Source organism: Paracoccus spongiarum (genome assembly GCF_030732095.1).
In the GTDB taxonomy this organism is placed as follows: Bacteria; Pseudomonadota; Alphaproteobacteria; order Rhodobacterales; family Rhodobacteraceae; genus Paracoccus; species Paracoccus spongiarum.
Genome location: NZ_JAVAMQ010000001.1, coordinates 1 through 222,478 on the forward strand (window position 1 = coordinate 1; position 222,478 = coordinate 222,478).

The 222,478-nt window shown below is 67.5% G+C and carries 220 protein-coding genes, 1 tRNA gene and 1 other annotated feature (1 of these 222 cut by a window edge); of the genes, 103 read left to right on the forward strand and 118 right to left on the reverse strand.

Annotated features, from left to right (window positions below; translation table 11 throughout):
• The first annotated feature begins 354 nt into the window (after nt 1–354).
• Both Q5Y72_RS00005 and Q5Y72_RS00010 read left to right on the forward strand, forming a co-directional pair.
• Nucleotides 355–912, forward strand: coding sequence for a hypothetical protein (locus Q5Y72_RS00005; protein WP_305961413.1), 558 nt, complete (start codon nt 355–357; stop codon nt 910–912).
• 516 nt (nt 913–1,428) lie between these two features.
• On the forward strand, nt 1,429–1,710 hold the full coding sequence (locus Q5Y72_RS00010) for a hypothetical protein (protein ID WP_305961414.1): 282 nt from the start codon (nt 1,429–1,431) through the stop codon (nt 1,708–1,710).
• Between the two features lie 296 nt (nt 1,711–2,006).
• On the opposite strand, the gene guaB is transcribed toward Q5Y72_RS00010, so the two are convergent.
• On the reverse strand, nt 2,007–3,455 hold the full coding sequence (gene guaB, locus Q5Y72_RS00015) for an IMP dehydrogenase (RefSeq protein ID WP_305961415.1): 1,449 nt from the start codon (nt 3,453–3,455) through the stop codon (nt 2,007–2,009).
• Nucleotides 3,456–3,742: 287 nt separating this feature from the next.
• On the opposite strand from guaB, the gene Q5Y72_RS00020 reads away from it, so the two are divergent.
• The 7 genes from Q5Y72_RS00020 (at nt 3,743) to Q5Y72_RS00050 (ending at nt 10,536) form a co-directional block, all read left to right on the forward strand.
• Nucleotides 3,743–4,933, forward strand: a complete 1,191-nt coding sequence (locus tag Q5Y72_RS00020) for an OmpP1/FadL family transporter (protein WP_305961416.1) — start codon at nt 3,743–3,745, stop codon at nt 4,931–4,933.
• Nucleotides 4,934–5,070: 137 nt separating this feature from the next.
• The gene (locus tag Q5Y72_RS00025; protein ID WP_305961417.1) at nt 5,071–5,952 is read left to right on the forward strand and encodes an ATPase; all 882 of its coding nucleotides are present in this window, start codon (nt 5,071–5,073) and stop codon (nt 5,950–5,952) included.
• A complete protein-coding gene (locus Q5Y72_RS00030; protein ID WP_305961418.1) occupies nt 5,937–6,863 on the forward strand; it encodes a homoserine O-succinyltransferase in 927 nt (308 codons plus the stop codon). The genes Q5Y72_RS00025 and Q5Y72_RS00030 overlap by 16 nt, the downstream gene beginning before the upstream one ends.
• Nucleotides 6,863–7,756 (forward strand): polyphosphate kinase 2, encoded by an 894-nt coding sequence (gene ppk2 / locus Q5Y72_RS00035; RefSeq protein ID WP_305961419.1) that lies wholly within the window; start codon nt 6,863–6,865, stop codon nt 7,754–7,756. The genes Q5Y72_RS00030 and ppk2 overlap by 1 nt, the downstream gene beginning before the upstream one ends.
• A complete protein-coding gene (locus tag Q5Y72_RS00040; RefSeq protein ID WP_305961420.1) occupies nt 7,753–8,598 on the forward strand; it encodes a TPM domain-containing protein in 846 nt (281 codons plus the stop codon). The genes ppk2 and Q5Y72_RS00040 overlap by 4 nt, the downstream gene beginning before the upstream one ends.
• A gap of 50 nt (nt 8,599–8,648) precedes the next feature.
• Entirely contained in the window at nt 8,649–9,392 is a 744-nt protein-coding gene (locus Q5Y72_RS00045; RefSeq protein ID WP_305961421.1) for an SDR family NAD(P)-dependent oxidoreductase, read from the forward strand.
• Between the two features lie 103 nt (nt 9,393–9,495).
• Nucleotides 9,496–10,536 (forward strand): ABC transporter substrate-binding protein, encoded by a 1,041-nt coding sequence (locus Q5Y72_RS00050; RefSeq protein ID WP_305961422.1) that lies wholly within the window; start codon nt 9,496–9,498, stop codon nt 10,534–10,536.
• Between the two features lie 90 nt (nt 10,537–10,626).
• Here the strand turns inward: Q5Y72_RS00050 and Q5Y72_RS00055 are convergent, their stop codons facing one another.
• Together Q5Y72_RS00055 and hppD are read right to left on the reverse strand one after the other, a co-directional pair.
• A complete protein-coding gene (locus Q5Y72_RS00055) occupies nt 10,627–10,986 on the reverse strand; it encodes a Rieske (2Fe-2S) protein (RefSeq protein ID WP_305961423.1) in 360 nt (119 codons plus the stop codon).
• A 42-nt stretch (nt 10,987–11,028) separates the two neighbouring features.
• The gene (gene hppD / locus Q5Y72_RS00060; RefSeq protein ID WP_305961424.1) at nt 11,029–12,141 is read right to left on the reverse strand and encodes a 4-hydroxyphenylpyruvate dioxygenase; all 1,113 of its coding nucleotides are present in this window, start codon (nt 12,139–12,141) and stop codon (nt 11,029–11,031) included.
• A gap of 126 nt (nt 12,142–12,267) precedes the next feature.
• Here hppD and Q5Y72_RS00065 point away from each other — a divergent pair, with 126 nt between their 5' ends.
• The 4 genes from Q5Y72_RS00065 (at nt 12,268) to Q5Y72_RS00080 (ending at nt 17,178) form a co-directional block, all read left to right on the forward strand.
• Nucleotides 12,268–12,741, forward strand: coding sequence for an Lrp/AsnC family transcriptional regulator (locus tag Q5Y72_RS00065; protein ID WP_305961425.1), 474 nt, complete (start codon nt 12,268–12,270; stop codon nt 12,739–12,741).
• 117 nt (nt 12,742–12,858) lie between these two features.
• Nucleotides 12,859–13,902 (forward strand): homocysteine S-methyltransferase family protein, encoded by a 1,044-nt coding sequence (locus Q5Y72_RS00070; protein WP_305961426.1) that lies wholly within the window; start codon nt 12,859–12,861, stop codon nt 13,900–13,902.
• Entirely contained in the window at nt 13,895–16,633 is a 2,739-nt protein-coding gene (gene metH / locus Q5Y72_RS00075) for a methionine synthase (RefSeq protein ID WP_305961427.1), read from the forward strand. Before Q5Y72_RS00070 ends, metH begins: the two co-directional genes overlap by 8 nt.
• Nucleotides 16,630–17,178: an SH3 domain-containing protein gene (locus Q5Y72_RS00080; RefSeq protein WP_305961428.1), complete on the forward strand. Its 549-nt coding sequence runs from the start codon at nt 16,630–16,632 to the stop codon at nt 17,176–17,178. Before metH ends, Q5Y72_RS00080 begins: the two co-directional genes overlap by 4 nt.
• A 23-nt stretch (nt 17,179–17,201) precedes the next feature.
• Here Q5Y72_RS00080 and Q5Y72_RS00085 read toward each other — a convergent pair whose 3' ends face one another.
• The 5 genes from Q5Y72_RS00085 to xdhA form a co-directional block, all read right to left on the reverse strand.
• Nucleotides 17,202–18,635 carry a mannose-1-phosphate guanylyltransferase/mannose-6-phosphate isomerase gene (locus Q5Y72_RS00085; protein ID WP_305961429.1) on the reverse strand — a complete coding sequence of 478 codons (1,434 nt, stop codon included), beginning with the start codon at nt 18,633–18,635 and terminating at the stop codon, nt 17,202–17,204.
• Between the two features lie 185 nt (nt 18,636–18,820).
• Nucleotides 18,821–20,104: a guanine deaminase gene (gene guaD / locus Q5Y72_RS00090; protein WP_305961430.1), complete on the reverse strand. Its 1,284-nt coding sequence runs from the start codon at nt 20,102–20,104 to the stop codon at nt 18,821–18,823.
• Nucleotides 20,092–20,832, reverse strand: a complete 741-nt coding sequence (gene xdhC / locus Q5Y72_RS00095; RefSeq protein WP_305961432.1) for a xanthine dehydrogenase accessory protein XdhC — start codon at nt 20,830–20,832, stop codon at nt 20,092–20,094. Before xdhC ends, guaD begins: the two co-directional genes overlap by 13 nt.
• Nucleotides 20,829–23,135: a xanthine dehydrogenase molybdopterin binding subunit gene (gene xdhB, locus Q5Y72_RS00100; protein WP_305961433.1), complete on the reverse strand. Its 2,307-nt coding sequence runs from the start codon at nt 23,133–23,135 to the stop codon at nt 20,829–20,831. Before xdhB ends, xdhC begins: the two co-directional genes overlap by 4 nt.
• Before the next feature lie 2 nt (nt 23,136–23,137).
• Entirely contained in the window at nt 23,138–24,589 is a 1,452-nt protein-coding gene (xdhA, locus tag Q5Y72_RS00105; protein WP_305961434.1) for a xanthine dehydrogenase small subunit, read from the reverse strand.
• 112 nt (nt 24,590–24,701) lie between these two features.
• Between xdhA and Q5Y72_RS00110 the strand changes: the two genes are divergently transcribed.
• Nucleotides 24,702–25,595, forward strand: a complete 894-nt coding sequence (locus Q5Y72_RS00110; protein WP_305961435.1) for a LysR family transcriptional regulator — start codon at nt 24,702–24,704, stop codon at nt 25,593–25,595.
• Nucleotides 25,596–25,632: 37 nt separating this feature from the next.
• Here the strand turns inward: Q5Y72_RS00110 and Q5Y72_RS00115 are convergent, their stop codons facing one another.
• From Q5Y72_RS00115 to bhcA, 10 genes are all read right to left on the reverse strand, one after another.
• Nucleotides 25,633–27,039, reverse strand: coding sequence for a PepSY-associated TM helix domain-containing protein (locus Q5Y72_RS00115; RefSeq protein WP_305961437.1), 1,407 nt, complete (start codon nt 27,037–27,039; stop codon nt 25,633–25,635).
• A 129-nt stretch (nt 27,040–27,168) separates the two neighbouring features.
• The gene (locus Q5Y72_RS00120; protein ID WP_305961438.1) at nt 27,169–27,531 is read right to left on the reverse strand and encodes a hypothetical protein; all 363 of its coding nucleotides are present in this window, start codon (nt 27,529–27,531) and stop codon (nt 27,169–27,171) included.
• Between the two features lie 58 nt (nt 27,532–27,589).
• Nucleotides 27,590–28,843 carry a urate hydroxylase PuuD gene (locus Q5Y72_RS00125; protein WP_371930722.1) on the reverse strand — a complete coding sequence of 418 codons (1,254 nt, stop codon included), beginning with the start codon at nt 28,841–28,843 and terminating at the stop codon, nt 27,590–27,592.
• Between the two features lie 3 nt (nt 28,844–28,846).
• The gene (gene uraH, locus Q5Y72_RS00130) at nt 28,847–29,200 is read right to left on the reverse strand and encodes a hydroxyisourate hydrolase (protein ID WP_305961439.1); all 354 of its coding nucleotides are present in this window, start codon (nt 29,198–29,200) and stop codon (nt 28,847–28,849) included.
• Between the two features lie 123 nt (nt 29,201–29,323).
• Nucleotides 29,324–30,673, reverse strand: a complete 1,350-nt coding sequence (locus tag Q5Y72_RS00135) for an 8-oxoguanine deaminase (protein WP_305961440.1) — start codon at nt 30,671–30,673, stop codon at nt 29,324–29,326.
• Nucleotides 30,657–32,135, reverse strand: coding sequence for a nucleobase:cation symporter-2 family protein (locus tag Q5Y72_RS00140; protein WP_305961441.1), 1,479 nt, complete (start codon nt 32,133–32,135; stop codon nt 30,657–30,659). Before Q5Y72_RS00140 ends, Q5Y72_RS00135 begins: the two co-directional genes overlap by 17 nt.
• A 35-nt stretch (nt 32,136–32,170) precedes the next feature.
• The gene (gene bhcD / locus Q5Y72_RS00145) at nt 32,171–33,133 is read right to left on the reverse strand and encodes an iminosuccinate reductase BhcD (protein WP_305961442.1); all 963 of its coding nucleotides are present in this window, start codon (nt 33,131–33,133) and stop codon (nt 32,171–32,173) included.
• Nucleotides 33,133–34,296 carry a 3-hydroxy-D-aspartate aldolase BhcC gene (gene bhcC, locus Q5Y72_RS00150; protein ID WP_305961443.1) on the reverse strand — a complete coding sequence of 388 codons (1,164 nt, stop codon included), beginning with the start codon at nt 34,294–34,296 and terminating at the stop codon, nt 33,133–33,135. Before bhcC ends, bhcD begins: the two co-directional genes overlap by 1 nt.
• Before the next feature lie 12 nt (nt 34,297–34,308).
• On the reverse strand, nt 34,309–35,271 hold the full coding sequence (bhcB, locus tag Q5Y72_RS00155; protein ID WP_305961444.1) for a beta-hydroxyaspartate dehydratase BhcB: 963 nt from the start codon (nt 35,269–35,271) through the stop codon (nt 34,309–34,311).
• Nucleotides 35,271–36,461 (reverse strand): L-aspartate--glyoxylate aminotransferase BhcA, encoded by a 1,191-nt coding sequence (gene bhcA, locus Q5Y72_RS00160; RefSeq protein WP_305961445.1) that lies wholly within the window; start codon nt 36,459–36,461, stop codon nt 35,271–35,273. Before bhcA ends, bhcB begins: the two co-directional genes overlap by 1 nt.
• A gap of 189 nt (nt 36,462–36,650) precedes the next feature.
• Between bhcA and bhcR the strand changes: the two genes are divergently transcribed.
• Nucleotides 36,651–37,451: an HTH-type transcriptional regulator BhcR gene (gene bhcR / locus Q5Y72_RS00165; RefSeq protein WP_305961446.1), complete on the forward strand. Its 801-nt coding sequence runs from the start codon at nt 36,651–36,653 to the stop codon at nt 37,449–37,451.
• Between the two features lie 15 nt (nt 37,452–37,466).
• On the opposite strand, the gene Q5Y72_RS00170 is transcribed toward bhcR, so the two are convergent.
• Both Q5Y72_RS00170 and Q5Y72_RS00175 read right to left on the reverse strand, forming a co-directional pair.
• On the reverse strand, nt 37,467–38,624 hold the full coding sequence (locus Q5Y72_RS00170) for an HPP family protein (RefSeq protein ID WP_305961447.1): 1,158 nt from the start codon (nt 38,622–38,624) through the stop codon (nt 37,467–37,469).
• A 153-nt stretch (nt 38,625–38,777) separates the two neighbouring features.
• The gene (locus Q5Y72_RS00175; protein ID WP_305961448.1) at nt 38,778–40,079 is read right to left on the reverse strand and encodes an NCS2 family permease; all 1,302 of its coding nucleotides are present in this window, start codon (nt 40,077–40,079) and stop codon (nt 38,778–38,780) included.
• Nucleotides 40,080–40,300: 221 nt separating this feature from the next.
• Between Q5Y72_RS00175 and puuE the strand changes: the two genes are divergently transcribed.
• The 4 genes from puuE (at nt 40,301) to Q5Y72_RS00195 (ending at nt 45,263) form a co-directional block, all read left to right on the forward strand.
• A complete protein-coding gene (gene puuE, locus Q5Y72_RS00180) occupies nt 40,301–41,707 on the forward strand; it encodes an allantoinase PuuE (RefSeq protein WP_305961449.1) in 1,407 nt (468 codons plus the stop codon).
• Entirely contained in the window at nt 41,704–42,597 is an 894-nt protein-coding gene (locus Q5Y72_RS00185; RefSeq protein ID WP_305961450.1) for a bifunctional allantoicase/(S)-ureidoglycine aminohydrolase, read from the forward strand. Before puuE ends, Q5Y72_RS00185 begins: the two co-directional genes overlap by 4 nt.
• 185 nt (nt 42,598–42,782) lie before the next feature.
• Nucleotides 42,783–42,838 (forward strand) — a sequence feature (sul1 is cis-regulatory element that is thought to sense ions involved in sulfur or methionine metabolism; They are found in Alphaproteobacteria).
• A 66-nt stretch (nt 42,839–42,904) separates the two neighbouring features.
• Nucleotides 42,905–44,395, forward strand: coding sequence for a SulP family inorganic anion transporter (locus tag Q5Y72_RS00190; protein ID WP_305961451.1), 1,491 nt, complete (start codon nt 42,905–42,907; stop codon nt 44,393–44,395).
• A gap of 16 nt (nt 44,396–44,411) precedes the next feature.
• Nucleotides 44,412–45,263: a universal stress protein gene (locus tag Q5Y72_RS00195; protein ID WP_305961452.1), complete on the forward strand. Its 852-nt coding sequence runs from the start codon at nt 44,412–44,414 to the stop codon at nt 45,261–45,263.
• A gap of 37 nt (nt 45,264–45,300) precedes the next feature.
• On the opposite strand, the gene Q5Y72_RS00200 is transcribed toward Q5Y72_RS00195, so the two are convergent.
• Nucleotides 45,301–45,612: an antibiotic ABC transporter gene (locus tag Q5Y72_RS00200; RefSeq protein ID WP_305961453.1), complete on the reverse strand. Its 312-nt coding sequence runs from the start codon at nt 45,610–45,612 to the stop codon at nt 45,301–45,303.
• Nucleotides 45,613–45,757: 145 nt separating this feature from the next.
• On the opposite strand from Q5Y72_RS00200, the gene pyrC reads away from it, so the two are divergent.
• The 10 genes from pyrC to Q5Y72_RS00250 all read left to right on the forward strand — a co-directional run bounded on the left by pyrC (nt 45,758) and on the right by Q5Y72_RS00250 (nt 56,035).
• Nucleotides 45,758–46,801 (forward strand): dihydroorotase, encoded by a 1,044-nt coding sequence (gene pyrC, locus Q5Y72_RS00205; protein ID WP_305961454.1) that lies wholly within the window; start codon nt 45,758–45,760, stop codon nt 46,799–46,801.
• The gene (locus tag Q5Y72_RS00210; RefSeq protein WP_305961455.1) at nt 46,798–47,469 is read left to right on the forward strand and encodes an orotate phosphoribosyltransferase; all 672 of its coding nucleotides are present in this window, start codon (nt 46,798–46,800) and stop codon (nt 47,467–47,469) included. The genes pyrC and Q5Y72_RS00210 overlap by 4 nt, the downstream gene beginning before the upstream one ends.
• A 120-nt stretch (nt 47,470–47,589) precedes the next feature.
• The gene (locus Q5Y72_RS00215) at nt 47,590–49,077 is read left to right on the forward strand and encodes a replicative DNA helicase (protein ID WP_305961456.1); all 1,488 of its coding nucleotides are present in this window, start codon (nt 47,590–47,592) and stop codon (nt 49,075–49,077) included.
• Nucleotides 49,068–49,424: a DMT family protein gene (locus Q5Y72_RS00220; RefSeq protein ID WP_305961457.1), complete on the forward strand. Its 357-nt coding sequence runs from the start codon at nt 49,068–49,070 to the stop codon at nt 49,422–49,424. Before Q5Y72_RS00215 ends, Q5Y72_RS00220 begins: the two co-directional genes overlap by 10 nt.
• The gene (locus Q5Y72_RS00225; RefSeq protein WP_305961459.1) at nt 49,411–50,610 is read left to right on the forward strand and encodes a multidrug effflux MFS transporter; all 1,200 of its coding nucleotides are present in this window, start codon (nt 49,411–49,413) and stop codon (nt 50,608–50,610) included. Before Q5Y72_RS00220 ends, Q5Y72_RS00225 begins: the two co-directional genes overlap by 14 nt.
• Nucleotides 50,611–50,804: 194 nt before the next feature.
• Nucleotides 50,805–52,202, forward strand: coding sequence for a helix-turn-helix domain-containing protein (locus tag Q5Y72_RS00230; protein WP_305961460.1), 1,398 nt, complete (start codon nt 50,805–50,807; stop codon nt 52,200–52,202).
• A 220-nt stretch (nt 52,203–52,422) separates the two neighbouring features.
• A complete protein-coding gene (locus Q5Y72_RS00235; RefSeq protein ID WP_371930723.1) occupies nt 52,423–53,709 on the forward strand; it encodes a DUF5930 domain-containing protein in 1,287 nt (428 codons plus the stop codon).
• Nucleotides 53,699–54,217 carry a bactofilin family protein gene (locus Q5Y72_RS00240; protein ID WP_305961461.1) on the forward strand — a complete coding sequence of 173 codons (519 nt, stop codon included), beginning with the start codon at nt 53,699–53,701 and terminating at the stop codon, nt 54,215–54,217. Before Q5Y72_RS00235 ends, Q5Y72_RS00240 begins: the two co-directional genes overlap by 11 nt.
• A 213-nt stretch (nt 54,218–54,430) precedes the next feature.
• Nucleotides 54,431–55,285, forward strand: coding sequence for a fumarylacetoacetate hydrolase family protein (locus Q5Y72_RS00245; protein ID WP_305961462.1), 855 nt, complete (start codon nt 54,431–54,433; stop codon nt 55,283–55,285).
• Nucleotides 55,286–55,297: 12 nt separating this feature from the next.
• A complete protein-coding gene (locus Q5Y72_RS00250; protein ID WP_305961463.1) occupies nt 55,298–56,035 on the forward strand; it encodes an SDR family oxidoreductase in 738 nt (245 codons plus the stop codon).
• A gap of 8 nt (nt 56,036–56,043) precedes the next feature.
• On the opposite strand, the gene Q5Y72_RS00255 is transcribed toward Q5Y72_RS00250, so the two are convergent.
• From Q5Y72_RS00255 to Q5Y72_RS00270, 4 genes are all read right to left on the reverse strand, one after another.
• A complete protein-coding gene (locus Q5Y72_RS00255) occupies nt 56,044–56,883 on the reverse strand; it encodes a DUF2189 domain-containing protein (RefSeq protein ID WP_305961464.1) in 840 nt (279 codons plus the stop codon).
• Between the two features lie 75 nt (nt 56,884–56,958).
• Nucleotides 56,959–57,450 (reverse strand): pantetheine-phosphate adenylyltransferase, encoded by a 492-nt coding sequence (gene coaD, locus Q5Y72_RS00260; RefSeq protein ID WP_305961465.1) that lies wholly within the window; start codon nt 57,448–57,450, stop codon nt 56,959–56,961.
• A gap of 88 nt (nt 57,451–57,538) precedes the next feature.
• Nucleotides 57,539–58,000 carry a CBS domain-containing protein gene (locus Q5Y72_RS00265; protein WP_305961466.1) on the reverse strand — a complete coding sequence of 154 codons (462 nt, stop codon included), beginning with the start codon at nt 57,998–58,000 and terminating at the stop codon, nt 57,539–57,541.
• Between the two features lie 58 nt (nt 58,001–58,058).
• Nucleotides 58,059–58,970 (reverse strand): LysR family transcriptional regulator, encoded by a 912-nt coding sequence (locus Q5Y72_RS00270; protein WP_305961467.1) that lies wholly within the window; start codon nt 58,968–58,970, stop codon nt 58,059–58,061.
• A gap of 102 nt (nt 58,971–59,072) precedes the next feature.
• On the opposite strand from Q5Y72_RS00270, the gene Q5Y72_RS00275 reads away from it, so the two are divergent.
• The 6 genes from Q5Y72_RS00275 to Q5Y72_RS00300 all read left to right on the forward strand — a co-directional run bounded on the left by Q5Y72_RS00275 (nt 59,073) and on the right by Q5Y72_RS00300 (nt 65,332).
• Nucleotides 59,073–60,575, forward strand: coding sequence for a CoA-acylating methylmalonate-semialdehyde dehydrogenase (locus Q5Y72_RS00275; protein WP_305961468.1), 1,503 nt, complete (start codon nt 59,073–59,075; stop codon nt 60,573–60,575).
• 121 nt (nt 60,576–60,696) lie between these two features.
• A complete protein-coding gene (locus tag Q5Y72_RS00280; RefSeq protein ID WP_305961470.1) occupies nt 60,697–61,827 on the forward strand; it encodes a carboxylate-amine ligase in 1,131 nt (376 codons plus the stop codon).
• 89 nt (nt 61,828–61,916) lie between these two features.
• Entirely contained in the window at nt 61,917–63,062 is a 1,146-nt protein-coding gene (locus Q5Y72_RS00285; protein ID WP_305961471.1) for an acyl-CoA dehydrogenase family protein, read from the forward strand.
• 3 nt (nt 63,063–63,065) lie between these two features.
• Entirely contained in the window at nt 63,066–64,073 is a 1,008-nt protein-coding gene (locus tag Q5Y72_RS00290) for an enoyl-CoA hydratase/isomerase family protein (RefSeq protein WP_305961472.1), read from the forward strand.
• Nucleotides 64,070–64,948: a 3-hydroxyisobutyrate dehydrogenase gene (mmsB, locus tag Q5Y72_RS00295; RefSeq protein ID WP_305961473.1), complete on the forward strand. Its 879-nt coding sequence runs from the start codon at nt 64,070–64,072 to the stop codon at nt 64,946–64,948. Before Q5Y72_RS00290 ends, mmsB begins: the two co-directional genes overlap by 4 nt.
• 42 nt (nt 64,949–64,990) lie before the next feature.
• Nucleotides 64,991–65,332, forward strand: coding sequence for a hypothetical protein (locus Q5Y72_RS00300; protein WP_305961474.1), 342 nt, complete (start codon nt 64,991–64,993; stop codon nt 65,330–65,332).
• Nucleotides 65,333–65,342: 10 nt separating this feature from the next.
• Here Q5Y72_RS00300 and recN read toward each other — a convergent pair whose 3' ends face one another.
• From recN to Q5Y72_RS00380, 16 genes are all read right to left on the reverse strand, one after another.
• Nucleotides 65,343–66,989 carry a DNA repair protein RecN gene (gene recN, locus Q5Y72_RS00305; RefSeq protein ID WP_305961475.1) on the reverse strand — a complete coding sequence of 549 codons (1,647 nt, stop codon included), beginning with the start codon at nt 66,987–66,989 and terminating at the stop codon, nt 65,343–65,345.
• Nucleotides 66,990–67,028: 39 nt separating this feature from the next.
• Entirely contained in the window at nt 67,029–67,880 is an 852-nt protein-coding gene (locus tag Q5Y72_RS00310; RefSeq protein WP_305961476.1) for an outer membrane protein assembly factor BamD, read from the reverse strand.
• 155 nt (nt 67,881–68,035) lie between these two features.
• Nucleotides 68,036–68,968, reverse strand: coding sequence for a UDP-3-O-acyl-N-acetylglucosamine deacetylase (gene lpxC, locus Q5Y72_RS00315; protein WP_305961477.1), 933 nt, complete (start codon nt 68,966–68,968; stop codon nt 68,036–68,038).
• 228 nt (nt 68,969–69,196) lie between these two features.
• Nucleotides 69,197–70,831, reverse strand: a complete 1,635-nt coding sequence (ftsZ, locus tag Q5Y72_RS00320; RefSeq protein WP_305961478.1) for a cell division protein FtsZ — start codon at nt 70,829–70,831, stop codon at nt 69,197–69,199.
• 220 nt (nt 70,832–71,051) lie between these two features.
• Nucleotides 71,052–72,386, reverse strand: a complete 1,335-nt coding sequence (gene ftsA, locus Q5Y72_RS00325; protein WP_305961479.1) for a cell division protein FtsA — start codon at nt 72,384–72,386, stop codon at nt 71,052–71,054.
• 4 nt (nt 72,387–72,390) lie between these two features.
• Nucleotides 72,391–73,335 (reverse strand): cell division protein FtsQ/DivIB, encoded by a 945-nt coding sequence (locus Q5Y72_RS00330; protein ID WP_305961480.1) that lies wholly within the window; start codon nt 73,333–73,335, stop codon nt 72,391–72,393.
• A complete protein-coding gene (locus tag Q5Y72_RS00335) occupies nt 73,323–74,213 on the reverse strand; it encodes a D-alanine--D-alanine ligase (protein WP_305961737.1) in 891 nt (296 codons plus the stop codon). Before Q5Y72_RS00335 ends, Q5Y72_RS00330 begins: the two co-directional genes overlap by 13 nt.
• A 191-nt stretch (nt 74,214–74,404) precedes the next feature.
• Nucleotides 74,405–75,349: a UDP-N-acetylmuramate dehydrogenase gene (murB, locus tag Q5Y72_RS00340; protein WP_305961481.1), complete on the reverse strand. Its 945-nt coding sequence runs from the start codon at nt 75,347–75,349 to the stop codon at nt 74,405–74,407.
• 316 nt (nt 75,350–75,665) lie between these two features.
• A complete protein-coding gene (locus tag Q5Y72_RS00345) occupies nt 75,666–77,000 on the reverse strand; it encodes an MFS transporter (protein WP_305961482.1) in 1,335 nt (444 codons plus the stop codon).
• 124 nt (nt 77,001–77,124) lie between these two features.
• Complete coding sequence (locus Q5Y72_RS00350) at nt 77,125–77,472, reverse strand: hypothetical protein (protein WP_305961483.1); 348 nt, start codon at nt 77,470–77,472, stop codon at nt 77,125–77,127.
• A gap of 10 nt (nt 77,473–77,482) precedes the next feature.
• Nucleotides 77,483–77,740 (reverse strand): DUF2484 family protein, encoded by a 258-nt coding sequence (locus Q5Y72_RS00355; RefSeq protein ID WP_305961484.1) that lies wholly within the window; start codon nt 77,738–77,740, stop codon nt 77,483–77,485.
• Nucleotides 77,737–79,164, reverse strand: a complete 1,428-nt coding sequence (gene murC / locus Q5Y72_RS00360; RefSeq protein WP_305961485.1) for a UDP-N-acetylmuramate--L-alanine ligase — start codon at nt 79,162–79,164, stop codon at nt 77,737–77,739. Before murC ends, Q5Y72_RS00355 begins: the two co-directional genes overlap by 4 nt.
• Nucleotides 79,161–80,246: a UDP-N-acetylglucosamine--N-acetylmuramyl-(pentapeptide) pyrophosphoryl-undecaprenol N-acetylglucosamine transferase gene (locus Q5Y72_RS00365; protein WP_305961486.1), complete on the reverse strand. Its 1,086-nt coding sequence runs from the start codon at nt 80,244–80,246 to the stop codon at nt 79,161–79,163. The genes murC and Q5Y72_RS00365 overlap by 4 nt, the downstream gene beginning before the upstream one ends.
• A 3-nt stretch (nt 80,247–80,249) precedes the next feature.
• Nucleotides 80,250–81,413 carry a putative lipid II flippase FtsW gene (gene ftsW / locus Q5Y72_RS00370; protein ID WP_305961487.1) on the reverse strand — a complete coding sequence of 388 codons (1,164 nt, stop codon included), beginning with the start codon at nt 81,411–81,413 and terminating at the stop codon, nt 80,250–80,252.
• Between the two features lie 158 nt (nt 81,414–81,571).
• Nucleotides 81,572–82,315 carry a cytochrome c biogenesis CcdA family protein gene (locus Q5Y72_RS00375; RefSeq protein ID WP_305961488.1) on the reverse strand — a complete coding sequence of 248 codons (744 nt, stop codon included), beginning with the start codon at nt 82,313–82,315 and terminating at the stop codon, nt 81,572–81,574.
• Nucleotides 82,316–82,430: 115 nt separating this feature from the next.
• Nucleotides 82,431–85,184: an Rne/Rng family ribonuclease gene (locus tag Q5Y72_RS00380; RefSeq protein ID WP_305961489.1), complete on the reverse strand. Its 2,754-nt coding sequence runs from the start codon at nt 85,182–85,184 to the stop codon at nt 82,431–82,433.
• Nucleotides 85,185–85,916: 732 nt separating this feature from the next.
• Between Q5Y72_RS00380 and Q5Y72_RS00385 the strand changes: the two genes are divergently transcribed.
• Nucleotides 85,917–86,813, forward strand: coding sequence for a DUF726 domain-containing protein (locus tag Q5Y72_RS00385; protein WP_305961490.1), 897 nt, complete (start codon nt 85,917–85,919; stop codon nt 86,811–86,813).
• Here Q5Y72_RS00385 and Q5Y72_RS00390 read toward each other — a convergent pair.
• The 4 genes from Q5Y72_RS00390 to Q5Y72_RS00405 form a co-directional block, all read right to left on the reverse strand.
• Nucleotides 86,766–87,608 carry a glycosyltransferase family 25 protein gene (locus Q5Y72_RS00390; RefSeq protein WP_305961491.1) on the reverse strand — a complete coding sequence of 281 codons (843 nt, stop codon included), beginning with the start codon at nt 87,606–87,608 and terminating at the stop codon, nt 86,766–86,768. The two genes, Q5Y72_RS00385 and Q5Y72_RS00390, sit on opposite strands and share 48 nt — an antisense overlap.
• Nucleotides 87,592–88,200: an inner membrane-spanning protein YciB gene (locus Q5Y72_RS00395; protein ID WP_305961492.1), complete on the reverse strand. Its 609-nt coding sequence runs from the start codon at nt 88,198–88,200 to the stop codon at nt 87,592–87,594. Before Q5Y72_RS00395 ends, Q5Y72_RS00390 begins: the two co-directional genes overlap by 17 nt.
• 24 nt (nt 88,201–88,224) lie before the next feature.
• The gene (locus Q5Y72_RS00400) at nt 88,225–89,124 is read right to left on the reverse strand and encodes an EamA family transporter (protein WP_305961493.1); all 900 of its coding nucleotides are present in this window, start codon (nt 89,122–89,124) and stop codon (nt 88,225–88,227) included.
• Nucleotides 89,125–89,189: 65 nt separating this feature from the next.
• Entirely contained in the window at nt 89,190–90,173 is a 984-nt protein-coding gene (locus tag Q5Y72_RS00405) for a DUF1223 domain-containing protein (RefSeq protein WP_305961494.1), read from the reverse strand.
• A 238-nt stretch (nt 90,174–90,411) separates the two neighbouring features.
• On the opposite strand from Q5Y72_RS00405, the gene acnA reads away from it, so the two are divergent.
• Complete coding sequence (acnA, locus tag Q5Y72_RS00410; protein ID WP_305961495.1) at nt 90,412–93,192, forward strand: aconitate hydratase AcnA; 2,781 nt, start codon at nt 90,412–90,414, stop codon at nt 93,190–93,192.
• Nucleotides 93,193–93,275: 83 nt separating this feature from the next.
• Here the strand turns inward: acnA and ggt are convergent, their stop codons facing one another.
• From ggt to Q5Y72_RS00465, 11 genes are all read right to left on the reverse strand, one after another.
• Nucleotides 93,276–95,087, reverse strand: a complete 1,812-nt coding sequence (gene ggt / locus Q5Y72_RS00415) for a gamma-glutamyltransferase (RefSeq protein WP_305961496.1) — start codon at nt 95,085–95,087, stop codon at nt 93,276–93,278.
• Nucleotides 95,088–95,160: 73 nt separating this feature from the next.
• The gene (locus Q5Y72_RS00420; protein WP_305961497.1) at nt 95,161–95,703 is read right to left on the reverse strand and encodes a DsbE family thiol:disulfide interchange protein; all 543 of its coding nucleotides are present in this window, start codon (nt 95,701–95,703) and stop codon (nt 95,161–95,163) included.
• Complete coding sequence (gene ccmD / locus Q5Y72_RS00425; RefSeq protein WP_305961498.1) at nt 95,696–95,839, reverse strand: heme exporter protein CcmD; 144 nt, start codon at nt 95,837–95,839, stop codon at nt 95,696–95,698. The genes Q5Y72_RS00420 and ccmD overlap by 8 nt, the downstream gene beginning before the upstream one ends.
• On the reverse strand, nt 95,836–96,561 hold the full coding sequence (gene ccmC / locus Q5Y72_RS00430) for a heme ABC transporter permease CcmC (protein WP_305961499.1): 726 nt from the start codon (nt 96,559–96,561) through the stop codon (nt 95,836–95,838). Before ccmC ends, ccmD begins: the two co-directional genes overlap by 4 nt.
• A gap of 41 nt (nt 96,562–96,602) precedes the next feature.
• Nucleotides 96,603–97,259 carry a heme exporter protein CcmB gene (ccmB, locus tag Q5Y72_RS00435; RefSeq protein WP_305961500.1) on the reverse strand — a complete coding sequence of 219 codons (657 nt, stop codon included), beginning with the start codon at nt 97,257–97,259 and terminating at the stop codon, nt 96,603–96,605.
• A 163-nt stretch (nt 97,260–97,422) separates the two neighbouring features.
• Nucleotides 97,423–98,079, reverse strand: a complete 657-nt coding sequence (gene ccmA / locus Q5Y72_RS00440; protein ID WP_305961501.1) for a heme ABC exporter ATP-binding protein CcmA — start codon at nt 98,077–98,079, stop codon at nt 97,423–97,425.
• A complete protein-coding gene (locus Q5Y72_RS00445) occupies nt 98,076–98,429 on the reverse strand; it encodes an Mth938-like domain-containing protein (RefSeq protein WP_305961502.1) in 354 nt (117 codons plus the stop codon). The genes ccmA and Q5Y72_RS00445 overlap by 4 nt, the downstream gene beginning before the upstream one ends.
• The gene (secF, locus tag Q5Y72_RS00450) at nt 98,429–99,409 is read right to left on the reverse strand and encodes a protein translocase subunit SecF (protein WP_305961503.1); all 981 of its coding nucleotides are present in this window, start codon (nt 99,407–99,409) and stop codon (nt 98,429–98,431) included. The genes Q5Y72_RS00445 and secF overlap by 1 nt, the downstream gene beginning before the upstream one ends.
• Before the next feature lies 1 nt (nt 99,410).
• Complete coding sequence (secD, locus tag Q5Y72_RS00455; RefSeq protein ID WP_305961504.1) at nt 99,411–101,075, reverse strand: protein translocase subunit SecD; 1,665 nt, start codon at nt 101,073–101,075, stop codon at nt 99,411–99,413.
• Between the two features lie 35 nt (nt 101,076–101,110).
• The gene (yajC, locus tag Q5Y72_RS00460; RefSeq protein WP_305961505.1) at nt 101,111–101,440 is read right to left on the reverse strand and encodes a preprotein translocase subunit YajC; all 330 of its coding nucleotides are present in this window, start codon (nt 101,438–101,440) and stop codon (nt 101,111–101,113) included.
• A gap of 142 nt (nt 101,441–101,582) precedes the next feature.
• On the reverse strand, nt 101,583–102,749 hold the full coding sequence (locus Q5Y72_RS00465; RefSeq protein WP_305961506.1) for a M20 aminoacylase family protein: 1,167 nt from the start codon (nt 102,747–102,749) through the stop codon (nt 101,583–101,585).
• A 64-nt stretch (nt 102,750–102,813) separates the two neighbouring features.
• Here Q5Y72_RS00465 and mazG point away from each other — a divergent pair, with 64 nt between their 5' ends.
• Nucleotides 102,814–103,686: a nucleoside triphosphate pyrophosphohydrolase gene (gene mazG, locus Q5Y72_RS00470; RefSeq protein ID WP_305961507.1), complete on the forward strand. Its 873-nt coding sequence runs from the start codon at nt 102,814–102,816 to the stop codon at nt 103,684–103,686.
• A gap of 133 nt (nt 103,687–103,819) precedes the next feature.
• Here mazG and Q5Y72_RS00475 read toward each other — a convergent pair whose 3' ends face one another.
• The 4 genes from Q5Y72_RS00475 to Q5Y72_RS00490 all read right to left on the reverse strand — a co-directional run bounded on the left by Q5Y72_RS00475 (nt 103,820) and on the right by Q5Y72_RS00490 (nt 106,923).
• Nucleotides 103,820–104,629 (reverse strand): sulfite exporter TauE/SafE family protein, encoded by an 810-nt coding sequence (locus Q5Y72_RS00475; protein ID WP_305961508.1) that lies wholly within the window; start codon nt 104,627–104,629, stop codon nt 103,820–103,822.
• 54 nt (nt 104,630–104,683) lie between these two features.
• A complete protein-coding gene (dusA, locus tag Q5Y72_RS00480; protein WP_305961509.1) occupies nt 104,684–105,661 on the reverse strand; it encodes a tRNA dihydrouridine(20/20a) synthase DusA in 978 nt (325 codons plus the stop codon).
• A 478-nt stretch (nt 105,662–106,139) separates the two neighbouring features.
• Nucleotides 106,140–106,640, reverse strand: a complete 501-nt coding sequence (locus Q5Y72_RS00485) for a type II toxin-antitoxin system VapC family toxin (protein WP_305961510.1) — start codon at nt 106,638–106,640, stop codon at nt 106,140–106,142.
• Entirely contained in the window at nt 106,627–106,923 is a 297-nt protein-coding gene (locus Q5Y72_RS00490) for an AbrB/MazE/SpoVT family DNA-binding domain-containing protein (protein ID WP_305961511.1), read from the reverse strand. Before Q5Y72_RS00490 ends, Q5Y72_RS00485 begins: the two co-directional genes overlap by 14 nt.
• A gap of 17 nt (nt 106,924–106,940) precedes the next feature.
• On the opposite strand from Q5Y72_RS00490, the gene Q5Y72_RS00495 reads away from it, so the two are divergent.
• From Q5Y72_RS00495 to Q5Y72_RS00515, 5 genes are all read left to right on the forward strand, one after another.
• A protein-coding gene (locus Q5Y72_RS00495) for an IS3 family transposase (protein WP_371930725.1) occupies nt 106,941–108,130 on the forward strand; the annotation gives its coding sequence in 2 pieces (ribosomal slippage) (nt 106,941–107,211 and nt 107,211–108,130; 1,191 coding nt in all).
• Nucleotides 108,131–108,558: 428 nt separating this feature from the next.
• On the forward strand, nt 108,559–108,951 hold the full coding sequence (locus Q5Y72_RS00500; RefSeq protein WP_305961512.1) for a hypothetical protein: 393 nt from the start codon (nt 108,559–108,561) through the stop codon (nt 108,949–108,951).
• Nucleotides 108,944–110,302 (forward strand): tyrosine-type recombinase/integrase, encoded by a 1,359-nt coding sequence (locus tag Q5Y72_RS00505; RefSeq protein ID WP_080620466.1) that lies wholly within the window; start codon nt 108,944–108,946, stop codon nt 110,300–110,302. The genes Q5Y72_RS00500 and Q5Y72_RS00505 overlap by 8 nt, the downstream gene beginning before the upstream one ends.
• Before the next feature lie 116 nt (nt 110,303–110,418).
• Nucleotides 110,419–111,054 (forward strand): DUF433 domain-containing protein, encoded by a 636-nt coding sequence (locus Q5Y72_RS00510; RefSeq protein ID WP_305961513.1) that lies wholly within the window; start codon nt 110,419–110,421, stop codon nt 111,052–111,054.
• A complete protein-coding gene (locus Q5Y72_RS00515) occupies nt 111,051–111,482 on the forward strand; it encodes a DUF5615 family PIN-like protein (RefSeq protein ID WP_147097739.1) in 432 nt (143 codons plus the stop codon). Before Q5Y72_RS00510 ends, Q5Y72_RS00515 begins: the two co-directional genes overlap by 4 nt.
• An 11-nt stretch (nt 111,483–111,493) precedes the next feature.
• Here the strand turns inward: Q5Y72_RS00515 and Q5Y72_RS00520 are convergent, their stop codons facing one another.
• A complete protein-coding gene (locus Q5Y72_RS00520) occupies nt 111,494–112,807 on the reverse strand; it encodes an MFS transporter (RefSeq protein ID WP_080620471.1) in 1,314 nt (437 codons plus the stop codon).
• Nucleotides 112,807–113,088, reverse strand: a complete 282-nt coding sequence (locus Q5Y72_RS00525; protein ID WP_080622743.1) for a metal-sensing transcriptional repressor — start codon at nt 113,086–113,088, stop codon at nt 112,807–112,809. Before Q5Y72_RS00525 ends, Q5Y72_RS00520 begins: the two co-directional genes overlap by 1 nt.
• Before the next feature lie 279 nt (nt 113,089–113,367).
• On the opposite strand from Q5Y72_RS00525, the gene Q5Y72_RS00530 reads away from it, so the two are divergent.
• From Q5Y72_RS00530 to Q5Y72_RS00625, 20 genes are all read left to right on the forward strand, one after another.
• Complete coding sequence (locus Q5Y72_RS00530) at nt 113,368–113,835, forward strand: P-loop nucleotide/nucleoside kinase family protein (protein ID WP_080622744.1); 468 nt, start codon at nt 113,368–113,370, stop codon at nt 113,833–113,835.
• 101 nt (nt 113,836–113,936) lie between these two features.
• The gene (locus Q5Y72_RS00535; protein ID WP_080620472.1) at nt 113,937–114,890 is read left to right on the forward strand and encodes an ArdC family protein; all 954 of its coding nucleotides are present in this window, start codon (nt 113,937–113,939) and stop codon (nt 114,888–114,890) included.
• Nucleotides 114,890–115,837, forward strand: coding sequence for a hypothetical protein (locus Q5Y72_RS00540; RefSeq protein ID WP_080622745.1), 948 nt, complete (start codon nt 114,890–114,892; stop codon nt 115,835–115,837). The genes Q5Y72_RS00535 and Q5Y72_RS00540 overlap by 1 nt, the downstream gene beginning before the upstream one ends.
• Nucleotides 115,838–115,992: 155 nt before the next feature.
• Nucleotides 115,993–116,379 (forward strand): hypothetical protein, encoded by a 387-nt coding sequence (locus tag Q5Y72_RS00545; RefSeq protein ID WP_080620473.1) that lies wholly within the window; start codon nt 115,993–115,995, stop codon nt 116,377–116,379.
• A gap of 137 nt (nt 116,380–116,516) precedes the next feature.
• Nucleotides 116,517–118,670: a ParB/RepB/Spo0J family partition protein gene (locus Q5Y72_RS00550; RefSeq protein ID WP_305961738.1), complete on the forward strand. Its 2,154-nt coding sequence runs from the start codon at nt 116,517–116,519 to the stop codon at nt 118,668–118,670.
• A gap of 94 nt (nt 118,671–118,764) precedes the next feature.
• Complete coding sequence (locus tag Q5Y72_RS00555; protein ID WP_080620474.1) at nt 118,765–119,094, forward strand: hypothetical protein; 330 nt, start codon at nt 118,765–118,767, stop codon at nt 119,092–119,094.
• On the forward strand, nt 119,091–119,390 hold the full coding sequence (locus Q5Y72_RS00560; RefSeq protein WP_080620475.1) for a hypothetical protein: 300 nt from the start codon (nt 119,091–119,093) through the stop codon (nt 119,388–119,390). Before Q5Y72_RS00555 ends, Q5Y72_RS00560 begins: the two co-directional genes overlap by 4 nt.
• Nucleotides 119,391–119,817: 427 nt before the next feature.
• A complete protein-coding gene (locus Q5Y72_RS00565; protein WP_164871400.1) occupies nt 119,818–119,982 on the forward strand; it encodes a hypothetical protein in 165 nt (54 codons plus the stop codon).
• 175 nt (nt 119,983–120,157) lie between these two features.
• The gene (locus Q5Y72_RS00570; RefSeq protein ID WP_080620477.1) at nt 120,158–120,526 is read left to right on the forward strand and encodes a thermonuclease family protein; all 369 of its coding nucleotides are present in this window, start codon (nt 120,158–120,160) and stop codon (nt 120,524–120,526) included.
• 98 nt (nt 120,527–120,624) lie between these two features.
• Nucleotides 120,625–121,182: a hypothetical protein gene (locus Q5Y72_RS00575; protein WP_080620478.1), complete on the forward strand. Its 558-nt coding sequence runs from the start codon at nt 120,625–120,627 to the stop codon at nt 121,180–121,182.
• A gap of 60 nt (nt 121,183–121,242) precedes the next feature.
• Nucleotides 121,243–121,659 (forward strand): hypothetical protein, encoded by a 417-nt coding sequence (locus Q5Y72_RS00580; protein WP_080620479.1) that lies wholly within the window; start codon nt 121,243–121,245, stop codon nt 121,657–121,659.
• Nucleotides 121,652–122,296: a DUF8835 domain-containing pootine gene (locus Q5Y72_RS00585; RefSeq protein ID WP_080620480.1), complete on the forward strand. Its 645-nt coding sequence runs from the start codon at nt 121,652–121,654 to the stop codon at nt 122,294–122,296. Before Q5Y72_RS00580 ends, Q5Y72_RS00585 begins: the two co-directional genes overlap by 8 nt.
• 158 nt (nt 122,297–122,454) lie before the next feature.
• Complete coding sequence (locus Q5Y72_RS00590) at nt 122,455–123,552, forward strand: hypothetical protein (protein WP_443147226.1); 1,098 nt, start codon at nt 122,455–122,457, stop codon at nt 123,550–123,552.
• Nucleotides 123,553–123,568: 16 nt separating this feature from the next.
• Complete coding sequence (locus Q5Y72_RS00595; RefSeq protein WP_425320185.1) at nt 123,569–124,015, forward strand: DUF2840 domain-containing protein; 447 nt, start codon at nt 123,569–123,571, stop codon at nt 124,013–124,015.
• Nucleotides 124,012–124,557, forward strand: coding sequence for a S26 family signal peptidase (locus tag Q5Y72_RS00600; RefSeq protein ID WP_080620497.1), 546 nt, complete (start codon nt 124,012–124,014; stop codon nt 124,555–124,557). The genes Q5Y72_RS00595 and Q5Y72_RS00600 overlap by 4 nt, the downstream gene beginning before the upstream one ends.
• Nucleotides 124,558–124,625: 68 nt before the next feature.
• Nucleotides 124,626–124,961, forward strand: coding sequence for a DUF736 domain-containing protein (locus tag Q5Y72_RS00605; protein ID WP_080620498.1), 336 nt, complete (start codon nt 124,626–124,628; stop codon nt 124,959–124,961).
• Nucleotides 124,962–124,963: 2 nt separating this feature from the next.
• A complete protein-coding gene (locus Q5Y72_RS00610) occupies nt 124,964–125,728 on the forward strand; it encodes a lytic transglycosylase domain-containing protein (protein ID WP_080622748.1) in 765 nt (254 codons plus the stop codon).
• Between the two features lie 243 nt (nt 125,729–125,971).
• Nucleotides 125,972–127,711, forward strand: a complete 1,740-nt coding sequence (locus Q5Y72_RS00615; protein ID WP_080620499.1) for a relaxase/mobilization nuclease domain-containing protein — start codon at nt 125,972–125,974, stop codon at nt 127,709–127,711.
• 25 nt (nt 127,712–127,736) lie between these two features.
• Nucleotides 127,737–129,722: a conjugal transfer protein TraG gene (locus tag Q5Y72_RS00620; RefSeq protein WP_089389005.1), complete on the forward strand. Its 1,986-nt coding sequence runs from the start codon at nt 127,737–127,739 to the stop codon at nt 129,720–129,722.
• A 7-nt stretch (nt 129,723–129,729) separates the two neighbouring features.
• Complete coding sequence (locus Q5Y72_RS00625) at nt 129,730–130,155, forward strand: CopG family transcriptional regulator (protein WP_425274172.1); 426 nt, start codon at nt 129,730–129,732, stop codon at nt 130,153–130,155.
• Between the two features lie 101 nt (nt 130,156–130,256).
• Here Q5Y72_RS00625 and Q5Y72_RS00630 read toward each other — a convergent pair whose 3' ends face one another.
• From Q5Y72_RS00630 to Q5Y72_RS00640, 3 genes are read right to left on the reverse strand one after another with little or no spacing between them, the layout of a single operon-like run.
• Complete coding sequence (locus Q5Y72_RS00630) at nt 130,257–130,817, reverse strand: pyridoxamine 5'-phosphate oxidase family protein (protein WP_080620501.1); 561 nt, start codon at nt 130,815–130,817, stop codon at nt 130,257–130,259.
• Nucleotides 130,814–131,821, reverse strand: a complete 1,008-nt coding sequence (locus Q5Y72_RS00635; RefSeq protein WP_305961514.1) for a DMT family transporter — start codon at nt 131,819–131,821, stop codon at nt 130,814–130,816. Before Q5Y72_RS00635 ends, Q5Y72_RS00630 begins: the two co-directional genes overlap by 4 nt.
• Nucleotides 131,757–132,461: an SDR family oxidoreductase gene (locus Q5Y72_RS00640; protein WP_080620503.1), complete on the reverse strand. Its 705-nt coding sequence runs from the start codon at nt 132,459–132,461 to the stop codon at nt 131,757–131,759. Before Q5Y72_RS00640 ends, Q5Y72_RS00635 begins: the two co-directional genes overlap by 65 nt.
• Nucleotides 132,462–132,588: 127 nt before the next feature.
• On the opposite strand from Q5Y72_RS00640, the gene gcvA reads away from it, so the two are divergent.
• From gcvA to Q5Y72_RS00700, 12 genes are all read left to right on the forward strand, one after another.
• Nucleotides 132,589–133,476, forward strand: a complete 888-nt coding sequence (gene gcvA, locus Q5Y72_RS00645) for a transcriptional regulator GcvA (protein ID WP_080620504.1) — start codon at nt 132,589–132,591, stop codon at nt 133,474–133,476.
• 239 nt (nt 133,477–133,715) lie between these two features.
• Nucleotides 133,716–134,666: a P-type conjugative transfer ATPase TrbB gene (trbB, locus tag Q5Y72_RS00650; protein ID WP_425274181.1), complete on the forward strand. Its 951-nt coding sequence runs from the start codon at nt 133,716–133,718 to the stop codon at nt 134,664–134,666.
• Nucleotides 134,663–134,992: a TrbC/VirB2 family type IV secretion system protein gene (locus tag Q5Y72_RS00655; RefSeq protein ID WP_028710779.1), complete on the forward strand. Its 330-nt coding sequence runs from the start codon at nt 134,663–134,665 to the stop codon at nt 134,990–134,992. The genes trbB and Q5Y72_RS00655 overlap by 4 nt, the downstream gene beginning before the upstream one ends.
• The gene (locus tag Q5Y72_RS00660; RefSeq protein WP_080620506.1) at nt 134,992–135,273 is read left to right on the forward strand and encodes a VirB3 family type IV secretion system protein; all 282 of its coding nucleotides are present in this window, start codon (nt 134,992–134,994) and stop codon (nt 135,271–135,273) included. Before Q5Y72_RS00655 ends, Q5Y72_RS00660 begins: the two co-directional genes overlap by 1 nt.
• A 10-nt stretch (nt 135,274–135,283) precedes the next feature.
• Nucleotides 135,284–137,794 carry a conjugal transfer protein TrbE gene (gene trbE, locus Q5Y72_RS00665; protein WP_080620507.1) on the forward strand — a complete coding sequence of 837 codons (2,511 nt, stop codon included), beginning with the start codon at nt 135,284–135,286 and terminating at the stop codon, nt 137,792–137,794.
• The gene (gene trbJ, locus Q5Y72_RS00670; RefSeq protein ID WP_080620508.1) at nt 137,791–138,570 is read left to right on the forward strand and encodes a P-type conjugative transfer protein TrbJ; all 780 of its coding nucleotides are present in this window, start codon (nt 137,791–137,793) and stop codon (nt 138,568–138,570) included. Before trbE ends, trbJ begins: the two co-directional genes overlap by 4 nt.
• 17 nt (nt 138,571–138,587) lie before the next feature.
• Nucleotides 138,588–138,875: a putative entry exclusion protein TrbK-alt gene (trbK-alt, locus tag Q5Y72_RS00675; RefSeq protein ID WP_080620509.1), complete on the forward strand. Its 288-nt coding sequence runs from the start codon at nt 138,588–138,590 to the stop codon at nt 138,873–138,875.
• Nucleotides 138,876–138,877: 2 nt separating this feature from the next.
• The gene (gene trbL, locus Q5Y72_RS00680; RefSeq protein ID WP_080620510.1) at nt 138,878–140,236 is read left to right on the forward strand and encodes a P-type conjugative transfer protein TrbL; all 1,359 of its coding nucleotides are present in this window, start codon (nt 138,878–138,880) and stop codon (nt 140,234–140,236) included.
• A complete protein-coding gene (gene trbF, locus Q5Y72_RS00685) occupies nt 140,233–140,922 on the forward strand; it encodes a conjugal transfer protein TrbF (protein WP_080620511.1) in 690 nt (229 codons plus the stop codon). Before trbL ends, trbF begins: the two co-directional genes overlap by 4 nt.
• Entirely contained in the window at nt 140,919–141,947 is a 1,029-nt protein-coding gene (trbG, locus tag Q5Y72_RS00690; RefSeq protein WP_080620512.1) for a P-type conjugative transfer protein TrbG, read from the forward strand. Before trbF ends, trbG begins: the two co-directional genes overlap by 4 nt.
• The gene (locus Q5Y72_RS00695) at nt 141,944–143,074 is read left to right on the forward strand and encodes a TraB/TrbI/VirB10 family type IV secretion system protein (protein ID WP_080620513.1); all 1,131 of its coding nucleotides are present in this window, start codon (nt 141,944–141,946) and stop codon (nt 143,072–143,074) included. Before trbG ends, Q5Y72_RS00695 begins: the two co-directional genes overlap by 4 nt.
• A gap of 2 nt (nt 143,075–143,076) precedes the next feature.
• A complete protein-coding gene (locus Q5Y72_RS00700) occupies nt 143,077–143,316 on the forward strand; it encodes a DUF2274 domain-containing protein (RefSeq protein ID WP_080620514.1) in 240 nt (79 codons plus the stop codon).
• On the opposite strand, the gene Q5Y72_RS00705 is transcribed toward Q5Y72_RS00700, so the two are convergent.
• Nucleotides 143,249–144,232 (reverse strand): LysR family transcriptional regulator, encoded by a 984-nt coding sequence (locus Q5Y72_RS00705; RefSeq protein WP_080620515.1) that lies wholly within the window; start codon nt 144,230–144,232, stop codon nt 143,249–143,251. The genes Q5Y72_RS00700 and Q5Y72_RS00705 overlap by 68 nt on opposite strands.
• Before the next feature lie 384 nt (nt 144,233–144,616).
• Between Q5Y72_RS00705 and Q5Y72_RS00710 the strand changes: the two genes are divergently transcribed.
• From Q5Y72_RS00710 to Q5Y72_RS00720, 3 genes are all read left to right on the forward strand, one after another.
• Nucleotides 144,617–144,826 (forward strand): heavy-metal-associated domain-containing protein, encoded by a 210-nt coding sequence (locus Q5Y72_RS00710; protein ID WP_080620516.1) that lies wholly within the window; start codon nt 144,617–144,619, stop codon nt 144,824–144,826.
• Between the two features lie 279 nt (nt 144,827–145,105).
• A complete protein-coding gene (locus Q5Y72_RS00715; protein WP_080620517.1) occupies nt 145,106–146,140 on the forward strand; it encodes a cation diffusion facilitator family transporter in 1,035 nt (344 codons plus the stop codon).
• 45 nt (nt 146,141–146,185) lie between these two features.
• Nucleotides 146,186–146,530, forward strand: a complete 345-nt coding sequence (locus tag Q5Y72_RS00720) for an ArsR/SmtB family transcription factor (RefSeq protein ID WP_080620518.1) — start codon at nt 146,186–146,188, stop codon at nt 146,528–146,530.
• A gap of 24 nt (nt 146,531–146,554) precedes the next feature.
• Here Q5Y72_RS00720 and Q5Y72_RS00725 read toward each other — a convergent pair whose 3' ends face one another.
• The 4 genes from Q5Y72_RS00725 to Q5Y72_RS00740 form a co-directional block, all read right to left on the reverse strand.
• The gene (locus tag Q5Y72_RS00725) at nt 146,555–148,951 is read right to left on the reverse strand and encodes a heavy metal translocating P-type ATPase (protein ID WP_089389385.1); all 2,397 of its coding nucleotides are present in this window, start codon (nt 148,949–148,951) and stop codon (nt 146,555–146,557) included.
• A 65-nt stretch (nt 148,952–149,016) separates the two neighbouring features.
• Entirely contained in the window at nt 149,017–149,520 is a 504-nt protein-coding gene (locus tag Q5Y72_RS00730) for a DUF305 domain-containing protein (RefSeq protein ID WP_080620520.1), read from the reverse strand.
• Between the two features lie 21 nt (nt 149,521–149,541).
• On the reverse strand, nt 149,542–150,258 hold the full coding sequence (locus tag Q5Y72_RS00735) for a MauE/DoxX family redox-associated membrane protein (RefSeq protein ID WP_425274171.1): 717 nt from the start codon (nt 150,256–150,258) through the stop codon (nt 149,542–149,544).
• Between the two features lie 62 nt (nt 150,259–150,320).
• Nucleotides 150,321–150,596: a metal-sensitive transcriptional regulator gene (locus Q5Y72_RS00740; protein ID WP_064790834.1), complete on the reverse strand. Its 276-nt coding sequence runs from the start codon at nt 150,594–150,596 to the stop codon at nt 150,321–150,323.
• A gap of 116 nt (nt 150,597–150,712) precedes the next feature.
• On the opposite strand from Q5Y72_RS00740, the gene Q5Y72_RS00745 reads away from it, so the two are divergent.
• Entirely contained in the window at nt 150,713–151,897 is a 1,185-nt protein-coding gene (locus Q5Y72_RS00745; RefSeq protein WP_080622749.1) for an MFS transporter, read from the forward strand.
• Nucleotides 151,898–151,987: 90 nt separating this feature from the next.
• Here the strand turns inward: Q5Y72_RS00745 and cueR are convergent, their stop codons facing one another.
• A complete protein-coding gene (cueR, locus tag Q5Y72_RS00750) occupies nt 151,988–152,437 on the reverse strand; it encodes a Cu(I)-responsive transcriptional regulator (protein ID WP_080620522.1) in 450 nt (149 codons plus the stop codon).
• Nucleotides 152,438–152,498: 61 nt separating this feature from the next.
• The gene (locus Q5Y72_RS00755) at nt 152,499–155,198 is read right to left on the reverse strand and encodes a heavy metal translocating P-type ATPase (RefSeq protein ID WP_080622750.1); all 2,700 of its coding nucleotides are present in this window, start codon (nt 155,196–155,198) and stop codon (nt 152,499–152,501) included.
• Nucleotides 155,199–155,392: 194 nt separating this feature from the next.
• Here Q5Y72_RS00755 and Q5Y72_RS00760 point away from each other — a divergent pair, with 194 nt between their 5' ends.
• From Q5Y72_RS00760 to Q5Y72_RS00775, 4 genes are all read left to right on the forward strand, one after another.
• The gene (locus Q5Y72_RS00760; protein ID WP_080620523.1) at nt 155,393–155,587 is read left to right on the forward strand and encodes a heavy-metal-associated domain-containing protein; all 195 of its coding nucleotides are present in this window, start codon (nt 155,393–155,395) and stop codon (nt 155,585–155,587) included.
• A gap of 14 nt (nt 155,588–155,601) precedes the next feature.
• Nucleotides 155,602–155,994, forward strand: a complete 393-nt coding sequence (copM, locus tag Q5Y72_RS00765; protein WP_080620524.1) for a CopM family metallochaperone — start codon at nt 155,602–155,604, stop codon at nt 155,992–155,994.
• A 120-nt stretch (nt 155,995–156,114) separates the two neighbouring features.
• On the forward strand, nt 156,115–156,504 hold the full coding sequence (locus Q5Y72_RS00770) for a hypothetical protein (RefSeq protein ID WP_127898013.1): 390 nt from the start codon (nt 156,115–156,117) through the stop codon (nt 156,502–156,504).
• A gap of 36 nt (nt 156,505–156,540) precedes the next feature.
• Entirely contained in the window at nt 156,541–157,992 is a 1,452-nt protein-coding gene (locus tag Q5Y72_RS00775) for a multicopper oxidase family protein (RefSeq protein WP_080620525.1), read from the forward strand.
• A 72-nt stretch (nt 157,993–158,064) separates the two neighbouring features.
• Here the strand turns inward: Q5Y72_RS00775 and Q5Y72_RS00780 are convergent, their stop codons facing one another.
• A complete protein-coding gene (locus tag Q5Y72_RS00780) occupies nt 158,065–159,081 on the reverse strand; it encodes a 2Fe-2S iron-sulfur cluster-binding protein (protein ID WP_080622751.1) in 1,017 nt (338 codons plus the stop codon).
• Nucleotides 159,081–159,347 (reverse strand): glutaredoxin family protein, encoded by a 267-nt coding sequence (locus Q5Y72_RS00785; RefSeq protein ID WP_080620526.1) that lies wholly within the window; start codon nt 159,345–159,347, stop codon nt 159,081–159,083. Before Q5Y72_RS00785 ends, Q5Y72_RS00780 begins: the two co-directional genes overlap by 1 nt.
• Before the next feature lie 342 nt (nt 159,348–159,689).
• On the opposite strand from Q5Y72_RS00785, the gene Q5Y72_RS00790 reads away from it, so the two are divergent.
• The 4 genes from Q5Y72_RS00790 to Q5Y72_RS00805 all read left to right on the forward strand — a co-directional run bounded on the left by Q5Y72_RS00790 (nt 159,690) and on the right by Q5Y72_RS00805 (nt 164,709).
• Entirely contained in the window at nt 159,690–160,082 is a 393-nt protein-coding gene (locus tag Q5Y72_RS00790; RefSeq protein ID WP_080620527.1) for an ArsR/SmtB family transcription factor, read from the forward strand.
• A 127-nt stretch (nt 160,083–160,209) separates the two neighbouring features.
• A complete protein-coding gene (locus Q5Y72_RS00795; protein ID WP_080620528.1) occupies nt 160,210–162,861 on the forward strand; it encodes a heavy metal translocating P-type ATPase in 2,652 nt (883 codons plus the stop codon).
• Nucleotides 162,862–162,998: 137 nt separating this feature from the next.
• Complete coding sequence (locus tag Q5Y72_RS00800) at nt 162,999–163,409, forward strand: MerR family transcriptional regulator (protein ID WP_080620529.1); 411 nt, start codon at nt 162,999–163,001, stop codon at nt 163,407–163,409.
• Nucleotides 163,410–163,434: 25 nt separating this feature from the next.
• Entirely contained in the window at nt 163,435–164,709 is a 1,275-nt protein-coding gene (locus Q5Y72_RS00805) for an FAD-dependent oxidoreductase (protein WP_240542510.1), read from the forward strand.
• A gap of 183 nt (nt 164,710–164,892) precedes the next feature.
• Here the strand turns inward: Q5Y72_RS00805 and Q5Y72_RS00810 are convergent.
• From Q5Y72_RS00810 to Q5Y72_RS00825, 4 genes are all read right to left on the reverse strand, one after another.
• Nucleotides 164,893–164,969 (reverse strand) — tRNA-Arg (locus Q5Y72_RS00810).
• A gap of 371 nt (nt 164,970–165,340) precedes the next feature.
• Nucleotides 165,341–166,084 carry a MipA/OmpV family protein gene (locus tag Q5Y72_RS00815; RefSeq protein WP_305961515.1) on the reverse strand — a complete coding sequence of 248 codons (744 nt, stop codon included), beginning with the start codon at nt 166,082–166,084 and terminating at the stop codon, nt 165,341–165,343.
• 122 nt (nt 166,085–166,206) lie between these two features.
• The gene (locus Q5Y72_RS00820) at nt 166,207–168,084 is read right to left on the reverse strand and encodes an ABC-F family ATP-binding cassette domain-containing protein (protein ID WP_305961516.1); all 1,878 of its coding nucleotides are present in this window, start codon (nt 168,082–168,084) and stop codon (nt 166,207–166,209) included.
• A 138-nt stretch (nt 168,085–168,222) separates the two neighbouring features.
• Nucleotides 168,223–169,824 (reverse strand): bifunctional metallophosphatase/5'-nucleotidase, encoded by a 1,602-nt coding sequence (locus Q5Y72_RS00825; RefSeq protein ID WP_305961517.1) that lies wholly within the window; start codon nt 169,822–169,824, stop codon nt 168,223–168,225.
• A gap of 153 nt (nt 169,825–169,977) precedes the next feature.
• Between Q5Y72_RS00825 and Q5Y72_RS00830 the strand changes: the two genes are divergently transcribed.
• From Q5Y72_RS00830 to Q5Y72_RS00840, 3 genes are all read left to right on the forward strand, one after another.
• Entirely contained in the window at nt 169,978–170,298 is a 321-nt protein-coding gene (locus tag Q5Y72_RS00830; protein WP_305961518.1) for a DUF952 domain-containing protein, read from the forward strand.
• Nucleotides 170,295–171,353, forward strand: coding sequence for a quinone-dependent dihydroorotate dehydrogenase (locus Q5Y72_RS00835; protein ID WP_305961519.1), 1,059 nt, complete (start codon nt 170,295–170,297; stop codon nt 171,351–171,353). The genes Q5Y72_RS00830 and Q5Y72_RS00835 overlap by 4 nt, the downstream gene beginning before the upstream one ends.
• A gap of 79 nt (nt 171,354–171,432) precedes the next feature.
• Nucleotides 171,433–172,602 carry an IS5 family transposase gene (locus Q5Y72_RS00840; protein ID WP_305961520.1) on the forward strand — a complete coding sequence of 390 codons (1,170 nt, stop codon included), beginning with the start codon at nt 171,433–171,435 and terminating at the stop codon, nt 172,600–172,602.
• A gap of 115 nt (nt 172,603–172,717) precedes the next feature.
• Here the strand turns inward: Q5Y72_RS00840 and cysE are convergent, their stop codons facing one another.
• From cysE to nth, 25 genes are all read right to left on the reverse strand, one after another.
• Nucleotides 172,718–173,545 (reverse strand): serine O-acetyltransferase, encoded by an 828-nt coding sequence (gene cysE / locus Q5Y72_RS00845; RefSeq protein WP_305961521.1) that lies wholly within the window; start codon nt 173,543–173,545, stop codon nt 172,718–172,720.
• Nucleotides 173,546–173,619: 74 nt separating this feature from the next.
• Entirely contained in the window at nt 173,620–174,333 is a 714-nt protein-coding gene (locus tag Q5Y72_RS00850) for a DUF2793 domain-containing protein (RefSeq protein ID WP_305961522.1), read from the reverse strand.
• On the reverse strand, nt 174,326–178,213 hold the full coding sequence (locus Q5Y72_RS00855) for a baseplate multidomain protein megatron (protein WP_305961523.1): 3,888 nt from the start codon (nt 178,211–178,213) through the stop codon (nt 174,326–174,328). The genes Q5Y72_RS00850 and Q5Y72_RS00855 overlap by 8 nt, the downstream gene beginning before the upstream one ends.
• 23 nt (nt 178,214–178,236) lie before the next feature.
• The gene (locus Q5Y72_RS00860; RefSeq protein ID WP_371930734.1) at nt 178,237–178,674 is read right to left on the reverse strand and encodes a C40 family peptidase; all 438 of its coding nucleotides are present in this window, start codon (nt 178,672–178,674) and stop codon (nt 178,237–178,239) included.
• A complete protein-coding gene (locus Q5Y72_RS00865; protein WP_305961525.1) occupies nt 178,664–179,497 on the reverse strand; it encodes a phage/gene transfer agent baseplate hub protein in 834 nt (277 codons plus the stop codon). The genes Q5Y72_RS00860 and Q5Y72_RS00865 overlap by 11 nt, the downstream gene beginning before the upstream one ends.
• Nucleotides 179,494–180,126 (reverse strand): DUF2460 domain-containing protein, encoded by a 633-nt coding sequence (locus tag Q5Y72_RS00870; RefSeq protein ID WP_305961526.1) that lies wholly within the window; start codon nt 180,124–180,126, stop codon nt 179,494–179,496. The genes Q5Y72_RS00865 and Q5Y72_RS00870 overlap by 4 nt, the downstream gene beginning before the upstream one ends.
• 14 nt (nt 180,127–180,140) lie before the next feature.
• Nucleotides 180,141–180,794, reverse strand: coding sequence for an RcGTA-type gene transfer agent tail tape measure protein (locus Q5Y72_RS00875; protein ID WP_371930726.1), 654 nt, complete (start codon nt 180,792–180,794; stop codon nt 180,141–180,143).
• A gap of 17 nt (nt 180,795–180,811) precedes the next feature.
• Complete coding sequence (locus Q5Y72_RS00880; protein ID WP_305961527.1) at nt 180,812–181,042, reverse strand: rcc01693 family protein; 231 nt, start codon at nt 181,040–181,042, stop codon at nt 180,812–180,814.
• Nucleotides 181,039–181,353, reverse strand: a complete 315-nt coding sequence (locus Q5Y72_RS00885) for a gene transfer agent family protein (RefSeq protein ID WP_305961528.1) — start codon at nt 181,351–181,353, stop codon at nt 181,039–181,041. The genes Q5Y72_RS00880 and Q5Y72_RS00885 overlap by 4 nt, the downstream gene beginning before the upstream one ends.
• Nucleotides 181,353–181,766 (reverse strand): phage major tail protein, TP901-1 family, encoded by a 414-nt coding sequence (locus Q5Y72_RS00890; protein ID WP_305961529.1) that lies wholly within the window; start codon nt 181,764–181,766, stop codon nt 181,353–181,355. Before Q5Y72_RS00890 ends, Q5Y72_RS00885 begins: the two co-directional genes overlap by 1 nt.
• An 11-nt stretch (nt 181,767–181,777) precedes the next feature.
• Nucleotides 181,778–182,197 carry a DUF3168 domain-containing protein gene (locus Q5Y72_RS00895; protein ID WP_305961530.1) on the reverse strand — a complete coding sequence of 140 codons (420 nt, stop codon included), beginning with the start codon at nt 182,195–182,197 and terminating at the stop codon, nt 181,778–181,780.
• Nucleotides 182,194–182,532: a head-tail adaptor protein gene (locus Q5Y72_RS00900; RefSeq protein WP_305961531.1), complete on the reverse strand. Its 339-nt coding sequence runs from the start codon at nt 182,530–182,532 to the stop codon at nt 182,194–182,196. Before Q5Y72_RS00900 ends, Q5Y72_RS00895 begins: the two co-directional genes overlap by 4 nt.
• Nucleotides 182,529–183,146, reverse strand: coding sequence for a head-tail connector protein (locus tag Q5Y72_RS00905; RefSeq protein ID WP_305961532.1), 618 nt, complete (start codon nt 183,144–183,146; stop codon nt 182,529–182,531). The genes Q5Y72_RS00900 and Q5Y72_RS00905 overlap by 4 nt, the downstream gene beginning before the upstream one ends.
• Before the next feature lie 191 nt (nt 183,147–183,337).
• Entirely contained in the window at nt 183,338–184,516 is a 1,179-nt protein-coding gene (locus Q5Y72_RS00910; RefSeq protein WP_305961533.1) for a phage major capsid protein, read from the reverse strand.
• A 138-nt stretch (nt 184,517–184,654) separates the two neighbouring features.
• A complete protein-coding gene (locus Q5Y72_RS00915; protein ID WP_305961534.1) occupies nt 184,655–185,185 on the reverse strand; it encodes an HK97 family phage prohead protease in 531 nt (176 codons plus the stop codon).
• 3 nt (nt 185,186–185,188) lie between these two features.
• Nucleotides 185,189–185,422, reverse strand: a complete 234-nt coding sequence (locus Q5Y72_RS00920) for a GTA head formation protein, RCAP_rcc01685 family (protein ID WP_305961535.1) — start codon at nt 185,420–185,422, stop codon at nt 185,189–185,191.
• A 4-nt stretch (nt 185,423–185,426) separates the two neighbouring features.
• A complete protein-coding gene (locus tag Q5Y72_RS00925) occupies nt 185,427–186,611 on the reverse strand; it encodes a phage portal protein (protein WP_305961536.1) in 1,185 nt (394 codons plus the stop codon).
• 110 nt (nt 186,612–186,721) lie between these two features.
• Nucleotides 186,722–188,068 (reverse strand): DNA-packaging protein, encoded by a 1,347-nt coding sequence (locus Q5Y72_RS00930; protein ID WP_305961537.1) that lies wholly within the window; start codon nt 188,066–188,068, stop codon nt 186,722–186,724.
• Nucleotides 188,028–188,438 (reverse strand): permease, encoded by a 411-nt coding sequence (locus Q5Y72_RS00935; RefSeq protein WP_305961538.1) that lies wholly within the window; start codon nt 188,436–188,438, stop codon nt 188,028–188,030. The genes Q5Y72_RS00930 and Q5Y72_RS00935 overlap by 41 nt, the downstream gene beginning before the upstream one ends.
• A 317-nt stretch (nt 188,439–188,755) precedes the next feature.
• Nucleotides 188,756–189,196: a hypothetical protein gene (locus Q5Y72_RS00940; protein WP_305961539.1), complete on the reverse strand. Its 441-nt coding sequence runs from the start codon at nt 189,194–189,196 to the stop codon at nt 188,756–188,758.
• Between the two features lie 146 nt (nt 189,197–189,342).
• The gene (mltG, locus tag Q5Y72_RS00945; protein ID WP_305961540.1) at nt 189,343–190,527 is read right to left on the reverse strand and encodes an endolytic transglycosylase MltG; all 1,185 of its coding nucleotides are present in this window, start codon (nt 190,525–190,527) and stop codon (nt 189,343–189,345) included.
• Entirely contained in the window at nt 190,524–191,786 is a 1,263-nt protein-coding gene (gene fabF / locus Q5Y72_RS00950; protein WP_305961541.1) for a beta-ketoacyl-ACP synthase II, read from the reverse strand. The genes mltG and fabF overlap by 4 nt, the downstream gene beginning before the upstream one ends.
• A gap of 116 nt (nt 191,787–191,902) precedes the next feature.
• Nucleotides 191,903–193,027, reverse strand: coding sequence for a Hint domain-containing protein (locus tag Q5Y72_RS00955; RefSeq protein WP_305961542.1), 1,125 nt, complete (start codon nt 193,025–193,027; stop codon nt 191,903–191,905).
• Between the two features lie 153 nt (nt 193,028–193,180).
• On the reverse strand, nt 193,181–194,194 hold the full coding sequence (locus Q5Y72_RS00960; protein WP_305961543.1) for an adenosine kinase: 1,014 nt from the start codon (nt 194,192–194,194) through the stop codon (nt 193,181–193,183).
• Nucleotides 194,191–194,853, reverse strand: a complete 663-nt coding sequence (gene nth / locus Q5Y72_RS00965; RefSeq protein ID WP_305961544.1) for an endonuclease III — start codon at nt 194,851–194,853, stop codon at nt 194,191–194,193. The genes Q5Y72_RS00960 and nth overlap by 4 nt, the downstream gene beginning before the upstream one ends.
• A gap of 201 nt (nt 194,854–195,054) precedes the next feature.
• Between nth and Q5Y72_RS00970 the strand changes: the two genes are divergently transcribed.
• Nucleotides 195,055–195,720: a YiaD family glycine zipper/OmpA-like lipoprotein gene (locus Q5Y72_RS00970; RefSeq protein WP_305961545.1), complete on the forward strand. Its 666-nt coding sequence runs from the start codon at nt 195,055–195,057 to the stop codon at nt 195,718–195,720.
• A 454-nt stretch (nt 195,721–196,174) separates the two neighbouring features.
• On the opposite strand, the gene Q5Y72_RS00975 is transcribed toward Q5Y72_RS00970, so the two are convergent.
• The 5 genes from Q5Y72_RS00975 to Q5Y72_RS00995 form a co-directional block, all read right to left on the reverse strand.
• Nucleotides 196,175–196,735, reverse strand: a complete 561-nt coding sequence (locus Q5Y72_RS00975) for a F0F1 ATP synthase subunit B (protein WP_305961546.1) — start codon at nt 196,733–196,735, stop codon at nt 196,175–196,177.
• Nucleotides 196,732–197,358 carry a F0F1 ATP synthase subunit B' gene (locus Q5Y72_RS00980; RefSeq protein WP_305961547.1) on the reverse strand — a complete coding sequence of 209 codons (627 nt, stop codon included), beginning with the start codon at nt 197,356–197,358 and terminating at the stop codon, nt 196,732–196,734. The genes Q5Y72_RS00975 and Q5Y72_RS00980 overlap by 4 nt, the downstream gene beginning before the upstream one ends.
• Nucleotides 197,359–197,432: 74 nt before the next feature.
• Nucleotides 197,433–197,669: a F0F1 ATP synthase subunit C gene (locus Q5Y72_RS00985; RefSeq protein ID WP_089343169.1), complete on the reverse strand. Its 237-nt coding sequence runs from the start codon at nt 197,667–197,669 to the stop codon at nt 197,433–197,435.
• Between the two features lie 61 nt (nt 197,670–197,730).
• Nucleotides 197,731–198,477 (reverse strand): F0F1 ATP synthase subunit A, encoded by a 747-nt coding sequence (locus Q5Y72_RS00990; RefSeq protein WP_305961548.1) that lies wholly within the window; start codon nt 198,475–198,477, stop codon nt 197,731–197,733.
• Between the two features lie 2 nt (nt 198,478–198,479).
• Nucleotides 198,480–198,827 carry an AtpZ/AtpI family protein gene (locus tag Q5Y72_RS00995; RefSeq protein WP_305961549.1) on the reverse strand — a complete coding sequence of 116 codons (348 nt, stop codon included), beginning with the start codon at nt 198,825–198,827 and terminating at the stop codon, nt 198,480–198,482.
• Between the two features lie 204 nt (nt 198,828–199,031).
• On the opposite strand from Q5Y72_RS00995, the gene Q5Y72_RS01000 reads away from it, so the two are divergent.
• Genes Q5Y72_RS01000 through Q5Y72_RS01015 form a run of 4 tightly spaced genes read left to right on the forward strand, consistent with a single transcriptional unit; the run spans nt 199,032 to nt 201,963 of the window.
• Nucleotides 199,032–199,379, forward strand: a complete 348-nt coding sequence (locus tag Q5Y72_RS01000) for an ArsR/SmtB family transcription factor (RefSeq protein WP_305961550.1) — start codon at nt 199,032–199,034, stop codon at nt 199,377–199,379.
• Entirely contained in the window at nt 199,376–200,251 is an 876-nt protein-coding gene (locus Q5Y72_RS01005) for a PfkB family carbohydrate kinase (RefSeq protein ID WP_305961551.1), read from the forward strand. Before Q5Y72_RS01000 ends, Q5Y72_RS01005 begins: the two co-directional genes overlap by 4 nt.
• Before the next feature lie 60 nt (nt 200,252–200,311).
• The gene (locus tag Q5Y72_RS01010; RefSeq protein ID WP_305961552.1) at nt 200,312–201,235 is read left to right on the forward strand and encodes a pseudouridine-5'-phosphate glycosidase; all 924 of its coding nucleotides are present in this window, start codon (nt 200,312–200,314) and stop codon (nt 201,233–201,235) included.
• Nucleotides 201,236–201,267: 32 nt separating this feature from the next.
• Entirely contained in the window at nt 201,268–201,963 is a 696-nt protein-coding gene (locus Q5Y72_RS01015) for a DUF502 domain-containing protein (protein WP_305961553.1), read from the forward strand.
• Here the strand turns inward: Q5Y72_RS01015 and Q5Y72_RS01020 are convergent.
• The 3 genes from Q5Y72_RS01020 to prfB form a co-directional block, all read right to left on the reverse strand.
• Nucleotides 201,909–202,976, reverse strand: coding sequence for a patatin-like phospholipase family protein (locus tag Q5Y72_RS01020; protein WP_305961554.1), 1,068 nt, complete (start codon nt 202,974–202,976; stop codon nt 201,909–201,911). The genes Q5Y72_RS01015 and Q5Y72_RS01020 overlap by 55 nt on opposite strands.
• Nucleotides 202,977–203,100: 124 nt before the next feature.
• The gene (locus Q5Y72_RS01025; protein ID WP_305961555.1) at nt 203,101–203,772 is read right to left on the reverse strand and encodes a hypothetical protein; all 672 of its coding nucleotides are present in this window, start codon (nt 203,770–203,772) and stop codon (nt 203,101–203,103) included.
• A gap of 97 nt (nt 203,773–203,869) precedes the next feature.
• Nucleotides 203,870–204,997, reverse strand: a complete 1,128-nt coding sequence (gene prfB / locus Q5Y72_RS01030; protein WP_305961556.1) for a peptide chain release factor 2 — start codon at nt 204,995–204,997, stop codon at nt 203,870–203,872.
• A gap of 193 nt (nt 204,998–205,190) precedes the next feature.
• On the opposite strand from prfB, the gene Q5Y72_RS01035 reads away from it, so the two are divergent.
• From Q5Y72_RS01035 to Q5Y72_RS01045, 3 genes are read left to right on the forward strand one after another with little or no spacing between them, the layout of a single operon-like run.
• The gene (locus tag Q5Y72_RS01035) at nt 205,191–207,353 is read left to right on the forward strand and encodes a hypothetical protein (protein WP_305961557.1); all 2,163 of its coding nucleotides are present in this window, start codon (nt 205,191–205,193) and stop codon (nt 207,351–207,353) included.
• Nucleotides 207,354–207,401: 48 nt separating this feature from the next.
• Complete coding sequence (locus Q5Y72_RS01040) at nt 207,402–207,932, forward strand: MgtC/SapB family protein (protein WP_305961558.1); 531 nt, start codon at nt 207,402–207,404, stop codon at nt 207,930–207,932.
• Between the two features lie 31 nt (nt 207,933–207,963).
• Nucleotides 207,964–208,425, forward strand: coding sequence for a hypothetical protein (locus Q5Y72_RS01045; protein WP_305961559.1), 462 nt, complete (start codon nt 207,964–207,966; stop codon nt 208,423–208,425).
• A 73-nt stretch (nt 208,426–208,498) separates the two neighbouring features.
• Here Q5Y72_RS01045 and Q5Y72_RS01050 read toward each other — a convergent pair whose 3' ends face one another.
• The 3 genes from Q5Y72_RS01050 to Q5Y72_RS01060 all read right to left on the reverse strand — a co-directional run bounded on the left by Q5Y72_RS01050 (nt 208,499) and on the right by Q5Y72_RS01060 (nt 213,581).
• The gene (locus Q5Y72_RS01050; RefSeq protein ID WP_305961560.1) at nt 208,499–211,048 is read right to left on the reverse strand and encodes a penicillin-binding protein 1A; all 2,550 of its coding nucleotides are present in this window, start codon (nt 211,046–211,048) and stop codon (nt 208,499–208,501) included.
• A 182-nt stretch (nt 211,049–211,230) separates the two neighbouring features.
• Nucleotides 211,231–212,448: an N-acetylmuramoyl-L-alanine amidase gene (locus tag Q5Y72_RS01055; RefSeq protein ID WP_305961561.1), complete on the reverse strand. Its 1,218-nt coding sequence runs from the start codon at nt 212,446–212,448 to the stop codon at nt 211,231–211,233.
• Nucleotides 212,445–213,581: a pyridoxal phosphate-dependent aminotransferase gene (locus Q5Y72_RS01060; RefSeq protein WP_305961562.1), complete on the reverse strand. Its 1,137-nt coding sequence runs from the start codon at nt 213,579–213,581 to the stop codon at nt 212,445–212,447. The genes Q5Y72_RS01055 and Q5Y72_RS01060 overlap by 4 nt, the downstream gene beginning before the upstream one ends.
• A gap of 164 nt (nt 213,582–213,745) precedes the next feature.
• Between Q5Y72_RS01060 and Q5Y72_RS01065 the strand changes: the two genes are divergently transcribed.
• Entirely contained in the window at nt 213,746–214,519 is a 774-nt protein-coding gene (locus Q5Y72_RS01065; RefSeq protein ID WP_305961563.1) for a DsbA family protein, read from the forward strand.
• Between the two features lie 86 nt (nt 214,520–214,605).
• Here the strand turns inward: Q5Y72_RS01065 and betA are convergent, their stop codons facing one another.
• From betA to betI, 3 genes are read right to left on the reverse strand one after another with little or no spacing between them, the layout of a single operon-like run.
• Nucleotides 214,606–216,261, reverse strand: coding sequence for a choline dehydrogenase (betA, locus tag Q5Y72_RS01070; protein ID WP_305961564.1), 1,656 nt, complete (start codon nt 216,259–216,261; stop codon nt 214,606–214,608).
• Nucleotides 216,248–217,687: a betaine-aldehyde dehydrogenase gene (betB, locus tag Q5Y72_RS01075; RefSeq protein WP_305961741.1), complete on the reverse strand. Its 1,440-nt coding sequence runs from the start codon at nt 217,685–217,687 to the stop codon at nt 216,248–216,250. Before betB ends, betA begins: the two co-directional genes overlap by 14 nt.
• A 2-nt stretch (nt 217,688–217,689) precedes the next feature.
• On the reverse strand, nt 217,690–218,256 hold the full coding sequence (gene betI, locus Q5Y72_RS01080) for a transcriptional regulator BetI (protein ID WP_305961565.1): 567 nt from the start codon (nt 218,254–218,256) through the stop codon (nt 217,690–217,692).
• Between the two features lie 88 nt (nt 218,257–218,344).
• Between betI and choX the strand changes: the two genes are divergently transcribed.
• From choX to choV, 3 genes are all read left to right on the forward strand, one after another.
• The gene (gene choX / locus Q5Y72_RS01085) at nt 218,345–219,286 is read left to right on the forward strand and encodes a choline ABC transporter substrate-binding protein (protein ID WP_305961566.1); all 942 of its coding nucleotides are present in this window, start codon (nt 218,345–218,347) and stop codon (nt 219,284–219,286) included.
• Nucleotides 219,287–219,425: 139 nt separating this feature from the next.
• On the forward strand, nt 219,426–220,274 hold the full coding sequence (choW, locus tag Q5Y72_RS01090) for a choline ABC transporter permease subunit (RefSeq protein WP_305961567.1): 849 nt from the start codon (nt 219,426–219,428) through the stop codon (nt 220,272–220,274).
• Nucleotides 220,271–221,290: a choline ABC transporter ATP-binding protein gene (gene choV / locus Q5Y72_RS01095; RefSeq protein ID WP_305961568.1), complete on the forward strand. Its 1,020-nt coding sequence runs from the start codon at nt 220,271–220,273 to the stop codon at nt 221,288–221,290. The genes choW and choV overlap by 4 nt, the downstream gene beginning before the upstream one ends.
• Nucleotides 221,291–221,385: 95 nt before the next feature.
• Here choV and Q5Y72_RS01100 read toward each other — a convergent pair whose 3' ends face one another.
• Nucleotides 221,386–222,249 carry an ABC transporter permease gene (locus tag Q5Y72_RS01100; RefSeq protein WP_305961569.1) on the reverse strand — a complete coding sequence of 288 codons (864 nt, stop codon included), beginning with the start codon at nt 222,247–222,249 and terminating at the stop codon, nt 221,386–221,388.
• A 120-nt stretch (nt 222,250–222,369) separates the two neighbouring features.
• Between Q5Y72_RS01100 and Q5Y72_RS01105 the strand changes: the two genes are divergently transcribed.
• Nucleotides 222,370–222,478, forward strand: partial view of a KpsE/RkpR family capsule polysaccharide export protein gene (locus Q5Y72_RS01105; RefSeq protein WP_305961570.1) — the start only. It continues 1,553 nt past the right edge of the window; 109 of the gene's 1,662 nt are visible here — the first part of the coding sequence; it begins with the start codon at nt 222,370–222,372; the stop codon falls past the right edge of the window.

The following is a 222,478-nucleotide window of genomic DNA, read 5'->3' on the forward strand; positions in this document are numbered from 1 at the left end:
GTAGTTCCACCTGCCCCGTTGCATGCTTTCAGTGTCGTCCATGATCCATCTGGAACGCGGAAGCGGTGATGGTGCGGGGTCGGCAGCTTCGCCCGGAGACCGGGCTCACCTGTCACGACCGGCGCGCCGACGCCCAGACCGCCAAACCTCTGATCCACCTCGGCGGCTTGGGACCGCAGGCGATCGCCGCGAATGACGCCGTCCGTTTCGGTGTGTCTCTCCAGAGCCGAGCGAGCGTTTGCACGCCGGCGTTACCGAACTCTAAACCTGAGCGGTTGGCCGGCGGTTGCAGATCGTCGCGGGCGGGCAATTCGTGTCTGGTGGCACCTGAACACGATGGTCACGGCATACTCCTTGGGCGCGATCCTGCATTGCGGTCCCGCGATGCCGGACCGGCAGCGCAAGGCCGAGGAAGCAGAAGCGACGGTGTCCGCCGAGCGCGAAGCCGTGGCCGGGGCGCGCGCCCGCCAGCAGCGTTCGGCGGCGCAGGCCGAGGCCGCGATGGCGGCCGAGCGGGCGCTACTGGCCCGGCAGGCCGCCGAACAGGACGCAGTTCTGGCGGCGGCCGAGGCGCTTGGCGCCGGGCTGATCGACCCGGCGCAGGACACCATGACGCTGGCGTCCGCCCCGGAAGATCCGGCCGCCGCGCCGATCCTCGCGCGCCTCCACCGCGCGCCCGCCGGCTGGCAGCGGTTCAAGGCCGCCCTGACCCCCGGCTGGCAGCGGATGCGCCAGGCCGCGCGGCACGAGGCAGAGGCCTCGCTCGCTGCCGAAAAGGCGCAGGTAGCCCGCGACCGGGCCGAGATCGACACTGTCCGGACGATGCTCTCGGCGGTGGCGCGACACCTGACGCCTAACGCCGCGCCGCTGCAAACGGCGCGCGAGCAGGTGGAGCGGGTCTTAGCCCGCTGACGGGTGATCCAGAACCGCGACGCCCGCCGCGAGCGTCCAGGCCAGACGCGCGACTGATCGCGGCGGGCGGGGCCGCGACGGGGGCGCGAAGGGGCGGTTTCCCTTTCCGGCAGGCTGACCGACGGGCGGTTGCTTGTGGTCGAATACCAGGGCGCCGAACGCGCCACCAACGAGGACACCCGCAACAAGACCCAGATCTGCGATCTGTTGGGCCAGGACCTCGGGCCAGTTCCATGCAACGGTCGAGCAGCCGAAGCACGGCATGGGCATGGCCGAGCAGATGCGGGCGACCCTCGCGAGGGCAGCACAGACCGCCTAGCAGGGGGTCCAACCCAAATTTCTTTCGTTCAATATCAATGATATGGAAGAAATATTCCGGATCCGCTGCCGTTTCGTTATCGGGCGGAAAGCAACGTTACAACCTCTTGTCCGGGCGCCAGATGGTCCGGCGCCAGCAAGGAGGTCCTCTCGCGCCAGCAGATCGAGCAGGCCGTCGCCCAGGCGGTCCTGACTTGGTTGCCGACGCTGGACGATGCGGCGCTGACCGACTTCATCGCCGGCATCGAGGCTGCGGCCCCCGCCGCCGTCGCCCGCAAGATCGAGCGCCATCCCCTCCGCCCCGCCGCAGTCGCGCCAATCATCGCGAACCAGCGCGCCGATTCCGAAGCCCGGAAAGAGGCCGAACGCGCCGACGCCGCCCGCGCGAAGGAAGCGCGCGAACGCGAGCTGCTGGCCAAGCTGATCGCCAAGCATGGTGCCGCAGCCACCGAGAAGGCGCCCAAGGCCACCGCCGCCTGACGCGCGGGGCTGCCAGGCCCGCTCCCTCTGTCCGTGTCCGAACAAGCGCCCTGCCTCCTGGCAGGGCATTTTACTTTTCGCGATCACTCTGCCATACGACGATGGTCAAAAGCCCGCCGGCTGAATCGTCCTGATGCCGACCGACCGCAGCGCATCGCTGCATCACTAATTCGGCTACCCTATCGTTTCAGCATCAGTGTGCATCAGCTCAGGACGCTGATACTGACGCAACCCGTTGAAAAATCGTGCCCGATCCTGCCTCTGACAGGCAGCCCGGAAATCGCGCAACCCCTTGATTATCCAAGCCGATAATTCGGCGACTCGCGCGTGATCTGGACGTCGTGCACATGGCTTTCCTTCAGCCCGGCACCGGTGATGCGGACGAACTGGCAGTCGCGGCGCATCTCGGCCACGGTGGCGCAGCCGGTGTAGCCCATCGCGGCGCGCAGCCCGCCGACCAGCTGATGGATGACGGTGCCGGCCGGTCCCTTGTAGGGAACCTGCCCCTCGATCCCCTCGGGCACCAGCTTGTCGGTCGCGGCGTCCTTCTGGAAATAGCGGTCGGCGCTGCCGCGGGCCATCGCGCCAAGGCTGCCCATGCCGCGATAGGACTTGAACGACCGTCCCTGATACAGGATCACCTCGCCGGGGCTTTCATCGGTGCCGGCGATGGCGCTGCCGACCATGGCGCAGCTGGCGCCCGCCGCGATCGCCTTGGCGAAATCGCCCGAGAACTTGATCCCGCCATCGGCGATCACCGGGATGTCGCCCGCCGCCCCCGCCGCGTCCATGATCGCGGTCAGCTGCGGCACGCCGACACCGGCCACGATCCGGGTGGTGCAGATGCTGCCCGGCCCGATGCCGACCTTGACCGCGTCGGCCCCGGCCTCGATCAGGGCTCGCGTCGCCTCGGCGGTGGCGACGTTGCCGGCGACCACCTGCACCTCGTTCGAGAACTGCTTGACCCGCTCGACCGCGCGGGCGACGCCGGCGGAATGGCCATGCGCGGTGTCGATCACCACCATGTCCACCCCCGCCTCGATCAGCGCCCGGCTGCGCTCGAACCCCTCGTCGCCGACGGTCGAGGCGGCCGCGACGCGCAGCCGGCCCAGATCGTCCTTGCAGGCCAGCGGGTTCAGCACCGCCTTCTCGGTATCCTTCAGCGTCAGCAGCCCGGTCAGGTGGCCCTGCCCGTCGGTCACCAGCAGCTTCTCGATCCGGCGTTCCTTCATCAGGTCGATGGCCTGCTGGCGGTCCGCCGGCTCGTTCAGCATGGCCAGCCGGTCCGAGGTCATCATCACGCTGACCGGGGTGCGGTCGTCGCTGGCAAAGCGCATGTCGCGATTGGTCACGATGCCCACCACCCGGCCGTGATCGTCCACGACCGGGAAGCCGGTGACGTTGTAGCGGTCCTGAAGCGCCTTCGCGTCGGCCAGCGTCTGGTCGGGCCGCAGGGTGATCGGCTTGTAGACGATGCCGCTTTCGAACCGCTTGACCCTGCGGACCTCGTCGGCCTGCTGTTCGGTCGTCAGGTTGCGGTGGATCACCCCCATGCCACCCGCCTGCGCCAGCGCGATGGCCATGCGGCTTTCGGTGACGGTGTCCATTGCCGAGGACAGCAACGGGATGTTCATGCGGATCGCGCGGGTGACATGGGTGGTCACGTCGGCGGTCGAGGGCATCACCGTCGAGGCGGCGGGAACCAGAAGCACATCGTCGAAGGTCAGGGCCTCACGAATCTGCATGGGGGGCGTCCTTGCGGCAAGATCGTTTGGCAGTTTCCCCTTTCATGGCGAGGCGGATTTGTCCAGCCCGGTGACCGCATTTCCGGTCCCCGGACGATGCCGCCCCGCCCGGCCGATCCGCACCCCCGGGGCCGTGCGACCGACCGGGCCGTTGCGGCAATGTCACGATACCGCAAGGTCAGGATAACCTTATTAAGCATAACGCTGCGTAGCAGATTGATTCACATCGGGCGGGGGCTAATCTGCCCGCATGGGGAGCGCTGTCCCCGACTGGGAGGTTGAAACACATGAAATTCACGATGACCGGCGCCGCGATGCTGCTGATCAGCACCGCCCCGGTGCTGGCAGGCGGGATCGAGCGCGGCAACCAGATGCTGGGCGTCCTGTTCGAGCAGGGCAATTACGCCGAACTCAGCTTTGGCCATGTCAAGCCGACGGTCGAGGGGACAGAGCTTGACCTGCTGACCCCGATCGGGGTGCTGCCGGGCGGCACGCCGATCGGCAACGTGGCCTCCAGCTACAACCAGATCGGCCTGGCCTACAAGCATCAGTTCAACGAGAACTGGTCGGCGGCGGTCATCCTGGACCAACCCTTCGGCGCCGATCTGCTGTATCCGACGCCCGAAGGCGCGGCCGGCGCCACCTCGCGCCTGGGCGGCACCCTGGTCGATGTCGAATCGACGCATCTGACCGGCCTCGTGCGCTATGCCATGCCGCAGAACGGCTTTGGCGTGCATGGCGGCATCCGGGTCGCCCGCGCCAAGGGCGAGGTCGGGTTGTCGGGCCTCGCCTATGGCGCGGTCAGCGGATACAACGTGCAGCTTGATACCAACACCGCTGCAGGCTGGGTCGCCGGCGCCTCGTGGGAACGCCCCGAGATCGCCGCGCGGGTCGCGCTGACCTTCAATTCGGAAATCGAGCATGATTTCGACACCGTCGAAACCGGCCCGCTGATCGATCCAGACGGCGCAGGCCCGCTGCCGGCGCTGCCGCTGCTGGCGGGCACCTCGACCACCACGGTCAACACGCCGAAATCGGTCAACCTGGAATTCCAGACCGGGGTCGCCCCCGACACGCTGGTCTTCGGCTCGATCCGCTGGGTGGACTGGAGTTCCTTCGAGGTGAACCCCGAACGCTTCGTCGCGGTCACCGGCGGCGGCCTGGTCGAGCTTGAGGACACGACGACCTACATGATCGGCGTCGGGCGCAAGTTTACCGACAACTGGTCGGGCGCGGCCTCGTTCACCTTCGAGAAGGCGGGCGACGACCTGGTGTCGCCGCTGGCGCCGACCAATGGCCGCAAGGGCATCACGCTGGCCGCGATCTACACGACCGGCAACATGAAGATCACCACCGGCATCAACTATTCGAAGCTGGGCGATGCGACGCCCGAGACCGGCACCCCCGATGTCGCCCGCGCCAGCATGCGCGACAACAGCCTGTGGGGCATCGGCGTGAAGGTCGGCTACAGCTTCTGAGACGCGCCTTGCCGCACGCCTTCGGGCCCCGCCTTGCCGGGCGGGGCCCTTTGCCGTTCGCATCCCCGCCGCCCGCGCCGGGGCTTCCCTCTGCCTCGCGGGCGCATTAGCTATGCGGGCAGCAAGATGAGGCCCCGATGATCTATTCCAGCGGCAGCGATTGGCGGCAGGCCCCGAACCGGCGGGTGGTGCTGTTCGGCATGTCGGGGCTGGGCAAGACGCATCTGTCCAACCTGCTGCGCGGCACCGGGGCGTGGTTCCACTATTCGGTCGATTACCGCATCGGCACCCGCTACATGGGCGAGTTCATCGCCGACAACTTCAAGCGCGAGGCGATGAAGGTGCCATTCCTGCGCGATCTTCTGCTGTCGGACAGCGTCTATATCGGCAGCAACATCACCTTCGACAATCTCGCGCCCCTGTCGACCTATCTGGGCAAGCCCGGCAGCCCCAGCCGGGGCGGACTGCCCTTCGACGATTACTGCCTGCGCCAGAACCAGCACCGCCGGGCCGAGATCGCCTCGCTGCTGGACACGCGGCATTTCATGGATCGGGCGGTGGATATCTATGGCATCCCGCATTTCGTCTGCGACAGCGGCGGCTCGATCTGCGAGGTGGTCGATCCCGAGGACCCGGACGATCCGGTTCTGGCGGCGCTGTCGCGCGACCTGCTGATGGTCTGGATCAAGGGCTCGGACGCCCATACCGCCGAACTGGTGCGCCGTTTCGACCGGGCGCCGAAGCCGATGTATTACCAGCCGCAATTCCTGGAACGCGCCTGGATCGCCTATCGGGTCGAGAACGGCTTGCAGGGCGACGAGGTCAATCCCGACGACTTCATCCGCTGGACCTATGCCCGCGCGCTGGCGCATCGCCAGCCGCGCTATGCGGCGATGGCGCGGCGCGGCGTGACCGTCACCGCCGAAGAGGTCGCCGCCATCCGCGCCCCCGAGGATTTCACCGACCTGATCGCCCGTGCCATCGACCGCAAGGACCTGTCCGAATGCCCATCACCCTGAACGAGAACCTGCCCGCCTACCGCATCCTGTCGGATGAGGGCGTGATGGTGATGTCGCCGGGGCGCGCGGCGATGCAGGACATCCGGCCGCTGCGGATCGGGCTGCTGAACCTGATGCCCAAGAAGATCCAGACCGAGAACCAGTTCGCCCGGCTGATCGGCGCGACACCGCTGCAGATCGACTTCCAGCTGATCCGCATGTCGGACCACGAAAGCCGCAACACCGCCGCCGACCACATGGAAAGCTTCTACCGCCCCTTCCGCGAGGTCGAGGCCAGCGGCGAGAAGTTCGACGGGCTGGTAATCACTGGCGCGCCCATCGAGCACCTGCCCTTCGAGGCGGTCACCTACTGGGACGAATTGACCCGGGTCTTCGACTGGACGCAAAGCCATGTCCATTCGACCTTCGGCGTCTGCTGGGGCGGCATGGCGATGGCGTGGTATTTCCACGGCCTGGAAAAGCATTTGCTGGACCACAAGGCTTTCGGCTGTTTCCGGCACCGCAACCTGGCCCCGGCCTCGCCCTATCTGCGCGGCTTTTCCGATGACGTGCTGGTGCCGGTCAGCCGCTGGACCGAGGTGCGCCAGCCCGATCTGGATGCCCGCCCGGACCTGACCACGCTGCTGGCCAGCGACGAGGTGGGCCCCTGCCTCGTCGAGGATCAGGGCCACAGGGCCTTGTATATCTTCAATCATCTGGAATACGACCGCGACACGCTGAAGGATGAATACGACCGTGACGTGGCGGCCGGCAAGCCGATCAACGTGCCCCGCAACTACTATCCCGGCGACGATCCGGCCCAGCCCCCCGCGAACCGCTGGCGCAGCCATGCCCATCTGCTTTACGGTAACTGGATCAACGAGATCTACCAGACAACCTGGTATGACATGGCCAAGATAGGAACGGCGTGATGGCGAAGGACAAGCCTGTGGTGCCCGAACTGCCGCTGGTCGGGCGGATCACGGACTATCTGGAAGGCGACGCCCCGAAAGAGGTCCGCAAGGCGATCGCGGGGGCCGGCAAGAAGGACGTGCTGGACCCCGCCTATCCCTACCGCACCGAGATGAGCAGCAGCGATTACGACGCGCATCACGCGCGGCTGCAATTGCAGCTGGTGCGGATGATGCATGACGTGGTCGCCACCGGCAAGCGCGTGGTGGTGCTGTTCGAGGGCCGCGACGCCGCCGGCAAGGGCGGCACCATCGAACGGATGCGCGAGAACCTGAACCCGCGCAACTGCTATATCGTGGCGCTGCCCAAGCCCACCGAACGCGAGGCCGGGCAATGGTATTTCCAGCGCTATGTCGACTGGCTGCCTGCCGCCGGAGAGATCGCGCTGTTCGACCGCAGCTGGTACAACCGCGGCGTGGTCGAACGGGTGTTCGGCTTTTCCTCGGACCAGCAGCGCCATGCCTTCTTCCGCCAGCTGCCGGGGTTCGAACAGACACTGGTCGATGACGGGATCGTGCTGGTCAAGCTGTGGCTGAATGTCGGTCGCGCCGAACAGCTGAAACGGTTCATCGACCGCGAACAGGACCCGCTGAAGCAGTGGAAGCTGTCCTCGATCGACGTGGACGGGCTGGCCAGGTGGGACGACTACACCGACGCCATCCGCGACACGTTGAACCTGTCGCATTCGCCCATCGCGCCCTGGACGGTGATCCGCTCTGACGACAAGCGCCGGGCGCGGATCGCGGCGATGCAGACGGTGCTGAACGCCATCGACTATGCGGGCCGCGACGCCGATGCCATCGGCGCCGTCGATCCGCTGATCGCCGGCGGCCCTGCGATGCTGGATCGGTGATCCGGGCGGCGCTGATCTGGCTGGCGCTGGCGCTGCCGCTGGCGGCGCAGGACCTGCCGGACTGGCAGCATACCAGCATCAACGACATGGCGGGCCTGCTGGCGCCCGAGGATGTGCAGCGGCTGGACAGTGCGCTGATCGCGCTGTTCGAGGCCACCGATATCGAGGGCACGGTGGTCACCCTGCCCGACCGCGCCCGCTTTGGCGGCAACGACGGGCTGGAGCCTTTCGCCACCCGGCTGTTCAACCGCTGGGGCGTCGGCGACCGGCGCCGCAATGACGGCTTCATGGTTCTGGTGCTGGCGGCCGATCGCGAGGTCCGGATCGAACTGGGCGCAGGCTATCCGGCGGCGGCCGATGCGGTCGCGCGCGACATCATCGACCGCGACATGCTGCCCGACTTCCGCGCCGGGCGCCTGTCGCAGGGCATCCGCAAGGGCACCGAGGCGGTGATCGCCCGCATCGCCCGGCCGGCCGCCGAGGGACGCGGCCCTGACGCCCCCCGCGGCAATCTGGTCGGCCGCATCCTGCCCTATCTGGTCTTCGGCTTCTTCGGCTTCGTCGCCGCGAAGATCGGCGCCGGCATCGTCGGCCGCATCCGGCACGGCCGCCGCCCCTGCCCCAATTGCGGCGGCCGCGGGCTGGTCGAGGAGATCGCGCCCCTCGACGCCACCGACGCCGAGGGCCGGCCCCTGGCGCGCCAGTCGGTCTGGACCCGCTGTCCGGCCTGCGGCTGGAGCCGGCACGAGACCCGCGACGCGCCGCAGCGCAGCCGGCGCACGCGCGGGGGCGGCTTCGGCGGCGGACGATCCTCGGGCGGCGGCGCCTCGGGGCGCTGGTAGGTGGGGCCACGGGGTGGCACAAGGACAACGAACGGAGTGAGGAGACACCGATGGATCTGTCACATGCACGCGCCATCGTCACCGGCGGCGCCTCGGGGCTGGGCGCTGCCACGGCACGGCATTTCCGCGACCGCGGCGCCGAGGTCGTCGTGCTGGATCGCGACGCCGCCGGCGAGGATGCCGTCGCGGCTTTCGGCGCGGCCTTCGCGCAGGCCGATGTCACCGACGAGGACAGCGTGGCCGCGGCCATCGCCCGCGCGGTCGACCTGATGGGCGGCATCGATGTCTGCGTGAACTGCGCCGGCATCGCGACCGGCGAAAAGACCGTCGGCCGCGACGGGCCGCACAGCCTGTCGGGCTTTCGCCGGACCGTCGAGATCAACCTGATCGGCAGCTTCAACGTGCTGCGGCTGGCGGCGGCCGAGATGGCGCGCAACCAGCGCGAGGACAACGGGGTGATCGTCAACACCGCCTCGATCGCGGCCTATGACGGGCAGAAGGGCCAGGCGGCCTATGCCGCGTCGAAGGCCGGCATCGCCGGAATGACGCTGCCCGTCGCGCGTGACCTGGCAAGCCTCGGCGTGCGGGTCTGCGCCATCGCGCCGGGCATCTTTGCCACGCCGATGCTGCGCGGCCTGCCGCAGGAGGTGCAGGACGGGCTGGCCGCCGAGGTCACCTTTCCCAGGCGGCTCGGCGATCCGGCCGAATTCGCGCGGATGGCCGCGACCATCGTCGAGAACGGCTATCTGAACGGCGAGGTGATCCGGCTGGACGGCGCGCTGCGGATGCGCTGAGCGCCGCCTCACGGGGGCTGTCACGGCGCCGCGATCCCCTTGCGCGGCCCCGGGCGGGCGGCTAGCCTTTGCAAAAAGAACGTCAACAGGAAGGCCGGATTCCATGCGCTTACTGACCACCACCATCCTTGCCACGGCGCTGGCGGCGCCGGTGTTTGCTGCCGATCCCGAACTGACCGTCTTCGACTGGGCGGGCTTCGAGGAGCCCTCGATCTTCCAGGGTTATATCGACAAGCATGGCGACAGCCCGACCTATGCATTCTATGGCGATGACGACGAGGCGTTCCAGAAGGTCGCCTCGGGCTTCAAGGCCGATGTCGTCCATCCCTGCAGCCAGATGGTCAGCAAGTACCGCGACGCCGGCCTGATCGAGCCGTGGGATACCTCGAAGATCCCCAATTTCGACAAGATCGACCCGAAATTCCTGGAATCCGAGGTGTTCAGCGATGACGAGGGCGTCTGGTACATCCCCACCGACTGGGGCGCGACGGCCATCGCCTACAACCCCGAGACGGTGACGGAAGAGGATGTGTCGACGCTGCAGGTCTTTGTCGATCCGAAATTCCAGGGCCGCATTTCGCTGCCCGACAGTTCCGACGATGTCTGGGCGCTGGCCTATCTGGCCACCGGCGTCACCGACTGGACCGAGATCACCGACGAGCAGTTCGCCGCCGCCGCCGACTGGCTGCGGCAGGCGCATCAGAACGTCGCGGCCTATTGGGCCGACCCGTCCGAGCAGGCGCAGCTGATGGCATCTGGCGCGGTCGACATCGCATGGTCGTGGAATGACGGGGTGACCTATCTGCGCGCCGACAACTATCCGGTGGCGTTCCAGCGGGCGCCGAAGGAAGGATCATCGACGTTCTTCTGCGGCTATGTCAACCTGAAGGACGGGCCGGGCAGCGAGGAGAAGGCCTATGATTTCATCAATGCCTGGCTGGAACCTTCGGCCGGCAAGGCGCTGCTGGACGCGATCGGCTACGGCCACAGCTCGACCGAGGCGATGGCGACCATCAAGGACGAGCCGGCGGTCGCCGAGGGGCTGAGCGAGACCGGCGCCCCGATCCTGGCGCAGACGCCCAACTCGCCCGAGCAGCGCGAGCGCCAGCTGGCCGAGTTCGAGAAGATCAAGGCCGGGTTCTGACGAACCCGGCGGTGGCCGGGGGGCTGTCTGCCCCCCGGACCCCCCGAGGATATTTCGACCAAGGCAAACTTCCGGGACGAGCAGGCCGCGTCAGGGGATCGGCGCGATCAGGATCAGGCCGTCACGGCAGATGACGGGGACGGCATCGAGGCCGCAATCGGCGCCGTCGATGGCGGCGCCGCTGTGGATGTCGAACCGCGCGCCATGCCCGGTGCAGAGCAGCATCGTGCCATCGGCCGACAGCAGCCGGTCGCTGCGATAGTCGAGCGGCAGGAAGTGGTGCGGGCAGGCGTTCACATAGGCGCGCCAGTCCGTCCCGGCCCTCAGCAGGAGCAACGGGAAGTCGCCCCGTTCGGTGCTGACGGTCATCGCGCGCACGCCCGTCACCTCATCGGTGCGGCAGAGAACCGTACCGGGGGCTGGCGCGCTGGAATAGTCGGTCCAGGCCATCGGGTGGGCGGCGCGGCGCCTGCGGGTGCCGCGCCGGCTGTCCTAGTCGGTGGACTCGGCCGCAAGGACGCCGCGGCGGATCTGGTCTTCCTCGATCGATTCGAAGAGGGCGCGGAAATTGCCCTCGCCGAAGCCGTCATCGCCCTTGCGCTGGATGAACTCGAAGAAGATCGGGCCAATCACCGTCTTCGAGAAGATCTGCAGCAGGATGCGGGTTTCGCCGCCGCCGACCACGCCTTCGCCATCGATCAGGATCCCGTGCTTTTTCATCTGGTCCAGCGGTTCCTCGTGCCCGCTGACGCGGCGGTGCGACATCTCGTAATAGGTCGCGGGCGGTCCCGGCATGAATTCCATCCCGGCCTCGGCGATCTTGTCGGTGCCGGCATAGATGTCGTTGCTGGCGATGGCGATGTGCTGGATGCCCTCGCCCTTGTATTCGCGCAGATATTCCTCGATCTGGCTGTGATCGTCGGTGGATTCGTTGATCGGGATCCGGATCTTGCCGTCGGGCGAGGTCAGGGCGCGGCTGACCAGGCCGGTCTGCTTGCCCTTGATGTCAAAGAACTTGATCTCGCGGAAATTGAAGGTGTCGTGGTAGAACTTGTACCACGTGTCCATGTTGCCGCGGATGACGTTGTGGGTCAGGTGGTCGAGATAGTAGAAGCCGAAGCCCTCGGGCCGCGGATCCGCCTCGCCCAGCCAGTCGTAATCGGCCTCGTAGGCGCTGCCCGCATCGCCATAGCGGTCGACGAAATAGAGCAGCGAGCCGCCGATGCCAAGGACGGCCGGGGCCTCGATGGACTTGCCCGGCCCGGTGTATTCGGTGGCACCCAGATCGAGCGCGCGTTTCAGCGCCGCCTGCGCATCGACCACGCGCCAGGCCATCGCCGGGGCGCAGGGGCCGTGTTCGGCCACGAAGCCGGCGGCATGGCTGTCGGGATCGGCGTTCAGCAGGTAGTTGATGTCGCCCTGACGATACAGGGTGATGTCCTTGTCGCGGTGCCGGGCGACCGGCGTGAAGCCCATCTGCCGAAAGATCCGGTCGAGGACCGTCGGGTCGGGATGGGCGAATTCGACGAATTCGAAGCCGTCCGTGCCGGCCGGGTTGGCGGCGCTGATCGTGGCTTTCGGGGCGTTGTGCGGAAAGGGGCCCATGCGCTCCTCCTGAATTGGCTGGTTCCTGTCGAGATGTGTCCATCATGCCCCAAAAACGCTGCACATTCCGTGCGAAAGACGTGGCAGGCGGACCGGAAATGCACGATACTTGCGCCAAAGGACGGAGTGACGCGCGAAATGACGCTGGACAGCTTTGACATCGCGATCCTGACCGCCCTGCAGCGCGACGGGGCGATGACAAACGCCGCGCTGGCCGAACAGGTGAACCTGTCGGCCTCGCAATGTTCGCGCAGGCGGGCGGCGCTGGAACAGGCCGGCGTGATCGAGGGCTATGCCGCACGGCTCAGCGCGGCCCGTCTGGGCTATGGGCTGCGCGCGGTGATCCGGGTCAACCTCTCGGGGCATGGCCAGGGCCGCGAGGAGGATTTCGCCCGCTTCGTGGCCGGTCATCCGCAGATCCGGTCGGCCTTTTCGGTGTCGGGCGATGCGGATTACATCCTCGACATCCGCGCCCGCGACCTGGACGCATTCGCCGATTTCATCCATCGCCATCTGTTGCCGCATCCGCAGGTCGCGCAGGTCCGGTCCGAGATCGTGCTGAAGACCCTGAAGGACGAGGGCGGGATCGCCCTGCGCTGAGCGGGCCGGGGACGCCCGCCGATTATCGATCCGGCTCATGATCTTCTGGAGAATTATGAATTTGCGGACCGGGTGCCGTCTGAATATGGTGCGGGCCTCGCGACGAAGGATGACCCGATGCCCGCCAGACTGCCCCCGTCCCCCGCATTCGCGGCGCTGAACCGCCTTGCGGCGCAGCGCATCCTGATCCTCGACGGCGCGATGGGAACGCAGATCCAGCAACTTGCGCTGGACGAGGACGGCTATCGCGGCCACGGCGGGGGCCATGCCTGCCGCCATCACAGCGATCATCCGCAAAAGGGCAACAACGACCTTCTGATCCTGACCCAGCCCGAGGCGGTCGAGGAGATCCATTACCGCTATGCCCGGGCCGGGGCCGACATCGTCGAGACGAACACCTTCTCGGCGACGACCATCGCGCAGGCCGATTACGGGCTTGAGGCGGCGGTCCACGACCTGAACCTGGAGGGTGCGCGCATCGTGCGCCGGGCGCTGGACCGCGCGGCGGCCGAGGACGGGCGGCCGCGCTTTGTCGCCGGTGCCCTGGGGCCGACCAACCGCACCGCCTCGATCAGCCCGGACGTGAACAATCCGGGCTACCGGGCCGTCAGCTTCGAGGATCTGCGCCGCGCCTATCTTCAGCAGGCGCAGGGGCTGATCGCGGGCGGCGCCGACATCCTGCTGATCGAGACCATCTTCGACACGCTGAACGCCAAGGCCGCGATCTTCGCCTGCCTGCAGGCGATGGAGGCGCATGGCATGGCGCTGCCGCTGATGATTTCGGGGACGATCACCGATGCCTCGGGTCGCACCCTGTCGGGGCAGACGCCGACGGCCTTCTGGCATTCGGTGCGCCATGCCCGTCCCTGGAGCGTGGGGCTGAACTGTGCGCTGGGCGCCGCCGCCATGCGGCCGCATCTGGCGGAACTCTCGGGCGTGGCCGACACGTTGATCTGCGCCTATCCCAATGCCGGGCTGCCGAACGCCTTCGGCCAGTATGACGAAGGACCGCTGGATACCGCGGCGCAGATCGCCGACTTCGCCCGCGAGGGCCTTGTCAATGTCGTCGGCGGCTGCTGCGGCACCACGCCCGACCATGTCCGCGCCATCGCCGAGGCCGTGGCGCCCTTCAGCCCGCGAAAGGTGCCCGAATATGCCTGACCGCCTGTTGCGCCTCTCGGGCCTCGAACCCTTCGTTCTGACCCCGGACATCCCCTTCGTGAATGTGGGCGAGCGGACCAATGTCACCGGCAGCGCGCGGTTCCGCAAGCTGATCACCACCCGCGACTATGCCGCCGCGCTGGAGGTTGCCCGCGACCAGGTCGAGAACGGCGCCCAGATCATCGACATCAACATGGATGAGGGGCTGATCGACTCGAAGGCCGCGATGGTCGAGTTCCTCAACCTGCTGGCGGCCGAGCCCGACATCGCCCGCGTGCCGGTGATGATCGACAGCAGCAAGTGGGAGGTGATCGAGGCCGGGCTGCAATGCGTGCAGGGCAAGCCGGTCGTGAATTCGATCAGCATGAAGGAGGGCGAGGACCAGTTCCGCCAGCAGGCCGGCCTGTGCCTCGCCTATGGCGCGGCCGTGGTGGTCATGGCCTTCGACGAACAGGGCCAGGCCGACACCGCCGCCCGCAAGATCCAGATCTGCCAGCGCGCCTATCGCATCCTCGTCGACGAGGTGGGCTTCCCGCCCGAGGACATCATTTTCGACCCCAACATCTTCGCCGTGGCGACCGGGATCGAGGAACACGACAATTACGGCGTCGATTTCATCGAGGCCGCGCGCTGGATCCGCACGAACCTGCCCCATGCCCATGTCTCGGGCGGCGTGTCGAACCTGTCCTTCAGCTTTCGCGGCAACGAACCGGTCCGCGAGGCCATGCATGCGGTGTTCCTCTATCACGCCATCCAGGCGGGGATGGACATGGGCATCGTCAATGCCGGGCAACTGGCTGTCTATGACCAGATCGACCCCGACCTGCGCGAGGCCTGCGAGGACGTCGTCCTCAATCGTCGGGCCGATGCCACCGAACGCCTGCTGGAGGTGGCCGAACGCTATCGCGGCGAAGGCGGCGCCAGAGCGCGCGAGAAGGACCTTGGCTGGCGCGACTGGCCGATCGGCAAGCGGCTGGAGCATGCGCTGGTGAACGGCATCACAGAATATATCGAGGCCGACACCGAAGAGGCGCGCGGCCAGGCCGAACGCCCGCTGCATGTGATCGAAGGCCCGCTGATGGCGGGAATGAACGTGGTGGGCGACCTGTTCGGGGCGGGCAAGATGTTCCTGCCGCAGGTGGTGAAATCGGCCCGCGTGATGAAGCAGGCGGTGGCCGTCCTGCTGCCCTACATGGAAGAGGAAAAGCGGCTGACCGGCGCGACCGACCGCGAAAGCGCCGGCCGCATCCTGATGGCGACGGTCAAGGGCGATGTCCACGACATCGGCAAGAACATCGTCGGCGTCGTGCTGGCCTGCAACAATTACGAGGTGATCGACCTGGGCGTGATGGTGCCGCCGCAGAAGATCCTGGAAGTCGCGCGGGCCGAGAAGGTCGATGTCATCGGCCTGTCCGGGCTGATCACCCCCTCGCTGGACGAGATGGTCCACATGGCCGCCGAGATGGAGCGCGAGGGCTTCACCATCCCGCTGCTGATCGGCGGGGCGACGACTTCGAAGATCCACACGGCGGTGAAGATCGCGCCGCGCTATGCCGGCGGGCCGGCCGTCTATGTCACCGATGCCAGCCGCGCGGTCGGCGTGGTGTCCGCGCTGCTGAGCCCCGCCCAGCGCGATGCCTATGTCGAGGGCATCCGGACGGAATACCAGGATGTCGCGGCGCGGCACGAACGGGCCGAGGCCGCCAAGACCCGGCTGCCGCTGGCTGCGGCGCGGGCCAACAGGCTGGCGATGGACTGGTCGGCCCATCGCCCGGTCGCGCCGGCCTTCACCGGAACGCGCATCGTCGACGACTGGGATCTGGCGCAGATCGCGCGCTATATCGACTGGACCCCGTTCTTCCAGACATGGGAGTTGAAGGGCGTCTTTCCGCGCATCCTCGAGGACGAGGCGCAGGGCGAGGCGGCGCGCAACCTGTATCGGGACGCGCAGGAGATGCTGGGCCGGATCATCGAGGGCAGGTGGTTCCGCCCGCGGGCGGTGGTGGGCTTCTGGCCCGCCAATGCCGTGGGCGACGACATCCGCCTGTTCACCGGCGAGGATCGCGGCACCGCGCTTGCGACGCTGCACACGCTGCGCCAGCAGGTCACCAAGCGCAACGGCCGCCCGAATGTCGCGCTGGCCGATTTCGTGGCGCCCGAGGGCATCGCCGATCATGTCGGCGGCTTTGTGGTGACCGCCGGCCCCGAAGAGGCCGAGATCGCCGCGCGCTATGAACGCGCCAACGATGATTACGGCGCGATCATGGTCAAGGCGCTGGCCGACCGCATCGCCGAGGCCATGGCCGAGATGCTGCACGAGCGGGTCCGCAAGGAATTCTGGGGCTATGCGCCACAGGAGGATCTCGGCCCCGAGGATCTGATTGCCGAACGCTATGCGGGCATCCGGCCGGCCCCCGGCTATCCCGCCCAGCCGGACCACACCGAAAAGCTGACCCTGTTCCGGCTTCTGGATGCCGAGGCGGCGACCGGCGTGACGCTGACCGAAAGCATGGCGATGTGGCCGGGAAGCTCGGTCTCGGGGCTCTATCTGGCCCATCCTGACGCCTATTACTTCGGCGTCGCCCGGATCGAGGAGGATCAGGCCCGCGACTATGCCGACCGCAAGGGCAGGCCGCTGGCCGAGATCGAGCGTTGGCTTGCGCCGATTCTCAATTACAATCGCACCGGCACCGCCCCCGAGGCGGCCGATCGCATCGGAGAACGCGCATGAGACCCACACGGATCGCGGCGGCCGGCCTCGTGGCCATTGCGGCGCTGGCCGCCCCCGCCCTGGCCGAGCCCGACTTCTGGCAGGTTGCCGGTGTTCCCGCCAATGACGTGCTGAACATCCGGGCCGAGCCCTCGGCCCGGGCCCGGCAGACCGGCGCCCTCGCCAATGGCGATCTGGTCCGCAATGCGGGCTGCCGCGACACCGCGGCCGGACGCTGGTGCCGGATCGAGTTGCTGGACGAGATGGGCGGCAGCGGCTGGGTGAATGCCGGCTTCCTGCGCGAGGGCCGTGCCCCCGGCCAGAGCGCGCATCACAGCCGGGCCCGGATGTGGCGCGTGGTCAATGTGGGCCCGAACGACGTGCTGAACCTGCGCGACGGTCCCTCGCCCCGCAACCGGATCATCGGCGCGCTGGCCGAGGGCGACATGGTGCGCAACCTCGGCTGCAGCCAGACCGGCGACGGCCACTGGTGTCAGGTCCAGTTGACCGACGAGATGGGCGGCACGGGCTATGTCAACGCGGCCTTCCTGCGCCGCAGCCGCTAGGCTCTGGCGCCGGTGCCTGCGTCTCAGTCCTTGCTGTCGCGGGCATAGGCATCCTCGTATCGGATGATGTCGTCCTCGCCCAGATAACTGCCGGTCTGCACCTCGATCAGCACCATCGGCACCTTGCCGGGATTCTCCATCCGGTGAACCGCGCCAAGCGGCACATAGATCGACTGGTTCTCGGTCACCAGCGTCACCGTGTCGTCGACCGTCACCCGCGCGGTGCCGCTGACCACGATCCAGTGCTCGGACCGGTGGACATGGCTTTGCAGCGACAGCGCGGCGCCCGGCTTGACCACGATCCGCTTGACCTGGAAGCGGTCGGCCAGCGCCAGCGTCTCGAACCAGCCCCAGGGCCGGTGGTCGCGGGGAAAGGCCATCGCCTGCTTGCGGTTCTTCTTCTTCAGCGCGGTGACGGCCAGGCGCACATCCTGCGCGCGACTCTTGTCGGCCACCAGCACCGCATCGCTGGTGGCGACGACCATCACATCCTGAAGCCCGATCCCCACCACCTGCAGGTCCTCGCTGTCGGACCGCAGCAGCACGTCATGGCAGTCGATCGCTGTCGAGTTCGCATCCGCGACCACGCCATCGCCCTGCGCGCCGTCGCCCAGCATCTCGCGCCAGACTGCATCCCAGCCGCCCAGATCCGACCACCGGTCCGAAAAGCGCACCACGGTCAGGTTGTCGGCCTTCTCCATCACCGCGTAGTCGATGGAATTGTCGGGCAGGCCGTCCCAGGGTGCGCGGGCCAGGCGCAGGAAGCCGATATCGGTCCGTGCGCCGTCCAGCGCGGCCTGCACCGGGTCGATGTAGTGCGGGGCATGGGCGCGGAACCCGTCGATCATCGCCTGCGCGCTGAAGAGGAAGATGCCGGCATTCCACAGGAAATTGCCCTGCGCCAGCATCTCGGCCGCGCGGGCCGCATCGGGCTTTTCCACAAAGCGGGCCAGAGGCTGCGGCCCCTCGCCCTGCCCGGCCAGTTCCAGATATCCGTACCCGGTCTCGGGGCGGTCGGGGGTGATGCCGAAGGTCACGATCCGCCCCTCGCGGGCGGGGCCTGTGCCCGCCTCGACCGCGCGGACAAAGGCAGCCGTGTCCGGGATGACATGATCCGAGGGCGCGACCAGCAACAGCCGCTGCGGGTCCTCGGCGGCGACCATCAGCGCGGCGGCAAGGATGGCGGGCGCGGTGTTGCGGCCCGACGGCTCGATCACGATGGCGCCCGGTTCAAGCCCGATCTGGTCAAGCTGTTCGGCAACGATGAAGCGGAAATCGGCATTGGTCATCACCACCGGCGCGGTGAAGGCCGCGCCCGACAGCCGCCGCGCCGAGGCCTGGAACAGCGTCTCGTCACCGATCAGCGCGGCGAACTGCTTGGGGAACGCCTTGCGCGACACCGGCCACAGCCGCGTGCCCGACCCGCCCGCCATCAGAACCGGTGTAATCATGCTCATCCCAAGCCCCCCAGACGCGCCGCGCCGCCAGATGCCGCCCAAGGCCGGGCGGTCTTACCATGAAACCGTCACGCAGGGCATGCGCCGGGGTTCCGCGCCGGGCGGCCCGCAGCACCCGCAGCGTCACGCCGCAGGAATAACCCATGCCGCGGGACGCGCCAAGCGTCAGGCGCGGCGGATTTGAGCTAATGAGCCGGTTTCATCGGCTTTCCCGCAACATAGGTCTGCGCGACGGCGCGATCGTCGCCCATGATCTGCAGGATGAACAGTTCCTCGGCCAGCGTCGCGGCGCGCTCGGCCCGCAGCGCCATGGCGGGCGTCGCGCGGGCATCCAGCACCACCAGATCGGCATCGCTGCCCGGCGCCAGCGTGCCGATGCGGTCCTCCATGCCAAGCGCCCGGGCATTGCCCCGCGTGGCCCAGTGGAACGCCGTCAGCGGATGCAGCTTCTGGCCGCGCAGCTGCAGGATCTTGTAGCCCTCGTTCAGCGTCTGCAGCATCGAATAGCTGGTGCCGCCGCCGACATCGGTCGCGATGCCGCTGACCACGCCCGCGGCGCGCAGCCCGGCCTCGTCGAACAGTCCCGATCCCAGGAACAGGTTCGAGGTCGGGCAGAACACCGCACGGCTGCCGGTCTCGGCCATGCGGGCGATCTCTCGGTCGCGCAGATGGATGCAATGACCCAGCAACAGCCGGTCGGAGAGAAGCCCGTAGGATTCATATATATCAAGATAATCCCGTGCCTTGGGATAAAGACTTAAGGTATAGTCGATCTCGGCGAGGTTCTCGCTCAGATGAGTCTGGACGTGGCAATCGGGATGTTCGCGGACCAGCGCACCCGTCGCCTCCATCTGTTCGGGCGTCGAGGTGATGGCAAAGCGCGGGGTGATCGCATAGCGTTGCCGGCCGCGGCCATGCCACGTCTCGATCAGCCGCTTGCTGTCGTCATAGCCCTGCTGCGGCGTGTCCTGCACCGCCGGCAGGGCGTTGCGATCCATCAGCACCTTGCCCGCGACCATCGCCATGTCGCGCGCCTCGGCAGCCGCGAACAGCGCCTCGGCCGAGGTGGCGTGGACCGAACAGAAGGCGACGGCGGTGGTCGTGCCATGCGCGGTCAGCTGGTCGAGGAACAGCCCGGCCATGCGGGTGGCGTGGTCGGGATCGGCGAACCGTGCCTCTTCCGGGAAGGTGTATGTGTTCAGCCAGTCCAGCAGCTGCGCGCCCCAGCTGGCGATCACCTGAACCTGCGGGAAATGGATATGGGGGTCGATGAAGCCCGGCAGGATCAGGTTCGGCCGGTGGTCGGTCTCGGCCAGGCCGGGCCGGGCCAGCGCGGCGTAGTCGTCCACCGCGACGATCCTGCCATCCTCGATCAGGATCGCGCCGTCTTCCAGATAGCGGTGGTTGTCCTCGGTCTCGGCCGGGTCGGCGTGGAAGTCGAGGACGCGGCCCCGGATCAACTGTTGCATGTCTGCTTCTTCGACGAAATCGTTGCGGTCAACCGGGCGATCAGCTCGGCGGCGGTATAGGCGGCAATGACCTCGGGGCGCTTGTCGGGCGAAAATCCCGCGCCGATCGGGGAGGTCAATGGCGCGGGATCAAGGCCACGGTCGCGCGCGAAACGGGCGAATTGCGCGCGCTTGGTGGCACTGCCGATCATGCCGACATAGGCCAGATCGGTGCGGGCAAGGGCTTCGGCGGCCAGCAGGAAATCGAGGGCGTGATCATGGGTCAGGATCACCACCGCACTGCCGGGCGCGGCGTCGCGCACCAGCGCCTCGGGCAGCGGCGTCAGAACGGTGGCCACGCCGGGCGCGGCGAGGTCCAGTTCCTCGGGCCTCGCGTCGATCAGCCGGACCCGGACCGGCAGCGGCTGCAGGGCCAGGGCCAGCGCGCGGCCGACATGCCCCGCGCCGAAGATCAGCACCTCGGGCTGTTCCTCGGGCGTCGGCCCGGACCGGTCCAGCTGCAGCACAACCCGCCCGCCGCAGCACTGGCCGATCTCGGGGCCAAGCGGCACGTCCATCCGGGCCTCGGTCTCGCCCTTGGCCAGCATCTGCCGGGCACGGTCGATGGCCATGTATTCCAGCTGGCCCCCGCCGATCGTGCCTTCGGGGCGGCCGACGCCCACGAACATCTCGGCCCCGACCTCGCGCGGCGCCGAGCCCTTGACCGAGACCACCCGCACCCGGATCATGGCCTGAGCCGGTTCACGGCCATCAGCACACGTTCGGGGGTGGCCGGCGCGTCCAGCCGGGCCGGTTCGCGGTAATCGGCGACCGAGGCCACCGCCATGTTGATCGCCTCGAAGACCGAGATGCCCAGCATGAAGGGCGGCTCGCCCACGGCCTTCGACCGCTTGATCGTGCGCTCGGCATTCTCGGACCAGTCGGCCAGTTTCACGTTGAAGATGCGCGGCTTGTCCGAGGCCAGCGGGATCTTGTAGGTCGAGGGGGCGTGCGTGCGCAGTCGGCCCTTGTCGTCCCACCACAGTTCCTCGCAGGTCAGCCAGCCGGTGCCCTGCACGAACGCGCCCTCGACCTGCCCGCGGTCCAGCGCGGGGTTCAGGCTGCGGCCCACGTCATGCAGCACATCGGCGCGGTCGATGACATATTCGCCGGTCAGCGTATCGACCGACACCTCGGCCGCTGCCGCGCCATAGGCGTAGTAATAGAAGGGCCGCCCACGCCCCGTCGCGCGGTCCCAGTGGATCTTGGGCGTCTTGTAGAAGCCCGCAGCCGAAAGGTGGATGCGCGCCATGTAGGCCGCCTGGATCACCTCGTCGAAGGGAATGTCGCGGTCGCCGGCGCGGATGTGGCCGGGCACGAAGCGCACCTGGTCGCGCGGCGCCTGCCAGCGTTCGGCGACGAATTCGACCAGCCGCGCCTTGATCTGCTCGGCCGCGTCCAGCGCCGCCATGCCGTTCAGGTCGGTGCCCGAGGATGCCGCCGTGGCCGATGTGTTGGGCACCTTCTCGGTCGTGGTGCGGGTGATCTTGATGCGGCCGATGTCGCACTGGAACGCCTCGGCCACGACCTGCGCAACCTTGGTGTTCAGCCCCTGCCCCATCTCGGTGCCGCCATGGTTCAGCGCGATCGAGCCGTCAGAATAGATGTGGATCAGCGATCCGGCCTGGTTGTACCAGGTGGCGGTGAAACTGATGCCGAACTTGACCGGGGTCAGCGCGATGCCCTTGCGGATCGTGCCGCCCTTCGCGTTCCAGTCCAGCACCGCCTGGCGGCGCGCCTGATAGTCGCTGCTGGCTTCCAGATCCTCGAAGATGCGCGGCAGGATCTGGTCCTCGACCTCCTGGTGATAGGGGGTCAGCTGGCCGTTGCGGTAAAGGTTCAGCTTGCGGATCTCCAGCGGGTCGCGGCCCAGCGCATAGCCGATTTCCTCGACCATGCGTTCGGCCACGATCACGCCCTGCGGGCCGCCGAAGCCGCGGAAGGCGGTGTTGCTGACGGTGTTGGTGCGCATCGGATGGCTGCGCAGTTCGACATCGGGATAGAAATAGGCGTTGTCGGCGTGGAACAGGGCGCGGTCGGTGACCGGCCCGCTGAGGTCCGAGGAAAAGCCGCAGCGCGCATACCAGTCGCCCGAGACGGCGAGGATGCGGCCGTCATCGTCGAAGCCCACCTCGTAATCGACCACGAAATCATGCCGCTTGCCGGTCGCGGTCATGTCGTCGTCGCGGTCCGGGCGGATCTTGACGGCGCGGTTCCACCGTTTCGCGGCGACCGCGGCCACGCAGGCGAACAGGTTCATCTGCGTTTCCTTGCCGCCGAAGCCGCCGCCCATGCGCCGGACATTGACCACGACCGAATGGCTGGGCACGCCCAGGACATGGGCGACCATGTGCTGCACCTCGGTCGGGTGCTGGGTCGAGACGTTGATCAGCACGTCCTCGTCCTCGCCGGGCACCGCCATGGCGATCTGGCCTTCCAGGTAGAAATGGTCCTGCCCGCCGATCTCGAAGCGCCCCTTGATCCGGTGCGGGGCCTTTTCCATCGCCTGCGCCGCATCGCCGCGCCGCAGGGTCAGCGGCTCGGTCACGTAGCCCATGTCGGCATCGCGCGCGGCGATCGGGTCCAGCACATGGGGCAGCGCGTCATAGCTGATCCTGGCCTTGTGCGCGCCCCGGCGGGCCTGGTCGCGGGTCTCGGCGATCACCGCAAAGACCGGCTGGCCCCAGAACAGCACCTCGCCCTCCGCAAAGACCGGCTCGTCATGCTTGCCGGTGGGTGAGACATCGTTGACGCCGGGCAGGTCCGCGGCCGTCAGCACGCCCAGAACGCCGGGCTGGGCCAGCGTGTCGGTGAAATCCATGCCGGTGATGCGGCCATGCGCGCAGGTCGACAGGCCCAGATAGGCGTGGATCAGCCCCGCCGGTTCGGCCAGGTCGTCGGTGTATTCCGCCCGCCCGGTGACGTGCTTGATGGCGCTGTCATGGATGGTGTCGCTGTGCGCGAGGCCGCGGATGATGGTGTCGTCCTTCATGGTCATTCTCCCACCGCGTATTTCAGACGGACCGGCAGGCCCGGTTCGGATTGTTCCAGCCAGAAGCGGCGGAACAGGTTGGCCGCGACGGCGCTGCGGTAGTCGGCGCTGGCACGCCAGTCGCTGAGCGGGGTGAAATCATCGGCCACCGCGCGGGCCGCCGCCTCGAAGGTTTCGGCGGCGAAGGGCTGGCCGGTCAGCGCGGCCTCGGCCCCGGCCGCGCGCTTGGGCGTCGCGGCCATGCCGCCGAAGGCCACCCGGGCGGCGGTGATGGTGCCGTCCTCGACCGTCAGGCAGATGCCCGCGGCGACGGCGGTGATGTCGCTGTCACGCCGCTTGCTGATCTTGTAGGCCGCGATCCGCGCGTGCTGCGGGATCGGGATGATCACCCGTTCGACGAATTCGCCGGGCGCGCGGTCCTGCTTGCCATAGTCGATGAAGAAGTCCTGCAGCGCCACCTCGCGCCGCGTGCCGCCCTTGCGCAGCACGATCCGTGCGCCCAGCGCGATCAGCAGCGGCGGCGTGTCCCCGATGGGCGAGCCGTTGGCGATGTTGGCGCCGACCGTGCCCATGTTGCGCACCTGCCAGCCGCCGATTCGCAGCCAGTAGTCCAGCGCGGCGGGGATGTGTTCGGCGATCAGCGGCGCGGCCTCGCTGTAGGTGACGCCGGCGCCCAGGCGGATCTCGCCCTCGGCCACCTCGATGTCCTTCATCAGATGGCCGATGAATACCGCGGGCGAGATGTCGCGCATGAATTTCGTCACCCACAGGCCGACATCGGTCGCACCGGCAACGATGGTGGCCTTGGGATTGGCGTCCAGCACCGCAGCCAGATCGTCGGTGTCGGCGGGAATGATGGCGCGTTCGCCGCCCTTCGACAACTCGATGCGTTCGCCCTGCATGGCGCGCAGCCGGGCGGCCACGGCGTCGCGCTCGGCGGCCAGCGCGTCCTGCGCCTGGCCACCCGCGCGGCCCGCCGCCAGCGCCGCCTTGATGATCGGCTCGTAGCCCGTGCAGCGGCAGAGATTGCCCTGCAGCGCCTCCTCGATCTGGGTCACGCCGGCGTCGGGATTGGTCATCCACAGCCCGTAAAGCGACATCACGATACCCGGCGTGCAGAAGCCGCACTGGCTGCCGTGATGGTCCACCATCGCCGCCTGGATCGGGTGCAGCCCGCCATCGGGACCGCGCAGATGCTCGACCGTGACGACATGGCAGCCGTGACAGGACGCCAGGAAGCGGATGCAGGCATTGATCGGCTCGTAGACCAGCCCGGTGTCGGTCAGCCGGCCCAGCAGGACCGTGCAGGCCCCGCAATCGCCCTCGGCGCAGCCTTCCTTGGTGCCGGTCAGGCGCCGCGCGATTCGCAGGTGATCCAGCAAGGTGTCGGACGGCCCGACCTCGCTGAGAGATAGTTCCTGATCGTTCAGCAGAAACCGCAGCTCGGGCGTCATGGCATTCCTCCTGGCTGTGAACCCGTTGAACAGAGTAGGCCGGAAAAAGAGATTGCGAAATCGGCCCCGACACGGAAGACTTTACACGAAGCATTGAAAGCGGTCCTGCATCATGTCGTATCTCGAAAGCCTGCGCGTCTTCGTGCGCGTCGTCGAACTGGGCTCGATCACCGCGGGCGGCAGGGATCTGCGGCTGTCGCCCGCGGTGGCGTCGAACCGCATCAAGGATCTTGAAAATCGCTTTGGCGTGCGGCTGCTGAACCGCACCACCCGCAAGCTGACCGCGACCGAGATCGGGCGCGCCTTCTATGACCATGCCCGCCGTGTCATCGACACGCTGGACGAGGCCGAGGCACTGGTCAGCAGCTTTTCGGGCAAGCCGCAGGGGGTGATCCGGCTGACCGCGCCGCTGGGGCTGGGCCGGCGGCTGATCGCGCCGCTGATCCCGCCCTTCTGCGCCGACAATCCGGGCGTCGATATCCGCCTGCGCCTGTCCGATCGCAACGTGAACATCGTCGAGGATGCCATTGATCTGGCATTTTTTCTGGGAGAGCCAGCGGATTCCGCCCTGAAGTGGCGCAAGATCGCGGACGCGCCGCGGGTGCTGGTCGCCTCGCCCGACTATCTGGGCGCGCACGGAACGCCGAAGAAGCCCGAGGATCTGGCCGCACACAACTGCCTGCTGCTGCGCTATCCGCGCAGCCCGGAATATTTCTGGATCCTGCAGGCGCCCGAGGGGCAGGAGAAGATGATGGTCAATGGCCGCTATGACACCGATGACGGCGACGTGCTGACATCCTGGGCGCTTGGCGGACATGGCATCGCGAATCGCCCGCTTTACGAGGTGTCCGAAGATCTGCGCGCCGGCAGGCTGGTGCAGGTGCTGCCCGACGCGCCGCCCCTGCCCTCGCAATTCGGCTGCCTGACCCCGCATCGCCGGTTGCAGGATCCCAAGGTGCGGATGTTCGCTGATTTCGCGGTGCGCGAGCTGAAGAAGGTGTTCTAGGCGTGGCCGGGGCACGCGGCCCCGGCCACGGCCGTTGTCAGCCGAAGGCGCGCCTGATACCCGGCAGCCGCGACAGCACCAGAAGATCGGCCAGAAGGACTGCGGCCAGCGTCAGCCCCGCCATCGGAAAGGCCAGCGAGACCGCCAGCCCGACCGCCACGGCGCCCTTCCAGAACGGCATGTTCTCGGGCAGCGGCGGCGCGACAAGACGGGCCTGCCCTGCGGGACGGCGCTTCCACCACATCACCAGCCCCGACAGGCAGAGGAAGATCACCGACAGGCAGAACAGCGTGTTGGCCAGCACGCTCCACAGCCCCAGCGTGCCCATGTGCAGCGCCACGCCCACCGCCATCGCCTTGCCCATCAGCGAATAGTCCTGATAGCGGATGTCGGCCAGGATCCTGCCACTGAAGCGGTCCACATGCACCACCCGGTCACTGGTCGGGTCGGTGCTGTCGGTGCTCATCGAATCGCGGCTGAGGGTCCAGACGCCATTGTCGCTCTGCGGCAGGTTCAGCTGGTAGCGCGCGTCATAGCCGATCTGACGGGCCAGCGCGTCCACGCTGTCCAGATCGACGGCGCCGGCGATGCCGTCATGTCCGGCCTGCGAGCCCGAGGCGGGCATCGGCGTCTGTTCCAGCGCCCAGGGCACCTCCTTGGCGCCGTGGTTCATGGTCGCATGCACGTCGTCGGACAGCGGGATGTTGTCGTATTTCCCGGCCGGAAAGCTGGACCAGGCCTGCACCAGCTTTTCGCCCCAGACGCCCGACCAGGACAGGCCCGAGACGAGGAAGAAGAACAGGAAGACCGAGATCCAGACCCCGATCGTGGCGTGCAGCGACTTCCACAGCCCGCGCCCGCGCGCCGACAGCCGCGGCACGAAGGCGCGCAGGACGCCACCCTCGCGCGGCCACCACAGGTAAAGCCCCGTGGCCAGCAGCACGACGCCAAGCGAAGCCGCGATCTCGATCATCCGGTCGCCGGTGACGCCCAGCATCAGGGTGCCGTGGAAATTGTCCGCCCAGTCATCCCAGCCGCTGCGGCGCGGGAACTGGTCCAGGACGGTGGCGCGATAGGGATCGACGACCACCATCTGGGCCGCGCCCTCGGCATCATCTACGCGAAAGATCGCCGCCAGGTCGGGGGTGCGCGGCGCGACATACTGGACCAGCTTTCCGCCCGGCACCGCAGCCAGCGCGGCGTCTGCCTGGGCCGAGACGGCCAGCGCTGCTCCGGTCGGAATGACGGCGGTGCGTTCGCCGTCGCGGCCGTCTATCCAGGCGATCCACAGCATCATCATGCCGGTGACGGCCAGCATCAGGAAGAACGGCACCACGACGATGCCGGCATAGAAATGCCAGCGCCAGGCGGCGCGATACAGCTTGGCCGCGCGGCCCGGATCGACCGGGTGGGCGGCGTCGAAATTGCCGTCAGTGATCGCCATCGGGACCTCCTGCGGCAGGCGAAATTGCGGGTGGGTTCATCGGAAGGCTCCGTTTGCACCATCGGCCGCGGCCTGCGGCGGGTGCGGGTTTCGCGTGTCGGTGACGAGACGCGGCAGGTGGCCGCGCGGTCAGGCGCGCGGCGGCGCGCGGGCGAAACGGGTGCGGGCCAGCCTCCGGACATCGTCGGTGGCGCTGTCGCGCGTCAGGAAGGCGGCATGGGCCAGCGCCAGCCAGCCCGGATGCCACACGGGCGGCACGCCATCAAGCGCCGCGACCAGCAGGCACAGCGGACCGTCATGCGCCTGCTCGGGGGCGGGCTGCGGGTGATGGCCGGGACCCAGATCCAGTCGTTCAAGCCCGTCCCCGGTGCAGATCAGGACGCTGCGCGAATCCGTCAGGCCCAGAACGGCAAGCGCCGCCGAGGTTTTCGGCAGCACAACCCCGAGGACGACCCCAAGGACGATCAGCAATCTTAAGGCGTAAAGGCGCATCGCGAAACCGTTACCGCGATCCGCCCCATCCGTTAAGCGAAAATAATCGGGCCGGCGATTACATGCCGGCCAGGTCGGCCCCGCCCGCCTGCCGGAACCAGCGGATCACGCGGGCGCGTTCGGCGTCCTCCATGTAGCTGACATTGGCGGGCGGCATCGCATCGGTCAGGCCGGCCTGCACATAGATGTCGCGGGCGGCGCGGGCGATGTCGGCGGGGGTCTCGAGAAAGACCCCCTTCGGCGCGTGGGTGATGCCCTCGTAGCCGGGTTCGCGGGCGTGGCACATCGCACAGCGGCCCATCACGATGTCGCTGACCTCCTGGAAGCCCTCGGCATCGGCGTAACGCTGTTCCACGGGCGACAGCGTGCGGGCCTCGGCCTCTTCATAGCTGTCCTGGTTGAGGCCCATGGAACTCAGCCACATGATCATGATGAACAGCGCCGCCGTCACCGCCCATGTCCACCACAGATCGCCCTTGCGAGCGTGCATGGTGTTGAAATAGTGCCGGATCGTCACCCCCATCAGGAAGATCAGCGCCGCGATCAGCCAGTTGTATTCGCTGGCGAAGGCAAGCGGATAGTGGTTCGACAGCATCAGGAACACGACCGGCAGGGTCAGGTAGTTGTTGTGCGTCGAACGCAGCTTGGCGATCCGGCCGTATTTCGGATCGGGCGAGCGCCCGGCCTTCAGGTCGGCCACCACGATGCGCTGGTTCGGCATGATGACCAGAAAGACGTTGGCGGTCATGATCGTCGCGGTGAAGGCACCCAGATGCAGCAGCGCGGCGCGGCCGGTGAAGACCTGGTTGTAGCCCCAGCCCATGATCACCAGCGCCACGAACAGCAGCAGCATCAGCACCGTCGGCGTCTCGCCCAGCTTCGACTTGCACAGCGTGTCATAGATCAGCCAGCCGATCGCCAGCGAGCCGCCGGAAATCGCGATCGCCTGCCAGGTCGCCAGCTCGAGCTTGGCCGGATCGATCAGATACAGGTTCGCGCTGGCCCAGTAGGTGACCATCAGCAGCGCCGCGCCGGACAGCCAGGTGGCATAGCTTTCCCATTTGAACCAGGTCAGATGCTCGGGCATCTTCTCGGGCGCGACCAGGTATTTCTGGATGTGGTAGAAGCCGCCGCCGTGAACCTGCCACTCTTCGCCATAGGCGCCCTTGGGCATGTTCGGCGCCTTGGTCAGGCCAAGGTCCAGCGCCACGAAATAGAACGAACTGCCGATCCAGGCGACGGCGGTGATGACGTGCAGCCAGCGCGTCGCGAAGGCCAGCCATTCCCAGATGATGACATAATCGGGAATCATCGCTCAGCTCCCACGATAGGTTGAAAATCCGAAGGGCGAGACCAGCAGCGGGACGTGGTAATGGTCCTGCTGCGACATGCCGAAGCGGATCGGGATGATGTCGAGAAAGCGCGGGCTTTCGGGCGGCACGCCGGTTGCGTCCATCCAGTCGCCGGCATGGAATTCCAGCTCGTAGCTGCCGGTCTCGAACTCGGCCGCGGGCAGGATCTGCCGGTCGGTGCGACCATCGGCATTGGTGCGCAGCCGCGCGATTTCAGTCCTCTGGCCGCCGTCGAGGCGGAACAGCACCACCTCCATGCCCTCGGCGGGCGTGCCGCGGGCAGTGTCCAGAACATGGGTCGTCAGGTAACCGGGCATCTGCGCCTCCCCTCCACTTTCGTTGATGCGTCGATAACCGATGCGCCATGGTCCGCGCGAGAGGGGCATGACGCAAGGTAGTCTCAAGTTTCCATAGAAAATCGCGCGGGGTTCCCCCGGGGATCACCCGGCCAGCCGCGCGACGGCGTTCTGCGCCCGCGCCCGAAGATCGCGCGGGTCGGCGGTCAGCAGGCGGTGGTCGCCGACGACGGCACGGCCCTGCACATAGACGGCGCGCGGGCGGACCGGCGCGCAGAAGATCAGCGCCGCGACCGGGTCCCACTGGCCCGCCAGCGGCAGGTCGGACACATCCCACAGCACCAGGTCGGCCTGCATCCCCGGCGCCAACGCGCCGATGTCGTGCCGGCCCAGCACCCGTGCCCCGCCGCGCGTCGCGATCTCCAGCGCCTCGCGCGCACCAAGCGCGGCAGGGCCGTCGCGCAGCCGGGCGACCAGCATCGCCTGCCGTGCCTCCAGCCCCAGATGGCTGCAATCATTGCTGGCCGAGCCGTCCACGCCCAGCCCGACAGGCACGCCGGCGTCGCGCAGCGCGCGCACCGGGGCGATGCCGCTGGCCAGCCTGGCGTTGGAACAGGGGCAATGCGCGATCCCGGTGCCGGTGCGCGCGAACAGGTCGATCTCGGGCGGCGACAGCTTGACGCAATGGGCGTGCCACACGTCGTCGCCGGTCCAGCCCAGGCTTTCCGCGTAATCGCCCGGCAGCATCCCGAAATTGTCCAGCGAGTAGCGGATGTCCTCGTCGTTCTCGGCCAGGTGGGTGTGCAGCCTGACGCCCTTTTCGCGGGCCAGGATCGCCGCGTCGCGCATCAGCTCGCGGCTGACGGAGAAGGGAGAACAGGGGGCAAGCCCGACCTGCACCATCGCCCCCTCGGATGCATCGTGGAAGGCATCCACGACCCGTTCGCTGTCACGCAGGATCGCGGCCTCGTCCTCGACCAGCGCGTCGGGCGGCAGGCCCCCCCGGCTTTCGCCGATCGACATGGCCCCGCGCGTGGCCGTGAACCGGATGCCGATCCTGCGCGCCGCCTCGATGCTGTCGTCCAGCCGCGCACCGTTCGGGAACATGTAGAGATGGTCCGACGAACAGGTGCAGCCCGACAGCGCCAGTTCGGCCAGGCCGATCTCGGCCGACAGGCGGATATCGTCGGGCCCCATGCGCGCCCAGATCGGGTAAAGCGTCTTGAGCCAGCCGAACAGCGCGGCGTCCTGCGCGGCAGGCACGGCGCGGGTCAGCGTCTGGAACAGGTGGTGGTGGGTGTTGACGAGGCCCGGGGTGATCACGCAGCCCGCCGCCTCGACCACCTCGGCGCCGTCGCGCGGCAGGTTTTCACCCGCCGCCACGACCTTTCCGTTTTCGACCAGGACATCCCCGCCCCGGATCTCGCGCCGGTCGTCGTCCATCGTGACGACGACCTCTGCGCCCCGAAACAGCGTCCTAGTGGTCGGCGACATGGCCCGCCGCCCGCAGCTCTTCCTCGTCCACATGGGCCGCGCCGTTGTAGAACCAGTTCAGCAGGACCGCCGTGATCGCCGCCAGCAGGATGCCGGAGTGGATCAGCGGGTGGATCGCATGGGGCATCCACTGGTTGAAGTTCGGCGCCACCAGCGGGATCATCCCCATCCCGACCGAGATCGCGACGATGAACAGGTTGTGGCGGTTGTTGGCGAAATCGACCCGCGCCAGGATGCGCACCCCGGTCGCCGCGACCATGCCGAACATCACCAGGCCGGCGCCCCCCAGAACCGTGGTCGGCAGGCTTTCGACCAGCGCGCCCATCTTCGGGATCAGTCCCAGCACGATCATGATCGCCCCGCCCGCCACGCAGACAAAGCGCGAGCGGATGCCGGTGACCCCCACCAGACCGACGTTCTGGCTGAACGAGGTATAGGGGAAGGTGTTGAACACGCCGCCGATCACCGTGCCCAGACCATCGGCGCGCAGCCCGGCGGCCAGGCTCTTCTGCTCCAGCGGCTTCTTGCAGATATCCGACAGCGCCAGGAACATGCCGGTGCTCTCGATCAGCGTGACCAGCATGACCAGCACCATCGTCGCGATCATGATCGGGTCAAAGGTGGGCATGCCGAAATGGAACGGTTTGATGACCGCGAACCATTCCGCCGCGCCGACCTTGTCGAAGTTCATCATGCCCAGCATCGCGGCGACGACGCCGCCGACGACGATGCCGACCAGCACCGCGATGTTCGACAGGAAGCCGCGGGCATATTTCGACACCACAAGGATCGTGCCCAGCACCAGGACCGCGATCAGGATGTTGCGTCCCGCCGCATAAAGCGGGTTCTGCAGCGTCGGGGCCAGGGTCACGCTGGCCGGAACCTCGCCTGCCGCGCGGGCGGCCTCCAGCCAGGCAGCGGCGGCGGGATCGACGACCTTCGGCGCGGTCGGGCCGACCTGAAGGCCGAAGATCCAGTTGATGCCGATGGGCATCAGGCTGATGCCGATGGTCAGGATCAGCGTGCCGGTCACGACCGGCGGAAAGAACCGCAGCATCTTCGAGATGAAGGGCGCGATGATGATGCCGATGATCCCCGCCGCGATGATCGCGCCGAACAGCGCGCGTGCGCCGTCATGGCCGGGCAGCGAGGTGGCCACCGCCACCATCGGGCCGACCGAGGCGAAGGTCACGCCCATCATCACCGGCAGCTTGATGCCGAAATACTGGGTCGCGCCAAAGCTCTGGATGATCGAGACGATACCGCAGACGAACAGGTCGGCCGAGATCAGGAATGCCACCTCCTCGGGCGGCAGGTTCAGCGCCCGGCCCACGATCAGCGGAACCGCGATGGCCCCCGCATACATGACCAGGACGTGCTGGAAGCCAAGCGTCAGCAGCTTGGGGGCGGGCAGGATCTCATCAACCGGATGGATGCTGCCCTGATAGGTGGTGTCAGACATGGTGGACCTCCCGTTCCACTGAAATCAACGTGCCGTCAGATCTCGACCTCGATGGCCTTTCCCTGTTGCCGTGCCAGTTCCACGACGGCACCCGCCACGGCGAGGTCCTGCAGACCCACGCCGGTGCCGTCGAAAATGGTGACCTCCGCATTGCCACGCCCCTCGTGATTGCCGGTGATGACCCGGCCTATCGCGATGACATCGCTGTCGGAAATCGTTTTCTGCGCCGCGGCATGCTGGAATTCACCGATGCTGAGCGATTGCGCAACCTCGTCGGTGAAAAGCCGGGCACGGGCGATCAGCGCCGGGTCAAGCTCCTGCTTGCCCTTGGTGTCGGTGCCCATCGCGGCGATATGCGTGGGCCCCGTCACATGGCCGTCCATCAGCAGCGGGTCGAAGGCCGAGGTGATCGAGATGATGACATCGGCCTCGGCGCCCAGGCGATCCAGATCCACCGCCTCGAAGGGCAGGCCCAGATCCGCCGCGGTGTCGGCCAGCCGGCCCAGCATCTCGGGATGCGGGTTCCAGCCGATCACCTTCTCGAAGCCGTGAACGCCCGCCGCCGCGCGCATCTGGAAGGCCGACTGGTGGCCAGCGCCGATCATGCCCAGCACCTTCGCGCCCGCAGGCGCAAGATGCTTGATCGACACGGCGCTGGCCGCCGCCGTGCGCAATGCGGTCAGCAGGTTCCCTCCAACCGCCGCCGCCACGCGCCCGGTGTCCGGGTCGAACAGGAACACCGTGGACTGATGGTTGATCAGCCCGTGCTTCTGGTTGTTCGGCCAGTAGCCGCCCGCCTTCAGCCCCAGATTGGCGCCCTTGCGGTCGAACCCGCCCTTGAAGCCGTACAGCGCATCCTCGTGCCCGATCGCCTCGCGGACCACCGGGAAGTTGTAGGCGTCGCCCGAGGCCATCGAGGCGAACACCGCCTCGACCGCGTCGAATGCCGCCTCGGGGGTCATCAGCCCGGCGATCTCCTTCTCAGGGACGACCCACATCAGTAGGCCTTCCCGCGGGCGCTGACCGGCCACAGGGTCTCGACCTTGCCGTTGCGGACGCCCACATACCAGTCATGGACGTTGCAGGTCGGGTCGCAATGGCCCGGCACCAGGCGCAGCTTGTCATTGACCTTCAGCACGCCCTGCGGGTCGTCGATCACGCCGTGCTCGTCGCTGCACTTGACGTATTTCACGTCGTCGCGGCCATAGATGAAGGGCAGGCCGCTATCGACCGACTGGGCCTTCAGGCCGGCGTCGCAGATCGCCTTGTCGGCCTTGGCATGGCTCATCACCGAGGTCAGGATGAACAGCGCGTTTTCCCATTCGCCCTGGTCGATGCGGTTGCCGTCCTTGTCGAGGATGCGGCCGTAATCGGCGTCCATGAAGGCATAGCTGCCGCACTGCAACTCGTTGTAGACGCCCGAATTGCTTTCGAAGTAATAGCTGCCGGTGCCGCCGCCGGAGACCAGCTCGGGCTCAAGCCCGGCGTCCTTCAGCGCGTCCACGGCTTCCTTGACCTGGGCGATGGCTGCGTCGAGTTTCGCCTTGCGATCCTCATAGCTGTCCATGTGCTGCATGGCGCCCTGATAGGCCTGGATGCCGGTGAACTTCAGCCCCGGCGCCGCATCGACAGCCTTCGCGATCTCGACCACCGCATCGGCGGTCTTGACGCCGCAGCGGCCGGCACCGCAGTCGATTTCCACGAACACCTCAAGCTGGGTGCCGTGCTTCTCGGCCGCAGCCGACAGGTCGGCCACGTTCGCCACGTCATCCACGCAGACGATGATGCGCGAGCCGTGCTTGGGCAGCTGCGCCAGCCGGTCGATCTTGCCGGGGTCGCGGACCTGGTTGCTGACCAGCACATCCTTGATGCCGCCGCGCACGAAGACCTCGGCCTCGCTGACCTTCTGGCAGCAGACGCCGACGGCGCCGCCGAGGGATTCCTGCAGCTTCTGGACATCGACCGACTTGTGCATCTTGCCGTGGCTGCGATGGCGCATGCCATGCGCCTTGGCATAGTCGCCCATCTTGCGGATGTTGCGCTCAAGCGCGTCCAGATCGAGGATCAGGCAGGGCGTCTGGATGTCCTTCTCGTCCATCCCCGGCAGGGCGGGCACATCGTAGCCGACTTCAAGGCCGTCGAAAGTGGTGGGTGCGTTCATGGATAGCCCTCCTCAGATCCAGGGCAGCTTGTCGAGATCGACATTGCCGCCGGTGATGATGATGCCGACACGCTTGCCGGCGAATGCGTCGCGGTTCTTCAGGATGGTGGCCAGCGGCACGGCGCTGCTGGGCTCCATCACCACGCGCAGGTGTTTCCAGGTGAGTTTCATTGCCTCGATGATCTCGGCATCCGAGGCGGTGTAGATTTCCGACACGTGGTTGCTGACGAAATGCCAGGTCAGTTCCTTCAGCGGCACCAGCAAGCCGTCGGCGATGGTCTTGGGCGCGTCATCGGCGATGATGTGGCCGGCCTTGAAGCTGCGATAGGCGTCGTCTGCCTGTTCCGGCTCGGCCGCGATCACCTTCGTCTCGGGCGCCAGCGTCGCCAGCGTCAGGCAGGTGCCCGAGATCATGCCGCCGCCGCCGATCGGCGCCACCACCATGTCGACGCCGTCGGTCTGTTCCATGAATTCCTTGGCGCAGGTGCCCTGCCCCGCGATCACCCGCGGGTCATTGTAGGGATGCACGAAATCGCCGCCCGTCTCGGCCTGCACGGTCGCGAAGGTCGCCTCGCGCGAGCTGGTCGAGGGCTCGCATTCGGTGATCCTGCCGCCATAGCGGCGCACGGTATCCTTCTTGGCCTGCGGCGCGGTGCGCGGCATGACGACGTTGCAGGGGATGCCGCGCCGCATCGCCGCATAGCTGAGGCAGGAGGCATGGTTGCCCGATGAATGCGTGGCCACGCCGCGCGCGGCCTGCGCCTCGTCCAGACCGAACACCGCATTGGTGGCGCCGCGGACCTTGAAGGCCCCCGGCTCCTGAAAGTTCTCGCATTTGAAGAACAGCTGCGCGCCTGTCAGATCGTTGAGGTAATCCGAGACCCGGACCGGCGTGCGGCGGATATGCGGCTTGATCCGCTCATGCGCGGCCAGCATGTCCTCGTAGCTGGGGATCAGCATGTCAGCATCCTTCATCACGCGGCGGCCTTATGGGCGCTGGCGGCGCTTTGGCGGTAATGTTCCTGCGCGGCGGCGACACCGCTGCCCAAGGTGACCGGCAGGCCCAGGTCGGCCATGACCATTTCCGCCGTGGCAATGCCCGACAGCGCCATGACATCGGTGAGGCTGCCCAGATGGCCGATGCGGAAGACCTTGCCCGCGACATCGCCAAGCCCCGTGCCGAAGGCCACGCCATAGGTGTTCAGCGCGTGGCTGACGATCTTGTTGGCGTCGAAGCCCTCGGGCACGCGGATCGCGCTGACGCTGTCGGAATAGAGGTCCGGGCGCAGCGCGCAGAGGCTGAGGCCCCAGGCGCCGACCGCCTGGCGCACGCCCTCTGCGATGCGGTGATGGCGGGCAAAGACGTTTTCCAGCCCCTCCTCCAGCAGCATGTCGCAGGCGACGTTCAGCCCGTTCAGCAGGCCGACCGGCGGGGTGTAGGGAAAGCCGTTGGCGGCATAGCCCTTGGCCATGTCGCGGATGTCGAAGAAGGTGCGCGGCAGTTTCGCGCCCTCGACCGCGGCCATGGCCTTGGGCGAAAAGCCCGCGATCGCCAGGCCGGGGGGCAGCATGAAGCCCTTTTGCGACCCGGTGACGGCAATATCGACGCCCCATTCGTCCATGCGGAAATCATAGCAAGCGATCGAGCTGACGCCGTCAACGAACAGCAGCGCCGGGTGGCCGGCGGCGTCCAGAGCGCGGCGGACGGCGGCGATGTCGCTGCGCACGCCGGTCGCGGTCTCGTTATGCGTGGCCAGCACGACCTTGATCTCGTGGTTCCTGTCGGCGGTCAGGATTTCCTCGAAGCGGTCGGCGGGAACGCCGTCGCCCCAGGTCTGGGTGACGACCTGGACATCCAGCCCGTGACGCTGACACATGTCGATCCAGCGATGGCTGAACATGCCGTTGCGCGCGGCCAGGACCTTGTCGCCTGCCGACAGGGTGTTGGTGATCGCGGTTTCCCAGCCGCCGGTGCCGGTCGAGGGAAACACGAAGACCTGCCCCTCGGTGGTCTTGAGAACCTTCTTGACGCCTTCCAGCGCCGGGTGAAGGATCTTTCCGAAGACAGGGCTGCGGTGGTCGATCGTGGGCATGTCCACGGCCTTGCGCAGCACTTCGGGGATATTGGTCGGGCCGGGAATGAAGACGGGATTCTGGCTAGTCATTGGGCGACTCCTCCTGCGAGTTGAGATCAAGACTACTCCCTGCGGCGCAATGTCACAATTTTTTTGGAAAAGTTTTCCGGTAGACGGTAATTCGCTGGAAAATCCATGCGGAACATGGCCTTGTAATTTTCCACCTGCCTGCGCCGATTTTCGCCGGAATCACGAGGCATTGTCAATGAGGGGACGATAATGGCCGAACCGACCCGCCGCCGCGGCCGCCCGCGCAGCGCCCCCGACGCCTCGGGGACGATCCAGGCGCTGGACCGCGCGCTGGACATCCTGGACCTGCTGGCCGGCCATCCGGGGCTGACCCTCTCGGAGGTGGCCGAGAAGATGGACCAGTCCCCCTCGACCGTGCATCGCGTGCTGCACACGCTGGCAGCGCGCGGCGTGGCCGAGACCGATCCGGCCACGCAAAGCTGGCATATCGGGCCGGCGACCTTCCGGCTGGGATCGGCCTTCATGCGCCGTTCGGGCATCGTCGAACGCGCCCGCCCGATCCTGCGCGCGCTGATGGAACATACCGGCGAAACCGCCAATCTGGGCATCCTCAACGGCGAGGCCGTGCTGTTTCTCAGCCAGATCGAGACCCAGGAAACCATCCGGGCCTTCTTCCCGCCGGGCACGAGGTCGCCGCTGCACTGTTCGGGGATCGGCAAGGCGCTGCTGGCCTTCGGCCCGCCCGCGACCCTGGAGGGACTGTTGCGGCAGGTGCCGCTGAAACGCTTTACCGACCGCACCCTGACCACCGCCGAGGCGCTGGAGGAGGACATGGCCCGCATCCGCCATCGCGGCTTTGCCTTCGACGACGAAGAGAAATCGCGCGGCATGCGCTGCATCGCCGCACCGGTCTTCGACTTCAGCGGCGAGGCGGTGGCCGGCATCAGCGTCAGCGGCCCCAGCCACCGCATCGGCCACGAGCATGTCAAGACGCTGGGGGCGGCGGTGGCCGCCGCGGCGGGCGATCTCAGCCACGCGCTTGGCGCCTGACCGGCGCTGCGCCGGTCAGGGACGCAGGCTTTGCCGGGCCAGCGCGGCGATCAGATCGGTGCGTGTGACGATGCCGACCAGCCGGCCATCGTCCAGCACCGGCACCGCGTCGCAGCCGCCCTCGGCCATCGGCGGCAGCAGCGCCCCGACCGGCGCATCGGGCGCGACCACCGGCACCTCCGCGGCCATGATGTCGCGCGCGGCCAGCCCGGCGGGTGCCGTCCGGCCGAACAGTCGCGCCATCGACTCGCGGAACCCGCGCCCGGCCCGCGATGCGTCCTCGCCGGCGCAGCGGATCAGGTGCAACTGGAAGATCACGCCCAGGAATTCGCCGCCGGGCATCACCACCGGGATCGAGGTGAAGCCATGCTGGCGGAACAGCGCCGCCACCTCGCGCAATGCGGTGCCGGGGCCGACCGTCACCAGGTCGCGCGACATGATGTCGGCGGCGCGGATCGGGCCGGCCCGCTGACCCGCCGCCTGCATCTCGGCGGCGGCGATCAGCCGGGCCAGGTCCTCGACGCCCAGGTTCAGCGCCTGGCGATAGCGGCCGAGGATCGCGTTCAGGTCGGCCTCGCTCAGCCCCAGCCGCTCGGCCGGTTCCGGGTCGCCGGTGCCGTGGCTGTTGCGATCCTCGAACTGGCGGAACGGATAGTGTCGCCCGGTCGGGCGCCCGTAGAGGATCGCCGCACCGACCAGCGCCGCCGTGCCAAGGGCCACCGGGCACAGCGCGAACCACCAGCCCAGATCCAGCACCGGGCCGGGGCTCATCGCGGCGGTCATGGCCACGGCGCCGCCCGGCGGGTGCAGCGCCCGGCACAGGATCATCGCCGCGATGGCGACGCCCACCGCCAGCGCGATGCGGGCCAGCGGATCGGCGATCAGCAGGCAGGCCGCGACGCCCACCAGCGCCGAGACGGCGTTGCCCACGATGGCGGTGAAGGGCTGCGCAAGCGGGCTGCTGGGCACCGCGAAGACCAGCACCGAGGTCGCCCCGAAGGGCGCGATCAGGTAAAGGCCGAGCTGTGGATCGACCACCGGCGACAGCAGCACGACCCCGGCGGCCCCCAGCCCGAGGGCCGCGCCGAAGCCCGCGCGCAGGGCCTCGGCAGGGCGCCCGGCCGGCACCGCCGGGCCAAGCGCCCTGATCGCGCGCCGCAGAAACTGGCTCATTCCCGCGCGTCCGTGATGTGACCTGATGACATGTGCGGCTGCTTATCCTGCAGGCATCGTGGCGGCAAGCCGGCCGGACGAAAGCTGCAAGGGCGGCGACCGGTCGCCCGGCCGCCGCCCCCGCATCGCCCCCTCAGGGGCATCGCACCGCGATCAATGCGCGCCGAAGAAGGCGAACTTGATCACGAACATGCCCGCCACGATCCAGGTCGCCGGATGCACCTGCCCCGCCTTGCCGGTCAGCAGCTTGATCACCGCATAGCTGATGAATCCGAAGGCCAGCCCGTTGGCGATCGAATAGGTGAAGGGCATCGCCAGCGCGGTCAGCACCGCGGGCGCGCTTTCGGTCACGTCGCCCCATTCGATGTCGGACATCTCGCGCACCATCAGCGTCGCCACATACAGCAGCGCCGGCGCCGTCGCATAGGCGGGAACCGAGCCGGCCAGCGGTGCGAAGAACATCGCCAGCAGGAACAGCAGGGCCACCACCAGCGCGGTCAGCCCGGTGCGCCCGCCCGCCTGCACGCCCGAGGCGCTTTCGACATAGGCGGTGGTCGACGAGGTGCCCAGCAGCGAGCCCGCCGTGATCGCGGTCGAATCCGCCAGCAGCGCGCGGCCAAGGCCCTTGTTGGTGTGGGCCGGGCCCTCGGTCAGCAGGCCGGCGCGCTTGGCCACGCCGATCAGCGTGCCGGTCGCGTCGAACACCTCGACCAGCACCATCACCAGGATCACCTGGAAGATGCCGTAGGTCAGCGCGCCCGCCAGGTCCAGCTGCATGAAGGTCGGCGCGATCGAGGGCGGCATCGACATGATGCCGCCGAACTCGCTGACGCCCAGCAGGATCGCGGCCACCGTGATCACCAGGATGCCGATCAGGATGGCGCCGGTCACCTTCATCGCGTCCAGCGCGATGATGATGAAGAAGCCCGCGATCGTCAGCAGCGTGCCGGTGGCGGTCAGGTCGCCCAGCGTGATCAGCGTGGCCGGGCTGTCCACCACGAGGCCCGAGCTTTGCATGGCGATGATGGCCAGGAACATGCCGATGCCGGCGGCGATGCCGCTGCGCATGGAATGCGGTATGCCCGCGATCAGCCAGCGTCGCAGGCCAGTCACGGTCATGAACAGGAAGATCATCCCCGAGATGAACACCGCGCCAAGCGCCTGCTGCCAGGTAAAGCCCATCGCACCGACCACGGTGAAGGCGAAGAAGGCGTTCAGCCCCATGCCGGGCGCCATGGCGATCGGCCAGTTCGCCCACAGCCCCATGATCGCCGAACCGATGGCGGCGGCAAGGCAGGTGGCCACGAAGACGGCATTGCGATCCATGCCGGTGCTGGACAGGATGTCCGGGTTGACGAAGATGATATAGGCCATCGTCAGAAAGGTGGTGATCCCGGCGATCACCTCGGTGCGGACATTGCTGCCATGCTCCGACAGCTTGAAGTAGCGTTCCATGAAATCCTCCGCGCGGCTCTCCCCGGCCGCGATGAGGTAGGATACGGTCGGCCGGTCAGGCGCAACAATCAGCCCGAAACCGGAAGTCTTTCAATGGCCAATTGAAACCGTCCCCGATCTTTGTCGATTCATTGATACAGAATTCTGCTGTTGCCCGCTTGCCCGGCAGGCCCGCACGCGGTTTGCTGTGACGGACCCAGCCAGACCGGAGGACAGGCAAGATGCGCTACAGCCGCGACATGCGAGGATATGGCGAGACGACCCCCGATCCGCAATGGCCCGGCGGCGCCAGGATCGCCGTGCAGATCGTCGTGAACTACGAGGAAGGCGGCGAGAACAGCATCGAGCATGGCGATGCCGCCTCCGAGGCCTTCCTGTCCGAGATCATCGGCGCGCAGCCCTGGCCCGGCAAGCGGCACTGGAACATGGAATCGATCTATGATTACGGCGCGCGCTCGGGCTTCTGGCGGCTGCACCGGCTGCTGAAGGACATCCCGGTGACGGTCTATGGCGTGGCGACCGCGCTGGAACGCTGCCCCGAGCAGGTCGCGGCGATGCAGCAGGCGGGCTGGGAGATCGCGACCCACGGGCTGAAATGGATCGACTACCGCGACATCCCCCGCGAGGTCGAGGCCGAGCATATCGCCCAGGCGATCGAGCTGCACACCCGCGTCACCGGCGAACGGCCGCACGGCTTCTACCAGGGCCGCACCTCGATGAACACGGTCGAACTGGGCTGCGAGGAAGGCGGCTTCGCCTATCTGGCCGACACCATCGCGGATGAACTGCCCTACTGGCATGTCCATCAGGGCCGGCCGCAGCTGATGGTGCCCTACACGATGGACGCCAACGACATGCGCTTTTCCAGCGGCCAGGGCTTCGGCACCGGCACGGATTTCTTCGACTACCTGCGCGACAGCTTTGACATCCTCTATGCCGAGGGTGCGGCGGGTGCGCCGAAGATGATGTCGATCGGGCTGCATTGCCGGCTTGCCGGGCGGCCGGGCCGGGCCATGGCGATCCAGCGGTTCCTGGACCATGCGCGCAGCCATGACGGCGTCTGGTTCGCCAGCCGGCTGGACATCGCACGCCACTGGGCCGAGCATCACCCCTACCAGCCGCGCGACCGCGCCTCGCAGATGGATCGCGATGCCTTCGTCGCGAAATTTGGCGGCATCTACGAACACTCGCCCTTCATCGCCGAACGGGTCTGGGACGCCGAGATGGGCGCAGTCCATGACAGCGCCGGCGGCCTGGCCGGGCGGATGGCGCAGGTCTTCCGCGCGGCCAGCGATGCCGAAAGGCTGGGTGTCCTCGTGGCCCACCCCGATCTGGCCGGCAAGCTGGCGGCGGCCAAGCGGCTGACCGCCGAAAGCACCCAGGAACAGGCCAGCGCCGGCCTGGATGCGCTGACCGACGCCGAGCGCACGGAATTCACCCGCCTGAACGACGCCTATACGGGCAAGCACGGCTTTCCCTTCATCATCGCGGTGCGCGACCACGACAAGGCCAGCATCCTGGCCGCGATGCAGGCCCGCGTCGACAACGACACCACCACCGAGCGCGCCGAGGCCGAACGCCAGGTCATGCGCATCGCCGAGCTTCGCCTGAAAGAGGTGCTGAAATGACCGACCTGCCCCCGCAAGGCGCCCCCACCGGCGACATCGCCGTCGTTCCCCAGCCCCAGACCCAGCCCGGCCGCTATGCCGGCCCGGTCGCGGGCCTGCCGCCGCAGACCGGGATGACGACCGACACGGCCGTGTTCACCGATGCCTATGCGGTGATCCCGCGCACGGTCATGCGCGACATCGTCACCAGCTATCTGCCGGGCTGGCAGGGAATGCGGATGTGGATGCTGGCCCGGCCGCTGTCCGGCTTTGCCGAGACCTTCAGCCAGTACATCGTCGAGCTGGCCGAGGGCGGCGGCAGCGATGCCCCCGACGACGACCCCGAGATCCAGCACGCGATCTTCGTCACCGGGGGCGAGTTGCGCGTCACGATTGCCGGCACCGACCACCTGCTGCGCGCCGGAGGCTTTGCCTATGTGCCGCCCGGCACCGACTGGAGCCTGCGCAACGTGACCCCGGGAAACACCGGCTTTCACTGGTGGCGCAAGCGCTGGCAGCACTGCGAAGGCACCGCGCGTCCCGACCCGATCATCGCGCAGGAACAGGACATCGCCCCCTCGATGATGCCCGACACCGACGGCGCCTGGGGCACGACGCGCTTCATGGACCCGGCCGACCTGCGCCACGACATGCACATCACCGTGGTGACCTTCAAGCCGGGCGGCTCGATCCCCTTCGCCGAAACGCATGTGATGGAACACGGGCTGTTCGTGCTGGAGGGCAAGGCCGTCTACCGGCTGAACCGCGATTGGGTCGAGGTCGGCCCGGGCGACTTCATGTGGCTGCGCGCCTTCTGCCCGCAGGCCTGCTATGCCGGCGGGCCGGGGCCGTTCCGCTATCTGCTCTACAAGGACGTGAACCGCCACGCGACGCTGTGGCCGAACCGCTGAGCGGCGCCGCAGCCACCTGATCCCGGCGGGCCGGCCGGCGGCGCCCTGCCCCGCACCCGCCGCCCCAGACGCGCAACCCCAGACGCGCAACCCCAGACGCGCAACCCCAGACGCGCAACCCCGCCCTCCGTTCCGGACGGCGGGGTTGCGACATTGCGGCGATCGGGGCTATGAGGCGTCAAACGCATGGACCCGGTGAGATTCCGGGTGGCTCTTCCGGCCGCTGATCCGCCGGATAACCCGAACCTCACCACCAACGCGCCGAAACGGCGGGAACCGCGCCGCTTCGGTCAGGAACGGACCCTTCATGTTTTCATTCGACAGCTACCGGCGCCAATGGACCGGCAACATCCGCGCCGACATTCTGTCCGGGCTGGTCGTGGCGCTGGCGCTGATCCCCGAGGCAATCGCCTTTTCGCTGATCGCGGGGGTCGATCCCAAGGTCGGGCTCTATGCCAGCTTCTCGATCGCCGTCATCACCGCGATCGCCGGCGGGCGTCCCGGCATGATCTCGGCCGCGACGGCCGCGACCGCGGTGCTGATGGTGACGCTGGTGCGCGATCACGGGCTGCAATACCTGCTGGCCGCGACGGTGCTGGCCGGCCTGATCCAGATCGGCTGCGGGCTGCTGAGGCTGGGCTTCGTGATGCGCTATGTGTCGAAATCGGTGATGACCGGCTTTGTCAACGCGCTGGCCATCCTGATCTTCATGGCGCAACTGCCCGAGCTTGACCCCCGGGTGGTCGGCCCGCTGACCTATGTGCTGGTCGCGGCGGGGCTGGCGATCATCTATCTGTTTCCCCTGCTCAGCAAGGCCGTGCCCTCCCCGCTGGTGACGATTATCGTGCTGACGACGCTGACCCTTGCCCTTGGCCTCGACGTAAGGACGGTGGGCGACATGGGCGCCCTGCCCGACACCCTGCCGGTGTTCCTGATCCCCGACATCCCGCTGACCCTCGAGACGCTGGCCATCATCCTGCCCTATGCGGTCGCGGTCGCCATCGTCGGTCTGCTGGAAAGCCTGATGACCCAGAACCTCGTGGACGAGCTGACCGACACGCGGTCGGACCGCAACCAAGAATGCATCGGCCAGGGACTCGCGAACAGCGCCACGGGCTTCATCGGCGGCATGGCCGGCTGCGCGATGATCGGGCAGTCGATGATCAACGTGAAGTCCGGCGGCCGCGGGCGGCTGTCCTGCCTTGTCGCGGGGGTGTTCCTGCTGATCCTCGTCGTGGGGCTTGGCGATCTGGTCAGCCGCATCCCGATGCCCGCGCTGGTGGCGATCATGATCATGGTGTCGATCGGCACCTTCTCGTGGTCGTCGCTCGGGGCGCTGCGGACGCATCCGCGATCCTCCTCGGTGGTGATGCTGGCGACGGTGGCTGCGGTCGTCTATACCCACAACCTCGCCATCGGGGTGCTGGTCGGCGTGCTGCTGTCGGGGATCTTCTTCGCGGCCAAGATCGCGCAGCTGTTCCGCGTCACCTCGACCATCTCGGATGACGGTCGCGAGCGGCGCTATCTGGTCGAGGGGCAGCTGTTCTACGGCTCGGTCGAGGATTTCATGGCCGCCCTCGACTTCCGCGAGGCGCTGGAGCGCGTGGTGATCGATGTCAGCCGGGCGCATATCTGGGACATCAGCTCGGTCCAGGCGCTGGACATGGCGATCATGAAATTCCGGCGCGACGGCGCCGAGGTCGAACTGGTCGGCCTGAACGCGGCCTCGGAAACCATCGTCGACCGGCTGGCCATCCATGACAAGCCGGGTGCGCTGGACCGGCTGACGGCACATTGAGAAGGGAGCGCCTCGGATGGACAGGATCATCGCCCTCGTAGATGCCTCGCAATACGCCGCGTCGGTCTGCGAACACGCCGCCTGGATCGCGCAGCGCACCGGGGCGCCGGTCGAACTGCTGCACGTCATCGGCCGCAGGCAGGGCGGGGCGCCGCAGGACCTGTCGGGCTCGATCCGGCTGGGCGCACGCACGGCACTGCTGGAGGAACTGGCGGCCCTGGACGCGCAGCGCGCCCGCGTGGTCAACGCACAGGGCCGGGCGATCCTCGACGATGCCCGTGCGCTGGCCGAGGCTGCCGGAGCCGGCAGCGTCACCACCCGGCTGCTGCAGGGCGACCTGGTCGAGACCGTCGCCGGCCTGCAGGACCAGACCCGCGTCGTCGTGATCGGCAAGCGCGGCGAGGCGGCGGATTTCGCCACGGCCCATCTCGGCTCGAATGTCGAACGCGTGGTCCGCATCAGCCAGAGGCCGGTGCTGGTCGCCTCGCGCGCGTTCCGCCCGATCGGCCGCGTGCTGGTCGCCTTCGACGGTGGCGCCTCGGCCCGCAGGGCGGTGGCCGCCATGGCCGAAAGCGCGCTGTATCGCGGTCTTGCGCTGCACCTCGTCAGCGTCGGGGCGACGGATGACGGGCGCCAGCGCCAGATGGACGAGGCCGCCGCGCAGCTGCGCGGCGCCGGCCTGCAGGTCGAGACGCGACAGATCGAGGGCCAGCCCGAGACCGTGCTGGCACGGCTGGTCGAGACCGAGGGTTTCGACATGCTGGTGATGGGCGCCTATGGCCACAGCCGCATCCGAAGCCTGATGGTCGGATCGACCACCACCGAGATGGTCCGATCCTGCAAGGTGCCGGTGCTGCTGTTCCGTTGACCCGGGACGGGTCCGGCCCACAGCCGGCAGGACCGGCCTAGCGCTTGGCGGCCAGGCGGCGCGAATTGGCGCGGGTGCGCTTGCCATAAGGGCGAAGGGCTGCGGACATGACGCGGTCGGCACTGGCCCCGCGGCTGGTCGCCTGGGCGATGGCGAACAGCGATTCCGACGCCGCCGCCTGCTTTTCGGCGACCATGCGGAACGGCTCGCCCGGGGCCTGCGCGACAAGGCCCATCATTCCGGCCATGCGCAGGCCGATGATCATCTGCGATTCGACCACGATCCGTGTCATCTGCATCATCAGGCGGTAGGGCGCCACCGCCGGGCTCGCGGCCATTCTGAATGTCATCGTCCACTTCCTTTCGCTGCCCAGCGGGCTGTCGCGACATATTGCGAGACCCTTATATGAGACCGCAAGCTGGACTTTGGAACAGTCGGTCAGTTTTTCCGCTGCCCGCTTGGCAAGCCGCGCGGGCCGTGTATAGAGGCAGGCCATGACCGACAGCATCGTTCTTCGCCGCCCCGACGACTGGCATCTGCATCTGCGCGATGGCGCGATGCTGGCAGCCGTTGCGCCTTTCTCTGCCGGCTTCGGCCGCGCGATCATCATGCCGAACCTCGTGCCGCCGGTGGTGACCGGCGCGCAGGCGGCGGCCTATCGCGACCGGATCCGCGCCGCGCTGCCCGAATCTGCGGCCTTTCGGCCACAGATGACGCTGTATCTGACCGACACCACGGAACCGGACGACGTGGTGGCCGCCCATCGCGACGGCATCATCGCCGCGGTCAAGCTGTATCCGGCGGGCGCCACGACCAACTCGGCCAGCGGCGTGACCGATGTCGACCGCGTGCGCCCGGTGCTGGAGGCGATGGCCGAGGCCGGAATTCCGCTGTGCGTGCATGGCGAGGTGACCGATCCCGCGGTCGACATCTTCGACCGCGAGGCGGTGTTCATCGATCGCGTGCTGGACCCGCTGCGCCGCCGCACCCCCGGCTTGCGGGTGGTGATGGAGCACATCACCACCGCCGAGGGCGTCGCCTATGCGCGCGCGGGCGGCCGCGATCTGGGCGCCACGATCACGACACATCACCTGGTCATCAACCGCAACGCCATCCTCGCCGGCGGCATCCGGCCGCATTACTACTGCCTGCCCGTTGCCAAGCGCGAGACCCACCGGCTTGCGCTGCGCGAGGCCGCGACCTCGGGCGAGGCGCGGTTCTTCCTCGGCACCGACAGCGCGCCCCATCCCGACAGCGCCAAGCTGCAGCCCTGCGGCTGTGCCGGCTGCTTCACCGCGCCGAACACCATGTCGATCCTTGCGCAGGTGTTCGACGACGACGGCGCGCTGGACCGGCTGGAAGCCTTTGCCAGCCTCAACGGCGCCGCCTTCTACGGCGTGGCCCCGAACGAGGACCGCATCCGCCTGACCCGGCGCGAGACCCCGGCCGATTATCCCACCAGCATCGCGGCGGGTGACGAGGTGGTGACGGTGTTCGATCCGGGCTTCCCGCTTTACTGGCATCTGGAGGACGCATGAGCCTGCCCTACCCCACCCGCGAGGAAATCGCCCGCCTCAGCGCCCGGATGCTGCTTGAGATCAGGGCCGTCGATTTCAACGCCGCCCAGCCCTTCACCTATGCCTCGGGCCTCAAGGGGCCGACCTATGTCGATTGCCGCCGGATCATCAGCTTTCCGCGGGTGCGCGCCACGCTGCTGGACTTCATGGCCGCGACCGTGATGCGCGATGCGGGCTTCGAGGCCTTCGACAACGTGGCCGGCGGCGAGACGGCGGGCATCCCCTTCGCGGCGATGGTCGCCGAACGGCTGGCCCTGCCGATGACCTATGTGCGCAAGAAGCCCAAGGGATACGGCCGCAACGCCCGCATCGAGGGGGTGATGACCGAGGGCCAGCGGGTGCTGCTGGTCGAGGACCTGACCACCGATGGCGGCAGCAAGCTGTCCTTCGTGGACGCGATCCGCGACACCGGCGCGACCTGTGCGCATACCGCGGTGATCTTCTATTACGGCATCTTCCCCGAGACGACGCAGCGGCTGGCCGATCACGGCGTCGCGCTGCATCACCTGTGCACCTGGTGGGACGTGCTGGCCGAGGCCCGCGCCGCAGGCAGCTTTGACGAGGCGACGCTGGACGAGGTGCAGGCCTTCCTCTCCGATCCGCGAGGCTGGCAGGCGGCGCATGGCTGACGCCCCACTTATCCACAGCCTGTCCACAGATCCGCCCACCGCTTTCTGGGGCGGCGGGATACCCCGCCGCCGCCGCTTGGGCTAGAAGGGACGGCACAACCAGAACACGGGACAGGGCAGATGAGCGGTTTGCGCGCGATCATTCCGGGGCAGCAGGCAGAGGGCGAGGAGACGGGCGCGATCCCCTTCTCGCTGGAGGCCGAACAACAGCTGCTGGGCGCGCTGCTGACCAACAACGACGTCTTCGACCGGGTCAGCCAGATCATCCGGCCCGAGCACTTCTACCACCCCGTCCACGCCCGAATCTTCGAGATCTGCGCCGAACGCATCCGCCGCAACGCGCTGGCCAGCCCGGTCACCATCAAGGCGTTCATGGAGCATGACGAAGGGCTGAAGGAACTGGGCGGCGCCCCCTATCTGGCGCGGCTGGCCGGCGCCGCGATCAGCGCCTACGCCGCCCGCGACTACGCCCAGATGATCCGCGAATTCGCCCTGCGCCGCGAGTTGATCCAGCTGGGCCAGGACATCTCGGCCCGCGCCTCGACGGTCGAGGTCGACGACGATGCCGAGGAACAGATCAAGGCCGCCGAACAGACGCTGTACAAGCTGGGCGAACAGGGCGTGGCCGAGCGCGGCTTCCAGTCCTTCCTGAAGGCGGTGACCGGCGCGGTCCAGGCCGCCAACGCCGCCTATCAGCGCGACGGCAAGCTGTCGGGCATCTCGACCGGGCTGGTCGATCTGGACGCGAAGATGGGCGGGCTGAACAATTCCGACCTGATCATCCTCGCCGGCCGCCCCTCGATGGGCAAGACCTCGCTGGCCACCAACATCGCCTTCAACATCGCCAAGGCGCACAGGACGGGCGAAAGGCCCGACGGCTCGACCGGGTCGGTCGAGGGCGGCGTCGTCGGGTTCTTCAGCCTCGAGATGTCGGCCGAGCAGCTGGCCGCCCGGATCCTGTCCGAGGCCGCCGAGGTGCCCTCGGAACGCATCCGCAGCGGCAACATGGACGAGGGCGAGTTCCGCCGCTTCGTCGAGGCCGCCCATGCGCTGCAGAACTGCCCGCTGTATATCGACGACACGCCCGCCCTGCCGATCAACCAGCTTGCCGCCCGCGCCCGCAAGCTGAAGCGCACGCACGGGCTGGACGTGCTGATGGTGGACTACCTGCAACTGCTGAAGGCCGCGACCGCCAAGGACAGCCGCGTGAACGAGGTCAGCGAGATCACCCAGGGCCTGAAGGCCGTCGCCAAGGAACTCAACATCCCCGTCATCGCCCTGTCGCAGCTGTCGCGGCAGGTCGAGAACCGCGAGGACAAGCGCCCGCAACTGTCTGACCTTCGCGAATCCGGCTCGATCGAACAGGACGCCGACATCGTGATGTTCGTGTTCCGCGAGGAATACTACAAGGAACGCGAGAAGCCCTCGGACGCCGATCTGGACGCGATGGCCAAGTGGCAGCAGGTCATGGAGCAGGTGCATGGCAAGGCCGAGGTGATCCTCGGCAAGCAGCGCCACGGCCCGATCGGCACGGTCGAGCTGTCCTTCGAGGGCCAGTTCACCCGCTTTGGCAACCTTGCGAAGGACCGCCAGAGCCAATGGGACTGAGCCTGCCGGTTCCGGTCGCCACGATCGGGTTGCTGATCGCCTCGAACGTCTTCATGACCTTCGCATGGTATGGGCACCTGAAGTACAAGGCGGCGCCGCTGCTGGCGGTCATCGCGGTCAGCTGGCTGATCGCGCTGCCCGAATATGCATTGCAGGTCCCGGCGAACCGCCTTGGCCACGGCCAGTTCAGCGCCGCGCAGCTGAAGACCATCCAGGAGGTCATCAGCCTGTCGGTCTTCGCGCTGTTCTCCTGGCTGTATCTGGGCGAGAAGCTGGGCTGGCAGCATGCGGTGGGCTTCGGACTGATCTGCCTCGGCGCATGGTTCGTGTTCCATGACTGGACCTGACCGCACCGCGCCGCACGCCCTGACCCTTGTCGCGCTGGCCGGGGTGGCGGCGCTGTCGATGAACGTCTTCCTGCCCTCACTTCCTGGCATGGCGCGGGATTTCGACGTCGACTACGCGGTGATGCAGCTGTCGGTCTCGGCCTATATCGGGGCCAGCGCGGTGCTGCAGCTGCTGGGCGGACCGGTCAGCGACCGCTTTGGCCGCAGGCCGGTCGCGCTGGCCGGGCTGGGCATCTTCGTGCTGGCGACGCTGGGCACGCTGCTGGCCCCCGATGCGACCAGCTTTCTGGTGTTCCGGCTGATCCAGGCCGCCGTGTCGGTCTGCATGCTGCTGTCGCGCGCGGCCGTGCGCGACATCTACGAGGGCGAGAAGGCGGCCTCGATGATCGGCTATGTCACGATGGGCATGGCGGTGGTGCCGATGGTCGCGCCGGTGATCGGCGGCATCCTCGACGAGGCCTTCGGCTGGCGCGCGAATTTCGCGATGATGGGGCTTCTGGGCGTCGGCACGCTGATCCTCGTCTGGCGCGACATGGGCGAGACGGTGCGCGACGGCGGTCTGCCGATGCGCGACCAGGTGCGCAACTACCCCATCCTCGCACGCTCGCATCGCTTCTGGGGCTATTGCCTCGCGGCCACGCTGTCCTCGGGGTCCTTCTTCGCCTATCTCGGCGGTGCGCCCTTCGTGGGCGAGCATGTGTTCCACCTGTCGCCCGCGCAGGTCGGCTATTTCTTCGCGGCCCCGGCGACAGGCTATCTGATCGGCAACTTCCTGTCGGGCCGCTACACCGTGCGGATCGGGCTGAACCGGATGGTCCTGATCGGCGCGGTCATCTGCCTCGTGGCGCTGTCGCTGTCGCTGGCGCTGCTGCTGCTGGGTGTGGTGCGGCCGGTCATCTTCTTCGGCGCCATCGCCTTCATGGGCCTCGGCAACGGCCTCGTCATGCCCAACACCAATGTCGGCATGATGAGCGTCCGACCCGAGCTTGCCGGCACCGCCAGCGGGCTGGGTGGCGCGCTGGCGGTCGCGGGCGGCGCGGCGCTGTCGGCGCTGGCCGGGGCGCTGCTGACACCCGGCGCGGGCGCGACGCCGCTGCTGGTCATCATGTGCGCCTCGGCCAGCGGGGCGCTGCTGGCGATCCTGTGGGTGCTGCACCGCGAAAGACAGCTGGCGCGGGTCGGCTAGGCAGGCGGGCCCGGGGGCGGCGGCACACCCAATCTTAAGCCTTTTGCGCCATGCTTGCCGGCATGACCCGATTCCGCGCGCCGACCCCCTGCATGCCGCGACCGTCGCGCCCCGCGCGGCGCGGACGCGTGGCGGGGCTTGCCCGCCGGCCTTTGCAAAGGCTAGAGCCTTCTTTGCAAAGCAGGGGGGCGATCATGGCGACGCAGAAGATCTATGCAGGCACATCCCTGCGCGAAACCCGCGCGCGGGCCGGGCTGACTCAGCGGCGGCTTGCGGAACGGCTGGGTGTCTCGCTGCCCTATCTGTCGCAGATGGAGAACAACCACCGGCCGATCTCGGCGGGGGTTCTGCTGCGCCTGGCGCAGGAATTCGGCATCGACCTGACCACCCTCGCCTCGGGCGATGCCGAGCGCATGGTCATCGACATGCAGGAAGCACTGGCCGACCCGCTGTTCGACACGCAGCCGCCGCTGGCCGATCTGCGCCTTGCCGCCACCAATGCGCCGGTTCTGGCACGCGCCTTCCTCGACCTCTACCGGGCGCATCGGCAGGGCCAGGAAAGACTGGCAGCGCTGGACGAGGCGATCGGGGCCGCCGGCCAGAACACCCTGTCGACCCCGTGGGAGGAGGTGCGCGATTTCTTCCACTATTGCGACAACTACATCGACGCCGTGGACCGCGCCGCGGAACGCTTTGCCGCGCCCGACGGCCGGCGGCGCGATCTCTGGCCCGAGGCGGTCGCGGCGCTTGCCGCCAACGGCATCGGCGTCTCGCTGATGGAACTGCCGGCGAACGCGGTGTTCCGGCGCCAAGGCGAGGAGTTGCAGGTGAATGCGGCCGCCGAGGCATCGACGCGCCTGTTCCAGCTGCTGCATCTGGTGGCGTTGGAACGTCATGCGGACCTGATCGAGGCGACTCTGGACCTCGCCCGGTTCCGCAGCGAGACCGCCCGGCAGGTTGCGCGGCTGGGGCTGGCCAACTATTTCGCGGGGGCTGCGCTGATGCCCTATCGCCCGTTCCTCGCGGCCGCGCAGGCCGAACGGCACGATCTGGAACGGCTGGCGCATCTCTTCGGTGCCTCGCTGGAACAGGTGGCCCACCGGCTGTCCACCCTGCAGCGGCCGGGCGCGAAGGGGGTGCCGTTCTTCTTCGTGCGCGTCGATCAGGCCGGCACCATCACCAAGCGCCATTCCGCCACGCGGCTGCAATTCGCGCGATTCGGCGGCGCCTGCCCGCTGTGGAACGTGCATCGCGCCTTTGAACAGCCTGGGCGTTTCCTGCGCCAGCTGGCCGAAACGCCGGACGGGATGCGCTACCTGCTGCTGTCGCGCGACGTGTCGAAACATGCCGGCGCCTTCAACGCGCCGGTGCGCCGCTTTGCCATCGGGCTGGGCTGCGAGGTCACCCATGCCGGCGGGCTGGTCTATGCCGACGGGCTGGACCTCGCCAAGCCCCGCGCCTTCGAGCCGATCGGCATTTCCTGCCGGATCTGCCCGCGCCCCGACTGCCACCAGCGTTCGGTGCCGCCGATCGACCGGCCGCTGCGCATTCCCCCGGACAGAAACGGACCCCTACCCTATGAGATTGCGTGACGACTTCGCCACCGCGCGCGCCACGGCAATCGCCGCCGCCGCGGGGGCCTCGGCGGAAACCTGCCCGGCAAGGCATGTATCCGCGCATCTGCAGCGTGTGCGCCACCTCGCGAGTTGCAAAGAAGGCACAGACCCTGTTTACCCCGGTTCAATTGGAACCTGCGCCCTCCCGATGAAACGGGGGCATGTCCTCGGGGGACAGCTTTTGTCGCTGAACGTCTTGAACCGTGTGAACAGCTCGCTCGAGCGTATCCTGCCCGAACAGCGACTTTTCCTGCGCTCGGACGACGCGACCCGCTTTGTGCGGCTGCGCCCGCTGACCCAGCTTGCCGGCATCCTCGGAATCACCACCGCCTTCGGATGGCTGCTGGTCGCCAGCTCGATCCTGGTGATCGACGCGATCAGTTCGGGCTCGTCGCGCGACCAGATGGTGCGCGCGCAATCCGCCTTCGAGACGCGGCTGGACCAGCTGTCGGCCGAACGCGACGCCCGCGCGGCCGAGGCGCTTGCGGCCCAGAACCGCTTTGCCGTGGCGCTGGACCAGGTCTCGGCGATGCAGTCCAAGCTGCTGGCATCGGAAGAGCGCCGGCGCGAGCTCGAGACCGGCATGAAGGTCGTGCAATCGACCCTGCGCGAGGCGATCACCGAACGCGATCATGCCCAGAAGATCGCCGGCAGCGACGAGGGCCTTGATGCAGAGGCCGAGCGCGCGCAGGAGGCGTCGATCGCGCTGGACATCCTGTCGGGCGAGCTGCGCACCGCGGCCGCCGAACGCCGCGAGGCCATCGACGCCGCCAGCGCGGCGCTCAGCGAAGCCGCCGAACTGGAATTGCAGCGCGACGAGATCATCGCCCGCAACGACGAGATCCTGGCCCAGCTCGAAAGCGCGGTCACCGTCTCGGTCGAGCCGCTGGACGATCTGTTCCGGTCGGTGGGCATGAACCCCGAAGAGGTGCTGGACACGATCCGGCAGGGCTATTCCGGCGAGGGCGGCCCGCTGACCGCCACCGCCTATTCCACCCGCGGCGACGCGGCGCTGAGCCAGCGCGAGGCGAAGGCCAAGCAGATCATCGTCACGCTGGACCAGATGAATACCTATCGCATCGCGATGCAGAAACTGCCGCTGGTGATGCCGCTGAAGGATGCTTACCGGCTAACCTCGGGATTCGGGCGCCGCTGGGGCCGGATGCATGAGGCGCTCGACATGGCCGGCCCGGTGGGCACGCCGGTCTATGCGACGGCCGACGGCGTGGTGTCCCATGCCGGTCGCCAGGGTGCCTATGGCAATCTCATCAAGATCCAGCACGAGTTGGACAACGAGACGCGCTATGCGCATCTGTCGCGAATCCGGGTGAAGCCGGGTCAAAGGGTGTCGCAAGGCGACCTGATCGGTGATATGGGCAATACCGGACGCTCGACCGGTCCGCATCTGCATTACGAGGTACGGAGGAAAGGTCGGGCCGTAGACCCGATGAGCTTCATCAAGGCAGCAAGCAATGTTCAGTAAGACCCGCGTGACCGAAACCCGTCCCAACCAGCCCGGCACCGCCGCCCAGGGCACCGAGCCCGAGCGCGCCGCGGCCCCCGCCGGGCCGGCCGCAACCGAGCGTGGCGCGGACGCCCCCGCCGCCGCCCCGCAGCAGCAGCGCGGCCGCACCAGCCCCTCGGTGCTGTCCTCGGACCTGACGGTGACCGGCAACATCCGCACCGATGGCGACATCCAGATCGAGGGCAATGTCGAGGGCGACATCCGCGCGCATCAGCTGGTGATCGGTGAAAGCGCCACCATCAAGGGCGAGATCGTGGGCGACGAGGTCGTGGTGAACGGGCGCGTGGTGGGCCGCGTGCGCGGGCTGAAGGTGCGGCTGACCGCAACCGCGCGGGTCGAGGGCGACATCATCCACAAGACCATCGCCATCGAATCGGGCGCCCATTTCGAAGGCTCGGTGCAGCGTCAGGAAGATCCGCTTGCCAATGGCGGCACCAAGAAGCTTGCGCCCCCGGTCTCTGGCTGAGGCGCCTGCCCGTCCTACGATTCAGCCTTGCGGCCCGCATTCGCGGGCCGTTTGCACATGCGTCACCATGCCACCGGGGATTTTCGCCTCCTCGATGAAAAACCCTGCGCGGATTGCTGAAAGACGCAGCGTCACAATGCGCTACTGTCCCCCCGGGAAGCGGGCATCGCGGCGCCCAGCCGGCAGCCCGCCGCAATCATCATCGGAGGATCCATGAAACTTCTACGCTATGGCCCGGTCGGGCAGGAACGCCCCGGGCTTCTGGACGCCGAAGGCCGCGTGCGCGACCTTGGCGCGCATGTCGCCGACATCGCCGGCGCGGCCCTGACCCCGGAAGGGCTGGCGCGGATCGCAGCGCTTGACCCGGCCACGCTGCCTCTGGTCGAGGGTCGGCCGCAGCAGGACCTGCGGCTTGGCGCCTGCGTCTCTGGCGTGGGCAAGTTCATCGGAATCGGCCTGAACTACGCCGACCACGCGGCCGAGGCCGGAATGGAGGTGCCCAGCGAGCCGATCCTGTTCACCAAATGGACCAGCTGCATCGCCGGTCCCGATGACGACCTCACGCTGCCCAGGGGCGCCGAGGCGACCGACTGGGAGGTCGAACTGGGCATCGTGATCGGCTCGGAGGCGCGCGATGTCAGCGAAGCCGAGGCGCTGGACCACGTCGCCGGCTACTGCCTCATCAACGACATCAGCGAGCGCGACTGGCAGCTGCGGCGCGGCGGCAGCTGGGACAAGGGCAAGGGCCAGGACGGCTTCGGTCCGATCGGCCCCTGGCTGGTGACACCCGACGAGATCGGCGATCTGGCCGCGCTTGGCATGTGGCTGGACGTGGACGGCCACCGCTACCAGCAGGGCAGCACCGCCACCATGGTCTTCGGACCGGCGGCACTGGTCGCCTATTGCTCGCGCTTCGCGACGCTGCATCCGGGCGACGTGATCAGCACCGGCACCCCGCCGGGCGTCGGCATGGGCCAGAAGCCGCCGGTCTATCTGCGCCCCGGACAGGTGATGCGGCTTGGCATCGACGGCCTCGGCGTGCAGACACAGCATGTGAAGGGCAGCTGAAGGAGATCACCGATGGCAACGCCGCGCAGCATCGTCATCACCGGCGCCGGCAGCGGCATCGGCAGGGCCACCGCGCGGCGGTTCCTTGCCGCTGGCTGGCATGTGGCGGTGCTGGGCCGCCGCGACAGCGCCCTGCGCGAGACGGTGCAGGACCACCCTGCCCTGATCCTGCCCTGCGACGTGACCGACCACGCCGCGGTCGATGCCGCCTTCGACGCGGTGACAGCGCAGTGGGGCCGACTGGACGTGCTGTTCAACAATGCCGGGCGCGGCGCCGCGCCCGCGGCACCCGACGCGCTGGACCCCGCCGAATTCCACGCCGTGATCGCGGTGAATGTCACCGGCATGTTCCACTGCGCCCGCGCCGCGTTCCGGGTGATGCGCGCACAGGCGCCACAGGGCGGCCGGATCATCAATAACGGCTCGATCTCGGCCCATGCGCCGCGGCCGGGCTCGATCGCCTATACCACCTCGAAACACGCGGTCACCGGGCTGACACGCAGCCTGTCGCTGGACGGCAGGGCCTGCGGGATCGCCTGCGGGCAGATCGACATCGGCAATGCCGCGACCGGGCTTCTGACGCAGGTCAGCCGGTCGGCGGCCGATGCCGCGGCGCCGCCGCCAGAGCCGACCATGGACGTGTCGGTGGTGGCCGATGCCGTGCTGCACATGGCCGGCCTGCCCGAGGGCGCCAATGTGCAGTTCCTGACCGTGATGGCCACCACCATGCCCTTCATCGGCCGCGGCTGAGGCGCGTCTCAGTCGTCGGGCAGAAGCCGGCGATAGACATGCCAGCTGGCATGGCCAAGAATCGGCAGCGCGACGAAGAGGCCGAGGAAATAGGGCAGGATGCCCAAGAACAGGAAGCCCGCGATCATCGCCGCCCAGACCGCCATCACCGGCCCGTTCATCAGCACCGCGCGGACCGATGTGATGATCGCGGTGATGAAGTCGACCTCGCGATCCAGCAGCACCGGCAGCCCGACCACGGTGAAGGAGAACAGCACCGCCGCAAACATCCCGCCGATCAGCGTGCCGACCAGCAGCATCACCAGCCCTCTGCCCTCCATCAGCAGCGCGGGAGAACTGGTGATGTTGGTCAGCGCCGACACGCCCATGAACAGCGCGAACACGGTATGCGCCACGAACACCCAGAACATGAACAGCAGCAGCACGACCATCGCCATCGAGGGCACCTGCCGGTCCTTCTGCGCAAAGACGACGCCCAGCACTCCGGGCCAGTCCAGCGATTCCTGCGCCTCGATGCGGCGGCTGACCTCGTAGAGGCCGACCGCCGCGAAGGGGGCGATCAGCGGGAAGCCGAGGATGAAGGGGATCAGCCACCAGTCGCGTCCTACGGCAAAGGCGACCAGGGCCAGCACCAGCCCGCCCGCCACGTAGAAGGCCGCAAACAGCAGGCCAAAGGCCGGGGCGCGGCGGAAATCGGCCCAGCCGGCCGACAGCGCAGCGCCAAGATCCGGCAGGCCGATCTGCACCGGCTCGGGCAGTTCGTCAGGCCGATCGGGCGCCGGATCGGGCAGCGGCCGCACCGGCGGCTCGGGGATTGGTCGGGGGTCGGTCGCGTCTGATCGGGTCACATAGTCCTCCCATCCTGCGCGCGTTCGCGTCCAAGATTACGGAGGATCGGCGATCAAGGCAACGGCCGCGGCGGCCTAGCGAAAGCGCCCGGCAAGCGCCTCGTTGACGGCGGGCGTGACGAATTTCGACACGTCGCCTCCCAGCCGCGCGATCTCCTTGACCAGCTTCGAGGCGATCGCCTGCCGCCGCGCATCCGCCATCAGGAAGACCGTCTCGATGCTGCTGTCCAGGGCCCGGTTCATCCCGACCATCTGGAACTCGTACTCGAAATCCGCGACCGCCCGGAGGCCCCGCACGATCACCGTGGCGCCGACATCGCGGGCGCAGTCGATCAGCAGGTTCTCGAACGGGTGGACCAGGATCTCGCCGCCGGTCCGCGCGGCGATCGCGTCGCATTCGGCCCGCACCATCGAGACCCGCGCCTCCAGGTCGAACAGCGGGCTCTTGTCGCGGTTGATCGCGACGCCGATCACCAGACGGTCGACCAGCGCCATCGCGCGCTGGATGATGTCGACATGACCGAGTGTGATCGGATCAAAGGTGCCGGGATATAGTCCGATGCGCATGGCCAGGCATCCTCGTGCAGGGTCACGGAGTCAGGCAAACCCGATTCCGCGACCGGATGCAAGTGCTTGGGCCAGAAGGGCCGCCCGCTCAGCTGCCCATGATCATCCCGGTCAACGCCTCCTTCTCGGCCGCAAGCTCCTTCAGGCGGCCGCTGACCGCATCGCCGATCGAGACGACGCCCAGCATGTGCCCGTCCTGATCGACGACCGGAAGATGGCGGAATCGCCCCTCGGTCATCCGCTCGAGGATCGTCAGCGCGTCCTCGCCGGTGGTGCAGGTCTGCACGCTGGTGGTCATCACCTCCGAGATCGGCGTCGACAGCACGTCGGCGCCGCCCTTGCCCAGCTGCCGCACGATGTCGCGCTCCGACAGGATCCCGGCGGGCGTCCTGCCGTCCTCCGACACCACGACCGCGCCGATGCGCAGATCGGAGAGAAGCTGCACCGCATCGGCCAGCGTCTGCCCGGGCTTGATGGTGACGATGGTGGCCGCGGCCATCCCCGGCTTGCCCGAGCTTTCCTTCATCGTCAGCAACTGTTTGACCAACATCGACTTGCACTCCTTCGCGGCGAGGTTGAGTTCATCTTTTTCCCCGAATCGTCCCGCGTCAAGTGCAACGATCCGGCAGCGCGCCGACCACGGATTCCAGCCGCGCGATCTCGGCCCGCAGACCCTGGGCCAGGGCCTCGGCCAGGACGCTCAGGCGCCGCGAGGCGCGGTCGTCGGCATGGCGCAGCAGCCAGAAGCTGCGCGTGAGCGCGATCCGGTCTGCCAGCACCGGAATCAGCCCGGGGGCGAAGGGCAGCGCAAAGTCATGCACGATGCCAAGGCCCGCCCCGGCCCGCAGCGCCTGCATCTGCACCGCCACCGAATTCGAGCTGATCGCCGCCGTCTCGACCCCTGTTTCCGACAGGTAATCCAGCTCACGGTCGAAGATCATGTCGGGAATATAGCCGATCATCCGGTGCCGGCGCAGGTCGGACAGGTCGCGAATCGGCGCGTGCCTCGCCAGGTAGTCGCGGTGGCCGGCCAGATGCAGGTGATAGTCCGCCAGCCTCTGCACGGTCAGGCGTCCGGTGTCGGGGGGCGAGACGGTGATCGCCATGTCGGCCTCGCGCTTGGACAGGTTCACGACCCGCGGCAGGGCGACGATCTGCACCTCAAGCCCGGGATGCGCGTCGCACAGTCCCCGCGCGACCTGGGGCAGCAGGTAGTTGGCGCAGCCGTCAGGCGCTCCGATTCGCAGCTGGCCGCTGATCCCGGTCTCGCGCCGGGTGGCCTCGGCTGCGGCGGCGGTGGCGGTCTCGGCGGCCTCGGCGGGCGCCACCAGCCGGCTGCCCTCGGCGGTCAGCGCATAGCCTTGCGGGGTCTTGGCGAACAGCGTGGCGCCGACCGCCTGCTCCAGCCGCAGGATCCGCCGCCCCACCGTCGAGGCGTCCATGCCCAGCCTGCGCCCCGCCCCCGACAGGCTCTCGGCCCGCGCCACGGCCAGGAAAATGCGCAGATCGTCCCAGTCCATCGCGCCGTCCTTTGCAGAATTGCAAAACCTCTTTGCCACACTGCCTCTTTTTCCCGCATTTCCGCAAGGCTATGGTGGCCCGGACAACGCAAGGAGGATGCGATGAAAGAGATCTGCCACTGGATCGACGGCAAGGAAGTCGCCGGCACCTCGGGCCGCTACGCCGACATCTATAACCCGGCCACCGGCGAGGTGCAGGCCCGCGTCGCCCTCGCCAGCCCCGAGGAACTGGCCGCCGCCATCGCCAGCGCCGAGAAGGCGCAGGTCGGCTGGGCCGCCACCAATCCGCAGCGCCGCGCCCGCGTGATGATGAAGCTGGGCCAACTCATCAACGAGAACATGGACATGCTGGCCGAACTGGTCAGCCGCGAACATGGCAAGACCCTGCCTGATGCGCGCGGCGACGTGCAGCGCGGCCTCGAGGTGATCGAGGTCTGCATGGGCGCGCCCGGCATGCTGAAGGGCGAATTCACCGACAATGGCGGCCCCGGCATCGACCTCTACTCGATGCGCCAGCCGCTTGGCGTGGTGGCGGGGATCACGCCGTTCAACTTCCCGGCGATGATCCCGCTGTGGAAGATGGGCCCTGCCCTGGCTGCCGGCAACGCGATGATCCTTAAGCCGTCCGAGCGCGTGCCCTCGACCTCGATCGCGCTGGCCCGGCTGGCGCAAGAGGCCGGGCTGCCCGACGGCGTGCTGCAGGTCGTCAACGGCGACAAGGAGGCCGTGGACGGCATCCTTGACAACCCCGCCATCCAGGCCGTGGGCTTCGTGGGCTCCACCCCGATCGCGCAATACATCTATGGCCGCGCCGCCAGCAACGGCAAGCGCGCCCAGTGCTTCGGCGGCGCCAAGAACCACATGCTGATCATGCCCGACGCCGATCTCGACAAGGCCGCCGACGCCCTGGTGGGCGCGGGCTTCGGCGCGGCCGGCGAACGCTGCATGGCGATCTCGGTCGCGGTGCCGGTCGGTGACAAGACGGCGGATGCGCTGATCGAACGGCTGATCCCGAAGATCGAGAAGCTGAAGGTCGGCCCCTACACCGCCGGAGACGACGTCGATTTCGGCCCGGTCATCACGAAGGCCGCGCAGGACCGCATCAACCGGCTGATCGCCTCGGGCGTCGACCAGGGCGCCAAGCTGGTCGTTGACGGGCGCCAGCTGAAGATCCAGGGCTACGAGAACGGCTTCTTCTGCGGCCCCTCGCTCTTCGACCGGGTGACGCCCGACATGGAGATCTACAGGGAAGAGATCTTCGGCCCGGTGCTGTCGACCGTCCGCGCCCAGAGCTATGACGAGGCGCTCAAGCTGGTGATGGACAACGAATATGGCAACGGCACGGCGATCTACACCGCCGATGGCGACACCGCGCGCGACTTCGCCAGCCGGGTGAATGTCGGCATGGTCGGCATCAACTTCCCGATCCCGGTGCCGCTCAGCTACTATACCTTCGGCGGCTGGAAGAAATCCGCCTTCGGCGACCTGAACCAGTATGGCCCGGATGCGTTCCGCTTCTACACCAAGACCAAGACGGTGACCGCCCGCTGGTTCTCGGGCATCAAGGACGAGGGCGCCAGCCTGAACTTCAAGGCGATGGACTGATCCCTTGCCTTGGTCGTGAAATATCCCGGGGGGTCCGGGGGGCAGCGCCCCCCGGCCGTCGCGGGACGCAAGGGGCGCGCGGCCCGGCCGCGCGCCGCCGACTGAGCGAAGGGGGCCGCCGATGACGTCCGAACCCGATTTCACGCTGGGCATCGAAGAGGAATATCTTCTCGTCGACCCGCAGACGGGCACTCTGGCCGAGGCGCCTGATGCGATGATGGCCGTATGCCGGGCCGAACTCGAGGATCACGTCAGCCCCGAATTCCTGCGCTGCCAGATCGAGGTCGGCACCCCGGTCTCGGCCGACATCGCCGAGGCGCGCGGCCACCTGCTGCATCTGCGCCGCACCATCGCAAGGATCGCCGCCGATCACGGGCTGGCGCCGATCTCGGCCTCCTGTCATCCCTTCGCGGACTGGCGCGACCAGCATCACACCGACAAGGATCGCTACAACGAATTGTCGCGGGACATGGGCGCGGTTGCGCGCCGCATGCTGATCTGCGGGATGCATGTGCATGTCGGCCTGGCCGAACAGGCGATGCGCATCGACCTGATGAACCAGTTCGGCTACTTCCTGCCGCATCTTCTGGCGCTGTCGGCCTCCAGCCCGTTCTGGCAGGGCGCCGACACCGGCCTCGCCTCCTACCGCACCACCGTCTTCGGCGGCATGCCCCGCACCGGCCTGCCGCCGCGTCTGCGCGGCTGGGACGAATACGAACGCTCGGTCGCGGCGCTCACCGATCTCGACATCATCGCCGACAGCAGCAAGATCTGGTGGGACCTGCGCCCCTCGGCCAGGTTTCCGACGCTCGAGACGCGGATCTGCGATGCCAGCCCGCGGCTTGACGACACGATCACCCTCGCAGCGCTGATCCAGGCCAGCCTGCGGATGCTGTGGCGGCTGTCGCGCGGCAACACCCGCTGGCGCGAATACGACAACTTCCTGCTGGGCGAGAATCGCTGGCGCGCGGTGCGCTATGGCACCTCCGAGGGTCTGATCGACTTCGGCGCCCACGCCGTCCTGCCCTTTCAGCAGCTGGCCGAGGACTGGATCGCGCTGGTGGCCGAGGATGCAGATGCCCTCGACAGCCAGCACGCGGTCGCCCGGCTGCGCGGGATGGTGGCCACGGGCACCTCGGCCGAACGACAGCGCGCAGTGCTGGCCTCCGCGCTCGCCGCCGGCGCGACCCGCGACGAGGCCCTGCGCGCCGTCGTCGCCCATCTGATCGAGGAGTTCGGGCGGGATGACTAGCCCACGCGCCGGGGCTTGCAATCCTTGTGCAACATCTGGCAATTAAACAATCGTTCAATTCATCGCAGCCAAAGGGGGGAGGGCACCGCATGGATTTCGCGCTGAGCGAAGAGCAGCAGGCCATATTCGACATGGCCCGGGATTTCGGGCAGGCCCGCATCGCGCCCCATGCGCGCGAATGGGAGGCGCAGGGCAGCATCCCGCGTGCCCTGTGGTCGGAGATAGCCGAGCTTGGCTTCGGCGGTCTCTACGTCGACGAGGCGCATGGCGGCACCGGTCTCGGCCGGCTGGACGCGACGCTTGTCTTCGAGGCGCTGGCGATGTCGTGCCCCTCGGTCGGCTCGTTCCTGTCGATCCACAACATGTGCGGCGGCATGATCGACAAGTTCGGGTCGGACGAGACCAGGGCCCGCTGGTTGCCGCGCCTGTGCAGCATGGAGACGATCTTCAGCTATTGCCTGACCGAACCGGGCAGCGGTTCGGACGCCGCGGCGCTGCGCACCCGCGCCCAGCGCACCGACGAGGGCTACCGGCTGACCGGTACCAAGGCCTTCATCTCGGGCGGCGGCTATTCCGACGCCTACATCACCATGGTCCGCAGCGGCGGCGACGGTCCACGGGGCATCAGCACGGTCATCGTCGAGAACGGCACCCCCGGCCTCAGCTTCGGCGGGCTGGAAGACAAGATGGGCTGGCGCTCGCAGCCGACCGCGCAGGTGCAGTTCGACGACTGCCTCGTGCCGCATGACAACCTGCTGGGCGAGGAAGGGCGCGGATTTTCCTATGCGATGGCCGGGCTGGATGGCGGCCGGCTGAACATCGCCGCCGGTGCGCTGGGCGGCGCACAGGCCGCGCTGGACGCGACGCTGGCCTATATGGGCGAACGCCGCGCCTTCGGCAAATCCCTCGACCAGTTCCAGGCGCTGCAGTTCCGGCTGGCCGAGATGGAAACCGCCCTGCAATCCTCGCGCATCTTCCTGCGGCAGGCGGCGTGGAAGCTGGACAATGGCGCCGCCGATGCCACAAAGTTCTGCGCCATGGCCAAGCTGTACGTCACCGACCGCGCCTTCGATGTCGCCAACCAGTGCCTGCAGCTGCATGGCGGTTATGGATATCTTGCCGATTACGGGATCGAGAAGATCGTCCGCGACCTGCGCGTGCACCAGATCCTGGAAGGCACCAACGAAATCATGCGGCTGATCGTCGGCCGCGCCTTGCTGGCCGAACGGGGGTAGGACATGGGCGATCTGAACATCCGCGTGGCGGGCCGCGCCGGGCGGATCACCTTCACCCGGCCACAGGCGCTGAACGCGCTGAATCACCAGATGGCGCTGGACCTGCGCGCCGCGCTGGAGGGCTGGCGGGACGATCCGCAGGTCGCGCTGGTCATCATCGACGCCGAGGGCGACCGGGCCTTCTGCGCCGGCGGCGACATCGCGGCGGTCTATCGCGCCGGCCGCGACGGCGACCATCAGGTCGGCCGCGACTTCTTTCGCGACGAATACCGCATGAACGCCACCATCGCCGACTATCCCAAGCCTGTCGTCGCCTTCATGCAGGGTTTCGTGATGGGCGGCGGCGTGGGCGTCGGCGGTCATGCCGGCCACCGCGTCGTCGGCGACAGCACCCGCATCGCGATGCCCGAATCGGGGATCGGGCTGATCCCCGACGTCGGCGGCACCTGGCTTCTGTCCCGCGCGCCGGGCAGGATCGGCGAATACCTGGCGCTGACCGCGGGTCGCATGGGGCCGGGCGATGCCATCCATGCAGGCTTCGCCGACAGCTATCTGCCCGAGGCGGAATGGCCCGCGCTGATCGGGCTGCTGGAACAGACGGGCGACGCCACCCGGATCATCGGCGTCACGCCGCCCGACGCCCCGCTGGCCCGGCGCGACCTGTCGGCCTTCGGCGGCGCCGATCTGGCCGAGATCCGCGCGGCCCTCGAGGCGCAGGACGACGAGGACAGCCTTGCCGCGCTGCGCCGCAACTCGCCCTTGTCGATGGCGGCGGGGCTGGCCATGGTGCGCGCCGCCCGCGGCGATGCGCGAATGCAGGATTCGCTGCGCCGCGAATACCGCTTTACCGCCCGCGCGACCGAGCAGGGCGACTTCCTGGAAGGCGTCCGCGCGCAGATCATCGACAAGGACCGCGACCCGAAATGGACGGCGGATGCCTCCGAGGCGCATCTGCGCGCAATGCTGGCGCCCCTGGGCGATGACGAACTGACACTGGAGGAACGGGCATGAAGATCGGCTTCATCGGACTTGGCAACATGGGCGCGCCGATGGCCGCCAATCTCGCCCGCGCGGGCCACGAGGTGCGCGGCTTCGACACGGCCGCCCCCGCCCCCGAGGGCGTGACCGCCGCAGCGAGCGCTGCCGAGGCGGCACGGAATGCCGATGTGGTCATCACCATGCTGCCAAACGGCCAGATCCTGCGCGCCGTCGCGGACCAGGCGATTGCCGCCATGATGCCCGGCGCCGTGCTCTGCGACTGTTCGACCGTGGATGTGGCCAGCGCCCGCGCCGTCGCCGATCAGGCGCGCGGGGCGGGCCTTGCTGCGCTGGATGCGCCGGTCTCGGGCGGCATCGGGGGCGCACAGGCGGGCACGCTGACCTTCATGGTCGGCGGCGACGATGCCGCCTTCGCCACCGTCGCGCCGCTGTTCCAGGTGATGGGCCAGAAGGCCGTCCACTGCGGCGAGGCCGGCGCGGGCCAGGCCGCCAAGATCTGCAACAACATGATCCTTGGCGTCACCATGATAGCCACCTGCGAGGCCTTCGCGCTGGCCGACAAGCTGGGGTTGGACCGCCAGAAGATGTTTGACGTGGTCTCGACCAGTTCCGGGGCAAGCTGGTCGATCAACAGCTATTGTCCGGCTCCCGGCGTCGGTCCTGCCTCGCCGGCCGATAACGGCTATCGGCCCGGTTTCGCATCGGAACTGATGCTGAAGGACCTGCGCCTGTCGCAGGACGCAGCCGAGTCTGCCGATGCGGACACGCCGATGGGCGCCGCCGCCACAAGGCTCTACGCGGATTTCGTCGAGAACCACGGCGGTCGCGGTCAGGATTTCTCGGCCATGCTGCCGCATTTCGCGGCGCGTCACCGGCAGCCGGGCTGATCGGGACGGAACGATTTCCCCGCTGAGCCGTTCGACCGAAGGATGACCGACGGACAGGAACGCATGGCACGAGGCACGCCACATCGGGTCGGAGGACAGGTTCTGGCGCTGTCGCTGGCCGCCGTGACCGCGGCGGTCGCGCTGGCGCCGCGGGCGCCGGGCCTTCTTGACATCTCGGCCAGCGCGCAGCCGAATGGCCCGGTCGTCGGCGACACCGCGCCACGGCAGGGGCTGCACCTGATCCGCAATCCCGGCCGCTACGGCCTTGGTCCGCCGCCGCGCGGCAGCCGCTATGCGCTGCTGGGTGGCATGATCATCCGCGTCGACGCGCGCAGCCTGAAGATCCAGTCGATCCTGCGACCGCAGGCCGAGGTGCTGGACTAGGCGCCCGGCATCAGCCGGCCAGCAGCGACCGCGCCGCCTCGGCGGCCGCATCGGTGACCCTGTCGCCGGACAGCATCCGGGCGATCTCGTCCACGCGTTCCTCGTCGGCAAGGGGCGAAACGGTCGAGGTGGTCACATCCTGCGACACTGATTTTGCGACCCGAAAATGCAGGTCCCCCTGGGCGGCCACCTGCGGCGAGTGGGTGACGACCAGCACCTGCGCCTCGTCGCTGAGGCGCCTGAGACGACGGCCGACCGCATCGGCGGTCGCCCCGCCCACGCCGCGGTCGATCTCGTCGAAGATCAGCACGAGGGCGTCGTTGCCGCGCGCAAGGCAGACCTTCAGCGCCAGAAGAAAGCGCGACAATTCGCCGCCCGAGGCGATCTTGTCCAGCGGCCCCGCCGGGGCGCCGGGATTGGTCGCCACGGTGAAGGCCACGCCGTCCCGGCCCTCGGGGCCGGGCTCGGCATCCGAGACGATGGTGCGGAACACGGCGCGTTCCATCTTCAGCGGCGCCAGCTCGGCCGACACCGCCGCATCCAGCCGCGCCGCGGCCTCGCGGCGCGCGGCGGCAATGCCGTCGGCCGCCCTTTCATAGGCCCGGTCAGCCTCGGCCGCCGTGGCCTGCAACGTTGCCAGCGTGGCGTCGGCGGCCTCGATCCGGCCCAGCCGGTCGCGCAACGCGTCCGCCAGCGCCGCCAGATCGTCGGGCAGCACCGCATGCTTGCGCGCCAGCGCCCGCAGCGCGAACAGCCGCTCTTCGGTCGCCTCGAGGGCGCCGGGATCGAAATCCAGCGCGGCCAGCGCATCCTCGACCCCGCGATGCGCCTCGCCCAGCTCGATCAACGCCCGCGACAGCGCAGCAAGCGGCGCGTCAAGCCGCCCCTCGGCCCGCTCGGCCGCGCCTTCCAGCCAGCGGGTCGCATCCAGCATCGCGCCCTCGGCGCCCTGCCCGCCCAGGTTCTGCAGCGCCCGGCCGACATCCTCGCGGATCCGGTCGGCGGCCTGCATCGCCCGGCGGCTGCCGTCCAGGACCGCCTCTTCGCCGGGCTCGGGAGCAAGATCCTCCAGTTCGGCGACGGCGTGGCGCAGATACTCCTCTTCGGCGCGGGCCGCGGCGACCGCCGCCTCGGCCTCGTGCAGCGCCCGGGCGGCCTCGCGTCGGGCCGACCATGCGGCGCGCAGCCCGGCCGTATCCAGCGCCGCAAAGGCATCCAGCAGCGCCCGGTGGCCCCGCGGGTTCAGAAGCCCGCGGTCGTCATGCTGGCCGTGCAGTTCGACCAGCACCTCGGACAGCTGCCGCAGCACCTCGCCCGACACCCGGCGATCGTTCACGAAGCCCGTCTTGCGCCCGTCGCCGCCATTCACGCGCCGCAGGATCAGCTCTTCATCCGCGATCTCGATGCCGGCCTCGGACAGGATCGCCCGCGCGGGGTGACCGGGTGGCAGGTCGAACACTGCCGTCACCTCGCCCTGCGCGGCCCCCTGGCGCACCAGATCGGCCCGCCCGCGCCAGCCCAGCACGAAGCCGAGGCAGTCCAGCAGGATCGACTTGCCGGCCCCTGTCTCGCCGGTCAGCACATTGAGGCCGGGGCCGAAGCCGAGGCTCAGCCGGTCGATCAGAAGCATGTCGCGGATGTCGAGGGTTCGCAGCATCGGGCGGGTCGGCTGCGGCCTAGCCCCTGCGGGCAGGCGTCACAGCCATCTCCCCTGCACGACCTGACGATAGATGTTCGTCAGCCAGCTGTCGCCGCGCGCCTCGGCGGCGAGGCCGCGACCGCGCAGCTGCGCATAGGCATCCTCGTAGAAGGGCGAGGACTGGAAGTTGTAGCCGAGGATCGCGCCTGCGGTCTGCGCCTCGTCGTTCAGGCCCAGCGCCAGATAGGCCTCGACCAGCCGCAGCAGCGCCTCGGGCGTCTGGCTGGTGGTCTGGAATTCCTCGACCACCACGCGGAACCGGTTGATCGAGGCCGCGTAATGCCCTCGCTTCAGGTAGTAGCGCCCGATCTCCATCTCCTTGGCGGCCAGATGGTCGAAGGCAAGGTCGAATTTCAGGATCGCGCTGCGGGCATATTCGCTGTCGGGATATTGCTCGATCACCGCGCGCAGCGCCTGCAGCGCCTGGAAGGTCAGGCCCTGGTCGCGGCCGACCTCGTCGATCTGGTCGTAATAGGACAGGGCCAGGAGATATTGCGCATAGGCCGCATCCTCATCGCCGGGATAGGTGTCGATGAAGCGTTGCGCGGCGCCGCGCGCCTCTTCGTATTCCTCGGCGCGGTGGTTGGAGTAGGCCTGCATGATCAGCGCGCGCTTGGCCCATTCGGAATAGGGGTAAAGCCGCTCGACCTCGCTGAAATAATAGACGGCATCCTCGGGCCTGCGGCTGTTTTCCAGCTCGAACTCGCCGCGCTTGTAGATTTCCTCGGCGGTAAAGCGTTCGAGGTTGCGCCGGTCCGACTCGCCCCCCCCGAAGGTCGAGCAGCCCGCCAGGGTCATTCCCGCCAGCACCGCAACCATCAAGGAAGCCGAGATTTTCGAGCGCGCCATCTGTACCCTGCCCTGCAATTCTGCCCCGCGCCGGATCGTTCGGTCCGCCGCGCCGGCATCTCCTAGCACAGAACAACAGGGGGCGCAAAATGGCAATCCGTTGAATTCCGCGTGGATTCAGGGGCGACTTGCAACGATTGCATGTGGCCGCGCGGCTATTGCGCGGCCACCGCGAATTCGGCCCGCGCGCCATAGCCCGCGACGCCAGCACCCGGCAGCCGGTCTTCCAGAGCCGACGAGCAGGTTTCCCATTCCCAGGCCGCCGGATCGGCGAACAGCGCCCGCAGCAGGCGGTTGGTCATCGCGTGGCCCGCGCGGTGGCCGGTATAGCGCGCCAGCAGCGGTGCCCCGGCCAGCGCGAGGTCACCCATCGCATCCAGCATCTTGTGGCGCACCGCCTCGTCGCTGTGGCGCAGCCCGCCCGGCGACAGGATCGCCGCGCCATCGACCACGACGGCGTTCAGATAGGTGCCACCAAGCGCAAGCCCGTTGCGACGCATCGCCTCGACATCCGACTGCCGGCAGAAGGTGCGGCTGTCGGCCAGTTCCCGCAGGAAGGCGCCGTTGGCCATGTCCAGCCGCTTTTCCTGATGGCCGATGGCCTCGTCGTCGAAATCGATCTGGAAGTCGATCTCGAGATGGTCGGCGGGGCTCAGGCGCGCGAAGGCCGCGCCCTCGCGGACCTCGACCGGGCGCAGCACCCGGATCGCGCGCAGAGGTGCGGTCTGCTCGGCGATGCCGGCGCGCAGGATGCCGCGCACGAAGGGCGCCGCCGAGCCGTCGAGGATCGGAACCTCGGGGCCGTCCACGACGACAAGCGCGTTGTGGATGCCGGTGCCAGCCAGCGCGGCCATCACATGTTCGACCGTCGAGACGGTGTTGCCCTTGCCGTCGTCCAGAAGCGTGCAGAGTTTCGAGGGGGTGACATGGTCCCACCGCGCCGGGATGTCGGCGGCACGGGACAGGTCGTCGCGCCGGAACACGATCCCGTGGCCGGCGGGCGCCGGCAGGATGTCAAGCCGGGCGGGGGCGCCGGAATGCAGCCCCACACCCGCAAATGTCACCTTGTCTTTCAGCGTTGCCTGCATGTCGTGCCTGCCTTCGATCTCTTGGTCCAGGGGTCATTCGCCCCGGTGCAGGATCAGCTAGGCAGATCGCGCAAGGCGTTCAATTAACGAATTGTAACGGGGTGAAACATTGGGGGCGGGATATCGCGCAACCCAAGGTGGCGGCGCTGCATGATATTGAAATTCAACGGAAAAGGACCGCCAGGGGCGGCCCTTCAGGTCAGCAATCGTGACAGATTCGTGAACGGCTCAGTTCGCCTGGCGGCGCAGGAATGCCGGGATCTCGACATTGTCCTGGCCGTGATCGGGGTTGGCCAGATCGTCGAAATCTGCGTCCTGCTGGCGGGCGCGGACGGCCACGCGCTCGCTGACGCGCTCGGCGATGGTGCCGGCGCCCGGCCGGGCGGCAGGGGCGGCGCCGCCATCGGCGCCGTGCCCGGCCATCCGCTCGAGCATCCGGCCAAGGCCGGCCATCCGGCCCTGATTGCGGCTGGCCTCGGACTGGACGGGGTCCTGCGGGCGCGCGGGCGCCGCGGCTGCCTGGCGCGGTTCGCCGTGGTTCTCGACAGCGCGGCGCAGGCGCTCCATCACCTCGGGGGCGGGCTGGCCGCGGCCTGCGGCCGGCGCGCGGGGCGCCACGAAGGCCGAGGCGTCATCCTCGACCCGCGCCGCCGCGGGGCGAGCGGCCTCGCGTGCGGGCTGATAGGCCGGGCGCGGCATTTCGGCGTCGAATTGCGGCTCGGCTGCGGGTTGTGCGGCGGGGCGTGCGTCGGCGGCGGGCGCGGGCATCCGGCGCGGCGGCACGGCAAGGTCGTCCTGCTGCGCGGCGGCGGGGTCGTCCTTCTGCGTGGCCGAGGGGTTCTGGGTCAGCGGCGCGGCCATGCTGCGGCGGGGTGCCGGCACCTCGGCGATCGCCGCCGATGCGTCGATCCCTGTGGCCACGACCGAGACGCGGATCGAGCCCTCCATGTCCGGATCCAGAGTCGAGCCGACGATGATGTTGGCGTCGCTGTCCACCTTGTCGCGGATCACATTCGCGGCCTCGTCCAGTTCGAACAGCGTCATGTCGTAGCCGCCGGTGATGTTGATCAGCACGCCCTTGGCGCCGTTCAGGCTGATCTCGTCCAGCAGCGGGTTGGCGATGGCGCGTTCGGCGGCTTCCTGGGCGCGATTGTCGCCCGCTGCCTCGCCGGTGCCCATCATCGCCTTCCCCATCTCGTCCATGACGGCACGGACATCGGCGAAGTCGAGGTTGATCAGGCCCGGGCGCACCATCAGGTCGGTCACCCCCTTCACGCCCTGATACAGCACGTCATCGGCCATCGCGAAGGCTTCGGTGAAGGTGGTCTTCTCGTTGGCCAGCCGGAACAGGTTCTGGTTCGGGATGATGATCAGCGTGTCCACGACCTTCTGCAGGGCCTCGACGCCCTCCTCGGCCTGGCGCATCCGCTTGCTGCCCTCGAACTGGAAGGGCTTCGTCACGACACCGACGGTCAGGATGCCCATCTCGCGGGCGGCCTGGGCGATGATCGGGGCGGCGCCGGTGCCGGTGCCGCCGCCCATGCCGGCGGTGATGAAGCACATATGCGCGCCCATCAGGTGATCGACGATGTCCTCGATGGTCTCCTCGGCGGCCTTGGCGCCGATCGAGGGCTTGGCGCCCGCGCCCAGCCCTTCGGTCACCTTCGGGCCCATCTGGACGCGACTGGTCGCGCGCGAGCCGGCCAGCGCCTGCGCGTCGGTATTGGCGACCACGAACTCGACCCCGTCGAGCTGCTTCTCGATCATGTTGTTGACCGCGTTGCCCCCTGCGCCGCCCACACCGAACACGGTGATCCGGGGCTTCAGTTCGTCTTCGTCGTTCATCATCAGATTGAGGTTCATGGTTTCCGCCTGTTTTCTTCGCTGTTCTCGCCGGGCCTGTGCCCGCTCGAATCCCCGGTATTGGTTACAATCGTAGCGTTTGGCAGCGCACACGTCACCCGAAAAACCGTAAGCAACCGCAAAATGTGGCGTTCGGGACTTTTGCCATAGGCGGTATCTTGCCCAGAACGCAGGATGTGGTGGGCGCGGCAGGACGCGCCCATACCGCAAGTCGTTGCAATCACCAGTTGTTTCGGAACCAGCGATAGGCGCGCCGCAGGCTGCGGGCGGGATAGGCCTCGGCAGGCATCTCGAAATCCCACCACTCGTCCTGCGGATGCGCGGCGAACAGCGCCAGGCCCACCGCGCTGGAAAAGCCGGGTCCGGTCATGTGATGCGCCAGCCCGTCGATTCGCAGCGGACGGGCGCAGCGGATGTTCGGGCCCAGGATGCGCGCGGCCAGCCCGTCGAGGCCGGGGATCTCGCTGCCGCCGCCGGTCAGCACGATCTGCTGGCTGGGCATGTAGTCGAATCCCGAGGCGTCCAGCACCTGCCGCGCATTTTCCAGGATCTCCTCGACGCGGGGACGCATCACGCCGATGATGTCGGCGCGGCTGACGGTGCGCCGGTCGGCCTCCCAGTCGCCGGTCTCGACGCCGACCTCGATCATCTCGCGGTCGTCCCGGCCGGTCGCCTCGACCCCGCCATTCAGCGTCTTCAGCCGTTCGGCGGCCTGCAGAGGCACCCGCAGACCCTGCGCGATATCCTGCGTCACGAGATCTCCACCAATTCGAACAAAATCCGAGAAGATCATGTGTTTCTTGATGAAAATAGACACGCTCGTGCCGCCGCCGCCAAGGTCTATGCAGGCCGCGCCCAGTTCCTGCTCGTCCTCGACAAGGCTTGCCCGGGCCGAGGCATAGGCCGCCGAGGCGATCCCCGCCAGCTCGAGGTCGCAGCGGCGGATGCATTGGGCAAGGTTGCCCAGCACGTCGCCATCGACCGTCAGCACATGCATGTCGCAGGTCAGCCGGTTGCCGACATGGTCGCGCGGATCGGCCAGTCCCGAGCGGTTGTCGACCGCGAAATTCACCGGCTGGGCATGCAGCACCTCGCGGCCGCGGCCGAAATCGGGCACCTCACAGGCGGCCAGCACCGAGGCGACGTCATGTTCGCCCACCTTGCCAGATTGCAGCACGACCTCTCCGGCGAGGCCGTAGGACGAGGGGCGCCCGCCCGCCAGGCAGGCGATGACGTGATCGACGCGCACCCCCGCATGTTTCTGGGCCGAGGCGACGACGGTGCGGATGGCGCGTTCGGTTTCGGCCATCGTCTCGATCTCGCCGTGGCGCACGCCGCGGGATTTTGTCGTGGCGGATCCGATCACCCGGAAATTCGCCTGCCCCGCCATCGGGCCAACGCCGTCGGTCTCGCGGAAGGTGCCGGTGCCGTCGAATTTCAGCACGAGGCAGGCGATCTTCGAGGTGCCGATGTCGAGAATTCCGATCACCCCGCGTTGCAGGGCGGCGCGCCGGATGTTCCGCATCGCCCGCTGCGTCTGGTAAAGTTCCGCCATCGTCTCAGCCCCCCGCCTTGTCGTCTTCAATGATGGTTCCGTCCGGTGCCAGCAGCGGCAGGCCGCGCGCCGCCCGGATGGTATTGCGCGCATCGACCCCCAGCCGCACCACCGGCCGCGAGGGCTTGCGCAGGTCGACCAGTGTCAGGTCACGCCCCAGCATGTCCTGCGCCCGGTCCAGCGCGATCGCCGCCTCGAGCGCGGTCACCGCCCCGGATTCGGGCAGCAGGATGCGCTGGCCGTGATCCAGCACCAGATCCCACCGCCGTTCGCCGCGCCGCACCAGCCCGCGCAGGCGCGGCAGGATCGGCCCGGCCGCGTCCAGCAGGTCCAGCGCCTCGGCGGTCGCCAGATCGGCGCCCTCGCCCGCGATCAGCGGCAGGTCGGCGCGCACCTCGCGCGAGGTGACGCTGGCCACCCGGTTGCCCGTCGCGTCGAGGATCTCGATCCCCCGCGCATGGCGCCACAGCAGGGCCGGCTGACGCTCGACCACCGTGGCCGCCAGGATGCCGCCCGGCTTGATGCGCAGGTCGATGCTTTCGATCGCGTCCAGCTGCATCACCTGCAGGCGCAGCGCAGTCAGGTCGATGTCGAAGCTGGAGGCCGGAAGATCCACCGGCAGCATCGCCCGCAGCGCCTTGTCGACCACCGGCGACGCGCCCTCGACCGTCATCATCCGCACCTGGAATTCGTCGCGGCTTTGCACCCTGTCGACGATCCCGGTGACACCCTCGGTCAGCCGCGCGCGGCGCTCCTCGTCCGCCAGCCACAGTCCGGCCGTCATGGCGATCAGGAAGGCGGGTATCCCGACCCGCACCGCCCGCCGATAGAGCGGCGTCAGCCAGATCCGGTCCAGCCGGTATTTCAGGCGCGAGGGCGCCGGATCGCGGCGCAGGCGTGCAGGCTCGGCGGGGCCCTTCTGCGGGCGATGGTCGATCACGACCGACATAGCGCATCCTCGATCATCCAGCGTACCAGGGCGGGAAAGTCGATGCCCGCATGGGCAGCCTGTTCGGGAGCCAGCGAGGTCGGCGTCATGCCCGGCTGGGTGTTGATCTCCAGCAGGATCAGCCCGTCAAGCCCGCGCGCCTCGTCCCACCGGAAATCGGTGCGCGACAACCCCCGGCAGCCCAACGCCTCATGGGCCCGCCGCGCGTAATCCAGACAGGCCGCGGTGATCGCGGCGGGGACCTGCGCGGGGATGACGTGGCGCGACCCGCCAGGCGTGTATTTCGCGTCGTAATCATACCAGCCCTCGGTGATGATCTCGGTCACGCCAAGGGGGCGGTCGCCCAGCACCGCGGTGGTCAGTTCGCGGCCCGGCGCATAGGTTTCGACCATCACCCGGGCAGGCATCGCCTCGGACAGCTGCGGCGGGCCGTTGGCGGCCTCGTGGACGATGTAGACACCGACCGAGGACCCCTCGTCATTGGGCTTGACGACATAGGGCGGCGGCAGGACATGCCGGCGCCGCACCTCGTCGGCAGACGCCATGACGCTGTCGACGACCGGCAGACCGGCATCGCGAAGGACCTGCTTGGCCAGGGTCTTGTCCATCGCCACGGCCGAGGCCAGCACGCCCGAATGGGTGTAGGGCAGGCCCAGCCATTCCAGCAGGCCCTGGACGCAGCCATCCTCGCCCCAGCGTCCGTGCAGCGCGTTGAACACGACATCGGGCCGCGCCGCGGACAGCCGCGACACGATCTCGCCGCCCCGGCCTGCGCCAAGCGCGATTTCGATGACCTCATAGCCCGCCACCCGCAGCGCCGACGCGCATTCGCGCCCCGATGACAGCGACACCTCGCGCTCGGCCGAGGGTCCGCCCATCAGAACTGCCACGGTGTGGGCTGTCCTGCTCGACCTGCCCGCCACGTTTTCGCCTTTCGCGCCCGGTTGTTCCGGGCTTGCCTTGTCATCGCGCGGCCGGGTTGGTCCCGATCCTGCGCCGATGCAGGCACAATACCCGCAAACCCTTCATCGCAAAAGACCAATCTTGCGCGGCGGCGCAGTTTCCCGGGCTAGTCGGCCGGGCCGCGTCCGGGCCGCGGATCGCCGATGCGGATCACCTCCCATTGCAGGTCGTGGCCGCTGTCCTCGCGCACCCGGCGGCGCACCAGCTCGCCCAGAGCCTCAAGTTCGGCGGCGGTCGCGCCGCCGGTGTTGACCAGGAAATTCGGATGTTTTTCAGACATTTGCGCCCCGCCCCAGCTGTGCCCGCGCAGGCCCGCCCGGTCGATCAGCGACCATGCCTTCAGCTCGTGCGTATCATCGTCGCGGCCGGTGCTGGAAAAGCCGGCAGGGTTGCGGAAGGTCGAGCCGGCGCTGCGGTCGCGGGTCGGCTGGGTCTCGTCGCGCCGGGCCAGTTGCCGGGCCATCCGGTCATGCAGCGCCTCGGGATCGCCGGGCGGGGCACGAAACTCCGCCCCGGTGATGATCGCGCCTTCGGGGATGCAGGCATGGCGGTAGGAAAAGGCCAGGTCTTGCGGCGTCAGGGTGATCGCGCGGCCCTCGCGGGTGATTGCGCGGGCGCGCAGCAGGTGGTCGGCCACATAGCTGCCATAGCAGCCCGCATTCATCCGCACCGCGCCGCCGATGCTGCCCGGAATGGTGCGCAGGAAGGTCAGGTCCAGCCCGGCATCAGCGGCCCGGCGGGCCAGCTGCGCGTCCAGCACGGCCGCCCCGGCGGTCACGGTTTCACCAGCGATGTCAATGGCGTTGAAGCCGCGCCCGAGACGGATCACGACCCCCCGGATGCCGCCGTCCCGCACGATCAGGTTGCTGCCGACGCCCATCGCGAAGACCGGCACGGCCGGGTCCAGCGCGGCGAGGAAATCGGCGAGGTCCTGCGGGTCGGCGGGCTGGAACAGCCAGTCGGCGGGGCCTCCGACGCGCAGCCAGGTGAGGCTGTCGAGAGGCCGGTTCGGGGTCAGCGTGCCGCGGGGGGTGGGAAGATCGAAGGTCATCCGATGCTGGTAGCCAGCCCCGCGCAACGCGTCAACGGGGAGGCGCAACGGCGGGCGCAACGGGGCGGGCGTTGCGGGATGCCGCAGCCCGCGCCGGCCCGGCCGCAGGGCCGGCACAGACAGGGTTCCGGCCGGCACCGGGCCTGCACCGGCATGACACCGGGCGTGCACAGGCTGTACACCGCTTGCGCACCCGCCGTTAGGAGATCGTTAACCAAGGCCGGGCGTGGCGGGGCGTTGTGCGCCGGGGGCCCGGTGCCGCCCCGGCCGATCCTGCCCCGCGGCTGTCCGGCGCAGGTCCGCGCGGGACAGGGGCTCAGCGCGGGTCGGCGGGGCCGGGTCCCGGATCCGGTCCGGGGTCCGGTGCGGCCTCGGCCTGTTCGGCGGACCAGGCGCCCGCAGCCTCGATGGCGACCGGCGAGGCCGAGGGGAGGACGCCCAGATAGCTTTCGGTCTGCTCGACCGGGATCGGCGGGCGCTGTGTCATGCGGTAGAGCGCATAGCCCGCCAGCAGCGCGAAGGTGGCGCCGAGCGCGGGCCAGAAGGCGAAGGGACCCGCCCCCTGCATCGCCCAGCCGGTCACCATCGGCCCCGCGATCGCGCCGAGGCCGAAGGTGAAGACCAGCCCGCCCGAGGCGGCCGGCATGTCCTCGGCCGACAGCGAGTCATTGGTATAGGCCAGCAGCAGGGCGTAAAGCGGCGTCGTGACGCCCCCGGCGAGGAAAGCCGCGGCCATCAGCGGCCACAGCCCGCCATCCGCCAGCGCGCCCCCCGACATGTCGGCCCCGGGCATCCAGGCCCCGGACATCCATCCCAGCGCGCAGGAGGCCGCGCCAAGGGCGGCCGCGCCGAGGACCAGGCTGCGCCGGTCCATCCGGTCGGACAGCCAGCCGACCGGGTATTGCAGCACCAGCGCCCCCGCGAACAGCATCGCCACGAACAGCGAGATCTGCGCCGCGCTCATCCCCACCTGCCCGCCGAACACCGCGCCCATGCCCGATTGCGTGGCATAGGCGCTGCCCAGCAGGAAGATGCCGATGGTGCCCAGCGGAGAGGCCGCGAACAGCCGGTGCAGCGACATCGGCCGCGCCATGTCCACGGCCGGCACCGGGGTGATCGACAGCAGGATCGGCGCGAAGGAGACCGAAACCAGGATCGAGGCGCCGATGAACAGCACCGGCGTGGCCGCGTCGCCCAGCGTCAGCAGCCCCTGCGCGCCGATGATGCCAAGCGTCTGCGCGATCATGTAGGCCGACAGCACCTTCCCGCGCGTCTCGTTGGTCGCGGCGGCGTTCAGCCAGCTTTCGGCGGCGACATAGACGCCCGACATGCAGAACCCGACCAGCAGCCGCAGCACCGTCCAGGCCCAGGGCTCGGTCAGCAGCGGAAAGGCGATCAGCCCCGCCGACATCAGGCTGCCCAGCGCCGCGAAGACCCGGACATGGCCGACGCGGCGGATCATCCGCGGGGTGATGCGCGCCCCCGACAGGAAGCCCGCGAAATAGCCCGAGGTCACGACGGCCAGTTCCACCGAGGAAAACCCCTCGATGCCGCCGCGCAGCCCGATCAGGGTGAAATGCATGCCGTTGCCCAGCATGATCAGCACGATGCCCAGCAGCAGCGCCCAGATCCCCGACAGAACGCCGATCATTGCGGTCCTCCTTGCTGACGGCCGTGCCCGGCGCCGCCGCCCTGCCAGCCTAGGTCAGCGGGCGCGGCGCGCAAAGGCCCGTGGACGCCGGATGGCGGCCCGTTTGCGACACGCTGCGGGGGGGCTACAGCAGCAGGCCGGAGACCACGGCGGCCAGCGCGACCAGCAGGCCCAGCACCACCGCCGCGCCGGGCAGGTCGCGGCGGATCGGCGCGATGCCGCGCGCGGCGGCCAGCGCGAGGCCCGCGGCGATGCCCGCCAGCGCCGGGACGGTGGTGAACATCTGGGCGCGCAGGGCCGCGAGGTCGTGATAGGCGCCATTGCCGCGCGCGGCCAGGAACAGCTGGGTTGCGATGGCGGCCAGCAGCAGTGACAGGACCGCCACCGGCCAGCGCAGGCGCAGCGCCGCCGACAGGAAGGCGATCAGCCCGGCGCCCAGCGCCGCGGCGGCCGCGATGAGCCAGGGCTGCACCGCGCGCCGCCTAGTCCAGCGGCGGCAGGCCGGGGTTGCGCGGCTGGCGGCGGGGCGGCCAGAACAGCACCGCAAGCCCCATCGCGAAGCCCGCCACGCCCGCGACCGGCCCCCAGTTCAGCGTCAGCCAGCCCAGCACCGGGACCCCGGTCGCCACCAGCGCCCAGAAGGCGCGCGGGCGGTGGACCGCGCGCAGCATCGGCAGCAGGCAGGCCAGCGCCAGCCAGCCACCCGCAACGGCAAGGGTGATGAGCAGCGCGGGGCTCACGCGGCCTTGCCCTGCAGGCGGGCGGGCAGCGCATTGGCCCAGGCCGAGATGGTGCCCGCGCCGAGGCACACCACCATGTCGCCGGGCCGGGCCTGTTCGCGCACCAGCCGTTCGAGGTCGTCCTCGCTGAGGATGGCGCGGGCGTGGCGGTGGCCATGGGCGATCAGCCCGGCCACCAGATCGTCGCGCGAGGCGCCGGGGATCGGGTCCTCGCCGGCCGAATAGACCTCGGCGATGGCGACCACGTCGGCCTCGTTGAAGCAGGTGCAGAAATCCTCGAACAGGCTGGACAGCCGCGAATAGCGGTGCGGCTGGTGCACCGCGATCACCCGGCCGCTGCCGGCCTGCCGGGCGGCGCGCAGCACGGCCGCGATCTCGACCGGGTGGTGGCCGTAATCGTCGATGATGGTGACGCCGTTCACCTCGCCCACGCGGGTAAAGCGGCGGCCCACCCCGCCGAACTTGGCCAGCGCGTCGCGGATCTCGGATTTCTTCAGGCCCAGATGGCGGGCGACGGCGACGGCGGCCAGCGCGTTCGAGACGTTGTGATCGCCGGGCATCGGCAGGGTGCAGCCCTCGATCATCTCGACATCGCCGGTCTCGGTCGGGCCCTCGCCCTGCAACGCGATGTCGAAATGCGCGATGCCCTTGTCGTAGCGCAGGTTCATGGCGCGGACATCGGCCTGGGCGTTGAAGCCGAAGGTGACGGTGCGCCGCTCGGTCAGCTTGCCCACCAGCGCCTGCACCTCGGGGTGGTCGGTGCAGCAGACGGCGAGGCCGTAGAAGGGGATCGAGGAGGCGAAGTTCAGGAAGCCCTGGCGCAGCGCGTCGAAACTGCCCCAGTGTTCCATGTGCTCGGGGTCGATATTGGTGATGATGGCGATGTCGCAGGGCAGGCGGTTGAAGCTGCCGTCGGATTCATCGGCCTCGACCACCATCCATTCGCCCGCGCCGGCCCGGGCGTTGCTGCCATAGGCGTGGATGACGCCGCCATTGATGACGGTCGGGTCCAGATTGCCGGCGTCCAGCAGCGTGGCGACCATGGTGGTGGTGGTCGTCTTGCCATGCGTGCCGGCGATGGCGATGTTGGATTTCATCCGCATCAGTTCCGCCAGCATCTCGGCCCGGCGCACCACCGGCAGGCCGCGGCGGCGCGCCTCGGCCAGTTCGGGGTTGCCCTGCTTGATCGCGGTCGAGATCACCACGACGCCGGCCGCGCCGATGTTCTCGGCCCGCTGGCCCTCGAAGACGGTGGCGCCCAGGCTTTCCAGCCGGTCGGTGATCTTCGAGCGTTTCAGATCGCTGCCCTGCACCTGGTAGCCCAGCGTCAGCAGCACCTCGGCGATGCCCGACATGCCGATGCCGCCGATGCCGGTGAAATGGATCGGGCCAAGCTCGTGGGGCAGTTTGGTTGCGGCGTTCATCGCGCAATCTCCGTGACAAGATCATAGAGGCGCCGCGCCGCATCGGGCCGGCCCAGGGACAACGCGGCTGCGGCCATGGCCGTGGCGTGCGCGGGGGTGGTGAGGATCGCGCGGATGTCGCGCGTCAGGACGGCCGCGTCAAGCGCCGATTCGGGATGGACCAGCGCGGCGCCCGCCTCGGCAAGGGCCCGCGCATTGGCGGTCTGGTGATCGCCGGTCGCGGCGGCATAGGGAATCAGGATCGCCGGCCGGCCGATCACGGTGATGTCGGCGATGGACGAGGCGCCCGAGCGGCTGATGACCAGCTGCGCCCGGTCCAGCCGTTCGGGAACATCGGCGAAGAAGGGCTGCACCTCGGCGGTGATGCCGGACGTGCGATAGGCGTCGGTGACGCGCGCGCCATCCTCGTCGCGGGCCTGGTGGCTGACCCGCAGCCGGGCCCGCAGGTCCGGCGGCAGCGCCGCCAGCGCGGCAGGGACGAGGTCCGACAGCACCCGCGCGCCCTGGCTGCCGCCGATCACCAGAAGGTGCAGCAGCCCCTGCCCCGGCGGCGCATAGGGCGCGGCGGCGCGGGCCAGCACCGCGGCGCGGACCGGGTTGCCGGTATGGATGCCCGCCACGCCGCCGGGCAGCGATGTGGGCCAGGTGCCGCAGGCCACGCGGTCGACGCGGCGGGCGAAGATCCGGTTCACCCGGCCCATCACGCCGTTCTGTTCGTGGATCATCCGCGGCAGCCCGCCCACCAGCGCCGCCGACAGCGCCGGGATGGTCGGATAGCCGCCGAAGCCGATCACGACCGCCGGCCGGTCGCGGCGAAAGCCCGCCCGCGCAGCCAGAACGCCCGCCGCGATCTTCAGCGGCGCGGCCAGCTTGCCCGCGATGCCGCCCCGCGCGGTGGTGGCGGCCGGCACGATGCTGCGCTGCACCGCCTGCGGAAAGCCGCCGGCATAGCGCGCGCCGCGGTCATCGGTGGACAGCGTGACCCGCCAGCCCTGCGCCAGCAGCTGCTCGGCCAGGGCCTGCGCGGGAAACATGTGGCCGCCGGTCCCGCCGGCCGCGATCAGGGCAAGGGGTTGCGCCATCGCCTAGCGGCCCCGCCGCAGGATCTCGGCCATCTCGTTCTGCGGGCGCGTGCGGGTCAGCGCCAGCAGCATCCCCAGCGCGATCCCCGAGGCGATCACCGACGAGCCGCCATAGCTGACGAAAGGCAGCGTCATGCCCTTGGCCGGCAGCAGACGCACCGCCACGCCCATGTTGATCAGCGCCTGCACGCCGAAGGCGCAGGCCAGCCCGGCCCCGGCGATGCGCGTGAAGGGATCGCGTTCCTTCAGCAGCCGCAGCAGCGAGCGCACCACCACGGTGCAGTAGAGCGCGATGATCGCCAGCACCATGACGAGGCCGTATTCCTCGGCCGCGACGGCGATGATGAAATCGGTATGGGCATCGGGCAGCGACCATTTCACCGTCCCCTCGCCCACGCCGACGCCGAAATAGCGCCCCTCCATGATCGCATTGGTGGCATAGCCGAGCTGCGTGGTGGGATCGACCTCGGGATTGAGGAAGCCGTTGATGCGGCGGGCGAAATGGTCCGAGGCGCCATAGGCGAAGACGCCGCCCGCCACGGCCATGCCGGCCACGCCCATCAGCAGGATCATCGGCGCCCCGGCGGTGAAATACATCACCAGCCACGAGAACAGCACCAGCGAGGCCTGCCCGAAATCGGGCTGGAGCGCCAGAAGCATCACCACCGACACCGCGGTCGCGAAGGAATAGGCCCGGCCCGGCGGCCCGCCGACCGCCTGCGCGGCGGCCAGGAACCAGGCGCAGAGCGCGACGAAGCCGGGCTTGAGGAACTCGGAGGGTTGCACCGACACGAAGCCGAGGCTGAGCCAGCGGGTCGCGCCCTTGCCGAAATCGGTGCCGATCACCGGCAGCGCCAGGATCAGCGCGAAGGAAACGACGAAGCCCAGCACCCCGATCCTTCGGATCTGCCGGGGCGGCAGCATCGAGATGACCAGCATCACCGCGATGGCGAGGCTGCCGAAGATTGCCTGCCGCTGCACATAGTAGAAGCGGGGCAGGTGGTTCTTTTCGGCCAGCGGCACCGAGGCCGCCAACCCCAGCAGCAGACCCATCGCAAACAGTCCCAGCACCGCGGCCAGCGACCATTTGTCCAGCGTCCGCCACCAGCGTGGAAGAATGGGATCGCCCGCCCGAACGGGCGTGGCGCCAAAGACCATCTCGGTCATGGAAATACCGCCGTCACTGCCTCTGCTCTGTCCGGTTTTCCCGGATCTGGAGGCGAGGATAGCCCGAAAAACCTCGTCGCGCTACTGTCGAAATGCCCCGATCAGCGCGGATCGTGCATTTTGGCCCTCAACCATGACGATAGCGTGATGGCGCCAGATCAACCAAGGCTGGCCAGCGCCGGAAAGGTCTCGAGCAGCCAGAAGGCAAAGGTCGAGAAGGCGCCGGTCAGCAGCATCACCCCGACCACGACCAGCAGCACACCCATCGCACGCTCGATCTTCCTGAGGTGCGGCTTGATGCGGTTCATCAGCCCGATGGCACGGTTCACGAAGATCGCCGCCAGCAGGAACGGGATGCCGAGGCCCATCGCGTAGACCGCCAGCAGGCCGGTGCCGCGCGACAGCTCGCCCCCGGTGGCGGCCAGCGACAGGATCATGCCCAGCTGCGGGCCGATGCAGGGGGTCCAGCCGAAGGCGAAGGCAAGGCCCAGAACATAGGCACCCAGCGCGCCGCCGCCCTGCTGGCCGGCCTCGAGCCGCGCCTCCTGATCGAGGATCGGGATTCGGAACACATGCAGGAAATGCAGGCCCATCACGATCACCATCACGCCCGCCAGCTTGGACAGCAGGTCCTGCCATTGCAGGAAGGCACGTCCGAAGGCCGAGGCCGCGAAGCCCATCACGAGGAACACCGTGGACAGCCCCAGCACGAAGAACAGCGCCGGCAGCACCGCGCTGCGTTCCCCGGCCCTGAGCCCGTTCACCCCGACGCCGGTCATGTAGGCCAGGTAGGGCGGCACGATGGGCAGCACGCAGGGCGACAGGAAGGACAGGAAACCCGCCAGCAGCGCCACGAAGGCGGCAGGCAGGAAGGCGGCGGTGGCAAGCTCGATTCCCAGCATGGCGCGACTTTAGCGCCTGCGCGCCCGAGGGCCAGCGGTCAATCCGTCACGCTTGCGTCATGCGAACGGGGCGCGGCCTGCGCCGCGCCCCGTGGAGTCTGCGATCCGTGGCGGATCAGCGACCGAGCGACCACCAGCCGCGACGCTTCGGCCGGGTGTCGCTGTCGGCCTCGGCCAGCTGCGGCTCGCGCTGCGCCGCCTCCGTGGCGTCGTCGGAGGCGGTCTGGTCGTCTGCCGTCTGCCGGTCCGCCGTCTGCTCGCGTGCCGTCTGCTCGTGTGCAGGCTGATCGGGTGCAGCCTCATCGGGCGCAGTCTGACCGGAGGCAGTCTGATCGGAGGCAGTCTGATCGGGCGTCGCGGGTTCTTCCGGCGCGGCCTTCGCAGCGTCGTCGGCCAGCGACAGGGTCGCGCTGTCGGCAGGGTCGGACCCGGCTGCGGCCTCAGCGGCCGCAGCTTCAGGGGCTGCGGCCTCGGCGGCAGCGGCTTCCGGGGCGGGGTCGGCTGCGGGCGCGGCGGCGTTCACGCCGGGCAGCGCCTCGGCGCGGGTTTCCGACGCATCGTCGCGCAGGTCCACGACCTCGGGCAGGCTGGCCGCGTCGCCGCGCTCGGCCCGGGCGCCGCCGCGGCGGCGCGAACGCGACCGGCGCGGGCCGGCCTCGCGGGCGGCGTCATCGGCGGCAAGGGCGGGCGCCTCCGCCGAGGCGGCGGCATCGGCCACGGCATCGGCAGTGGCTGCGGCGTCGTCCCCGGCGGCCTCGCCCTCCTGATCGGCAACCGCCTGATCGGCAGCCGCGCGGTCCTCGCCGCTCTGGTCCTCGCCCGTCTGCCCGTCGCCCGTCTGTCCGTCGCCGGCCTGATCGTCGCTGCGATCGCCGGGCTTGCGGCGGCGACGACGGCGGCGGCGGCGCGAGCGGCCGCCCTCATCCTCGTCCTCGCCAGCCTCTGTCCGGGCCTCGGTCCGGGCCTCTGCCTCGGCGCGCGGCGCCTCGGCCGGCGCCGCCGCGATGTCCTCCCCGTCCTCGGGCTCGTCCTCAACGAAATCATCCTCGTCGTCGATCTGCGCCATCAGCTGCGCATCGACCGAGAGCGCCGCATGGGTGGCGTCGGGCACGGTGCGGGTCGCGGTCTTGAACTTCTCGATCGCGAAATCGGGCGAGATCAGCGACGGGTCGGCCTCGACGCGCACCGACATGCCGTAGCGCAGCTCGATCCCCGCGACATGTTCGCGCTTGGCGTTGATGAGGAAGTTCGCGACCGCGACCGGGGCGCGCACCAGAACCTCGCGCGACCGCTTGCGGGTGCCCTCTTCCTCGATGGCGCGCAGGATCGTCAGCGCCAGGCTGTCATCGCTGCGGATCAGGCCGGTGCCGTGGCAATGCGCGCAGGGCTGCGTGGTCGATTCCAGCATGCCGGGGCGCAGCCGCTGGCGCGACATCTCCATCAGGCCGAAGCCCGAGATGCGGCCGATCTGGATGCGCGCGCGATCCGATTTCAGCTTGTCCTTCATCCGCTTCTCGACGGCGGCGTTGTTCTTGCGCTCGTCCATGTCGATGAAGTCGATGACGATCAGCCCGGCCAGGTCGCGCAGGCGCAGCTGGCGCGCCACCTCTTCGGCGGCTTCCAGGTTGGTCTTCAGCGCAGTTTCCTCGATCGAGCCTTCCTTGGTGGCCCGGCCCGAGTTCACGTCGATGGCCACCAGCGCCTCGGTCACGCCGATGACGATGTAGCCACCCGATTTCAGCTGAACGACCGGGTTGAACATGGCCGAGAGATAGCTTTCGACCTGGAAGCGCGCGAACAGCGGCATCTGGTCGCCGTAATGCTTCACGTTCTTGGCGTGGGACGGCATGATCATCTTCATGAAGTCCTTGGCGGTGCGATAGCCGCGCTCGCCCTCGACCAGGACCTCGTCGATCTCCTTGCTGTAGAGATCGCGGATGGTGCGCTTGATCAGGTCGCCTTCCTCGTAGATCGCGGCGGGCGCGACCGATTTGAAGGTCAGGTCGCGGATCTGTTCCCACAGCCGCAGCAGGTATTCGTAATCGCGCTTGATCTCGGTGCGGGTGCGCTGGCTGCCGGCGGTGCGGATGATCAGCCCCGCGCCCTTTGGCACGTCCAGTTCACCGGCGATGTCCTTCAGCTTCTTGCGGTCGGCGATATTGGTGATCTTGCGGCTGATGCCGCCGCCGCGCGCGGTGTTGGGCATCAGCACGCAATAGCGGCCGGCCAGCGACAGGTAGGTGGTCAGCGCGGCACCCTTGTTGCCGCGTTCCTCCTTGACGACCTGCACCAGCATGATCTGGCGGACCTTCACGACCTCCTGGATCTTGTAGCGGCGGGCACGCGGCTTGCGCGGCGCGCGGATTTCCTCGGCCACGTCCTCCTCGGCCACCGATTCGATGGTCTCGTCGCGGTCGGAGGCCTCGGCCGGGGCATCGCCCTGCCCTTCGGCCCCGCCCTGCCCTTCGGCCTCGGCCGGGTCGGCGCTGGCGGTCTCGTCGCCCGGCGCGGCGGCTTCGGCCGCGGCCTTGCGGCGCGGCTTGCGGCCACGGGCGTTTTCCTCGGCCTCCTGCTCTTCGGCATAGGCGCGTTCCTCGGCCATCAGCGCCTCGCGGTCGGCGGCCGGGATCTGGTAGTAGTCGGGATGGATTTCCGCGAAGGCCAGGAAGCCGTGGCGGTTTCCGCCGTAATCCACGAAGGCCGCCTGCAGCGAGGGTTCGACCCGCGTGACCTTGGCCAGATAGATGTTTCCGGCCAGTTGCCGCTTGTTTACCGTCTCGAAATCAAATTCTTCGACCTTGGTTCCGTCCACCACGACCACCCGAGTTTCCTCGGTGTGGGTGGCGTCGATCAGCATTTTCTTTGCCATTTTGATGTCTTTCGCGCAGCCCTGCGCCCGGCGGCGCCAAAGGCGACGCGCGAGAGGGGATGCTGGATGATGGGGACACGGCTGCGGCGCTGGAAACGGCGATCCGGCCGGCGCGGCCTGTGGCCTGCCCTCCGCGATCCTGTCCGTCCGTTGCGCGCGTCATCGCGTCTGTTCCTTGTGAAGGCCCGAAGGCCGCGAGGCCGGCCGGGCCGCTGTCCGATATCGCCCCGGTCACCGGCAAGGCCGTATCCTGGGGCGGGTTTTCCGCGCGCCACATCGCCTGCCTGTCGGGCGTGGGACCAGAGGTGTCGCGCTGCGAAACTGTCGGCGTCCCGCAACCCGAAGTTGAGGGCGCGTGACGCATAACCGCAACATAGAGGTGAAGGCAGGGAAATTTCAATGCCCAAAACGGGCGGCGGCCCCGATAGGCGCCGCGCGGCCGCGCCCGGGAAGGGCCGCGGCAGGCCGCGCCGGGCGCCGGGCGGCGCGCCCGGATGCCGGCCCGAACCGCGCAACACCCTGCGGAAAACGCGGCCCCGCCGCGCAACGGATTGTGTCCCCTGGCTGCGACCGGCGCGCCGTTCCTGCCCGCAAGCCCATGACGCGAACAATTTTTCGGATTGTGCGCCGGAATACGGAACCGACCTTCACGCAGGCTTAACACTTCTTTCACGCGCATGTCGCACCATCGTCCTATCAAACGCCCGACAGTGGCTGCTCAGGAGATCCGGAATGCCGGTCGTCAAGGTCAATGCCCATCACGTTCCGCCGCGGCGGCTGTGGCAGACCGCCGAGACGCTGCCCGAAGGCGCACCCATCATCGTGATGATTCACGGTTATCGCTATTCGCCATCGGAGCCTGCCCATGACCCGCATCGCCACATCCTGTCGCTTGATCCCGATCACCGCGCCCGTCGATCCACCTCCTGGCCGCGCGCCCTGGGCTTTGGCACCGGCCAGCCCGAAGAGGGGCTTGCCCTGGCCTATGGCTGGGAGGCGCGCGGCAGCCTGGGCGGCGCCTATCGCCGTGCGGGCGAGGCAGGCGAGACGCTGGCGGGGATCGTATCCCGGCTGGCGGATCAGACCGGGCGTCCGGTCGCCCTCATCGGGCACTCGCTGGGGGCAAGGGTTGCGCTGCAGGCGCTACGCGCAGCCGGGGCCGGCGCCGTCTCGCGGGTGATCCTGCTGACCGGGGCCGAGTTCCGCGATGCCGCGGCCGAGGCGATGGCCTCGCCCGCCGGCAGCAGCGCCGAGATCCTCAACATCACCTCGCGCGAGAACGACCTGTTCGACTTCGCGCTGGAGCAATGGCTGTCGCTGGGTCGCCGGCAGGCGCTGGGCTTCGGCCTCGACGATCCGGCGCGCAACTGGCTGGACGTGCAGATCGACCAGGGCGAGACGCTGGCCGCGCTGGAGGCGCTGGGCTTTCCGACCGAAAGGCGGCCGCTGCGGCTGTCGCACTGGACGCCCTATCTGCGGCGCGGGCTGTTCGATTTCTATCGCACCGCGCTGTGCCAGCCCTGGGCCCTGCCGCTGGGGATGCTGCATGCCCGCCTGCCCGGCCGGATCGAGCCGCGCTGGTCACGCCTGCTGGCCGGCCCCGCCACCCTTGGCGCGCTGCGCACCTGACAGCCGCCCCGCGACCAGCCGCCAGCCGCGGCAGGCCAGCCGCGACAGTTCCAGCCAGCTTCGATAGGGCAGCACCGTCAGATAGCGCCAGCGCGACAGCTTGTAGTCAAGCCGCGTGGACTGGATCTGGGTCGGATGGTCAGAGAGCTGGCTGGCCGGCAGCGGCGCGACGAAGCAGGCGCGCAGCCCGGCCAGGTATTCGAGGTCGAAGGCGATGTCGAAGGCCAGCCGCATCGGCATCAGCTCGCGAACGAACCAGCGCGCGGCGCGGCGGTCGATCACATAGGCGCCCGCCCCCTTCTCGCGCGTCAGCGCCACCGCCAGCGCCCTTCCCCCGCCCAGATCGCGGACCGGATACTTGCGGCCGCGATTGACGGTGGTCAGCCGCAGGATGTTCCACAGGTCGCGCTGTCCGGCCGCGCGGTCCAGCACTTCGCGGAAATCCGGCTCGAAGGACACGTCGTCCTCGAGGATCAGCGCCAGGTCGGCATCGCCCTCCAGCAGGGCGCGGGCGCAGGCGATGTGGCTGAGATAGCAGCCGATCTCGGCGGGCGAGGTGCGCCGGCCGTGCAGCAGCCGGTAGCTGCGTTCCGAGAATTCGGGGATCGGGTAGGCCAGCGCGCGGCCATCGACGCCCTCGATGCGGCGGAACGGCAGGCCGGCGCGGTCCAGCTTGTGGCGCATCGCGGCCAGCCGTTCGGTGGCGCCGTCCATGTTGATGAGGAACACCGCCAGCCGCAGGGCGCTGCCGGGAAGGGTCAGCACCCCGTCCCCGGGATCACCTGCCCGCGTCATCGCCCGGTCCGTCGATCCCGTGCGCACGGTAAAGCCCGGCATTCGCCAGCAGGAACAGGAACAGGATCAGCGGCAGGCCGAAGGTCTTGAAATAGACCCAGGTGGTTTCCGACATGGTCCGCCAGACCACCTCGTTGGCCAGCGCCAGCCCCAAAAACATCAGCGTCATCCGCAGCGTCAGCTTGCGCCAGCCCTCGGCATCCATCGGCAGCGCCTCGGACAGCACCGCCTGCAGCCAGTTGCGCCGCGCCAGCAGGCTGTAGCCCAGGATCGCGGCGAACAGCAGGTAGATCATCGTCGGCTTCATCTTGAAGAAGCGCGGATCGTTCAGCCAGACCGACAGCCCGCCGAACAGCACCACCAGCACCAGCGTCGCCACCTGCATCGGCGCCAGCCTGCCGGTGAGCCGCCACTGGATCAGCGTGGCCACCGCCAGCGCCGGGATGAAGGCCAGCGTGGCCAGCACGAAGGCGCCGTAATCCTGCCCCCACAGGCTGACCGTCTCGCCGCGCTTGAGAATGAAGACCAGGAAGAACAGCAGCACCGGACCCAGTTCCAGCGCCGGCTTGACCCAGGGATTGCCGTTCTTCATCGCATCGTCCTTTCGCCAGCGCCCTCAGGCGCCGAATTCGACCACCAGCGCACCCGCCGCGATCAGCGCCATCAGCCCGGCGCGCAGCGGTCCCACCTTTTCGCCCAGGACGACCCAGCCCACAAGGGCCGCAAAGACGGTCGAGGTCTCGCGCAGCACCGCCGCGCGGCCGACCTCGTCGATGCGGGTGGCCAGCATGATCGCGCCGAAGCTGGCAAAGGCCACCAGCGCGCCGAACACGCCCCGGATCGCCAGCGGCGCGATCTCGGGCCCGCGCAGCCGCAGCAGCCTGCGCAGGGTCCACAGCGGCATGAACACCGAATCCAGCAGGAAGAACCAGGCCAGGAAGGTGAAGGGATCGGCCGCCTGCCGGATGCCCCAGGCGTCGTAGGTGGTATACAGCGCCACCATCGCCCCGGTCACCAGCGCCCAGGCCAGCGCCGGGCCAAGGGTGTCGCGCCCGACCGTCAGTCGGCGCAAATTGTAGGCGGCCAGCCCGAAGATGCCGCCGACCAGCAGCAGCAGGCCCAGCCATTGCACGATGTTGAACCGCTCGCCGAAGACCAGGCCGGCGGCGATCACCGCAAACAGCGGCCCGCTGCCGCGCACCACCGGATAGACGACGGTATAGGCACCGCGCTGATAGGTCAGCGCCTGCGCGACCTTGTAGAAGACGTGGATCACCACCGCGCCCGCCAGCACCGGCCACAGATGCGCGGCGGGCCAGGGCACCACGAACAGCGCCAGCGGCAGCGCCATCACCCCGTAGCTGAGGTCGATCGCCGCGCGGCTCAGCCAGGGATCGTGCCGGCCCTTCTGCAGCGCGCCGAACAGCGCATGCAGGAACGCCGCCATGATCGCGAGGATCGAGGCCACCCGCGCGCCCTCGGGCGTGCCCGCAATCTGGATGATCCATGCGCTCATGTGCGCTTGGTGCCGCCAAATTGCAGCATGTGCAAGGGCCGCGTGACCTGCGCCGCGCGGCGGCGTCAGTCCAGCGGGATCGCGGCGAGGATCGGCCCGGGCAGGTGGTCGCGCGCCGACAGGTCGCGCTGCACGATCAGCACATGGCGGGTATCGGCGGGAAACCGGGCGCCGGAGGCGTCGTCGGGACGCACGGTCATGCGCAGCGGCTGCTTGCCCTCCCACTGCGCCAGCCGCTCGACCGCCAGCACCACATTGGCATAGCTGATGCTGCGGCCGCGATTCTCGCCCCCCGTCACCTCGACGCGGCGTTCGGGCGCATAGCGGATCATCAGGATGTCCACCTGCCCGCCCAGGTCGGACAGCGGCTGCAACTCGATCCGCTCGCCATCGGCGATGCTGTCGCGCTGCACGCTGACCATCGCCGGAGCCAGCCGGCTGCTGTCGATCAGCGCCATCAGCTGCGCCGGGCCGGGCGCCACGGCGGTATCGGTGCCGTCCACGATCAGCTGCGGCGTATACAGCCCGCGTTCGCCCGCAGCGCGGGCATAGCGTTCCTGCCGCTGCGAGAATTCGGGCCGCGCAAAGCTGTCGCGCCAGCCCAGATAATCCCAGTAATCGACATGGAAGGACAGCGGCAGCACCCCCGGCTCGTCGGTCAGGCGGGCCAGCATGGCATCGACCGGCGGACAGGACGAACAGCCCTGCGACGTGAAGAGTTCGACCACCACGGGCAGCGTCTCGGGCGCGAAGTTTTCCAGCGGCGGCAGCGCGGCGTCGGTGGCGGCAAAGCTGTTGAAGCCCGCCCCGCCGGTCGACTCGAGAAAACCGTTGCCGGGGGCCATGCGGCCGGGCGCGTCGGGTGCGGCGATCACCGGCGCGTCGGCGGCCGGCTGCTGCTGCGGCGCGGAGACCGCGGCGCCGCCGGTCCCCTGCGCCATGGCCGCGCCGCCCGCCGCCGCCAGCGCAACCGCCAGGCCGATGCCCGAGATCCGCAGCCAGCCGCGCCCGATGTGCCAGATCCGCAGGGGTGCAGGTCGTGCAGTCATGTGAAAGTCCAGAATTCCTGTGCCGGGACCCTGCATAGACCCGACCGGGCCGGGCCGACAAATCAAGGCTTCGTCACCGATCCCGCCGATCGCGCAGAGTGTCTCTTGCGTCACAGGCCCGACAATGGTATGCCATTGCATACAATACCGCGTGACACTCTTGCGCTGCCCTGCAGCATCGGGCAAAGCAGGAGGATCGCATGCCCGACCCATCCATTTCGCAGACAGGGAGGCCTTGATGCCCATCCAGACCGGAACCGATACCGCCAAGACCCGGCGCAGCCTGACCGCTGGCGGTCAGGAGGTCGCCTATTACTCGATCGCCGCCGCAACCGAGGCCGGGCTTGGCGACTTCTCGAAGCTGCCGGCCGCGCTGAAGGTCGTGCTGGAGAACATGCTGCGCTTCGAGGATGGCGGCCGCACGGTCAGCGTGGACGACATCCGGGCCTTCGCGGAATGGGCCGAGAAGGGCGGCAACAACCCGCGCGAGATCGCCTATCGCCCGGCGCGCGTGCTGATGCAGGACTTCACCGGCGTCCCGGCGGTGGTGGACCTTGCGGCGATGCGCGACGGCATCAAGGCGCTGGGCGGCGACGCGCAGAAGATCAACCCGCTGAACCCGGTCGATCTGGTCATCGACCATTCGGTGATGATCGACGAATTCGGCACCCCCCGCGCCTTCCAGCGCAATGTCGAGCTGGAATACGAGCGCAACATGGAGCGTTACACCTTCCTGAAATGGGGCCAGAAGGCGTTCAACAATTTCCGCGTGGTGCCGCCCGGCACCGGCATCTGCCACCAGGTGAACCTGGAATATCTGGCCCAGACCGTCTGGACCGACACCGACCAGGACGGCAGGACCGTCGCCTATCCCGACACGCTGGTGGGCACCGACAGCCACACCACCATGGTCAACGGCCTCGCCGTGCTGGGCTGGGGCGTGGGCGGCATCGAGGCCGAGGCCGCGATGCTGGGCCAGCCGATCTCGATGCTGATCCCCGAGGTGGTCGGCTTCAAGATCACCGGCGCGCTGACCGAGGGCGTGACCGCCACCGACCTGGTGCTGAAGGTCGTGCAGATGCTGCGCAAGCACGGCGTCGTCGGCAAGTTCGTCGAATTCTACGGCGAGGGGCTTGACCACATGCCGCTGGCCGACCGCGCGACCATCGCCAACATGGCGCCCGAATACGGCGCCACCTGCGGCTTCTTCCCGATCGACGACGAGACGCTGCGCTATCTGCGCCAGACCGGCCGCGACGAGGATCGCATCGCCCTGGTCGAGGCCTATGCGAAGGAAAACGGCTTCTGGCGCACCGCCGATTACGCGCCGGTCTATTCCTCGACGCTGGAACTGGATCAGGGCAGCGTCGTGCCCGCCATCTCGGGCCCCAAGCGCCCGCAGGACCATGTCGCGCTGACCGAGGCCGCGGCCGCCTTCGGCGACTACATCAAGGGCCTGCGCAAGGCGCCCTCGGCCCCGGTCGAGGAGAAGGCCGAGATGACCGAGGAGGGCGGATCGCCCAGCCCCGAGGCCGACGAGATCCCCGGCGGCAGCCACGGCCACCTCAACAGCGGCGCCGTCGAGGGCGAGGACTACACCCTGCGCGACGGCTCGGTGGTGATCGCCTCGATCACCTCCTGCACCAACACCTCGAACCCCTATGTGCTGATGGCCGCCGGGCTGGTGGCCCGCAAGGCCCGCGCGCTTGGCCTGACCCGCAAGCCCTGGGTCAAGACCTCGCTGGCGCCCGGCAGCCAGGTGGTCGAGGAATACCTCAAGGCCGCCAACCTGCAGGATGATCTGGACGCGCTGGGCTTCAACCTGGTCGGCTTTGGCTGCACCACCTGCATCGGCAACTCCGGGCCGCTGCAGCCCGAGATCTCGAAATCGATCAGCGACAACGATCTGGTCGCCGTGTCGGTGCTGTCGGGCAACCGCAACTTCGAAGGGCGCATCAGCCCCGACGTGCGCGCCAACTACCTGGCCTCGCCGCCGCTGGTGGTGGCCTATGCCATCGCGGGCGACATGAACATCGACGTGACCCGCGATGCGCTGGCCGAGACGCCGGACGGCAAGCCGGTCTACCTGAAGGACATCTGGCCGACCTCGAAAGAGGTCGCCGACCTGGTCGACACCATCGTCACCCGCGAGATGTTCCAGTCGAAATACGCCGATGTCTTCAAGGGCGACGAACGCTGGCAGGGCGTCGAGATCACCGACAGCGAAACCTATGACTGGCCGGCCGCCTCGACCTACATCCAGAACCCGCCCTATTTCCAGGGCATGTCGCAGGAGCCGGGCACGATCCAAGACATCAAGGGCGCCCGCGTGCTGGCGCTGCTGGGCGACATGATCACCACCGACCACATCAGCCCGGCCGGATCGTTCAAGCCGACCACGCCCGCCGGCCAGTATCTGACCGAACGGCAGGTCGCGCCGCGCGATTTCAACAGCTATGGCTCGCGCCGCGGCAACCACGAGATCATGATGCGCGGCACCTTCGCCAATATCCGCATCAGGAACGAGATGCTGGAAGGCGTCGAGGGCGGCTATTCCAGGGACGCCGAGGGCAAAGAGGCGGCGATCTATGACGCGGCCATGTCCTATGTCGATCAGGGCGTGCCGCTGGTGGTCATCGGCGGCATCGAATACGGCGCCGGCTCGTCGCGCGACTGGGCGGCCAAGGGCACCAACCTGCTGGGCGTCAAGGCGGTCATCGCCGAAAGCTTCGAGCGCATCCACCGCTCGAACCTCGTCGGCATGGGCGTGATTCCGTTCGAGTTCACCGACGGCGCGAACCGCAAGTCGCTGAAGCTGACCGGCGACGAGACCATCACCATCGAGGGGCTGGAGGGCGAGTTCAAGCCGCTGTCGCTGGTGCCCTGCACCATCCGCTATGCCGACGGCACGGAAAGGACGATCCAGCTGAAGGCCCGCGTCGATACCGAGGTCGAGATCGACTACCTGAAGAATGGCGGCGTGCTGCATTACGTGCTGCGCAACCTCGCGGCGGCCTGACCGGCGCTGCGGTTCCCGAGAACGACAAGGGCCCCCGGCGCGATGCCGGGGGCCTTTTTCGCCGCGCATCGCGCAGGCGCGACCTAGCCACCGATGGCGATGCCCTCGCGCCGCGGATCGGCGCCGCCCGACAGCCCCTCGGGGGTGATCGCGATGCCCTGGATACCCGAGACCAGTTCGGTCTGGTTGACCTCGAAGCCCAGATCCTTCAGCGGCTGGACCAGCGCATCGGCGGCGGTCCCGGCCTCGACATCCATCGTGCCGAAGCGGTTCACGATATTGGGCAGCGCCACCGCCTGCTGCACATCCATGCCCCAGTCCAGATGCGCGATGATCGACTTGGCGACATAGCCGATGATCCGGCTGCCGCCCGGCGAGCCGATGACCAGCACCGGCTTGCCGTCCTTGCGCACGATGGTCGGCGCCATCGAGGACCGCGGCCGCTTGCCCGGTTCCAGCCGGTTGGCGATGGGATAGCCGGCGTCGTCATGGGTCTCGAAGCTGAAATCGGTCAGTTCGTTGTTCAGCAGGAAACCATGCGCCATCACCCGCGAGCCGAAGCCGTTCTCGATGGTGGTGGTCAGCGACAGCGCGTTGCCATCGGCATCGACGATCGAGACATGCGAGGTCGAGGGCAGTTCCAGCGCGCTGTCCTGGCCCCAGTTCAGCGCGTGGCTCCAGCCGGGCGATCCGGCGCTGACCTCGGGCAGGGCGTCGTCGCCCGCCAGCAGCGCGCCGCGTTCGGCCAGGTAGTCGGTCGCGACCAGCCCCTCGGTCGGCATCGGCACGAAGTCGCTGTCGGCCATGTAGCGGCCGCGATCGGCAAAGGCCAGCCGCGAGGCGTCGCCGATCAGCCGCCAGCTTTCGGGATTTTCGGCCCCGAGCGCGGCGAGGTCATAGCCGCCCAGCATGCCGAGGATCTGCCCCACGCTCAGCGCGCCCGACGAGGGCGGGCCCATGCCGCAGACCTCGTGATCGCGGTAGTCGACGCAGACCGGCGGACGTTCCACCACGCGATAGCGGGCCAGGTCATCAAGGCCGAGAAGCCCGGGATTGCCCTCGGCGCCGCGCACCGCCTCGACGATGCCCTGCGCGATCTCGCCGGTATAGAAGGCGCGGCTGCCCTGTGCGGCAAGCCGGCGCAGCACATCGGCATAGGCCGGGTTCTTCAGCGTCGCGCCCTGCGCGACGGCCGTGCCGCCGGGAAAGAAATAGTCGGCCGTGGCGGGATCGCGTTGCAGCGCCTCGCCTTCCGCGGCGACCAGTTCGGCCAGCCGCGGCGAGACCGGAAAGCCGTCATCGGCCAGCCGGATGCCATCCTCGAACAGGCTGCGCCAGTTGCCCTTGCCCCAGCGGCGGTGCGCCTCTTCCAGCAGCGCCGGCGTGCCGGGCGTGCCGACCGACAGCCCGCCCACAACGGCCTCCATGAACTCCAGAGGCTCGCCCGCGTCGTTCTGGAACAGCGTCGGCCGGGCGGCTGCGGGGGCGGTCTCGCGCGCATCCAGCGTGGTGATCTCGCCGGTCGCGGCGTCGTGCCACACGAGGAAGGCGCCACCGCCAAGGCCCGAGCTTTGCGGCTCGACCAGCCCCAGCACGACCTGCACGGCAACCATCGCATCGGCCGCGCTGCCGCCCCGTTCCAGCACCTTCGCCCCCGCCTCGACCGCCAGCGGATGCGCGGCCGTCACCATCCAGTCCGTGGCGGTGACGGGCCTGCCCTGCTGCTTGGCCTCCAGCGCGGCCATCGCCGCCTCGCCCAGGCCCGCAAAGGCATCGGCCGCGGCCTGCTCGCTGGCGCCTTCCGGCGCGACCGCGTCGGCGGCCTGCTGCGCGGCGGCGGGCGCGGCACAGGCAACGCCCATCAGCAGCGCCGATGCAAGATTGATCCGTGTCATGGCTGACCTCCCTCAAGTCGGTTGTGGACAAGGGCAGTCTGGGCCGTGCAACCAAGGCGCGCAACCGGCGTGATTACCGATCCGCGGCCAGCGCCTTTTCCAGTTCCGGCAGGAAGCGGTTGGTGTAATCCTCGCGCACCAGCGGGCCGGCATGACGGTAAAGCACCCTGCCCTCGCCGTCGAGGATGAAGGTCTCGGGCGGGGCGGTCACGCCCCAGTCGATCGCCGCGCGGCCCCGGGGATCGGTGGCCAGCGCGTGGAAGGGATCGCCGTCCTCGGCCAGGAATTGCAGGGCGCTCGCCTCGGGGTCCTTCAGGTCGATGCCATAGACCGGCAGGCGGGCCGACAATTCGGTCAGGGTGGGATGTTCGGCGCGGCAGGGCGGGCACCAGCTGGCCCAGAAATTCACCAGCTTGACGCCCGGCCGGCGCAGCATCTCGTCGGTCAGCGGGGTCTTGCCCGGCAGGGTCGTCGCCGGAACGGGCGGGGCCTCGCGGCCGATCATCGCCGAGGGCAGCCCGGTCGGATCCTCGCGGCCCATGCCCCACAGAAACAGCCCCGCCAGCGCGGCGAAGGCCAGCGGCGGCAGCGCCACCAGCGGAGAGATCCTAGCCATCGCCTTCCTGCCTTTCCAGATCGCGCCGCGCGCGGGCATTGGCGGCGACGCTGTGCCAGACCAGCCCGACCAGCAGCACCGCCGAGATTCCATAGGCCGCCAGCACCGTGCCGGCATATTTCCCAAGCTCGATCATGGGCGCGTCTCGCGCGCGATCAGGGCGGCCAGCCGGCGGCGGCGGATCTCGGTCCGGGTGCGGATCAGCAGCAGCGCGAGGAACAGCAGGAGGAAGCCCAGCATCGAGAGGTAGAGGGGATAGCGATAGACGGCGCTCATCCGCTCGCCCGGCGCGACCGAGAGGCTGGCGCCCTGGTGCAGGCCCTGGTTCCAGAACAGCACCGCGTAGCGCGACAGCAGCGCGAAGACCGAGCCGACGAGGCACAGCACGCCGGTCAGGTCGGCGGCGCTGTCGGGATCCTCGATCGCCGACCACAGCGCGATATAGCCCGCATAGAACAGGAACAGGATCAGGAAGCTGGTCAGGCGCGGGTCCCACTCCCACCAGGTGCCCCACATCGGCTGGCCCCAGATCGCCCCGGTCGCCAGCGCGATCAGCGTCATCACCGCGCCGATCGGGGCGGCGGCGCGGGCGGCCAGCGCGCTGACATGGTGACGCCGGATCAGCCAGATCAGCGAGGCCGCCAGCATCATCACCCAGATGTTGATCGCCATCATCGCCGCCGGCACATGCAGGAAGACGATCTTCACCGTGGCGCCCTGCCGGTAATCATCGGGCGTGAGGAAGCCCCAGGCGACGCCGCCCAGCGTGCAGGCCACGGCCCCCGCCACCGCCCAGGGCAGGATCGCGCCCGAGGCGCGCATGAACTTGACGGGGTTGGCGTATTCCCAGATCGACATATGCGTTCCCTAGCGGCGGCGGGGGCCGGGCTCAAGTCACATCACCGCAGGTTGACCCGCAGGGCGGCGGCGGCGGCAAAGGGGACCAGCGCGACCACCGCGGCGCTGATGCCGCCCAGAAACAGCAGCGGCGTCGCGGGGCTGCCGCCCTCGAGGCCGCGGCGGATCGCCTCGGTCCCGAAGATCAGCGTCGGGACATACAGCGGCAGGACCAGCAGCGACAGCAGCAGCCCGCCCCGGCGCAGCCCGACCGTGATCGCGGCGCCAAAGGCCCCCAGCATCGACAGCGCGGGCGTGCCGATCACGAGCGAGGCCAGGAGCCAGGGCGTCGCCGCGGCGGGAAGCTGCAGGAGCAGCCCGAACAGCGGCGCGGCGGCGACCAGCGGCAGGCCGGTGGTCAGCCAGTGCGCCAGCGCCTTCACGGCGACGACGCCCTCCAGCGGGATCGGCGCTGTGGCCAGCAGATCGAGGCTGCCATCCTCGTGGTCCAGCGCGAAGATGCGGTCCAGCGACAGCAGGCAGGCGAGCAGCGCCCCGAGCCACAGGATGCCGGGCGCGATCGGGCGCAGCGCGGCGCTGTCGGGGCCGACGCCAAAGGGCACCAGGGCGCAGAGGATGAGGAAGAAGGCGACGGCCAGGCCGAAGCCGCCGCCGGCGCGGGTGGCCAGGGTCAGGTCGCGTCTCAGAAGCGGCAGCATCGGCGGCCCCCGGATGCGGCCGGCGCTGCGCGGCCGGCGGCGGCACAGCGCCCGATGTCCCGCCCGCTTCCTGCGCGGCATGCGGACCGGCCGGGCCGGGACCGGGAGGCCGGGCGCTGCCCGGCGCGATGCGCCGGGCGGGGCGCCGCCGCTGGGGGCACGCTCATGCGAAGGCCTCGTTGAAGCCGGCGGGGCGGTGGCTGCGGCCGGGGCGGGCGCGGAACGGGGTGAGGTCAAGGTCGCGCGCCTCGGCAAGCCCGAGGTCGATATGCGTGGCCATCAGCGCCGACCCGCCCGCCGCCAGATGCGCCCGGATCGCGGCGCCGAAGCGCGCCACCGAGGCGGCATCCAGCGAGACGGTGGGTTCGTCCAGCACCCAGAGCGGTCTGCCCGTCACCAGAAGCCGCGCCAGCCCCAGCCGGCGTTTCTGCCCCGCCGACAGGGCCGCGGCAGGGCGGTCGGCCAGCGCCATGAGATCCATCGCCGCAAGCGCCCGCCCGACCGCGCCAACGCCGTCGCCGCCGTCCCCGCTGCCGCCGTCGAAGATGCGCGCCCAGAAGGCGAGATTCTCGGCCACGCCGAGGGCGTGTTTCAGACCGTCGGCATGGGCGGCATAGGCCACCGCGTCGTCATCCATGATGATCCGCCCCGCGACCGGCGGCTGCAGCCCCGCCACGGTCCGCAGCAGCGTGGTCTTGCCGATGCCGTTGGGGCCGCGCAGGATCAGCGCCCGGCCCGCCTCCAGCACGAAGGACACCCCCTCGACCGCCCTCAGACCGCCGCGCGCCACGGCCAGATCCTCGACGGCCAGAAGGCTCATACCGGCAGAAGCGCGCAGGCGACGCGGCGCCCTTCGGACAGGGTGACGTTGTAGGTGCGCGCGGCGGTGGGCGAGGCCATCGCCTCGACCATCACGCCGACCGACTCCAGCGCCTCGACCAGCGCGGCGGGCGGATGCGCGATCTCGGCGCCCATGCCGAGGAACAGCACGTCGACGCGGCCCGACAGCGCCATCAGCGGCGCCCGGTCATCAAGCCCCGCCCAGTCGCGGGCGCCGCCCTGTTCGACCAGCACCGGCCCCTCGACCACCTTGCCGGCGACGCGGAAGAAACCGGGGCCGTAGCCGTCCACCGGCACCGCGCCCTCGAACTCGACGGGCTTCATCGCCATCAGGGCGCCTCGGCCCCCGAGAAGGGCGAGGCGTGGTCCTTGGGGTCCTTCTTCGACCAGTCGCGCTTGACGCCCAGCCACAGCACCACGTTCTTGGCCACATAGACCGAGGAGTAGGTGCCGATCAGGATGCCGAAGGTGATCGCGAAGACAAAGCCGCGGATCACGTCGCCGCCCAGCACCAGAAGCGCGATCAGCGCCACCAGCGTCGTGCCCGAGGTCATCACGGTCCGCGACAGCGTCTCGTTGACCGACAGGTTCATCAGGTCGCGCAGCGCCCGTTTCTTGTATTTCATCAGGTTCTCGCGCAGCCGGTCGAACACGACGACGGTGTCGTTGATCGAATAGCCGACGATGGTCAGCAGCGCCGCGATCGTCGTCAGGTCGAACTTGATCTGGAACAGCGCAAAGACGCCCATGGTCACGATCACGTCATGGGCCAGCGAGACGATGGCGCCGATGGCGAACTGCCATTCGAAGCGCAGCCAGATATAGATCGAGATCGCCACCAGCGAGGCCAGAACCGAATAGATCGCGGTCTGGATCAGTTCGCCCGAAACCTTGGGACCGACCGATTCCACCAGCGGGAAGGTGATCGCGGGATCGACCTGCTGCAGCGCGGCCTCGACCGCATTGATCGTTTCGGGGGTGACGGCCTCGGCACCCTCCTGCGCGCTGATGCGGACCTGCGCGACATGCTGGTCGGCGGCGAAGGTCGGGTCGAAGACCTGCGTGATCGCGACATCGCCAAGGCCCAGCGGCTGCAGCGCGTCGCGATAGGCGCCGACATCGACCTGCTGGGTGGATTCGGTGCGGATCGTGGTGCCGCCCTTGAAGTCGATGCCGAAATTCAGCCCGAAGAGAACGAGGAACACCACCGACAGCACCACCATCGCGCCCGAGATGCCGACCGTCAGCCCCTGCCAGCGGAAGAAGTCGATGCGGGTCTCGGCGGGGACCAGTTTCAGACGAAATGCCATGTCATACCTCGATCTGACGCGGGCGGGTGCGTTCGAACCACGTGACGGTCATCAGCCGCGTGACGTAAAGCGCGGTGAAGACCGAGGTGACGATGCCGATGGTCAGCGTGACGGCAAAGCCCTTGACCGGACCCGAGCCCAGCACGAACAGGATCGCGGCGATGATCAGCGTGGTGATGTTGGCGTCCACGATGGCAGACATCGCCTTTTCGTAGCCCAGTTCGATCGCGCGGGCGGGGCCGCGCGCGGTGCGCAGCTCTTCGCGGATGCGTTCGAACACCAGCACGTTGGCGTCCACGGCCATGCCGATGGTCAGCACGATCCCGGCGATGCCCGGCAGGGTCAGCGTGGCGCCGATCATCGACAGCACACCGAAGATCAGGCCCATGTTGATGGTCAGCGCGACCGAGGCGAAGACCCCGAACAGGCCGTAGGACAGCACCATCAGCGCGATCACGGCGATGAAGCCCATCGCCGAGGCGATCCGGCCGGCATCGATGCTGTCCTGCCCGAGCTCGGGACCGACGGTGCGTTCCTCGAGGAAGGTCAGTTCCGCCGGCAGGGCGCCCGCGCGCAGCAGCACGGCCAGCCGGTTGGCCTCCTCGAAATCCATCGAGCCCGAGATCTGCCCCGAGCCGGTGGTGATCGCCTGCCGGATCACCGGCGCCGAAATCACCTGGTTGTCCAGAACGATGGCGAAGGGCTGGCCGATATTGGCCGAGGTGTAGGCGCCGAACTTGCGCGCCCCGGTCGGGTTGAAGCGGAAATCGACCGAGGGCTGGCCGTTCTGGTCGGTCGAGGGCATGGCGTCGGTCAGTTCCTCGCCACTGACGACCGGGCTGTCCTCGAGCGTGTAGTAGACGCCTTCCTGATCGGCGGCGGGCAGGACCACCTGGCCCAGCCCCGGCGCGGCGTCGGGATTGCTGCCGGTCGCCGTCACCGGGTTGAAGGTCAGCTTCGCGGTCGTCCCGATCAGGGCCTTCAGCTCATCCGCCGAGCCGATGCCCGGCACCTGGATCAGGATGCGATCCTCGCCCTGACGCATGATGGTGGGTTCGCGGGTGCCAACCTCGTCCACGCGGCGGCGGATGATTTCAAGGCTCTGCTGGATGGTGCGGTCGTCGGTGACGGCCTTCTCGGCCTCGGACAGCCCGATGGTGATTGTGTTTCCCTGCGCGCTGATCGCTAGGCTGGACTGGCCGGTGCCGGTCAGCGTGGTGACGGGTTCGGAAAAGCCGCGCACGATCTCGGTGGCGCGGGCGATCTGGTCGGGGGTGCCGATCTCGATCGCCAGCGTGCCGTCGGGCGCGGGCACCCGGCGGACCGCGCCGATGGTGGCGCGTTCCTCGGCCAGCGCGCGGCGCAGTTCGGGCCACAGCGCGTCCATGCGCGCCTTGTAGACCTGATCGACCTGCACCTCGCCCAGCAGATGCGCGCCGCCGCGCAGGTCCAGCCCCAGATTGACAAGCCCGTTCGGCAGCCAGCCGGGCCAGGCGCCGCGCGCAGCATCGAGTTCGGGCGTGGTCACGCCGGTCTTCTCGATGCTGGCCACGGCGTCGTTATGCGCCTCGACCCGCTTGTAGAACAGGTTGGGCATGGCATAGGCCAGTCCCAGAAGGCAGATCCCGATGATCAGGATGCGCTTCCATCGGTCGATCTGAAGCATCTTGGCTTACGCCCTTCCCGGTTTTTCTTGGCGGCTCAGCTGTTGGCGGCGACCGGTTCGGTCCGGTTCACGACCTGCGCCACGGTGCTGCGCACCACACGGACCTTGACGCCGGTGGCGATCTCGACTTCCAGCTCGTCGTCGCGCACCGAGGTGACCTTGCCCAGAATCCCGCCCTGGGTGATGATCGCGTCGCCCTTCTTCAGCGCGCCGACCATCTCGCGGTGCTGTTTCACGCGCTTCTGCTGGGGCCGGATCATCAGGAAATACATGATCGCGAAGATCAGGATCAGCGGGATGAACTGCGCGAAGGCGGCAGTTCCGCCGGCGCCGGCGGCCTGGGCATAGGCGGGGGTGACGAACATGTGGGATCCTCTTGGCTGGCAGACCGGACCGGATGGCCCGCCCCGTTGAATTGGCGCGCAACCTATCCGCGCCGCCCGCCCTTGGCAAGAAAGCGCGGCGGGCCATCGGCGCAAGGGCGATCAACGGCTTCGTGATCGCCCGTCAGAGCCGCGCGGGCTGGGCGCGCTCGACCAGACGGGCGAAAAAGCTGGCGCCGACCGGGGCGATCTCGTCGTTGAAATCGTAATGCGGGCTGTGGACGCCCGGCCCCTCGCCCTGCCCCAGGAACAGGTAGCAGCCGGGCCGGGCGTTCAGCATGTAGCTGAAATCCTCGGCGCCCATCTCGCGGCCGGCCTCGGCGTTCACGGCATCCTCGCCCGCGATCTCGCGCGCGACGGCCGCCGCGAAGCCGGTCTCGGCGGGATCGTTGACGGTGGCGGGATAGCCCTCGGCATAGTCCAGCCGCGCCTCGACGCCATAGGCCGTGCCCTGCCCCGCGCAGATCTCGGCCATGCGGCGGCGGACCATGTCGCGGACATGCGGCGCGAAGCTGCGCACCGTGCCGCAGATCCAGGCGCTGTCGGGCACGATGTTGTCGGCGCTGCCGGCATGGATCTGGGTGACCGACAGCGCCAGATCGTCCAGCGCATAATGGTTGCGGCTGGAAATCGTCTGGATCGCCGCGACGATGGCGACCGCCGCGACCACCGGATCGGCGGTCAGATGCGGCATGGCGCCATGCCCGCCCCGGCCATGCACATGGATGTCGAAGCGGTCGAAGGCGGCCATGATCGGGCCGGGCGTGGTCTGGAAGCTGCCGGCGGGCAGCCCGGGGGCGTTGTGCATCGCAAAGACCCGCGCGATGCGGAACCGCTCCATGATGCCGGCCCGGACCATCGCCTCGCCGCCGCCGCCGTCTTCCTCGGCGGGCTGGAAGATCAGCGCCACCCGGCCGGCGAAGTTGCGCGTCTCGGCCAGGTATTTCGCGGCGCCCAGCAGCATCGTCGTGTGGCCGTCATGGCCGCAGGCATGCATCCGCCCCGGCACGGTCGAGGCATGCGGCAACCCGGTCGCCTCGTCCATCGGCAGCGCGTCCATGTCGGCGCGCAGCCCGATGGTGGGACCGCGCCCGCGCCCCTTCAGGATCGCCACGATGCCGGTGCCGCCGATTCCCTCATGGATCTCGTCCACGCCGAACTCGCGCAGCCGCGCGGCGACGAAGGCGGCGGTGGCGTGGCAATCGAAGCCCAGCTCGGGATGCTGGTGCAGGTGATGCCGCCAGGCCGTCAGCTGCGGGGCGAAATCGGCGATGCGGTTCAGGACGGGCATGTGGACTTGGGCCTTCGGCTGTGGCAGTCGGGATGCTTCTGGACCCGCCAGTGGGGGAATTGCAATGCCCGACACGAGACCCGACCCGCATGAGGCGCCGTCAGGCCCGGTGCCCCGCGATCCGGCCATCGAGATCACCCGGCTGATCGGGATCATGGCGGCGCTGCGCGATCCGGCGACCGGCTGTCCCTGGGACATCGAGCAGGATTTCGCGAGCATCGCCCCCTACACCATCGAAGAGGCGCATGAAGTCGAGGATGCGATCCAGCGGCAGGCCTGGGACGAGTTGCCGGGCGAGCTGGGCGACCTGCTGCTGCAGGTCGTGTTCCACGCGCAGATGGCGGCCGAGGCCGGGATGTTCGATTTCGCCGATTGCGCGAAGGCGATCGGCGACAAGCTGATCTTCCGTCACCCGCATGTCTTCGGCGACGAAAGCCGCGACAAGTCGGCCGAGCAGCAGGTCCGCGACTGGGAGGCGATCAAGGCCGCAGAACGCGCCGGCAAGGCCGAAAGCGGCACGCTGGACGGGGTGGCGCTTGGCCTGCCCGCGCTGACCCGTGCGCTGAAGCTGCAGAACCGGGCGGCGCGGGTCGGCTTTGACTGGCCCGGTCCGGGCGAGGTGCTGGACAAGATCCGCGAGGAATGCGCCGAACTGGTCGAGGCCCGCGACCATCTGGGGCAGGCCGCGCTGGAGGAGGAATTCGGCGACCTGCTGTTCGTGATGGCCAATCTGGGCCGGCACCTGAAGCTGGACCCGGAACTGGCCCTGCGCCGCGCCAACGCCAAGTTCACCCGCCGCTTCCGGGCGATCGAGGCGGCGCTGGCCCGCGACGGTCGCCGCCCCGAGGACAGCGATCTTGCCGAGATGGACAGGCTGTGGGACGCGGCGAAGGCGGCCGAGAAGGCCGCGGGCAAGCCGGGCGGGACCGGCACCTGACAGGCGGCCCCCTGGCACCTGCGGGCCCTTGGCGATTGCGTCGCGCACGGTTTGCGTCCCGCGACAGCGGGGGGCTGCCTGCCCCCCGCACCCCCCGGGCGTTGCACTGCGCGGCGACGCGGCGCAGCCGTCCCTAGCCTGTCAGCGCCTTGCGCAGCATGTTCAGCGCCACGAGGAACAGGAAGATCGCGAAATAACGCTTGAGCCGGGCGGGGTCCGTGCGATGGGCAAGCGTGGCGCCGATGGGCGCGGTCAGCAGCGTCATGCAGATCGTGACGAGGAAGGCGGGCAGATTCACCGATCCGATCGTGTAGGGCGGTGCGTCCTCGACCGGCAGAAGCAGAAAGGCCGCCACCGAGGGCACCGCGATCAGCACCCCGAAGCCCGCTGCGGTCGCCACCGCGCGATGGATCGGCCGGCCATGCAGCGTCATCAGCGGCACCCCGAGGCTGCCCCCGCCGATACCCAGCAGCACCGACAGAAAGCCGATCAGCGGCGCGAAGACGGCGCGCCGGCCGCCTTCGGGCATCGTCTCGGCCAGCCGCCAATGCGGCCGCGACAGCGCCATGTAAAGGGCGATTACCACGACCAGGACGGCGAAGATGATCTGCAGCGTGTGGGTGCGCAGCGAGCCGACCGTCAGCACCCCGGCCAGCGCGCCGATGCCGATGCCGAGCGCCCAGCCGCGCAGGATCGCCCAGTCGACCGCGCCCCGACGATGATGCGCCAGCACGGACCGGGTGGAGGTGACGATGATCGTCGCCAGCGAGGTCGCCAGACAAAGCTGCATCACGTCGGGGCCGGCATGGCCCAGCTGCGTGAAGACGACGAGGAAGGCGGGCACCAGCACGATGCCCCCGCCGACACCCAAAAGCCCTGCCAGCACCCCGGCGAAGGCGCCGGTGGCCAGAAGGGTCAGGGCGGGAAAGACGAGATTGCTCATGCCACCGGCACATAGCCCGGCCGGGTCTCGGCCGCCAGAGCCAATGCCGCGCCCTCAGGCCGCCGCGCGGCTGACCGAGGCGATGGCGGCGTCATAGACCTCGATCCCGCCGCCCGGCGCGCCCTCGGACAGCACCCGCTTCCACGATCGCGCGCCGGGCTGGCCGTGAAACAGTCCCAGCATGTGCCGGGTGATCTGGTGCAGCCGGCCGCCCGCCCGCAGATGCGCCGCAATCCGCGGGCGCATCGCCAGCGCGACATCGGCGGCGGTTGCGAAGGGCGGGGCGTCGTCCCACAGACGATCTGCCGCGCCGAGGATGTCCCAGGGCTGGTGATAGGCCGCCCGGCCGACCATCACCCCGTCCATCACCCGCAGATGCGCGCGCGCCTCGTCGAGACTGGCGATGCCGCCATTGACCGACAGATGCAGATCGGGAAAGGCCCGTTTCATCGCGTGGACCAGCGGATAGTCCAGCGGCGGCAGGGTCCGGTTCTCGCGCGGGCTGAGCCCCTGCAGCCAGGCCTTCCGGGCATGGATCGCGATGCGCCTGACCCCAGCCCCGCGCATCCGGTCCAGAAACGCGGGCAGCACCTCGGCCGGATCCTGGTCGTCCACACCGATGCGGCATTTCACGGTGACCTCGACCGGGCTGGCGTCGATCATCGCGGCAACGCAGTCGGCGACCAGCCCGGGCTGCTTCATCAGCACCGCGCCAAAGCAGCCCGACTGCACCCGGTCGCTGGGGCAGCCGACATTCAGGTTGATCTCGTCATAACCCCATTGCGCTGCGATGCGGGTGGCCTCGTGCAACGCCTCCGGCTCGGATCCGCCAAGCTGCAGCGCGACCGGATGCTGTTCGGGCTCGAAGCCCAGAAGCCGCGCGCGATCGCCATGCAGCACCGCTTGCGCCGTCACCATCTCGGTATAAAGCAGCGCATGCCGCGACATCAGCCGGTAAAAGGTCCGGCAGTGGCGATCGGTCCAGTCCATCATCGGGGCGGTGGACAGTCTGGCATTTTGATTTATTTTCATTTTTTCGTATCTTCACGCTGTTGGCGGCGACGGCTGCTGCACAGGAATACGTCCCGATATCCCGGAATTTGCTCCTCTCCGACGAGTCATTGCCTACACAGCGCAGACGAAAATGGCCAACCATCACCACGCTTCCTTCCGGTGCCTGCCGGGTCCGGATCCGGCAAAAGGGCCACCACGCGAGCGCGACGTTCCCCATCGCTGGGCCCGCCAGGCAGAGACCCGGGGCAATCAGGGGCCGCGCCGAAAAATGTCGTCCGCCTCCCGCCTCCAGACCTTTGGCGACCTCGTCGATCGTCATATAACCGATATATGCGCGATATAGCCCTCTGAACTGCACTTGGTAAATCAGCGTGGACGGATTGGCGTGCAAACCTCAGCTCGTTGGTGGCTGATATGTAACTTGGTGATCGGTCTTGACCGTGCGGTCAGACGGCTTCCCGCGCCGTTAAGGGATTCCTCTTGACTCCCGGCGGCGTTATGGAGAACAAATAGAGAACATAATGACAAGCCTGTTCCTGGAGGTCAATAAGGAGCTTGCGGCCAGAGCCCGCCATAGAATCTTTGCCCGCGCAGATCGAACGGATCGAAGGCATAAGCCGGCGCGCCCATATCCGGCGATCTTCGCCGCCTTGACGAACTTGCGGTCGAAACTGGCCATGCCCTCGCAATGCGCCGCCTTGCCAAGGTGCAATGCGTCGGCGGAATCCATGCCGCGCTCGGCATGGTCAAGAGCGTTGACCATGACCATGCCGTCCTCGACCGTCACAGTCGGCAGGCCAGCGAAGGCGCACAGCACGCGCGCGATGTCGGCTGGCCTATAATCGTAGGTGCTGCGCAGCACCCACTCTGTCTCCAGGATCACGGTGACGGCAACGAACACCGGCTGTCCGTCGACCAGCGCGCGGGCGCGTGGCGACTGCTTCGGATGATCGTTGGTCAGGTAGCGGACGACGACGTTCGTATCAATCGCCAGCATGTCGCCGCTTCGCTTCCGCCATCACGCCCGCGTCCATCTCGGCAATCGTCTTAGGCCTGGCCCTGGAGGGCAGCGCGCCGAAGACATCTTCCGGCCGCGTCGCGGTGAAAGCCGGAGCCGGCTTCAGCAGCACGCCGCCGTCCGCTTCCTCGACCGTCAGCTTCGTGCCCGCGCTCCGCTCGCGCCGCTGCCGCAGCCCGGTCGGCAGGATGATCTGCTCCTTGGTCGAGACAGTAGTGGTGAGCTGCTGGTTTCTTGGACACGAAGATAAGATCGTGACCAAGGAACTGGAGAGTAGATATGACGAGACGGAATTTCAGCCGTAAGTTCAAGATCGAGGCCGTAAGGCTGGTGACGGACCGGGGCGTGGCGGTGGCTCAGGCCGCGCGTGACCTTGATTTGGCGGAGAGCGTGCTGAGGCGCTGGATGCGGGAATTAACGTCGGCGCCAGCTGCAGCCTTTCCCGGGAACGGGCAGATGCGGGCTGACCTAGCCGAGATTGCAGCGCTGAAGAAAGAGGTCGCGCGTCTTCGTGCGGAGCGTGACATCCTCAAGAAAGCGGCAGCTCTTTTCGCGCGCGAGGCGACATGAGGTTCGCCTTCATCGCCAAACACCGCCACATCTGGCCGGTCAGTTGGCTGTGCGACGTGCTGGATGTGTCGCGTTCCGGCTTCCACGCCTGGCTCATCCGCCCGACCAGCACCCGCGAGATCCAGGACGCCAAGCTCGTCACGGCGATCGATACGAGCTTCAAGGCCAGCGACCGGACCTATGGCGCCCGCCGCGTGTGGCGTGATGTTCTGGAAGAAGGGTTTGCCTTCGGGTTGCATCGGATCGAAAGGCTGCTGCGGATCAACGCGTTGCGCGCCCGGCCCAAGCGCCGTGGAAAGCCGAAGGACGACGGCGAACGGTCGATGATTGCTGACAACATCCTGGACCGGGACTTTCAGGCAGACCGGCCGAACCAGAAGTGGCTGGCCGACTTCACCTACATCTGGACCGCAGAGGGCTGGCTGTATGTTGCGGTCGTGCTGGACCTCTTCTCACGGCGCGTCGTCGGATGGTCCATGAAGGCCGACCGGGATGCATCACTGGTCATGGACGCGCTGATGATGGCCGTGTGGCGTCGCGGAAAGGCTGACGCGCTGCTTCATCATTCGGATCAGGGATCGCAATACACAAGCGAACAGTTTCAACGGCTTCTGGCCGACAACGGGATCACCTGCTCGATGAGCCGGGCAGGCAACGTGTGGGACAATTCAGCGATTGAGAGCTTTTTCTCGTCGCTGAAGACCGAGCGCACTGCCCGCAAAGTCTACCGCACCCGCGACGAAGAAGAAGGAGAACGCTGCAATGAGGCAGCCACTCCGCAAGCAAAAACTGCGACCTCAACAAGAAAGGACATCAAATGCGCAAAGACGAACGCCCCAGCAAGATCGAAGCCTTCGGAGAAGCTATTTTCGATACCTTCGCCAAAGGCACGCTTGTGATCCTCGGGCTCGGCCTGGTGGCCTTCATCGCCAACCACTGGTGAGCCCCTCCGTGATGGCCGCTCCACCTTAACGGCGGCCATCAGCGCAAGCAGGCCCGGCCCTTGCGTACCCCGGATGAAATCCTTGGCATGCCGCACAGCCAGGCGCTTGTGATGGCCTCGGGCTACGGCATCCCGCCCTGCTCAGGCGGCTGATGCCTCGAAGACGCTCAAGAAAGATATCCACAAGATTGAGACACAGATCGAGGCCCTGCTCGACCGCATCGTCGAATCCACTACCTCCAGCGTGGTTGCGGCCTACGAGAAGCGCACCGGGAAGCTAGAGAAGGAGAAGATTCGACTGCAAGAGAGCATGGCAAAATCCGGTCAGCCCGTGCGTACCCTGGAGGAGACGTTCGAACTCGCCTTGGGGTTCTTGTCAAGTCCTTGGAATATTTGGAAAAACAGATCCCTGCCTTGGCAAAAGACCGTCCTGCGGCTCGCCTTTGCGGAGCCTGTTCGGTACTGCCGGAATCAGGGTGTTCGAACCCCGAAAACTTCTTCCCCTTCAAGGTGTTAGGGGGCTTTTCAACGGCGAAATGTGAAATGGCGCACCCGACAGGATTCGAACCTGTGACCTTCGCCTTCGGAGGGATTACGACTAGCTCCGTCGATTACCGAAAGGGGCACGCCATGATGCGCTATGTTACTGTAAATAAAAAGGAATTTGATTTCCTTCGCCGACAAGCCTATCCTTCTGTTCGCCACGGTTTTCGCCCTGCTGCTTACGTGGTGCTTACGCGGGTTTTCGGGCATGTGACGGAGGAAGTCCATGGCTAAACTTACAAAACGCGTCGTCGATGCGGCGGAAAGCCGTCGCAGTGATTACGTGATCTGGGACGATGAGCTACCCGGTTTCGGGCTTCGTGTCTTCACATCAGGCAAGCGCAGCTATGTGATCCAGTATCGCCAGGGAGGACGGTCGCGGCGCTACACCATCGGCCTGCATGGTATCTGGACGCCAGAACTGGCCCGCCAGGAGGCCAAGGTCCAACTTGGCAGGATCGCGCGCGGCGAAGACCCGGCCGAGGAAAAGCAGCTCGATCGCAAGTCCATGTCGGTCAAGGAACTCTGCACTCTTTATCTGAATGACATGAACGCCGGTCTCATCATGGGGAAAGGCGGCCGTCCAAAGAAGCACAGCACGATTGTGACCGATACCGGGCGGATCAACCGGCACATCATCCCGCTCTTGGGCAGTCGGCGGGTGCGTGACTTGACCAAATCCGACGTCAACAAGCTCCTCAAAGACGTCATGGCGGGTAAAACTCGGATTTCGGTCAAGACCGATAAGCTTAGAGGCAGGGCCATTGTCCGCGGCGGTCCTGGGACTGCCGCTCGAACCGTCAGCCTTCTCGGCGGTATTCTTACCTATGCCGTCGATGCTGGGATCATCGAGCGGAACCCGGCGCATGGCATCAAGAAACCGAAGGATAACGTCCGCAAGCGTCGGCTGTCCGAGGCGGAGTATCGCCTACTTGGTGTCTTGCTGCGCAAAGCAGCGCAGAACGAGAATTATGCCATGACCGTCGAGATCATCCGCCAGATCACCATGACGGGTTGCCGCCGATCGGAAATGATCGGGCTAAGCTGGAGCGAAGTTGACGCCCAAGCCAGTTGCCTGCGCCTTGAAGACAGCAAGGAAGGCTATTCCATTCGGCCCATCGGGCTGCCTGTCGTGGAGTATCTGGAAGAGCGCGCCAAGTCGCGTATCGGCACTTATGTGTTTCCCGGCCGTGATGAGGACAGAGCGTTCGGCAGCTTCCCCAATCACTGGAAGAAGATCTTCACGGACTCCCCGCTTGCCGATGTCACTCCCCACGTTCTTCGCCATAGCTTCGCGAGCATAGCGAATGATCTCGGGTTCACGGAGATCACCATCGCCGCTCTCGTCGGTCACGCCAAGGGGTCTGTCACGAGCAATTACATCCACACCGTCGACACGGCCCTCATCATGGCGGCCGACACGATTGCTGGCTACATTCAGGGCCTGCTCGATGGCATCGAGTTCAAGCAGACCGCCTACGCGCTGGATCGGGACTCCCGGAAGACGTCGCTCGCGCGCTTCCTTCAGAAGGCAGCAGGCAACGACGACAGAACCGCCGACGTGGCGCAGCCTCTGGCGGCTTGAGGATGGCGGAAACGGCTGGCGGATCGTGGGTCAGCCTTGAAATTGGGGCGCCTCCAATATATATTCCGACACATCGGAAGATTTATTGGTTGGAGGCGTCCATGCCCGCGACTGAAATGCTGAAGGCCACGGAGGCGGCCGTGGTCGCCCGCGTCAGCCTGCGCGATGTCAATCGCGTCATCGACGAGCGCATCCTGCCCGAAACGCTGGTCTCGGTCGAAAACGGACGTTTCGTGCTAGGGGCCGCCTGCACCCTGATCGCCTTCTATTTCGAGAGCGCCAAACGGCTGACCTCGGAGGAACGCCTGTTCGCCATCCGCTCCGCCGAGCCACGGTTGCGGCGCTGGAACCGCGCAGCCACCGAGGCCATGCTGAAAGCCGACTGGACCGTTCGCCACGACTTCCTGACCATCGACCTTCTGCCCTTCTTCGAGCGTTCCGTCGCACGGCTGGAACGGCTGGACGCCGCGCGCGAGGTGGTCACCATCTCCGATGACATCATGGGCGGCACCCCGGTCATCAGCGGCACGCGCGTTCCGGTTCACGACGTCGCGGCCGCATTGGCGGCGGGCGTCCCCGCCAAGGAGATCCTTGAGGATTATCCGTCTCTGACCGAGGACAGGCTGGAATTGGCCGCGCTCTATGCGGAGGCCAACCCCCTTCGCGGACGGCCGAAGCCGCTCATCGCCAGACTGCCCGAAGGTGCGCGCATCCTCTCGGATCATCGCGTGCCGCGCAGGCGAGCCGGATGAAGTTCCTGATCGACGAATGCCTCAGCCCGAAGCTGACCGAGCTGGCTCACCAGAGGGGGCATGGGGAATCGTCCCATGTCGTCTGGCTGGGCCGCTCGGGCGCGAAGGACTGGGATCTCATCCCCCTCATCATCGAGGACGACTGGACCTTCGTGACCCGCAATTCCGTCGATTTCCGGGGCGCAGCCTCGCGCCCCGGCGAGAAAGGGCAATATGCCCGTGTCGATCTGCATGCCGGCCTGGTCTGCCTCAATGGCCCCGAGGGTATGACGCGAGCCCTCCAGTTGGAGTTGTTCGAGCAAGCCCTGCTCGAACTTGACGCCGATCCAGACCTTGTGAACCAGGTGCTTGAAGTCACGCTGGAGGACGATGACCATCTGCGTGTTATCCGATATGCGCTCCCCTCGGAGCCGGACCAGAGAACCTGACGGGAGCGCGATCAGCGCTCACGCGGCCAAGCCGCGTGCATGTCGTCGATCACATAGGCATGGGCATGGCGTCGACCATGCCCAGCTTCTGCGAGATGCGGATGGTCGGCCGACAGATCGGCATGACCGTGTTCAAGCACCTCTGGATCGTCGGCAGGCCAGACGGCGAAGCCGATGCCGATCGCGACAGCGGCCAGCGCGGCCAGAATGATCGCCGTCATCGGCAGGCCGAGCGTCGCGCCGGCCCACCCGGCAAGCGGATAGGCGATCAGCCAGCAGGCATGGGAAAGCGCGAACTGCGCGGCGAACAGCGCCGGCCGGTCTTCGGGATTGGCCGAGCGCCGGAGCAGCCGGCCGGATGGCGTCTGTGCCGTGGAATAGCCGACACCGAGCAGGAACCACAGCGGCAACAGCCAGCCGTAGCCCGGCAGCGCCGCCGCCGCCAGTGTTCCCACCGCCAGCAGCGATGCGCCACCGAGCATCGCCGTTCGATCTGGAATCGAGTCCAGCAGCTTCGGCAGCGCAAGCGCCGCGACCATCGAGCCGCCACCGAACGCCGCGAGGGCCAGGGCCATCGCCTGGTTGTCGAGGCCATAGACAGCCTGCACGTAAACGACCGTATTCACGATCACCAGCGCGCCCGCCGAGGCGACTGCGAGGTTGATCGCCAGCAGCCCGCGCAGGCGCGGCGTCGCCAGATAGATGCGGATGCCGCGCGTCGTGCGGTCGTAGATACCACGAGGTTTCGACGGTTTCGGACTCGGCAGGACGACCGAGATCACCAGAGCCGCCGAGACGAGGAAGCCGATCACCGTGCCGGCGAATAGGCTATGGAACGAGATGAAGGCGAGAAGTGCCGCCGCCAGCATCGGACTGACGACGCTTTCCAGATCGTAGGCCAGCCGGGAGAGCGACAGCGCGCGCGTGTATTCCTTCTCGTCCGGCAGGATGTCGGGGATCGTCGCCTGGAAGGTCGGCGTGAAGGCGGCCGAGGCCGATTGCAGCACGAAGATCAGAACATAGACCTGCCAAATCTCGGTGACGAAAGGCAGGAAAACGGCAACGGCGGCGCGGACGAGATCGAGCGCCACCAGCATGGCGCGCCGCGGCACACGCTCGGCGAATGCCGATGCGACCGGCGCGACACCGACATAGGCGATCATCTTGATGGCGAGCGCGGTCCCCAGCACCGCGCCGGCCTCCGCCCCCGCCAGTTCGAAAGCCAGCAGGCCCAGCGCCACCGTCGCAAGGCCGGTTCCCACCAGTGCGATGACCTGTGCCAGAAAGAGGTGGCGATAGGTCCGGTTTTCGAGGATCGCCAACATCACAGATACTTCGCTATTTCCTTGAACTCGTCGATCGACTGCCGCCGATCACGCCCGAGCGGCCCGACCACTTCTTCGAGGCAATGGTCGAGGTGATCCTGAATCAGTGTCTTCTTGGCCTGGGCGATAGCCTTCTCGACGGCATGGAGCTGCTGGGCGATGTCGAGGCACGGCCGCCCGCCCTCGATCATCTCGATGACGCCGCGAAGATGACCATCGGCGCGCTTCAGCCGCTTGACGATCTCCGGGTGGGATTGGTGAGTTTGGGATGGCTTGGTCATCGTCATATCCTATCCCCCTGTAGGGGATATACCAAGATGGTCGAACGTCGAAAGCAGGTTGCTCGTTTGGCTATAGCGGCAGGTGAAGTCAGGTATTGCTTACTTGCACTTCTACGCTTTTGCGGTTGTCGGTTCTTGCGGGGGAAAGCCTTCCCCCTGGCCGGCACTGCGTTGCCGGCACACCCCCTTCTGCGGGGAGACCCCGCAACGCCCCCTGGGTAGGTCTCAGCCGGACTCAGTGATGTGGTGGACGCGCTCGCCTCGCGATACACTGTCCCAATGCCTATACTTCATCTCATCTGTGGGCTTCCCGGCTCGGGCAAGACCACATTGGCACGGCAGCTTGAGAATCAGGGAAAGGGGCTTCGCCTCTCTCCCGATGAATGGATGTCCACGCTCGGATTCCAGCTCTACGACGAGGGCGGCCGCGCGCGTGTCGAGCAGTTGCAATGGCGTCTGGCCCAACGCCTTCTGGCCGCCGGAAACGACGTCATTCTGGAGAACGGCTTCTGGTCAAGAGAGGAGCGCGATTCCTACCGGGCGGTTGCGCAGTCGCTCGGCTGCGAGACCCGGCTTCACTATCTCGACGTCCCCGTCGAGGAGTTGCAGCGTCGGATCATCGCCCGCAACCGCGATGCGCCTGCCGATGCGGCTGTCGATCCGAACGATCTTCTCGCTTGGTCGAAGATGTTCGAACCGCCGACCACGGACGAACTTGCGGTTGGGCACGGCACCGCGCCGCCGTGATCGGCGGCAGCGCCGCTTTAGAGTGAGAGTGCAGACGGGGTTTGCCGTGACGGGTTGAGGGCTGGAGAAGAGGTCTCCGGCGCCCGTCGCGGAGAACCGCGATGTCCAGATACGACCATACCCCCCGTTCCGGCGCGGATCGGGCGAACCTTTACGACGAGATCACCGACAAGATCATCGCCGAGCTTGAGGCCGGGCGCTTTCCTTGGGTCCAGCCCTGGGGCAAGGCCACGGCCCAGGCCCCGCTCGGCCTGCCGCAGAACGCCAGCACCGGCCGCGCCTATAGCGGCATCAATATCCTCATCCTGTGGGGCGCCGTCGTCCAGCACGGCTTCCCCGGACAGGGCTGGCTCACCTTCCGCCAGGCGCTTTCGCTCGGCGGCAATGTCCGCAAGGGCGAGTGCGGCACAACCGTCGTCTATGCCGATCGCTTCACGCCCGAGGACGAGAAGCGGCGGGCGCGAGAGACCGGCGAGGAACCGGGGAAGATCCCGTTCCTGAAGCGGTTCACGGTGTTCAACACCGCGCAGTGCGAGGGCCTGCCCGAGGACATTGCCGTGGCCATGCCGCCTCCGCCATCCGGACTGGTCGAGCCGAGGGTCGAGGCGCTCATCAAGGCGACCGGCATCGACTTCCGCATCGGCGGCGACCGCGCCTACTACGTCCCGGCCCTCGACCATGTGGTCGTTCCGCCGCCGCAAGCCTATTTCGAGCCGATCAACTGGCACCGGACGGCCCTGCATGAGCTGGGTCATGCGACAGGCCATGCGTCCCGGCTGAACCGCGATTTTTCCGGTTCCTTCGGCACCAGGAAATACGCTTTCGAGGAGCTGGTGGCGGAAATCTCGGCCGCCTTCTGCTGTGCCTCCCTCGGCATTGTGCCGACCGTCCGCCATGCGGATTACATCGCCTCCTGGCTCGAAGTGCTGCGCGAGGACAACCGGGCCGTCGTCCGCGCTGCCTCGCAGGCGAGCAAAGCGGCCGACTGGATTTTGTCCTTCCTGCCAGATGCGGACGGGCTCGGTGCGGCCGACGATGAGCGGGAGGCAGCATGATGAACGCGCTCGCCTTTCCCGGCTCGATCCCCGATCCTGCGCAGGCGGCCGAGATCCGCCTGCGTGTCCTCAGCCTCGGCGCCGGCGTCCAGTCGACCACGCTCGCCCTCATGGCTGCCCATGGCGAGATCGGCCCGATGCCGGATTGCGCGATCTTCGCGGACACCGGCTGGGAGCCGAACGCGGTCTATGAGCATCTTGCCTGGCTGGGATCGCCGAATGTCCTGCCATTCCCCATCCATATCGTCTCGGCCGGGGATATCCGCGCCGATCTGCTCACCGGCGCACGCGGCGAGCGGTGGGCCTCGATCCCCGCCTTCACACGCACGGTCGCGCCCGCTGGGACTGAACTACCCGTCTATGATGAAGACGAGAACGGCGAACCCGTCATTGTCGGTTCCCGCGTCCTGGCAGGTGAGCGGATCAGCATTGGCATGATCCGCCGCCAATGCACCAAGGACTACAAGATCACCCCAATCCGGCGGAAGGTGCGCGAACTCCTTGGCATTGCGGGGCGCCGCTCGCCCGGATCGCCAGTCGCCGAGCAATGGATCGGGATTTCTCTCGACGAGGCGTTGCGCATGAAGCCCTCGTTTGAGGACTGGCAGGTCAACCGCTGGCCCCTGATCGAACGGGGCATGACCCGCCAGGACTGCCTGCGCTGGCTGGAGCGGCATGGCTATCCTCTCCCGCCCAAGAGCGCCTGCATCGGCTGCCCGTTCCATTCCAATGCCTATTGGCGGCATATGCGTGACCACGATCCCGAAGGGTGGACCGATGCCGTGTCGGTCGATGCCGCCATCCGCACGGGCTTCCGGGGCATTCGCGGCGAGGTCTATCTTCACCGTTCCGCCGTCCCGCTCGATCTGGCCGATCTTTCGACAGCCGCCGATCATGGCCAGCTCGACCTCTGGCCGAACGAATGCGAGGGCATGTGCGGGGTGTGACTGCTGAAACTCGCCGATGCACATAGCCGGATTTCCGGCTTTGCGATTTTCCGGCTCGCAGCGCCGCCCTTCTGGAGACAGAGGGCGGCGCTTTGGGTCGTGGCGGGTTGGGTGCCGGGAGAGAGGCTCCCGGCGGCCCGCCACGGAGAACGCAGATGCCTGCTATTCAGTCACCCACGCCCCTGAAAACCTTCCTCATCTGCCATGGCGCCGAGAACGAGTTCTGGCTGTGCAAGGCCGCGGACCGGAATCATGCCGTCGAGCAGTTTGAAGCCGCCGCGACGGACGGCGACATCAACGAGGTATTCGAGTGCGTCCCCGCCATGAACCGCTACTTCGTCCGCCAGCGGCGGGCGATGTGGGTCTGCTTCGTCCAGGAGGTCGAAGCAGAGGATGAGGATGCCGCGGTCGATGCCTTCTACCAAGGGTTCGATCCGCAGCACTTCTTCATAGAGGGCGCCCTTCAACACGCTGATCATGGCCCCGCCACGGTCTTCGACCGGCGGGAATACCCGAACGCGAATGTTGCCGAGGCCGACTGACGAGCTGTTCCAAAGCTGAATAGCCCGTGTCCTTGCGACAGCGCTGCCCTCTTAGAGTAAGAGGGCGGCGCTTCGCTTCGTGACGGGTTGGAGGTCGAGAGAGAGGCTCACGACCGCCCGTCGCGGAGATGACCACCATGGCCCGAGCTGCCAAGAAAAAGAAGCCCGCCCTTCAGATGATCGAGTTCTCGCGGGCGCGCGATATTCCGTTCAACCGCATCCGACTGTCGGATAGCAACGTCCGCGAGATCGACGTGGAGGCCGGCCTGGACGACCTGACCCATGACATCGACCGGCGGGAAGATCTCGTGCAAGGTCTCAATGTCCGCGCCGTATTCGACGAGGACGGCAATGAGACCGGCGATTTCGAGACACCCGCAGGCGGCCGCCGCTACAGGTCCATCGCGCGCCTTGTGGAAGCCGGTCGCTTCCCGGCCGAAGGGCTTGTGCCTTGCATCGTCAAGAAGGCCGACGCCAAGACCTCGGCCGTCGACGACTCGCTGGCCGAGAACCTGCTGCGCCTCGCCCTGCATCCGCTCGACCAGTTCAAGGCGTTCAAGCGGATGTTCGACATGGGCATGTCGAAGGAGGAGATCGCCGACGCCTGGCGGACCACGCCGCGCTACATCATGCAGCGTCTGCGCCTCGCCACCGTCGCGCCGACACTACACGATGCCTATGCGCGCAACGAGATGACGCTGGCGATGCTGGAAGCCTTCACCGTCAACCCCGACCACGAGCGCCAGCATCAGGTCTGGGAGCGCATCAGCACGTCGTGGCAGAAGGAGCCCTGGCAGATCCGCAATATGCTGACCGAGACCACGGTTCCGGCCGCCGATAAGCGCGCCCGCTTTATCGGCGTCGAAGCCTATGAGACAGCGGGCGGCCCGGTGCTGCGCGACCTCTTCTCCGAGGAAAACGGCGGCTGGTTGCAGGACGTCACGCTCCTCGACCGCCTGGTCGACGAGAAGCTGCGCGCCATTGCCGACGAGATCGCCGGTCAAGGCTGGAAGTGGATCGACGCGGCGGTCGAGCTGCCCTACGGCCACACCAACGGCCTGCGCAAGCTGGCCGGTGTGACCCAGGAACTGACCGAAGAGGAGCGCGCCACGCGCGAGGCGCTGCGCGACGAGTATGACGAACTCGAAGCCAAGTATGCCGAAGCCGACGACCTCCCCGATGAGGCCGATCAGCGTCTCGGGGAGATCGAGGCCGAGCTGGAAGCCTTCGAGAACCGGCCCGTCACCTTCGCGCCGGAAGACATCGCCCGTGCCGGTGTTTTCGTCAGTATCGGCCGCGAGGGCGAGTTGATCGTCAGCAGCGGCTACGTCCGCCGCGAGGATGAGCAACCCGAGACGGTCGATGGCGAGGATGCCGGAGAGGGCGCGGACCCGTCCGACCCTGATGCCGTGCAGCGCGCCGTCATCACTGTCGGCGGCGAGCCGGTCCCGGACGCCGACGAGGAAGAGGACGATGCTGTCAAACCGCTGCCCGAGCGGCTGGTGACGGACCTGACCGCATGGCGGACGCTGGCGCTGCGCAATGCGCTCGCCGAGAATCCGCACGTCGCCATGACGGCCCTGCTGCACAAGCTGGTTCTCGATACCTTCGAGCGCACGTCCACCTCGGGAACGAGCCTTTATGCCGCCGTGCGTCACATCTATCTCCCGGCCGATGCGACCGGGCTCGCGGACAGTGCCGCCGCGAAGATGATCGACGAACGCGCGGACGCCTGGCGGGGCGACATTCCCTCCGGTGATGACGACAGGCTCTGGGGCTGGATCGACGGCCTCGACGATGCCAGCCGCCTGGCGCTGCTCGCCCATTGCGTCAGCTTCGGCGTCAACGCGCTCTATGAGCGGCCGAACCCCTATTCGGGGAATGGCATCTCGCAGCACGGTATCGACCGCCGCATGGCCGAGGCCGAACGGCTGGCGCAGGCCACCGGCCTCGATCTTGTCGAAGCCGGCTGGAAACCCACGGTCGAGAACTACCTCGGCCGCGTGACCAAGACTCGCATCCTCGAAGCGGTGCGTGAAGGCGCCGGCGATCGCGCGGCCGATCTCATCGCGCATCTCAAGAAGGGCGACATGGCGAAGGAGGCCGAGCGGCTTCTGGCCGATACCGGCTGGCTGCCGGAGCCGCTGCGCCCCACCGTGGACGCGCAGGCCGTGGATGGCTCAGCCGATCAGGACGAGAATGGCATGGCGTTGCCCGATTTCCTCGCCGGTGACGATGAGAACGCGGCCGATGCCGCCGACGATCCGGTGGCCTTGGTCGCCGCCGAGTGACGCGCACCAGCGGGGCGGTCTCGGTCGCCCCGCTTACTCCCCACCCCATATAGGCTCGGCCCCGGCCGGGCCTTTTTTTTCAGGAGACAGGATCATGCCATCCGACAACCATCCCAACCCCGGCCAGCCCATTCCTCAGACTGTTCATGTCGCCCTTTATGAACATCGCTATGGAACCGATGTGCGCGCTTTTCTCGACAGCGAAGAGGCGATGCACTGGCGCACAGAGATCGCCAAAGAATGGTGGACTGACGCCTTCGATGACGATCTGCCGCCCGACGACCAGATCGGCGACGTGTATTTCGAGCGCATGTTGGAGCGCGACGAGTTCTTTTGGACGAAGGCGTGTGAAATCAAACGCGATCCTCCTGATTCCACCGATCCGGACAGCCCCGTTCCAAGCGCCGATGGTGGTGGCGCATGATCATGACGGTTGATGAAATCTTCGCTGACGACCGCCGCAACCCTCCCATGGAGCGATCGCTTCCGTGGGAGGAAACGCGCGGCGGCGTCACCGTCTTCGTGGAGCCGAAGCCTCATTGGGCCGAGGACATGCGCGCCTTCCGGCTCGATAGGTGCGAATATTGCCGCTATGCGGACTGGAGCGCGCACGGCGCCCGGACACGGTTCTACGGTCATATCGACACGTCCGGCGACGACGTGATGATGGAGGCTCGGGCAATTATCGCCCGCGAGATCGCCGATGGGCTATGGGACTGAGCAGCCCTTACGCCTGTGCCTGGCGCAGACCGGGCCATCGGGGTATCGCCGCGCAGCCAGCGACGGATCGAGGTCCAGCGTCACCATTGCGCCGTCAGCTTCTCGCAGCGGGACAGCGGATTCCATCTCCAGCCTGAAACACATCCTGAAGATCAGCCCGGCAACGAGGCTGGCGCGGCGGGGCATCTATGACGGGATTCCCGGCATCCTGTCAGAGGCGAAGCACCACCCCCGCTTCCATTCGCGAACCTTGGTCCGACCGTCTCTTTGTCAATCAACCCACGAGGGGTCGGCTTACGCGAGCGTGCCGCCCTCGCGGATTCGGACGAGCCGAACGCGCGAGGGTGATTGCAGATCCGGTCGGACACTTCGGGCGCCTGTCGCGCGGGGGATGGTCCCCCGCCTCCCAAGACAGGAGCCGGAACCCATGTCCTATGCAGATGCCACCGCCTTCGCCGCCAGCCTCGCCACCACGCTGATGGTTTCCATCGTCGTGTTTCAGGCCGGAGATGGAACCCACTCCGCCATGCCGGCCGACGAGTTCGACGGCGACGAGGAGATGGTGAAGCTGGAACTCGATCCGTGGAGCTGAGGCGCGAAAGCGCCTCACTCCCAAGGCCCGGTGCCCAAGCGCAGTCGGGCCTTCTCCCGACAATCGCCGCCGATTGCCGCTTGCGTGCCGGACGGCATTGCGATCTCGACCCGCATCGGAAAGAACCGTCGGCGATCACGCCGATTTCGCTCCATCAAGATGAAAGCCATTCGCCATGCTCAGCCATATTGTCGTTTCCATTCTGCTCTGCACGGCGTCATGCGAACCGGCCGAAATCCGCGTCTGGGACGGCGATTCCATTCGCTTGGGCACGACGCGGCAATCTGAGGCCGTCCGGATCTTCAACATCGACGCCCCCGAGATCGAGGGGCAATGCGCGTATGAAACCGACCTCGCGCTGCAATCGAAGATCAGGCTGGCCGAGCTTCTGAAAGGCCAGCGGATCGAAATCCTGCACCAGGGAACCGACCGCTATGGCCGGACCCTGGCGGCGATCCGCGTCGAGGGACGAGACGTCGGAGACATTCTCGTCAGCGAGGGACTGGCCCGAACCTGGGCGGGACGCCGCGAACCGTGGTGCTGATCCACCCCGACAACAGGAGAGTGAGAGGGTGGGTCGGTTGGCCGTGACGGGTTGCAGGTGGAAGAGAGGCTTCCGCCGCCCGTCGTGGAGCAAACCCCATGACCCTTTCCCACCACCCCGGTTTTACCCTGGTCGGCGACGTCATCACGCGCGAGGTGTTGCCCCGGCTGCGCTACGCCCAAAAGCTGCCGTTGCGCCTCTCCTGCATGGGCACGGCCGGTTACGAGGGCCTCGACGAGGCCGATGAATTCGACCGCACGGTCGTCATCGGTCAATCCGCATCCGCCGAAGAAGCCATGATCCTTGCCAGCCAGCGCGTCGCGCGCGGCGACATTCGTGTCAGCGCGGACGACACGCTGCGCTTTCACCCGCGTATCGTCGTCATTCAGGACGGCGATCTCGGCCTGGTTCTCGGTGGCGAGATCCGGGCAGGAATCGTCCTCTGGCAGCAGCCCGTCGTCTCCGACGTGGAGGCCCGCCGCATCATCACCGAAGCCAGCCGCTTGCGCGGGCTGGCCTTCGCCGCCTCCGGTCGGGTCGATCACAGCGCAGCCCGCGATCATCGTTATCGCGCCAGCCTGCTCGAGGCCCGACTGGTCGATCCCTACTGGCGCGAGACCGCGGCGGAGCTTCTCCATCTGCCCCAGGCCGCCTGACACCTTCTTCCACATCTTCGCCCGGCCGCGCGCCGGGCTTTCTCGTTTCAGGAGTCCGACATGGCTAACTATTTCACCCATTTCTCCTGCCTGCTCGACGTAGGCACCCCGGAAAACGCCGCCCGCGCGCTCGACCTCTACAACGCACTTTCAGAGGAAAACGCTGCCGAAGACCCTCCCTCGGAAGGATTCATTCTGTCGATCCAGCCTGAGCATGGCGGCACCCAGCTCTGGATGCGCGACGATGAGACCGGCGATCCCGAGCATGTGATCCAGTTCGTAAAACGCTGCGCGGCCGCGTTCGGCCTGTCGGGCCTCTGGGGCTTCCAGTATGCGACCGCCTGCTCGCAAGCCAGGGTCAACGCCTTCGGTGGTGGCGCGCATGCCCTCGATCTCGCCACCGGCGAGACCGTGGACTGGATCTATAGCGGCAGCTGGCTGGAGATCGTCCTGGACGGAGGTGATCCCTATGCCTGAGATCATCGAAACCACGGTCTATCGGCTCGACGAGCTTTCCGACACGGCGAAGGACAAGGCCCGCGCCTGGTATCGCGAAGGCGGGTTCGACTACGACTGGTATGATGCGGTCTATGAGGATTTCCAGCGGATCGCGGAAATCCTCGGCATCCGCTTCAAGACCCGCACCGTGCGCCTGTATGGCGGCGGCTCGCGGCGGGAGCCGCGCATCTTCTTCTCAGGCTTCTGGTCACAAGGCGATGGCGCTTGTTGGGAAGGGTTCTACTCCTATGGGAAGAACGCCTCGGCCGAGATTCGATCCCATGCACCGCAGGATACGGCCCTGCACGGTATCGCCGATGCCCTTCAGGCAATCCAGCGACGCAATTTCTACCAGCTTCGCGCCGAGGCCAGCCATCGTGGTCGCTACTACCATGAGTATTGCATGGCGATTTCCGTCGAACGCGACAGCCAGACATATCAGGACATGACCGCCGATGCCGAGGAGATCGTGATTGAGGCGCTGCGCGATCTGGCCCGTTGGCTCTACCGCCAGCTTGAGCGCGAATACGACTACCTCTCCTCGGGTGAGGCGGTGGATGAGACCATCACCGCCAACGAATATACCTTCACCAAAGCCGGACGCCGTTTTGGCTGACCCCGACAAGCGCTCCGCCTCTCGGCCGGGCGCTTGTTTCATGCCTGCTTACGCCACGGCTTGAGAGGGAGAGAGCGACCGGAAGGGATTTGAGCCGGTGCGGTCGAGAGAGAGCGCCGTGCGGCTCGGTCCTATTCCGCTCTCCCAAGGAATCTCCGATGAACATGATCTCTGCTTCCGCGGCGGCCTCCGCCGCCGCGCCGCTTCCACTCGACCATGACGCCGAGACGGCTGCTTCCACCTTCACCGCTGCCGGTTTCCTGCTGCCGCATCTCGAACGCGGTCAGCGTGTCGATGCCGCAACCCTGCGCGGCGCCATGGAAGCGGCCTTCGGCGCTTCCGATGCCACCGGCGCCTGGAACTGGAAGACCGCCTATGATGCCTGCGAGGCGGCGACCGTCCTCTTCCTGCGCAAATACGGCGCTGCGCTTTTCCGCAGAGCCGGGTCATCGGCGGCTATCCTGCCGCAGCTCGGCAAGATCGCCGGGCTCCTGCCGACGCATACACGCCGGTCGGAGGAAGCCCAGACCTTCCAGCAGTTCTCCACCCCGATCCCGCTTGGCTTTGCGGCGGTGACGGCGGCGGCGATCACTCCTGCCGACCGGGTGCTGGAGCCCTCGGCCGGCACCGGGCTCCTCGCCATTCTGGCCGAGATCGCCGGCGGCACGCTGCTCCTCAACGAACTCGCCGAGATGCGCGCCGGCCTGCTTTCCTCTCTCTTTCCGGCCCTCTCCGTGACCCGCTTCGACGCCGCCCAGATCGACGATCACCTCGATCCCGGCCTGGTCCCGACCGTCGTGCTGATGAACCCGCCGTTCTCGGTCATGGTGAATGTCGAGGGCCGCATGGCCGATGCCGCCTTCCGCCATGTCGCCTCGGCGCTGGCGCGCCTTGCGCCCGGCGGGCGGCTTGTGACCATCACCGGGGCGAGCTTCGCCGCCGACAATCCGGCATGGACCGCCTCCTGGACCCGGCTGCAGGAGCGCGGCCGCGTCACCTTTTCCGCCGCAGTCGATGGGTCGGTCTATGCCAAGCATGGCACCACGATCCCAACCCGGCTGACCGTCATCGACAAGCTGCCCGCCGACGACCCTGCGGTGTTTCCGACAGCAATCGGAGTCGCGCCGGACGTGGCGACGCTGATGGGCTGGCTGGCGGATCAGTTGCCCGCGCGGCTGCCGGTCGATCCCGGCGTTGCCGTGCCGATCGCGCGGCCTGCCGTCCCCCGCACCGTGCGCGGCTATCGATGCCCATGATGGCGATCTGACCCGCGTGGAACTGACCTGGGTGGAGGGCAGGACCGAATACTGGATCAGGTTCGGCCATGAGGCGGGAACGCAGATCCTCGACCGCAACCGGCGCGTCGTTTCTTTCGGTCCTGGTTCGGTGTTCGCGTTCGTCCGCTGGGCGGCGAACGACCACGGCACGATCATTTCGCGCCTCGACATCCTGCGCGCGGTTGCGCCGGGCGAATCCTATCAGACGCTGCCCTTCGTCCGTCCGGGCGGCGAAATCCTGCTGAAGATCGAAGGCTGGCCGAAGGTTGAGGCCGTCCTTCGCCATGTCGACGGGATCGAGGCCATTGGCGTCGATCCCGCCCAGGTCGATCCCGATCACTGGCGGCATGTCGCCCACTGGATGAACGCAGGCGAAGCGCCGCGTCCTTACACCGCCGAGCGCCATCAGGCATGGCTCCGGCGCCGGGAGATCGCCCCATGACGCGCTTTCGCTATGTCATGGTGACGGCGGCGGCCACGCTGGGGATCGCCATCGCCGGATTCGTTCCGACCGCGCCAAGGCTGCTCTGGAACGCATCGGCCAGCGTGCCGATCGGGTTCTACACCGTCGCGCCCGCTGATCGGATCGAGATGCCCGATCTGGTCGCCGTCATGCCACCTGAGCCGTTCGCGTCCTACATGGTGGACCGCGGCTACGTCGCGCGCGACGTGCCGCTTCTGAAGCGCGTGATCGGCCTGCCCGGACAGCGCGTCTGCCGCGCCGGCCGCGCCATCGCCGTCGATGGTGTTCCGCTCGGCGAAGCACGCGACCGCGACAGCCTCGGCCGAGACCTGCCGGTCTGGCAGGGCTGCCGCGTCATCGCCGAGGGCGAAGTCTTCCTGATGAACCCGGACGTCGGCGACAGCCTCGACGGCCGCTATTTCGGCCCGTTCCCCGCCTCGGCGGTGATCGGCCGCGCGATCCCGCTTTTCACCGACGAAGACGGCGATGGCCGCTTTGTCTGGCGCGCGCCGATGCGGTGACGGCGCGTCCGCTGCGGGGCGTGCGAACGGCCCGCGTCTTCTCCACCGCATAGCAAAGGAAACCTCCCATGGCACAGATCGGCCAATTTACCCGCACCCCGTCCGGCTATTCCGGGCATGTCCGCACCCTCACGCTCGACGCGGAGTTGACCTTCGTTCCAGCAGAGAACGCCGAGGCGGAGAATGCGCCCGCCTACCGCATCCACCTCGGCGACGAGGACGGACCGGAAGTCGGCGCGGGCTGGAAACATTCCGGGGAACGCGCCGGGCCGTTCGTTTCGGTCCTGCTCGACGATCCCGTCTTCCAGCAGCCGATCCGCGCCCGCCTGTTCCAGGCGGACGAGGACGGACGCGACTGGGGCTTGCACTGGACCCGCCAAAAGAAGCGCGACGAGCAGGAATGACCATGCTCATCTCCTGCATTCGTCTCGCCTCCGGGAGATACGGCGTCCGCCGCCGCATCATCCTCTCTCTTCTTTCCGGCCTGTTCGTTTCAGCCATCACCACGCCGCCCGTCCTAGCCCAAGCTGCGATGCCCGGTCATGTGGTTGCCGCGCATCCGCACGACGCCCACATTGCGGAAGCCTCGCAACGCTTCGGCATCCCGACGACATGGATCATCGCCGTGATGCGCACTGAGAGCGCGGGCGACGTGCGCGCAATTTCGTCCGCCGGTGCGATGGGACTGATGCAGGTCATGCCCGACACCTGGGCGGATCTGCGCATCCGCCATGCTCTCGGCCGCGACCCCTTCGAGCCGCGCGACAACATCCTCGCGGGCACGGCCTATCTCCGCGAGATGTGGGATCGCTACGGCAATGTGGCCGCGATGCTCGCGGCCTACAATGCCGGTCCCGGCCGTTACGACGAATACCGCGCGACGGCTCGTCCGCTTCCGGCCGAGACACGCGCCTACGTCGCCGCGCTGACACCGATCCTGCTCGGCGAGCGACCGTCGGGGGGCAGCTCGTCGGTTGTTCCACCGCTCGATTGGCGCGAGGCGGCGATCTTCGTGGCGGGAGAAATCGGCGCTACCGCTTCCGATCCGGCTTCACCCGACCCCACGCCTCGCGACGCCCCTTCATTCGTCCCGGCAGCACCGGAAACGCTCACGGCCTTGCAGCCGGAGGGGCTGTTCGTCGCTCGCAGTGCCGGTGAGGACCAGCCATGAGCGGCTCCGTGCGGTTTCGCATCCTGTCGACCGCTGGCGTGTCATGGAGGGCGCGGGGGGTGGCGGCAGGCACCACGACCGGAAGATGGCAGGATAAAAGCGCGCACGGTGCGGCTCGGTCGGTCGGTTGTTTTTGTTCATGTTTTCGGCGCGTTCCGCACCGTGCCGCGCATTCGCGCACCGTGCGCCTCGCGCCCATCCTCCTGAATTTCCTTACTGTCTTGCACCGTGCGGGGCTGTGTCATGTCCGATGAACACGAGTTCCGCATAAGGCCGGGGCGCATCCGCTCGACCCGCGCTCAGCAGACCCGGCCCTTCATCGCGCAGGCGCTCGCCGCCGCGAAGAAGGCCGGCGGTGGCGTCTCTCGATCCGGCCGCGTGACTTCCGGCAATCGCTCCCGCTTCGGGCGCGGCCAGCGCGCCAGCGTCCAGGCCAATCGTCTCATCACCACCCGCACACGCGGCGCCGTCGTCAAGGCGCGCGTGGTGCGCAACATGGCATGGTCCGCGCCGCTCGGAACGCATCTCGATTATCTCCGCCGTGACGGCGTGACCCGAGATGGCGAGAAGGCACGGCTGTTCGGGCCGGGAACGGAGGATGCCGATGGTCGCGCCTTCGCGGAGCGGTGCGGCGATGACCGGCATCATTTCCGGTTCATCGTCTCGCCCGACGACGCGCCGGATATTTCCGACCTCCGATCATTCACGCGCGATCTTGTCGGCCAGATGGAAAAGGATCTCGGGACGCGCCTCGACTGGGTGGCGGTCGATCACTGGAACACCGCGCATCCGCATGTCCATCTGATCGTGCGCGGTGTTCGCGACGATGGGCAGGACCTCGTGATCTCCCGCGACTACATCAAGGAGGGGATGCGGGACCGGGCGCGCGATCTCATCACCCAGGAGCTGGGGCCGCGCACCGATCTCGACATTCACCGTGCGCTAGAGGCCCAGATCGAGGCGGAACGCTGGACCCAGCTCGACCGGCAGCTTGTCCGTGATGCGGGAAAATCCGGCATCGTCGATCTTGCCCCGCTCGCCAGCCGACCGCAGGACGAGTTCCATACGCTGAAGGTCGGGCGGCTGCGCACCCTCGAAATCCTCGGCGTCGCCGGGCAGATCGGCCATTCGCAATGGTTCATCAAGCCCGAGGCCGAGACGGTCTTGCGCGAACTCGGCGAGCGCGGCGACATCATCAAGCGCATGCACCGTGCCCTGATCGCGCGCGGCATCGAACGCGGCTCGGCCAGCTATGTCCTCGCCGGCGAAAGCCTCGACGTTCCCGTCATCGGCCGCCTGGTCGAGCGCGGCCTTGACGACGAGTTGAAGGGCACGGCCTATGCCGTCGTCGATGGCGTCGACGGACGCACCCACCACATCAAGCTCCCTCATCTCGATGCCGCCGGTGACAGCCCGCCCGGCTCAATCGTCGAGTTGCGCGCCTATGAAGATGCGCAAGGTGCGCGCCGCGTCGCGCTCGCTGTCCGCTCCGATCTTGATCTCGGTGCGCAGGTGGGGGCCTCGGGCGCGACCTGGCTCGACCGCCAGGCCATCGCCCGCGAGCCGGTTCCTCTCTCGGATAGCGGCTTCGGCGCCGAGGTCCGTCAGGCACTGGACGAGCGGGCGGAGCATCTGATCGGCGAGGATCTCGCGGAGCGGCAAGGCGGGCGCGTCGTCTTCGCTCGCCGGCTATTGAACACGCTGCGCAGGCGCGAACTCGACAGTCTCGGCGAGAAGCTCGCGGCCGAGACCGGCATGTCCTTCGAGCGCGCCGCCAGCGGCGAATATGTCGCCGGCTCCTATCGCCAGCGCTTCGCGCTCGCCTCAGGCCGCTTCGCCATGATCGACGATGGCCTCGGCTTCCAGCTCGTGCCCTGGTCGCCCTCCATTGAGAAGCAGATCGGCCGTCACGTCTCCGGCATCGCCCGCGACGACGGCGGTGTCGATTGGGACTTCGGGCGCAAGCGCGGCCTCGGCCTCTGACCTCAATCGGAAAGGAACCAACCCCATGTCCGCCACCAAGATCCTCTGGGGACAGATCAGCGTCGTCTTCCTCATCATCCTCGCCACCACCTGGGGCGCCACCCAATATGTCGCCTGGAGCCTTGCCTATCAGGCGCAACTCGGGCCGCCCTGGTTCGAGCTGTTCGGCACCCCGATCTACTATCCGCCCGCACTCTTCTGGTGGTGGTATTTCTATGAAGCCTATGCGCCGCCGATCTTCGCCAAGGGCGGGATCATCGCGGCCTCGGGCGGCTTCATCGCCATCGCGGTCGCCATCGGCATGTCAGTCTGGCGCGCGCGCGAGGCGAAGAACGTCGCCACCTATGGCTCGGCGCGATGGGCGGAGAAACCCGAGGTGAAGGCGGCCGGCCTGCTCGATCCCGATGGTGTCGTCCTTGGCCGGTATGATCGCGAGTATCTGCGCCATGATGGACCGGAGCATGTGCTGTGCTTTGCCCCGACACGTTCGGGCAAGGGCGTCGGCCTGGTGGTGCCGACGCTGTTGACCTGGCCCGGCTCGGCCATCGTCCACGACATCAAGGGCGAGAACTGGCAGCTTACCTCGGGTTTCCGGGCACGCCATGGCCGCGTGCTGCTCTTCGACCCAACCAACCCAAAGTCCTCGGCCTACAATCCGCTGCTCGAGGTGCGCCGCGGCGAGTGGGAGGTGCGCGACGTCCAGAACATTGCCGACATCCTCGTCGACCCCGAAGGCTCGTTGGACAAAAGGAATCACTGGGAAAAAACCAGCCATTCGCTCCTCGTCGGCGCCATCCTTCATGTCCTCTATGCGGAGCCCGACAAGACCCTCGCCGGCGTGGCACGATTCCTCTCCGATCCGAAGCGCCCGGTGGATTCCACCCTGCGCGCCATGATGGAAACCGCGCATCTCGGTGACGCAGGACCGCACCCCGTCATCGCCAGCGCCGCGCGGGAGCTGCGCAACAAATCCGAGAACGAGCGGTCCGGCGTGTTGTCGACGGCGATGTCGTTTCTCGGCCTCTATCGAGATCCGGTCGTGGCCGAGGTCACGCGCCGCTCAGACTGGCGCATCAGCGACATTGTGGGAGGCGATCAGCCGACCACGCTCTACCTCGTCGTGCCGCCCTCCGACATCAACCGCACCAAGCCCTTGATGCGACTGCTGCTGAATCAGGTCGGCCGCCGCCTGACCGAGGATCTGCAGGCGAACACGGGGCGGCATCGGCTGCTCTTGATGCTCGACGAGTTTCCGGCGTTGGGCAGGCTCGACTTCTTCGAGACGGCCCTGGCCTTCATGGCGGGCTATGGTCTCAAGAGCTTCCTGATCGCGCAGTCGCTGAACCAGATCGAGAAAGCCTATGGCCCGAACAACTCTATCCTCGACAACTGCCATGTGCGGGTGAGCTTTGCGACGAATGACGAACGCACCGCCAAGCGAGTCTCGGACGCGCTCGGCACTGCTACCGAGATGAAGGCGATGAAGAACTACGCCGGGCACCGGCTGTCGCCCTGGCTCGGGCACCTCATGGTTTCGCGCTCGGAAACCGCCCGCCAGTTGCTGACGCCGGGCGAGATCATGCAGCTTCCCCCGCATGAGGAGATCGTCATGGTGGCGGGCATCCCCCCGATCCGGGCGACGAAGGCGCGCTACTACGAGGACGCCCGGTTTCGCGAGCGTGTTCTGTCACCACCTGAATTGCAGCGCCCTGAGGGAGCCCGGCCCGACGACTGGACCACGCTTCCGCTCCCGGCGCGGCCGGAAGCCGCCGTGGATGAGGACAACCCCACGACGGATGACGAGGATACGACCGAATCCGAACGCCGCTTGCAGCCAGAACTCAGCCGGGTGAAGCCGGTGGAGAAGAAAAAGCCCATCGAGAACGAGTTTGAGTTCGCCCCGCCCGATGATGTCGACGAGGAGGCTGTCCAGAACCGGCGGATGATCCGGCAGGTCCAGGGGATTGCCCGGCAGGTTGCCATGGACCCGAACGACGGCATGGACCTATAGGACCATGATGCAACGCAAGAAGAAATCAAAGGTCACGATCTATCTCGATCCAGACCTCACTGCGGCGCTGGCCGACTTCGCCGCACGCCGGGATCGGTCGCAATCCATGATCGCCGAGGCTGCCATCGCATCCTTCGTGTCGCCGGATGATGCTGAGCGCCGCGAGGCGATCGTCGCCAAGCGACTCGACCAGATCGACCGCCGCATGACGCGGGTAGAGCGTGATGTCGGCATCGCCGTCGAGAGCCTGGCGGTATTCATTCGTTTCTGGCTGATGACGACGCCAGCCTTGCCCGAGCCGGCGGCAAAGGCGGCAAAGGCCAAATCGGCCGAGCGATACGAGGCGTTCATCACTGCGCTCGGCCGACGCCTCGCACAGGGACCGAAGCTGCGGCAGGAGATTACCGAGGATGTAGCGGCAGCGGACGAATAGATCGTCAGGCGGAGTGCTTGCATTAATGCCGATCCCGTAAACTGCTTTTTCGCGGCGATGGCGCGACGGAGGCGAACGCTACAACTATCGCAAAACCGTTCTTAGGGCACGATCCAGCGTCCTTCCCAGCCGTGGAGCCCTTGCCTAAAGCTGCATCGCCTGTGCGGCTCCGAGGAAAGATCCAATCGTTCCACATGGCTTATGACGATCTCGACCAGGCAGAACCGCGCATAGGCGGTCGCCGGATCGCTATCGTCGGTTTCCATTTCATTCGGCGAGGCCAGCACTGTCCCCGGCGGCAGTGCCGACCGAAAGAGGATATGTGTATGCGGGCGCAGCGCGTTCCAGAAGTCCCGCCGCCTCGTCTCGTCTTCGATGATCTCCGCCCGACCGTCGATGCGCAGTTGAACGACCCTCTCATTGTCGAAGCCGGCAAGCGATACGCACGGATTGGCCGTGATCTCCCGAACCTTGGGCGAACGCAGGTCGGTGATGAAGGACAGACTCGTAGATGCCTCGTTGAAGCTGCGCAGCACGATGGTTCGGATCTTCGGCGCACCGTCCTCGCCGACGGTCGCGAGTTGCATCAGCGTAAAGGGCGTTCGCTGTTTGACCGCATCGGCCAGCACCAGCCAGACATCATGGAGCAATGCCTGCTTCATGGTGCTTTTCCGGCAGGAGCAAGGCCGACACCGGCATCTGGCTCGACCTCCGGTGCCACCTTCCGCGACCCGAACTGAAGCAGAGCGACCCCCGCGAGGATGAGGCACATCGCCAGGTAGCCGATCAGCTGGATCGCCTCGCCGACGAACACGACGCCGATCACCAGGGCCACGACCGGAGGAATGTAGGTAACGCTCGAAGCCGCCAGCGCACCGAGGTTTTCGACGATGTGATAATAGGCGACATAGGCAAGGCCGGTTCCGCAGAGGCCAAGACCGATGACAAGGCCGATCCAGGCCCGGTCGTCGGCGAAGACCGCGCCAATCCCCTCGACCGGGATCACCATGAACAGCAGAAGCATTGCGATGCCGATCTGGTAGGTCGTCAAGGCGGCGGCTGGCAGCTTCAGCGGGCTGACGAATTTTCTGGCATAGACGAAGGAGCAACCGACGCTGAAGGTGCCCGCGATCATCCAGGCGACCCCTGCCATCTCGATGTCGCCACCGACCGACCACGGCTGCGCGATCAGCAACACGCCGAGAAAGCCGAGGGCGACGCCGACCGCCTTTGTCGCCGTGATGCGTTCCTCGCGCAGGAAAAGGAAAGCGCAGACGAAGGTGAAGAGCGGGATCGCCCCGCTCAGCATTCCGGCGATGCTCGACGGCAGCAAGGCCGTGCCCTTGGCGAAGGCGAAATAGTAAAGCGCGGTCGCCACCAGCGCCATGACCGCGAAATGATGCACATGACGGGCATGGCTCCATCGCAGTTCGCCCCGAGACAGCGCGAACAGAAAAACAGGGAGGAAGCCGAAGACCACGCGCAGCAGCGTGATCTGAGCCGGCGTGATGTATTCCGCTGCCCATTTGACGAAGATGAAATTGCTTCCCCAGATGAATCCGAGGAAGCAGAAGGCAAGCCAGGCGGTTTTCTTCATGGGCTTACACGGCGCGGGTGACGCCGCCGTCGACCCGGATATTCTGGCCAGTGATATAGGCCGCGCCATCGGAAGCGAGGAAGGCAACCGTCGCCGCGATTTCCTCGGAGGTGCCGTAACGCTTCAAAGGCACGCCGTCGCGGCGCTCCTCGGTCGCGGGGAGACTGTCGATCCAGCCGGGCAGCACGTTGTTCATGCGGATGTTGTCGGCCGCATAGGTATCGGCGAAGATCTTGGTGAAAGATGCGAGCCCGGCACGAGCAACGGCCGAGGTCGGGAACATCGCACTCGGCTCGAAGGCCCAGGCCGTCGAGATGTTGATAATGACGCCGCCCTTCTGCTTCTGCATGGTCGGAGCGACGAGCCGAGCCGGCCGCACGACGTTCAGGAAATAGGTGTCGAACCCTGCGTGCCAGTCCTCGTCGGTGATTTCGAGGATCTGCTTGCGCGGGCCGTGGCCGGCGCTGTTGACCAGCACGTCGATACGTCCCCAACGCTCAAGGGTGCCGTCGACGAGGCGCTTCAAGTCGTCATTCGACTGGTTCGAGCCCGTGACGCCGAAGCCCCCGAGTTCCTGTGCCAGTGCCTCACCCTTGCCAGAGGACGAGAGAACCGCGACCTTGAACCCATCTGCCGCCAGCCGGCGCGCAGCAGCCGCGCCCATTCCACTACCGCCAGCCGTGATGATTGCGATTTTTTCTACTGTCATATCCGTGGCCTCTGAAAGAGAATTGATCGTGGAAGCCGCCTATACGGAGGCACTATGGATTGGTATCATCCTTTGAAACGGGATACGAACCAGTTCCACTCCCATCACTCTGTAGAAAATCTATCCTATGCCGGAAGGTTTCCCTCGACTCCCCTCGCTCAACGGCCTGCGCGTATTCGAGGTCGTGACGCGGCATCTCAACTTCCGGCTCGCGGCCGAGGAGCTGGGCGTCACGCAAGGGGCGGTCGCGCAGCAGATTCGCGGGCTGGAAGCCGAACTCGGGCTGAAGCTGTTTGAGCGCCAGCCACGCACGCTGGCCTTGACGGAGGCGGGCCGCAGCTACGTTGCCAATATCCGCCGGGCGTTCGAGTTGATCGCCGAGGCGACCGAAATGCTGAAGCCGGAACCCAGGCACCTGACCATCAGCGTCACGCCGACCTTCGCATCACGCTGGCTGATCCCGCGCCTGCCAGATTTTACCGCCACACACCCGGATATAGACCTTCGTATCCTTGCCACGGATCGGCTTTCCAGCTTCCAGACGGATGCGGTCGACATCGCCGTGCGCTATGGGCGGCCACCCTTCGGGGCGGGCCTCAACACCGAACTCCTGTTCGAGCAGGTGATCGTCGCAGTTGCCAGCCCGCTTCTCCTCGAAAAGCTCGGTCCGCCCGACGAGGACGACAATCTCACGCGCTATGCGCTCCTACACGACGCACATAATTTCTGGCCACAGTTCCTCGAACGAGCCTATCCGGGTGGCGTGACCGCCTCAGCCAAGAACATTCGCTTCAACCAGACATCGCTCGCCGTTGACGCGGCTGTCGCCGGTCAGGGTCTGGCGTTAGCGAGCCTGTTCTTCGTGCAGGACGATATTGATGCAGGCCGCCTCGCGCGCCCCTTCGCGACGGAATTGCGCGTCGGTTCGGACTTCTACCTGGTTTCGCCGCGCAAGCCGCGCCACCCTGAACCGACAGCGGATGTGCGGAGCTGGCTCCTGACCGCCGCGCGATGAACCGAATCACCTGACAAGGACCAAGGCGCTGCTTTCAGGCTTGGTCCTAGATGGGGTCACCGCCGTTCTCCTGTATTTGCGCGCTACGCTACTACGACGGTCGAAACTTGTTGAAACGACCCGATTTGGGTCTCTTTTAGTCATCCCCATCCGGGGATCGTCTCTCGCCTCCCCGGTGGAACGGGGACGAGATGGCAGGCATCAACCACAAACAGGCAACGGTGGACCGCGGCGCGCGTATGCTCCGGACGGCGCTCGGGCCTGCCATCTCAACCTTGCTGCAAGACCCGTCTGTCGTCGAGGTCATGCTGAATCCCGACGGGCGCATCTGGGTCGACCGGCTGTCCGAAGGGCTGGCCGATACCGGCGAGATCCTGTCCGCCGCCGATGGCGAGCGCATCGTGCGGCTGGTGGCCCACCATGTCGGCGTCGAAGTGCATGCGCGCAGCCCACGGGTCTCGGCGGAGCTGCCGGAATCGGGAGAGCGCTTCGAGGGGTTGCTGCCCCCGGTGGTGTCCTCGCCTGCCTTCGCCATCCGCAAACCCGCCGTCGCGGTGTTCACCCTCGATGACTATGTGGCGGCCGGCATCATGTCCGAGGATCAGGCAGAAGCACTCCGCGCCGCCGTCCAGTCGCGCGCGAACATCCTGGTCGCGGGCGGCACGTCCACCGGCAAGACCACGCTGACCAATGCGCTGCTCGCCGAGGTGGCGAATACGCAGGATCGGGTCGTAATCATCGAGGATACCCGCGAGTTGCAATGCGCGGCGCCCAATCTGGTCGCCATGCGGACCAAGGATGGTGTCGCCACTCTGTCCGATCTGGTGCGCTCGTCCTTGCGCCTGCGCCCCGACCGTATCCCGATCGGTGAGGTCCGTGGGGCCGAAGCTCTGGACCTGCTCAAAGCCTGGGGCACCGGCCACCCCGGAGGGATCGGAACGATCCATGCCGGTTCCGGCATCGGCGCGCTGCGCCGCCTCGAACAACTCATCCAGGAAGCGGTCGTCACCGTGCCGCGCGCGATGATCGCGGAAACCATCGACCTTGTTGCCGTCCTCTCCGGGCGCGGTTCCGCCCGCCGCCTTGCCGAGCTTGCCCGCGTCGAGGGGCTCGGGCCGGACGGAGACTACCGAATTTCCTCAGCCTTTTCAGAACCCGACACCACTCACAACACTGGAGAACCTGCATGATCCGTCGTGCCTTCCGTATCCGCCACCATATCGCAACCGCATCGGCCTTCGCCTGGGTGAGCCTGATGACGTCCCCGGCCTGGGCCTCCGGCTCCTCCATGCCCTGGGAGGCGCCGCTGCAATCCATCCTCGAATCCGTCGAAGGTCCAGTGGCGAAAATCGTGGCGGTGATCATCATCATCGTCACGGGCCTGACACTGGCCTTCGGCGATACCGGCGGCGGTTTCCGGCGGCTGATCCAGATCGTCTTCGGCATCTCCATCGCCTTCGCGGCATCGAGCTTCTTCCTGTCGTTCTTCAGCTTCGGCGGGGGGGCGCTGGTCTGATGGCCGTGAGCTTCGAGGCCCTCGATACCGTGCCGGGCTTCGCGGTGCCGGTTCACCGCGCCCTGACCGAGCCGATCCTGCTCGGCGGGGCGCCCCGATCCGTCGCGATCCTCAACGGCACGCTGGCTGGCGCCGTCGGCCTCGGCCTTCAGCTATGGCTTGCAGGCATCCTGATCTGGGCCGTCGGTCACATCGCCGCCGTCTGGGCCGCCAAACGCGATCCGCTCTTCGTCGAGGTCGCGCGCCGCCATCTTCGCATCCCCGGCCATCTTTCGGTGTGAGGCACGAGCCATGATGAATCTCGCAGAATACCGTCGCACCGCCTCACGCCTTGCCGACTACCTTCCCTGGGTGGCGCTGGTCGGCTCCGGCGTCGTGCTGAACAAGGACGGCTCGTTCCAGCGCACGGCGAAGTTCCGTGGTCCCGATCTGGATTCCGCCGTCGCGGCCGAGCTGGTCGCGGTGGCCGGGCGGCTGAACAACGCCTTCCGCCGTCTCGGCTCCGGCTGGGCCATCTTTGTCGAAGCACAGCGGTCGGAAGCCGCAAGCTATCCCGCAAGCCGCTTCCCCGATCCGGCCTCGGCGCTGGTCGATGCCGAGCGGAAGGCCGATTTCGAGGAGGAGGGCAGCCATTTCGTCTCTGGCTACTTCCTGACCTTCCTGTGGCTCCCGCCCGCCGAAGATGCCGCACGTTCCGAGTCCTGGCTGTATGAAGGGCGCGAGACCTCGGGCGTGAACCCCTGGGAACTGGTGCGCGGCTTCATCGACCGCACCGACCGCGTGCTGGCGCTGCTCGACGGCTTCATGCCCGAGTGCCGATGGCTCGATGACGCCGGCACGCTGACCTACCTCCACTCGACGATTTCGACCAACCGGCATCGCGTCCGCGTGCCCGAAACTCCGGTCTATCTCGATGCGCTGCTGGCCGATCAGCCGCTGACCGGCGGCCTGGAACCCCGACTGGGCAATCAACATCTCCGGCTTCTGACGATCACCGGCTTTCCGGGCACCACCACACCCGGCCTGCTCGACGAGATGAACCGGCTGGCCTTTCCCTACCGATGGTCCACCCGCGCCATCCTTATGGACAAGACCGACGCGACCCGGCTGCTGACGAAGATCAGGCGGCAATGGTTCGCCAAGCGCAAGAGCATCGCGGCGATCATCAAGGAGGTGATGACCAACGAGCAATCTGCGCTCGTGGATACCGATGCGGCGAACAAGGCCGCCGACGCGGACATGGCCTTGCAGGAACTCGGCGCCGACATGGCCGGGATGGCCTATGTCACGGCGACCGTCACCGTCTGGGACGAGGACGCCCGCCGCGCCGACGAAAAGCTGCGGCTGGTCGAAAAGATCATCCAGTCCCGCGATTTCAGCGTCATGGTCGAGACGGTCAATGCCGTCGACGCCTGGCTCGGCAGCCTGCCCGGACATGCCTATGCCAATGTCCGGCAGCCGCCGGTCTCGACGCTCAACCTTGCCCACATGGTCCCTTCGTCCGCCGTGTGGGCGGGGCCGGAACGCGACGATCATCTCGGCGCACCCCCACTGCTTTACGGCAGGACCGAGGGATCGACGCCGTTCCGGCTTTCCCTGCATGTGGGCGACGTGGGCCATACCCTCGTCGTCGGACCGACCGGCGCGGGCAAATCCGTGCTGCTGGCGCTGATGGCCTTGCAGTTTCGCCGCTATCCGCGCGCTCAGGTCTTTGCCTTCGATTTCGGGGGGTCCATCCGCGCCTGCGCCCTCGCCATGCAAGGGGACTGGCACGATCTTGGCGGCGAGCTGACCGATGCGGCCGATGCTTCCGTCTCGCTGCAACCGCTGGCTCGTATTCACCAGACCTCCGAGCGCGCCTGGGCTGCGGACTGGATCGTCGCGATCCTGATGCGCGAGAACATCCAGATCACCCCGGACGTCAAGGAACATATTTGGACGGCGCTGACTTCGCTTGCTTCCGCCCCGGTCGGCGAACGCACCATCACCGGCCTTGCCGTGCTGCTCCAGTCCAACGACCTGAAACAGGCGCTACGGCCTTATTGCGTCGGCGGCCCGTATGGTCGGCTGCTCGACGCCGAGAGCGAACATCTCGGTTCGGCCGATGTCCAGGCATTTGAAATCGAGGGCCTCGTCGGCACCGGCGCAGCGCCCGCCGTCCTCTCCTATCTCTTCCACCGCATCGGCGATCGGTTGGGTGGGCAACCTACGCTGCTGATCATCGACGAGGGCTGGCTTGCGCTGGACGACGAAGGGTTCGCGGACCAACTCAGAGAATGGCTCAAGACCCTGCGCAAGAAGAACGCCAGCGTCATCTTCGCCACGCAGTCGCTGTCCGACATCGACAATTCCGCCATTGCTCCGGCCATCATTGAAAGCTGCCCGACGCGACTCCTCTTGCCGAACGAGCGCGCCATCGAACCCCAGATCACCGCGATCTATCGCCGCTTTGGCCTCAATGATCGCCAGATCGAAATCCTGGCCAGGGCGACTCCGAAGCGGGACTACTACTGCCAGTCGCGGCGTGGCAACCGCCTGTTCGATCTTGGATTGTCGGAGGTCGGTCTGGCGCTCTGCGCCGCCTCGGCCAAATCCGATCAGGCCCTGATCACCGAAATCCTCGCTGAACACGGTGGCGACGGGTTCCTCTCGGCCTGGCTCCGGGCACGCGACGTCGATTGGGCCGCCGATCTCATCCCGGACCTCACCAATCTCGCGACCGAAAGCGAGACCCTGCCGCCGACGGTCGCTGACCTCGGCGAAATCGAACTCATCCTGGAAGAAGAGGAGATTACCCCATGACGCGCACAATTCCCCGGCTCACCCGCATCGCCAGCGCTTCGGCGCTCGCCCTTGCGCTCACCGCACCGCTGGCGCTGACCCCGATGTTCACGACACCGGCCCACGCCTTCTTCGGCATTGGGCGGATCGTCTATGACCCGACCAACCACGCGGAGAACCTGCTGACCGCCGCCCGCACTCTGGAACAGATCAACAACCAGATCACCTCGCTCCAGAACGAGGCGCAGATGCTGATCAACCAGGCCCGCAACCTCGCGAGCCTGCCCTACAGTTCGCTTCAGGCGCTTCAGCAGAACGTCCAACGCACCCAGCAGCTTCTCGGGCAGGCCCAGAACATCGCCTTCGATGTGCAGAACATCGACCAGATGTTCCAGCAGGATTATGGCAACCTTTCCCTCACGGCCACCGACCAGCAGCTCATTGCGGATGCCCGAACCCGCTGGGAAAATACCGTCGGGGGTCTTCAGGACGCGATGCGGGTGCAGGCGGGTGTCGTCGGCAATATCGACAGCAACCGCGCGGAGATGTCCGCGCTCGTCGGCGAAAGCCAAGGGGCGACCGGCGCGCTTCAGGCCACCCAAGCCGGCAATCAGCTTCTCGCCCTCCAGTCGCAGCAGCTTTCCGACCTGATCGCGGTCATCTCGGCCAACGGCCGGGCCGACGCCCTGATGGAAGCCGAACGCGCGACCGCCGCCGAACAGGGCCGCATCCAGCGCGAACGCTTCCTGACACCGGGCTCGGGCTACCAGCCCGGCAACGCCCAGATGTTCAACTGACGCCGGGGAGGCCCATCATGGAGGGGAAGGTGCTGGCCCGGATCGCAGCCATCGTATTCGTAGCCGTCGCCATCACGGCGGCGATCATCGAGATGAACCGCGAGGATGTAGCCGGTCCGGCCCCTTCCGTTCCTTTGCAGACGCGACAGGTCGATCTCCTGCGCGAGGGGCAGCGTCTCTGTCAGGAAATGGGCGAGGCGGCGGCCAATGACGCCGAATGCTTGGCGATCTGGGCCGAAACCCGCGACCGCTTCCTCGGACGGTCGCCCGCGCAGTCGACGCCTGGCCCGGATGGGGAGCGATAATCATGGGCGGAACGGGGGTCATCGACAATTTTCTCGGTATCTTCACCAGCTACATCGACTCGGGCTTTGGCCTGCTCGGCGGTGAAGTTGCCTTCATCGCGACGACGCTGATCGTCATAGACGTCACGCTCGCCGCCCTGTTTTGGGCCTGGGGCGCCGACGACGACATTCTCGCGCGCCTGGTGAAGAAGACGATCTTTGTCGGTGTCTTCGCCTATATCATTGGCAATTGGAACAGCCTCGCACGCATCGTCTTCGAGAGCTTCGCCGGGCTGGGCCTCATGGCTTCCGGCACAGGCTTTTCGGCCGCAGATCTCCTGCGCCCCGGCCGCGTTGCCCAGATCGGTCTCGACGCCGGGCGGCCGCTGCTCGAATCCATCTCCAGTCTCATGGGCTGGATCGCCGTCTTTGAAAACCTGGTGCAGATCCTCTGCCTGTTCTTCGCCTGGGCACTGGTTATCCTCGCCTTCTTTATTTTGGCAATCCAGCTCTTCGTCACCCTGATCGAGTTCAAGCTGACCACGCTTGCGGGCTTCGTGCTGATCCCCTTCGGCCTGTTCGGCAAGACCGCCTTCATGGCGGAACGGGTTCTGGGGAACGTCATCTCTTCCGGCATCAAGGTGTTGGTCCTCGCCGTCATCATCGGCATCGGCTCGACACTCTTCGGCCAGTTCACCGCCGGCTTCGGCGGCGCGACCCCGACCATCGACGACGCCATGGCGATCGTGCTGGCAGCCCTTTCCCTTCTCGGCCTCGGCATCTTCGGCCCCGGCATCGCCACCGGCCTCGTCTCCGGCGGCCCGCAACTCAGTGCTGGCGCTGCCGTCGGGACTGGCCTCGCTGTCGGCGGTGCCGCGATCGCTGCCGGTGGTGCGACCATGCTCGCCGCGCGGGGGGGCGGTGCCACACTCTCGGGCGGTGCTGCACTTGCACGCGGCGGGGCCTCAGCCGCCGGCGCAGCATCGTCTGCCTATTCCCTCGGCTCCATGGGTGGGTCAGGCGCGGCGGGGGTCGCTTCCGGCCTTGGCGGTGTGGCGCGCGCCGCAGGCTCGGCTGCCATCTCGCCTTTGAAGCGCGCAGCCTCCCATGCCGCCGACAGCATGAAGTCCAGCTATTCCGATGGCGCAAGGGCCGGATTTGCGGCGTCCGGCGGCAGTTCGTCCATGGGCACGGTCGGGGGCGCCCCGTCGCCCGAGCAATCACCTCCTTCAGCCGCTGATGGTCCACCGGCCTGGGCGCAGCAGATGCGCCGCAGCCGGGCGATGAGCCACGGCGTCACCGCTGCCGCCCATGCCGTCCGGTCCGGCGACAGCCACGGTGGCGGCTCCTCAGTCAGCCTTTCCGAAAGTGACCGCACATGAACACCTTCAAACGACCGACGACCCATTACGGCAAGGTGCCGGAACCCGAAACGCCCTATCAGCGCGCCGCGCAAGTCTGGGACGACCGCATCGGCTCGGCCCGCGTGCAGGCGAGGAACTGGCGCTACATGGCGTTCGGTTCGCTGATCCTCTCGGTCGGGTTCGCCGGCGCTCTTGTCTGGCAATCTGCGCGCGGAACCGTCGTGCCCTGGGTCGTTCAAGTCGACAATCTCGGCCAGGCGCAGACCGTTGCCCCCGCTACCGCCGATTATCGGCCGACCGATCCGCAGATCGCATTCCATCTCGGCCGCTTCATCGAACAGGTCCGCTCGCTTCCGGCTGACCCGATCATTGTCCGTCAGAACTGGCTCAGGGCCTATGACTGGACCACGGATCGCGGCGCCGTGGCGCTCAACGACTACGCCCGCGCCAACGACCCGTTCACGCGCGTCGGCCGCCAGCAGGTCGCCGTCGAGGTGTCGAGCATCATCCGGGCGTCCCCGGACAGTTTCCGCGTAGCCTGGACCGAACGCCACTACGAAAACGGCCAGCTCTCCACCACCGAGCGATGGACCGCGATCCTCACCATCGTCATCCAGCCGCCGCGTGACGCCGAGCGCCTGCGCGCCAATCCCTTGGGAATCTATGTCAACGCAATCAACTGGTCGCGGGAGATGAGTCAATGATCCGCACGTCTTTGAGTGAACCCGCTTTTCCGGTTTTCCGTAAACTCGGTTTTCCGGCTTTGTTGCTTGCCGCGACCATGCTCGCTGGCTGCGCCACCAACCGGACACCGCAATTCAGCTACGACGCCGATGTCCCGCCTCTTCCGTCCGCGCAGGCTCCCATCACCGATGCACGCCCAAGGCCGCTGCATGTGCCGCCCACCTGGAATGTGGCGCGGGGCGGCGAGGCTGCCGGCACGGCCACCGGCCGCGTTGAGAACGCCAATGCCGCCGCCCGTGTCGAGCCGCGTCGCGAAGGCTATTACAATGCCATACAGATCTATCCCTGGTCGGAAGGTGCGCTCTACCAAGTCTATGCCGCCGTCGGACAGATCACCACCATCGCGCTGGAGCCGGGCGAGAACCTGACCGGCGCGGGACCGATCGCCGCCGGCGACACGGCCAGGTGGGTGATCGGCGACACAGAGAGCGGAAGCGGTCCGACGCGCCGAGTGCATGTGCTGGTGAAGCCAACCCGGCCGGACATCTCGACCAACCTCGTCATCACCACCGACCGGCGCATCTACATGATCGAACTTCGCGCCCGCGAAGCGCTCTATATGCCTGCCGTGGCATGGGCGTATCCGGCACCGCCGCCGGGCAGCCGAGCGACCGCGCCGTCGGTCCCCGTCATCCCGGCCGAGGCCGCGCGGAACTATCGCTACGCCTTGCAGCTGCAAGGCGACAGCCCGCCATGGCGTCCAGTCTCCGTCTTCGATGACGGCAGGCGCGTCTATGTCGTCTTCCCACGCGGCATCGTGCAGGGCGAGATGCCGCCCCTGTTCGTTCTCGGTTCCGACGGCGAACCGCAGATCGTCAATTCGCGCATCCACCAAAATGTCCTGATCGTCGACAGGCTGTTCGGCGCGGCGGAACTGCGCCTTGGCAGCGGTGACCGCCAGCAGGTGGTCAGAATCGTCCGTATCGAGCAGAGACAGGCCGCTACCCAGTCGGCCGACGCGACCACGGGAGGATCGCCTTCATGAGCGATACCAACACCGCCGCGCCCATGCGGTTGCGCGCCGAGCCGCCCCGCGTCACCCGCTTGTCCCGCAAGGTGCTGGCAGGCGTCGGCGCCGCCGCGCTTCTCGGCGTCGGGGGAGCGCTGATCTATGCGCTCCAGACCCGCGAGGCGGGGCCGGGAGGAGGCGAACTCTACTCAACCGAGAACCGTCCCACTGCGGATGGCCTCGCCGGTCTCCCGCGCGATTATACTGGCCCGATCCTGGGGCCGGCATTGCCGGGCGACCTTGGCCGGCCAATCCTCGATGCACAAAATCGGGGACAGCCGATCGTTCCGCCTGCCATCACAACCCCTGCCGTCGATCCCGAGGAGCAACGCCGCCTCGCGGAAGAAGAAGCCGCACGGTTGAGCAACGTATTTTTCCAGTCAGGCCCACGCACGGGAGGTCCGGCCGGAACAGCCATGCCCGGACTGGCTGGGCTCACAGGACAACCGGACGGAACGGCGGGCCAGAATCGCCATACCGCTTTCCTCAACGGGCCGGTGGACCGGCAGACCGTCGCTCCGGATCGCGTCGCACCGCCGGCCTCGCCCTACATCCTTCAAGCCGGAGCCGTGATCCCGGCCGCGCTCATCACCGGCATCCGTTCCGACCTTCCGGGCCAGATCACCGCACAGGTGACGGAGAACGTCTATGACAGCCCCACCGGCTCGCTGCTCCTGATCCCGCAGGGAACGCGCATCATCGGCCAATATGATGATGGCGTGACCTTCGGCCAGCGCAGGGTGCTCTTGGTGTGGAATCGCCTGATCCTGCCGGGCGGACGCTCCATCGTGCTTGAGCGCCTGCCGGGCGCGGACGCCAGCGGCTATGCCGGCCTTGAGGACGGGATCGACTACCACTGGTGGGATCTGATGAAAGCGGCTGGCCTCTCCACGCTGCTCGCGGTCGGCGCGGAGCTGGCGACCAGCGACGAGGACCGGCTTATCCGGGCCATCCGCGACGGCGCACAGGATACCGTCAATCAGGCGGGCCAACAGATCGTGCAACGTCAGTTGCAGGTTGCCCCCACGCTGACCATCCGGCCGGGCTTCCCGGTCAGGATCATCGTGACCCGCGACCTTGTATTCGAGCCGGCAGGAGGTTGATCATGACCAAGCTGAGACTCGGCCCGCTGCCCGACGACAAGCCCGTCAAGGTGACGGTGGAGCTGCCCGCGCCGCTTCACCGCGATCTGGTCGCCTATGCCGAGGTGCTGGCCCGCGAGAGCGGCCAGCCCGTCGCCGATCCCGTCAGGCTCATTGTGCCGATGCTGGAGCGATTTATTGCGACAGATCGCGGCTTCGCAAAAGCACGTCGCTCGCCCCAATCTGCGAAGCCGCTTGCTTGAGCCTCATAGCCTTGGCAGACGCCGCCTTTGCCATGGAGAGCAACCTGCGGAACGCGGGATTGTCGTTCGCCGGGGACCAGACCGCCGAAAATGGAAGCACCTCGGCGGCGATGGGTCGGTATGTGATGCCTGGAAGCGCGGCCACCGTCATGGCCTCGCTCACTAGCGTCAGACCCTGGCCGATCGCCACCAGCGGCAGCAGGTTATCCCGACCGACCGATTGAACCTGGATCTCGGGATGCCGGCCGAGGTCCGCCAACTCCCGCACCAGATGGTCATGGATCTCCTGGCCCGGCGCGGCTTCGCTGACGATGAAGGGCTCATCGGCGAGATCTCCCCACATCACCTCGTCCAAAGCCGCCAGGGGGTGGAGATCGGGCAGCACAACGAAAACCCGCTCGGACCACAGAGGCGCCCGGTCGCATCCAGGCCATTCCCGGTCGCCGGTCAGGAAGGCGACGTCGAGGCGGAACTGGCGGATGGCCGCGACGTGTTCGGCAGGATCGCCGTCGATCAGTTCGATCCTGACGTCTTTATGAGACCGACCATAGCTTGCCAGCAGCTTTGTCAAAAAGCCCGAAGCGATGGACGAATAGATGCCGATCCGCACTCGTCCCTGCTCGGATCGTCCTGCGGCGGCAACTTCGTGAGCGCCTTCGTCTATCGTCTTGATAGCCCGACGCGCGCGATGAAGGAAACGCTGCCCCGCAAAGGTCTGCGACACGCCCCATGCGTGCCGGTGAAAAAGGGACGCGCCCATCCTGTCTTCGAGATCGGCGATGCAACGGCTGATTGCCGATTGCGATAGTCCTAACGAACTCCCTGCCTTTCGGAAGCTGCCATGTTCGGCAGCGGCTATGAAGTAGCGAAGGTGACGAAGCTCGATGGAGTCAGGGAACTTGGCGGTCTCCTTCATCCGAGGGCCGCCGTCCGGATCATATGCTCTCGGACCATAGGCAAGCCAACTGTCCCTCTCCGATTGTCGAGCATTCACGCGATGACGAGACGTATCGCGCGTAGCGGGTCATAGCCAGATCATACAACATTTGAACACATAAACAACTGTTCAATATTTGTATGAAAGAGGAAGATAATCGAGAGAGGCGATGCCACCGCCAGGTCAAGATGCCGAAGTCTCAAAACGAGCCCGTGGCGCTTGAGGATTGCGGTCGTGGCATGACGGATGCTTGCGGCTTACAACGGTGGCAAGGTCAAGCAGAAAGTTTTCTGAATTTTGCCCCTTGACCTTCCAACGGTGGAAAGCCCCATTTTCCAGAGGACTCAAATCAAGGAGCCCTCCATGTATCTCTTCACCGTTCCCAACATGACATGCGGCGGTTGCGCCAAGTCGGTAACCAAGGCGCTGCAAATCGTCGATGCCGCCGCGAAGATCGAGACTGATCCGCCCAAGCGTGAGGTCCGTGTTGAATCATCCGCGACCGAGGCGGACCTGCGTGCCGTTCTCACCGAGGCGGGCTATCCGGCCGAAGGCGCCCCGGCAGCCGCCTGATGCTACCTCCTGCCCACTGATCATGAGCGTCAAGCTGCTCCCGTAGGTGTCCCCCGGTTCATTGCAGTGTCAAAATGGGCAGTCCTCGGGCTGCCCATTTTGATTTCTAGGATCAGCCAGATCTTCAACGTCGAAGGCGTCGGCATTGCCCTGTGCGCCGTCACGACCCGTCGGTCCTAGAGGCTTCGGGCAGATGGCAAAAAAATTCGCACGGCTGGTTGACAAGCATACACTTGAACAACTATTCAAGTGTTGACTTGATGCAACCGGAAACGAGCAATGGCAAACTCATCACACTCCCACAGCGACCATGACGGTCACGACCACTCCAAGCACGACCATAACCACGGCGGCGGCCACGATCATGGTCACGATCACGATCATGACCACTCGCATGTCCCGACAGTCACGAAGGACAACGAGCGCAAAATCCTCATTTCCTTTTTCATCATCTTCACCTTCATGATCGTGGAGGCCGTCGGCGGCGTGATCTCGGGCTCGCTCGCGCTGCTTGCCGATGCCGGCCACATGCTGACCGACGCAATCGCGCTCGGCCTCGCCTATGTCGCCTTCCGCCTCGGTCGGCGGGCCGCGGACGGCCAGCGCACCTTCGGCTATGCCCGCTTCGAGGTGATCGCCGGCCTGGTCAACGCTCTTACGTTGTTCGGCATCGTCGGCTTTATCGTCTATGAGGCTATCGAACGGTTCCAGGAGCCCCAGCCGGTCCTCGCTGGTTCGATGTTCGTCGTAGCCATCATCGGCATGCTCGTGAACCTCTTCGTGCTTTGGTATCTGACGCGCGGAGATTCCGAACACGTCAACGTCAAGGGCGCTGTCCTGCACGTCATGGGCGACCTGCTCGGCTCGGTGGGTGCGATCGTCGCCGCTGTCGTCATCTGGTATACGGGTTGGACTCCTATCGACCCCATCCTGTCGGTATTCGTGTCTCTGCTGATCCTGCGCAGTGCATGGAGCCTGCTCAAGAACACTCTGCATATCCTGCTCGAAGGCGCACCTGACAACGCCGGCGCCGACAAGATCTCCGAGCATCTTCTCAAGACTGTTCCTGGTATCCAGAGCGTCAACCATATCCATGTCTGGTCGCTGACCTCCGGTCGTGTGCTGGCGACGCTTCAGGTGCAGCCGATGGAAGGCGTCGATGTTCGCAGCGTCATGAAACAGGTCGAGGCCGAACTGAAAACGAAGTTCAAAATCGAACACCCGACGATCGGCATCGACTGGGACGGAGTAGCCAGTTGCACCTTGGAGGAGCCGAACACCGCGGCGCTATCCCATGCGGGTCATTCGCACTGATCGGTCGCGCCTGATGGTTCACTCAGTTGATCGGGAAGGTTCGACATGAATATCGCAGAAGCCCCTTCGTCCCAAGAGTTGAACTTTCTCGCTGAAACCTTCCGCCTGCTGGGTGATCCCAGCAGGCTGAAGATTCTCCTGCACTGCGAAGACGGTCCGAAATCCGTGACCGATATTTCCGAGGCGCTGGAGCTTTCGCAGTCGCTCGTCAGCCATCACCTGCGTCTTCTTCGTGGCGCGCGCCTGGTGACCCGTGTTCGCCACTCGAAGCAAATGTTCTACGAGGTCACCGACAGGCATGTCGGTGACGTTCTGCTCGACATGCTCTCGCATGCGCGTGAGGAAAGGGAAGGCGACCCAAAACGCGACATCATCGGTCCTCGTTCTTGAGCAGCCCTTCGCTGGCCTGTGACACTAAATGTCGATCTTGGTAGTTCTCAATCGCAAAGCGTTGGCAATGACGCTGACCGAAGAGAGCGCCATGGCCAGTGCGGCAAGCGCCGGTGACAACAGCAGCCCCATCACGGGATACAGTAACCCGGCCGCCACCGGCACGCCTGCCGAGTTGTAGAAGAATGCGAAGAACAGGTTCTGCCGGATATTGCGCATTGTCGCTCCCGACAGGCGACGCGCCTTCACGATCCCCAATAGGTCACCGCCTAGCAGCGTGACTCCCGCGGATTCCATGGCGACATCCGTTCCTCCGCCCATCGCTATGCCGACATCGGCAGCCGCAAGCGCTGGGGCGTCATTCACCCCATCGCCCGCCATGGCGACGATACGGCCTTCCTTGCGAAGACGTGTAACAACCTCGCTCTTGCGTTCTGGAAGCACCTCGGCCTCCACATCGGCGATGCCCAGCTCTTTTGCCACCGCCTGAGCCGTGAGCTTATTGTCACCAGTCATCATGACCACGCGGATGCCGTCCTTTCGGAGGGCTTCCAGCGCTGCCGGCGTAGTGGATCGTATGGGATCGGCCACGCCGATGGCGCCGACGGGCCGGCCGTCGATGGCGACCAAGACGGCGGTGGCCCCGCGTGAGCGAATGACGTCCGCCTCGATCGCCGCTGCGCCCGGCTGAACGCCTTCCAGCTCCAAAAACTTGGCGCTACCGATCAGCACGCGCTGACCGGCGACGGTTCCCAAGACTCCCCGACCGACAGGAGAGTCGACGTCCGAGGGTTCCGACAGTGCGAGCTGCTTCTCCACCGCGGCACGGACAATAGCCTGTGCAATCGGATGTTCGCTCGCACGTTCAAGGCTCGCCGCGGCTTGAAGAAGTTCCGTCTCGCTCCGCCCATCGACCGGAACGATGGCCGTGACGGCCGGTTTCCCCTCCGTAAGCGTGCCGGTCTTGTCGACCACGAGGGTATCGATCTTCTCCAGCCTTTCGAGCGCCTCGGCGTTCTTGATCAGCAATCCGAGATTGGCGCCTTTGCCGACGCCAACCATGATCGACATCGGCGTTGCAAGGCCAAGGGCGCATGGGCAGGCGATGATGAGAACAGAAACAGCCGCAATCAGGCCGTAACTCAACCGGGGTTCCGGGCCAAAAAGGGTCCAGGCCACAAAAGCGATCAAGGCGATAACGATGACCAGTGGAACGAACCAGCCGGACACCTGGTCTGCTAAGCGCTGGATCGGGGCGCGGGACCGCTGCGCCTGCGCCACCATCTGGACGATCTGCGAAAGCATGGTATCGCGACCAATGCGAGCCGCATCCATGACCAGAGCGCCAGATTGATTGATGGTCCCTGCGATGAGCTTTGCACCCGGCTCTTTCGTGACCGGCATCGATTCGCCGGTAATCATCGATTCATCGACGGCCGAACGCCCCTCCAGCACCGTCCCGTCCACCGGAACTTTCTCGCCCATGCGAACACGAAGCTTGTCGCCGACGGCAATATGCTCGACCGCCACCTCCTCGTCGGTGCCATCTGGCCGGATACGTCGGGCTGTCTTCGGAGCCAGGTCAAGAAGCGCGCGTATCGCGCCCGAGGTCTGTTCGCGCGCGCGTAGCTCCAGCACTTGGCCGAGCAGCGCCAGCACCGTGATCACCGCGGCCGCCTCGAAGTAAACCGCAACGGTGTCTCCCATCATCCGCGCCGTTTCCGGGAACAGGTCGGGGGCGAGCGTTGCCACCACGGAGTAAATCCAGGCAACGCCTACGCCCATCGCGATGAGCGTGAACATATTGAGCGATCGGTTCACCACGGACGCCCAGCCGCGCTGAAAGAACGGCCAGCCTGCCCACAGCACCACCGGCGTCGCCAGTATGAGTTGCAGCCAGTTGTTGATCTGGCCAGGAATGTAACGATGCAGGCCGAAAAGTTCGCTGCCCATCCCAAGGAAGACCACCGGAACAGAAAGGGCGGCACCCACCCAGAACCGTCGAGTCATGTTGACCAGTTCCGCACTGGGTCCGGTTTCGGCCGTCGGCATTTCGGGTTCCAGCGCCATCCCGCAGATCGGGCATGATCCTGGACCGACCTGACGGATCTGGGGGTGCATCGGACAGGTAAAGATCGTGCCCTCCGGCACTACCGCTGCCTGGGTCGGTTCCGATGGTCCAACATATTTGCCCGGATCGGCCATGAACTTGGTCTGGCAGTTCTCGGAGCAGAAATAATACGTCGCGCCCTGGTATTGGGCTCGGTGCTTAGCCGTTGTGGGGTCCACGGACATCCCACAAACGGGGTCCTTCACAGTATCGCTTGCCTCCGCAGTCGCGGTGTGATGGCCCGATCCGCCACCGTGCCCCTTGTTATGGGCATGGGCGGCGCCTTGATGATGGTTATGGTCGTGAACCATAGTAAGCCTCCGCTTCCCTTATCTCCCCGCATGCAGGTTGCCACCGCATGCGAACCAAGCCCCGACTAATCGTTCAGCCGGCCAGCAATCGCCTGCATTTGCTCGATCTCGCGACGCTGGGCGACCTCAATCTCTTCACACAACGCCAGAAGCTCGGCGTCCGACAGGTTGGCCTCTCTGCACATCAAGATGGCTCCCGAGTGATGCGGAATCATCGAGTCGATAAACTGGCGGTCATCGATCATGGCTTGGGATCGAGTCGCCCAAAATGATCCCAGGGTAAGGACGACAAAAAGCACATAGAGGACAATATTCACGCTGCGGTTCGGAAACATGCCCGGCATCGTCGCCAGCATGAAGATGCCCATCGGCGCCCACATGGTTATCGCCATGTAAAGCATGTTCAGATTGTTCCGGAAGTCGCCCCAGCCGTCGATCATCGAAAACATCACGACATACATCACGATGAGGCCGAGGATCATGTTGATCCAGAACATCAGATAGGGACGGCCATGGGAGCCGTGGCTATTCCCCGAATGCCCGCCATGAGCCGTGTGGTCGCTCGCCATTTGATCGTCCTTTCGCGGTTGTCAGTGTCCAATGCCCATCGGCTTGAAGATCATCCAGACCGCCATGCCGATCATCATGAGGTTCTCGGTGAGCGACACGAAGCCGAGCGGCACGTTGCTGTCGCCACCGACGCAGGCGCATTTCAGCTCGCGCCTGTCGATATAGACCGCCTTGAACACCGAGACCGCGCCGATGCCGCCGATGAACAGCGCGACGGGGATCGACACCCACATCAGGGCACCGGAGATCATCAGGACGCCGGCGAGCGCCTCCGCGAAGGGATAGATGTAGGCATATCGGACCCATCGCTGCGCCAGAAGGTCGTAGTTCAGGAACATGGTCGCGAAGCCTTCCACGTCCTTCAGTTTCTGAAGGGCAAGAAGGCACATCGCGATGGCGATGAGCCATTCGGCGGCTTGGACCGTCGCGAGGTTCCCGAACGCCGCCCAACTCGCGGCCAAAGCCATTAGGGCAGCCATCGCGAACAGCGCGATCACCGGCTTGTAGGTAACGGCATCCTTGTCCTCGACCTTGCCGCCGAAGAACCGGACGAGATCATCGTAACCGCCGATCCGCTTGCCGCCTATGAAGGTCTGCGGCGTCGATTGAACATCATGCTTTGCCTTGAAGGCGTCCGTCTCCGCGCGGGTCGTCAGATGGTGATCGTCGACCTCGTAGCCTTCCCGCTTGAGCAGATCGAGCGCTTTCAACCCGTAGGGGCAGGTATGGTTTTCCATCACCATTCTATGAAGTTCGGCGCGTTTGGCTGCATGGGTCGCCATAGTCTGATCCCTTCGATCTAAAGTTTCGCTTTCGCGAACACCTCCACCAGTTCATTGAACTTGGCGCGCTGAAGGTCTGCATCGCCCGATGCGATCGCCTCCTCGACGCAGCAGGCGGCATGCGATCGCAACACCTGGTTCTCCACCTTGGAGAGCGCGGCTTTAACCGCGTGGATCTGGTTGAGAATGTCGATGCAGTATCGCTCGTCCTCGACCATCTGGCCGACACCGCGAACCTGCCCGGCGATCCGGTTGAGCGACGCGATGATCTGCTTGGAATTTTTGTTGCACATCCAGCTACCCCTACCCGGTATGGGTATATATACGTTAGAGCAAAAGTTTGGTTCCCGCAAAACCCAAGAGTTTTGCCGGCATGTCAACGTCGAAGCAAATAATCGTGGGAGGTCCAATGGACGATACGGTAACTGTCCGGCGCAACATCACCGTCCTTACTGCCGCGCAGGCGCTCGGAGGATCGAGCGCGCCGATCGTCATGTCGCTCGGCGGCCTGGTCGGCCAGCAGCTTGCCGACAACCCCGCATGGGTGACGCTGCCGGTCAGTCTCTTCGGTCTCGGCCTCGCAATCGGCACGCTGCCCGCCGCCTTCGTCATGCGCGCCTGGGGGCGCCGTGGCGGTTATCTGTTCGGCGCGTTGTTCGGCCTCGCAGCGGGACTCATCGCGGCGTTTGGCATCTTCGTATCGTCGTTCCTACTGTTCTGCGTCGGCTGCTTTACCGCCGGTCTCTACGGTTCCTACGTCCAAAGCTATCGCTTCGCTGCCGCCGATGCTGCCGAAGGCGCTTTGAAGGCACGAGCAATCTCCTGGGTGATGGTCGGTGGGCTGATCGCGGCTGTAATCGGTCCGCAGCTCGTCATCTGGACACGCGATTCCTTCCCCGGCACCCCCTATGTCGGCAGCTTCCTCAGCCAGGCGGCGCTTCCGTTGTTGTCGATCCCGATTCTGTTGATGCTGCGCACGCCGCAATCCGCTTCGCAATCCGCGTCGGAAAGCTCCGGCCGTTCCCTGATCCAGATCCTGATGATGCCCCGCTACATGCTTGCCGTCGCGGCCGGCGTCGTCTCCTACGGCCTCATGGCTTTCGTCATGACGGCCGCACCGATCGCGATGGTCAATACCGGCCATTCGGTCGACAGCGCAGCACTCGGAATCCAGTGGCATCTACTGGCGATGTTCGCGCCGAGCTTCGTCACCGGCCGCCTCATGACACGCTTCGGCAAGGAGCGTGTGACGGCGGCGGGGATGCTGCTCATCGCCGTCTCGGCCATCGTCGCGCTGGCCGGGCTTGAGCTAATCAATTTCTGGGGGTCTCTGGCCATCATGGGCATCGGCTGGAATTTCAGCTTCATCGGAGCGACGGCGATGGTCACAGACTGCCATACGCCGGGCGAGCGCGCCAAGGCGCAGGGCGCAAACGACTTCATGGTCTTCGGCACGACCGCCGCCGTCTCGTTTCTGGCAGGCAGCGTCCTGCACAACTCGGGCTGGGCGGCAATCAACTGGCTATTGTTTCCGCCGGTCGCCTTGATCCTCGTGCCGTTGCTCTGGCAAGCGGCACGCAAACCGCAAGCCTGAAACGCAATGTCCCCGCCATTTTGGCGGGGACGCACCGGGTCAGGTCCTCGCTCTGCGCCCTCGCAGCCGAAAGGCTGCTTGGGCATGCGGTTATTGCAGCGAGCGATTGACCGCGCCGGACCGAGGCCGGATCGAAAGATCTTCATCGTCCTGATCGGTCTCAAGGCGCTGTAGGATCGGGCAATGCGGCCGATGATCCCCTTGGCAGGCGTTCACCAGCATGGTGAGCGTGTGGGCCATGTCCTGCATATCCGCGATCTTCCTCTCCAGCGCGTCGATATGGCCCTGCGCCAAGCGCTTCACTTCTGCGCTCTGTCGCGTCTCGTCGCGCCAGAGGTTGAGCAGGTCGCCGATCTCGGCCACCGAAAAACCGAGGTCGCGCGCGCGGCGGATGAAGCGCAGCATGTGGACATCGGTAGCCGAATAATCGCGGTAGCCGGAGTCCTTCCGATCAGCAGCCGGGATGAGACCTGTCTGCTCGTAGTAGCGGATCATCTTGGCCGAAACGCCCGATGCCTTTGCTGCCTGTCCGATGTTCATGAACAATCTCCCATATGTAAGGACAGCCGACCCTAAATATAGGATCGGCTGTCTGGTTTCATCAGCCCTGGACCTTGAAGGTCTTGAGCCGGAGCGCATTGCCGAGGACGAAGACGCTCGACAGGGCCATGGCGCCGGCGGCAAAGACCGGCGACAAGAGGATGCCGTAGGCCGGATAGAGCGCACCCGCGGCGACCGGGATCAGGGCCGTGTTGTAGGCGAAGGCCCAGAACAGGTTCTGCCGGATATTGCCGATCGTCGCCTTGGACAGCGCGATGGCGTTCGGCACCCCGGTCAGGCTGCCCGACATCAGCACCACGTCCGCCGCCTCGATGGCGATGTCCGTGCCCGTGCCGATGGCGAGACCCACATCCGCCTCGGCCAGCGCCGGAGCGTCGTTGATGCCGTCGCCGACGAAGGCGACCTTGCCATGCTCGGCCTTGAGCCGGCGGATCGAGTCGACCTTGCCGTCCGGCAGCACCTCCGCCACCACCTCGTCGATGCCCAGGCGAGCCGCGATGGCCTTGGCCGTGCGCTTGTTGTCGCCGGTGATCATCGCGACCTTCAGGCCGAGGTCGTGCAGCGCCTTGATCGCCGCCGGCGTCGTCTCCTTGATCGGGTCGGCCACGGCGATGATCGTCGCCAGCTTGCCGTCGATCGCCGCATAGAGCGGCGACTTGCCCTCGTTGCCCAGACGTTCGGCAACCTGGGCGAAGCCCGCCACGTCATGGCCAAGCTCGACCATGTAGCGATCCGCGCCGATCTCGATGCGCTTGCCGTCGACCACGGCCTTCACGCCGAAGCCGGTCACCGACTCGAAGTCCGACACGGCGGGCAGTGCAATGCCTTCCGCCTCGGCCGCATCCACGATGGCGCGGGCAATCGGGTGTTCCGACTTGGCTTCGACGGCTGCGACCAGGCCCAGCACCGTCGTCCGGTCGAAGCCGGCGGCCAGTTCGAGGTCGGTCAGCGCCGGCTTGCCTTCGGTCAGCGTGCCGGTCTTGTCGACGGCCACCACCTTGGCATCCTTCAGCAGTTGCAACGCTTCACCCTTGCGGAACAGCACGCCCAGCTCCGCGCCCCGGCCGGTGCCGACCATGATCGAGGTCGGCGTTGCCAGACCCATGGCGCAGGGGCAGGCGATGATCAGCACGGCGACGGCATTGACCAGCGCGAAGGTCAACGCAGGCGACGGGCCGAAATAGAGCCATGCAGCGAAGGTGAGGGCGGCGACGGCGAAGACCGCCGGCACGAAATACATCGTCACCTTGTCGACCAGCGCCTGGATCGGCAGCTTCGACCCTTGTGCTTCCTCGACCATGCGGATGATCTGCGACAGCACCGTGTTGCCGCCGACCGCCGTGGCCCGGATCGCGAAGGCGCCCTTCTGGTTCACGGTTCCGGCCACGACCTCGCTGCCGCTCGTCTTGGACACCGGGATCGGTTCGCCGGTGATCATCGACTCGTCGACATAGCTTTCGCCCTCGATGACTTCACCATCGACCGGGATACGGTCGCCGGGGCGGACCTCCACGATGTCGCCGGACAGCACCGAATCGATCGGCAGATCGACCGTCTTGCCGTCGCGGCGGACACGCGCGGTCTTGGCCTGAAGTCCGACCAGCCGCTTGATCGCTTCCGAAGTGCGCCCCTTGGCGCGGGCCTCGAGCAACCGGCCGAGCAGGATCAGGGTGACGATAACCGCGGCGGCTTCATAATAGACGTTCACCGTCCCAGCGGGCAGGAAGCCCGGCGCGAAGGTCGCCACCAGCGAATAGAGGTAGGCGGCCAGCGAGCCGACGGCGACCAGCGAGTTCATGTCGGGAGCCAGCCGCCAGAGCGCCGGGAGGCCCTTGTCGTAGAAGCGGATGCCGGGCACGAACAGCACCAGCGTCGTCAGCACGAACTGAAGATACCAACTGTTCTGCATGCCGATGGTCGCGGCGATCATGTCGTGCGCGCCCGGAATGAGGTGCGACCCCATCTCCAGGATGAAGACCGGCGCGGTCAGAACCGCCGCGATGGTGAAATCGCGGGTCAGCTCACGGCGTTCGGCTTCCTTCTTCTCGGCGCGGTCATCGACCTCGGCCTGGCCCGCCCCGGTCGCCGCCGCGATCACCTTGGCCTCGTAGCCCGCGTTCGCGATTGCCGCGACGATGGCCGCAGCATCGGCGGTTCCCTGGACGGTGGCCTTCTCGGTGGCGAGGTTGACGACGGCGTTGGTGACGCCCGGCACGGCCTTGAGCGCCTTTTCGACACGTCCCACGCAGGAGGCGCAGGTCATGCCCTCGATCGCGACCTCAAGCGAAGCCGCCGCCGGCGCGGTGAAACTTGCCGAAACCGCGTAGCCTGCGTCCTCCACGGCCTTCACGACGACCGCTCGGTCCACCGGGCCGCTCGTCGTGATGCTGGCTTTCTCGGTAGCGAGGTTGACCACGGCATTGGCAACGCCGGGGATGGCCTTGAGGGCCTTTTCCACCCGCCCCACACAAGAAGCGCAGGTCATGCCTTCGATCGGCACTTCAAGGAGGGCAGCTTTCGGCGCACTGAAGCTGGCCGGCACTTCATAGCCAGCATTTTCGACCGCCTTGACGAGCGCTATGCGATCAACCGTGTCGTTCGTCGTGATGCTGGCCTTCTCGGTCGCCAGATTGACGACCGCGTTGGCGACGCCGGGGACGGCCTTCAGGGCTCTCTCGACACGGCCGACGCAGGATGCGCAGGTCATGCCCTCGATAGGCAGGGAAATTGCTGCATTCATCTTGTCCGCAGCTCGAACAGGGGCATCCATTGCCGCCTCCTTTCTAAGTCAGAATTCGAGTTCGGACACTGATATGCTCCTTCCAACGATGGGAAGGTCAAGGGTAAAAATTCCTTTTCGTTTCCTCTTGACCTTACCATCGTTGGAAACCCCAACTTGAGGACCATGAGAACCGAACCCAAAGGAGAAAGCTCATGGAACTCAAGATCGAAGGCATGACCTGCGGCGGTTGCGCCAAGTCCGTCACCAAGGCGATCCAGTCGGTCGATCCGACCGCCAAGATCGATACCAACCCCGCCCAGCGGATGGTCAAGGTCGAGACGACCGCAACCCCGGCAGCCCTTCGGCAGGTTCTCGAAGAGGCTGGCTATCCGGCGACCGTGAAGTGAACAGGAGCAAGATCATGCACAAGCTGACCCCGATTTTCATTGGCGGCGCACTCGCCATCAGCGCCGGCCTCGCCATCGCACAAAGCCAACTGAACACGGATACCACCATGCAAGGCCACGACATGCCGGGGCATTCGATGCCGGCCTCCGACAACCCATCCACGCAGGCTTACATCGAAGCCAATAACCGTATGCACGCCGACATGACAGTCGACTTCACCGGCGACGCCGACATCGACTTCATGCGCGGCATGATCCCGCACCACCAGGGCGCGATCGACATGGCGCGGATCGTGCTGCAATACGGCACTGACCCCGAGGTCCGCAAACTCGCCGAGGAGGTGATCTCGGCCCAAGAAGGTGAGATCGCTATGATGCGGGAATGGCTCGCCGCGCGCGGCCAGTGATTTTGATATGTAGGAACCGCCGCGGTGCGTCAGCAATGATGCGCGGCGGCGGTTGCGACATATAAGATTCATCCAGCCAAGGATGCGCGGAATGTTGTCTGACAAGGAGTTTTGACGCCGATGCGTCGTCTGTTCATCGCAGTGCTGATGATCTTCTCCTTCGTCACGGTGGCGTTGGCTGTGCCGGCGCACGGCGCCCGCATGGCCACCGTCTCCCAAACGATCGCCTCAAAACACGAAGCGCCGCATCGCACCGCATACTCCTCTCCCGAGGCATGTCAGGAAGATCGAATCTGTTCCGGAAGCGATGGCTTCTGCTACTTCGTATGCTCTGGCATGGGCTCTTGGTTCGTGTCTGACCAGCCCGGAAATGCGATTCAGCCTACCTCGGCGCGTTGGGCACTACCGGAGACGACGAACCTCGCCGGTCTCAGCCCCGAACGGAATGAACGCCCTCCCAATCCCAGTCTCGCTGAAAACCAGTGGCTGCATAAGCGCACGCCGATCTGAACTCAGAGGGAGCATAGTTCTCCCAGGAGACCGAAAATGACACTTATTTCACGACGCGGCTTTCTTGCCGCAAGCGCTGCCACGTTGTCCACAGCAGCTCTACCGCGCTTTGCCATGGCGCAAAACGCCATATCGCTCAGCGCCGCGACACGGGTGCTGGACGTCAATGGACGCGCCGCCACAGTCTTCGGCTTGGAAGGCCCGAGTGGACAGGGATTGGTTCTCAATCCAGGCCAACGCTTTCGCGCCAGTCTTACCAATCGCCTGGATGTTCCGACCCTCATCCATTGGCATGGCCAGATCCCGCCCAACGAGCAGGATGGCGTCCCGGATCTGCCACAGCCGATGCTGCAACCCGACGAAACGCGCTCCTATGACTACGAGCCGCTCCCCGGCACATACTGGATGCACGCGCACATCCCGCTCCAGGAGATGAACCTGCTCGCCGCGCCGCTGATCGTGCGCAGCGCCGAAGACGTGGCGGCCGACCGCCAGGAAGTCGTGATGTTTCTCCATGACTTCTCGTTCAAGGCGCCCGAAGAGGTCATGCAGGAGATCACCGGCGGGCACGGCGGCGGCCACGATATGAGCGCCATGGGAGGCCACGCCGCCCCCGGCGCCTCGATGGACCATTCAGGCATGCAGATGGATATGTCCTCGATGCAGGGCATGGCCATGGATCTGAATGACTACAATTGGGACGCCTACCTGACCAACGACCGCACCTTGTCCGACCCGGAGATCATCATGGTCGAGAAGGGCGGACGGGTAAAGCTGCGGGTGATCAACGGCGCCTCGGCCACTGTTTTCTGGATCGATACGGGTGGGCTGTCTGCGAGACTCGTGGCAGTCGACGGCCATGCCATCGCGGGCCTCGAAGGCAGTCGTTTCGGTATCGCCATGGGCCAACGCCTCGATCTGGATCTGGAGCTTGCCGGTGAAGGGGCGTGGCCCGTGCTTGCGTCGCGCGAGGGGTCGAAGGAGCGCACGGGGTTGATCCTCGCCACGCCCGGCGCGACCATTGAGAAGATCCCGGCGCTTGGCGAAGCGGATGCGCCTGCGTTCGACATCGACCTGTCGCAAGAGCTGAAGCTGCGCGCCTCGGACGGCCTTCCCTCGCGTGCGCCACAGCGCAGCCACATGGTTATGCTGGGCGGCTCGATGCAGCCCTATGTCTGGACCATCGACGGCAAGGTCTGGGGAGATCACAAGCCCCTCCTTGCAAAGACGGGCGAGCGGGTCGAGATCATGTTTCACAATATGTCGATGATGGGGCATCCGATGCATCTGCACGGCCATGTCTTCCAGGTCGTGGACATCAACGGCAAGCGCTTCGATGGGGCACGGCGCGACACCGTTTATGTTCCTCCGATGGCCATGGTGACCGTCGCGCTCGACGCCGGAGAGGCGGCGCGCTGGATGCTGCACTGCCATCATATGCCGCATCTCCAGACCGGCATGATGACCGAGCTCAGCATATCCGCCTGAAATGAATGAAAAAAGCCTGCGCCGCGATTCCTCGCAGCGCAGGCTCTCGCCTGATTTCATTGAACGAGGCGACTAGCCTTCCTGCCCTTCGGGCGTGAAGAAAACGTCGGCGTGCATGTCCTCGGGTCGCAGCCCGCGCGCAAATGCCATTGCCATCGCCGCATCAACCATCGGGGGCGGGCCTGCGACATAGGCTTTCCACCCGTCGAAGTCCGCGAGATCCTCGGCCACCGCGTCGGTCACGAACCCGTGCCGATGGGGGGCTACCTGTGTATCGGACAAGACAGCCGTAAAGCTGAGATTGTTGTGGCGGTCCGCCAGGGTCTCGAAATGCTCGACGAGATAGAGATCACGCGCGCCGCGTGCGCCGAAGTAGACATGGATCGGCTGCTTCATGCCGTGCGCAAGGGCTGTTTCCACGATCGACTTGATCGGCGCCAGACCGGAACCGCCGGCGATGCACAGGATCGGGCCGGAATGATGCTGGCGCAGATAGGAGGAGCCTAGTGGAAATTCGAGCGTCAGCTTGTCACCGGCCTTCAGTGCCTCATGGACGTGCTGCGAGGTGACGCCGCCCGGAACCTTGCGAATGTGAAATTCGAGGCTGTCGTCGCCGTGACGATTGGCCATGGAGTAGCTGCGCGCGGGCACACCATCGAATCCGACCTGGGCATACTGTCCGGCCGTGAAGAGCAACGGGGAGCCATCCACAGGCGAGATTCGCACCAGTTTGATGTCGTGGGTAAGGTCATCGAGGCCGGACACGATGGCCTCCACCCGTCGAGGAGCCTCAACCGCATCATCGTCATCGCTGCCAAGCCAGGCGACAGCCGCATCGGTCTGCGGCACCGCGCGGCATGCCAGGATCAGGCCGTCGGCCTTCTCTTCCTCGCTGAGGGCGAAGCGAGAATGCTGGAGCAGTTCCACCTCGCCCTCGATCAGACGTGACTTGCACGAGCCGCAGCGGCCGGAACGGCAGCCGTGGGGATAAGGTATGCCTGCGGCAAGTGCTGCGTCGAGGATGGTTTGTCCCTCCTGGACCTCCAGACTGACCCGTGCCTGCCGAATATCAACGAACCTGGTCGTCATCATGCACTCCCGGTCAAACCTAGAGCCTTGACGAGTCCCGGCTTCTGGCTTGGGAAGGTTCCGTAGAAAACTTCCGACCCTACGATTGTAATAGGAGCGACCCTGACACCCGTGCGTGCCTTTGCCTCCTCGGCGATCTTGGGGTCGGTCAGGTCACGCTCCTCATAGGCGAGACCCTGCTGGGCCAGCCAACGCTTGAGTGCATGGCAGTCCGGGCAGGTCGGCGTCGTATAGATGAGGATGTGTGGCGTGTTGGCTTCTGGCATGTCCTTGCCCTTCTTGCTTTAGACGTGGATTGGCTTCCGGCAGACCGTCAAACGGCCTCCCGGAAGAGTGGATTGCCGTCAGCGTGCGGCTTCCAGCGCTTGTAAAGTCAAGGCTGTTCTTGCTCCGGGGTCGAAATTTCCGAAGCGCAGGACGACATCAGCAGATGAAGACTGACGTGGTGCCGGCTACGATCGCTCCGACTCGCTGATCGGGAAGTATCGGGCCTGTTGCGCATTGAGATCGCGCAGCCTTCCGGTAGATTGGACGAGACAAATCGACGTGGCCGACACGTTGCCATCAAACGGGCGTGAACCGCCTCAAGACACAGGTGAAAATCGCTGATGACTGCCGGTAAACCGAAACTACGGGTCGAAAAGCAGGCCGAGGCCGCAACCCCGAGCGCAACAGAGACACGCAGCCACCTCGACCATTCCTCGCTCTCGCAGAACGAGGTGACGATCCTGGCGGAAACCTTCCGGCTTCTCGGCGATCCTTCACGGCTGAAAATCCTCCTGAGCTGCATGCCCGGTCCGATTTCGGTCGGCGAGATCGCGGAGAAAATCGACCTGTCCCTATCCCTGGTCAGCCATCATCTGCGCCTGCTGCGCGGTGCCCGTCTCGTCAAGGGCGAGCGCCAGGCCAAGCAGATCTTTTACGAGATCGCCGACGAGCATGTCCGTCAGGTTCTCCACGACATGGCGACGCACATCTCCGAGGATCACGCCGAGGAGTGATCTGAAACCGCGAAAGCCGATACTATCAACATACGCTTGAATAGTTGTTCAATCGTGGTATTGACTCCTTTCGTGGCCATGCGGGGCCTGCGCACGCGCCCACCGCGTGGTGAGAAAGGAGATCGGAATGACAACGGGACTTTCAGCACCTAGCGGCGGTGAGCGCTTGGGCTTTCGCGTCGAGGGCATGGATTGCGCAAGTTGCGTCGGCAAGATCGAGACTGCACTGAACCGTCTGGGAGGCATCACTGACGTTACCGTCAATTTTGCCACCGAGACGCTGCAGCTTTCCCGCGATACGGCCAGCACAACGACGTCGAACGACATCGCCAGGAAGATCCGCGCGCTCGGCTTCGATGTGACCGAGCTACCGCCCGCCGTCATTCCATCGACGCCCGCCCGGCATTCCGAAGCGCACAGCGGGCATGACCACAGCGGCTGCTCCGGTGAGCATGATCATGGGCACGATCACCACCATGCGCATCATCATGATCACAGCGACTGCGGTGGCCACGATCATGGTCAGCTCGCGCAAACGCCGGTCTCGCGCACAGATCCGACATCTCCGCCCAATGTCTCGATGCGGGTCGAGGGCATGGATTGCGCGAGTTGCGTCGGCAAGATCGAAGTCGCACTTGCAAGAATGCCCGATGTTTCCGACATTCGCGTGAACTTCACGACCGAAATGCTTGAACTCAACTTGGTTCCCGGCTCGGGCACCAAGGTTGCCGACATCGAAAGGACCATCAAGAGCCTCGGCTTCGGGGTATCCAACACACGCGAACTTTCGTCTTCGTCCGACGTCGCCGTGGACGTTGCGCCCGCGCCAGCCATGCGCAATCAACGCTGGTGGCAGACTCGCAAGGGCAAGCACGTCATCGGCCTCGGTCTGCTGATGGGCTCGGCCTACCTCATCGCCCAGTTTATCCCCCTCTATGCAGAGTGGATCTTTGCACTCGCCGTCGTCGCAGGCGTCCTGCCGTTCGCCCGCAAGGCGTTTGCTCTCGCGACGTCAGGGTCGCCATTCTCGATTGAGACACTGATGAGCGTGGCCGCGATCGGCGCCTTGGTGATCGGCGAGGCCGAAGAGGCGGCTGCGGTGGTGTTCCTGTTCGCGGTCGGCGAGTTGCTTGAAAGCGTTGCAGCCGGACGCGCTCGCGCTGGCATAAAGGCCCTTGCGTCGCTGGTGCCAAAGACCGCAATTCTGCTTGATCCCAGCGGCGCTCAGCGCAGCGTCCCGGCGACTTCCTTGCGCGTGAACGACCTTGTTCTTGTGCGGCCCGGCGACCGAGTGCCGGCCGACGGACAGATCGTCCAAGGCACTTCCAGCCTCGACGAATCGCCCATCACCGGAGAATCGGTCCCGCGCGCCAAAGCCAAGGGCGAGAGCATTTATGCTGGGTCCATCAATGTCGATGGCGTTCTCAAGGTTCGCGTCGAAAAGGCCGCTGCCGACAACACGATCTCGCGCATCATCCAGCTCGTCGAGCAGGCTCAGTCCGCCAAGGCTCCTACCGCACGTTTCATCGAGAATTTCAGCCGCTACTATACCCCGGCCGTGATGCTGATCGCTGCGCTGATCGTCATCGTGCCGCCACTGGCGATGGGCGGCGATTGGGACACCTGGATCTATCGCGGCCTCGCGCTCTTGCTGATCGCATGTCCCTGCGCGCTCGTTCTCTCGACGCCTGCGGCGATCGCCTCGGGCCTTGCCGTCGGCACCCGCCGCGGCCTGCTGATCAAGGGCGGCAACGCCCTCGAAACCATCGGCAAGGTGAATGCTATCGCCTTCGACAAGACAGGGACGCTTACTGAGGGCAAGCCGCGCGTCACCGAAACGGTGGCCTTCGGCAAGAACGAGGAGAAGGACGTCATCGCATTGGCGGCAGCGGTCGAGACGGGTTCCAGCCATCCGCTTGCCAAGGCGATCATCAACCGAGCAGAGGCTTCCGGCATAGCGGTCCCTCCGGCGCAGGACGCCTCTGCGACGGCCGGGAAGGCAGTCCATGCCACGGTCGTCGGGCGCCGCCTTGCCGTCGGCTCCCCGAGCCATGCCGCGAACGTGGTAGTGATCGGTAAGCACGAGCAGAGCGCAATCGAAGGGCTCGAAGATCGCGGCAACACCGTTGCCGTCCTCTTTGATGAGGGGACGCGGGAAGCAATCGGCCTGATCGCCTTGCGCGACGAACCGCGGCGAGACGCGCCCGAGGGGATTGCCCGGCTCAAAGCGATGGGCGTTCGTTCCGTGATGCTGACCGGCGACAATCGGCGCACCGCTCAGGCGATCGCCAAGGGTCTTGGTATCGAATGGAGCGCCGAGCTTCTGCCGCAGGACAAGCTCGATCTCGTGAACGAGATGAAACGAACGACCAAGGTGGCTATGGTCGGTGATGGAATCAACGATGCCCCTGCGCTCGCAACCGCCGATGTCGGGATCGCCATGGGCGGCGGAACCGACGTGGCAATCGAGACGGCGGACGCCGCCCTGCTGAAGAGCCGAGTGACGGATGTTGCCCATCTTGTGGCGCTGTCCCGTGCGACAATGGCCAACATCCATCAGAACGTCGTCTTCGCTTTGGCGCTGAAGGGCCTGTTTCTCGTTACCAGCGTCCTAGGGATCACCGGCCTCTGGATCGCAGTCCTCGCCGATACCGGCGCCACCGCGATCGTGACGCTGAATGCGCTCCGGCTCTTGCGCTTCAAGGGGGCGAAGTCGAACGACGACGAACGTGACGACGGCACGTCTTCACGCCCCCTGATACCAGCCGAGAGCTACTGATCCCTCCCGTCGAAGAAGCCGTCCGTCAAACTTGACGGGCGGCTTTGCCCGGCCGGAACCAATCGTAGCAACGGCGAACATCGCGCTCGGAAAACCCATTCATGAACTGGCACCACCCTTCAGAAAGGACAACAGCCATGGACCTGGGCATCGGCAAACTCTCCCAGATCACGGGGGTCAAGATTCCAACGATCCGCTATTACGAGCAGATCGGTCTCTTGCCCGAGGGCTTGCGAAACAAGGGCAATCAGAGACGCTACGATCATGATGCGGTCAAACGATTACTGTTCATTCGCCGGGCGCGGGATCTCGGGTTTGACATCGATGCGATCAGGGATCTGCTTCATCTAGCCGACGTCTCGGCCTCGCGTTCGCCCGAGGCACTCCGTATCGCAAAACAGCAGCTCGCTTCCGTCGAGGAGAAGATCGCTCAACTGGAAGACCTTGAAAAGGTGATCAAGCGGGTCGCCGAAGGCGAGAGCGATGGGGACGACGCGCCCTATTGCTGCAGCACGGCGACAGATCATGCGGATAAGCCCCTCCACTAGCCTCGAAACGACAGGAGGTATGGAGTTGAGATACCTTTATTCCAATCTGGAAAGGAGCCAGAGCTGCGTCGTCGTGGGGGCGGGACCGGCCGGCCTGATGCTCGGACTCCTTCTGGCCCGATCCGGGGTCGACGTAACGGTCATCGAGAAGCACCAGGACTTCCTGCGCGATTTTCGTGGAGATACCATCCATCCTTCGACACTCGAAGCAATGCACGAGCTTGGCTATCTCGACGAACTTCTCACGCTTCCCCATCAGAAAGCCTATCAGCTCCACGCTGAGATCGAAGGACGCAAGGTCACGATCGCAGACTTCTCCAAACTGCCGACGCGCGCCAAGTTCATCGCGTTCATGCCCCAATGGGATTTCCTGAATTTTCTGGCACGGAAGGCAGCGGGATTTCCGCGCTTCCGCTTGCTGATGTCGACCGAGATAACGTCGCTCCGTTGGGAAGCAGGTCGAGTTGTCGGCGTGAATGCTCGCCAGAGCGACCGCAATCTGGTTCTTGATGCCGATCTCGTAATCGGTGCCGACGGACGCAATTCCGCCACCCGCAAGGCTGCGGGACTTGAGTTTCAGAGCTTTGGCACGGCCACAGATATTCTATGGATGAAGGTCTCGAAAAAGGCCGGCGATCCCCAGCAAGCGATGAGCCATGCCGGCCCGCGACAGGGGCTGGTTCTGATCGACCGAGGCGACTACTGGCAGTGCGGCTACGTCATCACCAAGGGGACCGTCGACGCGCTGAAGGACGGCGGAATTGGTGCGCTTCGCGCAAGGATCGCTGAGGTCGCACCTTTGCCTGCGGACCGCTTCAAGGAGATCCGCTCTTGGGATGACGTGCATCTGCTGAGCGTTCGGATCGACCGCCTGAAGACGTGGTGGAAACCCGGCCTGTTGTTTATCGGGGATGCCGCACACGCCATGTCGCTGATTGGCGGCGTTGGTGTGAACCTCGCTATTCAGGACGCTATAGCGACGGCCAACCTACTGGCTGAAGCCTTGCGCGAAGGACGAATGAAAACGCGCTTGCTGGAGGCCGTGCAGCGCCGACGCGCCTTTCCAACCAGAGCGACCCAAAAACTACAACTGATGATGCGCAGCCGAAAGCGTGCGGGTGAGGCAGACAGCGCACGAAGTCCGAAGCCTCCTCTCTTCATGCGCCTGATTGCCCGGTCGCCACTGTTGCCCCGGCTGACCGGCCGCCTCATCGGACTTGGCTTTCGTCCCGAGCATGTTCGCACACAGCTAGTCGATTGGTCCTGTTCGCTCAGGAAGTCTGCGGCTCCGCCCCGATAAAACTATGGAGCAGGTGCTTGACCTAGGCACCTTGGCCGATGTCACCTTCACCGTAGAGACTAGCTTGCGAGAAAGGGATTATCGTTCGCTGGTGAATTTCCCGCTGACATTCTCGCCATCCGCCGCAGCACGGGAGATTCTCTGCCCGTTTCGAAGAACCAGCAATCAACGATTAGGGGAGAATGGCGCACCCATCAGGATTCGAACCTGAGGCCTCCACCTTCGGAGGGTGGCGCTCTATCCAGCTGAGCTATGGGTGCCTACTGCTTACGCAGTGCTTACGCGGTTTTCGAGCGAGTGTTAACCCCAAAAATCGAAGCCCGCAAGTTACTGTTTTACTTCTACTTTTTTACTCACTCGTTCACATTGCCGGACTTGACATCCGCCTTCGGAGGGCGACACTCTATCCAGCTGAGCTACGGGTGCAGACTGCCTTGGCCCGTGCTTACGCGAAGTCGGCGCGGGGTTAAAGGTCAGAATGACGGGTGGGGACCGGGTTTTTTCCGGCCATCTGGCTCCTGTCGCGGTCATGCCGCGCCGTTCGCAGGATGCTGCGGCAGATCGCAAACGGCACCAACGCCAACGGCCGGCGCAGAGCCATGCCAACGGGGCGGCAGCGGTTGCCAGCCGGTCAGAAGCCGAACGAGAAGCTGCGCACCACGCCGACCCGGACGAGCGGCTGGTATTCATCGCGCACGACCGGCGAATCACCCGCATCGCCGATCAGCTTGCCATACTGGATCTCGCCCAGCAGCGCGGTGCTTTCGCCCAGCGCATAGCGGGCCTCGAAGGTGATTGCGGCCCGGTTGAAGCCGCCGCCCGGCGCATAGGCCGGGAATCCGCTGGCGGCCGATTCGGCCGGGGTGACGCCGAAATAGGTGGCGTTGTAGTCGCCGTCGCCATAGCCCATCTCGACGCCGGACCACAGGGTGACGCGGTCGCTGAGTTCGGTGCGGTATTTCGCGCCGACCTCGCCCACCAGACCGCTGTGGCCGCCGAAGCCCTTGCGCAGCGCGGCATAGGCGTTCACAGGGCCGGTGATGTAATGGGCCTTGAGCCCGAATTCATAGGCCGCGTCGATGTCGTTCAGGCCGGCCAGTTCGGGATCGTCCTCGGCGCTGCGCTCGCCTTCGGTGCCGAAGGACGGCGACAGCGAGAAGCCTTGGGACGGTGTCGCGGCACCGCTGCCGAGATGGGCGTTGCGCCAGATCAGCCACGGCCCCGCCTCGGCCTCGTCCGAGCCCGGATAGCTCGGCCCGACACTGATCCCCAGCCCCAGATCCGCCGAGAACGACCGGAAAGCCGACAGGTCCTGTGCGCCAGCGGCACCGGCCAGCGGCAGGGCAAGAACGGCGAGGGCGAGGGCAGCTTTCATGAGGTATCCAGACATCGGCAGGAGGGCGTATCAGCCGTCCCTAGGGCCGAATCGCCCGGGCCGGCAAGCGGGCATCGGGCCGCAGCGGCGCTGCGCGCGGCACTGCCGCAAACCGGCAACAGTCAGCCGCCCCCGGCAAGGTCCAGCTGTTCGGCGGCACGCACCCACAGTGCCTCGGCCCGGCCCATCGCCTCGACCGCCTCGGAATGCTTGCGGCCCCATTTCTCGGCCTCGGCGGGATTGCCGTAGACTGCCGGATCGGCCAGCTTGCGGTCCAGCTTTTCCAGCATCTCGGTCAGCTTCTCGACGCGTTCCTCGGCGCGGCGCAGCTCGGCCCGCAGGACCTGCATCTCGTCGCGCCCCGGACGGCGCGTGGCGGGCCTGTCCGCCTGTTTGTCGGCCTGCCTTTCGGCGGCTCGGCGGTCGGCACGCGGCGCCTCGTCACCGGCCAGCAGGAAGCGGCGGTAATCGTCCAGGTCGCCCTCGTAGCTTGTCACCGCGCCGTCATTGACCAGCCACAGCCGCTCGGCCACGAGGCCCAGCAGGTGCATGTCGTGGCTGACCAGCACGACCGCGCCGGTGTAGTCGTTCAGCGCCTCGGACAGCGCCTCGCGGCTTTCGATGTCGAGATGGTTCGTGGGCTCGTCCAGCACCAGCAGGTGCGGCGCGTCGATCGTCGCGATCAGCAGCGACAGCCGGGCCTTCTGGCCGCCCGACAGCTGGCCTACGTGGGTCTCGGCCTGCGCCTCCATCAGCCCGAACCCGGCAAGCCGCGCGCGCAACCTCGCGGGCGCCTCGCCCGGGCGCAGCCGGCGGATGTGGTCGATGGGGGTTTCCGCCAGTCGCAATTCGTCGACCTGATGCTGGGCGAAGTATCCCACCCGCAGCTTGCCCGACCGCGCGACCCGCCCGGCCATGCGGTCGAGGCGTTCGGCCAGCAGCTTGGACAGGGTCGACTTGCCCTGCCCGTTCCGGCCCAGCAATGCGATGCGGTCGTCCTGGTCGATGCGCAGGTTCAGGCCGCGCAGCACGGCCCGGTCGCCATAGCCGACGGCCACATCCTCCATCGCGATGATCGGCGGCGACAGCTCTTCGGGCTGCGGAAAGCCGAAGCGGTGGAACCTGGCCTCCTCGGGCGCCGTGATCGGCTGCATCTTCTCAAGCATCTTGACGCGGGCCTGCGCCTGGCGGGCCTTGCTGGCCTTGGCGCGGAAGCGGTCGACAAAGCTTTGCAGATGGTCGCGGCGGGCCTGCTGCTTTTTCGCGTCGGCGGCCTGCAGGGCGCGCTTTTCGGCGCGGATGCGGGCAAAGCTGTCATAGCCGCCGGTATAGAGGGTGAGCCGCCGCGCCTCGAGATGCAGGATGTGACCCACCGCGCGGTTCAGCAGGTCGCGATCATGGCTGATGATGATGACGGTATGCGGATAGCGGGCGAGATAGGTTTCCAGCCACAGCGCGCCCTCGAGGTCCAGATAGTTCGTCGGCTCGTCCAGCAGCAGCAGGTCGGGCTGGGCGAACAGCACGCCGGCCAGCGCGACCCGCATCCGCCACCCGCCCGAGAAGTCGCTGGTGGGACGGGCCTGATCGGCGGTCGAGAAGCCCAGACCATCGAGGATCGAGGCAGCCCGCGCCTCGGCCGACCAGGCGTCGATGTCGGCCAGTCTGGTCTGGATGTCGGCGATGCGGTGCGGATCGGTGGCGCTGAGGCTTTCGGCCATCAGCGCGGCGCGTTCCAGGTCGGAGTCAAGCACCGTGTCGAGGACGGATCGCGCGGTTCCCGGCGCCTCCTGAGCCACGCCGCCGATGCGCGCCCGTGACGGCAGGGCGATCTCGCCCCCGTCCAGCGACAATTCGCCCCGGATCAGCCGGAAAAGCGTCGTCTTGCCCGCCCCGTTCGGCCCGACTAGTCCGACCTTGTGGCCCGCGGGAATGCTGGCCGACGCATGCTCGAACAGCGGGCGGCCCTGGATGGCGAATGAGATGTCGTCGATGCGCAGCATGCCGGGGGCATGGCGCAAGCCGGCCGGGCCGTCAATGGGCCGAGTGGATCGCGCAGCGCGGCGGGCGGGCAAATCACCGCGTCGCCCGCCGGCAATCCCCCCGCCCTGCCTGCCGCGGCGGGGCGAGGCGTCAGGACCTCATTTCACCGTGATCCGCCCGTCCAGGACCGGCGTGAAGCCGGGCCCCTGCCCGGCCAGATATTCGGCCAGCACCTCAGCCAGGTCGGGGCCGAAATCATAGGCATTCTTTGCATTCGTCGCGAAGACGGCATAGCCGTCGCCGCCCCCGCGCATGTAGTTGTTCGACACCACGCCATAGGTCGCGGCCGGGTCGATGGCGACCCACTCGCCCTCGACCTGCACCATCACCTCGCTGATCCGGCTTCCCGCCGCAGCCGCCGGATCGACGGTGTATTTCAGCCCGGCGACCTGTGCGAAGCGGCCGGCGATTTCCTCGATCTGGCTGGCCCCGTTCTCCAGCGCCGCGACGACATCCGCGCCGGTCAGCTGGAACGTGGCCAGGGTGTTCTGAAACGGCAGCACGGTATAGACCTCGCCCATGGACACCGGGCCCTGATCGATCGAGGCGCGCAGCCCACCGCCATTCGCGATCGCGATCGAGATCCCCTGATCCCTGACCCGGTCCAGCATCGCCTCGGCCACCAGATTGCCCATCTCGCATTCCCGGACGCGGCAATTGGCCCTGTCGCCGTCGATCGGGGCTGCCGTCTCGGCCACGACCTTCTGGCGCAGCTCGTCGATCGGCGCGGCCATTTCCTCGATCCGGGCCGCAAGCGTCTCGTCCTCGGCAACCGAGGCGTCCAGCAGGATCGGCTGACCCTCTGCGCTGATCAGCTTGCCGTCATCGTCGAAGGTCAAGACGAGATGGCCAAGATATTTCGAATAGGAATAGGCCTGCGCCACCGGGACCTCGGTGCCGTCGGGCCCGGCGACCATTGTCGGATAGGGGCCCTCGGCGCCATCCATGTCGCCCAGCAGCGTGTGCGAATGACCGCCAATGACGGCGTCCAGACCGGGCACCTGCGCGGCGATCTGCTGGTCGCGACGATAGCCCACATGGTTCAGCGCGATGATCTTGTCGACGCCCGCCTCGGTCAGTTCCTGCACATCGCCCTTGAGGCTGTCGATGTCGTCCGAGAAGATGATATTGGGGCCGGGCGCCGCGAGTTCCGGCGTATCCGTGGCAAGCGCCGAGACGATGCCGATCTTCTCGCCATTGATCTCCAGCGTCACGCTGTTGGCGATCACGTCCCTGAGGATGTTCGACTGCGACACGTCGATGTTACCCGCCGTCACCGGAAACTCGACCCCGCTGGCCAGCCGGGCGAGGCCCTCGGGGCCGTCGTCGAATTCGTGGTTGCCGACCACCATGGCGTCATAGCCGGTCGCGCTCATGAACTCGACCACCTCCTCGCCCTTGTAGGTCGTGTAGAAAAGGCTGCCCTGATACTGGTCACCGGCATCCAGCACGATGACATTGCCGCCCTCGGCCCTGATCTGGCTGCGCAGTTCCTTTATCTTGGAGGCGATGCGCGCCACGCCGCCGAAGCATTCATTGGCCGCCAGCGTCTCTGCGTCGCAGGTGCTGTCATAGGCGTTGATCGGCTCGACCCGGCTGTGCACGTCGTTCGTGTGCAGGACATGCAGGACCATCTCGGCCTGAACGCTGCCAGCGGACAGGGCCGCGACAGAGACCGCCGTCAGAAAGCGCAATGTCATCCCTGATTCCTTTCCATCCCGTGAGTTCTCGACCGACAGCTTGGCGCAGCACCGTGAGGCGGTCAAACATCGCGTCGGGTCATGGCCGGGGAAGCCGGGGGAAGGGCGACGGCGGCCCTTGACCCGCCCCCGTCGCGGGCGGCAAATGCGGCCATGCTGATCTACAAGATTCTCCGCGCCCCCGAATGGGCCGCCATGCAGGCCGACGGTCACACGGACGGCGCGCCCGTCGACCTGCGCGACGGCTTCATCCACCTGTCGACGGGCCCGCAGCTCGCCGGCACCCTCGACCGCCATTTTGCCGGTGAGGAGGATTTGACCCTGCTGGCGTGCGATGCGGAGGCGCTGGCCGGTGACCTGAGATGGGAAGAGGCGCGCGGCGGACAGCTGTTTCCGCATCTCTTCCGCAGCCTGAGGCTTTCGGATGTGGTGTGGACGCGACCGGCGCGTGATGCAGGGCAGCTTCCACGATGAGCATCGTCGAACGATTGGGCCTGAAGGCGCTGCATCGGCTGGACCCGGAACGCGCGCATGATCTGTCGATCCGGGCGCTTGTCGCCGGGCTCGTCCCGCTGCCCGGCGAGGCGGTCACGACCGACCGGCTGCGGACGCGACTGGCCGGACTGGACCTGGCCAATCCGGTCGGCCTTGCTGCGGGATATGACAAGAACGCGCGGGCCGTCGCGCCGCTGATGCGGGCGGGCTTCGGCTTCATCGAACTGGGCGCCGCGACGCCCCGTCCCCAGCCGGGCAACCCGCGACCGCGGCTTTTCCGGCTGAGCGAGGATCAGGCAATCATCAACCGTTTCGGCTTCAACAACGAGGGCGCGACAGCCATCGCGGAACGGCTCGGGCGGCGGCCCAGCGGTGTGCCGGTCGGCCTCAACATCGGCGCGAACAAGGACAGCGCCGACCGCGCCGCCGATTTTGCCGAGGTGGTCCGCATCGCGGGCGATGCGGCCGATTTCCTGACCGTCAATGTCTCGTCGCCCAATACCGAACGCCTGCGCGACCTGCAGGGTCCCGAGGCCCTTTCGGTGCTTCTGGAGGGCGTAATCGCGGCACGCGACGCACTGCCCCGGCGCCGCCCGGTTTTCATCAAGATCGCGCCGGACCTCGACGACCGCGCCATCGCCGACATCGCGGCGGTGGCCCGCGACGCATCGGTGGACGCGATCATTGCCACCAACACCACGCTGTCGCGCGACGGGCTGGCGTCACCGCAGTGCAATCAGGCGGGCGGGCTGTCCGGCGCGCCGCTGTTCCTGCGCTCTACTCAGGTTCTGGCTCGGCTTCATCGCGAGACGGCCGGCCGGATCCCGCTGATCGGTGTCGGGGGGATCGGATCGGCCCGGCAGGCATGGGACAAGCTGTCCGCGGGCGCCAGCGCGATCCAGATCTATTCGGCGCTGATCTATCGGGGGTTTTCGCTGGCGACCCGGATCGCCCGGGACCTTGATGAGCGGCTGTCGCGCGAGCGCATGACGCTGCCCGAACTGACCGGCAGCGCCACCGCCGACTGGCTCTAGCAGGCCGCTGAAATAGTTTCGCCTCGACAGTGGTTTGAGAACATGGTTCACCCTCGTCACGATAACAGCGGGTGTTATGATGCGCGGGACGGACGAGACGAGCGGGACGCTGTTCAGGCATGTCGACCTGGAGGCGCGCGTCCCCGCGAAGCATCCGCTGCGCAAGATCCGTCAGGTGGTGAACGAGGCGCTGGCCAGCCTGGATGGCGAGTTCGAGGCGCTTTACACCGATTTCGGTCGCCCCTCGATCCCGCCGGAACGGCTGATCCGGGCCAGCCTGCTTCAGATCCTGTTCTCGGTCCGCTCCGAGCGGCAGTTGATGGAACAGATGCAATATGACCTGCTGTTCCGCTGGTTCGTAGGGCTCGGCATCGACGACGCCGTCTGGGTGCCGACCGTATTCACCAAGAACCGCGACCGGCTGCTGACGACCGAGATGTCGCGCAAGGTGATGGCGGCGATCCTGGCCCATCGCGAAGTCGCGCCGCTCCTGTCGGATGATCACTTCTCGGTCGACGGCACGCTGGTGAAGGCCTGGGCCTCGATGAAGAGCTTCCAGCCCAAGGGCTCCGACACGCCGCCCGACGATGACCCCGGCAGCCCACCCGGACCCGACGCCACCGCCAAAGACCACCCCGAACCGACCGTTTCCGGGACCGCTCCGATGCCCCGTCCCAGCCGCCAGAACCGCAATGCCGAAGTCGACTTCCGGGGCGAGAAGCGGTCCAATGCCACGCATGCCTCGACCACCGACCCGGATGCACGGCTCTACAAAAAGTCCCCCGGCACCGGCGCCATGCTCTGCTTCATGGGTCATGCTCTGATGGAAAACCGCTCCGGTCTGATCGTGCAGGGCGATCTGACGCAGGCCGACGGTCATGCGGAACGGCGCGCTGCCCTCGACATGATCCATCGCCATTCCCCGGGGTCGACCCGACAGTTGACGCTGGGTGCGGACAAGGGCTTCGACGCGGCCGAGTTCGTCGCTGATCTCAGGCAGGCCTGTGTCACCCCGCATGTCGCGCAGAAATCCAGATATTCGGCAATCGACGCCAGAACCACCCGGCACAAGGGATATGCCCTGTCGATCAAGCACCGCAAACGGATCGAAGAGGCTTTCGGCTGGGCCAAGACCGTCGGCGGCATGGCACAGACCGTCTATCGCGGCCTCGAAAGGGTGCGCTCCCGCTTCATCATGACGATGGCCGCCAACAACCTCGCCCGACTGCCCCGGCTGCTGGCCGCGTGACGATGGCTAACAGCGTCAAACAGGCATGCTTTCTGCGCCGAGGCGCCCGAAGCCAAACCCGGACAGTTGTGCCGAAAGGAAACCGTTCTGCATAACCGACTATTTCAGCGGCCTGTTAGATATAGTCCTCGATCCCCAGAAGCTGGTTCATGCTCTGCGAGGGTTCTGGACAGCCCGCATCCCCTATCACGCGCGCCGGAACCCCCGCGACCGTCTTGCAGCAGGGCACGTCGTGCAGCACGACCGATCCGGCCGCGATGCGCGAGTGGTGGCCGATGCGGATGTTGCCGAGCACCTTCGCGCCGGCGCCGATCATCACGCCATCGCCGATCTTGGGGTGCCGATCGCCATCCTCCTTGCCGGTCCCGCCCAGGGTCACCGAATGCAGCATCGACACATCGTTGCCGACCGAGGCCGTCTCACCGATGACGATGGAATGGGCATGGTCGATCATCACGCCGGTGCCGATCGTCGCAGCCGGGTGAATATCGACGCCAAAGCATTCCGAGCAGCGCATCTGCACGAAATAGGCCATGTCCTTGCGGCCCTGCTGCCAGAGCCAGTGACCCATCCGATAGGCCTGAAGCGCCTGAAATCCCTTGAAGAACAGGATGGGCTGGATCAGCCTGTGGGTGGCAGGATCGCGATCATAGACGGCCAGAAGGTCGGCACGGGCCGCGTCGCCCAGCGCCGAGGTGCCGGCATAGGCCTGATCGGCGATCTCTCGCAGGATCTGCTCGCTCATCTCGCCGCTGGCAAGCTTCAGCGAGAAGCGGTAGGCCAAGGCCGCTTCGAGGCTGTGATGATGCAGCAGCCCCGCATGGATCAGCGCGCCCAGAAGCGGCTCGTCCCGCACCGCGGCGGACGCCTCGTCACGCACCTGGGACCAGACCGCATCGCGATCCAGACCCAGAGCGTTCTTGCCATCATGCTGCATGTTCATCGCAATCACCCGCGCTTGCCTTGTCCCCGGTTTAGCCCAGATCGGCAGGCGGGGAAAGCCGCACGGGTGCCGGGTCAGACCGAAGTCGGCAGCCGCAGTTCCCACCAGTGCAGCGCAAGAGCCACGCGACCGCCGGAAAACGAGCCGCCCTCTGCTGTCATCACGAGGCTGTCGGGCTGGTAATAGGTCATCGGCGACCCCAGCATGCCCCGTGCCCAGGAATTCGTGGCCGTGCCGATCCCCTGACCGAAGCGGTTGTTCGCGCCCTGGCTGCCCAGTCGCCATGTGGCCAGCGTGCCGGTTATCGCCTGCGTGACGCGCGCCACCGCGCCGATCACCATGGCCCCCGACGGGATCGCAACGCCGGTATCGAAGCTGGCGCCGGCGGCGACGACGACCTCGGCCTCGGCAATGCCCGCGACCATCGCCCCGCCATGCGCGCCCATCGTCACCGCGCCCGCGACCCACCCGGTGCCGTCATGGATCGCCGCACGGCCCTGATCGACCACAAAACCACGCATCCCGGCAGTAGGCGGGACGAATACCCAGCCGCCATTTGATCCGATGGCGATGCGCCCGGCCTGTCCCGCCCAGGGGCCGACCGCGCCACCCGGCACGCCCCAGCACTGCCCGTCGACAACGGCCGACGGCGGCTGGGCGGTGGTGACGCTGGCCAGCACCAGATTGACCAGGCCGTCAAGCCGCATCAGCGACTCGTTGACGGTGACATGCTTCTGCGCCTGCGCCGGTTGCAACAGCGGCATCGCGAGGCGGTTCGTTTCAGTCATCGGCATTGAAGGTCCTCCTGTGGAACGGGCCCGCCCCGAACTGGTCCGACAGCTGCGCCACGGCGACGTCGAAGCTGCCGCCGGCCATGACGACCTGCCAGACATCGGCGGGCAGGGTGTAATGCGGCTGGCTTGTCTGCGCCTCGTGCAGCCGGGCGCCATACTGGAAGACCCGCAGCAGATACATCTCGCGCGTCTCGCCCAGCGGCACGTCCAGCCCGTCCCAGCCGTCGCCGTCGATGCGCGTGCGGCGGATCCAGCTGAAACTGCGGCCCTCGCGGCGCAGGTGGCAGGGTGCGTAGGGCCGCAGGCCGATGCCGCGGGCCTCTGTCGTCCGGGCGCGATAGCTGGGATCATCCGGGGACCGCAACGCGGGACCGATTCGCCAGAACCGCTCCTGGCCGCGCGCGCCGGGCGGCAGGCTGACCTGCCGCGGCGCACCATCCATCAGCACCACCATGCTGCCCGCCGGCCAGGCGTCCGGCATGATCGCGTCGGTGCCTGCCTGACCGCGCAGCCGGTCGCCGATTTCCCAGACGCCGCCGCCGACCGGAACGGCGCTGCCGAACTGCATCACCTCCCAGTTCTCGGTCGAGCCGTCGCCGATCGCCAGGACATTGGCCCCGGCCAGCAACGCCCGCCGCGTGACCGAGCGCAGCGCCTCCGACCTGATCCGGACCCGCAACGGCGCGCCCCGGTCGATCAGCCCCGGTCGCGCCGCCGGCAGGTCGGTTTCGGTCAGCCCGATCACCGCGCGCCGGTCAAGTGTCAGGTTCAGCCCATAGCCGCCCTCTTCCTCGACCGACACATAGGCCGAGACCGCGCCGCGCCAGGGCCGCGCCGTCACCGCCAGATAGGGCGCATGTGGCACCTCGTCGCCGCGCAGCAGCGGCAGGTCCAGAAAGACCGGCATCACCGGCATCGGCGGCAGATAGCGCCGCACCTTCGCGTCGTCGTCGTTCGAGATCGCGGGCCGGTAGACCCCGGGCTCGACCCGCATCGCATCGACGGTGATCGCGCCCGCACGCTCGAGCCGGTCGATGCGCCAGCGCCGCGCCTCTACGCCGTGCTGCCGCAGCCGGACCACATCGCCGACGCCCAGATGGCCCCAGGACGGCGGCAGCGCGAAACGCGCCGTATCGCGCGACACGACCGCCTCGGACAACCATCGTTCGGCGATGACACGGCCCTCGGCACGGGTCAGCGCCATCGGGAACTCGCTGCCGCTGACCGTGTCCTGATCGGCCTCCGGCAGGCTTGCCTCGGCGGTGGCGGCCGGATAGTCCGAACCCGCCTCGACATGGGTCAGCCGAACCCGCCCCGCCAGTTGCGGCTCGGCAGCGCGAACACTCTCCAGACCCGACAGCTCTTCGGTGACGGCCATATCCTCGGGGCCGATCTCGGCGGCGGCGAGGCCGTCGCGCGACAGGAAACGCAAGGCCCCGTCACGCTCGACCGCATCGAAGCGATGGGCAAGCATGAGGGGTTGCAGCGCCGCCCGCCCGGTCTCTCCGCCGGCAAGGCAATAGCCGCGCACCACGCCCGAGATGCGGCTGGTGTCGAATGCCGCCACGCCGGCGATGCGGCAGATGTCGCCGACCACGGCGCCCAGCGTCACCGCGCCCGCCCGGCCATTCAGCCAGTGCCCGCGTTCCCAGGCGGCGCCGTCCGACCACAGGTCCGACCGCGCCGGAAACGCCGGATAGGGCCGCGCATCCCAGCACCAGACATGGGCCCGATCCAGATCCACCATGCGGCCGCCATCCTGCATGGCCGGATTGTTCGCGGGATCCGACCAGTACTCGGTCACCGCGCGGACATAGGCGGCCTGGATCGCGTCGTCACGCTGGCCGCTGGAATAATGCGGCAGGACGCTTTCCGAACTGTGCGCGTCAAGGAACTTGTTGGGCTGGTTGGTCGCCTTGTCCAGCGCCGCGCAGCCATATTCGGTAAACCAGATCGGCTTCGATGCGGGCACCCAGGCGGTTGCCTCACGCGATCTGACGCCGCCGGGCCGGTCGTAATGCAGGTTCTGCCACCAGCTCGTGATGTCCTTGTAGCGCCAGACCCAGGCCTCGTCATAGGTGCCGTCGGTGATGGGTGTGCGGGTCTGCGTGTGGCGGTCCGCGTCGGTGGCATAATACCAGTCATGTCCCTCGCCGCCGCGGACATTCGCCAGAAGATAGGCCGGATTGTCGATCCGCCCCCAGCCCGCGTCGCGATGATCCTCCCCGTCGCGCCAGTCCGACAGCGGCATGTAGTTGTCGATGCCGATGAAGTCGATGTTGTCGTCCGACCACAGCGGATCGAGGTGAAAGAACAGCTCGCCATCGCCCGGGTGATGCCCGAAATATTCGGACCAGTCGGCGGCATAGCCGATCTTGACCCCGGGACCCAGGATCGCCCGCACATCGGCGGCCAGCCGCCGCAGTTCCGCGACCGCCGGATAGCTGTGCTGCGGTCCCCGGATCTGCGTCATGCCGATCATTTCCGACCCGATGAGGAAGGCGTCGATCCCGCCCGCCGCCGCGCAGAGGTGCGCGTAATGCAGGATGAAGCGCCGATAGGACCACTCGTCCGGCCCTGCATAGGACAGCGTGTCGCCGTCGCGGCTGAAATCGCCGATCGCGGCGGCGCCGAAAAACGCCGTCACCTCGTCGACCGCCGCCTGAGTGCCGTCCGGCGATCCGTCGCGACCCGCCGCGACCGAGGTGGTGATCCGACCCCGCCAAGGCATCACCGGCTGCTCGCCGGGTCCGTAGGGATCGGGGCGGCCGTTCCCGGCCAGCTGTTCCATCAGGATGAAGGGGTAGAACACCGCCCGGCGCCCCGACTCGGCGATGGCGCGCAACGCCTCGATCACCGACTGGTCCGAGGGCGTGCCGCCATAGACCGGCCGTCCGTCGACCTGCGCGATGGTCTGCGCCTCGGCCCGCGCGACCCCGCCCGCCCGCCACGGCATCTCGCTGCCGTCCGACAGGACCTGCTCGACCTTCGGGCGCACCGCGCAGCGGTTGATGCGCAGGTCATCCCCGAACCACGACACCACCAGAGAGACCGAACCCACGCGGGGCAGTTCGCGGCCCATGATGTCCAGCGCGGCCGAGAAATCGGTGCCGCCCATCGGCGTGTTCACATTGATCGATTCGACATCGCCCAGCCCCATGTCCTTCGTGACCGGGGTCGTCGCAAGGGAGTATTCGCCAGTTCCGGGGATCAGCGCGACAGCCCGAACATCGCGGCAAAGGCCGGTGCCGTCCTGCGCCGGGCAGGTCACCTCGAAGCTCAGCTGCGGCAGCCGGTTGCCCCAGCGTTCAAGCGCCAGGTTCTCCAGCACGACATAGGCCAGCCCGCGATAGGCCGGTGCCGCCTCGCCCTCATGCGCGGTGATCGCGGAATCGGGCATCTGCCTGTCATCGCCATGATAGACGCGCATGTTCAGGTCGGCCGGCGCAATCTCCTCGCCATCGGCCCACACGCGGCCGACGCCCAGGATCTCGCCTTCGCACAGCGCCAGCGCGACTGACAGGCGATAGCTGATCTGCGTGACCTGCTGGCTGGGCCCGCCCTTGCCGCCGCCCGCGCCTTCGGTCCGGGCGACCTCCTCCAGCGGCGCCGCCCAGATGACGTGGCCGGGCAGGCGCATCTGGCCCCAGACCCTCGGGATCGAGGCCCCCTCGCCGGCGGTCTGCAAGCGCAGCCGGTCGATGCGCCCTGTCTCGACCGCCTTGGACCCGCCGCCCAGAAGGCGTTGGTCGATGGCACGGCCGACCGTGGCCCCGACCGCGCGGCCGATGACGGCGCCCGAAAGGCCGAGAAAGGCACCGCCGAACCCGCCGCCGATGGATGCACCCACTGCGGACAGCACAATCGTGGCCATCGCGGCCTCCTTCGTTCAGATCTTCAGGGAAAGCGGAACCGGGCTGCGATCCGGTTCCGCCAGGGCATCGTCAGCGGGCTTTCGATGACCCCGTGATGGGTATAGGCATGGACAAAGCGTGGCTCGGCGCCGTCCTCGACCAGCACCCCCAGATGCTTTGCGACCGCGCCCGGTCGCATGCGGAACAGCAGCACCTGCCCGGCAGACAGAGCCCTCTCGCGCGGCACCGCCGGAAGATGCCGCGCGGCCCCCGCCATCAGGAACTCGGTCGCCCCGAACTCGCCCCAGTCGGGTGTGTAGGGCGGTGCCGCCTCGGGCTCAGACCCGTAAAGGGCGCGCCACAGCCCCCGGATCAGCCCCAGGCAGTCCGATCCCGCCCCTTGCACGCTGGCCTGATGGACATAAGGCGTGCCGATCCAGTCGCGCGCCAGCGCCACGATCCGCGCCGCGTCAGCCACGATTGCCCCCCGCCTGCGGCGCCATCAGCCAGTCTTCGCTTGGCAGATGCGGAAAGCCGCGGAAGTTCAGGAAATTCGCGAACTTCATCCGGCAGGTCTCGGCGCGCTTGTCGCAGCCCGCGGTCAGGCGCACCGTGTCGCCCGCACGCAGGCTGGTTCCCAACTGCTGCCACAGCTCGATCTCGCGGCCGGCCCCGGCGATGGCCAGGTCGTTCTTGATCGCCCCGCCCAGACCCTCGGCCGGGCCGTCAAGGACCAGCAGCGTCCCGCGCTCGAACCAGCCGCCCGAGTGATCGGGAAATTCGGCAAGCCGCAGACGCACCTCGTCCTCGATCGCCAGGACCTGACGCTCGATGCGCAACGCCGTGCCGGCCAGGTCCACCTTGCAGGCGCCATCGCCCAGCCTGGCCGAGCATCGCGGATGAAAGACCCGGCCCTGAGCGGCGTTCAGCGGCTCGGACAGCCCGCGCAATTCGGCGCGAAACGCGCCACGCGACCGCGCGATCTCGCCCAGCCGGCCGGCAAAGACCAGCCTGCGCCGCGCGGGATCGGACCAGTCCACCTCCCACATCTTCAGCTCGGCGTTGTCCCACCGGCCTGCCAGCAGGTCTCGCTCGGTGATGGCGTCGTCCGACAGCGCGCCCTCGGCCTCGGAATTGTCCACCGACAGCCCCGAGCCCTGCACCAGTGCGCGGGCGGTCATGCCGTGGTCGGGCCGATAGCTCAGCCCGCCAAAGCGCACCGTCACGTCGTGATCGGTGAAGCCCAGGGTCAGGCCATCCGCGCGCCGGATGCTCCACGCCCGGCAGAAGGTCGTGGTGGTCATACGCGCACCTCGACGATCGGGATCTGCGGCATTTCGCCGGCCTGGAAACTGGCGACCGAGACAGAGATGCGGTCGGTGTCGAAACGCACCGGCACGTCGAATTCGAAGCCTGCGGTGACGGCTGCGCCCGGCTCGGGCGGCTGGCTGAAGGTCACGGTCCCGACGGCGTGGTTCACGGTGTAATCGGCGTCGGCGAAGCGTTCGACACCGCCCACGCCGGCGCGAACCGTGTCGCGCACCGGCTTGGTGATCGGCCGGTGATAGCGCGCCGGACCCGAGGCATAGGTCTTGGTCAGCGCGAAGGTCACGGTGTCTCCGTCGCCGCGCGCGATCTCCTGGTCGTCGAAGGCCGGCGCGCGGGATGGCGCGCAACTCTTGTAGTCGGACCAGTCCTTCCACCGGAACCCGTGCAACTGGCCGGCCCGCGCCTCGAAGAACGCCACCAGCGCCGACAGATCGTCCAGCGAACGCAGCCCCATCCCGGCGTCATAGCGGCGGCGCGCATGGGCCCAGGGGCTGTTGCGCTCTTCAAAGCCGCTGGCCAGCGCGACGATCTCGGTGCGCCGCTCGGGGCCTCCGATCGACCCGAAGGACAGGTTCGCGGGAAACCTCACCTCGTGAAATGCCATCTCTTGTCCTCCGCTCACCCGTTGCGATCGCCGCGCGCCAGCGCCCGGCCCAGTTGCGCCGCGATCTGCGCCTGGCTGCGTTGAAAGCCCGCGACATCGGGGGTGGTGACGTTCACGGTCACGTTCACCGCGCGACCGCCGCCCGCGGCCGCCACGCCCAGCCGGCCATCGGCGCCGCGGCGCAAGGGCATGATCGCCTCGGGGCCGGCCTCGCCCATCAGCCCGGTCGCCCCGCGCATCGGAAAATGCGTGGGCTCGGCAACCACGCCGCCCTTGGCAAAGGGCATCACCCGCCCCTGAACGAACGCCCCGCCCTTCGCGAAGGGCAGGGCGCCGGCCAGCATCCCGGTCACGCCCTGCGCCAGCGACCCGGCCAACGCGCTTTCGACCGGCTTCATGGCGATGGCATAGACCGTGTCGGCGATCGACCGGCCGATGCCCTTCAGCGCGTCCGACAGCTTCATGCCGTCGAAGATCAACCCGTCGAACGAGCGTCGCAGCCCGCTTTCCAGGCCCGAACTCAGCGCGCCCACCTCGCGGGTGGTGAACATCATCGACTGTCGCAGCCGCGCCAGCTCGGCCTCGAATTCCGCGGTCATCCGGCCGGTCTGGCCAAACCCCTCGTCCAGCTGGTCCAGCGTGGTTCCGAACCCGTCCTTGTTCGCCATCTGGTGGCCCCCGATCTTCAGTTGTGATTGCCTTCGCGCGCCGCGCCGCCCCGATCGGGAAAGCGCGACGCCAGCGCGGCCAGGCGGCTGCGGGTCATGGCGGGCGGCCCGGCCTCGACGCCCAGCATCAGGGCCAGCTCGGCCGGTGTCAGCGACCAGAACTGGTCAGGCCGCAAGCCCAGCCCGCGCAGCCCCGCGCGCATAAGCCCCGGCCAGTCCAGCCCGCCGCGCGCCTCGCTGCGGATCATGTGTCGATCCGGAAGGCGCGGGCCAGCAACTCGGCCGCGGCCCGGCCCGCGGCGACCGGTCCGCCGCCGATCTCGACAGCCAGCAGGTCGGCCGCGCGCCCCTGCCAGCCGCCGCCGCGCAGCCCCGCGACCAGCACCGCCAGCACGTCGCGGCTGCCGAACCGGCCCGCCTCGAAGCGTTCCGCAACGGCCAGCAGGCTGTCGGCGCCCAGATCATGCTCCAGCTCGGCCAGCGCCCCCAGGGTCAGGCGCGCGACATGAGCCTGCCCGTCAAGCACGATCTCGACCTCTCCGCGCATCGGGTTGACCATCACAGGGCCGTAAAGCTCAGCGCACCGGCCGAGGCCATCGTCAGCTCGTATGTGGCCTCGCCATTGTAGCTGCCGGCATATTCCAGCGCGGTGATCTGGAACGGCCCCTCGACGGTGCCGAAATCGGGGATCACCACCTGGAACTGCGGCACCTCGCCATCGAAGAAGATCTGCCGCGCCCGGCCATCGGTGTCGGCGTCGCGAAACACCCCCGAACCCGAGATCGAGGCGCTGCGCACGCCTGCCCCGCCCAGCAGCTCGCGCCAGCCCCCCTCGCTTTCAAGGCTGGTGACATCCACAGTCTCGGCGTTGAACGACAGGCGCGAGGCGCGCAGCCCCGCCACCGTCTCGAAGGCGCCGTCGCCCGTCATGTCCATCTTGATCAGCAGGTCGCGTCCGTTCTGTACCGCCATGGGTCGTCTCCTCAGCCCAGATCAATGCGCGCACGAAAGGTCAGGTCGACCCGCCGCGCCGCGCCGTTTTCAATCCGGCGCGCCTTCGCGCGCAGGAACCACAATCCGGCCAGATGGCCGCGATCCAGCGACATCGCGCCGCCTTCCAGGGCATCGGTCACTGCAACCGCCGCGGCCTTGACGGCCGAAAACCCGGCGCTCTCGTCCGAGCCCGACAGCACCGAGACCACGAAATCATGCTGCGATCCGCGCCCGGTCATGTCGCCCGCGTCGCGCGCCTCTTCGGGCCCAAGCGAGACATAAACCCCGACCGGAGCCTGCACCGGCATCGCATCGAAGATCGCATCGCCCACCAGATCGGCCAGCGCCGCATCCGCGCGCAGATGCTGGTAAACCGCCGTCTGAAGGGCCACGCCCGCGCCATAGCTCATGTCGCGTCCTCCTCTCGTGCAAAGCAGGTCAGCCAGCGCCCCTCGGGATCGCGCTCGGCCACCGCCTCGATGCGGAACAGCCGCGCCCCCAGACGCAGCCGCTGCCCGGCGGCCGGGCGCCGCTGATCGCCCGCGGGCGCGCCCCGAAGGGTGATCCGCCAGGCGACGACGCTTTCGGGTCCGACCTCGGCGAACCGCTCTCGGCCCGCGCCCGCATCCATCGCGCCCCACAGCCAGCCAAGCCGCCGCCAGACGACCGCATGGCCGCCCATCCCGTCGCCCTGCCGCTCGGGCGCCTCCAGCGCCAGCCGGACATTCAGCCTCGGGACCGTCATCGGCGCATCTCCCGGCTGCCGCGGCCGCCAAGGATGCGGACCTGGCGCCATCGCTCGATCAGCGAGGTGACCCCGAAGGGCATCGCGCCCCTGCCGCCATCCAGGCTGCGATCCTCGTAGTAGCGCGCCGCCAGCATCAGGACCGCCTGCGCCAGATCGGCCGGCACCGAGGCCCAGTCCGCACCGAAGCCCGCGGTGAACACCACCGAGACCATTCCGCGACGCGGCACATGCGGCAGGATCACGCCGGTCGGCAGGATCATCGGTCGCTGGCTGTCCGGCAGCAGCCGCCAGCTTGCGACCGGCAACTGCGTCACCGTGCCGGCGCCGTCGTCGATCTCGATCGCCTCGACCGCGATCACCGGGGCCAGCGGCAACGGCTGGCCCAGCCGGTCGCGCCAGTCATCCAGCTGCATCCGGAAGCGCCGGGTCAGCAGCACCTTCCCGGTGCGCGCCTCGATCGCCGCCATCGCGGCGCGCAGAAATCCGGTCAACGCGGCCGTCTCGGCGCTGTCCTGGGCGATCTCGAAGCCCGAGCCGAGGCGCAAATGCTCGCGCAATGCGGCGACAGGCAGCGCCTCCGCCGCCGGCGCCGTTTCCTCAATCAGCATCATCTCGCGAACCTCCCGTCCTGCCGTCCGCATCGTCACCACACCGCGACGGGGCCCGCTGCGGGCCCCGTCGGTTGTTCGGCTGCGGAAAGGGGCCGCGCCCGCGCGCCGGCCATCAGCACGCGCGGACAGTTGCAAAGCCGGCATGGCCAGCGACCGGTGCGCGACCCCTTCCCTCGCCTGATCCCGTGGGATCAGGCGAACTGCAGCAGCTTGACGGCGCGGAAGTCGGTGACACCGCCGCCCACGCGCTTGGTCGCATAGAACAGCACATGCGGCTTGGCGCTGAAGGGATCGCGCAGAACGCGCAGGTCGGGACGCTCGACGATGGTATAGGCGGCGTGGAAGTCGCCAAAGGCGATCGACAGCGATTCCAGGTCCACGTCGGGCATGTCCTCGCTGATCAGCACCGGATAGCCCAGCAGCTGCGGGGTCTGGCCGGCGGCCAGCGCGTCGGTCCACAGGAACCGACCCTCGGCGTCCTTCATCTTGCGCACACGCGCCGCGGTTTTCGAGTTCATCACGAAGCTGGCATTGGCGCGATATTCCGCCCCCAGCGCATAGATGAGGTCGATCAGCGCATCGCCCGGCGCGGTGCCGTCGAAATCGCCCAGTCCGCCCGTGGTAATCACGCCGATCTGGCCGTCCGTGGCCACCGCGTTGGGCGCGACCGGATAGGACAGGATGCCGCGCGGCTTCGCCACGCCATCGCCATTGACGAAGGCCGCCGCTTCCGAACGGGCGAACTTCTCGGCGATCCGCTCGGCCAGCCAGCTTTCGACGTCGAACGCGGCATCGTCCAGCAGCCGCTGGCTGGCCTTGGGCATGGCCGACAGCTCGTGCACCGGGATCGAGATGCGCTCGATGCCGCCCGAGGCGGTCTCGGTCGCATCGGCCTCGGTCGCCCAGCCGGCGCCGATCTCGCCCTTGTCGACCAGCACCTCGTAGGCCGAGGATTCGACCGCCACCACCTTTGCCAGCTTGCGCAGCGAGGCACCCGAGCGCAGGACGTTCTGCACCGTCTCGGCAACCTGCGGCGCAGCCAGGAAGCCGCCATCGCTGGCGACCGTCAGGCCCTTCTCCTCGATCACCAGCCCGCGCAGGCCGTCATCATCGCCGCTGCGCAGATAGGCGTTGAAGGCCTTCTGGTGCGGAACCTCGGGCTCGGCCACGGTCGAAAGGGGCGCGCGGCCCCGGATGGCGGTCTTGCGATCAAGCATGTTCATGCGCTCTTCCTGTGCTTGCAGTTTCTGCTGAATATCCTCACGGAAGCCCCTGAGTTCGCCGACGAACCCCATCATGGCCCCCTTGAGATCGATGCCCCTCGCATCGGCGGGCGCGTCCCCGCCGCCCGCGGCCTTCACCTCGGTCATGGTCTTCTCCTCATCGCGATGATCGGGGCCGACCCGCCCCTGCTGACGGACCGCCTCTCGGCGAGCGGCCCGAACCTGTCGGGCGGACCAGCCGGCCCCCCCTGTCCATCCAAGGCGCCACGGGCGGGCGCCCGGGCCTCACCCCTCGCGCAACGCCTCGGCGGCGGCGGCAAACAGCGCCGCGACCTCGCGCAGGTCGTCGCCGTCCTTGCGGCCGATCTTCGCCTCGGGCAGCATCGGAAAGGTCACCAGCGACACCTCCCACAGTTCGACCTCGGCCAGCACCCGCCGGCCCGTGCGGTCGCGCTCGGCGCGGATGGTGCGATAGCCGATCGACAGGCCGTCGATCGCCCCGGCCTGCAACAGCGCCGCCGCCTCCCGGGCCTGCGCCACATCCGCCAGCAGGCGGCCCTTGACCCACAGGCCGCGCTCATCCTCGCGGATCTCGTCCCAGACACCGATGGGCCTGGCCGGATCGTGCTGCCACAGCATCCTCACCCTGTCCCCACGCGCCGCCAGCCGCGCCAGCGAGGCCGCGAAGGCCCCGGCCACCACAGCGTCGCCGCCCTGATCGACCAGCCCGAACAGGCTCGCATAGCCCTCGATCACCAGCCCGTCGGTCAGGGTCGGCGCCCCGCCCGCGAACTTCACCTCAAGTCCCGGTACCATCCCTCAGCCTCCTTTTGGCGCGAATTCCAGAATGCCCTGCACGGCCTGCGTCAGGATCACCGCGACGACCCCATAGACGGTCATCCACAGGCGCCGCTCGAGCCCCTCGATCAACGCCTCGATCCGCTCCAGGCGCTTCTCGACGGTGCCGAATTGCAGCGCCATGATCCGCTCCTGCGCCTCGAAGCGCTGGTCATGCCAGCCGAAGGCATCCTTGACGAAGCGCGACCCCTCCATCGGATCACGCCTCCGCCATGGGCGGCAGCCCCAGCAGCGTGCGCTTCTCGGCGTCGCTGAGGAAGCTCGCGGCGCTGATCCGCGCCCATTGCTGGTCGCGTTCGGCGGCCAGAGCCGGGATCTGGTCGGGATCGGGCCGCAGCGCGACCTCCTGGCCCAGATGCTCCGACAGCCACCAGGCGATGGCGGCGGCAACCCGCGTGACCAGCGGCAGCACCGTCAGCCGATAGAAGGCGCGATGCGCCTCGGCGTAATTGGCATAGGTCGCGTCGCCCGGGATCCCCATCAGCATCGGCGGCACGCCGAAGGCCAGCGCGATCTCGCGCGCCGCGGCCATCTTGGTCTCGTGGAACTCCATGTCGCTGGGGCTGAAGCCCATCGGCTTCCAGTCCAGCCCGCCCTCCAGCAGCATCGGCCGACCGGCGTTGCGCGCGCCCTGGTGGTTCATCTCGATCTCGCCCACCAGCCGGTCATACTGCTCGGGGCTCAGCACGCCCTGCCCGTCCAGCCCCTTGTAGACGATCGCCCCGCTCGGCCGGGCGGCGTTGTCCAGCAAGGCCTTCGACCAGGCCGAGGCGCTGTTGTGCACATCCAGCGCCACCGCCGCCGCCTGCATCGGCGACAGCCCGTAATGATCGTCCTGCGGGTGAAAGCTCTTGATGTGGCAGATCGGATCCGGGCTTCCCGTCATGTCAAAGCGGTGCTTGCGTCCGCCCACCGCATAGTCGAAGGCCACTGGCCAGCCATCGGCGCCCGGCACGATGCTCATCCGGTCCGCGCGCAGCACATGCAACTCCTCCGGCAAGCCCGACGCGCCCAGCCCGACCGCCTCCACATAGGCATTGCCCGACAGCAGCATCTGGCCATAGAGGGCCTCGAACAGCTCGGCACGGCCCTGGCCGGGATTGGGCCGCCGCAGCAGATCGACGACCGGATGGGTCTCGTAGCGGCGCGCGGCATCCTCGCACACCAGCGGCACTGCCGCCGCCGCCTCCGCGATCAGCCGGACCGAGCGGAACCCGACCGGATTGCCCACGAAGCCGCCCCGCGTCAGCGAGCCGGTGTCGCGCGCCGACCAGACCGGCCGCCCCGAGCCCGCCGCGAAGGCCACCACCCGGCCCGTCGCGCTGGCCTTCCTCTCCTCTACGGGGGCGACCTTCTGCTCCCGCGAAAACAACCGAAACGCCATGCTTGCCTCCATCAACCGGCCACGAAAAAGGCCGCCCCGCGGACGGCCCCCTTGCCTTGGTTCAAATATCCTCGGGGGGTCCGGGGGGCAGACGGCCCCCCGGCCTCTCCTCACAGCCTGCGCATCTGCGGCCGGCGCCAGCCCGCCGCCGGCTCGATCATCAGCTCGTGGATCGCCCAGACCAGCGCATCCAGCCGGTCCGGGCTGCCCCGGCCCTCGAAGCCGCGCACCGTCATCTGGCACATCTGATCCTCCAGCGCGCCCAGATTGCCGCCGCGCAGATGCTGCACCCGGCCCTGCTCGTAAAGCGCCGCGACCGGCTCGGCCCGCAGGCCCTTGCCGCGTCCGGCGCGCAGCGCCCGGAACGGCACCAGCGGATCGATCTGGCGGATCACGCTCTCGACCAGATCGCCGCCCTGGTTGACCTCGGCCACCAGCTTCTCGGCGCCGTGCCGGTCCATCGCGGCGATGGCGGCCCGGGCCCAGTCGGTCGGACCGCCGCGCAGGGTCGCATCCTCCAGCACCACCGCGCGCCAGTCGCGCGGCTCGCCCTCGGCCAGGACGCCCGCGACCACGATCCCGCATTCGTCGCTGGCCTTGCCGGCCGTCACCGCCGGATCAACCGCGACGACCACCCGCGTCAGCCGGGGCGCGCGGTCGATCCGCGCGGCTTCCAGCATCGCCGTGGTCCACAGCGCCCCTTCCACATCATCCAGCAGCACCCCGTCCAGCTCCTGCCGCCCCAGCCGGGTGCCGCCATAGCGGCTCTGCACCTCGGCCAGGAAACTCTCGGCCAGATAGGCCCGGTTGGCATCGGTCGGCGCATGGGTCGTCACGGTCGAGGCATTGCCCAGGATCCGCTTCAGCACGCCCACATTGCGCGGCGTCGTGGTCACCACCTGCTGCGGATGCTGCCCCAGCCGCAGCGCAAATTGCAGCATGTCCCAGCTGTCCTCGGCCTTCTTCCACTTGGCCAGCTCGTCCACCCAGGCCGCGTCGAATTGCGGCCCGCGCAGCGCCTCGGGCTCGTGCGCCGAATAGACCGTGGCGGTCGCGCCATTGGCCCAGACCAGCCGCCTGCGCCCGGCCTCCCAGACCGGCCGGCGATCGGGGGGCGAGCAGGCCAGGATGCCGCTTTCGCCCATGACCATCACCTCGCGGGCCTGATCGAAGGTCTCGCCCACCAGGGCCACACGGTGACAGCGGCCGGGTGCGGCGGCGGTCGGCCCCTCGACCATCCGCCGCACCCATTCGGACCCGGCGCGGGTCTTGCCCGCGCCGCGCCCGCCCATGATCACCCAGCTTTTCCAGTCGCCTTCCGGCGGCAGCTGGTGCGGCAGGGCCCAGAACTCGAACAGCCAGGGCAGCGCCATCAGCGCGTTTTCGGACAGCCCCTCGAGGAAGGCGTCAACCTCCTCAGGCTCGGCGGAGGCAAGCCAGGCGGCGCCCGACCTCATCTCGTGCCGCGTCAAGGTCGAGACTGCCTCCTCCGACCCCGCCGGCGATGTCCTTGCGAAGTTTGTCAACGCGGTTCCTTTCCTGCATCAGCAGGGCAACCGCCTCGCGGATGCCCTTCGCGGCCAGCATCGCCGCCTTCAGTTCGGCTGGGTCCAGGACCCCCTTCTCGCGGGCCTCCAGCGCCAGCTTGTGGCTTTCCAGATCCTTCACATAGGACCAGAAAAGCCCCTCCGCGACCGCAAGCACCTCTTCCGGGTCACATGCGCCGCGCGCTTCCCCGACCTGGTCCGTTGCGTCGTCGGTGACGTGCGATCCGGCCACCAGGGGCCCTTCGGGATCACCGATCCCGCTCCATTCCATATCGTTCATGCAAACTGTCCCGCCTCGTGTCCTGTCCGCACGAGCCGAGAAACGGGAAAAGCGGCGCGGGTTTCGACCCGGCCGCTCGCCCATTTCTCCCAGCATGCAAATGTTCTACCCTGGGGCGTTCGGTAAGTCAATCGCTAAACCGAAGGGCGATCCGTTAACCGATCATCAGGCTTTGAAAACAGATGCTTGAGCCGCGCAACACCCCCAGCGCACGGCGGTGGCGCGACACGCAACAGCACCCCGGAACGCCCGTTCCGGCACGCAAAAGACCCGCCACCGCGCGGGTGGCGGGCCGATCGTCCACGCCCTTCCGGGGGTCAGGTCTTCTTCTTCGGGGACGCCGCCTTGCCGCGCGCCTCGGTGGCGGCGGCGATGGCGTTGCTGGCCTCGTCCTGCATCTTCTGTGCGAATGACACCATCTGCGCGGCATAGGCCTCGGCCCAGTCGGGGAACTGGCCGTTCTTCATCGCCGCGGCGCGCATTTCCTCGCCCTTCTCGCGCATCTTCTGGAACTGGTCCTCCCAGGCCGTCTGCATGCTGTGCCACTGGTTGCGGACATTGTCGCCGGCCTGCTCGAAATAGCCGCGCATCTGCTGGTTCATCTCTTCCTGGCGCTGCATCGCGGTTTCCTGCCACTTGCGGGCGCTGGCCATCATCTCGTCATTCTTCGAGGACATCTCGTCCTGCCATTCGGCGGCCCGCTTCTCGAACATGCGGGCGTTGTCGGCGAGGGTCGAAAACATGTCGGACAGTTTCATCGCGTTTCCTCCTGAATCAGAGGCCGGGTCCGCGTTGCGCGCGCGGATCGCACAAGGCCCGCCCCTTCCGCGGTCAGCCTGCGGTCTGGGGCGGGCTTTGTCAAACGCTACGGAACCCACTGTCGCAGGCGCGGCGCAGGCGCGGCTCAGCCGTCGCCCTGCACCGGCGCGTCGGTCGGCTGGCCGCGCTGTGCCTCGATCTCGCGCCAGCGCGCGACATTGGCGTTGTGCTCTTCGAGGGTGCGCGCGAAGGCGTGCCCGCCGCTGCCATCGGCAACGAAGAAGATGTAGTCGGTGTCGGCCGGGTTCAGCGCCGCGCGGATCGCCAGCCGGCCCGGATTGGCGATCGGGGTCGGCGGCAGCCCGTCCACGCGATAGGTGTTGTAGGGCGTCGTGGTGTTCAGTTCCGACCGGCGCAGGCCGCGGTGCAGCACGCCCTCGCCGCGGGTGATGCCATAGATCACCGTCGGGTCGGTCTCCAGCCGCATGCCCTGTTGCAGGCGGTTCACGAAGACGCTGGCGACCTGCGGCCGTTCCTCGGCGATGCCGGTTTCCTTCTCGACGATCGAGGCCATGATCAGCGCCTCTTGCGGCGTGTCATAGGGCAGACCGAAGGGCCGCGCCTCCCATTCCTCGGCCAGGATCGCCGCCTGCCGCCGGCTCATCTCGGCCAGCAGGGCGGCGCGCGGCGACTCCTTCTCGATCTCGTAGGTGTCGGGGGCAAGGCTGCCCTCGGCCGGCACCTCCGGGACCTCGCCCGACAGGAAATCCACCTGCTTCAGCGCCTCGACGATCTGCCAGCTGGTCACGCCCTCGGCCACGGTGACGCGCAGCCGCGCATCGGGCTTCTGCTGGGCCGCGGCAATCGCCTCGGGCAAGGCGCCTGCGGCCGGATCATGGCGGGCCACCTCGGCGAAGACGCCGGTCTCGGGGCTGATGTCGCGCAACAGGACGCTGTTCTCGCGCACGCCCACCCGCAGGATGACCTCGGTGCCGCAGGTCGAGGGCCCGCCCGCGGTGATGACGCCGACGATATCCTCCATGCTGGCCTGCGGGGGCACCAGATAGCTGCCGAATTTCAGGTCGCGGGCCTTGTCCATGTAGTCGGCACCGGCGCGGAACACATAGGCGCTGCTGACCGCCCCCTGCGTGGCAAGCTGCTGGCTGACCGCGTTAAGGCTCGCGCCCGGGGCGATCTGCACGCATTGCGCAACCGCACTGGGGCCCGGCCCGCTGAATTCATGCCTGGCCCAGGCCACCGCCGCCGCCGCCGCGATCAGCAACACCACCAGCAGTGTCAGGAAATTCGAGGCGATGTTGCGCCAGATCATCCGGCGACCTTCCCCAGCACCAGGCTGGCATTGGTGCCACCGAAGCCAAAGCTGTTGGACAGCGCCACATCGACCTTGCGGCGGACGGCGGCATTGGCGGCCAGGTCCAGCCGCGGCGTCACCGCCGGATTGTCGAGATTGATGGTCGGCGGGCAGATCTGGTCGCGGATCGCCAGCACGCAGAAGATCGCCTCGACCGCGCCGGCCGCACCCAGCAGATGCCCGATGCTGGACTTGGTCGAGGACATCACCGCATTGCCGGCATGATCGCCCATCAGCCGCTCGACCGCGGCCAGTTCGATGGTGTCGGCCATGGTGCTGGTGCCATGCGCGTTGATATAGTCGATCCGCTCGGGCCCGATGCCGGCGCTGCGCAGCGCGTTCTGCATGGCGCGGTATCCGCCATCGCCATCCTCGGCCGGGGCGGTGATGTGATAGGCGTCGCCCGACAGCCCGTAGCCCAGCACCTCGGCATAGATCCGTGCCCCGCGCGCGCGCGCGTGTTCGTATTCCTCCAGCACGACGACGCCCGCCCCCTCGCCCATCACGAAGCCGTCGCGGTCGGCGTCATAGGGACGGCTGGCGGCCTGCGGGTCGTCGGCGCGCTTGGTGGACAGCGCCTTGCAGGCGTTGAAGCCCGCGATGCCGATCTCGCTGATCGGGGCCTCGGCGCCGCCTGCGACCATCACATCCGCATCGCCCAGCATGATCAGCCGCGCCGCATCGCCGATCGCGTGGGCGCCGGTGGAACAGGCGGTAACGACAGCGTGGTTCGGTCCCTTGAAGCCGAACCGGATGCTGACCTGGCCCGAAATCAGGTTGATCAGCGCGCCGGGGATGAAGAAGGGCGAGACCCGCTTGGGACCGCGTTCCTTGATCAGCACGGCGGTTTCCGCGATCGAGGTCAGCCCGCCGATGCCCGATCCGATCATCACCCCGGTGCGCAGCCGGCCTTCCTCGTCTTCGGGCTGCCAGCCGGCATCGCGCACCGCCTGTTCGGCGGCCGCCATGCCGTACAGGATGAAATCATCGACCTTGCGCCGGTCCTTCGGCGCCATCCACTCGTCGGGATTGAAGCTGCCGTCGCTGCCATCCCCGAACGGGATCTCGCAGGCATATTGCGTCACCACGTCCCGGGGATCAAAGCGGGTGATCGGCCCGGCGCCGGACTTGCCGGCCAGAAGCCGCTGCCATGTCGCCTCGACGCCTGAGGCCAGCGGCGTGACCATTCCCAGCCCGGTGACAACTACCCTGCGCATGTTCATGTCCTTGCCTGTTCGGTTTTCCGGCGGTGATACACGCCCGAAACCCGCCACGCAACGCATGACAGCCCGATGACGGCGCGAGGGCGACCCCGTCGCGCCGCCGACGGCGCCTAGTGCGGCGCGACGACAGGCCTTGCGTTCAACAGGTGACGCGCGGCCAGCCTGCGGCCCTGCCGGCCCGGCACCAGCGGCCGGGCGGGGGAAAACGCCTCGAATTCGGCGCCGATCCCGGCCAGCTGCGGAAACAGCGCCAGGATCTCGGCCCGCGCGGCCTCGCCGACGCCTTTCAGCGCCTCGGGGCCGGTGAACAGCGACTCGGTCACCGCCCCGTTCGAGGTCACAAGTTCGTGCCGGTCGAACAGCAGATGCACATAGGTCACCTGCGCCGCGTCCTCGGCGACCTCGATCCCGGGCAGCGCCAGCAGATGCCGCGCGGCGACCAGAACCTCGTCGGTCCCGAACATCCGCTGCGCGATGGCGGACCGCACCAGCACGCGGTGCTGCGGCGAGACCAGCAGATCGGCGACGGGCAGTCCCTGCCCCAGGGCGCCCGCGCGAATGCGCACCGGCCTCAGGTGATCGCGCCCCTGCAGGTCAAGGCTGCGCGAGCCGGCCCAGCGCAGCACCTGCGCGCCGCGATCCCCGGTCAGCACCAGATCGCCCGCCCGCAGATCCTCGACCGGGCGCGGCCCCTCGGGCGTGTCGATCAGCGTCCCGGCGGTGAAACAGGTGATGAAATCCGCGCCGTTGCGGTTGGTCGTCAGGTCGCTGGTATTGGTGATCAGCCCGGTCAGCGTCACCGAGACGATGGGACCGCTTTGATAGGCGGCGGAATCGGCATTGGCGGTCAATTCAGGCGCCAGGAACACGTTGCGCGCTTCGTCCTGAAAGATGACCGCGCTGACGGTCGCCGTCGATCCGTTCGCGAAGGTGACCTCTGCGTTATAGACGCCCATCCCCTCGAAGGTCGAAATCAGCGACGTGGTGGCGCCCGGCAGGGTGTATTGGACCTGATCGAACCCGTTCCCGGCGCGGTTCGTGTCCAGCGACCCCGCTGCACCGCCCCGGTCGAATGTAGTCACGGTGACGATCTGTTCGTAAAGCGGGTCGGTGGCGGTGCCGCGCGTCTGGCCGACCAGCCCGGCCGCGTTCTCGCTGTCAAAATCACCCTCGACGGGGTCGATGTTGAACGCCCCGCCATTGCCCAGGTAGATGGCACTCCAAGTCGTCGGCATTCGTGGCTCCTGAAATCGCCGCAGGCCACCAATGCTGGCAACGAAGCGGACCTAAGACTTTCGGTCGCATTAATATTTGCCCGCCACCCTGTTCAAAGTCCAGCGTGAAATTTCATTCCAGCCATGCTGGCCGGGACCCTGCGCATCTTGGCATCAGATCAGCCCTGCAGCCCTGAAATCATGGCGCAAATCACGTTCGGGCCGCGGCCCGACATGGCCGATCACCTCGCTTGCAGCGATGCAACCCATGCGGCCCGCAACCTCCAGGGGCAGGCCGCTGGCCAGCCCAAAGATTAACCCGGCCGCGAACTGGTCGCCCGCCCCGGTGGCATCGACGGGCACCACCCGATCGACCGGCGCGGTGACGCGCAGCCCGTCGCGGATCAGGATCGCATCCTCGCCCGAGCGGGTGCAGATGACCGTGCCGCAATCGGCGCTGGCCTGCGCCAGCACCGCCTCGAGATCATCGGACTGGTAGAGCGCGGTCCATTCATGGACATTGCCGATCACGTAATCCATCGGCCCGGCCACCAGCCGGCGGAAATCCTCGCGGTGGCGATCGACGCAGAACGGGTCGCTGAGCGCGATCCCCGCCTGCCCGCCCGCCGCGTGGCAGCAGCGCGCGGCCTTCAGGAACGCCTCCTTGCCCGCCGGCTTGTCGAACAGATAGCCTTCCAGAAACAGCCAGCCCGCGCCCTGGAAGACCGACGGGTTCACGTCGTCCGGCCCCAACTCGGCCGAGATGCCCAGATAGGTGTTCATCGAGCGTTCGCCATCCGGCGTCACCAGGATGATGCTGCGCGAGGTCGGCAACTGATCCCCGGCGACAGGCGGGTTGACGAAGACCGTGCCCGCCGCCTCGGTCTGCTCGGCGTAGGACAGCCCCAGCGCGTCATTGGCCACCCGGCCGATGAAGCTGGTGCGCAGCCCCAGCGCACCGATCCCCGCCAGCGTGTTGGCGACCGAGCCGCCCGGCACCAGCCGCGCCTGGGCCCGGCCCGGCCCGTGATCGTCGGCCTGCGCGGCCATCAGGTATTCCGACCGCTCGCGCTCGATCAGCTGCATGATGCCCTTCTGCACCCCCAGCGCCGCAAGCCGCGCCTCGTCGGTGGGCGAGATGACATCCATCACGGCATTGCCGATCCCGACGACAGAGGGGGTGGTCATGCGGTCTTTTCCTCGTATGGGCACAGGTCATTGATGATGCAGACGCCGCAGCGCGGCCTGCGCGCCTGGCAGACATGGCGGCCATGCAGGATCAGCCAGTGATGGGCATGGTCCTGAAACCGGACGGGCACGTGGTCCTCGATGGCGCGCTCGACCTCGTCCACGTCGCGGCCGGGTGCGATGCGGGTGCGGTTGCCGACGCGAAAGATATGCGTGTCGACCGCCTGTGCGGGATGGCCGAAGGCGCAGTTCAGCACCACATTGGCGGTCTTGCGCCCGACGCCGGGCAGGCTTGTCAGGGCGGCACGGCTGTCGGGAACCTCGCCGTCATAGCGGTCGACCAGGATCTGCGACAGCGCGATCACGTTGCGCGCCTTCTGCCGGAAAAGGCCGATGGTGCGGATCTGCTCAGTCACGCGCTCCAGCCCCAGCGCCAGCATCTTCTGCGGCGTGTCGGCCAGTGCGAACAGCCCCTTCGTCGCCTTGTTCACGCCGATGTCGGTGGCCTGCGCCGACAGCGCCACCGCCACCACCAGCGTATAGGGGTTGGTAAAGTGCAACTCGGTCACCGGGGCGGGCTGGGCCGCCTGCAGCCGCGCGAAGATCGCGACCTGATCGGCGAAGGGCAAGGCGGGGGGCAGGCGGCGCGGCGGGGTCATGGCGCCGCTTTTGACCGGCCCGGCGCGGCTTTGCAAGCGGGGCGGGGCGGGCGCGGATCACGGCCGCCCACGCATCCGTGGCTTCCATTCTGGCCGGAACCGGGGCACCGTCCGGCGCGTTGAAACCGGCCCCGATGACGGGCCAAGCCATATCCGGCGCGGGCCGCCACGGCCCGCCCGCAAACTGGGAAGGGGAGACAGATGAACTTCCGCACGACCGCCGCTTTCGCCGCAACCGGGCTTCTGGCCCTCGGCGCCTGCACCGATCCCTCGATGACCGGCACCGGCACCGGGATGAGCCGCACCCAGCAGGGCGCCATCGCCGGCGCCACCATCGGCGCGGTGCTGGGCGCCACGCGCGACAGCGACAGCAACAACGAGGGCCGCGACGCCGCCAAGGGCGCCCTGGTCGGCGCCATCGCCGGCGCGGTGGCCGGCAACATTCTTGACCAGCAGGCCCGCGCGCTGGATCAGGCGATCACCAACCCCAACATCCAGATCGTCAACCGCGGCTCCTATCTGCAGGTGATCCTGCCCGAGGGGATCCTGTTCGCGACCGACAGCGCCGCCGTGTCGGGCCTGGCGCAGAACGACCTTTACGCCGTGGCGCGCAACCTGAACCAGTATCCGAACAGCCGCGTCGAGGTGGTCGGCCATACCGACAATTCGGGCGCGGCCGCCTACAACTACGACCTGTCGCAGCGCCGCGCCCAATCGGTGGCGGGCATCCTGACCGCTGCGGGCGTGGCGCCGGGCCGGATCGTCGCCGTGGGTCGCGGCGAGGATCAGCCGGCCGCCTCGAACGCCACCGCGCAGGGCCGCGCGATGAACCGGCGGGTCGAGATCCTGATCCGCCCGACCGGCTGAGCGGCGCGCAGGCAGTCCGGGGGCGGCCATTGGCCCGCCCCCGGGACCAGCCAGCCGTGACGGCAGCAGGGTCAGGAAAACCTGACGCAACGTTATTTGTATGATTTTACCTAAGCTGTAGATTTTTTCAGACGCATCAGGCAGATGCGCCGTGCGGGACAGGCGTCCTGCGGTGACCACCCCCAGAGTGGTCGCCCTTTTCTTCCCGGCGCGACAGCCAGGCCATCTGCGCAAGGCGCAGGTCAGGTCGCGCATCTTTCTTCCGCACGAGCAGACGAGCGACCGCGGCAAGAAAGAGCCCCCGGCCCTTGCGGGTCGGGGGCATGTCACGTCCCTCGTGATCTTCTGTCCTGCATCGGGCCCCTTGTGCCGGGGCCGCGCGCTGCCCGGTGATGCCCGCCCCTTTGCGTCGGCGGCACGACCGGTCGCCCGGGGGCCTTGCGGCCCGACGGGCTCAGTTCAGGCGCCGGGCCACGTCCTCGATGGCGGCGTCGATTCCTGCGGACCGCTCGCCCGCGCTGACCTGACGGGCCAGCAATTCCGAGGCGGCGGCCACGGCGGTCTGCACCGCCCGGTCGCGGATCGCGCGGACCGCGTCGTTCTCGGCGCTGGCGATCTGGTCCTCGGCGGCCTTCAGGCGGCGCGCGATCGACGCCTTCAGATCCTCTTGCGCCTTGGCGGCCTGCGCCTCGGCCTCGCGCCGCGCATTGGCGACGATCTGGTCGGCCTGCCCGCTGACCTCGCGCTGGCGACGTTCGTAGCTGGCATAGATCTCCTGCGCTTCCTCGCGCAGGCGGCGTGCCTCGTCCAGGTCGCTGCGGATGCCCTGCGCACGCTTGTCCAGCATGGTGCCGATCAGCTGCGGCACCCTGAAATAGACCAGCACGCCCACGAACACCAGGAAGGCGATCAGCACGATGAAGTCGGTGTTGCGCAGCGAGAAGAACGCCCCCGTCGCAGCCGAGGCCGGCACGGCGCTGGCCATCAGGATCGCGATTGCACCCAGACGTGTCATTGCACGGCCCCCTTCATGCGGCTGTCGACGGCCTGGTCGACGGCGCCCTGGTCCACGGTGCCGCCGAAGGCGCGCACCAGTTCGGCGGTGACATCGCGGGCCACCTCGCGGGTGTCGCTGGCCGAGGCGTCGCGGATCTCGGCCAGCCGCTTTTCCGATTCCGCGGTGCGTGCCGCGATCTCGGCATCGGCATGGGCGATGGCGGCGTCCAGGTCCTTCTGGATCTCGGCGCGGTTGGCGGCGACGATCTTCTGGGCCTCGGACCGGGCATCGGCCAGCGCCTTGTCATAGGCGGCCTCGGCCTCGCGGGCCTTCTGCTTGAATTCCTCGGCGGCCATCAGGTCGCCGGTGATGGCGCCCTGCCGGTCCGAGATGACGGCGGCGATCCGGGGCAGCGCCACGCGCGACAGCACCCAGTACAGCACCAGGATGGTGACGACGAGCCAGAAGATCTGGTTCGGGAAGCTGCTCAGATCCAGCTGCGGCAGGCCGGTCGTGGCCTCGCCCGCCTGAACGGCCGCCTCGGCGCCATGCGCGGCGGTCTCGCCCGGCATGGCCGCGGCGGCGGCATCTTGGGAATGGTCGGCCGCGGTGGTGGCGGCCTCTTGCAACAGGCTGATCATGTCCTACCCCTTGGCCCTACAGGTCACGATGGGGCGGCGCCGTGGCGCCACCCCGCCGCAAGGATGGCGCAGGATCAGACCGCGAACATCAGCAGAAGCGCGACCAGGAACGAAAAGATCCCCAGGGCTTCGGCAAAGGCCATGCCGATGAACAGCGTTGCGGTCTGGCCGGCGGCGGCCGAGGGGTTGCGGAGCGCGCCCGACAGGAAGTTGCCGGCGACGTTGCCCACACCGATGGCGGCCCCGCCCATGCCGATGGCGGTCAGGCCGACGCCGATATACTGGCCCAGTTCTCCGATATTGCCTTCCATGATGATGCTCCTTGCGGTTGGAAGTTGTGAATTCGGGGTGAATGCGACCTGACGGCCCGCCTCAGTGCGAGGGGTGCAGCGCGTCCTTCAGATAGACGCAGGTCAGGATGGTGAAGACATAGGCCTGGATGAAGGCCACGAGGATCTCGAAGGCATACATGCCGACCACCGCGACGATCGAGATCGGCGCGACCGCGGCGATGGCCGCGAAGCCCGCAAAGACCTTGATGACGGCGTGGCCCGCGATCATGTTGCCGGCAAGACGAATGGAGTGGCTGACCGGGCGCACGAAATAGCTGATGACCTCGATCACGGCCAGTACCGGGCGGATCGCCAGCGGTGCCGAGCGGACCCAGAACAGGTCCAGGAAATGCGCGCCGTTCTTGATGAAGCCGATCGCCGTGACCGTGAAGAACACCGCGAAGGCCAGGATGCCGGTCACCGCGATATGCGAGGTGACGGTGAAGGCCTTGGGCAGCAGGCCGACGAAGTTCGCGAAGACGATGAACATGAACAGCGTCATGATGTAGGGGAAATATTTCAGCCCGTCCTTGCCGGCGATGTCCTCGATCATCTTGTAGACCATGCCATAGGCAAGTTCCGCGATCGACTGGCTGCGGTTCGGCACGATGGCGCGGCCGCGGGTGCCCATCACCAGCAGCGCGATGATCCCCAGCGCGATGACCGCCATCCACAGCGTGACATTGGTCGGCGTGTACCAGTGCACCGGACCGTCGCCGAACAGCGGCTTCACGATGAACTGCTCCATCGGGTGGAAAGACAGGCCGGTTTCCGCTTCGGTCGCCACGATCAATCCCTCTCGTCGGTCCCCGGCTGCGCGCCGGGTTTGCTGCCAAGTTCGGCCGCGGTGCGCATCATCACCTTGATGCCGGCCGCGAAGCCGAGAAAAATGAACAGGATCATCAGGAACGGCCGCGTGCCGAACAGGTGATCCAGGCCGTATCCGATGCCGCAGCCCATCACGATGCCTGCGACGATCTCGGTGACCATGCGCCAGGCGATGTGCCCCTTGTCATAGCCCGCCATCGGCCTTGCGGCCTCCGCTCCCGGGGTCATCTTCGACAGCCGTTCCTCCAGATCGCGCAACCGGGCCGCATCGTGGTCCCTGTCGCCGTCGTTCCGGGGCCCTTCGGCCATCTCTCACGCCCCCGTTATCGTCAGGGCGGTGTCTAGGGGGGAACGGCGCGCAAGTCAAGCAACTGGGGCGTCGTCGCAACCTTCTGTAATCGCGACATTTTGTCAGGCGGCGCCGTGGATGCCGGGCCTTGCCAAGCGCGGCGCGGGCGGCCATTATTCAACCCGTCGGTTGACCATTCCGCCCTGCCCCGGAGCCTTCACCCCATGCCTGACCCCGCCGAACAGCGGCTGGACCTGATCTTCGCGGCCCTGGCCGACCCGACGCGGCGGCGGGTTCTGTCGATGCTGCTCGAGGACGACATGGCCGTCAGCGACGTGGCCCAGCCCTTCGCGATGAGCCTTGCGGCGATCTCGAAGCATCTGGCGGTGCTGGCGGCGGCGGGGCTGATCCGGCAGGAACGCCGCGGCCGGATCACCTGGTGCATGCTGGACCCCGAGGGGATGCGCGCGGCCTCGGTCTGGATGCAGGGCTTCGGGCAGTTCGACCCGGTCGACCTGGACGATTTCGAACGCTTCCTGGAAACCGAGATGCAGGCATGGGGGCGCGAATGAGCCGGCCCGAAGTCCTGTGCATCGGCGCGCTGCTGTGGGACGTGATCGGCCGCGCGCCGCGACGGATGGCGCCGGGGGCCGACGTGCCGGGCCGCATCCGCCATGTGCCGGGCGGGGTGGCGCTGAATGTCGCGGTGGCGCTGGCCCGGCGCGGTCTGGCCGCGGCGCTGTTGTCGGCGGTGGGCCGCGACCCCGAAGGCGATGCGCTGCTGGCCGAGGCGCGGCGGCTTGGCGTCCTGACCGGCTGGATCGTCCGCGACACCGGCCTGCCGACCGATTGCTATATGGCCGTCGAGGACAGCGCCGGGCTGATCGCGGCCATCGCCGACGCCCACAGCCTCGAACAGGCCGGCGCGGCGATCCTTGCGCCGCTGGACGACCTGCCCGCCTGGACCGGGCCGGTGGTGCTGGACGGCAACCTGACCGAGGATCTGCTGGCTGCGATCGCCGCCGATCCGCGCCTGGCCGCGGCCGATCTGCGCGTGGTGCCGGCAAGCCCCGGCAAGGCCGAACGGCTGGAGCCGCTGATCGCGGCGCGGCGCGGCTGTTTCTACCTGAACCGCCTCGAGGCCGAGATCCTCGCGCACCGCGCCTGCCCCGACGCAGCCAGCGCCGCCGAGGCGGTGGTGGCCCGCGGCGCGGCGCGGGTGCTGGTCACCGACGGCGCGAACCCGGCCGCCGATGCCATCGCCGGCGGCCCGACCCTGGCCGTCCCGCCGCCGCGGGTCACCATTGCCCGCGTCACCGGCGCCGGCGACTGCTTTCTGGCCGCCCATCTTGCCGCGGGCCTCGCGGGCCAGCCCCGCGAGGCGGCGCTGCGGGCGGCGGTCGAGGCGGCGGCGGCCCATGTCGCCGGCCGCGACCTGCCCTGAGGGCTTGTCTCGCCCGGTCCGCCATGCCACGACCCGGGGCGAAGCCACAGGATGACGCCGATGCATGACGCCCCGCTGACCCATTCCCCCGAAGCCGCCGCGGCGCTTGCGGCCGGCGGCCCGGTCGTCGCGCTGGAATCGACCATCATCACCCACGGGATGCCCTGGCCGCAGAATCTCGACATGGCCCGCGAGGTCGAGGCCGCGGTGCGCGCGGCCGGCGCCACGCCCGCGACCATCGCGGTGATGGGCGGCAGCATCCATGTCGGCCTGTCCGAGGACGCGCTGGAGGCGCTGGCCCGCACCCCGCCCGAGCAGGCGATGAAGCTGAGCCGTGCCGACCTGGCCGCCTGCCTCGTCTCGGGCCGCACCGGCGCCACCACCGTCGCGGCGACGATGATCTGCGCGCATCTGGCCGGCATCCGGGTCTTTGCGACGGGCGGCATCGGCGGCGTGCATCGCGGCGCCGAGCACAGCTTCGACATCTCGGCCGACCTGCAGGAACTGGCGCAGACCCCGGTGACGGTCGTGGCGGCGGGGGCCAAGGCGATCCTCGACCTGCCCAAGACCTGGGAGGTGCTCGAAACGCTGGGCGTGCCGGTGATCGCCTACGGGCAGGACACCCTGCCCGCCTTCTGGTCGCGCGACAGCGGCATCCCCGCGCCCCTGCGCATGGACAGCCCCGACCAGATCGCCGCCGCCGCCGCGATGCGGGCGCGGCTGGGGCTGGGCGGCGGGCAGCTGGTCGCGAACCCGATCCCGGCCGGGGCCGAGATCACCCAGTCGCAGATCCTGCCGGTGATCCTCAAGGCGCTGGACGAGGCCGAGGCGCAGGGCATCGCCGCGAAATCGGTGACGCCCTTCCTGCTGCAGCGCATCTTCGAGCTGACCGAGGGGCGCTCGCTCGGCTCGAACATCGCGCTGGTGCTGAACAATGCCCGGCTGGCCGCCGAAATCGCCGTCGCGATGACGAAGGCCGCTTGACCTTGGCGCGCGGCTGACCGCTTCTGTCGGCCATGCGCGTTCCCGATCCAGGCCCGATGATGCCACCGCCCCGCCGGCGCGGCCTGCTGGCGATGATGCGGTCGAATTTCCTGGCCGGGCTGGTCGTGGTGGCGCCGATCGGCATCACCGTCTGGCTGATCTGGACGCTGACCGGCTGGATGGACAGCTGGGTGCTGCCGATGATCCCCGACCGCTGGCTGCCCGAACGCTATGTCGGCATCAACCTGCGCGGCGTCGGCGTGGTGGTCTTCCTGCTGTTCACGGTCCTGATCGGCTGGCTGGCCAAGGGCTGGGTCGGGCGGTCGCTGCTGCGCACCGGCGAACGGATCGTCGCGCGGATGCCGGTGGTGCGCAGCATCTACGGCGCGCTGAAGCAGATCGCCGAAACCATCCTGTCGCAGGACGAGGCGCGTTTCGACCGGGCCTGCCTGATCGAATATCCGCGCAAGGGGCTGTGGGGCATCGGCTTCGTCGCCGGCCCGGCAAAGGGCGAGCTGGTCAGCCGCACCGGCCACGACCTGCTGGCGGTGTTCGTGCCGACGACGCCCAACCCGACCTCGGGCTTCCTGATCTACGCGCCCGCAAGCGATGTGATCCTGCTGGACATGTCGGTCGAGGACGCGGCCAAGCTGGTGATCTCGGCCGGGCTGGTCTACCCGACCACGCCCGAACCCAGCAGCAATCCGGGCAGGTCGACGCTGTCCTGAACGTTCAGCGCATCGGCATGCGCCTCGAGAAAGCCGTCGGCGGCGGCCTGGCCCGCGGTCTTCATCCGCGCCAGCAGGCCCGGTGCCGGCATCATCTTGGACCGCGCGTTCAGGTCGTTCATCAGCACGTCGTCCAGGATCATGTGCAGCAGCGGCACCTTCATGCCGCGATTGTGCAGCCGCGCCTCGCCATGCAGCTTCTTGACGAAATTGATCGAGCGCAATTCGGCCATCAGCGCGCTGTTGAAGCTGACCTCGTTCACACGGTCCGAAATTTCCATCGGGGATTTCGGCAGCCCCTCGCGCATCAGCGGGTTGATGTTCACGATCACGATGTCGCAGGGCAGATCGGGCCGATACAGCGGGAACAGCGCCGGGTTGCCGGTGAAGCCGCCATCCCAGAACGCCTCGACGCGGCCGGTATCGGGGTCCGCGATCTCGACCGCGCGGAACAGCGTCGGCAGGCAGGCCGAGGCCATCACCGCATCCGGGGTCACCGCCAGGTCCGTGAACACCCGGATCCGCCCCGACCGCACATTGGTCGCGGTCACGAACAGTTGCGGGCCGCGTTCGTTGGTGAAGTTCGGATAGGGCAGCTCGCGCAGCACCGGTCCCAGCGGGTTGACGTAGAACGGCCCGTAATCATAGGGGCTGAACACCCGGCTCAGCCCGTCCAGCCAGGCGGCGGGCGAGAACATCTCGGTCAGCCGGTGCATGCCGCGCGGAATCGGCATCAGCGAATGCAGCCAGCGCACCATCCGGTTGTCCGACAGCTGGCCGACCTCGCGCCACAGGCAGTCGAGGTTCTCGCGCGCGGCGCGCCGCCCGGCCGCGCCGGCATGGCGCGACAGCCCGGCCTTCAGCGCCGCCCCGTTCAGCGCCCCGGCCGAGGTGCCGCTGATCGCCGCGACATGCAGCCAGCTTTCGTCCAGCAGCCGGTCCAGCACGCCCCAGGCAAAGGCGCCATGCGCGCCGCCACCCTGCAGCGCCAGATTGATCGTCTTGTCCTGCATGTCCCGTCCTGCCGCCATTTCGCACCTGCGGCATACTACCCCGACCGCCCCCGGCCGCAAGCGTTGCGCCGGGCAGCGGGCGTTGCGTCGGGCGGCGGGCGGCGGGCGCACCCGCCGCGCGGGCTCAGTCGCCGGTCAGGAACACCAGTGGCACCTCGTAGGTCTGGCTGCCTGCTGCGGTGACCATCCAGCTTTCGCCCTCCTTCACCGCCACCACCTCGCGGCCGGTGGCATTCACATAGGGCTCGCCGGTGGCCATGTCGTTCATGAAATTCATCGTGAACTGCTGGCCCTCGGGGTCCAGCACCGTGACCGAGGCCTGCTGGTCTTCCATGCGCATCACTCCGGCGGGGCACTGGCCGAACGCGGCCGCGCCCGCGGGCTTGCAGCGCAGCAGCGCCGTCGCGTCGAACTCGTCGGTGCTGAAGGGCGCGGTGGCGTTTTCGGCATCGCCCTGCGCCGCGTCGCGCGCCCAGTAGACGAAGATGCTGATGTCCTTCAGGCGGAAGATCTGGCCCAGATCGCCCAGCCCGCTTTGCCGATAGGCCGCATGGCCCTGCGCGTCGCGAAAATTGCCCGGCGCATCGCCGACCGGTTCAAGATCGTACGCGGTGCCGTCTGCCAGCGTGATGGTGACAAAGCCCTGGCGCTGCGAAAAGTCGCAATCCCCGGTCGATTGCAGCGCGTCCTGACCGGCGGGATAGATGTCGCAGCGCGCCTTGGCGGTGTCCGACAGGGCCGGCGTCGCCGCCAGAAGCAAAAGGGCCGCCGCCCAACAGAGACCAGTCCTGACCATGTTCTTCCCCCGCGAAACTGCCATGCCAAGCCATGCCATGCCATGCCACCGTCATAGCACGGCAGAGCGGCACGGCAACGTGACAAGACGGCCCGGTTCAGTCCTCGGCCTGTGCCTCGGCGCGGCTCTTGCCGGCGACATCCAGCGCCAGCGTGGCGGCCATGAAGGCATCCAGATCGCCATCCAGCACACCCTGGGTGTCACTGGTTTCCTCGGATGTGCGCAGGTCCTTCACCATCTGGTAGGGATGCAGGACGTAGGACCGGATCTGGTTGCCCCAGCCCGCATCGCCCTTGGCGGCGTGCTGGGCGTTGATCTCGGCGTTGCGGCGATCCAGCTCCATCTGGTACAGCCGCGATTTCAGCGCGGCCATGGCGTTGGCGCGGTTCTGGTGCTGGGACTTTTCCGAACTGGTCACCACGATGCCGGTCGGCAGGTGGGTGATCCGCACCGCCGAGTCGGTGGTGTTGACGTGCTGGCCGCCCGCACCGGACGAGCGGTAGGTGTCGATGCGGATGTCGCGGTCGGGGATGTCGATCTCGATATTGTCGTCGACGACCGGATAGACCCAGACCGACGAGAACGAGGTATGCCGCCGGGCCGCGCTGTCATAGGGGCTGATGCGGACCAGACGATGCACGCCGGATTCCGATTTCAGCCAGCCATAGGCGTTGTGCCCGCTGATCTTGTAGCCGGCGCTGCGGATGCCGGCCTCGTCGCCTGCGGTCTCGGCGATCAGCTCGACCTCGTAGCCCTTCTTCTCGGCCCAGCGCACATACATCCGCGCCAGCATCGCCGCCCAGTCGCAGCTTTCGGTGCCGCCCGCGCCGGCGTTGATTTCCAGGAAGGTGTCGTTGCCGTCCGCCTCGCCGTTCAGCAGCGCCTCGAGTTCCTTCTGCGCCGCCAGTTCGGCCAGCGCCTTCAGGTTGGCCTCGGCCTCGGCGACCAGTTCGGCATCGCCCTCGTCCTCGGCCAGTTCGACCATCTCGGCATTGGCGGCCAGGTCGGTGTCGATGCGCCGATAGGTCTCGATCGCGTCCGCCAGGGCCTGACGCTCGCGCATCAGCTTCTGCGCGCGGGCCGGGTCGGACCACAGGTCGCCCGCCTCGATCATCGCGTTCATCTCTTCAAGGCGATGCGGCGCGGTCTGCCAGTCCATCCGCTGGCCCAGCAGGCTCAGCGACTTGCGGATGGAGTCGATGGTGGACAGCGTCTCGGCGCGCATGGGGCGGATCCTCGCGAAAAACTCAGGCCGGACAGATAGCCTGCAGCGGGCGCGCAAACAAGTGCCCTGCCCCGGCCGGCCCCGCGATCGCAGCGGATTTCGACGCGAAATCGGTAAAAAATCGTTTCACAGCGAAAACAAAATAAATTATATTAATAATCTCTGTCCTAAATATTTATAGCGAGATCGCGCGATGAATGGCAGGCCCAGCCGGAAACCGACCGACCATGCCTCGTTCAGCGAGGAATTCGGGGATGCGCTGGAATATGGCTGGGGCCCGATCCTCGTCTCGGTGCTGTTCTCGCTGGCGCTGGCGGTGCCGGACCCCGCGCATGAGGCGCTGATGTCGCTGGCCGAGAATGCGCTGCGGTCCGGGGCGGGGGCGGTGACGATGGGCGCGACGGTGCTGGCCTTCTTCTTCCTGCCGCCGACGCTGCACCTCTTTACCCGTTTCGCGCTGGAGACGCCGCGCCATTTCGGCCCGCACGCCGCCTGGATCGAGGCCGTGCTGACGACATGGGTGGGCCGCCTGCCGCTGCTGGCGGTGGTGGTCGCGGTGCTGCGCGTGCTGGCCGGCGGCGAGGCATCCGGCGGCGCGCGCATTCTTCTGGCGCTGCTGGCGCTGGTTGCCGGGCTGTTCGCGATCAGCGGCATCTGGGTGTTCCTGACGCCGGGCTTCCGGGCACGGCTCGGGCCCCTGCGCGACCGCGCGGTGCCGCGACTGCCGCATCGCCCGCTGCATCGCCTCTACAGGCTGATCCGCGATGCCGGCACCTCGGGGCAGCGGGTCGCGGCGCTGTCGGGCGCGGCGGTGCTTGCCGCGGTCGCGGCCTATCCGCCGATCGCTGAACTGCTGGGGCCGATCAGCGTGGTGATCCTGTTCGTGGTCGTCGCGGCGATGGCGCTGGCGCTGCTGACGCGGCTGTCGTCACGGCTGTGCTATGGGCAGGTGCCGCTGGTGTTCCTGGTTCTCGGCATGGTCTGGGCCGGCACCGGGCTGACCGGGACGCTGGGCTTCCTGCTGCTGGCGGCGATCTATGCGGCGACGGTGTTCATCTACCCCGCCCGGACCACCCCGCCCGAACGGGCGACGGCGGCGGTGGCGCTGCTGGTGGCGGCGGGGATGCTGTCCTGGGGGCTGTATCGCCGCGACGACTGCCCGGCGCTGGCCGGCTGCCATGTGATCCGCCCGACCGAGACCGGGCCCGCCGTCCCGGCGCTGGCCGCGGCCTACCCCGCATGGCGCGCGGCGATGCCCGGGGGCCAGCCCCTGCGGCTGATCGCGGCCGAGGGGGGCGGCATCTTCGCGGCCTATTACACCGCGCTTTATCTGGCCAAGCGCGCCGATGCCGAGGGTGCGGGCTTCGCGCGCTCGGTCCTGGCGATCAGCGGGGTGTCGGGCGGATCGGTGGGCGCCGCCGTCTTCTGGGCGATCCTGCGCGCGGGCGACTGCGCGGCGGCGGATGCCGCGCCCGATTGCCACCAGCAGAAGGCGCGGCAGATCCTGGGCCGGGATTACCTCAGCCCGGTGATCGCGGTGATGCTCACCACCGACCTGATCGACAAGGCCCTGCCGCTGTCCTCGGCGCTGCCGCAGCGGCGGATCGAGCGCGGGCGCCAGCTGGAACGGTCGCTGATCCGCCACGCCGATGCGGCGCTCCTGGGGGCCTCGGGCCTCGACGCCCCGCTGGCCGACAGCTGGGACGCGGATGCCGGCTTGCCGGCGCTGTTCCTCAATGCCACCCGTGTCTCGGACGGCAGGCGGCAGATCCTGTCGCCCTTCGGCGCGCTTGCCGGCGACAGCAGCGACTGGCCGAACCCGCAGATGGCCGGCGCGGGCCTGCCGGTCGCCACGGCGGCCTTCGTCTCGGCGCGCTTTCCGCTGGTGACGGCGGCGGCGCGGCTGGCGACCCCGGACGGCATCCGCCAGATCGTCGATGGCGGCTATTTCGACAATTCCGGGATGGAGACGATCAACGACATCCTCGAGGTGCTGAAATCCCGCGAGGGCGCCGGGACCGGCCCGGTCGAGGTGATCGCGCTGACCACCCGGCCCCCCGCGCCCGGCGCCGAGGCGGCGCTGAAGGGCAGCCTCGGCACGCCGCTGTCGGCCTTTCTGGGCGCGTGGAAATCGCGGCTGGAGATGGTGCGGGAACGCATGAAGGCGCGCTGGCGCGACCGGGCGGTCGGCATCGCCCTGTTCCAACTGCCGATGGACGGCATCAACTACACGCTCAGCTGGTATCTGGACCGCAACAGCCTCTGCGGCATCGAACGGAACCTGAACCGGTCACTGCAGGGGGCCGGCCCGGGCAAGGCGGCGCTGAGCCTGCCGGAAGGCTGCGCGCAACCCTGAGGCTCTGACGGGCGTTCGGCCAGCATCGCCATGAAGGGGTGCCTGTCCATGACGCCGATCCCGGCCGCGCTGGCCGACCTGTTCTCGCCGCTGCAATCCATGTCGGTGGCGGCGGCGCTGTCGCGGATGCTGCTGGCGCTGCTGCTGGGCGCGCTGATCGGATGGGAACGCGAGGTGAAGGCCCGCGCGGCCGGGCTGCGCACGCACATGCTGATCGCGCTGGCGGCGGCGATGTTCACCATCGTCGCGATGGAACTCACCCATTTTCCCGCCGACGATCGCGACAGCCTGCGCATCGACCCGCTGCGGCTGATCGAGGCGGTCACCGCGGGCGTGGCCTTCCTGGCCGCCGGCTCGATCATCATCAGCGGCGGCACCGTGCGCGGCGTGACCACCGGCGCGTCGATGTGGCTGGCGGGCGCGATCGGGCTGGCCTGCGGCACCGGCAGCGGGCTGCTGGCGGCGATGGGCACGGCGATGGCGCTGGTGATCCTGTGGATCATCCGCGTCGTCATCAGGCCGCTGGTCCATCCCCGCGCCGGGAACGCCGAGGGCGACAGGCCCGCCGAACCGCGCTAGTGTCGCGCCACGCAACAGAGGGGACAAGACGATGAGACTTCACGCATTTCCGCTGCTGGCCGGAGCATGGCTGGCGCTGGCGGCCTGCGAGCCGATGGCAGGGCCGGCCGGGGGGTGGTCGGGCGTGCCGCCGCTGAGCGCCGAGGATTACATCCTCATGGACGTGTCCACCGTGGGGCTCAGCGGCGCCGAGCAGCTGGCCGAGGCCGCCGCCGCCGTCAAGCAGCGCTTCACCAATGGCGAGCAGGTCGAGGGCAATTACAGCGAGACGGTGCAAAGCTTCGAGAACGACGGCCGCGGTGCGGTCGTGCTGACGCAGGAGGGCATTCCCGACGATTCGGTGCGCAGCGTGCAGCATCTGGTCGAGTTCGACCTGCGCCCCGACGCGCAGGTGCCGGGCCGGGTCCTTGCGGTGGCAACCGGCTATGGCACCCGGCTGCGCTGCTACCGCGCGCCCGATCCCGACGCCTGGACCAACGAATTCTGCCCCTGAGCCGGCCGCAGGCTGCACGGCCCCGTCCGCCCGCTGGCGGGCGGGGCGACCCGCGCGCGCCCGCCGCGCCGTCTCAGTACAGCCCGCCCGAGGACATGGTGCCGAAATCGCTGCGCTTCGGGATCACCTTGCGCTGGCCGGTCGAGGTGGTGATCGAGGTCGCCTGCCCCGACGCCGCCCCCGCCTCCCAGGGCAGCACCACCTTGCTGTCGCCAAAGCCCGAGATCACCACCGGCGACAGCCAGTCGGGATCGGTGCCGTCGCGGAAATATTCGGCGATCACGTTGTCGCCGGTGGCATTGTCGGACAGCCGCTGGCCGGTAATCCGGTCGATCTTGACCCAGTGGCCGCCCGGCGGCACCCTGAACTCGGTCCCGCCATATTCGGCCACCGCCTCGCGCATGAAGGCGTTGAACACCGGCACGCACAGCGTCCCGCCATAGGCATTGGCCCCCAGCGTGCGCGGCTGGTCATAGCCGAGGTAGCACCCTGCGACGATGTTGCTGGAATAGCCGATGAACCAGACATCCTTGGCGTCGTTGGTGGTGCCGGTCTTGCCGGCGATCGGCACCGGCAGGTTCACGCCCTTGCCCGAGCCGCGCTTGACCGCCCCTTCCAGCATCGAGGTCAGCTGGTAGGCGGTGACGGCATCCATCACCCGTTCGCGGTTCGTCTCGATCACCGGTCCCTGCCCGGCCGGCAGCGCCTGCTGGCCGCAGGTCTCGCAGACCCGCCGGTCATGGCGATAGACGGTGCGCCCGCGCCGGTCCTGCACACGGTCCACCAGCGTCGGTTCGACCCGCTCGCCGCCATTGGCGAACATCGCATAGGCGGCGACCATCTTGAACAGCGTCGTCTCCTGCGCGCCGAGGGCGTTGGCCAGGAACGGCTTCAGCGTGTCATAGACCCCGAAGCTTTCGGCATAGTCGGCGACGCGCTCCATGCCGATGTCCTGCGCGATGCGGATGGTCATCAGGTTGCGCGACTGCTCGATCCCGGTGCGCAGCGGCGTCGGGCCGTAATGGCGGCCGCTGGAATTCTTGGGTTCCCACAGGCCGAAGGGGGTGTTCAGGCGGATCGGCTCGTCCACGACAATCGTGGCGGGGGTATAGTTGTTGTCCAGCGCGGCGGCATAGACGAAGGGCTTGAAGGACGATCCCGGCTGGCGCATCGCCTGGGTGGCGCGGTTGAACACCGAGGACTGGTAGGAAAACCCGCCCTGCATCGCCATCACCCGGCCGGTGTTCACGTCCATCGCCATGAAGCCGCCCTGCACGATCGGCACCTGCCGCAGCGTCCAGCGGATGAAATCGCCGCTGCCGTCGCGGGTCATCGCGCGCACCAGCACCACGTCGCCGACCTCGACCAGATCGCCCGCGACGCCGGCGCGTCCGGCCAGCGTGCCGTCGGCGCGCAGCTTGCGCGCCCAGGTCACATCCGCGGCCGGGATCCAGTGGCCGTCGGCGTCCTCCTCGATGCCCTCGATGCCGATGCGCGCGTCGGACGCGCCGACCTCCAGCACCACGGCGGGATACCAGCCGGGAATGTCGCGCGGCACCTGGGTGTCGAACAGCGCGCCGCGCCAGGTCGCCTCGTCGGCCAGCGCCTCGGCGGGCAGCGTCTCGCCGGTGCCGCGCCAGACGCCACGGCCGCGGTCGAAATCCTCCAGCGCCTGGCGCAGCGCGTCGGCGGCGGCCTGCTGCAGCCGGGGCTCGACCGTGGCGCGGATCGTCAGCCCGCCGCCGAAGAACTCCTCCTGCCCGAATTCGCGGCTCAGCTGGCGGCGGATCTCGTCGGTGAAATAGTCGCGCGGCGGCATCTGGCTGCCGGCCGAGGGATAGTCGCCATTCTGCACCGATTTCAGCGGCAGCCGCGATTCGGCCTCGTAGGTGGCCTGGTCGATGAAGCCGTTCTGCCACATCTCGCGCAGCACGTAGTTGCGCCGCTCGGTCACGCGCTCCTTCGCGCGGACCGGGTGATAGCGGCCGGGCGCCTGCGGCATCGCGGCCAGCATCGCCGATTCATGCGGCGCCAGTTCGGACAGCGACTTGTTGAAATAGACCTGCGCGGCGGCGGCCACGCCAAAGCTGTTCTGGCCCAGGAAGATCTCGTTCAGGTACAGTTCGAGGATCTGGTCCTTGGTCAGCGAATGTTCCAGCCGCGCGGCCAGGATCAGTTCCTTGACCTTGCGTTCCACGCTGCGGTCGCTGCTGAGCAGGAAGTTCTTCATCACCTGCTGGGTGATGGTCGAGGCGCCGCGCACATTCGCGCCGCCCGAACTCAGCGCCTGCCAGGCGGCGCCCACGATGCCGCGCAGGTCATAGCCGGGATGGCTGTAGAAGTTCTTGTCCTCGGCGCTGATGAAGGCCTGCCGGACCTGTTCGGGAATTTCTTCGATCGGCACGAAGATGCGCCGCTCTTCGGCGAATTCGTCGATCAGGCGCCCCTCGCCCGAATAGATGCGGCTGATCGTCTTGGGGGTGTATTGCGCCAGTGCCTCGTGGCCCGGCAGGTCGCGCGAATAGATCCAGAAGATGCCGCCCACGGTCAGCGCGATGAAGAAGCTGGCGGTGACGAACCACGAGAAGATCGCACCGAAGAAGGACAGGATGCTGCGCAGCACGGGGACGGGGCCTTTCACTCGACTGCCCCGTCTATAGCGGCGGGGGGTGCGGGGGTCAAAACAACACTGGCCGATCACGGGCCTGTGCGCAGCGGCTGTGCGAAGGGCCTGTGGCCTGTGGGGTGGCGCTGTGGGGTGGCGCTGTGGGCCGGGGGCTGTGCGCCGGTCCGCTGCGGGCGGCCTCAGCGGCGCAGCATCGCGGCCCGCGCGCCGTCGTCGCGCGCCCAGCCCGAGATCGAATCGGCCAGCACGGCGACCATCCGCGCCCGCCAGTCGGGATCGGTCAGGTTGGCCCGGTCCCGATCGTCCGAGATGAAGCCAAGCTCCAGCAGGACCGAGGCGATGTCGGGCGATTTCAGCACCGAGAAGGCCGCTCCCTGCACCGGCCGGCCATGCAGCCCGATGCCCATCAGCGCCATGCGCGAGGTCAGGAAGCGGGCGAAATTGGCCGAACGGGCCTGGGTGTCGACGCGCGCGAAGTCGATCAGCGTGCCGGCCAGCAGGTCGTCCTGCCCGCCCAGATCCACCCCGGCCAACAGGTCGGCGCGATCATGGCGCAGCACCAGCTGCTGCCCGGCGCGCTCGTTGGCGGCGGGGTTCCACAGATAGACCGTGGCCCCGGCCGCCTGCCCCTCGGGCAGGGCATCGGCATGCAGCGACACCAGCAGCCGCGCCCCCGCCGCCCGCGCCCTGGTCATCCGGTCCTCGAGGCTGACGAAGCTGTCGTCGTCGCGGGTCATCGCCACGCCGATGCCACGCGCCGCCAGCACCTCGCGCAACTCGCGCGCGAAGGTCAGCACCAGATCGGCCTCGGTCGCGCCGCCCGCCTCGGCGCCGGGGTCAAAGCCGCCATGCCCCGGGTCCAGCGCCACCACCAGCGCCTCGGGCGCGGCCTCGGCGGCCGCCCCGGCCCCGGTGTCGGCCGGCGGCGGCAGGTCGCGCAGCGCGGTCGCGGCGCTGGCACGCGGCGCGAACGCGGCCGCATCCACCGCCCGCAGCGCGATGTCGATGACCGGCTGCGGCGCCGTCGTGCGCTGGCCGGCCTCGGCGATGCGGTAGGGCGCCGGCAGGTCCAGCACGATCCGCGACCAGCCGCGCTGCTGCCGGCCCCAGCGGATCGCCGGCACCAGATCCGACCCGTAAAGATCGCCCGGCTTCTGGCCCGCGAGGTCGGCGCCCTTCAGATCGACGATCAGCCGGATCGGATCGGCCACCATGAACACCCGGTAGGGCACCGCCCGGTCCAGCACCAGCCGCAGCCGCAGGGGCGGCGGCCCGAACCAGCCGCGTCCCTCGCGCGTCAGCGCCGAGGCGCCCAGGTCCAGCCGCGCCGGTCCCTCGGCCGCAGCCGGCAGCGCCGCCATGCACAGCGAAAGCCACAGGATCAGGACCCGGATCATCGCGCCGCCATGAACGCCGCCAGCCGGTCCAGCCCCTCGGCGATCTCGGCGGTGCTGCGGGCATAGCTGAAGCGCAGCGTGCGCGCGCCGCGATCGGGGTCGAAATCGACGCCCGGCGTCACCGCGACGCCCGCGCCCTCGAGGATCTGGGCCGCCAGGGCCACCGAATCGCCGGTCAGCCCGGAGACATCAGCATAGATGTAGAAGGCCCCCTCGGGCGGCGCGATGCGGGTAAAGCCGGCCTTCGGCAACCCCTCCAGCATCAGCCGGCGGTTCTCGGCATAGACCGCCAGATTGGCCTCGGCCTCGGCGATGCAGTCCAGCGCGGCCAGCGCGGCAACCTGGCTGGCATGGGGCGGGCAGATGAACATGTTCTGCGCGAGACGCTCGACCGTGCGCAGATGGCTTTCCGGCACGACCATCCAGCCGACCCGCCAGCCCGTCATGGAAAAGTATTTGCTGAAGGAGTTTATGACGAAAACCTCATCCGTCACCTCAAGCGCGGAATGGCAGGCCTCGCCATAGGACAGCCCGTGATAGATCTCGTCCGAGATCAGCGCCATGCCGCGCGCCTGCGCCCCCTCGGCCAGGGTCCGCAACTCGTCCCTGCGCAGCACCGTGCCCGAGGGATTGCCCGGCGAGGCCAGGATCAGGCCCTGCGCGTCCTGCGGCAGGTCCCCCGGGCGCGGCTGGAACCGGTCCTCGGCCCGCGTCGGGATGCCCACCGGCGTCAGCGACATCGCCCGCAGGATCTGGCGATAGCTGGGATAGCCGGGAAAGCCCATCGCCACCCGGTCGCCCGCGTCGAACAGCGCCGAGAAGGCCAGGATGAAGGCGCCGCTGCTGCCCGAGGTGACCACAACCCGCGCCGGGTCCAGCTCGACGCCGTACCAGCGCCGGTAAAGTCCCGCGATCCCCTGCCGCAGCCGCGGCAGCCCCAGCGCGACCGTATAGCCGAGGGGCTGCGACAGCGCCCGGGCCAGCGCCGCCCGCGCGCCCTCGGGGGCGGCGGTGCCGGGCTGGCCGACCTCCATGTGGATGATCCGCCGCCCCGCCGCCTCGGCATCGGCGGCCGCCTGCATCACGTCCATCACGATGAAGGGGTCAACCTGTCCCCGCTGGGAATGTCGCATCTGCCGGCCTCGCTGACGTTTTCGCCCTCATAGCCTGTCCGCCCCGCGCCCACCAACCCTTTTCAACCCCCGGTGGCAGCGGCGTCACGCAGCCGTGTCCCGCGCCTGCTTGCCAAGGCCCGCGCCCCGCGCCACTCTGGTCGCATCGCAAGGACGAGGACCCGATGACACGCCCGCCGATGACACGCCTGCCGTTGACACCCCTGATCGCCGCGCTGCTGCTCTGCGCCGGCCCCGCCGCAGCCTTCGACTTCAAGACCATGTCCGACAGCCAGAAGGCCGAATTCGGCGAGGCGGTGCGCGACTACCTGATGGCCAATCCCGAGGTGCTGATCGAATCGATCAACGTGCTCGAGGAACGCCGGGCCGCCGAGACGGCGCAGAACGACGTGGCCCTGGTCGCCGCCAACCGCGAGGCGATCTTCCAGGACGGCCACAGCTGGGTGGGCGGCAATCCCGAGGGCGACCTGACCATCGTCGAGTTCATCGACTACCGCTGCGGCGTCTGCCGGCGCTTCAACGACGAGGTGCACGAGGTGGTCGCGGCCGACGGCAACATCCGGCTGGTGCTGAAGGAATTCCCGATCCTCGGCCAGGACAGCGAGATGTCGGCCCGCTTCGCCATCGCCGCGCTGCAACTCGGCGGCAACGCGGCCTACCGCAAGGCCCATGACGCGCTGATCGCGATGCGCGGTCCGGCCACGCTCGAGGCGCTCGGCCCCCTCGCCGCCGAGATCGGCCTCGATCCGACCGAGGTCACGAACATGATGAACACCGAGCCCGTCAGCGCCATCCTGCGCGAGAACCGGCAACTGGCCGAACGCATGGCGATCATGGGCACCCCGACCTTCGTGATCGGCGACGACCTGCTGCGCGGCGTCCCGGCAGAGGGGCTGACCGCCACCGTCGAACGCATCCGGGCCGGGCAGAAGGGCTGACCGGCCCGCACCCGCCCGCAGCCCATCTTCTGTGCGGAAATATCCCGGGGTGAATTGGCCGCAGGCCAAGAGGGGCGGCGCCCCTCCTAATCCCGGCCCGCCGCCAGCGCCGCGGTCTCCGGGTCCGACAGCATCGGCCGGCCCAGCAGGTGATCGGCGGCCTTTTCGCCGGTCATGATCGAGGGCGCGTTCAGGTTGCCGTTGGTGATGCGCGGAAAGACCGAGCTGTCGGCCACCCGCAGCCCCTCGACCCCGATCACCCGCAATTCGGGATCCACCACCGCCAGCGGGTCGCCGGGCTGGCCGATCCGCGCAGTGCCGCAGGGGTGATAGGCCGATTCGGCATGCTCGCGGATGAAGGCGTCGATCTCGTCGTCGCCTTGCACCGCCGCGCCCGGCTGGATCTCGTCGCCGCGATACTCGGCGAAGGCCGGCTGGTCGAAGATCCGCCGGGTCAGCCGCACGCAGGCGCGGAATTCGGCCCAGTCGTCGGGATGCGACATGTAGTCGAAATGGATGCGCGGCGCCGTCGCCGGATCGGCCGAGGCCAGCCGCACCGTGCCGCGCGACTTGGACCGCATCGGCCCGACATGCGCCTGGAAGCCATGTCCCTTGGCCGCCACCTTGCCGTCATAGCGCACCGCCAGCGGCAGGAAGTGATACTGGATGTCGGGATAGTCCACCGCGTCCGAGGACCGCACGAAGCCGCAGCTCTCGAACTGGTTCGAGGCCCCCAGCCCGGTCTTCTGCAGCAGCCATTCCAGCCCGACCCGGCTTTTGCCCAGCAGGTTGTAATAGGTATACAGGCTGACCGGCTTCAGCGCCTTGTACTGCATGTAGATTTCAAGATGGTCCTGCAGGTTCGCCCCCACGCCCGGACGGTCGGCGCGCACCGCGATGCCATGCTCGCGCAGATGCGCGGCCGGGCCGATCCCCGACAGCATCAGCAGCTTGGGCGTGTTGATCGAACTGGCCGACAGGATCACCTCGCGCCCCGCGGCCACGGTCTCGATCCGGCCGCCCCGGTCGATCTCGACGCCGGTGGCGCGGCTGCCCTGGAACAGCACCCGCCGGGCCAGCGCGCGGATCACCCGCAGCCGCCCCGACTTGCGGGCCGGGCGCAGATAGGCATTGGCGGCCGACCAGCGACGGCCCTTCCAGATCGTCGCCTCCATCGGCCCGAAGCCTTCCTGCCGGGCGCCGTTGTAGTCGGGCGTATAGGGCCAGCCGGCCTGCTGCCCGGCCTCGATGAAGGCGTTGAACAGCGGGTTGCGCCGCTTGCCGCGGGTGATGTGCAGCGGCCCGTCGCTGCCGCGCAGCGGCGAGGTGCCGCCATGCCAGCTTTCCATGCGCCGGAAATAGGGCAGCACGTCGGCATAGGACCAGCCGGTCGCGCCGGCCTCGTGCCAGTGGTCGAAGTCCTTGCGGTTGCCGCGCACGAAGACCATGCCGTTGATCGAGGACGACCCGCCCAGCACCTTGCCGCGCGGCGTCGCCAGGCTGCGGCCGCCCAGATGCGCCTCGGGCATGGTCGAGAAGCCCCAGTCATAGCGTTTCATGTTCATCGGATAGCTGAGCGCGCCGGGCATCTGGATGAAGGGGCCCATGTCGCTGCCGCCGAATTCGATCAGGGTGACCCGGCAGCCGGCCTCGGTCAGCCGGTAGGCCAGCGCACAGCCGGCGCTGCCGGCGCCGACGATGACGTAGTCGGGGGCGTCGCCGCTGGCCTCAATAGGGGGCATCGACGCCTCCCATGCCGACATAGACGGACTTGATCTGCGAGTAATGTTCGATCGCGGCGGCGCCGTTCTCGCGGCCGATCCCCGACATCTTGACGCCGCCGAAGGGCATCTCCACCGGCGTCAGGTTGTAGGCGTTGATCCAGCAGGTGCCGGCCTCCAGCCGCGCGACGACCCGGTGGGCGCGGGTCAGGTCCTGGGTGAACACCCCCGCCGCCAGCCCGAAGCCGGTGGCATTGGCGCGGGTCACCACCTCGTCCTCGTCGTGAAAGACCAGCGTCGTCATCACCGGGCCGAAGATCTCGTCGCGGGCGATGCTCATGGCGTCGGTCGCGTCCACGAAGACGGTCGGCGGCACGAAGGCGCCCGCGCCCGGCCCCCCGCACAGCAGCCGCGCGCCCTCGGCCTGACCGGCGGCGATCATCGCGCGGATGCGGTCGGCCTGCGCCGGGCTGACGATCGGGCCGTGCTGGGTCTCGGGGTCCAGCGGATCGCCGATCTTCACCTGCCGCACCCGCTCGGCCAGCCGGGCCAGAAAGCGGTCGCGGATGCCGTCCTGCACGAAGACCCGCGTGCCGTTCGAGCAGATCTGCCCCGAGGAATAGAAATTCGCCAGCATCGCCGCGCCGACCGCGTCCTCCAGACTGGCATCGTCAAAGACGATCAGGGGCGACTTGCCGCCCAGCTCCATCGTGACATGGCGCATCCCCTCGGCGGCGGCGGCATAGACGCGCCGGCCGGTCGGCACCGATCCGGTCAGCGAGACCTTGGCCACATGCCGGTCCGAGATCAGCGCCGCGCCGACCTCGGCGCGTCCCTGAACCACGTTGAAGACGCCCGCGGGCAGCCCGGCCTCGATCAGGATTTCCGCCAGTTTCAACGCGCCCAGCGGGGTTTCCTCGGAGGGCTTGAAGACCATCGCATTGCCCATCACCAGGGCCGGCGCGGCCTTCCAGCAGGCGATCTGGCTGGGATAGTTCCAGGCCCCGATGCCCGCGCAGACGCCCAGCGGCTCGCGCCGCGTGTAGGCCCAGTCGCGGCCCAGCGGGATCATCTGCCCGGTCACGCCGGCCGCCAGCCCGCCAAAGAAGTCCAGCGCGGCCGCCCCCGATTCCCAGTCGGCGACCAGGGTTTCCTGGATCGGCTTGCCGGTATCCAGCGTCTCCAGCCGCGACAGGTCGGCGTTGCGGTCGCGGATGATCGCGGCGGCCCGGGCCAGTACCCGGCCGCGTTCGGCGGGCGCCAGCGCGGCCCAGGCCGGCTGCGCGGCGGCGGCCGCGCGGCAGGCCGCGGCGACCTGCGCGGCGCTGGCCTCGTGCAGCCGGGCGATTTCCGCGCCGGTATAGGGATAGCGCACCGGCAGGGCGGCGCCCTCGCCTTCGACGGGCCGGCCGTCGATGAACAGGCTTGCGGGGGGTTGGGCGGTCAGGCTCATTTCAGCGCCTCGTCGAGATAGTCGGTGATGATCGTGGTCGCGGCCACCGGATCGGTCGGTCCCGGCCTGAGGACGGTGCGCAGATAGACCCCGTCGATCAGCGCGCCGATCGTCTCGGCCAGCGCGTGGGGGCGATCGCTCAGCGGGCGCAGCGCATGGACGAGGTTCGATTGCAGCCGTCGGTGATAGACCCGCAGCAGCCGCGCCGCCTCGGGGTTGGTCAGCGCAAGCGCATAGAAGTTCAGCCAGGCGCTGACCGTCTCGCGCTGGAAGTTCTGCGGCGCGAAGCTGGCCACGATGATGGTGCGCAGCCGGTCGCGCGCGTCGCCGCGAAGCAGCCCCTCGCGGACCGAGGTGCCATAGACCCGCAGGATATAGCGCATCGCCTGCAGGAAGATCTGCTCCTTCGAGCCGAAATAGTGATGCGCCAGCGCCGGCGACATGCCCGCCCGCCGGGCGATCTGCGCCACCGTCACGTCCAGCGACCCCGCCCGGCCCACCTCGAAGATCGCGGCGTTGATTAGCGCCGCTTTTCGGATAGGCTCGGCCCCAAGTTTCGGCATGGTCTTCACCCGCTGTCGGAATTTGATGTTGCTTTTCGACTGTAACCGATCCTTAATTGATTGGTCAATCAAGAACAGGGAGCCACCGATGACCCTATGCCGCATGGCCGCCGCCCTGGCGCTGACGACCGCGCTTGGCAGCACCGCCGCCCTTGCCGCCGAACCCGACCAGTGCCGCAAGGTCACCTTCTCGGATGTGGGCTGGACCGACATCACCGCGACCACGGCGCTGGCCTCGACCGTGCTGCAGGCGATCGGCTACGAGACCGAGACCAAGATCCTGTCGGTGCCGGTGACCTATACCGCGATGTCCACCGACGACGTGGACGTGTTCCTGGGCAACTGGATGCCCACCATGCAGGCCGACATCGCGCCCTACACCGATGCCGGCACCGTCGACACCGTCCGCACCAACCTGACCGGCGCGAAATACACGCTGGCCACCAACAAGGCCGGCGCCGATCTGGGGATCACCGATTTCGCGAAGATCGCCGAACACAAGGACGCGCTGGACGGCAAGATCTACGGCATCGAGCCGGGCAATGACGGCAACCGCCTGCTGCTCGAGATGGTCGCCAACGACATGTTCGGCCTCGGCACCTTCGAGGTGGTGGAATCCAGCGAACAGGGGATGCTGGCGCAGGTGCAGCGCGCCGGGTCCGCCGCGCCCGTGGTGTTCCTGGGATGGGAGCCGCATCCGATGAACGCGCAGTTCGAGATGACCTACCTGACCGGCGGCGACGAGGTGTTCGGCCCCGATCTGGGCGGCGCCGAGGTGCGCACCAACACCCGACAGGGCTATGTCGGGGAATGCCCCAATGTCGGCAGGTTCCTGCAGAACCTCGAATTCACCCTGGCGATGGAGAACGAGGTGATGGCCAGCATCCTCAATGACGGCCAGGACCCGATGGCCGCCGCCAGGGACTGGCTGACCGCCAATCCCGACGCCGCGACGCCCTGGCTTGACGGCGTGACCACCGTGGACGGCAACGACGCCCAGGCGGCGCTGACCGAGGCGCTGGCAGGCTGAACGAGTGCATCCGCAGGCCCCTGCGCGCGGCGCGGGCGGGGGCCGGCACGATGCGGCGCGACGGGCTGCGCGACGGGCGGCGCGACGGGCGGCGCGACACGGGACCACGGCAGACGGGCCGGACAGGAAGGACCGAGGAATGGAACAGCTGACCCAGCTGGTGACCGACAACAAGATCCCGGTCGGACGCACGGCAAAGGCCGCGTTCGACTGGCTGAACGCGAATGCGGCGGTGCTGTTCAACACCATCTCGGCGGTGATGGAATGGCTGATCGGCCGGATCCTCGCGGCGCTGGAATTTCCCCATCCCTTCCTGTTCATCGCGCTGGCCGTGGCGCTGACCTGGGCCTTGCAGCGCAGCTGGAAGACCTGCCTTCTGGTCGCGGCGGGGCTGCTGTTCATCCTCAACCAGGGGTACTGGGACGAGACGCTGCAATCGCTGACCCTGGTGCTGTCGGCCTGCATCGTCTGCATGGCCATCGGCGTGCCGATCGGCATCGCCGCCGCGCATCGCCCGCGGCTCTACGCCTGGATGCGTCCGGTGCTTGACCTGATGCAGACGCTGCCGACCTTCGTCTACCTGATCCCGGCCATCGTGTTCTTCGGCATCGGCATGGTGCCGGGGCTGCTGGCCACGGTGATCTTCGTGCTGCCCGCGCCGATCCGGCTGACCCAGCTTGGCATCGCCTCGACCCCCGCCCCGCTGATCGAGGCGGCGACCGCGTTCGGGGCCACGCCGCGCCAGCTGCTGTGGAAGGTCGAACTGCCCAGCGCGCTGCCCCAGATCATGGCCGGGCTGAACCAGACCATCATGCTGTCGCTGTCGATGGTGGTGATCGCGGCGCTGGTGGGCGCCTCGGGGCTGGGCGTGCCGGTGGTGCGGGCGCTGAACAGCGTCAACACCGCGCTGGGCTTCGAATCGGGCATCGTGATCGTCGTCGTCGCCATCCTGCTGGACCGGATGCTGCGCATGGAGGGCCCGAGATGAGCCAGTCGACCCCGAACGCCGTCGAATTCGACCGGGTCTGCATCGTCTTCGGCGACGCCCCCGAAAGCGCCCTGCCGCTGATGGACAAGGGGCTGGAACGCGGCCCGATCAAGGCCGAGACCGGGCAGGTGCTGGGCGTGCATGATTGCAGCATCAATGTCCGCCAGGGCGAGATCCTGGTGCTGATGGGCCTGTCGGGCTCGGGCAAGTCGACGCTGCTGCGCGCCGTCAACGCGCTGAACGATGTCTGCCGGGGCGAGGTCCGCGTCTGGGACGGCACCCGGATGATCCCGGTCACCGGGGCCGGACGGCGCGACCTGCGCGACATCCGGCTGCGCCATGTGGCGATGGTGTTCCAGCAATTCGGCCTGCTGCCCTGGCGCAGCGTGCGCGAGAATGTCGGGCTGGGGCTGGAACTGGCAGGCATGGCGCCGGCCGAGCGTCGCGCCCGCGTGGACCGGCAGCTGGAGACCGTGGGCCTGTCCGAATGGGCCGAACGCAAGGTCGGCGAATTGTCGGGCGGCATGCAGCAGCGCGTTGGCCTGGCCCGCGCCTTCGCCACCGAGGCGCCGATCCTGCTGATGGACGAACCCTTCAGCGCGCTGGACCCGCTGATCCGCGCGCGGCTGCAGGACGAGTTGCTGGAGCTTCAGGCCAAGACCCGGCGCACGATCATCTTCGTCAGCCACGACCTCGACGAGGCGTTCAAGCTGGGCAACCGCATCGCGCTGATGGAGGGCGGCCGGATCGTGCAGGTCGGCACGGCGCGAGAGATCATCGCCAATCCGGTCAATGACTATGTGGCCGATTTCGTGGCCCACATGAACCCGCTTGGCGTGCTGACCGCCGCCGATGTGGCCCAGCCCGGCGAGGCCGAGGGAAACCCCGTGCCGCGCGACATGCCGGTGCGCGAGGTGATGGGGCTGCTGGCCGATGCCAGCGCGCTGCCCGTCGAGGGCGGCGGCAGGATCACCCGCGACGGCGTGCTGGCCCGGCTGATCGACCCGCGCGGCTGACCGGACCCGCCCGCCCCGGCCAACCGCCCCCAACCGACCACCCGAACGACCACCCGACCCGGCCAACCGACCCGGCAGGGGGCGCGCCCCGGCGCCTAGCTGTTCAGCAGGTCGCGGTGATAGCGGTTCAGCAGCAGCAGCCCGATCGCCATCAGCACCAGCCCAACCGCAAAGACATAGACCGGCGTGACATAGTCGCCCCGGTAGGCGGGATAGAAGGCACTGCGCATCTGGCCCACCACATGCACCAGCGGGTTGAACCACAGATAGGGCTGGAAGGCGTCGGGGATGTCATCGAAGATGAAGAAGATGCAGGACAGCAGGAACAGCGGCCGGGTCACGATCGACCAGACCTGCTGCCACCACGGAAAGGCGGTGAACAGGAAGCAGTTCACCGTCCCCACCCCGATCGCCAGCGTGAAGGCCATCGCATAGGCCAGCGCGATCTGCAGCACCTGCGGATCGGTGCGCGTCTCCTGCGTCAGCACGATGATGCTCAGCACCAGATAGCCGACCAGAAGCTGCGTCACGACGTTGAAGAACACCTTGGCGAGGATCGCGTCCATGAAGGTGACCGCCGGATAGGCCAGCAGCTGCCGTGACTGCCGGATCGACTGCGCGACCTTGGTCGACAGGCTCATGAAGGCGAAGAAGGGCACCACGCCGGTCGCGTAGAAGATCGCGAAATTGGTGCCCATCGGCGGCGAGCGGAAGCCCAGCGAGAAGATCGCCGTCAGCAGCACGATGCCGCCCACCGGCTCGGCGATGGCCCAGAAATACCCCCCCGGCGAACGGCCATAGCTCGTCGCCATCTCGCGCAGCACCAGCGCCGAGATGGCGCGCAGGCTGGCAAAGCTGCGCTGGCGATGCACCGGGCGCAGCCGCGGCGTGGCGGCGGGCGTCCCGGCCGTGCCGGGGGCCGCGCGGGAGGGGATCGAAGGGGCAGGGTTTCGGGACATCTGCGCTGCGGCGCCGCCTGTGCTTGTCACGTTCCTGTCAGGGATGGACGCTGGAACTGTCGCGGCGTCTTATGTATGAGAAACGCCGACAGATCAACAGAGAGGCGCAGGCGCGCAATCATGTCCGCCCCAGACAGACCCGGAAGGCTGGCACAGGATGCCGCCGCAGACCGCCTGCCCGCGGATGAGCGCCGCGCGGATGATCGTCCCCCCGAGGACCAGCCGCGCC

Excerpts from the sequence above, each read along its gene's own strand:
- secD (WP_305961504.1), bottom strand. The coding sequence starts at position 101,075 with ATGCTTCAGATCGACCGATGGAAGCGCATCCTGATCATCGGGATCTGC.
- Q5Y72_RS00980 (WP_305961547.1), bottom strand. The coding sequence starts at position 197,358 with ATGATCAGCCTGTTGCAAGAGGCCGCCACCACCGCGGCCGACCATTCC.
- uraH (WP_305961439.1), bottom strand. The coding sequence starts at position 29,200 with ATGCCCGGTTACCTGACGACCCATGTTCTGGACACTGCCCGCGGCACG.
- Q5Y72_RS01045 (WP_305961559.1), top strand. The coding sequence starts at position 207,964 with ATGAGACTTCACGCATTTCCGCTGCTGGCCGGAGCATGGCTGGCGCTG.
- ggt (WP_305961496.1), bottom strand. The coding sequence starts at position 95,087 with ATGACACGGATCAATCTTGCATCGGCGCTGCTGATGGGCGTTGCCTGT.
- Q5Y72_RS00995 (WP_305961549.1), bottom strand. The coding sequence starts at position 198,827 with ATGGCCGAAGGGCCCCGGAACGACGGCGACAGGGACCACGATGCGGCC.
- Q5Y72_RS00605 (WP_080620498.1), top strand. The coding sequence starts at position 124,626 with ATGGCACAGATCGGCCAATTTACCCGCACCCCGTCCGGCTATTCCGGG.
- Q5Y72_RS00215 (WP_305961456.1), top strand. The coding sequence starts at position 47,590 with ATGAGCGGTTTGCGCGCGATCATTCCGGGGCAGCAGGCAGAGGGCGAG.
- Q5Y72_RS00795 (WP_080620528.1), top strand. The coding sequence starts at position 160,210 with ATGACAACGGGACTTTCAGCACCTAGCGGCGGTGAGCGCTTGGGCTTT.
- Q5Y72_RS00330 (WP_305961480.1), bottom strand. The coding sequence starts at position 73,335 with ATGTCGGTCGTGATCGACCATCGCCCGCAGAAGGGCCCCGCCGAGCCT.
- bhcA (WP_305961445.1), bottom strand. The coding sequence starts at position 36,461 with ATGACTAGCCAGAATCCCGTCTTCATTCCCGGCCCGACCAATATCCCC.
- Q5Y72_RS00405 (WP_305961494.1), bottom strand. The coding sequence starts at position 90,173 with ATGACTGCACGACCTGCACCCCTGCGGATCTGGCACATCGGGCGCGGC.
- Q5Y72_RS00385 (WP_305961490.1), top strand. The coding sequence starts at position 85,917 with ATGCCGGTCGTCAAGGTCAATGCCCATCACGTTCCGCCGCGGCGGCTG.
- puuE (WP_305961449.1), top strand. The coding sequence starts at position 40,301 with ATGCGCTACAGCCGCGACATGCGAGGATATGGCGAGACGACCCCCGAT.
- Q5Y72_RS00970 (WP_305961545.1), top strand. The coding sequence starts at position 195,055 with ATGAACTTCCGCACGACCGCCGCTTTCGCCGCAACCGGGCTTCTGGCC.
- Q5Y72_RS00085 (WP_305961429.1), bottom strand. The coding sequence starts at position 18,635 with ATGAGCATGATTACACCGGTTCTGATGGCGGGCGGGTCGGGCACGCGG.
- Q5Y72_RS00890 (WP_305961529.1), bottom strand. The coding sequence starts at position 181,766 with ATGGCGGTACAGAACGGACGCGACCTGCTGATCAAGATGGACATGACG.
- Q5Y72_RS00915 (WP_305961534.1), bottom strand. The coding sequence starts at position 185,185 with ATGGTACCGGGACTTGAGGTGAAGTTCGCGGGCGGGGCGCCGACCCTG.
- Q5Y72_RS00725 (WP_089389385.1), bottom strand. The coding sequence starts at position 148,951 with ATGGTTCACGACCATAACCATCATCAAGGCGCCGCCCATGCCCATAAC.
- Q5Y72_RS00300 (WP_305961474.1), top strand. The coding sequence starts at position 64,991 with ATGACCGACGGACAGGAACGCATGGCACGAGGCACGCCACATCGGGTC.
- Q5Y72_RS00590 (WP_443147226.1), top strand. The coding sequence starts at position 122,455 with ATGAACATGATCTCTGCTTCCGCGGCGGCCTCCGCCGCCGCGCCGCTT.
- Q5Y72_RS01020 (WP_305961554.1), bottom strand. The coding sequence starts at position 202,976 with ATGCAGGACAAGACGATCAATCTGGCGCTGCAGGGTGGCGGCGCGCAT.
- cueR (WP_080620522.1), bottom strand. The coding sequence starts at position 152,437 with ATGAACATCGGACAGGCAGCAAAGGCATCGGGCGTTTCGGCCAAGATG.
- copM (WP_080620524.1), top strand. The coding sequence starts at position 155,602 with ATGCACAAGCTGACCCCGATTTTCATTGGCGGCGCACTCGCCATCAGC.
- Q5Y72_RS00620 (WP_089389005.1), top strand. The coding sequence starts at position 127,737 with ATGTCCGCCACCAAGATCCTCTGGGGACAGATCAGCGTCGTCTTCCTC.
- Q5Y72_RS00780 (WP_080622751.1), bottom strand. The coding sequence starts at position 159,081 with ATGACGACCAGGTTCGTTGATATTCGGCAGGCACGGGTCAGTCTGGAG.
- Q5Y72_RS00265 (WP_305961466.1), bottom strand. The coding sequence starts at position 58,000 with ATGTTGGTCAAACAGTTGCTGACGATGAAGGAAAGCTCGGGCAAGCCG.
- Q5Y72_RS00230 (WP_305961460.1), top strand. The coding sequence starts at position 50,805 with ATGGCGACGCAGAAGATCTATGCAGGCACATCCCTGCGCGAAACCCGC.
- Q5Y72_RS01100 (WP_305961569.1), bottom strand. The coding sequence starts at position 222,249 with ATGTCCCGAAACCCTGCCCCTTCGATCCCCTCCCGCGCGGCCCCCGGC.
- trbB (WP_425274181.1), top strand. The coding sequence starts at position 133,716 with ATGCTCCGGACGGCGCTCGGGCCTGCCATCTCAACCTTGCTGCAAGAC.
- bhcR (WP_305961446.1), top strand. The coding sequence starts at position 36,651 with ATGGCCGAACCGACCCGCCGCCGCGGCCGCCCGCGCAGCGCCCCCGAC.
- Q5Y72_RS01005 (WP_305961551.1), top strand. The coding sequence starts at position 199,376 with ATGAGCCGGCCCGAAGTCCTGTGCATCGGCGCGCTGCTGTGGGACGTG.
- Q5Y72_RS00365 (WP_305961486.1), bottom strand. The coding sequence starts at position 80,246 with ATGGCGCAACCCCTTGCCCTGATCGCGGCCGGCGGGACCGGCGGCCAC.
- Q5Y72_RS00395 (WP_305961492.1), bottom strand. The coding sequence starts at position 88,200 with ATGAAGAACGGCAATCCCTGGGTCAAGCCGGCGCTGGAACTGGGTCCG.
- Q5Y72_RS00250 (WP_305961463.1), top strand. The coding sequence starts at position 55,298 with ATGGCAACGCCGCGCAGCATCGTCATCACCGGCGCCGGCAGCGGCATC.
- Q5Y72_RS00760 (WP_080620523.1), top strand. The coding sequence starts at position 155,393 with ATGGAACTCAAGATCGAAGGCATGACCTGCGGCGGTTGCGCCAAGTCC.
- Q5Y72_RS00790 (WP_080620527.1), top strand. The coding sequence starts at position 159,690 with ATGACTGCCGGTAAACCGAAACTACGGGTCGAAAAGCAGGCCGAGGCC.
- Q5Y72_RS00175 (WP_305961448.1), bottom strand. The coding sequence starts at position 40,079 with ATGGAACGCTACTTCAAGCTGTCGGAGCATGGCAGCAATGTCCGCACC.
- Q5Y72_RS00770 (WP_127898013.1), top strand. The coding sequence starts at position 156,115 with ATGCGTCGTCTGTTCATCGCAGTGCTGATGATCTTCTCCTTCGTCACG.
- Q5Y72_RS00985 (WP_089343169.1), bottom strand. The coding sequence starts at position 197,669 with ATGGAAGGCAATATCGGAGAACTGGGCCAGTATATCGGCGTCGGCCTG.
- Q5Y72_RS00185 (WP_305961450.1), top strand. The coding sequence starts at position 41,704 with ATGACCGACCTGCCCCCGCAAGGCGCCCCCACCGGCGACATCGCCGTC.
- Q5Y72_RS00885 (WP_305961528.1), bottom strand. The coding sequence starts at position 181,353 with ATGGTCAACCCGATGCGCGGAGAGGTCGAGATCGTGCTTGACGGGCAG.
- ccmA (WP_305961501.1), bottom strand. The coding sequence starts at position 98,079 with ATGAGCCTTCTGGCCGTCGAGGATCTGGCCGTGGCGCGCGGCGGTCTG.
- Q5Y72_RS00815 (WP_305961515.1), bottom strand. The coding sequence starts at position 166,084 with ATGAAAGCTGCCCTCGCCCTCGCCGTTCTTGCCCTGCCGCTGGCCGGT.
- mltG (WP_305961540.1), bottom strand. The coding sequence starts at position 190,527 with ATGATCTGGCGCAACATCGCCTCGAATTTCCTGACACTGCTGGTGGTG.
- Q5Y72_RS00635 (WP_305961514.1), bottom strand. The coding sequence starts at position 131,821 with ATGGCGCGGCCTATATCACTGGCCAGAATATCCGGGTCGACGGCGGCG.
- trbL (WP_080620510.1), top strand. The coding sequence starts at position 138,878 with ATGGGCGGAACGGGGGTCATCGACAATTTTCTCGGTATCTTCACCAGC.
- Q5Y72_RS00705 (WP_080620515.1), bottom strand. The coding sequence starts at position 144,232 with ATGAAGGAGACCGCCAAGTTCCCTGACTCCATCGAGCTTCGTCACCTT.
- Q5Y72_RS00515 (WP_147097739.1), top strand. The coding sequence starts at position 111,051 with ATGAAGTTCCTGATCGACGAATGCCTCAGCCCGAAGCTGACCGAGCTG.
- Q5Y72_RS00050 (WP_305961422.1), top strand. The coding sequence starts at position 9,496 with ATGCGCTTACTGACCACCACCATCCTTGCCACGGCGCTGGCGGCGCCG.
- Q5Y72_RS00600 (WP_080620497.1), top strand. The coding sequence starts at position 124,012 with ATGACGCGCTTTCGCTATGTCATGGTGACGGCGGCGGCCACGCTGGGG.
- ftsW (WP_305961487.1), bottom strand. The coding sequence starts at position 81,413 with ATGACCGAGATGGTCTTTGGCGCCACGCCCGTTCGGGCGGGCGATCCC.
- Q5Y72_RS01040 (WP_305961558.1), top strand. The coding sequence starts at position 207,402 with ATGACGCCGATCCCGGCCGCGCTGGCCGACCTGTTCTCGCCGCTGCAA.
- Q5Y72_RS00570 (WP_080620477.1), top strand. The coding sequence starts at position 120,158 with ATGCTCAGCCATATTGTCGTTTCCATTCTGCTCTGCACGGCGTCATGC.
- trbG (WP_080620512.1), top strand. The coding sequence starts at position 140,919 with ATGATCCGCACGTCTTTGAGTGAACCCGCTTTTCCGGTTTTCCGTAAA.
- trbJ (WP_080620508.1), top strand. The coding sequence starts at position 137,791 with ATGACGCGCACAATTCCCCGGCTCACCCGCATCGCCAGCGCTTCGGCG.
- Q5Y72_RS00920 (WP_305961535.1), bottom strand. The coding sequence starts at position 185,422 with ATGGAGGGGTCGCGCTTCGTCAAGGATGCCTTCGGCTGGCATGACCAG.
- Q5Y72_RS00565 (WP_164871400.1), top strand. The coding sequence starts at position 119,818 with ATGTCCTATGCAGATGCCACCGCCTTCGCCGCCAGCCTCGCCACCACG.
- Q5Y72_RS00955 (WP_305961542.1), bottom strand. The coding sequence starts at position 193,027 with ATGCCGACGACTTGGAGTGCCATCTACCTGGGCAATGGCGGGGCGTTC.
- Q5Y72_RS00025 (WP_305961417.1), top strand. The coding sequence starts at position 5,071 with ATGATCTATTCCAGCGGCAGCGATTGGCGGCAGGCCCCGAACCGGCGG.
- Q5Y72_RS00825 (WP_305961517.1), bottom strand. The coding sequence starts at position 169,824 with ATGACATTGCGCTTTCTGACGGCGGTCTCTGTCGCGGCCCTGTCCGCT.
- Q5Y72_RS00625 (WP_425274172.1), top strand. The coding sequence starts at position 129,730 with ATGCAACGCAAGAAGAAATCAAAGGTCACGATCTATCTCGATCCAGAC.
- trbE (WP_080620507.1), top strand. The coding sequence starts at position 135,284 with ATGATGAATCTCGCAGAATACCGTCGCACCGCCTCACGCCTTGCCGAC.
- Q5Y72_RS01000 (WP_305961550.1), top strand. The coding sequence starts at position 199,032 with ATGCCTGACCCCGCCGAACAGCGGCTGGACCTGATCTTCGCGGCCCTG.
- Q5Y72_RS00630 (WP_080620501.1), bottom strand. The coding sequence starts at position 130,817 with ATGAAGCAGGCATTGCTCCATGATGTCTGGCTGGTGCTGGCCGATGCG.
- Q5Y72_RS00560 (WP_080620475.1), top strand. The coding sequence starts at position 119,091 with ATGATCATGACGGTTGATGAAATCTTCGCTGACGACCGCCGCAACCCT.
- Q5Y72_RS00390 (WP_305961491.1), bottom strand. The coding sequence starts at position 87,608 with ATGACGCGGGCAGGTGATCCCGGGGACGGGGTGCTGACCCTTCCCGGC.
- Q5Y72_RS00850 (WP_305961522.1), bottom strand. The coding sequence starts at position 174,333 with ATGACTGAAACGAACCGCCTCGCGATGCCGCTGTTGCAACCGGCGCAG.
- dusA (WP_305961509.1), bottom strand. The coding sequence starts at position 105,661 with ATGAAAATAAATCAAAATGCCAGACTGTCCACCGCCCCGATGATGGAC.
- Q5Y72_RS00195 (WP_305961452.1), top strand. The coding sequence starts at position 44,412 with ATGGACAGGATCATCGCCCTCGTAGATGCCTCGCAATACGCCGCGTCG.
- xdhA (WP_305961434.1), bottom strand. The coding sequence starts at position 24,589 with ATGACGCCCGAGCTGCGGTTTCTGCTGAACGATCAGGAACTATCTCTC.
- Q5Y72_RS00840 (WP_305961520.1), top strand. The coding sequence starts at position 171,433 with ATGCGCGGGACGGACGAGACGAGCGGGACGCTGTTCAGGCATGTCGAC.
- lpxC (WP_305961477.1), bottom strand. The coding sequence starts at position 68,968 with ATGCAGGCAACGCTGAAAGACAAGGTGACATTTGCGGGTGTGGGGCTG.
- Q5Y72_RS00530 (WP_080622744.1), top strand. The coding sequence starts at position 113,368 with ATGCCTATACTTCATCTCATCTGTGGGCTTCCCGGCTCGGGCAAGACC.
- Q5Y72_RS00900 (WP_305961531.1), bottom strand. The coding sequence starts at position 182,532 with ATGACGGTCCCGAGGCTGAATGTCCGGCTGGCGCTGGAGGCGCCCGAG.
- murC (WP_305961485.1), bottom strand. The coding sequence starts at position 79,164 with ATGAACGCCGCAACCAAACTGCCCCACGAGCTTGGCCCGATCCATTTC.
- Q5Y72_RS00610 (WP_080622748.1), top strand. The coding sequence starts at position 124,964 with ATGCTCATCTCCTGCATTCGTCTCGCCTCCGGGAGATACGGCGTCCGC.
- Q5Y72_RS00870 (WP_305961526.1), bottom strand. The coding sequence starts at position 180,126 with ATGGCATTTCACGAGGTGAGGTTTCCCGCGAACCTGTCCTTCGGGTCG.
- Q5Y72_RS00545 (WP_080620473.1), top strand. The coding sequence starts at position 115,993 with ATGCCTGCTATTCAGTCACCCACGCCCCTGAAAACCTTCCTCATCTGC.
- Q5Y72_RS00190 (WP_305961451.1), top strand. The coding sequence starts at position 42,905 with ATGTTTTCATTCGACAGCTACCGGCGCCAATGGACCGGCAACATCCGC.
- Q5Y72_RS00420 (WP_305961497.1), bottom strand. The coding sequence starts at position 95,703 with ATGGCTAGGATCTCTCCGCTGGTGGCGCTGCCGCCGCTGGCCTTCGCC.
- choW (WP_305961567.1), top strand. The coding sequence starts at position 219,426 with ATGGAACAGCTGACCCAGCTGGTGACCGACAACAAGATCCCGGTCGGA.
- Q5Y72_RS00505 (WP_080620466.1), top strand. The coding sequence starts at position 108,944 with ATGGCTAAACTTACAAAACGCGTCGTCGATGCGGCGGAAAGCCGTCGC.
- Q5Y72_RS00925 (WP_305961536.1), bottom strand. The coding sequence starts at position 186,611 with ATGGCGTTTCGGTTGTTTTCGCGGGAGCAGAAGGTCGCCCCCGTAGAG.
- Q5Y72_RS01025 (WP_305961555.1), bottom strand. The coding sequence starts at position 203,772 with ATGGTCAGGACTGGTCTCTGTTGGGCGGCGGCCCTTTTGCTTCTGGCG.
- Q5Y72_RS00220 (WP_305961457.1), top strand. The coding sequence starts at position 49,068 with ATGGGACTGAGCCTGCCGGTTCCGGTCGCCACGATCGGGTTGCTGATC.
- Q5Y72_RS00550 (WP_305961738.1), top strand. The coding sequence starts at position 116,517 with ATGGCCCGAGCTGCCAAGAAAAAGAAGCCCGCCCTTCAGATGATCGAG.
- Q5Y72_RS00285 (WP_305961471.1), top strand. The coding sequence starts at position 61,917 with ATGGATTTCGCGCTGAGCGAAGAGCAGCAGGCCATATTCGACATGGCC.
- Q5Y72_RS00715 (WP_080620517.1), top strand. The coding sequence starts at position 145,106 with ATGGCAAACTCATCACACTCCCACAGCGACCATGACGGTCACGACCAC.
- Q5Y72_RS00115 (WP_305961437.1), bottom strand. The coding sequence starts at position 27,039 with ATGGCGATCACTGACGGCAATTTCGACGCCGCCCACCCGGTCGATCCG.
- Q5Y72_RS00520 (WP_080620471.1), bottom strand. The coding sequence starts at position 112,807 with ATGTTGGCGATCCTCGAAAACCGGACCTATCGCCACCTCTTTCTGGCA.
- Q5Y72_RS00080 (WP_305961428.1), top strand. The coding sequence starts at position 16,630 with ATGAGACCCACACGGATCGCGGCGGCCGGCCTCGTGGCCATTGCGGCG.
- acnA (WP_305961495.1), top strand. The coding sequence starts at position 90,412 with ATGCCCATCCAGACCGGAACCGATACCGCCAAGACCCGGCGCAGCCTG.
- Q5Y72_RS00275 (WP_305961468.1), top strand. The coding sequence starts at position 59,073 with ATGAAAGAGATCTGCCACTGGATCGACGGCAAGGAAGTCGCCGGCACC.
- xdhC (WP_305961432.1), bottom strand. The coding sequence starts at position 20,832 with ATGATCCGGGTGCGGGTGGTCTCGGTCAAGGGCTCGGCGCCGCGCGAG.
- Q5Y72_RS00720 (WP_080620518.1), top strand. The coding sequence starts at position 146,186 with ATGAATATCGCAGAAGCCCCTTCGTCCCAAGAGTTGAACTTTCTCGCT.
- Q5Y72_RS00045 (WP_305961421.1), top strand. The coding sequence starts at position 8,649 with ATGGATCTGTCACATGCACGCGCCATCGTCACCGGCGGCGCCTCGGGG.
- trbF (WP_080620511.1), top strand. The coding sequence starts at position 140,233 with ATGAACACCTTCAAACGACCGACGACCCATTACGGCAAGGTGCCGGAA.
- Q5Y72_RS00445 (WP_305961502.1), bottom strand. The coding sequence starts at position 98,429 with ATGGCGATGAAGCCCGTCGAGTTCGAGGGCGCGGTGCCGGTGGACGGC.
- coaD (WP_305961465.1), bottom strand. The coding sequence starts at position 57,450 with ATGCGCATCGGACTATATCCCGGCACCTTTGATCCGATCACACTCGGT.
- Q5Y72_RS00055 (WP_305961423.1), bottom strand. The coding sequence starts at position 10,986 with ATGGCCTGGACCGACTATTCCAGCGCGCCAGCCCCCGGTACGGTTCTC.
- metH (WP_305961427.1), top strand. The coding sequence starts at position 13,895 with ATGCCTGACCGCCTGTTGCGCCTCTCGGGCCTCGAACCCTTCGTTCTG.
- Q5Y72_RS00785 (WP_080620526.1), bottom strand. The coding sequence starts at position 159,347 with ATGCCAGAAGCCAACACGCCACACATCCTCATCTATACGACGCCGACC.
- Q5Y72_RS00730 (WP_080620520.1), bottom strand. The coding sequence starts at position 149,520 with ATGGCGAGCGACCACACGGCTCATGGCGGGCATTCGGGGAATAGCCAC.
- bhcC (WP_305961443.1), bottom strand. The coding sequence starts at position 34,296 with ATGAACGCACCCACCACTTTCGACGGCCTTGAAGTCGGCTACGATGTG.
- prfB (WP_305961556.1), bottom strand. The coding sequence starts at position 204,997 with ATGCGCGCCGAGACGCTGTCCACCATCGACTCCATCCGCAAGTCGCTG.
- Q5Y72_RS01010 (WP_305961552.1), top strand. The coding sequence starts at position 200,312 with ATGCATGACGCCCCGCTGACCCATTCCCCCGAAGCCGCCGCGGCGCTT.
- Q5Y72_RS00135 (WP_305961440.1), bottom strand. The coding sequence starts at position 30,673 with ATGTCGCCGACCACTAGGACGCTGTTTCGGGGCGCAGAGGTCGTCGTC.
- murB (WP_305961481.1), bottom strand. The coding sequence starts at position 75,349 with ATGACCTTCGATCTTCCCACCCCCCGCGGCACGCTGACCCCGAACCGG.
- Q5Y72_RS00660 (WP_080620506.1), top strand. The coding sequence starts at position 134,992 with ATGGCCGTGAGCTTCGAGGCCCTCGATACCGTGCCGGGCTTCGCGGTG.
- Q5Y72_RS00240 (WP_305961461.1), top strand. The coding sequence starts at position 53,699 with ATGTTCAGTAAGACCCGCGTGACCGAAACCCGTCCCAACCAGCCCGGC.
- Q5Y72_RS00695 (WP_080620513.1), top strand. The coding sequence starts at position 141,944 with ATGAGCGATACCAACACCGCCGCGCCCATGCGGTTGCGCGCCGAGCCG.
- ccmD (WP_305961498.1), bottom strand. The coding sequence starts at position 95,839 with ATGATCGAGCTTGGGAAATATGCCGGCACGGTGCTGGCGGCCTATGGA.
- Q5Y72_RS00855 (WP_305961523.1), bottom strand. The coding sequence starts at position 178,213 with ATGGCCACGATTGTGCTGTCCGCAGTGGGTGCATCCATCGGCGGCGGG.
- pyrC (WP_305961454.1), top strand. The coding sequence starts at position 45,758 with ATGACCGACAGCATCGTTCTTCGCCGCCCCGACGACTGGCATCTGCAT.
- Q5Y72_RS00290 (WP_305961472.1), top strand. The coding sequence starts at position 63,066 with ATGGGCGATCTGAACATCCGCGTGGCGGGCCGCGCCGGGCGGATCACC.
- cysE (WP_305961521.1), bottom strand. The coding sequence starts at position 173,545 with ATGAACATGCAGCATGATGGCAAGAACGCTCTGGGTCTGGATCGCGAT.
- Q5Y72_RS00775 (WP_080620525.1), top strand. The coding sequence starts at position 156,541 with ATGACACTTATTTCACGACGCGGCTTTCTTGCCGCAAGCGCTGCCACG.
- Q5Y72_RS00930 (WP_305961537.1), bottom strand. The coding sequence starts at position 188,068 with ATGAGGTCGGGCGCCGCCTGGCTTGCCTCCGCCGAGCCTGAGGAGGTT.
- Q5Y72_RS00575 (WP_080620478.1), top strand. The coding sequence starts at position 120,625 with ATGACCCTTTCCCACCACCCCGGTTTTACCCTGGTCGGCGACGTCATC.
- fabF (WP_305961541.1), bottom strand. The coding sequence starts at position 191,786 with ATGCGCAGGGTAGTTGTCACCGGGCTGGGAATGGTCACGCCGCTGGCC.
- ccmB (WP_305961500.1), bottom strand. The coding sequence starts at position 97,259 with ATGCTGCCGCTTCTGAGACGCGACCTGACCCTGGCCACCCGCGCCGGC.
- Q5Y72_RS00615 (WP_080620499.1), top strand. The coding sequence starts at position 125,972 with ATGTCCGATGAACACGAGTTCCGCATAAGGCCGGGGCGCATCCGCTCG.
- Q5Y72_RS00580 (WP_080620479.1), top strand. The coding sequence starts at position 121,243 with ATGGCTAACTATTTCACCCATTTCTCCTGCCTGCTCGACGTAGGCACC.
- Q5Y72_RS00210 (WP_305961455.1), top strand. The coding sequence starts at position 46,798 with ATGAGCCTGCCCTACCCCACCCGCGAGGAAATCGCCCGCCTCAGCGCC.
- Q5Y72_RS00020 (WP_305961416.1), top strand. The coding sequence starts at position 3,743 with ATGAAATTCACGATGACCGGCGCCGCGATGCTGCTGATCAGCACCGCC.
- Q5Y72_RS00700 (WP_080620514.1), top strand. The coding sequence starts at position 143,077 with ATGACCAAGCTGAGACTCGGCCCGCTGCCCGACGACAAGCCCGTCAAG.
- Q5Y72_RS00745 (WP_080622749.1), top strand. The coding sequence starts at position 150,713 with ATGGACGATACGGTAACTGTCCGGCGCAACATCACCGTCCTTACTGCC.
- Q5Y72_RS00740 (WP_064790834.1), bottom strand. The coding sequence starts at position 150,596 with ATGTGCAACAAAAATTCCAAGCAGATCATCGCGTCGCTCAACCGGATC.
- Q5Y72_RS00245 (WP_305961462.1), top strand. The coding sequence starts at position 54,431 with ATGAAACTTCTACGCTATGGCCCGGTCGGGCAGGAACGCCCCGGGCTT.
- Q5Y72_RS00555 (WP_080620474.1), top strand. The coding sequence starts at position 118,765 with ATGCCATCCGACAACCATCCCAACCCCGGCCAGCCCATTCCTCAGACT.
- Q5Y72_RS00120 (WP_305961438.1), bottom strand. The coding sequence starts at position 27,531 with ATGCGCCTTTACGCCTTAAGATTGCTGATCGTCCTTGGGGTCGTCCTC.
- Q5Y72_RS00345 (WP_305961482.1), bottom strand. The coding sequence starts at position 77,000 with ATGATCGGCGTTCTGTCGGGGATCTGGGCGCTGCTGCTGGGCATCGTG.
- Q5Y72_RS00880 (WP_305961527.1), bottom strand. The coding sequence starts at position 181,042 with ATGATCCGCAGCGAGGCGCGCGGCGGGCTGGACTGGCCGGGGCTTATG.
- betA (WP_305961564.1), bottom strand. The coding sequence starts at position 216,261 with ATGCCCCCTATTGAGGCCAGCGGCGACGCCCCCGACTACGTCATCGTC.
- Q5Y72_RS01035 (WP_305961557.1), top strand. The coding sequence starts at position 205,191 with ATGAATGGCAGGCCCAGCCGGAAACCGACCGACCATGCCTCGTTCAGC.
- Q5Y72_RS00380 (WP_305961489.1), bottom strand. The coding sequence starts at position 85,184 with ATGGCAAAGAAAATGCTGATCGACGCCACCCACACCGAGGAAACTCGG.
- ppk2 (WP_305961419.1), top strand. The coding sequence starts at position 6,863 with ATGGCGAAGGACAAGCCTGTGGTGCCCGAACTGCCGCTGGTCGGGCGG.
- Q5Y72_RS00335 (WP_305961737.1), bottom strand. The coding sequence starts at position 74,213 with ATGGGCGGACCCTCGGCCGAGCGCGAGGTGTCGCTGTCATCGGGGCGC.
- Q5Y72_RS00030 (WP_305961418.1), top strand. The coding sequence starts at position 5,937 with ATGCCCATCACCCTGAACGAGAACCTGCCCGCCTACCGCATCCTGTCG.
- Q5Y72_RS00830 (WP_305961518.1), top strand. The coding sequence starts at position 169,978 with ATGCTGATCTACAAGATTCTCCGCGCCCCCGAATGGGCCGCCATGCAG.
- Q5Y72_RS00640 (WP_080620503.1), bottom strand. The coding sequence starts at position 132,461 with ATGACAGTAGAAAAAATCGCAATCATCACGGCTGGCGGTAGTGGAATG.
- Q5Y72_RS00735 (WP_425274171.1), bottom strand. The coding sequence starts at position 150,258 with ATGGAAAACCATACCTGCCCCTACGGGTTGAAAGCGCTCGATCTGCTC.
- hppD (WP_305961424.1), bottom strand. The coding sequence starts at position 12,141 with ATGGGCCCCTTTCCGCACAACGCCCCGAAAGCCACGATCAGCGCCGCC.
- Q5Y72_RS00535 (WP_080620472.1), top strand. The coding sequence starts at position 113,937 with ATGTCCAGATACGACCATACCCCCCGTTCCGGCGCGGATCGGGCGAAC.
- ftsZ (WP_305961478.1), bottom strand. The coding sequence starts at position 70,831 with ATGAACCTCAATCTGATGATGAACGACGAAGACGAACTGAAGCCCCGG.
- Q5Y72_RS00375 (WP_305961488.1), bottom strand. The coding sequence starts at position 82,315 with ATGCTGGGAATCGAGCTTGCCACCGCCGCCTTCCTGCCTGCCGCCTTC.
- Q5Y72_RS00270 (WP_305961467.1), bottom strand. The coding sequence starts at position 58,970 with ATGGACTGGGACGATCTGCGCATTTTCCTGGCCGTGGCGCGGGCCGAG.
- Q5Y72_RS00225 (WP_305961459.1), top strand. The coding sequence starts at position 49,411 with ATGACTGGACCTGACCGCACCGCGCCGCACGCCCTGACCCTTGTCGCG.
- Q5Y72_RS00200 (WP_305961453.1), bottom strand. The coding sequence starts at position 45,612 with ATGACATTCAGAATGGCCGCGAGCCCGGCGGTGGCGCCCTACCGCCTG.
- xdhB (WP_305961433.1), bottom strand. The coding sequence starts at position 23,135 with ATGAAGGACGACACCATCATCCGCGGCCTCGCGCACAGCGACACCATC.
- Q5Y72_RS00310 (WP_305961476.1), bottom strand. The coding sequence starts at position 67,880 with ATGGCGCGCTCGAAAATCTCGGCTTCCTTGATGGTTGCGGTGCTGGCG.
- Q5Y72_RS00800 (WP_080620529.1), top strand. The coding sequence starts at position 162,999 with ATGGACCTGGGCATCGGCAAACTCTCCCAGATCACGGGGGTCAAGATT.
- Q5Y72_RS00110 (WP_305961435.1), top strand. The coding sequence starts at position 24,702 with ATGTCGTATCTCGAAAGCCTGCGCGTCTTCGTGCGCGTCGTCGAACTG.
- Q5Y72_RS00140 (WP_305961441.1), bottom strand. The coding sequence starts at position 32,135 with ATGTCTGACACCACCTATCAGGGCAGCATCCATCCGGTTGATGAGATC.
- ftsA (WP_305961479.1), bottom strand. The coding sequence starts at position 72,386 with ATGGCGGAACTTTACCAGACGCAGCGGGCGATGCGGAACATCCGGCGC.
- Q5Y72_RS01015 (WP_305961553.1), top strand. The coding sequence starts at position 201,268 with ATGCGCGTTCCCGATCCAGGCCCGATGATGCCACCGCCCCGCCGGCGC.
- Q5Y72_RS00710 (WP_080620516.1), top strand. The coding sequence starts at position 144,617 with ATGTATCTCTTCACCGTTCCCAACATGACATGCGGCGGTTGCGCCAAG.
- Q5Y72_RS00935 (WP_305961538.1), bottom strand. The coding sequence starts at position 188,438 with ATGAACGATATGGAATGGAGCGGGATCGGTGATCCCGAAGGGCCCCTG.
- gcvA (WP_080620504.1), top strand. The coding sequence starts at position 132,589 with ATGCCGGAAGGTTTCCCTCGACTCCCCTCGCTCAACGGCCTGCGCGTA.
- guaD (WP_305961430.1), bottom strand. The coding sequence starts at position 20,104 with ATGCAACAGTTGATCCGGGGCCGCGTCCTCGACTTCCACGCCGACCCG.
- mazG (WP_305961507.1), top strand. The coding sequence starts at position 102,814 with ATGCCCGACACGAGACCCGACCCGCATGAGGCGCCGTCAGGCCCGGTG.
- Q5Y72_RS00525 (WP_080622743.1), bottom strand. The coding sequence starts at position 113,088 with ATGACCAAGCCATCCCAAACTCACCAATCCCACCCGGAGATCGTCAAG.
- choV (WP_305961568.1), top strand. The coding sequence starts at position 220,271 with ATGAGCCAGTCGACCCCGAACGCCGTCGAATTCGACCGGGTCTGCATC.
- Q5Y72_RS00875 (WP_371930726.1), bottom strand. The coding sequence starts at position 180,794 with ATGGCGAACAAGGACGGGTTCGGAACCACGCTGGACCAGCTGGACGAG.
- Q5Y72_RS00905 (WP_305961532.1), bottom strand. The coding sequence starts at position 183,146 with ATGATGCTGATTGAGGAAACGGCGCCGGCGGCGGAGGCGCTGCCTGTC.
- guaB (WP_305961415.1), bottom strand. The coding sequence starts at position 3,455 with ATGCAGATTCGTGAGGCCCTGACCTTCGACGATGTGCTTCTGGTTCCC.
- Q5Y72_RS01065 (WP_305961563.1), top strand. The coding sequence starts at position 213,746 with ATGACACGCCCGCCGATGACACGCCTGCCGTTGACACCCCTGATCGCC.
- Q5Y72_RS01055 (WP_305961561.1), bottom strand. The coding sequence starts at position 212,448 with ATGATCCGGGTCCTGATCCTGTGGCTTTCGCTGTGCATGGCGGCGCTG.
- Q5Y72_RS00070 (WP_305961426.1), top strand. The coding sequence starts at position 12,859 with ATGCCCGCCAGACTGCCCCCGTCCCCCGCATTCGCGGCGCTGAACCGC.
- mmsB (WP_305961473.1), top strand. The coding sequence starts at position 64,070 with ATGAAGATCGGCTTCATCGGACTTGGCAACATGGGCGCGCCGATGGCC.
- Q5Y72_RS00475 (WP_305961508.1), bottom strand. The coding sequence starts at position 104,629 with ATGAGCAATCTCGTCTTTCCCGCCCTGACCCTTCTGGCCACCGGCGCC.
- Q5Y72_RS00280 (WP_305961470.1), top strand. The coding sequence starts at position 60,697 with ATGACGTCCGAACCCGATTTCACGCTGGGCATCGAAGAGGAATATCTT.
- Q5Y72_RS00820 (WP_305961516.1), bottom strand. The coding sequence starts at position 168,084 with ATGCTGCGCATCGACGACATCTCATTCGCCATCCAGGGCCGCCCGCTG.
- Q5Y72_RS00655 (WP_028710779.1), top strand. The coding sequence starts at position 134,663 with ATGATCCGTCGTGCCTTCCGTATCCGCCACCATATCGCAACCGCATCG.
- Q5Y72_RS00465 (WP_305961506.1), bottom strand. The coding sequence starts at position 102,749 with ATGCCCGTCCTGAACCGCATCGCCGATTTCGCCCCGCAGCTGACGGCC.
- bhcB (WP_305961444.1), bottom strand. The coding sequence starts at position 35,271 with ATGAAGGATGCTGACATGCTGATCCCCAGCTACGAGGACATGCTGGCC.
- Q5Y72_RS00485 (WP_305961510.1), bottom strand. The coding sequence starts at position 106,640 with ATGCTGGCGATTGATACGAACGTCGTCGTCCGCTACCTGACCAACGAT.
- Q5Y72_RS00960 (WP_305961543.1), bottom strand. The coding sequence starts at position 194,194 with ATGACCACCCCCTCTGTCGTCGGGATCGGCAATGCCGTGATGGATGTC.
- choX (WP_305961566.1), top strand. The coding sequence starts at position 218,345 with ATGACCCTATGCCGCATGGCCGCCGCCCTGGCGCTGACGACCGCGCTT.
- Q5Y72_RS00865 (WP_305961525.1), bottom strand. The coding sequence starts at position 179,497 with ATGACCACCACGACCTTCTGCCGGGCGTGGAGCATCCGGCGCGCGGAT.
- Q5Y72_RS01060 (WP_305961562.1), bottom strand. The coding sequence starts at position 213,581 with ATGCGACATTCCCAGCGGGGACAGGTTGACCCCTTCATCGTGATGGAC.
- yajC (WP_305961505.1), bottom strand. The coding sequence starts at position 101,440 with ATGTTCGTCACCCCCGCCTATGCCCAGGCCGCCGGCGCCGGCGGAACT.
- recN (WP_305961475.1), bottom strand. The coding sequence starts at position 66,989 with ATGCTGCGAACCCTCGACATCCGCGACATGCTTCTGATCGACCGGCTG.
- nth (WP_305961544.1), bottom strand. The coding sequence starts at position 194,853 with ATGACCCCGCCGCGCCGCCTGCCCCCCGCCTTGCCCTTCGCCGATCAG.
- Q5Y72_RS00755 (WP_080622750.1), bottom strand. The coding sequence starts at position 155,198 with ATGAATGCAGCAATTTCCCTGCCTATCGAGGGCATGACCTGCGCATCC.
- trbK-alt (WP_080620509.1), top strand. The coding sequence starts at position 138,588 with ATGGAGGGGAAGGTGCTGGCCCGGATCGCAGCCATCGTATTCGTAGCC.
- Q5Y72_RS00170 (WP_305961447.1), bottom strand. The coding sequence starts at position 38,624 with ATGAGCCAGTTTCTGCGGCGCGCGATCAGGGCGCTTGGCCCGGCGGTG.
- Q5Y72_RS00125 (WP_371930722.1), bottom strand. The coding sequence starts at position 28,843 with ATGATTCCCGATTATGTCATCATCTGGGAATGGCTGGCCTTCGCGACG.
- betI (WP_305961565.1), bottom strand. The coding sequence starts at position 218,256 with ATGCCGAAACTTGGGGCCGAGCCTATCCGAAAAGCGGCGCTAATCAAC.
- Q5Y72_RS00400 (WP_305961493.1), bottom strand. The coding sequence starts at position 89,124 with ATGAGCGCATGGATCATCCAGATTGCGGGCACGCCCGAGGGCGCGCGG.
- Q5Y72_RS00510 (WP_305961513.1), top strand. The coding sequence starts at position 110,419 with ATGCTGAAGGCCACGGAGGCGGCCGTGGTCGCCCGCGTCAGCCTGCGC.
- ccmC (WP_305961499.1), bottom strand. The coding sequence starts at position 96,561 with ATGTCGATCTGGGAATACGCCAACCCCGTCAAGTTCATGCGCGCCTCG.
- secF (WP_305961503.1), bottom strand. The coding sequence starts at position 99,409 with ATGGCATTTCGTCTGAAACTGGTCCCCGCCGAGACCCGCATCGACTTC.
- bhcD (WP_305961442.1), bottom strand. The coding sequence starts at position 33,133 with ATGTGGGTCGTCCCTGAGAAGGAGATCGCCGGGCTGATGACCCCCGAG.
- Q5Y72_RS00835 (WP_305961519.1), top strand. The coding sequence starts at position 170,295 with ATGAGCATCGTCGAACGATTGGGCCTGAAGGCGCTGCATCGGCTGGAC.
- Q5Y72_RS00540 (WP_080622745.1), top strand. The coding sequence starts at position 114,890 with ATGAACGCGCTCGCCTTTCCCGGCTCGATCCCCGATCCTGCGCAGGCG.
- Q5Y72_RS00895 (WP_305961530.1), bottom strand. The coding sequence starts at position 182,197 with ATGAGCTATGGCGCGGGCGTGGCCCTTCAGACGGCGGTTTACCAGCAT.
- Q5Y72_RS00910 (WP_305961533.1), bottom strand. The coding sequence starts at position 184,516 with ATGACCGAGGTGAAGGCCGCGGGCGGCGGGGACGCGCCCGCCGATGCG.
- Q5Y72_RS00585 (WP_080620480.1), top strand. The coding sequence starts at position 121,652 with ATGCCTGAGATCATCGAAACCACGGTCTATCGGCTCGACGAGCTTTCC.
- Q5Y72_RS00975 (WP_305961546.1), bottom strand. The coding sequence starts at position 196,735 with ATGACACGTCTGGGTGCAATCGCGATCCTGATGGCCAGCGCCGTGCCG.
- Q5Y72_RS00940 (WP_305961539.1), bottom strand. The coding sequence starts at position 189,196 with ATGAAACTGTCCGACATGTTTTCGACCCTCGCCGACAACGCCCGCATG.